We start from the raw sequence: 225,864 nt of genomic DNA on the forward strand, positions 1-225,864 counted from the left end.
GGTAGGAGATGAGTTCGCCGCTCGTCTCCCGCAGTTCGGCGAGCATGGCCTTCGAGAGGTTGGGCCCCGCGCCGGACAGCTTGGCTATGGCCTTTCGTAGCTTGTCGGGAAGGTCGTCGGCCGTCTCGCCGACGGTCGTCTGGAAATCCGCGTCCTCGAGAAGTTGGAGGGTGGCATCGATCGTGGTTTGCCGATGCCGGATGTCCCGCTCGGGAACGGGGGGATCGAAGCCGTAGGTCTGCTCCCCCTTGCGATCCTTGTTGACGCTCATCCACCGGGGGCCCGTCAGGCGGGCTGCCTCCAGATCGTCCTCGTCGAGGAGGAAGTTGCCGACGATCTCTACCGCCTCCTCGTCCATTCCGCGGGCCACGTCTTCGAGCGCAAGCGCGTCCGAGTTTCCGAGCGAGGCGATCGCGTCGAGGATGGACGATTTGCCGGCCTCGTTGGGACCGACCAGCGCGAGCACCTTGCCGTTCGTGCGCAGCATCGTCTTCTGCGAGAATCGCCTGAAGCCAGCCAAGGTCACCGAGAAGAGTTCCATGCGCCGATATTAGCGTGACGGGGCTTCCCGGCAACGCCCCCCGTGTGCTTGGCGTCACGGGTGAGTGCGTCGATCGTGCGAGGCTTCGTTCCGAAAGTGGCAATGGCCTCCTCGTTCGCGGGATTGCGTCGTTCGGCATCACGGCGGTGCACGTTCCGTACCGGAGTTTCGAGGTCGGCGCTTGCCGGAGGGCGCCGTCGATGTCGCCGCGTCGATGCGCGGAGTTTCGCATCAACGTACCACCGGGACGGTGAACCTACCGGGCTTCGTTCCGGCAGGGACAGGCCGGGACGGCATGCATCGGAGCACCCCGTCGGAAGGAGGACAGCGCGGGGGATTCGGTGACTGACCACCGGTTAAACGACGATCGGATGCGGGTTCGACCGATCTCAGCGTGCTTGTTCGAGTCAGCGGTGGGTCGAACGCCGGTCCGTCGCGACATCGCTGGCCTTCGTTACCGCGTCCGGCCGGGCCGCCAGCATGAGGAAGTCGCTCAGGCCTGCGACCGCGGCGGTTTCGGCCTTGTAGATCACGGACCGGCCGACCTTCTGGGACGATAGTAGGCCCGCAGCCGAAAGTATCGCGAAGTGCGAGCTCATGCCGTTCTTCGATACCCCGGCCGCCTTGGCGATGTCGCCCGCGGTCATGCCTGCGGGCAGCCGTTCGACGAGTCTGCTCCAGACCTCCAGTCTAGTCGGCTGCGCGAGTGCGCTCATCACCTGCATGGCCTGCATGTTTTCCACCTCTTACTGATACGCGAAGCGATCACCCCCGTCCAAGGTCTGATCCGCGATATGGTAACGGCATGCTAACCATACAACTGTTCCAGAACTATTGAACTATCTTTCGCCGTCTCCATATTGGGGGTCCGAGGTTGTCGAACCCGACGGCCGGCGCCCCATGGCGCTTAGAGGGAGCAGTGTGATGGACGTTGACGTTGCAGACCGCCCGACCAAGCCGATCGCTCGTGGGATCGTGGTGCTCGATCCGTTGGCCGAGGACGCGCCGACCGATCGCCAGGTGGTGACCACCGACCGCGCGATCTGTCGCGTCGCGCTGGTGGCCGCGGAGGCCGGTGCGCGTTTCCAGCGCGACGGAAACCCCCGGGACGCGATGAGCTGGATGCTGGCCCCGAGGCGGGTCTTCGATGGGGGTAGCGCGATGGAGGCGTGTCTGCGGCGTGACGCCTGCGAGCGCGGTGTGCTCGTGCATGGCCTCGGGCTCGGCCTCGACGTCGAGCGGGAACCGGTCGACGCGTTGCTGGCCGACGACGACGATGAGGAGTTCGACGACGCGGAGTCCGAGTACCTGTACGGGGCCGACGACGGGGCGGCGGGCCGCGCCGACCGGTCGCGTTCCGTGCGTTCCACCAGGTTGCGGTTGTACACGGCCACGCTTGTGGACACGCGCGACAACGTCATGGTCCAGGCGTTCCATGCCTCGATGGCCCGGAACATCTACGAGGTCCGCGCGCGGCTCACCGGGCGCTTCGGCCCGGACCTGGCGGCGGTCGCTGACATCCGACCGGGGATCCACAGGGCCTCGCCGGTGGTGGTGGCGCTCGTCTCGGACGCCGTGGTGGAGCTCATCCGCCGCATGCAGCGCGACCACGCCTCTCCGGCGGCGCCCACCTTCGCGGTCGACATCCAGCAGTGCATCCAGGCGTGACGAGCCGTCCGCGTAGTTCGCCCTGCCGCTGACCGGCAAGGCGGTCTTCGCGGACGGACGGCCGCCGCATTCCATGCGGCGGTGACGAACGCCACCGATAAGGAGTGAACCATGGATATGCAGACCGAGGTCGGCCGCGATGACGCGGCCGACGCGGGGGACGTGCGCGTACTCCACCCGCTGCGGCTGTCGGAAGGTTCGACGGGAGATGGCACCGGACGCGGGCCGTTCGTCGGCGTGGCGGTCGACGTCGAGACCACCGGGCTGGACCATCGGACCGGCAAGGTGATCGAGCTCGCCATCCGGCGCTTTCGTTATGACCGTGACGGTGTCATCACCGATGTCGACGAGGCCTACGAGTGGCGCGAGGATCCAGGTGCCCCCCTGAGCCCGGAGATCATGGCGCTCACCGGGCTCACCGACATCGATCTCGTCGGGGAGGAGATCGACGAGGGCGACGCCACGCGCCTCCTGCGCTCGGCGAGCTTCGTCGTCGCGCACAACTCGTCGTTCGACCGGGCCTGGGTGGAGGCCCGACTTCCCGATGCTCGGGGACTCGCCTGGTGCTGTTCCATGCGTCAGGTCGACTGGAAGGCCCGGGGCTTCGACGGCAGGGTGCTCGGCTACCTTCTTGTGCAGAACGGATTCTACCACTGCGGGCACCGTGCCTCGGCCGATGTCGACGCGCTGATCGAGATGCTCCGACATGTTGACGGCGGCGGTCGTACGGCATTGTCGGAGATGATCGAGCGGGGCGCCAAATCCAGCTGGATCGTGCGGGCGAAGGGAGCGGATTTCGGGGTGAAGGATCTGCTCCGTGCCCGTGGCTACCGGTGGGATACGGAACGCAGGGTATGGTGGCGCGAGGTCGCCGAGGACGATCTCGTGCCCGAGCAGTTCTGGCTCGCCGCCAACGTATACGCGGTCGAGGCCAACCCCAAGGCGATCTGTCCGGACCTTGAGCAGGTCACCGCCCGCACCCGGTTCCTGTGAGCCAGGGAGAAGAAGAGTCCATGACAATCGATGACGGTGCCGACGGCGAGCCGACCCGGCTGGTCGGCCAACGCCCCACCGGCGGCGGCGCGGTCGTTGCGGCACGCATCTTGGACGTGCCTGGACGGCCGCCCGGTGCCGGTCGAACGACATCAGAAGGGATGGAGAAGACCATGGTGAGAAGGTGGGTGTGAACGTTCCGGTCGAGCTGGCGGGTGGGATGCTCGTCCCGATCCTCGGCTCTGCCGAGGCTGCCCTGAAGATCGGCGGAGGCGCCGGCGGCACCGTCCTCCGCGAGGAGGGCACCACGCTGATCGCGGGTCGCCCGTATGTCACGGACGGGGGCACCATCGATGCAGACGAGATCTACTACGTCAACGGGTTGGTTTCCGAGACGGCGGGTCCCTGGCTGGGGGAGGCGGACAAGGTGGTCTGGCGCGATCCCGCGAGCGGCTACGAGTGCATCATGATGCGCGCGACCGAAGGCGGCTATCTGAGCGGCTACGTCGGTGTTTCCCGTGATCACCCGCTCTGGGGTTGGAAGTACGAGGCGATACCGGCCGAATTCGGCATCGAGGTGCATGGCGGTCTCACCTACGCCCGCATCTGCGAGGAAGGTCCGACGCCGGAGCGCCGCATCGTGGTGGAGGCGAGGCGCATCTGTCACGTCCCCAGGAAGATCCGGCTGGGCCCGGCGACCACGCACGCCACCAGCCGACGGGTGGAGGACGCTCACCTCTGGTGGTTCGGGTTCGACTGCGACTACGGATACGATCTCGCACCCGACGAGGGCCGTCACCCTCGCGGACGTTTCCTCGCCACCGAGATCGGCCGCGAGTATCGCGACGACGCGTACGTATGTCGCGAGGTGCGCAACCTCGCCGCCCAGCTTCGGGCGATCGCCGATGGCGGGGAGGTTCCGCCGCGTGAAGGTCCGCCGTTGCCGCCGGTCGGACTCGATCCTGGCGCGGGAGACGTTTGATGGTCCGGGAAATGGGCGGCGCCGATCTGCCTTGGGGGTGGTGGCTCCGGTCGTCGCGTGGCGCCCTCGAGGATGAGCAGGGCCGGCGCTGGCACACCGTTCGCGACGCCTACTGGCATGGGCATCTCCGCTTTCCACCGGACAACGGGACGTCGGAGCAGCAGGAGCTGCTGCTGCGCGTGCTGTGCGCTTTCGCTCGGCGCGGCTCCTACGGAACGGAGACGATGCATGATCTTCTCGGTGGCGACCTGATGTTCTGGCGCTTCTATCAATGCTGGCTGGGATCGGTCGGGTTGCTGGACGTGGACGGCAGACAGCCCGTCTTCGGCGCGCCCCTCTCCACGGAAGGCCGGTCCGTCATGCTCATGCTGCAGGCGACGCGCGAGCCGGCTTGGATCGACTTGCCGTTCACCGAGATCGTCGAGGCGGTCGCCCGAGGGGGTCGCGACGCCGCCGATGACGAACGCGAGTCCACCTTGCGGGCGTTCGAACGCAGCGTGGCGCGACGGCCGCACGTCTTCGCGCGTGAGCGGGTCGGCAGGCACTCCCTGGTGACGCTCACCGGCATCGGGTTGGGCGGCAGGATGCCACTCCGGCGGGTGATGTGGTCCCATCCGTTCGCTAGTTCCAGGACGCGTGACGACTTCTATGCCTGGCTCGCCGAACGGGTCGACCGGTGGGAAGCGTGGGGGGAACTCGCCTACGGCAGCGGCGCTTCCGCTCTGACCCAACGGCTCCTCACGCTCTTCCTCGAGACCGGCGGAAGGCCGTCATGACGGCCGAGCGTCATGGGGAGGGGGAGATGGTCGGCTTAGAGGAAGCCGGGCGCCGTGCCCGCGAGGACATCCTCGCTATCGATCGTCTGGCGTCCGCCATGCGTCTATCGGCCTTCCGGAACTACCTTGCCGATGCGCTTCGTTCGATGTCCGCCCTCGTCCCGGACGTGCTGGCGAGCGGCGGAACCGATGTCCTCGCAGCACTTCAGCGGATGAGGCCAAGCAGGGGTTGGCCGGGTTCCGCTGGGCGGTCCGGGCACGCGGCCGCTTCGTACGGGGCCGCCCCAGGATCAGGGCCTTCGGGCGGGGGACGTGGTCGCCCACGGCTCCACGCTTCGATGTCCATGCTCTTCCACTGCGTGTCGGTGACGCGGTCATGATGGACGGCGCGCTGGCGGACTGGATGGAGATCTCGGCAGCCGGCCGATGTCTCGACGTCACGCTGCGTGGCCAAGCCTGCATTCTCTCGACCACGGGGGGAATGGCGAGGATCAAGGTGCCGGGGAACTGGCCGGATACGATGGCGGCGGCGGCGGTCGGTCTGCCCATCGATGCTCTGATCGATCACCCGCTGCTTAGAGGCCGGAGCTTCGTTGCGAGCGACGTGTCCTGCCTGTTGGGCGAGACGAACATCGAATCGAGGTCGGTCTCCTGCCCTTGGAGACGCCTTGGCGGAAATGAGCGGCGCCGGTGCCGCGGTTCGGACGAGGAGATCCGCGTCCGTAAGCCCTTGGTGCAGTACCAGCGCAACCTCCTGCGCGATCAGGACATCCGTCCGCCACCTCTTCGAGAGATGATGCTCGGCGACGAGGTGACGCGGTCCTGCCGACCGCTGGAGAAGGCCGGCGGCCGCCCCGCCAAGCACTCGCAGTTCGCAGCGGACGCCCGCGTTGAACGGGAGCTATGCATCACGCGAACGGCGAGTCCGCAGGCGGCGGGGCATGCCTCGTCGCGCCAGGAGGCGCGGCGGCATCTGCACGGTCGGCGTCTGTCAGGCGGATCTGGCATATGCCCGCGGCCCCTCGACGGCATGGGCCGTCGGTCACGTCGTGGCCCACGAAGACGGGGCGCGTCGGCACCTGATCTTCGAGGGTGGAAGGTTGTTCGCGTAGCATTGGCGCCGAACGAAGGTGTGCGGGACCAAACGTCAAGGCGATGGAACGGTGGCGGACAGCGGTCGCGAGTGCTTTCATCGGCTTCGGCTTTGGCTTCGGCAGGATGAGCGCGAGTTTGATCTGAAGCGCATCGCTTCCATCCCCCGATCGCGGGAATCCGGTGGATAAGCATTGATGGCGTTGGGATGAGGATGCAGGCCCTTCACAAACCTTCCCCGTGGCGGTGGGATCGACAGACCTCCAGCGCCCGATGGGCATCGTCGATCTTCTCCAGAACGGGCGGCACCGGTGCTAGCGGCCTCTCCGGTTGCCCCCAGTTATCCGATCCCAGGACGCGAAGTGCCGTCGGGTACGCGGGTGGCAACGCTTGGTTGTAGTCCCAATGCGATTTTCGATAGCTGATACGTGTTTGTTCAAGACGGGCCGTGGCGAGATTCTGATTGCCATGCCTTGCCGCCTTCGCGTCAGATCCGGTGATAGGCGTCGCGCTTGACGAGCGCGGATGTAAGCGTCGGCCAGGTGCTTGGTGGTCGCTTCCTGCGGAGCTACCATGCCTGCGATGAGCGATCCCCAGCAGATCATCGCGGTGTACGACACCTTGACCGCCCGTCGGTCGCCAGCGGCCATCATGCGTGAGAGGGTGACGGCGTTGACCGATGGGCCCTCTCCAGCCTTCGTCTCGATCGACGCTCGCACCCCCTATCCCTCCAGCGACCTCGGCCCACCCGACTGGCTCATCGTGATCGTTGATGAGGAGGATCACGAGCCGTCGCTTCCGGATTGGCGCAAGGTGGTCGAGGCTGCGCCCGCACGGACCCGGGCAGTCGTGATGTCGTACGGGCACGTGTCAGCTGTGCCGCGTTCCGTGGTTCTGAACGTCGATATGACAGGCACGGACGGTGAGTGGTCGCACCTCAGCATCGAGGCCGTGGCACGCCGGGTATCGGCCGGAGCGGCAACCTTCAGTCGGCATCTGCTGGAGGAGGATGCGGTGCGACGTGGCGCGTTGATCGACGTCGGCGACGGCAGCACGATGCTGAATCCTCTTCTGATGACGAGGATCGGCGATCTTGCGATCTCGTCGGGTACGTATCGCATTCTCCACAACGAGAACATGATGTTCCTTGGTGATCTCGTGCAGCGAACGGAGGTCGAACTCCTCGACCTTCCCGGTCTGGGATCCAAGCGGCTGGGGGAGATCAAGGCCGCTCTCGGGGCCATGGACCTAATGCTCGGCGCGACGGTTCCGGGTTGGCCACCGGAAGACTTCGAGACCGCCCTGGCCGCCGCGGCTCCCCTGGCGATCCTGAAAGGCGCCCGGCAGGTGCCTTCGGGGGAGATGTTTCGCCCCGAGGCGGAATGTCTCGTCATAGACCCCGCGATAGGCGAGCTCGCGGACACCGAGGTGGGGTCCACCGACATCTCGCTGCAACTCCAGGAGGCAGTACGCCGTAAGCTGGAAACGCTGCGACCGATCGCGTTCCGTCTTGGTAATCAGGCGGAATGGCAGGAACTGGCACCCCTGTGCGAAAGGCTCGCCCTTCTTCTGGACCGGCCGGGCTCGGAGGTGTCGGCGGTTCTGGGTTCCCTCTACGCGTCCGCTCTGGAGCTAGGCTCCTTCGCGGAGATGGACGATGCAGCACGGCATGATCCGAAATCAATGGTTGATGCCCTCGATCCGTCATCGAGGCGGCCGCTTCAGGACGTTCTCACGGTTCTTGCACCGTGGTTGCGCCGCTTTCCGACCGTCAGGGATCTCGACGACGACGCCGGCAGGTTCCTCGCCACCCGTGCCAACTCGGGATCGGCACGCGCGGCGGTCGCGGCGGCGGTCGCGGCGGATCTGATCGCCAGCGGAGACGCGGCGAGACTGGAAGCGCTGCTAGACGCCGGGGAACGGGGCGGCTTCGTCGGCGGCAAGGCGGAGCGGCGGGGAATCATGTCCGTCCGGAACCTCATCCTCGCGGCGACAAGCCTGATAGGCGGCATGCTATGGAACGCCGCCGTGAACGACTACGCCACCCATTCCACCATAGCCAGACGCGCTGGGATCATGCTGGCTAGGGCCGAGGATGCCGTCACCGAGATCGCATCGGAACTTCCGAGCGACCTTCGCACCGCCGTCCGCAGCGTCGTCGCCGACGCGCGTGCCGCCATCGGCCACGTGTCATCCAATCGGAATGCCGCGCCCGCTGATGTCGCCAAGCCGCACGGGCACGGCCAGTAGTGCACCTCATGCGGCATGAAACCTCGTGCAACGGCGCGCCCATCGAGCGGTCCGCATCGTCCTCGTCCGTTCACGCCATCGCCGCCGGTCGGCATCCACGGGTAGGTCGCATGCGGTCTGAAGACCGGACGCGCGACGTGCGACACGCAGGTCGAGATGACGCCGCTCGACGATTTGGCAAGTAATAGTTCAGGAAAGCTTGAACTGTTTGAAGGGCCGACCATATTCCATCCATGGCCCTTAGGGACTGATCCCCGGCTTCGGGATGTACCACCATGTCCACATTTCCATCACTCGAAACTGATATGTGTTCGACCGCGGCCCGCTCGCCGGGGTTGGAGAGGCAGACGGGGCGGAGACCGGCTCCGGTCACCGCCCGTCCGGCCGCGAACCGTCATGGGCATGATGTGTTCGAGAGGGCCTACGAGGCGGCGGCACTTTGCGTCGATCTGGCGATCGCGGCGGGAAGTCCGACGGCGAGAACCTACGCGCTGGGCGCTTCCGGTTCGCTGAGGCATGCGGCGCAGTTGCTCGCCAACGAGGGGCGACTGGGCGGAGAGATGGACAGGTCCGGGTTCAGGACGTTGATCGTCGGATCGAGCGAGCTCATAGGCGATACTTCCGGGTGGGACACGGCGCTGCGGTGCCGTACGATCGACGGTCGCGAGGTTCGCGCCACGGCGCTATGGGCCGTCGCGGATCCCGAGGACGGCGTATGGATGCGCGTGGACGCGGCTCTTGCGAACCTATGGTGCAGGGGACGTGTCGAAGTCGGAAGCGAAAGTCTCGTGTTCCTTGACGAACCCGGGAGGGAAGCGACGCCGACACCCCGTTCGACCGTCGATCTCGGCCGTGACCTGATCGCTTCCTGCGGCGGCGATCTGGATCGGCGGCCGGCACTCGCCATGGCGTTGGAGGTCAGCCTGGTGTCGGGTTCGTGGTGTCATCTGGCGACCGGGCAACGCTGGTTCGCGGACCCGTCGACCGCGAGGGCGATCGTTCGGTTGCTAGGCGGGCATCCGGTGATCGATGCCGCCACGTCGGTACGTCTGGCGGGGGTGGTGGATCGGGAGGCGCTCCTGATCATAGAAGAGCTGGGATGGCGTCACGTCCCGACTCCTTCGATCTGAGCCCCCCGCGATCGGGTGATGTCCGGCGCCGTTCGCCATGGGACCGTCTGGCTCCTGCGCGGGAACGCATGTCGGCGCACCACGCGACGCCTGCGGAGGCCAAATCGGCTTCATCGACGGCGCAAGGACGGGTTGGCGCATCGATCCCGGACCGCGTCCGGTCGTCCTATCTCGCCTTGCGCCGCCCCTGCCCGGGGCCGATGCGCCGACGCTCCGGGGTCGGCAGACCGATGAGCCGGCCGGAGCCGACGATCGGCTCATCCGGACCTTGATCCAGCAGCGTCGCGACCTGCTCCCTGAGCCGCGCGACTTCGAGTTCGAATTGGTGCGCCAAGGTGAGCAGATGGGCGTTGTAGGTCTGTGCGGACTCGAGGCGTTTCTCCGAACGGGCCAGCTTGCGGCGGCACTCGGCGAGCTGGAGGGCTAGCGGCTCGACCTTACCCTTGGCCGCCATGGACGTGCTTATCAGTTCATACTGCGCAGCGTATATGCTGCGCGGCTTGTCGAAGAGATGCCGTTTGACGCCGCTTTCCGCCTGCACCGAGGCGAAGTTCAGCTTGAGGATCCCTTTGGCGGCCTTCGTCACGAGCGCCGGGTCGGTGGGCTCGTTGCGCTGGATGGCCTCGACTGCGGCGTCGATGCGCCGGGCGATCCGCTGATCGTGGTCAACGACGCGGGGCATCGGCCATCTCCGCCTTCAAGGTGGCGATGTCGACGCCGAGCGACTGCAGCACCGCCACCGATTGCTTCCAGCGCTCTTCGGCGACCACGTACGTGTCCTCCATATGACGGCTGACGGCGTCGTCCCAGATCGCGCGGTTTTCGAGATAGCGTTCGATCCAGAACGGCAGGTCATCCTCGTCGATGGCGAAAGCGGCGCAACCCGAGCACATCCGTGGCGTGCGGTGGGCGAAGGCGGGGGCACTGGCGAGCCAATCCGTCGTGCCGGCGGCCTCGTGGCAGCGCGAACGGGTCGGCGTCAGACCCACGAAGCATATGCCGTGCGGAGAGAACCACGGACGGACGTCGCGTCTGACGAGCCATGTCTCGATACCGGCGTTGCGTTCGGCGCCCGAGATGCCGGCAAGTTGGTGGCGGAGATCGCCGAGATCCTCCTGCACGGCCTTTCGCATCGCTCCGCCGACATGCTTATCGCCGTCGATGGCGCGGCGCATGAAGGACACCGCTCTCGACATGGCGGCGCTTTCGACGAGGCCCAGCTGCATGGCGTCCTTTCCGATGTATCCCTCCTCGGTCATGATGATGGACTGATGGTGGAACTGCTGCGAGATCGCCGGGAGCAGACGCTTGTCTACCCTTATCATCCAGTTGGCCCAGGTCTTGCGCCATTGTCTGCTCTGCACGGAACGCCCCCGCGTTCGGACGTATTCGGCCAGTCGCTCGTCGGCGGCGTCCAGCATGGAGAGATCGACGCGGTCCTCGATGAAATCCTTCATCATTTCGGCGAGCTGTTCGGAACTGAGGGGGCGGATCAGTCCGGGAGAACGCGGCAGCCCCTTCGTGCCGATCTGGATCAGCAGTGATCCGCTCGCCACCTCGTCCATCGCCCATTCACGCCAGGGTCGACCCAATTCGGAGAGGATGACGAGGGCGCGGACCGCATCCGGCAGTTCCGGGTCACCCGAGAGGCGGCCGGCGAGCAGCCATCGGGTGTCGGTGGGATGATCCCAGCCCTTTGTGATGACGCCCTCCACGAAGAACATGTCGTATGCGCCGGTGAGCGATCCCTCGATCTTGACGCAGACCGGCAGACCATCGTCCCCGACGCCTGGTTTGAAGCTGAAGATCTCTCCGTGGCGTACGCCTGACTGATACCGCACGACGATGACGCATGCCGCGCACAGGTTGCTGATCAGGCGCCGGACGAGATCCAACCCGTAGTACTCCGTCGTATTGGACCGTGTGTCGTCCGGCCGATCCGTGTATGCCAGTAGGTAGTCACGGAACGGCGGGTGCCACGCGGGTCCTCCCGGTTCGATCGACCCGAACTCGAACTCCTCGAGCCGCTTCCTGATGGTGCGGGTCGTCGCCAGGTCCGAGCGGCCGCGCTCCCGTTCCTCGATGCAGATGGCCTGCATGCGAAGTATGTCCCGGGCTGGCGTTCCCAGCCAGCTATGGGCCTGATGAACGATGGGAAGCACGACCTCGTCCGGAAGGGCCGGGGTGAAGCCCTCGATTTCCGGTACAATGCTGCTGGCGGTCTCCCAGGCCGACGAGCCCTCGAAAGGCGCGATCGGAATGGCCCGAACGCCTCGACGCGTGAGCTGGGGGCCCTGTTCGTAGATGTACTGCAGTAGGAGCAGGTAGCCCGCAACGGTGCCGGTCTCGACGTCGACCTCCCGCGGCTTGCCATCGTCGTCGGTGGCGAGCTGGTCGACCAGATCCTTGCGGTAGACCTGGACGGCGGTGCGGGTGATGGTGCCGAAGTCGGCGTGATTGCGCCATGCCATCCAGCGTCCGAGGTATTTCAGCTTCTGACCGAGGCGGGAGAAGTTGCTGAGCGCCATCGGCTTCCCGGTCGGCCGCTTCACGAGCATCGACCAGGCGAGCACCTTGAGGCATGCGGTTACGCAGGCGGGGATGTCGTCATCCCAGACGATGGTGCAGTCCGAGTCCCTCATCCGGGCGGTAGGGGAGTCCAGCTTCCACATGCTGTCCGTCCACTTGCTGGAGGAGGAGACCCAGCCATCCTGGCTCGCATCCTGCGCATGGACGCCGCTCTTGCGTTCGAGCTTCACGATCTCTTCTGTCTTCATGATGCGTCTCCTCATTCCATTGTTGGCAGGGGAGGTATGTCGAGCTGCGCGACGGCGCGGACCTCTTCTGTAAAGCTGCGGATCGTGACCAAGTTGAGTCGGTCGAGGACGGGCGACCAGCGGCTGAGCCAGGTTTCCACCGGCATGCGCGGTCGCGATCGGATCATCGCGTCGCGCAGCTTGAGCATCAGCGCGTAATTCTCTGGAACGGAGACGTCGATCCCGCCAAGCCGGCAGTTCGGGCACATGCCGTAGGCGGTGCAGAGCCTCCCTGGCTTCTGACCCGCCATGGTGCTGGCGTAGCGATCCCGACACGTGAATCCAGGCGTCGCCGCCGAGACGTCGCCACGACGCTTGTCCTCCCGGCCATCGACCTTGCCCGAGCTGCGCCTCCATGCCTCCCGGAGGTGCATGGGACCGACCAGAGCTTCGGCATTCGCCTTCCTCGCCCCATCGAAGAGGTAGTGGTTCATCATGACGTCCACGCCATGCTGCCCGGCCTCGGATGTCGCCAGGAGATCACCGTCGAACAGGTGATGGACGAGGTTTATGACGCTGGGGCGGATAGCCCGGAACAGGAACCGCCTCTTCAACTTCGCCGAGTTGTCCTCGAGGAACTTGATGAAGGCCAGGTTGAAGCCCTCCTGCGCCGCCATGCTCCTCGCCGATGGGCCCGCCGCCCTCGCGAGAAAGATGTGGTTGCGGTGATCGGACGGCCCCAGCGGACGCAACGATCCTGTCCACCGTTCGAGCGTCTTCATCATCTCCGAAGGATTGTCCGGCTCGTTGTTGACCGGCCACGAGGCGTACTGGGTCTTGCCGGCTCGGTTCTTGAACGGCTTGCCCAGCAGCCTAGTCCCGCCCGCGATCGAGGGTTGCACGCTGAAGTCGGACGGCTTGAGGGTCGTGACGACCGAGCGGTTGTACCGGTAGTAGATGGCGAACAGCAGGATGAACGGCATGAGCAGGCGGCCCGTCGGATAGATGGTCGCTATGGCCGCGTTGTATGACCGCGAATCCAGCCGTCTCAGCCGCGGGAGTGGTTTCGGATCATGGTCGTTCAGCGCCTTCGACAGGTTCTGCTGCTTGGGCGGAAGGCCCCCGAAGATCCGGTGCAGGGCTTGAACCTCCAGGAGGATTTCGCGATCCGCCAAGTCCGTCGATGCAGCTGGGTCGGCATCGTCCATCACCGCCCACGCGAGCTTCAGCCGCGCGGTCGTCGCGATCACCTCCTCCCGGCAGATCCGGACCAGCATCTTCAGCTGCGGTCGCGTGAGGATGTCGACAGGACGGCGGTCGTTGACCACACCGTTCCAATCGTTCGAGCGGATCAGGTCGAGCCGGGGAGATATCTCGAACCACCAGACGGGATCGACCCGCAGATGGCGCAGGACGGTGAGCAGCTCGCTCATGTACCGGCGCTTGGTGTCGACCTTCAGCTTGCCGCACGAATGCGCGGGGTAGACGCTAACGGTCTTCCTCTTGCGAATGGGCGGCGTCTTTTCGAAGTCGTCGAGCCAATCACGGTAGTCGTTCAGCAGGTCGTCATCGATATGCCGCGGCTTGACGGCGTTCAGCCCGCGGCTATCGAGGAATTCGATGAAGGGCCTTATGCACCCCAGGCACGCTTCAAAGGATTTAGCCTTCATCGCCTTCGCCCTCCAGCCGAAGGCGAGGGCGAGGGCGGTTCGAAGGTTGGGCACGAACTCGAGCATCGTCACGGGGACCTGGACCGGCTCGCCCGCGTCATCGTAGCTGGTGACGAGCACGCTGCCGCCCGCCTGCTGCTGCGGTTCGGCCCGCATGCTGGCCAGGAGGGCCGCGGCGTCCATGCCGCGCGCGGCCATGTCGGCGAAGGCCCGCTCGCCCGGGGTCATGTCGTTCATCGATGGTCCTCCTGTTCCCAATAACGGGCAAGCGTCACACCCAATGCCGGCTCGAAGACGCCGACGGAGCGGGTGTAGTACTTCTCGGTCGTCAGCCAGGTCTCGTGACCGAGCATCTTCTGGACCGTCTCCCATGGCTTGGGATCGCCGGCACGTTTCTGGGAGATGTAGAGGTTGACGGCATACGAGTGGCGCGTGTCATGGAAGGAGTGGAGGGTATGATCGTATTCGACCTCGACGCCATCTTTGAGGCGCCGGCCGGGCTCGGAGAACCCAAGCCGGAGCATGAGAGAATGCGTCAGCTTGTGGATACTCTGAGTGGTGAGCTTCGCCCCGGCGAACTTGTGGTCGGCGGCGTTCACGAAGAGCGTGCCTTCGTCCCTGAGGCCCCGTTCGATCCGAACCTTCATGGCTTCCGCGCGCTCGTTCCGGATGTATTCTTGCAACTCCAGGATCAGGCTGTTGGGCAGAGCGATGTATCGATGCTTGCGCCGTTTCGTCACCGTGATCTTCAGCGGCACGGTACCATCGGGATGATCCGCATCGGCTCTGAGGGCTAAAATGACCTTGGCCTTGACGTTGCAGATCTCCTCGCCCCGCATCCCGGTCATCAGACCGGTTTCGAAGAGCAGGCGATTGCGGCAGGGTCGTAGGCTGTTCGCGGGTCTTTGCGAGGGCACGGGGCCCAGTTCGGCCAGCAGCTTGCGCATCTCCTCCGCGGAGAATGGCCTAATCTCGTCGTCACACGCCTCGCGGCGTTCGCGCCCGGCGCGCGCGTACTGGCTGCGGATGGACGCCGTGTCCCATTTGATGCTCGTCAGTCCGGCGGCGTTCGTCCAATGGTAGAAGTTGTAGACGGTGGTCAGCTTGTGGGCGATCGATCCGGCTTGACGCTTCCTGCCGGTCTGGTAGCTCAGGTTGCTGGCGAGGAGATTGGCGTACAGCGCGAACAGGTCGTTGTTGGCGGTCTTCCATCCGTGCTTTACGTGGGCGAGGAAACGCAGCCATTCGACCAGTTCGTAGGCGGCGGCACGGTTGGACGCGAAGGAGGGTACGTCGTCGTCATCCCGGACGGCTCCGTCGCGGGCATGACGCGAATAGAGGTGGAAGAACGTCGCCTGATGTATCTCCTGGCTTTCGGCGTCTATGACGTAGTAGAACCCCGGCAGCGCGGCATGGGGGCCGAGCGCGGCCAGGGTCTTCTCCTCGGCAGGTCCGGGATTGTGCATCTGCACGATGCGAGCGACGGCAGGTCTCATCGGGCCGCCGCGACGTAAAAGGCCGGATCGAACGGCAAAGCAGCCCAATCGACTTTCAGCAAAAAATGCAGTGGTATAAAGCCGCTTATATCCCATGACTTTTCGCTGAAGCACCTGTCGGCGTCGCACCGATGCCGTTCGGATCGTCGGCGAAAAAGGAAAGGCGGCGAGACGGCGCGAGCCGCGACCGTGGTCCCGCTCCGGCTCTCGGAAGACCTCTCCGCGCTTGCCGCGCTTCCGATAGGATCGAACCGATGTTCGCCGCTCGGCGCGAGGCCCATGACGATCGCGCGGCTCACCGGGACGATCCTTCGGCGACCGGCCAGTGCCTACCCGAACCGAGATCGAGGTAGCAGCGGGGGGGCGATAGTCGCGCCTCCACCCACGTCGCGTCGCCGTCGCCTTCGTTCACGACCTCCAGGAGGCGGACGCCGTCCGGGATGGCGGTGCATGCGACGAGATCGCTGGCCGGACGACCGTAGAGGGCCGCGCATGCCGACTCCGGGATGGACGCTTCGGGAAGCCATAGCCGTTCCCCGGACCAGTGAATCGACATGGACGGATCGGCTCCGCTCGAGGTGATATGGCCACCCTCCCACGTCAGCGTCCGTCCCGCCGCGACCTTGAGCCGTACGACGTCGCGCAGCGTCAGCATGATCCCATCGGGTTCGGGCTCGTCCAGGATCAGCCGGAGCGCGATGGCATCGATGGTCGCATCTGCGCCTATACTTGCGAAAGTCTCGAGGGACGCGGCCAGTCGCCGTTGGTGCCCGATCAGGCAAAGGAGGCGTTCGTCCCATTCCGTGACGGTCTCCGCGGTGATCCAACAGGGGCCGGGTCGCAGGTTCTCCTTGAGTCCGGTCAACGTCGCCAGGTACATCGGACGATCCTGCTGCCACCACCGCATCGGCTCGGCGATCGCCACACCAACCAAGTCGATCGCGCACCCGTCCGCTTCGGCGTCGCCGATCAGCTTCCGCGCATGATCGACGAACTCCCGGTATGGTCCCTTCAACGTGTGCGAAACCTCGGCGGCCCGCATGGCTGCGTCGGCGGCGTCGTCCCAGAAGTGGTCTCCTGCGTGTGCGGTTTCCCAGGTGAAGAGCATCTCGACCGCCGGCGCGATTTCGACGACATAGTCGACGTCGCCATGGATCTCAGCGATCGTCGCCTTCACGACCTTCGGCCACTCGCGGGTGGTGCGCGTCGCCAACGCGGAGTCGAAGGCGGCGCAGCCCTGCCGGACGTGTTCCGGCGCATCGTCGAGATCGAAGGGCTTGAAGGTCTTCATTGGAACGGCTCCGTGTTTGAGGAGCGGTCCAGCCCCGCTGCTCTTAGGATCGTCGTTGGAAATTGCATAGCGACCTCGCCGAAAGGGTCGGCGGGCTCCGACACTTCGCCGCGCGGAGGCGGCTGAAGGCTTGGTTTTCGCGATGCATGCGCGCCCGCCGAACGAAGCCCGATGCTCCGGAACGCGCCGTCGGCTGGCGATACCATGACGGCCATGTCCGATGGTCGCCGTCCATCTTTGCCTTTCCACGTCAGGGGCGGGTGACGGTGACACTGTCATGGCGTTGCGCGATGATTGTCGCACTTGGCGACGACGACAGCCGCCAGCGAGGATCGCCTGCTCGAACGCTATCTTGCGGTCGTGGGTCGATCTTCGTCAGACCGCACGACGTCTGCCTGGCGCGGAAATCGATCGATCATCCCCTTCGCCGCCCATGGCCGGCGTCTGGGATGGTAGGCGGCGGTGACGTTCCCGCTGAACGCGGCGGTGATGGCCGCCATCACGTCGAAAGCTCCGTGGTTTTGGACGAGGAACCATGGTCCCGGAGCCGCCGAAGCTCCACCGCGGCGTCAGGCGGCATCCGGCCGCACGAACTCGGGGATCGTTCAGCGTTCAGGCGTTCCGGATCCGGCTATTCGTTGGACGGCGAGCTACGCTGCGACGCGGATGCGCCGCGCCGTGCCGCGATGCCCGCCACGACGTCTTCCGCAATCCCGCGGAGTTCCGTCGCGGTCGCCCCATCGCGGGCCTGCACCGAGATGCCCTGCTGGACCGCGGACAGGTAGGTCGCGAGCCTCCTGGCCTCGTCGGTCGCCAACCACGTGCACAATGCGTCGGCAATGCGATCCCGCAGAGCCCGGCGGCGATCGGCGAGTTCGCGGACCAGCTGCTGCTGTTCGACGGCGCCCTCGACGAGACCCGTCGAGATCATGCACCCGCGTTCCTCGCTCGTCACGGCATCGATGGCGGCTTCCAGCAGACCCCCCACCGCCGCCTCCAGCGACCCGGCGCCCTCCATGCCGTCCAATGCACCAGGCAGCCCGGCGTAGAGGTCGAGCGCCTCGCGGTAGATGCCCGCCTTGCTGCCGAACGCCGCGTACAGGCTCGGCGGCGCGATGCCGATCGCGCCGCACAGGTCCGCAACCGAAACGCCTTTGTAGCCGTGGATACGGAAGAGGCGCATCGCCGTTGCGACGGCCTGGTTCCGGTCGAAGGTGCGCGGTCCGGAGGAACGACGGCTGCTCTTTTCCATAGCGATCGCTAAACTCCTCTTGACGCGGAAAGGCAAGCGCCTAGTGTTTAGCGATCACTACATATGGAGTTTCGCATGTCCCGTCCCGCCTATCCGATCCTCACCGGGTTCGGGTCCGTCCATGGCGTCCCCGCGCTGCCATCGGGCTTCGACGACAGGTTCGAGAGCTACCAGGTGCCCGTGGGGGACATATCCCTGCACGCCGTGGTCGGCGGCGAAGGGCCACCGTTGCTCCTTCTCGGCGGCTGGCCGCAGAACTGGTACATCTGGCGTGACGTGATGCTTCCGCTCTCCGAGCGCTTCACGCTGGTCGTGCCGGATCCACGCGGGCTCGGCATCTCGGACAAGCTCGACGGCGGATACGACAAGGGCACTATCGGCCAAGACCTCTTCGAGCTGATGACGGCGCTCGGGCATGATCGGTTCGCCATGGTCGGCCACGACTGCGGGATGTGGGTCGGATACGCCATGGCGGCGGATCAGCCTCGGCGGATCGCGCGGATCGCCCTCGGAGAGGCGATCATACCGGGCCTCGCCGTGTCACCACCGCTCATCCCCGACGAACGGCCGATGAACGACTTCCTCTGGCACAACAACTTCTGCCGGGTGCGGGAGGTGACCGAGGCGCTGGTGGCCGGGCGTGAGGAGATTTTCTTCGACTACCAGTTCACCAAGATACCCGTTCCCAATCCGATCCCTGCTAAGATCCGTGAGTTCTACATCGAGCTGATAAGGCGTGACCGGCGGACGCTGCGCGCGAGCTTCGACTACTACCGTGCGATCGACGACGACATCCCTGCCAATCGCGAGCGGATGAAGACCAGGCTGACGATGCCGGTGCTCGGCTTCGCCGGCGAGCTGGCTTGTGCGGGAGCCGTCGAGGAGCAGCTGACCCGTGTCGCCGACGACCTTCGCTGCGTGGTCATTCCGGATTGCGGTCACTTCGTGCCGGAGGAGGCGCCGATGGCTTTGCTGGAACTGCTGACCTCCTTCCTGGAGCCGTACCGCGCGGAGGGCGGCTGAGTAGGCAACCGCTGCACGGCGCGACGGTTCGTGATCCGACGGCGTTCAACGCGGTCGGCTTCGAGGTGGGCTGTCGAGCTTGCGGAAGGTGTTCCGTGTCGGCTGGCCGAAGCCGGCGGTCGAAGGGGCGTGATCGTCGCGCCGGCGGCGTTCGGTCTCCTCGATGGCGGAGCGCTGCCGGGCCGACGCGCGGCGAGCGGCCGGGTACGTCCGGTCGTGAAAGTCCGTCCGGCGACGGCGAGACCGCCGTCGCCGGAAGCCGGTATGAACCCGTGCATCTACCGCCCAGCGGGCTGGAAGCGGATCCTTGCGGCCGACCGGGGCTGCTTCCGACATCCTGATGAGCCACGGATCCGCTTGTCGTGGTCCGAAGGCATCGCTACCTTCCGATCCAAGATGGCCCTGACCTTCCGTTCCGAGATGATCCCGGATGACTTCGGGGTGACGCTGGCATCGGCGAGGAGCGCGCGAGGTTGGACGCAAGGCCGGCTCGCACGCGCCTGTGGGGTTCGGCGCGAGACGATCTCGCGCTTGGAAGCCGGACGACGGCGCCCCACCGCGGACGTGGTGTTCCGTCTCCAGGCGGCTCTTGATCTCGAGCCGGGCGAGCTGGTTCCGACCTGGCCCGAGTGGAGCCCCGTTGGCCTGCCGACCCAGTCGGCCCGTACCCGCGACAGACGGCGCGAGCGGCGGATCCCGCTGCGCGACGCGGCGGCGGCGGCGGGCGTCAGCATCGCCACCCTGTCGCGGTTCGAAAGAGGCGTGGGGCCGGTTCCGCGGAAGCTGGACATAGATGATCCGGATCCGCCCGAGGCCGCGAAGCTGGCGTTGGCGCAGCTCCTGGGTTTCGCCGATGTCGCCGAGTACGCCAGGCATTGTCGCATGTAGCATGCTGGCGCCGTGCCGACGCGGCGGATGAGGATTCCGCGTGCCGGGCCGATGCCGAACCTGGCGTGCCGCTTCCGTCCCGAAGACGCGCTGCTGACACGTTCCACTCCTTTCCCTTAGGGTTCCATCCTGCCCGGCGCGTTCCTCGGAACGGGATGCAAGGTGCGGATTATGATGCTACGCAGCCGTCCGATGCGCGTGGACACCGATCACCTGCCACAGGCCAAGCGGCAGGAGCTGGCGAAGATCGTCCGCATTCTATTCGCGGAGTTCGACGACGCGCTCTCCGGTCGCAAGGCCGAGTTCCGGAAGAACGGACGCATCCTCAAGTTGATCCTGTACGGCTCCTACGCCCGGGGCGATTGGGTGGCCGATCCCGTGGGTGGATACTTCTCCGACTACGATCTGCTCGTCGTCGTGAACAACGATCAGCTCGCGGACATGGTGGAGTACTGGAGCCTCGCGGAGGACAGGCTCGTTCGCGAGACAACTATCTCGGGTAGCATCGCGACGCCGGTCAACTTCATCGTGCACGGCCTGAGCGACCTCAACCGCCAGCTGAGGCGCGGGCGTCCGTTCTTCCTCAACATTGTGCGGGATGGGATCGCGCTGTACGAGGCTCCCGGTCATCCACTGGATGGTGCCGAGCCGCTGTCGGAGGAGCAGGCCCGGGCGGAGGCGCTGATCCATTTCCAGGAGTGGTTTCCAAGCGCGGTCAAGTTCATCCGCGCCGGTGACTTCCTGGTGGGGGACAACGCGCCGAAGGAGGCCGCCTTCCAGTTCCATCAGGCCGCTGAACGCCTCTACCACTGCGTTCTTCTCGTCCTTACCCTCTACAGCCCCAAGTCGCACAAGCTGAACATGCTGCGATCCCAGGCGGAGCGACTCGCGCCGACTCTCATCGAGGCGTGGCCGCGCGAGACGCGGCAGGATAAGAGGGCGTTCGAACTCCTGCGCAGGGCCTACGTCGAGGCGCGCTACTCGCCGCACTTCCGTGTGACGGCGGTGGAGTTGGAATGGTTGTCCGCACGCGTATCTGTGCTGCGCGATCTCGTGGAGGAGGTTTGTCTCGCCCGGCTCCGCCTGGACCCCTGAGGCGGTAGATTGTGGAACGCGTGCCCCTGCGGTATCCACGTGGGGTCGGGTGCCGCGATATAGGTGATGGTCCGTCTGTCTGGGGTCCCTGCGGACGATGACGCGGGACCATCGGCAAGTAGCGGACCTCCACAAAGGTTTCCAACACCCGACCCCACTCCCACTTGCGCGAACCGGCAGGTTGTATCAGGTTGGTGCTTCCGACGGCGCCGGCCGGCGGAGGGGTGTGGAAACCTTTGTAACGGAGCTGACGGGCGGCGCATGCCGTACCGATGGTGGTGGTCCGCTCATTGCGCGCCGGTGCCCTCCCGAACCTGTGCTCCACGCGACGACCGATGCATGGAGAACGGCGATGAGGGGACTGCCCTTGGGAGCGCCCGCTGACGAGGATCTCGACCTGCGGTACCGGACGTTCGCTCCGTGGCTCGCACGGACGCTCGCGAGCCGGTTCGGACTGGCCCGACGCGACGTGGAGGACATCGTGCAGGAGAGCTTCATACGGCTCTCGCGGTACAGTGTCGCGGATCGGGGTCGACATCCCAAGGCCCTGTTGATGAGGATCGCCGCCAACCTCAGCGCGGACGGCTTCAGGCGCAATGTCGCCAGGAGGCAGGATCGTCACGTCCCGCTCGACGTGATCGAGCACGACTCCGCGTCCGCCTTCGGCGCGGCGGCGGACCAGGAGGCGATATACGAGATGAAGCGGGCCATCCTCGATCTGCCCGCGAACCTGCGCGAGACCTTCCTCCTGGCGAGGTTCACGCCGATGACCCATGCCGAGATAGCCGCGCACCTTGGCATCTCGACCAAGACCGTCGAATGGCGCATCAAGAAGTGCGTTTCGATCTGCCTTGAACGATTCGAGCTCTGAGACGGGGTCCCGATGGTCGAACCTGACGACACTGCGAAGGAGGAGGCCGCTTCCTGGTTCTCGCGGCTGCAGACGCGATCGGTGACCACCGGCGAGCTCGCCGACTTCGCCCGTTGGCGGCGCGATCCGGCGAACGCGGCGGCCTACGAGGCCGTCGACCGCTTCTGGAGCCGCTCCGCCGCGCTCGAGAACGATCCGGACATCATAGACGCGGTGCGGAAGGCGCGGGGCGGCGCTCGCGCGTCGGGTGGGCGTAGGTTCGGCCTCGGTGCCGTGAAGCTCGGCGTGCTCGCGCTCGGCGTCGCGACGTGCTGCCTGGCGGGGTTCCATTTCCTCAGCGCCGACCCGACGTACAGGACGGCTCGGGGCGAGCGCTCGGCGATAAACCTCGAGGATGGCACTCGCATCAGGCTCGACGCGGATAGCGTCGTGACGACCAGGTTCGAGACCCGGCGGCGGAACGTCGTGCTTGAACGGGGGCAGGTGTTCCTGAGCGTGCATCACGATCCGACGCGTCCCCTCGTCGTCGACGCGGGCGACGGGCTGACGGTGGAGGCGGTGGGCACCCGCTTCGACGTGCGACGGCTCGCCGACAGGGTTCGCGTCGCGCTTCTCGACGGGGCCGTGGTCGTGCGTCGCCGGGGCTCCACGCTGACGACGATGCGGCCGGGTGAGGCGATCGAGGTGCTCGACGGCGGCGGGGTCCACGAGCTGCCGTGGTCCGCCGCCGGCGCGGCCTGGCTCGACGGCAGGCTGTCGTTCAAGGGCACGCCGTTGACGACGGCGGTGGCCGAGATGAACCGATACTCCCGGAAGCCGATCGCCATCGGAGCGGATGCCGACCGTGAACAGCCGCTGAGTGGCGAATTCTCGGTGGACGATCCCGGCGGGTTCGTGACTGCGGTCAACGCGCTGCTCGGCGACGGGACGTTGCGGCCGACGGACGATCGCTGATGGCAATCACCGGACGATCCTCTCAGCGCGATCCCGTGCCGGGGCCATCGACCGACGTCGTCCAAGGAGCGGCCTGATCGAGCGCGAGGCTCCCAGTCCGATCGCGGCCACCTTCCGGGCGATCCGGAAGCGTCGGCGCATGCGGGCCGCGGAGGTCGCCCGGGCGATGGGCATGGCGCCGCGATCCTATGAACATCTCGAGGCCGGAACCGGCCGCATCACCTACGAGCGCATCGTGGACTTCGCCGAGGCGACGGACAGCGACCCGATCGCGATCCTTGCCACCCTCTCGTTCGGAAGTGCCGAATTCGCCCTGCGGTGCATCGACAACAAGCTCATGACCATAATGATGATCGCGCTCATGGAGCTGGACGCGGACCTGGGTGACGACCTGACCTATCTCGACGCCCAGACGCTCGTCGGAGGCTTCACCCGGCTGACGCGCGATCTGGCCCAGCACGTGCGCAAGCGGGAGACGTTCGCGGAGGAATGGCTCAAGCAGGGATCGAGTCGGTTGTCGCCGGCGAGAACGGGGGCGCACCCGCCGAAACTGAAACCCGTGCGGGGTCGATGAGCATCGGGTCGGAATCCCATTAGGGTTTCGGTCCGTTCATCACGTTTCACCCATGAACCGCAGCTGGATCTCGTCGCTGCGAGCCGGGGGGAATGGAATGGGACGTCGTAGCTTGCGGGTCGCCAGCGTGATCACGTTCGCGGCACTGCCGGTGGCACAGGTGCAGGCGCAGCGGAACACGCTGGAATTCCGCATTCCAGCGGGAAACATGGATGATGCGCTGCGGGGCTACGCCCGCATCACGGGCCTGCAGATCCTCTATAAGCCGGAGGATGTTCGTCGGCTGAGGTTCGCGGGGCTCGACGGCAGGCTTGAGCCCGCGGTCGCCCTGGAGAGGATACTCGCCGGTAGCGGACTCGTCGCGCAGCGCCCCGCTCGGAACGTGGTCATCGTCAGGACGGGGCGGCGGCCGGCTGGATCCGACGGCGGTGGCATCACGGGCGAGGGTGACGGCGACACGGAGCCGGCCATCGTCGTGACCGGGTCCAACATCAGGGGCGGGGCGGCTACGGAACCGGTCCGCACGTTGACCAGGCGGGATCTGGAGCGGTCCGGACGGGCGACCGTGTCCGACGTGCTGGCGATCCTGCCCTCCAACTTCGGCGGCTCCGGAAACCCGGTGGCCAGCCTGACCGGAGCGGACGCCTCTTCGCTGAACTACTCGTTGGCTCCAGGGCCCAATCTCCGAGGGTTGGGGGCCGACGCTACGCTGACGCTCTTCGACGGGAGACGCGTCGCGGGCTCCGGTGGCAGGGGGGACCTGACCGACCTTTCCGCCATACCCTCGCTTGCCGTCGACCGGGTGGAGATTCTGGCGAACGGAGCCTCGGCGATCTACGGCTCCGACGCCGTGGGGGGCGTCGTGAACGTGCTTCTGCGTCACCGCTTCGACGGCCTCGAGGTGCGGCTTCGCGGCGGGCTCGCTCCGGGGGGCGTCGGCAGCGGCATCGTCGGGTTGGCGGCGGGCAGGACGTGGACGGACGGCTCGGTCTTCCTCGCCTACGACCTCGAACGTCGGGACGCCCTGTCCGCGAGCGACAGGGCGTACACCGCGACCGGAGACCTGAGGCCTTTCGGGGGCAGCGACAGGCGATCCTATCTCTCCTCGCCCGGAACGATCCTCTCGTTCGATCCGCTGGTGGGTTCCTTCCTCCCGGCGCTCCGCATCCCGACGCTTCCGGCGGGGCGGCGACCCGGCCCTGCCGACCTGACAGCAGGAACGAACCTTTCGAACACCCTGGCGGGTGTGGGGCTCTCGCCCGCCATGGATCGGCAGACGGCCTACGCCCGCGTGGAGCAGGGGATCGGCGGCGGCATCGAGCTCCACCTCGACGGGCGGTATTCCCGCAGGACATCGAGGTACGATTCGCCGGCCGGTCAGACGATCCTGATCGTCACGCCCGCAAACCCGAACTACGTACCGGTTGGCAACGATCCGTTCAGTGCGATCGCCTATTCGTTCGTGGACGATCTCGGACCGGCACGGGCGCGGGGACGTGTCGAAGCATTCAGCGTGAGTGGCGGGGCCACGTGGCAGTCGGGGTCGGGCTGGACATTCGATGGATACGTGAACGTCGCACGCGAACGCAGCCGCGAGCGTGTGACGAACCAGCTCAACTCGACCCTGCTCAACGAGGCGCTCGGCAACGTGCCGAACCTGCCGGACACGACGTACGATCCCGCACGGGACGGCTACTTCGATCCATACGGGTCCGGCACGGCGAACGGCTCCGCGCTGCTCGCGGCGCTCGCCTCGGGGTTCACCCTGTCTAGCCGGCGAAGCGGGGTGACCGAAGGCGTGGCCAAGGTCGAAGGTCCGCTTCTCAGTCTGCCGGGCGGGTCGCTGCGTACGGCGATGGGCGCTTCGTATCGCAACGAGAGCTTCTCGACCGGAGGGGTCAGCTTCATCTCGGGCACGCGGCCTGCACCGCTTTCGAGCGCCGGCGGGGATCGTGATGTCGGTGCCGTCTTCGCGGAAGTGCAGGCGCCCATCGTGGGACCGGCGAACGCGGTGCCGGGCCTCCGTTCCGTCATCCTGTCGGCTGCCGCGCGGCATGAACGGTATGGCGATTTCGGCACAACGACCAATCCCAAGGTCGGGCTGTCGATACAGCCCGCCGAAGGCGTCACGCTGCGGGCGAGCTGGGGAACGTCGTTCCGCGCGCCCGCACTGTCGGAGACGACGGAACGGCGACGCATCGTCAGCACCTCGCTGCCGGACGCGTCGGGGGCGTACGTGCCCGTTCTCGTGCTGGCCGGTGGCAATCCCGACCTTGGTCCCGAGAAGGCGAGCACCTTCAATGCAGGGTTCGTCCTGGCACCGGGCGGGCTTGCGGGCCTGAGCCTCGAGGTCAACGTGTTCTCCACCCGCTTCCGCCAGAGGATCGCACAGCCTGCCCTCCAGGACCTCCTGCGGGCGTTGACCCGCGCCGACCTGTCGGCGTTCGTCCAAGCCGTTTCACCGTCAACGAGGCCGGCCGACCTCGCGCTCGTCAATGCGCTCCTGGCTGAACCAGGTGCCAGTCCCGACGCGTTTCCGGCGGCGTCGTACGGGGCCGTCGTCGATACGCGGTTCGCCAACACCTCCGTATTGGCCGTCAGCGGCCTCGATTACGACCTCAACTGGAGACGTGCCTTCGGACGCGACGAACTCGGTGCCAGCCTCGCTGCGACCTGGCTGTTCCGATACGCGGAGCGGCTGACGGGGACCGCTCGGCTGACGGATCGTCTCGACACCTTGGGCAATCCGGTCAATCTGAAGCTGAGGGGCGGTGTTACCTGGAGCAGAGGACCGCTCTCGGCGTCGGCGAGCGGCAACTACGTGGACCGTTATCGCGACGACGCGTCGAGTCCTGGGCGCGCGATATCGGCGTTCACCACGATCGACGTGACTGCGGGCTATTCGCCCACCAGCGGCCCGCTCCGGGATTTCCGCTTCACGCTGGCGGTGGAGAACCTGGGGAACGCATCCCCGCCCTTCGTCGATCGCGTCAACGGTCTGGGCTTCGACGCCGCCAATGCAAATCCGTTCGGACGGATCGTATCCTTTGAGGTGCGCCGCGCCTGGTGAGCGTCTCGCGGTGACCCCCCGTTCCTGAACCTCTAGACAATGCCGGAGACCACGATGCGCAGGATGTTCCTGGCCGCTCTTCTCGTCCTTGCGTCCTTCGCACAGGGGTCCGCGGTGGCGAGGCCGTACGACATGGACGCGTTTCTCAAGCTTCGCAGCTATGGCGAGGTGGCGATGGCGCCGCGCGTCCGCCTGGTCGTCGTCGAACGGAGGAGGCCGTACGAGCTCTCCCCGGACTTCGGATATGGCGCGTATGCCAACCGTCGCGCCCTCGGCGAGGTGCTCGCGACGTCGATCGATCGGCCCTCGGTGCTGCGTCCGCTGTTCGCCCAGGAGAGCGGCGCCGGCTACTGGATGGCCGGACTTTCGCCCTCCGGACTGAGGATGGCGGTCTATCGGTTGCGGGAACGCCGGCTTTCCCTCGGGGTCGTGGACCTGCGCAGTGGCGGCGTCCGATGGCTGGCGACGCATCCCGACCTGCCCACCGCGGCGCCCAATCCGACGTGGCTCGCGGAGGACAGGCTCGCCTACGTCGCCATGAAGGAGCCTCGCCTGCCCGCCATGCTGCTCGCCGGCACCGGCTTCCTCGACGATCTCGTCGGTCTCTACGCCGCGCAGGCGAGGGGCGGCCTATCCGGTACGTCGATGTCGAGCAGGAGGGGAGCCGCTCCGGACCGGTCGACGCGGCGGGTCGTCCTGGAGGATCTGCGGTCCGGAACGTCGCGGATCCTGTTCGAGGGTGACGTGGACGACCTGGTGGCCTCGGAGGACGGTTCGCGGATCGCCGTGGTGACCGCCGGGGCTCCGGTCTCCCCACCGGTGGACCCGATCTCGGTGAGCTTCGGCGCACGGACCCACGAGGTCCACATCGTGGATGTCGCCAGCGGCGGCTCGGTGCGGGTCGTGGGGCAGGTCATGCGGGGCGTGATGAGCTGGTCGAAGGACAATCGCCTCCTGCTGTTGATGAGGGAGGATTCGCTCGACTGGAGGCACGGCTACTACGCCGTCGCCGACTCCCGCGGTCACGTCGTCCGCGTGGGAGGGAAGGGGGCGTTCGCGCAGGTCGTCGAGGAAGGTGGCGGGCGCACGAGCCACGCCGGATGGGCTGGCTCGACACCCGTCGCGTTGATGGCCGGCACCGCCGGCGGGGGCGCTTCCTGGAGGCGGCTGCTGCCTAACGGATCGGAAAGGGTCGACGTCTCGAACGCCGCGGTGCCGGTTGGGCGGTCACGCGAGGCGCTGCTGCTGCAGGATGGTCACCGGGTCGTGGCTGTTGACGACCATGGACAGGCGGGGTTCGCGGATCACGTCGAGCAGGCGGAACCGCTGTTGCTCGAACCCTACAACATCGGGTTCCGCATCGCGATGAACCCGGAGCGTCTTCGGCTTCTGCGACGTCTTCGAGGCGGTGCGACGGACCTCCTGACGTTCGACGACGACCTCGCGCGGACCAGGCAGGCCCTGGCTGCATCCCGTCCGGTCCTCGCGGCCATTCCGGGAGCCGCCGTCACGATGGAGCGCGACGCCCATGACCGACAGGTGCTGCATCTCGAGCGTCGCGGAAACCGCCCCCTCGAGCTGGACCGGATCAACGATCAGGTCGGCGATGTCGACCTTCCGGTCGCGGTCAAGCTCCGTACGACCGACAGGTCCGGAGCGCCGCTGACGCACTGGCTGCTCCTGCCTGGCGGCCGTGCCGGAAGTCCACCGCTCGTCGTCGTCCCTTATCCTGGTACGACCTTCGGCGACGATCTGCCGTTCGAAGCTCGGCTCACGTCGTACAACACGTCCATCAGCGCGCCGATGCTGGTATCCGCGGGCTATGCGGTGCTGCTGCCGAGCATGCCGACGGGGGGCGGGGACGCCCGGCCTTCCGAGGACATCGTGCCGCAGGTCGAAGTCGCGGTTGCGGCGGCTCGCCTGACCGGTCTCGTCGACGTGGCACGCACCGCGGTCATCGGCCACAGCTTCGGCGGGTACGCCGCTCTGGTTCTGGCGACCCGGAGCCGGCAGTTCCAGGCCATAGTCGCGAGCAACGGTATCTCCGACGTCGCGGCCATGCACGGAGCCATCAGCGGACTGGACCGTCTTAGGCTCGAACAGGGCATTCCCTTTCCATTCTCGGCGGGGTGGGTCGAGGGAGGGCAGGCGAACATGCGTAAGCCGCCGGCTTCGGATCCGGGGGCCTTCGTGGAAGCCAGTCCCGCCTACGGGATGGATCGGGCACGGGCGGCGCTGCTTCTGATCGGGGGGGATCTGGATCCGGTGGAGATGTCGCAGATGGAGCGGGCCTTCATGGAGGCGGCTCGACATGGCGGCGACGTGGAGCTGCTCCGCTACTGGGGGGAGGGGCATGAGCTGTCCAGTCCCGGAAACCTGCGGCACTGCTGGCGGGCGACGCTCGACTTCCTGCGCAGAAGCCTGTCGCCGGCGCAGGGGCGGCTGGCGGCGTGACGCCACATGTCCGTCACCGCCGCCATGCCCGCAGCCAGGCTTCACAGCTCGCCGCCAGCATGAGGGAGTGGCTCGACCGGTCGTAGAACAGATGCTCGCGGGTGAGGGTCTCGTCCATCCGGTCGTTGTCGATGATGCCGGCGTCGGCGAGCGCGCCGCCGAGCAGCACGTCGCGGAGGAAGGGGAGGTTGGATACCGCGGAGCGGTTGTAGAAGGTCGTCGCCTCGCCCTTGGCGAAGCGACTGCTCACAGGGGCGGGAAGACGGGATGAGAAGGCCTGCCGTGCTAGCGCGCGGTCGCCGGGCCCGTGGGAAAGCATCCATGAAGGGATGGAGAGCACCGTCTCGAGCACCGGCTGCGCGAGAAGGGGATGGATGATCGGAGGATACCCCGAGCTGGGTCTGGTGGAGTGGAAGATCTGGGCGTTCGCGAGCATCATGATCTGCTCCCTCTTGCCTATCGGCAGCGCGTCCGATGTCCCGATCCAGGCGTGCGGCGGATTGCGGGTACATCCCCTCGCATCAGCGCTGAGCCAATCGGGCGTTGCGGAGACCCGGGGCAGCCGAGGCCTTCGGACGAGGCTCGACAGGACGGGCAGGAGATGATGCCAGATGGTGGTGCGGGTCCGGACCGCATCGCCTTCGAGGCCCGCCAATCCCCGCATCCGGAGGGCCGCCATCCTGTCGATCGTCACGGAATGGCTCGCGGGCTGGAAGAACACGGCGTCCCCACCCTGGCCGGTGAGCACGCAGTCCGCGCCTTCGCGAGCGGCGGCTTCCCCCACGATCTTCGCGAACAGGTCGTCGAGCCCGTGGAGGAACGGGTGCTGGATCTGCGCTTCGTCGAAGAAGCTCCGGTAGGACGGATAGACGTCGCTCGAATCCTCGGTCAGTTCGATGCCGGCGTGGCGCGCGGCCGAGCGGGCGTACTGCACCTCCGAGACGTCCCCCCCGGCGGAGACGGCCGTGACCGCCTTGACGCGTCGGCGGTGGAGGGCGGTGCTGGTCGCCACGATCGACGAGTCGAGACCACCCGATAGCTGGACCAGCGGCATCGTCCCGCAAAGGCCGTCGATCGCGACGTCGACCGCTGAGACCAGGCGATCGGCTGGCGCTGCACGATCCTCGCCCGTTCGGGCGGGGGTCCAGATGTCCAGCGCCGGTGAACCGCCGTCGATCCTGCGCAAGGTGCCCGGGACCAGGCGGGTGACCCCCTCCAGCAGCCGTGTCGAGAGCGTGGTCGTCGGATCCGCCAGGCAGCCTGCAAGCGCACTCTCGTCGACGCGTATTGGAAGTTCCGCCCCATCCATCATCTCGCCGTCGATGATGTCCGCGACGAGCGTCACCGACCCGTCGCTCGCGATCGTGGCGTGTCCGGCGCCGGATGGGTCGACGAAAACGTGAGGACCATCGGAGGCGTCGATGAACGCTATGTAGCTCCCCCAGGTCTCGGAGCACAGCAGTTCCGCGATCGATCGTGCCGGAACCATGAGGTCGACGCCTGCCAGCCTGGAAAGCCCGATGTTGGCCCCGATGACCAGGACGGCCTCGCCGAGCCTCTCCATCCCTGCGCCCGGCGAGGCGGCGACGATGAGCGAGGACGTCTCGTGGATCTTGGAAAGTCCGCGGCGGCTCAACTGTCGCAGGATGCGTTCGGTGCGGCTGCGACCTGCCGGTCCGCTCCAGGCGATCGCGACGAAGGACGGATTCATGGCATGCCGACCATGACGGGGGCGAACGCCTGCACGCGTTCGAGCGTGTCGTTCAGCACGCATCCTCCATGCTCCACCCAGCAGTGGGCCTCGAACGGATGCGTTCTGACTCCGAACACGATCTCGTTGGGTACGCCCAGTCCGGCAAGGAAGCGGGATGCTCCCAGCGACGCCGGCAGGCAGCGTGATGGGGTCGGAAGAAGGAGCTTCGCCTTGGCGTAGCGTGCGATGGCCTCTTCGACGTCGTTGGGACAGGCTTCGCGCGAGGGGCGTTCGCGCAGGTATGTCGAACATGGCAACCCACCCCGCAGGCGAGCGGCGGCATGCAGGGTCGCCAGCGCGAGCCGTGGCACGTCGGCGGGATGCCGCGCCTTCGAGGGGTGGACGGGCGATGCGAGGCCGCGGGAGGGCGCAGGCAGTGGCGGCAGCGGGGGAACGTCGGTGTCGACCAGCACCCCTGCGAGGAGCAACGCGTCGATCGCGCCGGGGACCAGCTTCATCGCCGCGCCTCCTATCCTTGAGCCATGTTCGTCGGCGGTGGCCACGGCGTCGTGCAGCGCATGGTATCGGTCGGCGGACAGATCGACCATCACGAGGTCGGTGCCGACGGCCACGGCATGGATGTGGGGGGCGAGGCTTGGCATCGGCCGGAACGGCGGCGCTCCGGTGAACGCCGCCGCCGCACTCAGATGATGTAGCGCAGGATGGCGCTGTCGCGCTCCGGCACCGATCCCATGACCTGGGCCGCGGTGACCTTGCTGGCGCGGCCGAGGTCGGCAAGGGTGAACTTCTTCATGGTGGTTCCCTTCGGTTGAGTCGCAGGATCTTGCGACACCCCCAGAAGGCCACACCGGTCCTCTCTACTCGATCTATATCTCAATTATCTTCCGGCATCGGACATGCCCGTTCCACCGCGTCGCAGATGGCCGATGCCGCGGCGACCCGGCGGCGGGTGAACGAGCGCAGCGCCTTCGAGGCACCGGATCGGGAGGTGAACGCCATGCGCAACCCCTCGATCTCCATACGCCATGAGGGAAGGACGTCCGGTTCGAAGCGCCGGTACGGCGCGAGCATGTTGGACGTGCGGACGAAGTTCTGGACAAGGCTACGGTTCGCACATCCCGCGAACGGGATCCCGAGCGTCGCCTCGACGCGTTCGAGCGCGTCCCGACCTTCATCGGCCGGGCACGCCGGGGGCACATCGTCGGGTGGGCCGGCACGATATCGGATCGCGGCCTCCACCAGGATCCCTTCGAGTTCGTAGAGGCCGGCGAGGCTTCCGCCGCCGAGGCGGGGCACCTTGAAGCCCCTGCGCGACGGTTGAGCCGCGACGAGGCCTTCCCCCGCCAGCCGCTCCAGCGCCTCCCTCACGGGCGTGTGGCTCATCCTCATCTCCCGGGCGAGATCGGGAACGCTGATGAGGCTGCCCGGGCGGCGCGCCGCTCCTCTCAGTTCGACGAGAAGATGGCTGCGTACACGGGTCACTGCCGATGGCTTGCTCATGATCGTCCTCCCGGCGGAAGGGCAGAGCATCGGGGGTGGGGGGCGAGATCGTATGGGAAAGGCGGTCGCGACGCCCGCAGCGACGCATCGTGTCGCGGTGGACGACAGAAGTTGGCGTACGTCCGACGACGGCTGCGCGGATGGCGACCGCGGCCGGAGGCGGAAGCGAAGATCACCGGGGAGAGCCGATCCGATCTCCAGGTCTTCACCCCGTGTCCTACAGGTGTGGGCGGTCGTTCCTCTCCATCCGCCCGTAGGATGGTCCCGGCGCGGGACATGCGAGGCCCGGCGACCGTTCGGGCCGGCATGTCGGGAAGCCGAATGCCGGAGATGACGTTCTCGACCGCGTGGTTCGATGGGGCGTCTCCCGCACGACCGGTGTGGCGCGGGGTCGCGATGTTCACCGTAGATCGTGGAACGAATGCCCTCCGGGCGGTCGGAACTTCAGAAACCGGCATGGCGGGACCTTCCCTTCGCCCATGCTTGTATGTCGGGCTGATCTCGGTGCTGCAAAGACGTCACATGAAACTCGCGCCGGCGTCCGTCATCGGCCGGAAGACCACACCCGAGTGGTGTCGCCAGGACCCGGAGGTCCGACCTTCGACCCGGCGCATCACCTCGGTGCTTGACGGCGTTCCTCTGTTCTCGTGAGATCGGCGCCGCGCGCGCCGCGGACGTGCCGGCCGCCTCATCCTCGCCTGCATGCCGTGGTGCCGCGGCGGCGGCTGTCCGGTCACGGCGACCGCCGCGCTTGTCGACCGTAGGTCCGGCCTGCCCGGCACCGCTCCCCCTCGCGGTTCCGGCGGTCTCGCTCGGTCGCCACCGCGCCTCGGCCTGGCCGAGGACGCTCGACGGAGCCGGACCGCCGGCGCGTATTCGTTGGTCCGCTGCGCCTTGCGGCGCCTCGTCCCCGGGCCTGCCGCCCGGCGGCCGGCGTCGATGCCTCCTGCCGGAGGCGGCCGCCGCGTCGCTGACGACGGCGCATGGGCGACGCCGCATGTCGGCGCGCGAAGGGGGCGCTCCCCGGGAGCGCCGCCACGTCCGCCGGCCGATGGCGGACACCGGAAGGAAGGAGAAAATGCGACCCTCCAGGTGAGGGGAAAAGCAGTTGAGGCGCTGGCAGGCGCAAGGAGGAATCCGATGGATCGCGTACCGAGCCGACCCCTTCCGACGTTCGGTGCCGCTCCATGTGCCGAAGGGGAAAACGCGGCTGCGCGATGCCGCGGACCGCCGCGGGCGGGCCCGACCGCCGGACGGTCGGGCCGGGCGGACCGCCCGAAGGCGGCCGACCCTGGAACGCGCTCCGAGCGCGGACTTTGGGACGCGGATCCTCCTCATCCGCGTCCCCGGAGAGGTCCGGCGGCCCGCCAGGGACCGGACCTCTCCGACCGTCTTCACGGAATGTTAAGACCCATCGGTCTACCGGCGTAGCCGCGGGCCGGGCCCGGCCTCCGCCTTTTCCCCTTTCCACTGCCCTGCATCGCAACGGGTTTGACTTCGGGACGCGCACGCATGCGCTCATGCCGCCTTGCGGCGGCGCGTCCGCCCGACCCGGTCGGGCGCGGCGGAACAGGCGCTCCTCGCCAGCTGATCGAGGAGCTTGCCCAGCGTTTCGGAGCCCTCGCCGTAGCCGATCCCTATCAGCGTCGGGATGAGGTGGTTGTTGTCCGCGTGCTGGATCCACCGGTTGAATGCGTGCCGCAGCTTCGGAGATGCGAAGACGTGTCGCATCAGGATGTCGTTGCGCACTCCATGGGGGCCCTGCAGGGTTTCCCCGAGCAGCAGTTCGCCGGGGTGTTCTCCGCTCAGGATCACGGCGCCGACGACGTGCTCCGGGGGCTCGGTCGTCAGCAGTTCGTGCATGTGCCTCTGGAAGGCGTCCCGCCCGATCAGCGCGCGCAGTTCGCCCCAGTTCTCCCAGAGGTGCCGGCGCGCGGCTGCCCAGCGGCACATGCAGTCGAGCGACGGCTCATCGGCGCAGGGGGCGATCCAGAGCGGCGTGACGGGCTGGGTCCCTGTCATCAGCTCCTTGTTGACGAACAGCAGCGCGTGGGTCTCGCCCTTGTCGGCGAGGAAGAAGTGACTTGCGTCGTGATCGATGGTCTTTTGAAACATGGCGTCGATTCCCTGGATTGAGGCTGCGCCGTCTCCTTCAGAGGTTTTTCCCCTTTCCGTGCCACGGCACGAGGAATCTCTCTGAAATGCTCCGCATCGGTCCGGACGCCTTGGTCGCGTACCGGCCGCGATGGCCGATGCGCAAACGACGACCGCCGCGTACGGCGATCGTCGATCCTCCTTCGCGCGCCGCTGGCGTCGGCGCCGTCGGCGATATGGATTTGACGGGATTGGGAGTGGGACGGGCGCAGTTGACGAGGGCCACGGCAGGAAGCCCGTCCGCCGGGACGTCATGTGGCCTCGATCGGCCTGGAGTGGACGTCTGGCCTTGGTGTCTCCGCCGTCCGGCAACGCTGCCGCGGACCACGTACATACATCCGCAGCCGGACGAGTCGGGTTCAAGAGGAGCTGATGGTCGCAGACCGACCCGATCATCACGCTGTCGACGTACACGCCGTACCGCGGTTTGGCTGACGCCATGCCCACGCTGATCGCCTGCCCGTTTGATGTGATCGAACCAACGCTGCTGCGTTATTGGCGCAGCGCAACATATGGACCTCCGACAGCGCGATGCGATCCTTCATCAAGATGCCTGGAGATACCAGTTCCACGTTACTCGAAATTGCGATGTGCACCTTCACGCCATTTGTCGAACGAGCCGATTGCGCCGAAACCGTGTTTTCGATAACGACTCTCATTAACGAACTATCTACTTGTCGATCGAGAAGGAAGCACCATCCATCCGGGCAACGTTGATCTGAATTTGCTCGCGACCCTGGCAGTCTTGTTGCAGACCAGGAGCGTCACGGGAACGGCGCGAAGGCTCGGGTTGAGTCAACCGACGGTCAGCCGCTCGCTCGCGGAGCTGCGCCAGATCCTGGACGATCCCTTGCTGGTTCGGACCAACGCCGGCATGCAGCGGACGCAACGGGCAGAAGACCTGGTCACGCCTGTCGAGCAATGGCTGGCATCGACAAGTGCGCTGTTGCATGCCCCGCGTCTCGACACCGCCTCGCTTGATCGCTGTTTCCGCATCGCGTCGACCGATTACGGCGTGCTCACCGTTATCGCACCGGGACTGGCAGCGATCACCGCCGATGCACCCGGTGTGAGGATCGAGATCGCGGCATTCAGCACGGACATGATGCAGAAGCTGGCGTCGGGGGAGATCGACCTGGTCATCTCAGGGCTCGAAACCGGTCATTCTGGCGTTCAACGCCGCGCGTTGTTCGCCGACACGTACACCTGCGTCATGCGGGCGGGACACGATCTTGCGAGGCGGGACGATCCCCTGACGCTCGATGAGTTCTTCGCCTGGTCGCATGTCGGCGTGGTCGTCAGCGATCTGGCCGTGGATGGGGTTGAGGTGCGGCTCGGCGCACGGGGCGGGGAACGGCGGGTGACGGTGCGCCTGCCGTACTTCCATGCGGCACCTGCGCTGATCGCCGGCAGCGATATGTTGATGACGTTGCCGACGCGTGCGGCTCTGCGCTTCGCCGGCAGCTACGGTCTTGCAGTCCGGCCGGCGCCGGTCACCATCGCCAAGCTCGACTACCGGTTGCTGTGGCACGACCGCAGCGTACGCGACCAGGCGACGATGTGGCTGGTCGACCTGCTCGCACGCCACTGCGCATCCGCTGAGTGAATAACGCATATTCGGCTTTCGCGGCTTTCTCGGATCGCGCTCGCCGGGCATAGCGGTGCGAACGACTTGCAATAGCAGGCGATAACGGGATCCAGGAATTTGACAATCCGACACCGCCCTACTGCGGCGCTGATAGCGCTTGCCTGCTCGACATCCGCACTCGCCTCGGGTCCTGATCCAGACGCGCAGGGCCAGACGACCCGCGCGGATGAGATCGTCGTCACGGCCTCGGGCGGACGCGAACAACAGGTGAAGAATGCGCCGGCATCGATCAGCGTGCTGACCCGCGAGGATCTGGATCGCTTGCCGTATCGCGAAGTGACCGATGCCCTACTGGAGATACCCGGTGTCACCGTGACCCCGGGTGAAGGCAACAGCCGCGACATCTCCATCCGCGGCATGGCGCCGCAATACACGCTGATCCTGGTGGACGGCAAACGTCTGTCGAGCCGTGAGACGCGGACCAATGGCGGCAACATCTCGGAAGGCGGACAGTTACCGCCGTTGGAGGCGATCGAGCGGATCGAGGTGGTGCGCGGGCCGATGTCCTCATTGTACGGGTCCGATGCGATGGGTGGGGTGGTCAACATCATCACGCGTCGCATCGCCAAGACTTGGCGCGGAAGCGCGCGGGTCAATGGCACGATGCAATTGGGCCCCGACTACGGCAACGTCGCCGACGGCAACTTCTATCTGTCCGGCCCGATCGCCGGGTCGGTGGGCATTCAGGTGCAGGGCGCCGCGACCCGGCGCGGGGAGGACCGCGTCATCGGCGGCACGCCAGAGCGCCGCGACGAAAGTCTTGCAGGCAAACTCGGCTGGAATGCGGGTTCCGACCACAGCTTTCTCGCCGAACTGGGGTATTATCGCCAAACCGTGACCGCGACGGCGGGCAAGACCGTTGCAACGAGCGCAACGGTCCCGATGGGGATGGAGAACGTCCAGGCGCAGCGCCGCTACGTCGGCTCGATCAGTCATTCCGGCCACTGGGGCTTCGCGACGTCGGAAAGCTACCTTCAGCTTGAGGACGCGAAGAGTCTGCGGGATGGCAAACGCATCAAGAACACGATCGCGCAATCGATCTGGATGGTCCCCCTACCCGCCAATTCGCTGAGCGTGGGGGCCTATTACCGCAATGAAGATCTCACGGACACCGTCGGCAACCTGCTGGCCGGGTCGACGCGCGACGGTGCAAGTCGACGGCAGGTGGCGGTGTTCGCGGAGGACGAGGTGACGCTGCTGTCCGGACTGCGTGTGACCGGTGGTCTGCGCATGGACGACGACCAGCAATACGGCACGCACTGGACGCCACGTGCCTATGCCGTGTGGAACATCAGCGGGGCCTTCACCTTGAAAGGCGGCTATTCCCAGGGGTTCCGTGCGCCGAACCTGCGCCAGACGCTGCCCGACTGGGGTCAGTCGAGCCGTGGTGGTACGATCTACGGTAATCCCGATCTGGAAGCGGAGACGTCGCGAACGGTCGAAGCGGGATTGCTGCTCGATGTCGGCACCTTCCAGGCCAGCCTGACTGCCTATGACACCCGGTTCGACAACAAGATCACCCGCGTCACCTGCATCGTGGCGGATGCGTGGTGCAGCGGCGAGCCGTTGAGCTCGATCGGGCGGCCACCGACGACCTATGTCAATGTCGACAAGGCGAAGGTACGCGGGATCGAGGCAACGATCGATCTACCGCTGACCACCACCCTGAGGTTCAATGCGACCGGTACGCTGACGGACTCCGAGCAACTCAGCGGGGCCAATATCGGGGCCGCGCTGAACGATACGCCCAAGCAGCAGGCGAGCGCCTCGCTCAACTGGAAGCCGACGGCGCGGTTGAGCGGCTACATCCGGGGGATATTCCGGGGCGAAGAGGCGATCACCGAGGCGCAGATCAGCGGCAATTCGATCGTCGCGCCATCCTACACGACGATCGATATCGGGGCCTCGTTCAAGGTCTCGCCCCGGTTCACGCTGCATGGCGGCGTTCAGAACGCCTTGGACAAGCGTTTGAACTATGATCGGTTTGGGTACGTCATCGATCCGGCACGGATCTGGATGGGCCTTGGCACACGGTTCTAGGCATCAACCATGCCTAGACCCCGACGGCGTTTGATGTCCTTTGACGGCAGTACATCGGGAAAGGGCCTGAGCACGTGGTCAACAGCTACACCGTGTTCACGAGGTTGATCGTCGAAGGCTTTCTAAGCGCGACGCTGTCAACGGGAACAGCGTGCGGGGCGTTCGGACGGCGGTGCCGACTCGCCGCTTCCGTGCAGTTGCGCGGTGCGAGCTTTCACAATGGCCCGTCGTGAATCGGGCTTCGACGGGAGGTACCCATCACGGACCTGCCGCTTCTGAAACCTGTGCGCGAACATGCTGCCGGGAAGCGTTGGAGGCGACACTCGCAGACACATGCCCGCGCTGGCCGATCACCTCCAGCTCGGCGTCGATCTTGGCACGCGCGGGATCGCGCATCAGCCGGACGCTGGCGGTGTCGAGCGAGCGGTCGCGGGTCGGCCGGTCGGGCGTGTCGCGCTCGCCGAGATGGAAGAACGATCCTTCGACCATGACCGGACCGAGCGCCCGGGCGCGGCTGACCAGACCGCCCCAGAGCACGAGGTCGAAACCCTCGTGGTCGATCCCCACGGCATCGCGTCGCAGGTGCGCGAGATCGTCCGGGCGGCGCTGCTGCGGCAGCGTGTAGTGAGGTTAGCCGGGGACATGGTCGGCACTATGCCATCCTGCCGCGCAGGCTCCGCCACCATGTCCCAGTTGCTCATGTAGTAGGCGGCTCGGATGATGCTGTAGGGGATCGACTGCGCCGCGAGCCCCTGTTCCAGTTCATAGAGGGTGTTTAAATCGCCGAGCTGGTCGCCGGGCTGCGCACCGTAGGTGGACTGCGCGACGATCATCTCCAACCCCGACCCGTCAAGGGCGGCCAGCAGCTGGCGGACCGTCTCCTTTTCTGCATGATCGGTGTCGGTCGCCGGCACGGCTGGCGGGTTAAGCAGGAAAAGTCGCTTTCCGGTCCGGAACACGTTGCGCATCGCTTGGACATCATGAACATCCGCGACCGCCACCTTGGCCCTCAATGCTCGGAAAGGCTCGGCCTTCTCCACGTTGCGCGTCACGACAGTGACGTGTCACCTTGAGCGAGCAACGTCTCAGCTGTCGCCGAACCGACATGCCCGGTGGCGCCTAGGATTATGAACACCGCTTCCTCGTTGATCAATCATCCCGACATAGGACGCCGGAATGACAATTCGTGTCAGGAGGCGTCACAGCGCGAGATCGGGCTCGACTTCGCGGTACCTGGACATCAGTCTGCTGCTGCTCAGTAGTATTCGCTGCTCGCTAACCTGTTCTTCCCTGATCCGATCGGTCCGGAAATGCCGGAACGCCCCCTTGGCTTCGCACCAGGCCGCGAGCATCTCGACTTCGTCGAAGAAGCCTAAGGCGATCGGCCAGACCGTTCGGGAGGATGGTCGTCCTTCCGCGTTTGCATACGCGAACGTCAGCTTTCGACCACGGCGGATTGCGCTTCGAATGGCCGCGATCACCTCGTTCCGGCGCGATCCGACGGGACCCACGACCAGCCCGTTCGCGCGTGCCCGGTTGGCGGCGCCCTCAGGCATCACGTCCGCGATCTTCGCCATCGCGCTGCGGGCGCCCTCACTCAATGCGGCGTCGCCACGGCGCATCACGTAGCGCAGCCCGAGCACGATCGCGTCGGCCTCGTCGGGCGCGAACGTCATGGGCGGCAGAAAGCTACCCGCCTTCATGATGTACCCAGAGCCGGCCGCGCCCGCGATCACGGCACCGCGAGCGACCAGCACGGAGACTTGGCGGTAAATCGTGCGTTCGGACACGCCAAACTCGCTTGCCAGAGCGGCAGCGGTGGCGGGGGCATGCCGACCTCTCAGCGACTGTACGATCGCCAACAAGCGTACCGATCTCGTCATCACCTTAGAACGGCTCAACCCGGTCTTCGTTCTCAACGCGGCGGGCCGCGTCGGCGTACGCCCGTCGATCGTCCGAGGACCTTGAACGCCTTTGACCGCTCCTTCCCGAGCGATGCCTCCGGAGCTCTTGATGCGGACGATGCCCGACGGCGGCATGATGGAAGCCGCCGTCTGCACAAGAGCCGACATGCTGCTCTCGGTCGCTGTGAGGACACGCGACATGTCCTAGGTTCGTGAAGGCGATTGGACCGGGGGGGCGACTTGCTGCCCTGCATCGCTGGGCTGCACGCCAGTTCCTCTGTCCGCAAGGTGTTCGCTTTCTGCGTGGATGTCCTGACCGATGCTCAAGCGGCTAGTGTGCGCCTCAGCGTCATTGATGCAGTCGGCAAGGGTGATCGCTAGCTGCCCGATGCCTCCGGCGCCTCCAGCTTTGTGCCATCCGCGAAGACGATCATCTGCGGTTCGAAGGTGACGTGCATCTTGCTCAGCGGCGTCACCGCCAGCTTCGTGTCGCTGTCCTCGAACTGGTTGATGTCCTTCCCATACCCGCTGATCGAACGTGAGGCGTTCGGCGCAATGTCCTCATCCAGGGACAGACCCATCGATTTTATCTCAGCGCCGAACTGATCCTTGAATATCAACGATCCCTTGATGCCCGATACAGGCTTGGCCGTCTTGTTCTCCACAGCGAGCAGCAGATCTAGCCGCTCGCTGAACCGGCCAGCGTCATAGTTCTTCGGAAGCACCGTCAGGGTCGACAGCGCGACGGTTACGGATTGGTTGAGCTTCGCCATGGCGGCTGACCTCTGCGCAGCGACCTTCGCCTTGAGCAATTCGCCCTCGGCCTCCTCCTGCTTCTGCCTCGCCAGAAATTCCCTTTGCGCGTCGATCCCTTCTCCGATCGTCGTGCCTGGCGGAATGCCGCCCTTGCCGCCCGACAGGGCAGACGCCATGGTCATGCGCATCGCATAGCCGGTAAACAGCTGCTTGTCCTCATCGGAAAGCTTCTTCACCGCATCGGCGATGGTGTCCCACTTCTGCGGATCGCTGGGTACGATCGTGCCCTTGGGACCCGAGCACGACGATAAAAGTAGGCCTGCCGCCAAGATGCCGGCCAGCCGCATGCTCCCTCTCATTCTTATTACCCCGATGTGATCTTCGCTAACCCGCAGATGTCACACCGTTTCCTATGACTTTGTTAAATTTCGCAAACGACGCAGGTTGGCGGCCGGCATATCGTTCTCGCAGCAAGAGTCTGCTTGCGCTGCCGAATTGAGCGGATCGACGAGCGCTTCTCCTCAAGCCATAACATGAGCCATGAAGTTTCGCTTCTCTATGCTGCTGGCCTCGCCGGCTGCGGGGACATAAGGAGGGATCCGGACGGCACGCTTGATCGCGTCCGGACCCATGTCATCACGTTCGGTCGGATTGGCGGTGAGAACATCACCGACACGTCGGCTTGGCGTACATTGCTCGCGCGGCTCGGAGCATCCACGGGGGCGAACCGGTCATCAAGACCGGATCGCTCGAGCCAGCCCTGCTGGAGCTCGAGGCGGGTATGCTTGACGTGGTGGTGGATGGACGCTTCGACGAGAGGACGCCGTGGAGAGCTTGGGTGACTCTGAGGCCGCCGGTCGGGGGGGGGCGAAGCGAACAGTACGTAACGGCTGGCCACGCAAACCCGTTCGAAATCGGGAGGACGTTCAACCTGCTCGCATCGTCGCTCACCTAGCCGGGTTATCAGCTACGTTGGAAACTTCACCGGCGTGGGTGTGATTAACACCGTTCCTAAGAACCGGTAACGATGCTCCGCTCATTGCTCTGGAAGGTCTTGGATCATCATGGGACGACAGCCCATGATTTTCGGTGTTTCGAACATGACCGGTGTTTCATTCAGCGGTTGAGCACCTTCGCCAACGGGTTACGGTCGAGAGGCAGGATGACACGCCATGGTGCATCTTCTCGGCAAACATGAACAAGGAGATCGATCCATGGCCGTGTTAGAAAGCAACCCGTCGGGGCAGGCTTCATTGGTGCGGCAGCTAGGCGCCGACATCGTCTCCGGCCAACATCCTCCCGGCAGCATCCTGCCAGGAGAGTTCGCCTTGGCGGGGCGATACAACGTGTCACGCGGTGTCATCCGCGAGGTCCTTCGTACCTTGGGGGCTAAGGGGCTGTGGGAGAGCCGGCGAAAAATTGGAACCCGCGTACGGGAACGCCGGGACTGGAACCTGCTCGATCCCGAACTTCTTGACTGGATGTTCACCGATTCGCCTCCCGCATCGTTCGTGCGGAGTCTCTTCCAGCTGCGCATCATCATCGAGCCGGCAGCTGCCGAGATAGCCGCCGTTAAACGCACGGCGCACCAGCTCGCCATGATGGGGAGCGCATTGGAGGCCATGGCGGAGCGAGGCCTGACGAGCGAAGTGGGTCGAGACGCTGATCATCGGTTCCACGCTTTGATCCTAAAGGCGACGCACAACGAGCTGCTCATAAATCTCTCCCCCGGCATTGCAGCGGCCGTTCGGTCGACGACTTTCTTCACATACCGGGATGAAGACCTGCATCGTGACCCGATGCCCCAACATCGCGACCTGTTCGAGGCGATAGCGGAGGCCGACGCCAACGGCGCCAAAGCCGCTGCGGAGGCGCTGATCAGGCAGGCGCAGCTTGATACCGAAGCCGCTCTTGAGCGAAGCGCACGCGTGGCAAGCCTCCAGCAGGCGTAGGTGGCCGGGATCGACGGCGCCGCTCCCGCGGAGTTGGCGAGACTAGCCGCATGACGCCCGATCTCACTCCAGTTCGGGCGACCAAGCTTCTTTGAGCCCGTCCGATCCCGCGGGCATCACGACCATCCTTGTGCCTGCTGCCGCCATGCCCGGTCCGACCTGATCCTCCATCGCCGACGGAAGATTGGTCCGACGGCATGCATGAAAGGCACGCCCTCTAGGCGGCGTGCCCGCATGCATGACGGAACCTCGAACTTTCAATCTCCACATATTTGCGGTCCTTCCGGTTTCAGGCTGGCGGTCGCCTGAAAGCGGAGGAACGAATGCGAGTGGTCAGAGCGCAGTGGCCGGCGGGTCAGGACTGCTTCGCAACGGGGATGATCGAGACCCAGGGTGACCCGATCCTCGACGTGTACCAGCGCGGTGCGCGGAACGTCCGTAATTTGGAACCAATCGTGCCGGCATGTGCGCAGCACGTGCGACGATTCGACGCTCTGTTCGTCTCCCAACTCGTTGGCCATCATGGCGATCGCCTGGACACGCCGCTCGCCCGGCTCGATGCGAGGTAGAGGACGTTGCCCTCAGTCGAGAAGATGTTCTGGATGATCCTCGTTGTCCATCCGCGCGAGGGCGGAAACTTGCCGCCCCGCGCCAAGATAGTCGGCACCGGACTGAAGCGGCACCACAACGCATCCAGCCGGAGCACGACACCTTGACATAGTATCCTAGTGGAACCTAAGTCGGCATCGGAAGGAACAGGGATGTCCGATATCGTCGCCAACGACCCCGAACGTGTCGCCGCCACCTCAAACCGGCCGTCCGACACTCGCGGCGCCTACCTCGACCGTAGTGCCGGCGGCCTGAACAGGCTGCGTCTGCGGGATGGTGGCCTGAACCACCACAGGCTCCTGCGGCATCGCGGGATCGTGCATCGTCCGCCAGACATCGACGAGTGGCGCCCACGCCGCCGGTTGGGCGTGACGACAGAGTATCCACGGTGCTTGGTATGAGTGGAAGGTCCGGGCTGGAGGCCCTCTCTCTGCCATACGGAGTACTGGAACGGACGATCGCCCGTCTCAACGCCACCGATACCGAAGCCATTCGGACCCGGTTTCGCAAGCTTCGACTGAGACCGTTTCCGCGCGACATCAGAACGGGAACCGGCGTTCGCGTTCGATACGACCTCGCCCGGTCCATCGCACTCGCGACCGTCTTCGAACTGAATTCACTGTGGCTGCCGCAGGGAAGCGCGGTGGCGGTCGTCGAGCGTGCGTGGCCTGAGATCTGTCGAGCAGCCGTCTGCGCAGCATCGGAACTCGGGCTGCTGAGGCGGCCGCGGGCCGCACCGTCCTCGGCGGGCTCGATCGTCACGTTCATGCCGGATGGATTCGCCTCCGGGGCCGTGGCCGAGGTCGTCGCCGCGCGCGTCGGGGGTTCGACGGAGCCAGCCGGCTTCGGGCTTCGATTGGACATGGCCCGGCAGGTCTCGGCGTTGGTGTCGGCAGCCGACTCGAGCGATCCCGAGACCGCCTTCGTCGATCTGGAGGCGAGGTTCGGCTGGACGCACCCTCGCGACCTCGCAGCTCCGGATCAGCCGGGGGGCGATTTCCTTCATGACGGTCCATACTTCGAGCGTGCCGAGGCGCTGCTTGGGATGGCGCACGGTTCCGGCGCCGCGGTGGTCGTCGAGCCCCCCGCCCGAGTGCAGGCGCTCGTCGACTATCTAGCCGATCCCGCCCCGGTCGATGCCTGGAAGGCGATGCTAGGTACGCGCGCCGACCAGCCGAGGCTGGGCCACCTCCTCATGGCCTTCGCCAGGATGCGCGGCTTCGAGGCACCCGCCTACGACTTGGTCGAGGCGGCCGTGGGCCCCGACGAACTCGGTGCCTTGGCCGCCGACATCATCCGAAAGGCGTGCAGCCGACGTTCCTGAGCGAACCGCACTTCCAGCCGCTCATGCTCGCTATCCCACGACCCATCGCATTCTGGAGATCGAAGATGCCTGCTTCCCCCAAAGCCAACAAGTCGACCGCGCTCGTCCCCGTCGCAACGGCGACAGACGAGAGGATCGTTGCCGCTCTTCTCTCCACAGCTGCAGCAGCTCGCCTTGGCGGAACCGGCGGGACGATAGAACAGGACGAGGCGACGGTCCTCGTCTCGAACCGTCCCTACGTCACCGCCGGCGGGCTGACGATCAACGCCGAGGAGATATACTACCGGCGGGACGACGAGGCCTCGGTGGCCCGGCGCCTCGGGGAGGCGGACAAGGTCGCGTGGCTCGATCCCGAGACGCAGCTCGAGTGCATCATGATGCGTGCCCGCAACGGCGGCTTCCTCGGGGGCTATGTGGGCATCCCGCCGACCCATCCCCTCTATGGTTTCGACGAGGGCGCGATCCCGCCGGATCTTGATGTCCATGGCGGCATCAGTCATGCCAAGGCCTGTCAGCATGGGCCTTCAGTGGGACGTCGCCTCGGGGCTGAAGCCCAACGGATTTGCCATCCGCCCGAACGATCCGCGAGGTCGGAAGCGCCGGTGTACGCTACCGACTACCGGGTGCACCACGACGCCTGGTGGCTCGGATTCACCTGCGACAAGGTCTACGACGTGGTTCCCAGAGACATCAACGACCCGAAGCGGTTCCTTGGTGCCGAGATCGGCGCCACGTACCGCGACGACGACTACGTGTGCCGGGAGGTGGAGCATCTGGCGCGTCAGCTGAAGGCGATCGCCGACGGTGCCCCGATGCCGGCCCGACGCGGCACGCCGGTTCCGCCGTTGGGTTTGGATCCGAGGAGGGGCGCGTGATGGTGCCGCATCGTGGTCCCAACAGCCGTCGGGATCAGCCGCTTCCGTGGGGATCGTGGCTGACGCAGGTCGGCTCCCGCCTGGAGGACGGCGAGGGGGGGAGCTGGCGAAGCGTGCGCGAAGCCTTCTGGCTGGGGAGACTCGGCTTTCCGTCCATCTCCTTCGTGCCCGAGCAGCAGGAACTGCTTTTACGCGTGCTGTCCGTCATCGAGCGCGGAACTGATTCGGGTTCGGAGGGGAGGCGAGACCTGTTCTTCGGCGATATGCTGTTCTGGCGCTTCTACATGTGCTGGCTCGTCTCTGTCCGGCTCGTCGAAGCCGACGAGCGCGGCAATCCCCTGAACCCTCGCCTGACTGAAGAGGGATTGCAGGTGCGCCTCATGCTCTCGGCGACCGCTGAACCCGCATGGGCCGAACTGCCGTTGGCCGACGTCGTGGATGCCGTCAGCCGCGCGCATCACGGGGGGCCCGAGGAGGCGCGTGAGGCCATGTTGCAGTCGTTCGAACGTGAGGCTGCTGCGCGAACGACCGGCTTCGCGCGTAAGACGGTCGGTCGCTCGTTCATGGTCGTCCTGACGGGGTTGAGAACGGAAGGGCGCATGCCGTTGAGGCGCACGTTCTGGTCCCTGAGCTTTGCCGACCGCGATGATCGCGACGATTTCTATGGCTGGCTCGCGCGAAGGGCACACCGATGGGATGATTGGGCGGCCATGGCCTACGCCAAGGGGGCCGATGGGCTGACGCAGCATCTCCTGACGTTGATGTCCGCGGGAATCATCGGAAGCGCCTCCGATGCCTAGTTGAACCGAAGATGTCGGCGGATCGGAAGAAGCGCCTGCTGCAAGTCGCGACGCTTGCCGCGGGAATGCAAAGGAGAAGAATCTCGTCGCGCTATCCGGTGGCGGATGCCGTTGTGTACGGCATTTTCGCATTCGGCCCGTGGCGTCGTCAGCCGCTCGTTAGTGGCACACTCATCCCGGCGGGCCATTGCGTGCAGGAAATACAACTCAAATGTTCCGGAAACATTGAACTATCTGTGGTCCTGCCTATATGCTCGCATTGACCAATCTACAGACTGGCGCGCGGCAGCACTGAAGGAAGATCAAGTGGTAATGTTCCCAGCTAAGCGCTCCTCCGTGCAAGCATGCTCGTCGGGGTAATGGTTCGCTTGTGGACGATGAGTCGCGCTTGGCGAGATGAGCGAGACGGGCAACGGGCTCGGTTAGGCCGTTCGCACGATGAGCGCAGATTACGGCGTCACGGTATTCACCCGGTCGGGAGTTCGCCGGATGCCGGCAAACGTGAACGCCGTACGGCCAATACGACGATGATCGACGCCAATCCGGAAGGGACAAGAACCATCTGGTTACTTTGACCTGAATCCCTAGCAGCCGCCAAATTCCTCCGTTCCCGTGAAGCGCATTGGTCAGGGGTATTTCTCAATGATGGAGTTGTTCGATGGCAGACGAAGTCGATCATGATCGTCGGGACATCATCTTCAAGGAAGCGGGACGCCGCGCCCGAGAAGAAAATCTCACCATCACGCGGATGGTCGAAGCGATGCGGCTCGCCTCATTCCGGGACTATCTCGCCAGCGTCGTCGACCTGATGCCGACGATCCTTCCGAGCGTCGCGGAGTCGGTGGGTCTGACGTTGCCGGAGACCTTCCAGCGCCTGCGCCCGTCCGCGGCCTGGCCGGCCTGCACCGGCAGAAGCGTCGCGGCGCCCGTTCGGAAACGTCTGCCCTCCTTCGCGATAATGGGCCGGCGTTGGTCGGCGACCCTCAGCTCCAACGACATCCACGCGGAATCCCCCCGCATCGGTGCCGCACTCCTTCCCGAAGCCGCGCCTACGGATCGGATCGAGATCGTTCCGATGGGCCGGTGGCTTGAGATCGTCTATCGCAAGGATGCGTTCGAGCTCACCACGCGGGAGGGCGCGGCGCAGCTGAGACTGGAGGGACGGCTTCCGGAGGTCATTCAATCAACCTGCGTTGGTCGGCGCCTGGACGAGGTGGTCGACCTCGCGCTTCTTCGGGACCAGGGCCTCGTGATCGAGTCGGTCCGTGTGCTCAGCCCCTACACGCTGCTGCAGATGCGTGTCCAAGGCTCGGCTGTGGCCTTCCCCTGGCGGAACTGAACATACCGGGAAGGACAGGACGGCCCGGCTATTCGCGGTGGGTTGAGGGTGTCAGGGCTCCGGTTTGGACGATGGCGGCGGGAAGGCGCCGGGTACGAGGTCATCGATCTCGGCCACGATCTCATCGATGGCGGCAAGCGCGCGGCGCAAGTAGTCGGGCCTTAGGGGAGCGTAGAGGCCTGACACGTCGTCGAAGCGGTCATGGCCGAGAAAGATCTCGATCTCGCCCCAGGCTTCCTGAGGCAGGCGGCGCCGCAGGAGATCGGCCATGGACCGGCGGATGAGCTTCGTACCGGCTTCCCCGTCGCGTGGCAGACCGATAGCGGCGGCCATCGTCTCCCAAGCGGAGCGGATGCTCTGCGAGGCTACGATGTAGCCGTCGGTGGAATCGAGGACCTGGGCCATCCTCTCTCCAATGGGAACCGTCGCGCGATATTTCCTGGTCTGTGCACGGCGATCAGGGTTGAGATTGAGGATGCGGGCCTTGGAGTTCCACTGCTTGCGAAGCGGATCCGTGGAAACCGACATGGCGGCGTCCGGACGTGCTAGGGAGGTAACGCTGATGCGGAGGAAGCCGAGCAACCCCGCGCGCTCCCGTCGAGCGCGCTCAGGCGGCTGCTTTCCGCTTCCAGGTTGAAGGCAGTGGCGGAACATCGCGGCAAGCTCGGCCACGTCCGAGCGGTGCTGAGGCGTCCTGTTCACGTCCTTGGGCTGACGGGGCCTGAACTTCGCGTCCGTCGCGCCGCATTGGTTGATGGCCGCGGCGAGTTGCAGCACGCTGTTCTCGATGGTCGAAAGCGACCGTGCCCGCATCCGCCCTTTCGGCGAGACGATCGGCTGAGCCTCGAACCACACGCGAAACTTCGCTATCCATCCCTCGTCGACCGCGTCGCACGAGATCGTCGATTGATCGGTGGTCACGATGTACTGCAGCACGTGCTTGAGGCGGGCTCTGATCGCTTGGATTGAGGGTTTGCTCACCGACAAGGTGAGGTGATCCGCGATCGCCGCGGTGACGAAGACGTCGCGGGCTATCTTGCGCTGCCCACAGGTGGGGCAGAACCCCTCGCCTTTGGTTCGCTCAAGGTAGAGCCGGTCGAGCGCGTCACGTCCCTCCTCAACGTCCTCTGTACCCGCGCTAACGCTTCGCTCGCGCTTTCTTGTTGTGTCATACCAGATGATCTCGAGGGCGCGGCCTTCGCGATGGACGAGCTTGTATCCTCCCCGCTCGTAGAGCGGCTTCTTTCGCTTCGATGCTGGCATAGTTCCCTCTGATGAGCGGCCACCGCGTCGCGGAAGACCTGATAGGCGCCGCTTGTGACCAGGAGATCGAGTTCCGCTGGCGTGAGCTGGATGCCGCGTCCCGTCTCGATCTTCCGGGATAGGCGCCTGTCGAGCTCTGAAAGGCTAGACATGCTTTATCTCTCGGTTTGCTGACGCTTGTGTCAGGTGATTGCGCATGGCGTTGGGGATCCGGGCGTTGGACACGATGCTTGTGTAGGATCGCACAGGATGCGCCTTGCAAAGAAGTCACATATCATTTTCCTCTCCCGCCGTTTTCTCGTCTTCGGCCATGCCGTATCTTGATCCTTCATCCAGCTAGGATGGTCGCCGGAGCGGCTGACGCGATCGGCGGGATCGCGACGCGAGATCATCGTGCGGACGGATCTGGGCGCGCGTTGTCGGCGGTTGATCACCTTCAGGCTGCATGGGCACCGGACATCAGACCTGCCGTTTCCGCCGTCATGCCACAGCCGAAGCCGGTTGGTGTTGCGACCTACGTCTGACGGCCTGGGCTGGGGAGATCCTGTGCCGAGAAGCCCTGGCTGCCGAGAAACTAGCTTCAGCTACGTGCAGCAGCGCAGAGCGGGCATACGGTGCCGACCGAGGACCGATCATGGGGCAGGCCTTCGACATGGGCCTACCGGACGTGATGGTCGGGAGATCCGGGCCCGCCGGTTTCTGAAATGCATCAGGGATGCATCCCACCGTGAGGCCGTGGTCATCGATGCGGCCGTGGCGGCCATCGCGCTCACGCGTTCCAGCCCTGCACCACCGACAGCCGTGACCATCCGGTGACCCCACCTGGCCTGCTCGCGCGGAGCCCCACGGTGTTCTCATCAAAGCGGATGTGATCTGCCGCATCACCCCGTCCTCACCATTGAAGATCGGCGGCGTCTTGCCGCCGTTCTTGAGCTTGCTTTGCCCGACTCAGTGGCCGGCCAAACCGTCGATGCGTGCTGCGTCGCCGCGAAGGCGATCGGGCCGCCGCAGCAATCCACACCGCGACTAGAACGACGTTCCAAGGGTGGCCGATTGCACATGCTGAGAGCCGGGTGGATGCATCCAGTTCAGTGGGCAAATGCGTCACTTCGATCCCTGATCCCGCCATCAGCCTGAAAGGTGTCGGGACTACGCGATCCTGCACGTGCAATCGTCGGTCGCGACGAAGTGATCGGCGCCACGTCCTCGTCGCTTGTCCATCTAACGCTGGTGGAAAAGACCTGTGGCTGCACATTGCCGGCCGTCGAGTGCACAAGGGCGCAGCATCACTTTGTCACTTGATCCCAGGTTTGCTGCAGCGCACAAACGTCGAGCCGTTGAGGCATACCTTCCTGTAACTTAGGGGCCATCCTCGTATTGGCCTCCTTTTCTAAAGGTGTGGCATGCCTTATCGTCTTGAGCATTGGGAATTGTCTCGTTCGCCGTTGAATGATCGAAATGAGTGAAGGCTTGGAATCCAAGCCGGCATCGGACACCGACCGGCCAGCGCGTCCATCCCGCCAGAGCGTATTCCTGACCGCCATCGTGGAGCGGTTTGGTACCAGAGAGAGCACGAGGCATCGGGTTCGGGATCTGTCCGCCGGGGGGATGCGGATCGATCAAGCGGAAGGCCTGCATGTCCGCGAGACCGTTCTGGTTACTGTCGGTCTGCTACAAGCCGTCGGAGCCACCGTGGTCTGGATCGACAAGGGTTGGGCCGGAATCAAGTTCGCCGTGGATGTGAATCCGGATGAGGCGAGGGGAAAAGCCGCTCTGTCGCCACAGAACATCAAGGTGCCGGCGGGGACCACGCCGATGGTAGTGCCGAGCGCAGGATGGATCACGGATCTCAGCACCCCGTACCGCAAGAAATAGCGACAGGCGCATCCACTTCAGCGCTGATCCATGCTCCCGCAGACCCGGCACGCAACGTCGATCGTCAGGCGCGATCAAGTAAGTCGAGTATTATCACGCTGGGGCTAACCTCGAGGTTGCGGTCGCGGCCACTGGCGCTGTGTCTCGCGTCCGAGTTCCGGACGCACGCTTGCGCCAAGCTGACCATGCTGATCGAACGAGCAAGGGGTTCAAGGTCCGACGCGCGATCTCGGCTGCTGGGCGGCGGATGTCCGCCGCCCAGCGAGAGTCACGCCATGCTGTGCTTGAGTGCGCTCATCCGGTCGTGACCTTCGCGAACCGAGGTGAAGGCATCATTGATCACCGTAAGCGTCGTAGGCTCGAGGTCGCCACTCTTCATCGCGTCTTCGAACTTCGCCTTGATATGGTCCTCACCCCGCTCGACCTCCTGGATGATCGCCTTGTCGTCCTTGCCCGTTATCGCCTGCTTCAGGTCCATGAAGGTTCGGTGCGCAGCGGCCAGCATGCTGGAGTCCATCTCCGGTTCGCCGCCGAGCGTGCGGACTTGGTTCTGCAGATCGGTCGCGACCTTCGCCCGGTCGCGCGCGAAGTCCGCGAACATCGTCGCGAACTGCGTGCTCTCGGCGTCCTTCGCGGCGTCCTCGTAGCCCTTCATGCTGTCAAGCGTGGTTTCGATAAGGCCGTTCAGCACGGACACGTCGTCGGTATTGGTCATGGAAGACTCCGATAGGGGAGGTTGTCCAACGATCCCCCTATTCGAAAGGGCCCAACCAATCGGTCGGAATGCACCGGTACCGCCGTGGGCCGACGGCGATGACGGGAACGCCGTGACCGATGGCCCATCGAACGCATGCCTGATCGCCAAGTCTGCCACGATAGCGGCCGTCAGGAGTCACGTCGGCAACATCAACACGCGTGCAGGCCCGAATGACGCCCACGCCTTCGACATCGTTCCCCGCGAGTGATAGACGGCAAGCTCGACGCGCTCTGCCCCGTTTGCCACGGCATGGAGAGCAAACACGGAAATCGATCTCGCCGTCTTCCGATGCAAACAGGCGATCGGTGCGCACTGCCATGGTGCAGAGTGGATCGAAAACCGGAGGAGATGCCGTGGGACATGTGGACATCGTCATGACGCCCCGGAGCTCTCCCACGCGGACGATGGATTCCGACCAGCCCATGACCGGTAGACGCGGGCGATCAGACCGTGGTCCGCTCTTCGTCCGCCGGCAACCTTGTGGTCGAAGGTGGCGCACGCGATGCCGGGTCGGGGCCGACGGTTTGTCGCGGCGGCGTCCGGCACATCCGCAGATATGTACGGGGTGCCGGTGCTCGCGCGTCGCGGATACACCGCTTGGCACGGCTTTTGATCGAACGCGAGTTGGTGGATGCGCAGGCGTCGTCGGCCCCGGACAAAGGGCCGCCGGCACGTGCGGTAAAAGTGCGGTAAAAGCTTGCTAAAACGGTTGATGTTTCTCGAATGTTCTCATTGGCGCTCACTATGAACCGACGGAAAAATGCGGGTTTCAGCCTACAGCGCTTCGTTGACATCGCAGGGGTCGCAAGTTCAATCCTTGCCACGCCCACCATCCTGATTTGGCTCTATCCGGCATCGTACCCCCTCCACCCCAGAGGGACCGGATAGAGCCACTTCGGCGCACTTTCGGCGCAAATCGCCTCGGGCCAGATCAACTTCCTTCAGACCATCAGATACGCTTGCGCGATATCGTGTCCATGCGTCCGATCGGCTGAGGATGCCGTCGCGGGAGACGCGCCGTGGTCCTGCACGGCAATCTTTGCCGTGGATCGTGCTTCGTGACGCCGCAACCGGGCATTATCTGACGCAGGCACGCCAATCGAAGCGCCCGATCGGCCTTGGTATGGCCGTCGCTCTGGGCCACAAGCAGGCAGGGTCCGCCTCGTGCGGGCCGCTCCGCCTGTTCGGGATGATTTATGACCGCCACTCCCCGCGTGCGCAGCAGCGCGATCCGTGCCTTCCTCGCCTCACAATCCTCCGCCGGGCTGGTGCTCATGGCTGCGGCGCTGGTCGCCTTGTGCATTGCCAATTCGCCGCTCGGGCCGGGCTATGCGGCGTTGCTGCATGACGAGCTGGGGCCGCTGTCGCTCGGCCATTGGATCAACGACGGGGTGATGACCGTCTTCTTCCTGCTCGTCGGGCTGGAGATCAAGCGCGAGGTGGTCGACGGGCAATTGTCGACCTGGCCGCGGCGCGTGCTGCCCGGCATCGCGGCGGCGGGCGGGATGATCGTGCCGGCGCTGCTCTACCTCGCGGTCAATCTCGGGCCGACCGCGGTGGGCTGGGCGATTCCGGCGGCGACCGACATCGCCTTCGCGCTGGGGGTCATCGCGCTGCTCGGCCAGCGCGTGCCCGCCTCGCTGCGCGTGTTCCTCGCCGCGCTGGCGATCATCGACGATCTCGGCGCGGTGGTGATCATCGCGATCTTCTATACCGCCGGCCTGTCGTGGCCCGATCTTGCCGGCGCGGCGGTGGCGGCCGCGCTGCTGGTCGCCTGCAACCGGCTGGGCGTGCAGCGGCTGTCGATCTATCTGGCGATCGGCGCGGTGCTGTGGCTGTTCGTGCTGCGCTCGGGCGTGCATGCGACGCTGGCCGGCGTGGTGCTGGCGCTCACCATCCCGATGCGGCGGACCCCGGCGCAGTCCGATGCGGACGATCCGAGCCCGCTCCATCGCCTCGAACATGCGCTGCATCAGCCGGTGGCGTTCCTGGTGGTGCCGGTGTTCGCGCTCGCCAATGCGGCGGTGCCGCTGCTCGGCCTGCCCGCGGGCGTGTTGGGCGCGCCGGTGACGCTCGGCGTGCTCGGCGGGCTGCTGATCGGCAAGGTCGCCGGCGTGTTCGGCTGCGCGATGCTGGCGGTGCGGCTGGGCCTTGCCGACATGCCCGCGCATGCCGGGCGGCGTCAGCTGTTCGGCGTCGCGCTGTTGTGCGGGATCGGCTTTACGATGAGCATCTTCATCACCTTGCTCGCCTTTCCGGACGCGCCATTGTTGCAGACCGAGGCGAAGCTCGGCGTGCTGGTCGGGTCGTTGCTGTCGGGGGTCGCCGGCTATGCGGTGCTGCGGCTGGCGCCGCGCGCGGGCGATGCCGGGGCGGCGAGAGACGGCCGCCCCGATTGAGGGTCAGGGTTGCGCGATGCCGCGGCCGGCGACCTTCTCATAGCCGGACAGTTCGTCGCCGATCGCCACCTTGGCGGCGAGATCGTCGGCGCGCGCCTGATCCTTGGCGGAGCGCTTGGGATCGTTGGGATCGCCGTCCGGGTCGGCGGCGCCGACATTGGGGCTGTCGGGCATGTACAGGACGGGCTTGTCGTTGCTGTCATGGGGCATGAACATCTCCTTGGGCTCGGCCTAGGGAAACGTCCGGCGGCGCAGCCGGTGCCATCGGCCGGCTGCGCCCCGTCGCTCAATAGCGTAGGCTGATCGTACCCAGGATCGCCCGTGGCGCGGCATAGCGGCTCTGATCGAAGGTCAGCGCGGTCAGATATTTGGCGTTGGTGGCATTCTGCAGATTGGCGCTGATCGCGACATTGTCGGTCAGCGCGTAGCGCGCGAGCAGATCGATCGTGGCGACGCCGCCCTGCGTGATGCGGATCGGCTGGCCGGTGGTCGAGGAGAGGCCGCCGGGCTCGAAATAGAAGCGGCTCTGATATTGCACCGCAGCGCCGAGCTTGAGCGCCTGCAACCCCTGCGGGGTGTAGGAGACGTTGAGGCGGCCGGTGTTGCGCGGCACGAAGGTGCGCACCGGCGCGTCGTTCTCGCCGCGCACGCGCATGACGGTGAAGCCGCCGGTCACCTGCACGCCCGCCGCGGGCTGGCCGCTCGCCTCGATTTCGATGCCCTGCGATTTGGCGTCGGTGCCGCGGTAGATCGTGCGGCCGAGAACGGTATCGAACCCCGCGGCCTCGGCGGTGTTCTTCTGCCGTGCCTGGAAGACCGCGGCGCTCGCGTTGAAGCGGCCGCCGAACCAGGCGCCCTTCAGCCCCGCCTCGAGATTGTCGCCGGTGATCGGGGCGAGCTGGCGGTTGTTCGCGTCGAAATCGGTCTGCGGATTGAAGATCGTCGCGAAGCTCGCATAGGCGCTGATGCTCGACGTCAGATCATAGGTGGCGCCGACGAAGGGCAGGAAGCGCCGGCTGTCGAAATTGGTCGGCAAGGTATAAGAATAGCCCGTGCTGGTGGCATGCGTGTAATTGCCGCCGAGCATCACCTTGAACGGATCGGCGAGGTTGAGGCGGACGAGGCCATAGACCGTTTCGCGCTGCGTGTGCTGGTCAAGGCTGAGGGCGTAGGGCGTCGGGAACTTGGGCTTGGGAAAGGTGCCGTCGAACAAGGTGTCGAGCGGCAGGAACAGGTTCAGGCTGCTGCTGTCGTAACTCGAATATTGCCGGTAGCGTTCGGCGCCGCGCATCACGCCGACCATCACGTCATGCCGCCGGCCACCGATTGCGACCGGTCCGCCGATATAGGCGTCGAGCGTCAGGTTGCGCGCATCGCCCCTGAACGCGCCGGGGTAGCTCTGGATGCCTTTGACCGTGGCGGGGTCGCTACGGTCGATTCCACCGGGCGCGCCGCGCACCGGGTTGCCGAAGACGTAGAAGAGCGTGTCGTTCTCGCTCGTCGCCTTGCGCAGCACCGACAGCTTGCCGGTCCAGCCGTTGCCGAAATTATGCGTCAGGTCGCCGAAGATCTGACGATCGATAATGTTCCAGCCCGACCAACGCGGCGCGTAATTGCTCGACCGTGCGAAATCGATGCGGCTGCCGTCGGTGTAATAGAGCGGGATCGCGCCCCACATGGCGCCGCGGCTCTGATGGTCCTGATGGCCGTAACCGGCGCTGATCACCGTATTGGCACCGAGATCGGCCTCGACGATGCCATAGCCGGTCCAGCGGCGCAGGCTGTAGCGGTCGATATAGCTGTCGGTGTCGAGCAGCGCGCCGACCGCGCGGGCGCGGATGCTGCCGTCGGCGGTCAGCGGCAGGCTGACGTCGCCATCGACGCGCGCGTGGTCGAACGAGCCATATTGCGCGCTCGCCGAGACCTTGAGCTCATGGTACGGCCGCTTGCGGATGAAGTTGATCACCGCCGAGGGGTTGCCGGTCGGTGACAGCAGGCCCGGTGCCCCGCGCACCACCTCGACCCGATCGTACATCGCGGTGTCGATCGAGCCGGTCTGGATGCCGAACGAGAAGGGCAGGCCGATGCCGTCGATCTGGAAGGTCTGGATGTCGAAGCCGCGCGCCGAATAATAGACGCGGTCGGTCTCGCCGGCGAGGACGTTGACGCCGGGCACCGTCGCCAGCAGCGTGTTGACGTCGTTGAGCTGGAAGTCCTCGATCTGCGCGCGGGTGACGACGCTGATCGATTGCGGCGTCTCGCGCTGGCTCAGCGGCAGGCGGGTCGCAGTGCGCTGGGCCTTGACGCCATAATCGTCGCTGCCTTCGCTGCGCTGGCCGGTGACGATGATATCGTCGCTGCTGCGCTGCGGTGCGGGCGGCGCGTCCGCGGCAGGTGCCGCAGCCACGGTTGCCGCCATCAGCGCGATCAAAGCCGTCATGTCTCTAACTCCCTGAACTTGCCCGGCCGCATAACGTGCGCAGCCCCTATTGCAAGTGACTAGCAATATCGCGCCATCGTCAAGGCGTGCAGTGTTACAGATTTGTCACAGAGGGACCGTCCCGGTGTCGTGTCCCAAAATGGCAATTGCTGCTGATAAGCTGATCCACTAATGAAATTGATAACGCTGTCATAAGGCGTGAATTCAGATTTTAGCGTCGGTTAGGCGCCGGAGAGGGTTTGGGGATGACATACATTGTGAGCACGGACGGTCGCCGTCCGGCATTCAACGCCGCACTGCGAGCCGGCGTGTCCGGGCTCGTGCTGGGGATGATCGCCGTGTCGTCGCCCGCCGCAGCGGCCGGCTTCGGTCAGGCCGACACCAGCGCCATTCCCCAGACCACCGGTCAGGCCGCGACCACTGCCGGCGACCAGACCAGCACCCAGCCCGCCGCCGCGTCCGCCGACCAGCCGGGCGGTGACGAGATCGTCGTCACCGGCCGCCGCGCCGCGTTGCAGGCCGCCGACGAGCGCAAGCGCCGCAGCGAGACGATCATCGATTCGGTCGTTGCCGACGAGGCGGGCAAGCTGCCCGACAACAGCATCACCGAAGTGCTCCAGCGCGTGTCGGGCGTGTCGATCGTGCGGTTCGCCGCACTGGGCGATCCCGATCACTTCTCGGTCCAGGGTTCGGGCGTGCAGGTCCGCGGTCTGACCGGCGTCGCCTCGCGCCTCAACGGCCGTGAGATCTTCAGCGCCAACAACGGCCGCGCGATCCTGTGGAGCGACGTCACGCCCGAGCTGATGGCCGCGGTCGACGTCTACAAGGCGTCCACCGCCGACCTGATCGAGGGCGGCACCGGCGGCCAGATCGACCTGCGCACCAAGATGCCGTTCGATTTCAACGGCAAGTTCCACATGGCCGCGACCGGCGAGCTCGGCATGGGCGACATGGCGCAGAAGGCCGATCCCGTCGCCTCGGTACTGGCCACCAAGACGTTCGATACGCCGATCGGCAAGATCGGCGTGCTCGCCGACGTCGCCTACAGCCAGTTCAGCTCGCTGTCGCAGTTCATCCGCACCGAGCCCTATTTCAAGCAGAACATCGGCGGTAAGGATTACTATATCCCCGGCGGCTTCACTTATGGCGACGAGGCGTTCCAGTATCGCCGCTACGGCATTTATGGCGCGGTGCAGTGGGCGCCGACCGACGACCTGACGTTCAGCGGCACCTTCTTCCAGTCGCGCTACAAGAGCCAGTCGAGCGATTTCGGCGCGCAGGTCCAGTCGCAGGCGCTGGCGGTCGATCCGGCGAGCAGCAGCTTCGACAACAATGGTCTGCTGACCAAGACGGACCGGTTGTTCACCCGCGACACGTCGAGCCTGCTGCCCAACAACAACACGATCAACAGCGGCGGCAACAAGGGATTCGTCGACAGCAACACGCGGACCCGCGATTATTCGCTGGCCTTCAACTATGTGCCGACCGACGGCCATCTGTCGCTGAAGGGCGCGTTGCAGCGCGTTGATTCGCGCCAGATCTACGATCGACTCGACATCTTCCGTGACGTCAGCTTCGGCACCGGCTTCGGCATGGACCTGACCGGGGACCTGCCGCGGATCACCGTGTCGCCCGAGACGCAGGCGGGATTCGCCAATCCGGCCAACTATTTCTGGTCGGCGTCGATGCCGCACAACGAGCGCAACAAGGGGCGACTCGACTCGGCCAACCTCGACGCCGAATATTCGTTCGACGACAGTTTCCTGAAGGCGATCAAGGTCGGCGCGCGTGCGGCGAAGCGGACCGAGCGCGACCTGTCCAACGGCTATAATTGGAGCGCGCTGGGCCGCGGCTGGAACGGTGATCCGCAGTTGACCTATGCGAACGCCGCGCCGGGCGACACGACCTTCCACGCCTTCAAGGACTTCTTCCGCGGCGAGACGACGCTGCCGGGCAATCTGATGTTCGCGAGCAAGGATCTGGCGGAGCGCTTTGCCGCGAACCGGAGCGGTCTGGTGGCGTCGCCGCCGGCGGGCTTCTGTGGACCTGCCACGATTGACGATGACAACAATCCGGCGACGGACAACGTCGCCAACCCGCAGTGGAGCAATTGTTCGTCGTCGGGTCTGCTGCCCGCCGGCAGCGGTTACGGGGGCGGCTCGGCAATCAGCCGTCCTGCCGGCTTCGTGCTGCCGGGTGACCAGGTCAACAACAAGACGATCACCAAGGCGGCCTATGCGCTGGCGCGCTTCGGTCGTCCGGACGGCGGCGTCTCGGGCAATGTCGGCGTGCGCGTCGTCAACATCCAGAACGAGGGCAGCGGCTTTATCCAGCAGAACGCCAATACGTTCATCCGCAACGGCCAGACCCAAACGCTGGGGCAGACGTTCCTCGCCCGCGGCGGCAAGGCGGAATTCACCCGCTGGCTGCCGTCGATCAACGTCGATTATGCGCCCAACGCCAAGATCAAGATCCGCGGCGGCTACAACGTCACAATGGATCTGCCGACCTTCAATGCACTGCGCGCGTCCGGCAGCATCGGTGTGGCGACGACCAGCAACCCCGGCAACGTCGACGGTGGCAGCAGCCTGCCGAATTTCTTCACCAACTTCACGGCTGACACGGGCAATCCGCTGCTCAAGCCGACCATGTCGAACAACTTCGATCTGTCGTTCGAATATTATGCGCGCCCCGGCACCGCCTTCCACGTGGCGCCCTTCTACAAGCGGCTGACCGATCTGCCGATCTATTCGCTGACCCAGCGCCAGGTCACCGTGGTATACATCGACGGCACCAGCGAAAACGTCAGCGCGGCAGCGACCGACTATATCAACGCCACCAAGGCGGCGACGGTGAAGGGCGTTGAGGTCGGCGGCCGTGCCTTCCTCGACATGCTGCCCGGCGTGCTCAGCGGTCTCGGGTTCGAGGCGAACTATACGTTCATCGACAGCAAGAACCCGGGCGATCTGTATCGCGACATCAATGGCGTCACCCGCAGCGATGCGCCGCTGATCGGCCTGTCGAAGCACAACGCCAACGTGACCCTGCTCTACGAAAAGCAGGCCGTGTCGTTCCGCGTCGCTTACTCGTGGCGCTCGCGTTACCTGCAGACGACCAACAGCAACGGGACCAACCCGACCTACACCTATTACGCGGCACCGGCGACGCCGGCCAATGGGCAGGCGATCCAGATCGCGCTGCCGGTCTATGGCGATGCCTATGGTACGGTCGATGGCGGTGCGCGGTTCAAGGTCACCGACAATTTCTCGTTCGGTGTCCAGTTCACCAACATCCTCGGCGCGACGCAGCGGACGCTGATGGGCGGCTACCCCGGCGGCAAGCTGTACGGACGGAGCTGGTTCCAGAGCGATCGCCGTATCTCGACCGGGATCAGCCTCGCTTTCTAGTCGACCAAACGCCCCGCGCGCCGACCGGCGGGCGGGGCGTCTGCCATTTCCAGACCCGAAGGACTGCCATGACGACGCTCCCGTTCCGTTTCGGCGCTGGTGCGCTGCTCTGTCTTGCCGCCGCAGCGTCGGCGGCGCCGGCACCCGCGCCGGTGCGGGCGATCGACGTCGATGTGGCGCGTGCGGGTGCGCCGATCGATCGCGCCTTCGACCTGTCCGTGGGATCGGATTATGCCGGCACGCTGATCCGCCCGGACAGCCTCGGCCAGCTCGACACGGCGGTGCGCGAACTCGGTTTCCGCTACGTGCGCTTCCACGACATCTTTTCTGATGCGCTCGGCACGGTGACGATGCGCGACGGCAAGGTCGTCTACGACTGGACGAAGATCGACCAGCTCTACGATGCGCTGCTCGCGCGCAGGATCAAGCCGTTCGTCGAACTGGGCTTCACGCCGGACGCGCTCAAGACGTCGAACCAGACGATCTTCTACTGGAAGGGCAATACCTCGCACCCGCAGGCCGAGGGCTGGGCGAAGCTGATCGACGCCTATGTCCGCCACCTGCGCCAGCGTTATGGCGCGGCGGAGGTGCGCAGCTGGTATTTCGAAGTGTGGAACGAGCCCAACCTCGCCGGCTTCTGGGAAAAAGCCGACAAAGCGGCCTATCTCAGCCTCTATGAATCGAGCGCGCGGGCGATCAAGGCGATCGACCCGGCGCTGCGTGTCGGCGGCCCGGCGACCGCGGGCGCGGACTGGGTGCCTGACCTGCTCGACTATGCCGCGGCGCGCAAGGTGCCGATCGATTTCGTCTCGACGCACACCTATGGGGTCGACGGCGGCTTCCTCGACGAGCGGGGCGAGGACGACAATCGCCTGTCGACCAATCCCGATGCGATCGTCGGCGACGTCCGCCGCGTGCGCGCGCAGATCGACGCGTCGAAATTCCCCGGCCTGCCGCTGTTCTTCACCGAATGGAGCGCGAGCTACAATCCGCGCGATCCGGTCCACGATTCCTATGTCAGCGCGCCCTATATCCTGACCAAGCTGCGCGCCACGCGCGGTCTTGCGCAGGGCATGAGCTATTGGACCTATAGCGACCTGTTCGAGGAAGCCGGGCCGCCGCCGACGCCGTTCCATGGCGGCTTCGGGCTGATGAACCGCGAGGGCATCCGCAAGCCGGCGTGGTTCGCGTACAAATATCTGCACGCGCTGCACGGGCCGGAGATCGCGCTGGGCGATGCGCAGGCGCTGGCGACCACCGAGGGCGGGCGCACCAACGTGCTGGTGTGGAACTGGCAGCAGCCCAAGCAGACGCTGAGCAACCGGCCGTTCTTTACCAAGCTGCTGCCCGCGACGCCGGCCGCGGCGGCGGAGCTGCGCCTGACGCATCTGGCGCCGGGGCGGTATCGGGTGGCGGTCCGCCGGACCGGCTATCAGAAGAACGACGCGCATTCGCGCTATCTCGCAATGGGGTCGCCCAAGACGCTGACGCCCGCGCAGATCGCGGAATTGCAGGCGCTCACCACCGACACGCCGGAGATCACGCGCGTCGTCCAGGTCCGGCGGGACGGCGGCTATACGCTGCGGCTGTCGATGCGCAGCAACGACGTGGTGCTGGCGACGCTGGAACCGATGGCGCGCTGATCGAGAGGGTTGCAGCGATGATCAATCCCCGTCCGTTCGTGCTGAGCTTGTCGAAGCACCGTGAGACTCAGGCCCTTCGACAGGCTCAGGGCAAACGGAGGCGGTTTTGGCCTACGCTGCCGATCGTGCTGGCCGCGCTCGCCATGCCCGCGGCATCCCCCGCACAGCAGGCGGCGACCCCCTATCGCTGGACCAACGTCACCGTCGGGGCGGGGGGCTATGCGCCCAATATCGTGTTCAGCCCGGTCGAGCGCGATCTCGCCTATCTGCGCACCGACATGGGCGGTGCCTATCGCTGGGATGCCTGGCTGGCGCGCTGGCTGCCGTTGCAGGATGGCAACGACGTGTCCAGCTACATGGGGATCGAGAGCATCGCGCCCGATCCGGTCGACGCGGCGGTCGTCTATATGGCGGCGGGAATGAATGCCGGCGCGCCGGCGGCGATCCTGCGCTCGGGCGACCGGGGGCGGACGTGGCGGGTGGTGCCGATGCCGTTCGCGATGGGCGGCAACGAGCCGGGGCGGGGTCTCGGCGAACGGCTCGCGATCGACCCCAACGATCATCGGCGGCTGTTCTTCGGCTCGCGCCATGACGGCCTGTGGCAGAGCCGCGACGCCGGCCTGCACTGGACGAAGGTCGCGGGCTTCCCGCATCGCGGGCTGGGCCGGCCGGAGCGGCGGAGCAGCCATGGCGGCGTGTCCTTCGTCGCGATCGATCCGACCAGTGGCCGGGTGGGGACGGGCTCGCAGCGACTGTGGGCGGGGATCGCCGATCCGGGCGGACCGTCGCTCTATCGTTCCGACGACGGCGGCGCGCATTGGACTGCGGTGGCGGGGCCGAAGTTGCTGGCGGCGAAGGGCGTGATCGATGCGCGCGGCGTGCTGTGGGTCGGTTTCGCCAGCGATATCGGGCCGAGCGACGTGAAGACCGGCGCGGTCTGGCGCTTCGATCCCCGTGGTGCCGGCCGCGACGTCACGCCGCCGGCGTGGCGCGCGAGCGGGGCGGAGGGTGGCTTCCTCGGCGTCGCCGTGGCGCGGTCTGCACCCGGCACCGTCGCGGTGTCGACGATCGACCGCTATCGCGCCGGCGATTCGCTGTGGCTGAGCCGCGACGATGGCGCACGCTGGGACGACATCGGTGCGCGCAGCCGCCGCGACGTTTCGGCGACGCCCTTCCTCCTCCACGAAGGCAAGGGCGCCGACTTCGGCCATTGGATTTCCGGCCTCGCGATCGATCCGTTCGACGCGGGGCATATCGCCTATACCACCGGCGCCACCGTCTATGCGGCGCAGCGCCTGCCGGCGCGCGGCACGGTCGACTGGGCGCCGTGGGTGCGCGGCATCGAGCAGACCGCGGTCATCACGCTGATCGCGCCGACCGGTGGCGCGCCGGTGGTGTCGGGGTTCGGCGATCTCGCCGGCTTCGTCCACGACGATCTCGATCGCTCGCCGCAGCCGACGTTCGCCAATCCCTATCTCTCCAACACCAACATGCTCGATTATGCCGGCAAGGCGCCGAACGTGATCGTGCGCAGCGGCAGCCTGTATCTCGACCGGCCGCGCGAAGCGAGCCTGGCGCGCTCGGAGGACGGCGGGCGGCACTGGACGCCACTGCGCCTGCCGCCGCAGGGCAATCCGCCGGCACGCGACGATCTCAACGGCGAGACGCCGGTCACCGTCTCGGCGGACGGCGGCACGATGATCGTCGCCGCGCGCGAGCCGCAGCGGAGCCGCGACGGCGGTCGCAGCTGGCAGCCGGTGCACGGCCTGCCGCCGCGGACGCGCGCGGTGTCCGACAAGGCCGATGCGGCGATCTTCTACGCGGTCGATGCCGCCGCCGGCCGGTTGCTGGTGTCGCGTGACGCGGGCATGCGCTTCTTGCCGGTGGCCGGCCGCGGCCTGCCGGCCGACCTGCGTGCCGCGCAGGCGCGCAATCGGGAATCGCAGAGCGCGCTGGTCGCCGCGCCCGAGGCCGCCGGACGGCTGTGGCTGCAGGTCGGCACCGCGCTGTTCCGCAGCGAGGACGGCGGCGTCAGCTTCGTGCCGGCGAGCGGCGGGCTGTCGGTCGAGCTGTTCGGCCTGGGCAAGGGCGCGGTGTTCGCGATCGGCAGCCAGAGCGGCGTGCGCGGCATCTGGCGGTCGACCGACCGCGGTGCGTCGTGGCGGCGGATCGACGATGCGGCGCATCGCTGGGGCGGGCGCTACCGCGTCGTCGCCGGCGATCCGCGCCGCGCCGGCCGCGTCTATGTCGGCACCGACGGACGTGGGCTGTTCTACGGCGATCCGATCGGCTGACACGCATCTCCTGGCCCGCTCGACCGTTCAGCAGCGATCGACAAGCCATTGGAGATCAGCCCTTGTCTGCCCTTGAAGGTCATACCGCCATCGTCACCGGCGCCAGTTCGGGGATCGGCCATGCCGTCGCGGCGGGGCTTGCCGAGGCTGGCGCCGCGGTCGTCGTCAACTATCGCTCCGACGAGGAGAGCGCCGAGGAACTCGCGACGCGCATCACCGACGGCGGCGGCAGGGCGATCGCGGTCCAGGCGGACGTGTCGCAGGAGCAGGACGTCACCCGCCTGTTCGACACCGCGGCAGAGGCGTTCGGGCGGATCGACGTGCTCGTCTCCAATTCGGGCGTGCAGAAAGACGCGCCGGTCGCCGACCTGACGCTGAAGGACTGGAACACGGTCATCGACATCAACCTGACCGGCCAGTTCCTGTGCGCACGCGAGGCGATCCGGCGCTTCCGGTCGCAACCCAGGGACGGCCGTCCCGCCCGCAGCGCCGGTACGATCATCGCGATGAGTTCGGTGCACGAGCTGATCCCCTGGGCGGGCCACGTCAATTATGCGGCGGCCAAGGGCGGGCTGCGGATGCTGACCCGCACGCTGGCGCAGGAGGTGGCGGGCGACGGCATCCGCATCAACGCGATCGCGCCGGGCGCCATCCGCACGCCGATCAACAAGGAGGCGTGGGACAGCGACGAGGCGCTGGCCAAATTGCTGCGGCTGATCCCCTATGGCCGGATCGGCGAACCCGAGGATGTCGCGCGTGCCGCGGTGTGGCTCGCCTCCGACGCGGCGGATTACGTCACCGGCACCACTTTGTTCGTCGATGGCGGCATGTCGCTCTACCCAGAATTCCGCGACAATGGATGACGCCGGCGTCGCGCCGCTACGGCGCATCGGCGATCACGGCATCATCGGCGACATGGAAACCGCGGCGCTGGTCGCGGCGGACGGGACGATCGACTATCTGTGCTGGCCGTCGCTCGACAGCCCGAGCGTGTTCGCCGAGCTGCTCGATGCCGACGGCGGCGGGGCCTTCGCGATCCGGCCGGCGCTCGACGCGCCGCGCGTGCTGCAAATCTACGTCCCCGATACCAATGTGCTGACCACGCGCTGGATGGCGGCGGCCGGCAGCGTTGAGATCGTCGACATGATGCCGCATCCCGATGCGCGCGTGCACCCGGAACGCCGGGCGCGCTGCCTGATCCGCCGGGTCACCGTGACCCGCGGCACCGTCGCCTTCACGGCGCATTGCCGGCCGCGCTTCGATTATGCGCGCGAGGTGCCGCAGGCGGCGGCGGCGGACGAGGGCGTGCGCTTCACCGGACGCGACCTGACGCTGCGGCTCTATGCGTCGGTACCGTTGACCTGTGGCGACGGCGTCGCCGGGGCGAACTTTACGCTGAGCCGTGGCGAGAGCGCGTGGTTCGTGCTCGGCGAGGACGCGCTGCGTCGGCCCGACGAGGCGAGCGTCGACGCCGAGATCGCCGCCACGACGGCGGCATGGCGGCGCTGGCTGTCGCGGGCGAGCTACCGCGGGCGCTGGCGCGAGGAGGTGCTGCGGTCGGCGCTGGCGCTGAAGCTGCTGACCTCCAACCGGCACGGCTCGATCGCGGCGGCGGCGACCTTCTCGCTGCCCGAGGCGGTCGGGGCGGGGCGCAACTGGGATTATCGCGCGACCTGGATCCGCGACGCCTCGTTCACCGTCTACGCCTTCATGCGCCTCGGCTTCATCGACGAGGCCGAGCATTTCCGCGACTGGGCGAGCCAGCGGGTGATGGCCGCCGACCGCGATAATCCGATCCGCATCATGTATGCGATCGACGGATCGGAAGCGGCGGACGAGCAGGAACTGCCGCATCTCGCGGGCTATGCCGACAGCCGGCCGGTGCGGATCGGCAATGGCGCTCATGCGCAGAGCCAGCTCGATATCTTCGGCGAGCTGATGGACAGCGTCTACCTCTCCAACAAATATGGCGCGGCGATCGACCATGCCGGCTGGCAGCACGTGCGCGGCATGATCGACTATGTCATCGCCAACTGGCAGAAGCCCGACGCAGGGATCTGGGAGATGCGCTCGGCGCCGCGCCACTTCCTCCATTCGCGGCTGATGTGCTGGGTGGCGCTCGATCGTGCGATCCGGCTGGCGAAGAAGCGCTCGCTGCCCGCGCCTTTGGTCGCCTGGGCCGAGGCGCGTGACGCGATCGTCGAGGATATTTGGAGCAACTTCCGCCACCCCGAGCACGGCTATTTCGTCCAGGACCGCGGCGGCACCGAACTCGATGCGGCGGTGCTGATGATGCCGTTGGTTCGGTTCGTCTCGTCGACCGATCCGGTCTGGCTCAAGACGCTCGATGCGATCGGCGAGCATCTGCGCGACGACGGCCTCGTCTACCGCTATCGCAACGCCGACGGGCTGGAGGGGACGGAGGGCGCCTTCACCACCTGTACCTTCTGGTACGCCGAATGCCTCGCCCGCGCCGGCCGGCTCGACGAGGCGCAGATGACCCTCGCCAAGGGCATCGCCTATGCCAATCCGCTCGGCCTGTTCTCGGAAGAGCTCGATCTGCGCGGCGATCCGATCGGCAATTTCCCGCAGGCGTTGACCCATCTCGCCTTCATCAGCGCCGCCTATTTCACCGACCGCCGGCTCGATCCCTCCTACCGGCCCAACTGGCAGCCGTAAGCTAGGCGGGATCGGCATTCAGCCACATTCCCCCCCCCCGGCGGGGGAGGAGCTTTCTTCGGCTGGCTATTGCTTATGGTTGCGGTGATGAGGTTCGATCGGCGTCCTGCTCGTATCCATCACCCCGGGCTCATTCCGGGGTCCACCGGGCCGCAAGGGAACGGTGTCAAATCAAGCCGTTCTCCTCGCCGCAGGGTGAACCCCGAAACCAGTCCGGGGTGACGGGGTGGACGGGAAGGCGGCGAACCCAACCGAACATCGACAGGCGATAGACCGCTCTGGCGGGACAGGCGTTTTCTCCGAAGCTTGAATGTCGATCCGGCCTTAGGATCATTGCGGACATACTTTACGGCTCTCTCCATTCATACTAATGCGAACCACTAGCATTAGAACAGGGGGAAGCTATGTCCGTTCACGCAGTTGGCGCGCGGATCGCCGTTGCCGTCACGCTCGCCTGCGCGCTCGTCGCGCCGGCCGTCGCGCAGAGCCGGCAGGACGAGCACGACGATCGTGACGAGATCATCGTCAACGGCATGCGCCAGGGCTATGCGCCGAGCGATACCGGCCTGGCCAAGATCCCGGTGCCGTTGCGCGACATCCCGCAGTCGATCGCCGTGGTCAGCGCGCCGGTGCTGCTCGACCAGCGCGCGCTGTCGTTGCAGGACGCGCTCAAGAACGTGCCGGGGGTGAGCTTCGCGGCGGGGGACGGCCAGCGCGATCAGGTCAACATCCGCGGCTTCACCGCGATCGCCGACCAGTTCGTCAACGGCTTCCGCGACGACGCCCTCTACTTCCGCGACCTGTCGAACACCGAGCGGGTCGAGGTGGTGAAGGGGCCGGCGGCGGTGCTGTACGGGCGCGGCTCGTCGGGCGGGCTGGTCAACCGGGTGCTCAAGCGGCCCGATGTCGATGTCACCGCGGCGACGCTGTCGGTCGGCGCCTTCGCCAGCCGCCGCGGCGAATGGGATGTCGGCCGGTTCGACCCGAAGAGCGGCGTCGGATTTCGCCTGACCGGCGCGGTGGAGGATGACGACAGCTTCCGCGACCAGCAGTTCCTGCGCCGCGTCACGGTCGCGCCGTCGCTGCTGTTCGGCGCGGGCGGCGACACGACGCTGTATGTCGAGGCGGATGCGTTGCGCGACAAGCGGCTGATGGACCTGGGTATTCCGGCGATCGCGGGGCGGCCGGTCGATGTCGCGCGGTCGACCTATTATGGCGCCGCGAATGCGCGCGACGTGGATACCGCGGAAAGCCGGGTCTATTCGCAGACCGCGATCCTGACGCACCGCCTGTCGGACGCGCTGAGCTTCCGCGACGGCTTCCGCCACTACGACTACAGGCTGCTGCGCAACAGCACCTTGCCCTCGGCGGTCGATGCGGTGGCGGGGACGGTGACGCTCCAGCACGGCCGGCTCAACCGCGACGAGGAGGGCTGGTCCAATCAGGCCGAACTGACCCAGCATGTCCGCTTCGCCGGGGTCGATCACGTGCTGCTCTATGGCTTCGAGATCGCGCGGCAGGTGAAGGGCGCGGATACCTTCGCCTCGGCAAAGGTCGCGGTGACGTCGCTGCTGCGGCCCGTGCTGCCGGTGGTCGACCAGACGAAGTTCACCGCGATCAGCAACAGCAGCGTCAGCGTGTTCGACACGCGCGGCCTCTACGCGCAGGATTTCGCCGACCTCGGCCACGGCTTCAAGGCCTTGGTCGGGGTGCGGCATGACTGGTTCATCCAGACGACCGATCAGCGTCTGCCGGTCGCGGCCAGACTGGCGCGGACCGATCGCAGCTGGAGCCCGCGCGCCGGCCTCGTCTACCAGCCCGACGCGGCGCAATCCTATTACCTCTCCTGGAGCCGCAGTTTCCAGCCGTCGGCCGAGACGTTCGCGCTCGCTGCCAACAACGCCGACATCGCGCCCGAACAGACCACCAACAAGGAAGTCGGCGCCAAATACACGCTGCTCGGCGGGCGGCTGAACCTGCAGGCGGCGGCGTTCATCCTGCGCCGGACCGGCATCAAGGGCGCCGACCCGCTCGTGCCGACCAAGCTCGTCTCGGTCGGGACGCAGCGGACGCGGGGCGTCGAACTGTCGGGCCAGCTGTCGCTGCCCTCCGGCTTCCAGGCGATCGCCGGTTATGCCTATCTCGATGCGGAGGTGACCGCCTCGTCGCGGCCGGAGCTCGCCGGCAAGGGCGCGACGATCACGCCGCGTCATGCCGCCAACGGCTTCGTCACCAAGACGTTCGCGGGACGCGTCGGCCTCGGCGGCGGCGTCAACTACGTTGGCGACCGCTGGGCGGACCCCGCCAACACGACGGTGCTGCCGCATTATGTCACCTTCGATGCGGTCGGCTGGGTCGTCGCCGGGCCGGTGCGGCTCCAGCTCAATGCCTATAACCTTGGCAACGCCCGCTATATCGTCGCGGGCCACGGAACGTCCGCGCTGCTCAACCTGCCGGGGGCGCCGCGCTCCATCCTGGGGACGGCGCGGCTCAATTTCTGATCGATCGCCGCTCTACGCGAGAATCCATTCATCGACGGGCCAGTTTGCCGCGGTAGAAGGGTCGCGTGGGGCGGTGTCTTCGGGTCTTGCTATGGGCGTGCGTGGTGGGGGCGAGCGGTCCCGCGGCGGCGCAGTCGCTCGTCGCCCCGCCACCGATAGTTTCCCCGACGATTACCACGTCGCCTACCGTCACCGCGCCGCCCCTTCAGTCGATCGACGCGGCGCGGGCGCAGGATGCTGCCGCTGTCGCCGACCGGCTGGGCGTCCCGGTCGAGGAAGCGATCCGCCACCTTTGGCTGCAAGAGGCAACCGTCCCGATCACCGATGCGATCGCCGAGAGCTTTGCCGACCGGCTGACGGGCATCGCGATCGAGCATCGACCCGATTTCCACATCGTCGTGACGCTGACCGGCGCGCTCGCCGAGCCCGAACGGATCATCGACATCGACGGCACGCCGGTGCACGTGACGTTCCGCGCCGGCGCGCCAGTCAGTCATACCGGGCTGATGCAGGCGATCACCGCCTATCAGGCGGCGATCCGCGCCAGCCTCATCGCGCCGCCGGGTCTCGGCATCGACCAGCGCAGCGGCGAACTGGTCGCCGTCGTCTCCGGTCGCGACGTAGCGCGCGAGGGGGCCGGGCCGCTCGCCGAGCGGCTGGCGGCGCTGACGCACGTGCCGGTGCGGCTGCGCGTCGTCGATCAGCCGGCGCTCGATATGGGCGGCATCCAGGGCGGAGCGCGGGTGGTCGGGCAGGTGCCGGGCGATACGCATCGCTATCTGTGCACCGCCGGCTTCGTCGTCACCGACGGGAGCCGCACCGGGCTCGCCACCGCCGCGCACTGCCCGGACGAGCTGAGCGGCCGGGACGCCGAGGGGCACGAGCAGGCGTTGCCGTTCGTCGGGCAATGGGGCTGGGGGCATCAGGACGTGCAGATCAATGCCAGCGCGACCGCGCTCGCGCCGCTGTTCTTCGCCGACACCGCCAAGACGGTCAGCCGGCCGGTCACCGGCGCCCGCGGCCGTGCCGGCGTGCGGGCGGGTGACGTCGTGTGCCATCGCGGCGAACGGACCGGCTATAGTTGCTCGCAGGTCGAACTGACCGACTTCGCTCCGGCCGGCGACCTGTGCGGCGGCGCCTGCCTGCCGACCTGGACGACCGTGGCGGGGCCGGTGTGCAAGAGCGGCGACAGCGGCAGCCCCGTGTTCCTCGGCGACACCGCTTATGGCATCCTCAAGGGCGGCAGCTATCGGTCGGACGGCAGCTGCGCGTTCTATTTCTATATGTCGACGGATTATCTGCCGAGCGGCTGGCGTCTGCTGACTGCCGGTCCGCCCCTACCAGCGCCTAGTGAGTGACGCGGTTCAGCCGGTTGAGCAGCGCCTGAAGATCCTCGGGCATCGGCGTTTCGCCGAATACGCCGCGCAGCGCATGGCCGAGCGGGTCCGCCGGACGCGGGATACGGACGACATAGTCGCCGTTGCGGCCCTTCCCAGATGTGTGCACGGCGGTATTCATGATGGCTAGAACGTTCGTCCGGCAGAAACGTTGCGCCGATCATGAAGGATAAGCCGATGCCGCCGATCGTCACCGATGCGCTCGATCGTGCCCGGGCGCATGCTCCCTTTCTCGCGCTACTGATCGACCGGGAGCCGGTGCTGGCGGAACGGCTGGCGGCGGGGCAGTTCGACCTGGCCTATACCACCGCGACGCCCGACATGCCGATCGCGCGGCAATTGCGGCTCGACCGGCGCGCATTGGCGCTGAGCGTCGCGATCGGCGACCTCGCCGGCGTGCTCGACCTCACCGGGGTGACGCAGGCGCTGAGCGATTTCGCCGATCGTGCGCTCGACCGGGCGATCCGCGCGGCGATCGAGGAGCGGACCCCCGGTGCCGAGCCGCGCGGCTTTGCGGCGATCGCGCTCGGCAAGCAGGGCAGCCGCGAGCTCAATTATTCCTCCGACATCGATCCGATCCTGATCTTCGATCCGCGTACGCTGCCGCATCGCGCGCGCGAGGAGCCCGAAGAGGCGGCGGTGCGCATCGCCAAGCGCGTGGTCGAGCTGCTCCAGGCGCGCGATGGCGACGGTTATGTGCTGCGCGTCGACCTGCGGCTGCGGCCGTCGCCCGAGGCAACGCCGATCGCGCTGCCGGTCGACGGGGCGATCGGCTATTATGAATCGCAGGCGCTGACCTGGGAGCGGGCGGCGTTCATCCGGGCGCGGGCGGCGGCGGGGGACCTCGCGCTCGGCCGCTATTTCCTCGATGCGATACGGCCCTTCGTCTGGCGGCGCGGGCTCGACTTCGGCGCGATCGGCGAAATCCGCGACCTGTCGCGGCGGATTCGCGATCATTATGCCAGCGGCCAGGCGTTCGGCCCCGGCTACGACCTCAAGCGCGGGCGCGGCGGCATCCGCGAGGCGGAGTTCTTCGCGCAGATCCACCAGCTGATCCATGGCGGCCGCGATCCGGCGCTGCGGGCACCGGCGACCCGCGACGCGCTGGCGCGGCTCGCCGAGGCGGGCTGGATCGGCGTGGACGAGGCGGCGGCGCTGACCGGCTCCTACACGCTGTTGCGCACGATCGAACATCGCGTCCAGATGATCGACGATCGGCAGACGCATAGCCTGCCGACCGGCGCGGCGCTGGATACGGTCGCACGGCTGCACGGGGTCGACGACGGCGATGTATTGATCGCGCTGCTACGCGGGCCGGTCGAGCAAGCCGGGCGGATCTACGATGCACTGGACGACGGGCGGGGATCGGAGTTTCCGCACGATCCGCAGGCGCTGGCCGAGCGGCTGCACGCGGCGGGCTTTGCCGATGGCGAGGCGGCGGCGGCGCGGATCGCCGGCTGGCGCGCGGGCCGCTACCCGGCGCTGCGCAGCCCCGCGGCGCGCGCGGCGCTGGAAGCGGTGCTGCCGGTGCTGATGCCGGCGCTCGCCGGCGCGCCCGATCCCGCCGCGGCGCTGCTGCGGCTCGACGTGCTGCTCGAACGGCTGGCGAGCGCGATCAACATCCTGCGTCTGCTCGAGGCGCGGCCCGGTCTCGCGGCGCTGCTCGCGACGATCCTCAGCCATGCCGCGCCGCTCGCCGACGCGCTGGCGACGCGGCCCGAGCTGATCGACTGGCTGATCGATCCCGGCGCGTTCGAGCCGCTCGGCGATGTCGCGACACTCGCCGCCGAGATGAAGCGCGGCGAGGGGCGCGATTATCAGGCGCTGCTCGACCATGTCCGCCGCATCGTCGGCGAGAAGCGGTTCGCGCTCGGTTCGCAGGTGGTGGCGGGCGCCGCCGATCCGCTCGACGCGGCGGCAGGCTATTCCCGGCTCGCCGAGGCGGCGATCGAGGTGCTCGCCGAGGCGACGATCGCCGAATTCGCGCAGGCGCACGGCCGGGTGCCGGACAGCGAGTTGCTGATCCTCGCCTTCGGGCGGCTCGGGGGCTGCGCGCTGACCCATGCCAGCGACCTCGACCTCGTCTATCTCTTCACCGGCGACTTCAACGCCGAATCCGACGGCGCCAAGCCGCTGGGCGCGACGCTCTATTACAATCGGCTGGCGCAGCGGGTGACCGCGGCGCTGTCGGTGCCGACCGCGGCGGGGCCGCTCTATCCGGTCGACACGCGGCTGCGGCCATCGGGGACGCAGGGGCCGCTGGTCGTGTCGCTCGACTCCTTCGCCCGCTATCAGCGCGAGGAGGCATGGACCTGGGAGCATATGGCGCTGACCCGCGCACGGCCGGTGTTCGGATCGGCCGCCGGGCGCGCGGCGGCGGCGGCGGTGATCGCCGACGTGCTCGGGGGCGCGCGGCCCGAGCGTGACCTTGCCGGCGAGGCGGTGGCGATGCGCGCCGAGATGGCGCGGCACAAGCCGCCGACCGGGCCGCTCGATGCCAAGTTGCTGCCCGGCGGGCTGGTCGATCTGGAATTCACCGTCCATCTCGCGCAGCTCTGTCACCGCACCGGCTTCGATCCGCATCTCGGCACCGCAATCGCGGCGCTGGTCGCGGCGGGACTGTTGCCGGGCGGACTGGCGGCGGCGAACGACCTGCTGACCCGTCTGCTCGTCGTGCTGCGGCTCGTCGCGCCTGATGCGGCCGAGCCGCCGCCGGCGACCCGCGATCTGATCGCGCGCGCGCTGCGCCTCGACGGCTGGGACGCGGTGCTTGCCGCGCTGACCGCGACGCGGCAGGAGGTCGAGGCGGCCTGGGCCCGCACGACAGGAGGCAGACATGGATGACGGCGCGACGATCCCGGCGGTGACGGTGACCGCCCCCGATGGCTCGCCCATGGCGCTGGCGGATGTGCCGCTGCCGGCGGTGATCTATTTCTATCCCAAGGACGATACCACCGGGTGCACGCGGGAGGCGCAGGACTTTTCGGCGCTGTCGGAGGCGTTCGCCGCCGCGGGGGTGAGCGTCCTCGGGATCAGCAAGGACCCGCCCGCCAAACACGCCAAGTTCATCGCCAAATATGGCCTCACCGTTGGGCTGGCGAGCGACGAGGACGGCAGCGCCTGCGACGCCTTCGGCACGTGGGGCGAGAAGCAGATGTACGGCAAGACCTATATGGGGATCGAGCGGGCGACCTTCCTGTTCGGTGCCGACGGGCGGCTCGCTAAGGCGTGGCGCAAGGTCAAGGTGCCCGGTCATGCCGAAGCGGTGCTGGCCGCGGCGCGGGAGAAGGGCGCAACGTAACTCTACCCCCGCCAAGCGGACATGATGGGCTGACGGGGGCGTCAGCCGCCTACGGTGATCGTGCCCTTCGCCCGTTCGCCGTCATTGGCGAGGTCGAGGCGGAAGGGCTGGTCCTCGTCGGTAGTGCCGCTGAGGCCCTGGCCGTTCTGCTTCACCGTGAAGCCCGCCTTGCCGAGCCGTTCCTGGAACCAGCCGCGGACCCGATCGGCGGAGGCGGGGCTGGTGAAGCGCACGCGCAGGTTGCCCGCCTCTTCCTTGCCGGCGACGTCGACCGCCTCGATCGTCGAGCCGGGGTAGAGGTGGACGCCGTTGAGGTCGAAGTTGGTCGCGTCGAGCTGAATCTTGGGCAGCTTGATCTGGCCGGAGAGGCCGGGGAGGTCGATCTTCATCTGCCCCGACTTCGCATCGACCGCGCCGCGCACGTTGCCGCCGTCGGCGTTGATCGACACCGACGTGCCTTCGCCCGAACGATCGCAGGCGGTGAGCGGCAGCGCGAGCAGGGCGGCGCAGAGCAGCAGGCGGGTCATGGCGGGCCTCGTGTATTGATCAGGCAATACACGTAGGCGCTCCGCCACGGCCGATCAAGCGGGGTTCCGATGGCGGGCGCTTGCGCGTAGGAGGCGCCATCGTGACACGTTCATCCCACACCCCCGCGCCGGCGCTCGTCGGCGCTTCCCCGAGCGTTGCGGCCGAGCCGGCCGGCGCGCCGATCGGCTTCGTCGAGTTCGTCGCGCTGGTCGCGGCGCTGATGTCGCTCGCCGCGCTCGGCATCGATTCGATGCTGCCGGCGCTGCCCGCGATCGGGCGGTCGCTGGGCATCGCCACCGAGAACCAGCGCCAGTTCATCGTCACCGCCTTCGTCCTCGGCTTCGGCATCGCGCAGCTCGCGCATGGGCCGCTCGCCGACCGGTTCGGGCGGCGGACGGTGCTGCTGTGGGCGATCGGCGGCTATGTCATCGCCAATATCGCCTGTGCGGTGTCGGCGAGCTTTCCGCTGCTGCTCGCCGCGCGCGTGTTCGGCGGCGCGATGGTCGCCGCGACGCGCGTCGCCACGGTCGCGATGGTGCGCGACTGCTATCACGGCCGGCCGATGGCGCGGGTCATGTCGATCGCGTTCATGGTGTTCATGATCGTTCCCGTGCTCGCCCCCGCCTTCGGCCAGACGGTGCTGTTGTTCGCCAATTGGCGCGGCATCTTCTGGGTCGTCGCCGGGCTGAGCCTGGTGATCTGGACCTGGTTCTTCATCCGCATGCCCGAAACGCTCCACGTCGATGCGCAGCAGCCGCTGTCGGTGCGGCGCGTCGCGGGCGGCTGGAAGCAGACGCTGAGCGATCGCTGGTCGCTCGGCTATACGCTCGCCTCGACCTCGCTGATGGGCGCGCTCTACGGCTATCTCAATTCCGTCCAGCAGATCATGTTCGACACGTTCGAGCACCCGCAGCTGCTCGCGGTGATGTTCGCGGTGACCGCGGGGCTGATGGCGGCGGCAAACCTGACCAACGCGCGGCTGGTAATGCGGCTCGGCACGCGGCTGATCAGCCATAGCGCGGTGACGATGCTGGTCGTGCTGAGCGCGATCCACCTCGCCATCGCGCTCGCCGGCTATGAGACGTTGGTCGGCTTCGTCATCCTCCAGGCGCTGACCATGGGCTGTTTCGGCCTCGCCACCTCCAATTTCTCGTCGATGGCGATGGAGAATATGGGCGGCATCGCCGGCACCGCGTCGAGCGTCCAGGGCTTCACCAGCGTCACCTTCGGCGCGCTGATCGGCCTGGTCATCGGCCAGGCGTTCGACGGCAGCACCGCGCCGCTCGCCGCCGGCTTCCTGATCTGCGGCGTCATCGCGCTGAGCGTCGTCGCGATCACCGAGCGCGGCCGGCTGTTCCGCCCCGCCTGAGCGATGCCGCGGAACCGCCGCTGCCTCCCCGCCGTTCGCACCGGGTAACACGAGGAGGTTGTGATGGGTGGACATCAGGTCACGGGTCATGGGTCGGGCGACGACGGCTATGACGAAGAAGGCTATGACGAGAGCCAGCGCGCCGAGATCCTGGAGGCGACGCGCAACGGCCCCAGCGACGGGCTGGTGCTGACCGACCTCAACCCCGACCTCGGCGACGATGACGAGGAAGAGGAATCGATCGACGAACTCGACATGGATTCGGAGGAGGTCGGCGAGAGCGACCCGACCGTCGACATGGACGAGGACGATATCGACGAGGATGACGCCCAGGACGATTTCGACGCCGGCACGACGTCCGACGAGGATGTCGACGACGCCGACGACGTGGCGCTGCGACCCTGAACCAGCCCGGCATCGTGCCACCCCCGGCCTGACCGGGGTGGAACGATGCCCGCGGGGCGGCGTTGGCCGCCCCCCTGACTGACGGACCTGTTGATGCGTAACCTGCTGTGCCTGCCATGGGCGATGAGCCTGGCCGCCTGTTCGGGGCCGGTGACCGAAGAGCCGGCCAATGCGGTCGACGTCGAAGCGGCGGCCTCGCGAGCGCAATCCGACATCGCCAATTACGCCGCCGGGACTGGCCATCGCACGACGCGCGCCACCAGCAAGCCGGCGCCGCTGCCGAGCGCCGCGCTGCCCAAGGTTGCCCCCGGCGTACGCTAAGCATCCCCTGACACGCTGCCGTTCCGCACCGGCGAACGGCCCCCTGCATACCCCGTCCGCCGCCTTGCCCGGCCGTCCGCCGACGGTACCGAGAGGGCGTTCATCCGGGTGACAGGAACTGTGGCGCGAAAGCCACACGGTCGAACGTTCCCGCCAAAAGTGACTTCGCATTGCAACAAAGGTCCAAAATCGCAGTTTGAACGGACCTGGGCTGAACGACGATACGTCGTCGTCGCCCGAGTTGAGGCAACACAAGGTAAACACACATGCGTAAGCTCGCCCTCGCGGCCGCCGTTGCGGCAGCGTCCTTCGCCGTCCCCGCCTTCGCGCAGGACATGTCGACCACCGGCACGACCGACACCGCCGTCGCCACCGACGCGCAGGTCGACACCGCGCCCCAGGCTCCGGACGGCACGCGCGCTTTCGGCATCGAGCCGTACGTCGCCGTGATGGGCGGCTGGGAGCAGTTCGACCGCCAGGCCGTTGCCGGCATCCCCGCGCAGCCCAAGGGCTACAACCTCGACGGCGCGCTGATCGAAGGCATCGTCGGCTTCAACGTGCCGCTCGGCCCGGTGTTCGTCGGCGCCGAGGGTTCGGTCGCCAAGGGCGTGTCGGGTGACATCGACTGGCAGTATGGCGCATACGGCCGCTTCGGCTTCCGCGCCGGCGACAGCGGCCTGTTCTACGGCAAGGTCGGCTACCGCTGGAACAACTTCGACAAGTTCGCTCCGGGCGTCGCTGGCGACCTGAACCGCGACTATCACGCGACCGTCTATGGCATCGGCGCCGAAGTCGGCCCGAAGGACATCGGCCTCGGCGGCCTGACCGGCAATTCGGGCCTGCGCCTGCGTATGGAGGTTTCGACCTTCGACGACGCGCACAGCTTCCGCCCGATGGCGGGTGTGGTCGCACACTTCTAATCGTTCGCACGAACGGTTCGATGGGGGCGGGTCTGCTACGGCAGGCCCGCCCTTTTTCGTTGTACCGCCGGTGATTGCCGGCCCGTCCCTGCCTATATCGGTACCATGGTCGGACGGGTGAAGCGCAGGGCGGGACTGGCGGAGGCCGCGGCCCGCGCCGCACGCGAGACGGCGCCGCCGCCGTGCCCGATCTGCGGCCGGCCGCTCGGCAGCAAGGTGGAATGGCACCACCTCGTCCCCAAGTCCGAAGGCGGGCGCGTCACCGCCGCGGTCCATCCGATCTGCCACCGCACCGTCCATGCGCTGATCCCCAATGCCGAGCTGGCGCGGACCTATGCCGATCCGGCGGCGCTCGCCGCGCATCCGGGGATTGCGCGCTTCGCCCGCTGGATCGCCGACAAGCCCGCCGACTTCCACGCGCCGACGCGACGCGGGCGCTGAGCCGGTTGCGTGACCGTCCAAGCGGTTGGACGCCGGACATCGACAAGATGGACACCTTGATCGGAACGATTGCCTGCCATCGCTTCGGTGTCTGCACCGCTGGCAAAGAGCGTCGCGCCGTCAAAGGCTCGCAACCGGCGTGGACGGGAGCCTAGCGGGCGACGACGCGTGTAGGACAGCGCGGATCGGCGGGGCGAGCTTGTTGGCGTGTTGTGAGGGGCTTGGCGGCGTGACGGGCGAGGGCCGAGCGATCGCGATTCAACGGCGGCGCGGGAGCCCCGCGCGACTCAGCCGCCGATCAGATTGGCGACGATGGCGAGGTCGGCGGCATTGGCGACCTCGCCCGAGGCGTCGGTGATCGCGGCGTTGCCGTCGGTACCGTCCGACGCCGAGCCGGCATAATCGACCGCCGCCCAGACGATCCCCCCGGCCCAGAGCAGCGCCGCCCAGCGGCTGCGGAAGATGCGCGGTGAGGGAAGCATGGGCGGAGTTTAAGGCGGTGGGATTGCGGTAGGGTTAAGCTGCCGGCCTGATGAGCGCTCCGGCCTCGGCGAGACGCCGGTGCAGGCTCGTCGCCGATAGCTCGAAACCATTGGGCCAAGCCAATGCGCCTGCTTCGATGAAGGCCCGTGCGAAGAAATTGGGGTCGGCGAGCGGCCTGGTCATGATCGTGTCACGCGCGATCAGCTCGGCAGCGGACCAATTGGCGCTGCTCCCGTCGGAAAAGGCGAGCGACAGGGTCGCCGGGCCGATGATGGCGATATCGATGAGTTTAATCATCAAGGTCCGCTCCTGCGATCATCTCAAGCGGCTGAAGGTCTACGCCGCGCTGCCAGTTTGCCATAAGCTCCGCCTGATGGTCTAGCGCCCATTGCCGGACGATACGAGCAGCTTTGCGGGGCAGGCTGCCCTCGGTGATCTCGCCATCGGCGATCCGCACGAACGCTTCAAAGCCCTGATAGCTTGCGTGGAAATGCGGTGGCGGGTGATCGTCGAAATACATGCGGATCACGATGCCGAAGAAGAGCGATATGACGGGCATATAATCGCGAGCCTGGTCTTCAGTGGTAACGCTGCCGATCCAATAAGTTGGTTGGCAGTATTTGCCGTCAGCGTCGTTTTGGAGGGGGCGGAGGCATAGAGGGCGCTGCTGATTTATTCGCCTGTCCCCCGTCGTTGAACCTGCCGGGCGGCGACGGCGGCGGTGGGGGCGGTGGCGGAGGTGGGGGCGGTGGCGGAGGTGTTTTTGACATCACTCTTTCCTTTTGTTTCGAGTAGTCCAAAGATGGCGAGGCATAGTAGCGCCACGAGAAAAGACAGGAACGCCCCGATCTGGGTCAGTTTTACAAATTTATTCGATTTAGCATCTGTGAATGAATCTATGTACTTCCCATAATAATCTTCAAGGATCTTTTGTTGTTCGTTGTATGCCGCGGATGAGAAAAAGTTTTCCAATAGTCCGCAAATAATTGCTATACTAAGTGACGATAATGATATCGAAAATACTATTTTTGATGATGCTGAAAGGCTTAATTTCGACTGTGTGATGAATCCAGCCATCAACGCGATTAAAGCCGAGGACAGCTGGATTATAGTTTTGATTAAGTTGTCTTGAGCATCTCGTTGAGCGGCGATGAGGACGGTCCGCTCCGCCATCATCGTCTTGTAACACTCATTCTCGTCGCAATCGTCCAACGGGTGAGGAGTGATTATTTGCCGCTCAATCATGCTGGTGGGTGTCTCCGTTACTCCGCCGCCACGCCGGCCTGCGAGAACATATCCCCGCTCGCCTCGGCATCCTCGTTCGCCGGGCGGCCGATCTTCGCCTTCTGGCGCTTGTCGAACGAATCCCAGACGTCGTTCCACTGGCCCTTGGTCGCCGCCTTCGAATATTCGGTCGCGCGCTGTTCGAAGAAATTCGCGTGCTCGACGCCGTTCAGCATCGGCGCCAGCCACGGCAGCGGGTGTTCGTCGATCATGTAGATCGGCTTCAGGCCGAGCTGCCCCATCCGCCAGTCGGCGATGTAGCGGATGTACTTCTTGATCTCCTTGGGCGTCATGCCGTTGACCGGGCCCATCTCGAACGCGAGGTCGATGAAATTGTCCTCGAGCCGGATCGTCGTCTGGCAGACGTCGGCGATATCGTCCTTCACCGCCTTGGTCAGGCACTGGCGCTCGTGGCAGAAGGTGTGGAACATCTTGATGATGCCCTCGCAATGCAGGCTCTCGTCGCGGATCGACCAGGTGACGATCTGGCCCATGCCCTTCATCTTGTTGAAGCGCGGGAAGTTCATCAGCATCGCGAAGCTGGCGAACAGCTGCACGCCCTCGGTGAAGCCGCCGAACATGGCGAGCGTGCGGGCGATGTCCTGATCGTTGTCGACGCCGAAGTTCTGCATGTAGTCATGCTTTTCCTTCATCTCGGCATATTCGAGGAAGGCGCCATATTCGCTCTCGGGCATGCCGATCGTGTCGAGCAGATGGCTGTAGGCGGCGATATGCACCGTCTCCATGTTGCTGAACGCGGTCAGCATCATCTTGACCTCGGTCGGCTTGAATACGCGGCCGTATTTCTCGTGGTAGCAATCCTGCACCTCGACGTCCGCCTGGGTGAAGAAGCGGAAGATCTGGGTGAGCAGGTTGCGCTCGTGATCGGTCAGCTTCTGCGCCCAGTCGCGGCAATCCTCGCCCAGCGGCACCTCTTCGGGGAGCCAGTGGAGCTGCTGCTGACGCTTCCAGAATTCGAACGCCCAGGGGTATTCGAACGGCTTGTACTGCTTGCGGGCTTCGAGGAGGGACATGGGGTACTCCGAGGGACAGGGGAAAGGATATAGGCGCGAAAGATCAGGGCTGACCGCTCCATTGCCACATCGCATGCGCCGAAAAGGCGAGGACGATGGCAAGGGAGACGGCCATGATGCCGGCCATGCGGTAGACGTAGACGCGCGCCGGGCCCTGCGGCCGGCGCAGCTCGAACAGCATCCACGCGCCGCCGAGGCCGAAGATCGCGGCGACCGCGAACATGATGAGGCTCTGCAACGGCATCAGTGCACGCCTCCGGCCATGGCGCGCGATGCATCCAATTGCGGGGCGGCTCGTTTCACCGCCGAACCCCTCGCAGGAGACGTATCATGCACGATCACAGCAACATCAAAGAGCATATGAAGGTCATCGGCGCCGACGGCGTCCATGTCGGCACCGTCGATCACGTCGACGGCGAGCGCATCAAGCTCACCAAGAACGATTCGCCGAGCACCCAGGACGGGCAGGGCGGCAAGCACCATTACCTGCCCGCCGGCCTCGTCGCCGAGATCGAGGGCGACACGGTGCGCCTGTCGGCGACCGCGCAGAACGCCGTCGACATGTTCGAAGAGGCGGAGTGATCCGCTATTTCCCTCTCCCAGCGGGAGAGGGAAGGAGCCGCCGTTAGGCGGCGGAAGGGTGAGGGCGGTGCCGGTCATGCGGTGCCGCCCTTTTCTTGTGCGTGGTCACCCTCATCCTTCCCACACGGCTTTGCCGTGCGGGCCCCTTCCTTCTCCCGGAGGGAGAAGGAGATATGGGCCAGAACACCGTCCAGATTCGTCATCACGTCAGGGTTGGCGAAGCGGATCACGGAAAAGCCTTGGCGTTGGATGAAGCGGGTGCGGATGGCGTCGGTTTCCGGCGTGGCGGCATGGGTGTCGCCGTCGACCTCGATAACGAGGCGTTCGGAGAAGCAGAGGATGTCGGCCCGGTAGGGTCCGACGGGGGCTTGATGGCGCCATTTCAACGTCGGGAATGCCTCACGAAGCGCACGGAGCAGGCGGCGTTCGGGTTCCGGTGCTGCGCGACGGAGCTGACGGGCGTGCTGGACGGTGCCGGATGGCTGGTTCTTGTAGAGACGCATCTCACCCTCACCCTTCCGCCGCAGCGCGGCTCCCTCCCTCTCCTGATGAGAGAGGGAATGGTGGCCACCTTCCCCCTCTCCCTCCGTGAGAGGGAGGGGCCCGCCCGGCGGAGCCGGGTGGGAGGGTGAGGACGACCCGCCCCACTACCTCACTGGCACGCCAGACATTCGTCATAATCGGTCGTCTCGCCGATCTCGAACTTGGGTGCGGCGATCGTATTGTCCGCCTCGACCCCGCCGGACCCTGCGAACCCGGCGCGCTGCACCGACTTGGAGCGCAGGTAATAGAGCGACTTGATGCCGAGTTCCCACGCCCGGAAGTGGAGCATCAGCAGGTCCCACTTCTCGACGTCGGCGGGGATGAACAGGTTCAGCGATTGCGCCTGGTCGATATACGGCGTGCGGTCGCCGGCGAGTTCGAGCAGCCAGCGCTGGTCGATCTCGAAGCTGGTCTTGTAGCAGTCCTTCTCCTCGGTCGACAGGAAGTCGAGGTGCTGCACCGAGCCGCCATGTTCGAGGATCGAGTTCCACACCGCCTCGCTGTTCTTCGATTTCTCGTTGAGCAGCTTTTCGAGATAGGGATTCTTGACCGAGAAGCTGCCCGACAGCGTCTTGTGCGTGTAGATGTTGGCAGGGATCGGCTCGATGCACGCCGAGGTGCCGCCGCAGATGATGCTGATCGACGCGGTCGGCGCGATCGCCATCTTGCAGCTGAACCGCTCCATCACGCCGACGTCGGCGGCGTCGGGGCAGGGGCCGCGCTCGATCGCGAGCTGCATCGACGCCTCGTTCACCTGCGCGTTGATGTGCTTGAAGATCTTGAGGTTCCACGACTTGGCCATCGCCCCCTCGAACGGCAGGCCGCGCGCCTGGAGGAAGGAGTGGAAGCCCATCACGCCGAGGCCGACCGAGCGTTCGCGCGCGGCGCTATAGGCGGCGCGCTCCATGCCCGGCTCGTGGCGGTCGATATAGTCCTGCAGCACATTGTCGAGGAAGCGCATCACGTCCTCGATGAACTGCTTGTCGCCGTTCCACTGGTCCCAGGTCTCGAGGTTGAGGCTCGACAGGCAGCAGACCGCGGTACGGTCGTTGCCGAGATGGTCCTTGCCGGTCGGCAGCGTGATCTCGCTGCACAGGTTCGAGGTCGACACCTTGAGGCCGAGCTCGCGATGATGCTTGGGCATCGTGCGGTTCACGTGGTCGGCGAAGACGATGTAGGGCTCGCCGGTCTGCAACCGGGTCTCGACCAGCTTCTGGAACAGCGAGCGTGCGTCGACGGTGGCGCGGACGGTCTGGTCCTTGGGGCTGAGCAGGTTCCACTCGGCGCCGTCGCGCACCGCCTCCATGAAGGCGTCGGTGAGCAGCACGCCGTGGTGCAGGTTGAGCGCCTTGCGGTTGAAATCGCCCGACGGCTTGCGGATCTCGAGGAACTCCTCGATCTCCGGGTGGCTGATGTCGAGATAGCAGGCGGCCGACCCGCGGCGCAGCGAGCCCTGGCTGATCGCCAGCGTCAGGCTGTCCATCACGCGGACGAAGGGGATGATGCCGCTGGTCTTGCCGTTGAGGCCGACCGGCTCGCCGATGCCGCGGACGTTGCCCCAATAGGTGCCGATGCCGCCGCCGCGGCTGGCCAGCCAGACGTTCTCGTTCCAGGTGTCGACGATGCCGTTCAGGCTGTCGGGCACCGAGTTGAGATAGCAGCTGATCGGCAGGCCGCGCCCGGTGCCGCCGTTCGACAGCACCGGCGTCGCCGGCATGAACCAGAGCTTCGAGATATAATCGTAGAGGCGCTGCGCGTGGCCGGCATCGTCGGCATAGGCCGAGGCGACGCGGACGAAGAGGTCCTGATAGCTCTCGCCGGGCAGCAGGTAGCGATCGTTGAGCGTTTCCTTGCCGAAGTCGGTGAGCAGCGCGTCGCGGCTATGGTCGACCTCGACCGGATAGGGGCGCGCGCGGACGGCCTTGCTGCCGGTGCCGACATCCTGCGTCGCGGGCGAGGCGGTGGTGGTGGTGGCGGTCGCTTCGTGCGTGGTCGCTTCGATCGTGTCGCTGGTCATTGCTTCACCCTGCGTGTCCCTGAAATCCATCGAAACCGATCCTTCGTTCTCTAAGTGTTCGAATCGGCGGTACATTCGCATGCTACCACCAAGGCGGCCCGCGGAAGAGAACAAAATGAGCACAACGCGATGCCGCGCCGTGTCCTGCAACGAACCCCGATATGGGTATCGATGGCGCTCTCTACCAGCAATTGGGTCCGCCCCCGAACTCAACCCCCACAAGTTGTGGCAAACCGACGCGGCAGGCAAGGGGGTAATGCGGTGACAGGGCGGCGGTTCCGCCCGACGAGGACGCTGCGACGGCAGCCGGTGCGGCGCGACGCGCGGACTTCCGCGGTTTCCGCAAAGCGCAAGAGAACGATGCGCGAACGAAAATTTTTAGTCGCGAAAAGCCCCGCCGCCTATCCGTCTGAAACGGACATGAATCGCAGTGTTGGCGCGTGTGACACAATCATGTCCCGCGGCGCAGGATCCGGCTGGGTTGGGACTGCTGGAGACGGTCGAGATTGAAATTTTCGGCGAACCGCAGGCCGGCACGGCCATCCTGCGCCCAGGCGACGCGGGCCGCGAACATCTGGTCCTCGACCAGCTCGATCAGCACGTCGAGCCCGATCGCGTCGGCGTCGATGGCGACGCCGTCGATCATCGCGCCGCTACTCGAGATGTTGCGGATGCGCACGTCGTCCTGATGCGGCCCGATCGCCAATCGTGCCGAGCGCAGCATCTTGGTGCGCGGCGCACGGCTGGTCTTGTGGCCGATCGGCGCGGCCTGCACCGCGCCGCCGAGCTGCGCCACCACCTCCGCATCGGCGATGCCGCGGCCATAGACGAAGCCCTGGATGTGGCTGCAGCCGAGCGAGCGGACGAGGTCGATCTCGTCCTGGATCTCCACCCCCTCCGCCGTCGTCTCCATGCCGAGCGTGTCGGCGAGCGTGACGATCGCGCGGATGATCGCCGCGTTGCGGTTGCCCGGCTGGGCGGCGCCGCGGACGAAACTCTGGTCGATCTTGATCTTGTCGAAGGGGGCCGTGCGCAGATAGCCGAGGCTGGAATAGCCGGTGCCGAAATCGTCGAGCGCCAGCCGGACGCCGAGCGCCTTCAGCGCCTTGAACATCGCGTCTGTCGCGCCGGATTCGTCGAGGAACACCCCCTCGGTAATCTCCAGTTCGAGGCGCGAGGCGGGCAGGCCGCTGCGCGACAACGCCGAGGTGACGATCGCGGGGAAGGCGGGGTTGGCGAACTGGATCGGCGAGACGTTAACCGCGACGCGCACCGCGCGCGGCCAGCGCGCTGCGGCATCGCAGGCGGTGCGCAGCACCCATTCGCCGAGCGCCTCGATCAGCCCGCATTCCTCCGCCACAGGGATGAAGTCGGCGGGCGAGATGCGGCCGCGCACCGGATGCTCCCAGCGCAGCAGCGCCTCATAGCCGGTGATCGCCTCGGTCGCGGTCGAGACGACCGGCTGATAATGGAGGTGGAAGCCGCCCTCGGTCAGGGCGGTGCGCATGTCGTCCTCGAGCGCCTTGCGGCTCTTCGCGCCGGATAGCATCTCCTCGGAGAAGAAGCGGTGGACGCCGCGGCCGTCGGCCTTGGCGGCATAGAGCGCCAGGTCGGCGTTGCGGACCAGCTCCTCGGCATTGTCGCCATGCTGGGGAGCGATGGCGATGCCGATCGAACAGCCGATCGTCACCGTCGCGCCGGCGATAAAATAGGGCTGCGACAGCGCCGCGATCAGCTCCTTGGCGAGCGTGGTCAGCATATCGCGATGATCGATGCCGGGCAGCAGCACCTTGAACTCGTCGCCGCCGAGCCGGCCGACCAGCCCGACCTCGCCGACGCCGCGCTGGAGCCGCTGCGCGACCTGTTTGAGCAGCGCGTCGCCCGCCTGGTGGCCGAGCGTGTCGTTGACCGCCTTGAACCGGTCGAGGTCCATCAGGAACAGCGAGGCGGGGCGCAGCACGCCGCCCTGCGGTTGCAGCGTCTTGTCGAGGCTCTGGCGCATGCGCTGGCGGTTGGCGAGGCCGGTGAGGCCGTCGAACAGCGCGAGCCGGGTGATCTCCGCATCCGACTTGCGCTTCTCGGTGAGGTCGCTGCCCGAGCCGATGAACCCCTGGAATCGGCCGAGGTCGTCAATCACCGGTCGGCCCGAGATCGACCACCAGCGATCCGGCTCGGCACCGTCCTCGCCGCCGGCGGCGCAGATGGTGTAATCGGCGAAGGACGTGCGCGACGACAGGTGGAAGGCGAGCGTCCGCTCGGTGCCCGGTGCGGCGCTGTCCATGCGGAAGACGTCGGTGAGCAGGCAGCCGAGCGGATCGCGATAGCGCGGGGCGAGCGCGGCGGCGACCTTGGCGGACAGATAGGTGATGCGGCCCTGGCGATCCGCCTCCCAGAACCAGCTGGTGCCATGCCCTTCGAACTCGGCGATCATCTTGACCGCGAGACCGCCCTCGCGGGCGGCGGAGACGTGGCGCTGGATGGCGAGATCGTCGAGCCGCGCGAGCCGCAGCGTGGCGAAGGCGACGCAGGCGAGGACGGCGAGCGCGACCAGCGCCGACAACAGGCTGCCCGCGACGATCCCGAGCATGAGCACCAGCCCGGCGGCGAAGCCGAGCAGCGCGGCACGCACCGGATAGAGCGCGACGCCGGTCATGCCGATCGCGCCGGCGATGCCGGCGATACAGGCGGGCTGGACCGGACCGGCCCGCAGCCCCGTCGCCTCCCAGAGCAGCCAGACCAGCGCGCCGGCGACGATCGTCGCCGCCAGCGTCAGGCCACGGGTGCGGACGTGCGGCGGCCAGCTGCGCAGGCGCGGCACGGCGAGCATGGCATGGATGGCGAGCGACGGCAGCAGCAGCGCGGCGATGGCGACGAGGAGGCCGGCCGGCAGGCCATGACGCGCGATGTCGCCGAGCGCCGCGCCGATCAGCACCGCGCTGGCGAGGAGTTGCGCGGCGAGCGCGAACGGCCAGGCGGTGAGGACGTGCGCGAGATGGCCGGCGCGCATCCGCGCGTCATGGTCGGCCTGCCCGCCGCCGAGGCCGAGCAGGCGCAGCACCGGCACGGCGGCGGGGGGCGGTTCGGGGGGAAGCGGGGAGACCGAGGGCATGATCCCCCAATAAAGTGGGATGGTTGAGAAAACTTTGCGATCGCGCAGGCTTGGCGGGCCGGCGCGGGCTGACCGCCTGCCGGTGAGCCGCTGGTGGGCGCGGGCGCAGGTCCGAACGCGCCTTGGCGGCCTTCGCCGCTGGCTCTAAAGCGGGCGCAAAGGAGCCCGCCCCGTGACCACGACCATCCGCGCCACCGACCTGATCGACAGCGTCGCCGATGCGCTGCAATTCATCAGTTACTATCATCCGATGGATTACATCCGCGCGCTCGGCGAGGCCTATCAGGCCGAGCAGAGCCCGGCGGCGAAGGACGCGATCGCGCAGATCCTGACCAACAGCCGGATGTGCGCCGAGGGCCATCGCCCGATCTGTCAGGACACCGGCATCGTCACCGTCTTCGTCAAATGGGGTCAGGATTGCCGGCTCGACGGCGACCTGTCGTTGCAGGAGGTGATCGACGAGGGCGTGCGGCGCGCCTACCTCCACCCCGAGAACAAGCTGCGCGCCTCGATCCTCGCCGATCCGGCGTTCACGCGGCGCAACACGCGCGACAACACGCCCTCGGTGCTCCACGTCGAGATGGTGCCGGGCGCCCGCGTGTCGGTCGACGTCGCCGCTAAGGGCGGCGGGTCGGAGAACAAGTCCAAGTTCAAGATGATGAACCCCAGCGACAGCATCGTCGACTGGGTGGTCGAGACGGTGCCGCAGATGGGCGCGGGCTGGTGCCCGCCGGGGATGCTCGGCATCGGCATCGGCGGCACCGCGGAAAAGGCGATGCTGCTCGCCAAGGAATCGCTGATGGGGGCGATCGACATGGGGCAGCTCAAGGCGCGCGGGCCGAGGAACGACCTTGAGGCGTTGCGCATCGAACTGTTCGACAAGGTCAATGCGCTCGGCATCGGTGCGCAGGGACTCGGCGGGCTGTCGACGATCCTCGACGTGAAGATCCTCGACTGGCCGACGCATGCCGCGTCCAAGCCGGTGGCGATGATCCCCAATTGCGCCGCGACGCGCCACGCGCATTTCACGCTCGACGGCACCGGCCCGTCCTATCTCGAGGCGCCCAAGCTCAGCGACTGGCCGCAGGTCGACTGGCAGCCGGACAGCGCCGCGATCCGCGTCGATCTCGACACGCTGACGCCGGAGGTGGTGGCGCAGTGGAAGCATGGCGACCGGCTGCTGCTCAACGGCAAGATGCTGACCGGGCGCGACGCCGCGCACAAGCGGATCGCCGACATGCTGGCCAAGGGCGAGCCGCTGCCGGTCGATTTCCGCGGGCGCGTGATCTATTATGTCGGGCCGGTCGATCCGGTCGGCGAGGAGGTCGTCGGGCCGGCGGGGCCGACGACGGCGACGCGGATGGACAAGTTCACCCGCATGATGCTCGACCATGGGCTGCTGGCGATGGTCGGCAAGGCGGAGCGCGGCCCGGCGGCGACCGAGGCGATCCGCGACGCGAAGAGCGCCTATCTGATGGCGGTCGGTGGCGCCGCCTATCTGGTCGCGCGCGCGATCAAGGGCAGCAAGGTGGTCGGCTTCGAGGACCTCGGCATGGAGGCGATCTACGAATTCGAGGTCAGCGACTTCCCGGTCACCGTCGCGGTCGACAGCGAAGGCCAGAACGTCCACCAGCTCGCGCCTTTGATATGGCGCGAGAAGATCGCGCGCGAGAGGCTGCTGACGCCGGCGTAATGATCGCCGGCGGCGGTCGGTCGACGCTATCGTGTCCCGCATTCCCCCGTCACCCCGGACGTGTTCCGGGGTCCACTCGGCGGCGAGGAGAGCGGCTTGAAGCGCAGCGATCGTCCTGCGGGCGGGGGGACCCCGGAACGAGTCCGGGGTGACGGGGGATGCGGGGAGAACCAATCGCACCCCGCCACGGTTGCTGGGGCATGACCAAGCCCGCGCCGCGATGGTGACGATCCGTGCCGCCGATGACCGCGTCCGGGGGCAGTGCTGGGCGGGATCGACATTCCGCCCAATTCCTCCCCCTGACGGGGGAATTGTCTCGAAAGCTTTAATGTCGATCCGGCCTAGCGACGCTGCGCCTGGTCGGCGTGGCGGGCGAGGCCTATACGCTCGATCACGACATGGGCGCCGCTGCGCTGGCCGATTACGGGTTCGGCGACGACAAGGCGGTGTTCGTCGCCGAGACGGAAGGGCGTGATGCTCGGCAGCTTTTATTTTCGCACCAATCAGGCGGGTGGCGGCGCGTGTCGCCTGTGCCGCCTATGTCGCCGCGTGGCATCGCGCGGGCGACGGCGCGCCATTCGTTCGACGCGGCCGGTGCGGCGGGCTTTCCCGCGATGCAGTTCAACTTCAACATGGCCAGCAACCATGTCGCGGTGACGCTGTGGCAGGCGCTCGGCTTCGCGATCGTCGCGCGGCCGCCGCGGGCGCTTTACCATCCGCTGCCAGGGCCGATCGATGCGCTGGTTATGCCCCGCTGGCTGGTCGATCCGGCCGCGGCGCGGAACGCCTGACGCGGCGGGCGGTTGGTGGAACGATGTCGCCGACCGGGAGAGAATGATGAAGACGATCCTTGCCGCCGCGCTGCTTCTCGCACCGACGATGGCGGCTGCGCAGACCGCCGATCCCGCCCCGGCCACGACGCCGCGTGCCGGCGGGCTGCTCGGGCAGATGGGCGGCTTGCTGGGCGGTGGCGGCGCGTTGCCGCAGATCGGCTCGATCGGCGCGGGCAATGCCGCTGGGTTGCTCGGCTATTGCGTCAAGAACCGGCTGCTCGGCACCGGCACCGGCGGCACGACGGGCGCGGCCAGCGTGCTCGGGCGACTGACCGGGCAGAGGGATGTGCAGAACCAGCCCGGCTATGCCGGTGGGCAGGCGGGGCAGGTGCAGGCCCCCAACGGCCAGGCCTTGTCGCTCGGCGCGCTGCGCGGGCAGTTGAAGAACCAGGTGTGCAACCTGGTGCTCAACCGGGCGAAGGCGTTCCTTTAAGCCGCGTCGCGCCCCGACCGGGGGTGGCCGGCGGCGGGGTGACGGTCAGATGGAAGAACTTGCGATCCACGTCCATCAACGGGAAATTGAGCGGCAGCGCCATCCGCGAGATTTCGCGGAAGCCGCTCTTCTTGTAGAAACGGTGTGCGCCGACGAACTGCCGCGCGGTGGCGAGGTAGACGTTTTGCATCCGCGCCTGCCGCGCGTGCTGGACCAGCGTCTCAAGCAGGCCCACCGCGACGCGAAGCTGGCGCCCGCGGGCGTGCGCGGCGACGAACATCTTGCATAAGGCGCCGTTCCGGTTGGCGATGTCCCTGAGGCCGATCGTGCCGACGATGGCGCCGTCAAGCTCCGCTACCCAGAAGCCGCCCGCGCTGCTCTGATAATAAGCGTCGATCTCTGTCAGGTCGGGCTGGTCGTCGACGGTGATGGCGATGCCGAACTCGATCTGCTGGATCGGCAGGATGAGCGCCGGTATCGCATCGCGATCCTGCGCAGCATAGGGGCGGATGATCGGTGCAGCCATATCCCGATTATAGGATAGCGTGGCGGCCGGCGATGATCGCCGTCGCGACGGCCGGACAGTGAATCCGTCGAGCCGGAAATGAGAAGAGGGTGCCGTGCGCCTCCCGGCAGCCCGACACCCTCCAAACATGGTCAGCGGCCGGAGAGCTCCAGCCCGGGAAACCATGGGACCCCTGTCATCCTCGTCATGCCGTTGATTGGGGGAGGATACCCCCCGACACGATTCAAACGGACGTTAGAAGCCAGTCCCCCGAACGAACCGAACCGAACTCACTGCTGAACCATGAGACATCGGATCACCTCCTTTCGCTTGTTGATAGCCATGTGACCGGACCCGGCCACACCCGCAATGTGCGCATGTCGGGCGGTGTAAACAAGTCTTGTAATGCAGCGGATTTTACGCGACGATTCGTCCCCTCCCCGCGCGTCAGCCGCGGCAGTCCTCGGTCACCCGCTCGATCTCCGCCCAGGCCGGCACGACCAGCGTCGGCGCGCCCGGTCGTTCGATCACGAAGCGGCCGCGGCTGAACCCCATCGCATCGAGCAGACCGTCGCTCGCCGCCAGCGTCGCCGCGACCGACGGCGGATTGCCGCCCGCCGGCTGGACGGGCAGCGCGCGCGCGATGCTGGTGGTGCGGATGGTCAGCGTCGTCGGCGCATTGCCCTCGACCGACAGGATGACCTGCCGCTGGCCGGCGTCGCAGCGTAGCGCGAGGCGCGCGCCGCCGGCCGGGCCGAAGCGGGCGATACTGCCACGGGTGTCGCGCTGCCACGTCCAGTCCCCCGGCGTCAGCGGCCAGTCGCGCCAGTCGCTGCCGCGCGGTGCGGCCGTGACCGGCGGCGCGGGCAGTGCGGCGACTGGCGGCGGGGGGGCGGGGGTGGGCGGTGCCATCGGCTGGGGCACGCAGGCGCTGGCGGCGAGCAGCAGGACGGCGGCGGGAAGGATGCGCATCCCGCGGCTTATGCGGGAAGGGCGACGATGCCTCAAGCGGCGTGCGCGTGGAACCGGCGCGGGCGACGGGCGGTTCACCCGCGAACAACCAGGAGCATCCGATGTCGACCGACGCCCAGTCCACCACCGCCACCCAATTGCTCGTCCAGGCGAACGTCGCCCATTCGCTGAAGGTGGAAAGCCGCGACGGCGATCAGGTGGGCTCGGTCTATGCGCTGATGGTGCACAAGGGCACGGGTCGCTCGACGCATGCGGTGCTCAGCCTCGGCGGCTTCCTCGGCATGGGCAAGAGCTTCTATCCGCTGCCGTTCGAGCTGCTGCAATTTGATCCGGTGCGCGATCTGTATGTGGTGACGATCGACCGCCGCATGCTGGAAGGCGGGCCGAGCTGGGCGAACAACGCGCCGGTGTTCGATCAGGCCTATGCCGATCGCGTGGCGAGCTATTACGGCGTGAGCAGCGCGAACCTGACGACGGGCTAAGCCGCGCGCGGTACGATATGATCGAGATCGGCCCGGTAAATCGACCGGGCCTCTTCGAGATCATAGTCGTTCTGCAAGCCGAGAAAGAACGTCTCGTCCATGCCGAAGTAACGTGCCAAGCGAAGCGCCGACTCCGCATCAACCGGCACCCGTTCATTCAACAGCGCTTCGAGCTTGTCACGGGCGATCCCAGCGCCGGCAGCCACCTCGGCAGTCGATATCTCGCTGCCGATCAGGAAATCCTCACGGAGGATTTCGCCCGGATGGATATTCGGCAGTCGCTCGCTGTCATCGATGATAATCCTTGATGCGGACATCGATCGCGCTCCCGTCCTCCCAACGGAAGGTGATCCTCCACTGGGCGTTGATGCGGATACTATATGTTCCCTTGCGGTCGCCCTTCAACTCCTCGAATCGATTGCCCGGCGGGATGAGCAGGTCGTGCGGGCTGACGATCCGGTTGAGCTGACGCAGCTTGCGAAGCGCAGGGCGCTGGATATCCGGCGGCAGTCTGCGGCTGCGTTCGCGGTTCCAGATGCGCTCGGTCTCGGCGTCGGCGAAGCTGCGGATCATGGGGCCGTCCTTTCTCCCGATCCGTAGCGTTCTGCCTCACCGATGTTACCGCCGTCAGGACGCGGTCACCGCCCGCGGCGGCCGCCCATGCGCATCTTCTGCTCCTTGCCGTAGCGCGTCTTGCGCGTGCCGGGCTTGCCTTCATTCGAGCGGCCCATGATCGGCGCCTTCTGCTCGTCGACGGGCAGGCCGAGTTCCTCGTTCTCCAACTGGCGGATCTCGTCGCGCAGCCGCCCGGCTTCCTCGAATTCGAGGTCGCTCGCCGCCTTGCGCATCCTTTTCTCGAGATCCTCGATATACGCACGCAGATTGTGGCCGACCATGTGCGGCCGGTCCTCGTCGATCGGCACGGTGACCTGATCGCCCTGGCTCACATGCGCGATGATATCGCCGATGTTGCGCTTGATCGTCGTCGGCGTGATGCCGTGTTCCGCGTTATACGCCTCCTGCTTCTCGCGGCGGCGCGCGGTCTCGTTCATCGCCCGCTCCATCGAGCCGGTGATGCGATCGGCGTAGAGGATGACCCGGCCGTCGACGTTACGCGCGGCGCGGCCGATCGTCTGGATCAGCGACGTTTCCGAGCGCAGGAAGCCCTCCTTGTCCGCGTCGAGGATCGCAACCAGCCCACATTCGGGGATGTCCAACCCCTCACGCAACAGGTTGATGCCGATAAGCACGTCATAGACGCCGAGGCGCAGATCGCGGATCAGCTCGATACGCTCCAGCGTCTCGACGTCCGAATGCATGTAGCGGACCTTGATGCCCGCCTCGTGCATATATTCGGTCAGATCCTCGCTCATGCGCTTGGTCAGCGTCGTCACCAGCGTGCGATAGCCGGCGGCGGTGGTCTTGTGGCATTCCTGGATCAGGTCCTGCACCTGTTCCTCGACCGGCTTGATCTCAACGGGCGGATCGATGAGGCCGGTGGGGCGGATGACCTGTTCGGCAAAGACGCCGCCGGTCTGCTCCATCTCCCAATTGCCCGGCGTCGCCGAGACGCTGACCGTCTGCGGACGCATCGCGTCCCATTCGTTGAAGCGCAGCGGCCGGTTGTCGATGCACGACGGCAGGCGGAAGCCATATTCGGCGAGCGTGATCTTGCGGCGGTGATCGCCGCGCGCCATCGCGCCGATCTGCGGCACCGTCTGGTGGCTCTCGTCGACGAACAGCACGGCATTTTCGGGTAGATATTCGAACAATGTGGGCGGCGGCTCGCCGGGCAGGCGGCCGGTGAGGAAGCGGCTGTAATTCTCGATGCCCGCACAACTTCCGGTGGCGGCGATCATCTCGAGGTCGAAATTGGTGCGCTGTTCCAGCCGCTGCGCCTCGAGCAACTTGCCCTCGGCAACCAGCTCCTTAAGCCGTTCGGCAAGCTCGTGCTTGATCGCGTCGGCCGCCTGTTTGAGCGTCGGACCCGGCGTCACGTAATGGCTGTTGGCGTAGACGCGCACGCTGTTGAGGCTCGCCACCTTCTTGCCGGTGAGCGGATCGAATTCGGTGATATCCTCGATGTCGTCGCCGAAGAAGGAGATGCGCCAGGCGCTGTCCTCGTAATGCGACGGGAAGATTTCGAGCGTGTCGCCCTTCACGCGGAAATTGCCGCGCGCGAAGGCGGCGTCGTTGCGCTTGTATTGCAGCGCGACGAGCTTGCGGACGATCTCGCGCTGATCGACGGTCGCGCCCTTCTTGAGGTCGAAGATCATCGCCGAATAGGTCTCGACCGAGCCGATGCCGTAGAGGCACGAGACCGAGGCGACGATGATGACGTCGTCGCGTTCGAGCAGCGAGCGCGTCGCCGAATGGCGCATCCGGTCAATCGACTCGTTGGTCGACGATTCCTTCTCGATATAGGTGTCCGAGCGCGGCACGTACGCCTCGGGCTGGTAGTAATCGTAGTAACTGACGAAATATTCGACGGCATTCTCGGGGAAGAAGCTCTTGAACTCGCCGTAGAGCTGCGCGGCGAGGATCTTGTTGGGCGCGAGGATCAGCGCCGGACGCTGCAATTCCTCGATCACCTTGGCCATGGTGAAGGTCTTGCCCGAGCCGGTGACGCCGAGCAGCACCTGGTCCTTTTCGCCGGCGCGCGCGGTCGCGGTCAGCTCGGCGATCGCGGTCGGCTGGTCGCCCGACGGCTGATATTCGCTGACCAGCTTGAACGGGCGCCCGCCCTCCACCTTCTCGGGGCGGGCCGGGCGATGCGGGACGAAGCTCTGGCCGGTTTCCGGCTCGTCGAGGGTGGTGCGGATCTGGATGACCATAGACCGGGGAATATGGGTGCGCATGGGGGCGGAGGCAACAGACCGTGAACACACCCGTCACCCCATCACCGGACTCGTTCCGGGGTCCACCCTGCGGCGAGGAGAAGGGCTGGAGCCTCCTGCCGTTCCCCCGTGGACCGGTGGACCCCGGAACACGTCCGGAGTGACGTAATGGGTGGGCGGGGCCGGCGATCGCGACCGTCCGTCCAGCGCAGGTGCAATGCGGGCGCGGACAAGCTTTGCTTTGGTTGACCCGGCGAGCGCGGGTTCATAATGCGATCCCTTCGCAAACAACCCGAAGCCCCATCGCATGACCGACGCGCGTTCCCCCAAGACCCTGCCCGAGACCAAGGCGTTCGCGAACGTCAAGGTGCTGTGGGTGCGCCATTGGAACGACCGGCTGTTCAGCTTCGCGGTCGAACGGCCGGCGAGCTTCCGCTTCCGCTCGGGCGAGTTCGTGATGATCGGCCTGCCCGGCGACGGCGAAGGGGCGAAGCCGATCATGCGCGCCTATTCGATCGCCAGCCCGCATTATGCCGAGGAACTCGAATTCCTGTCGATCAAGGTCGAGGACGGGCCGCTGACCTCGAAGCTCCAGCTCATCGAGCCCGGCGACGAGGTCTATATGGGCAAGAAGCCGACCGGTACTTTGGTCACCGATGCGCTGATCGGCGGCAAGCGGCTGTTCTTCTTCTCGACCGGCACCGGCCTTGCGCCGTTCCTCAGCCTCGCGCGCGATCCCGACGTCTACAGCATGTTCGATCAGGTGATCCTGGTCCATTCGGTGCGGCAGGTCAGCGACCTTGCCTATCACGACGAGTTGCAGGCGCGGCTGGCCGACGATCCCCTGGTGGCGGACGAGGCGGCGACGCAGTTCCACTATATCCCGACGGTGACGCGCGAGCCGTTCCGCACCACCGGGCGGATCGGTGACCTGATCGAGAGCGCCGCGCTGTTCGGCGATCCCGTGCAGGGCGCGAAACGCCTCGATCCGGAGACCGACCGGATCATGCTGTGCGGGTCGATGGCGATGATCCGCGAGACTGCGGCGATGCTCGACGGTCTGGGGTTCGAGGAAGGTTCGAACGCCAAGGCCGGGACCTATGTGATCGAACGCGCCTTCGTGGATTGAGTCAAAAATCCTCCCTCGCTTCAGCGGGGGGGGACCAGCGAAGCTGGTGGAGGGGGCGCTTCCGCAAACGGCGAGCTCCACCGTATCCTCCCCCCTCCGTCAGCGCTTCGCACTGCCACCTCCCCCTGGCGGGGGAGGAATGTTTTACGGCAGCGCTTTCACCGCGGGCGTGTCGAGACAGCGCATCATCTCGGGCGGGGTCATCGGTTTGCCCGTCGCCGGCTTCGCATAGGGCGCCACCTCGAACGGCACCCCCAGCCGCTGCGCGGTGAAGCCGCTGCCGCCGGTGCAGCGCATCGCCGCGGCGAGCATCTTCGGCGGCGTGTCATAGCCTTCGTACGATAGCCGGAACGTGCCCCAGTGGATCGGCAGCGACCGCGCCGCGCCGAGGCGCTGATGGATCAGCGCCGCCTCGGCGGGGCCGACATGGGCGTCCGAACGCATCTGCCCCGGCCGGAAGCGGAAGGCGCCGATCGGGATCATCGCGAAGCGGATCGGGCCATAGGCCGCCGCCTCGGCGGGCCACAGGCCGTCGCCGAAGCCGGTGTCGCCGGCGAAGAAGATGTTGCCGCCGCTCGGCAGGCGGATGACGAAGCTCGACCAGAGCGCGCGGTTGCGGTCGGTGAACCAGCGGCTGCCCCAATGATGGTTGCGCGTGACGAACACCTGCGCGCGGTCGCCGGGGCACCAGCTATCGGGATCGCAGCGGATGTCGCGGCTGGTGTCCTTGAGCCCCGCGGCGGTCAGCGTCGCGCTGCCGCCCCAGTCGAGCGCGAGCGCCTTCGCGCCGGTTTGGCCGATGACGCTGTCGTTGCCGAGGCTGGTGACGATCGCCGGCCGGTCGCGCTGCCATAAGCGGCGCAGCGCATCCTGGTCGAGATGATCGTAATGGTCGTGGCTGACGAGGACGAGGTCGATCCGGGGCAGATCCTCGAACCGCACGCCCGGCGCCGCCACGCGTTGCGGGCCGAAGCCGAGGGGCCCCGCGTGCGGCGCATAGATCGGGTCGGTGAGGATGTTGAGGCCGGCGGTCTGGATCAGCACGGTGGCATGGCCGATCCATGTCACCACCATCCGCTCGCCCGCGACCCGTGCGGCGGGGCGCGACGGCGTCACCGCGACCTGCGTCTGCCATGGCGGCCTACCGTCGCGTCCGGTGAGCTGGCGCCACAGGAAACCGGCGCGACCGCCGCCGCCGGGGGAGGCATCAGCGTCCTGCCTGCCGTCCGGGTTGAAGAAGCGGGCGCCGTCATAATGGGCGCTCGCGGGGCCCTCGTAATACAGGCGGTCGAGGAAGCGCGGCACGATCGTCACCGCGAGACCGGCGAGGACGATCAACAGCACCAGCAGGCCGGCGGAGATCCTTACGATGCGCGTCACGGAGCCTCTTTCATCGTCCTGATCTCGATCAACGCGGCGGAGTGCCGGGGAGGGAACCGGGGGTCAACGTGCGGTACGATGCTTGCGCGCCGGCGTCATGGCCCTAGCATCGCGCGAAAAGCACAGGGGGTTCCATGCGTCGGATGTTTCTCGCCGTTCTGCTCGCCGCGACGGCCTCGCCCGCCGTGGCGAAAACGCCGCGGGTCGAGGAGGTGTCGCTCGAACAGGTGCAGGCGCTGATGACCGCGGGCAAGGCGTCGAGCGTCGAAGTGACGCGCGCCTATCTCGACCGGATCGCGGCGATGGATCGCAAGGGGCCGACGCTGCGCAGCGTGATCGCGGTCAACCCCGACGCGCTGGCGCAAGCGAAGGCGCTCGACGCCGAACGCAGGGCAGGGCGCATCCGCGGCCCGCTGCACGGCGTGCCGGTGCTGATCAAGGACAATATCGAGACCGCTGATCCGATGGCGACCACCGCGGGCAGCCTCGCGCTCAGGGACAATGTCACGCGGCGTGACGCGCCGGTGGTGGCGGCGTTGCGCGCGGCGGGTGCGGTGATCCTCGGCAAGACCAACCTCAGCGAATGGGCCAATATCCGCTCCAGCCATGCGATGAGCGGGTGGAGCGCGATCGGCGGGCTGGTGCGCAACCCCTATGCGCTCGACCGGACCGCGTGCGGATCGTCGTCGGGATCGGGCGCCGCGGTGGCGGCGAGCTTCGCGGCGGCGGCGGTGGGGACCGAGACCGACGGGTCGGTGGTCTGTCCCTCGTCGATCAACGGGCTGGTCGGGCTGAAGCCGTCGATCGGGCTGGTCAGCCGCACGCATGTCGTGCCGATCAGCCATTCGCAGGATACGCCGGGGCCGATGGCGCGCAGCGTGCGCGACGCGGCGATCCTGTTCTCGGCGATGGTCGCGGCCGATCCCGCCGATCCGGCGACGGCCGGTGCGGTGACGCGCGACTATGCCGCCGGCCTGACGGTGAGCGCGCTGTCGGGGGTGCGCGTCGGCGTGGTGCGGCCCGAGGGGCTGTCGGTCGAGGTCGCCGCGCGGTTCGACGCGGCGCTGGCGGTGCTCAAGGCGGCGGGCGCGGTGCTGGTGCCGGTCGAGCCGCCCAAGCTCGACGGGGTCGGCGAGGCGGAATTCACCGTGCTCAAGACCGAGTTGAAGGCCGATCTCGACGCCTATCTAGCGACCACGCCGCCGGCGGTCACCGCGCGGACGCTCGACCAGCTCATCGCCTTCAACCGCGCGCATGCCGCGGAGGAGATGCCGTTCTTCCAGCAGGAGACGTTCGAGGCGGCGGCGCAGACCAAGGGGCTCGGCGATCCGGCGTACAAGGTGGCGCGGGCGACCTCGCTCAAGCTGGCGAGCGAGGCGATCGACGGCATGCTGCGCCGCGCCGGCGCGCGGCTGCTGGTCGAGCCGACCTATGCCGAGGCATGGCTGAGCGATCCGGTGCATGGCGACCAATATGGCGGGCCGTCGTCCTCGGAGCTGCCGGCGATCGCGGGCTATCCCAACCTCACCGTGCCGATGGGGCTGGCCAAGGGGCTGCCGGTCGGCCTGTCGTTCATCGCCACCAAGGGCGGCGAGGCGACGGTGCTGGGCGCCGGCTATGCCTATGAGCAGCGGGCCAAGGCGCGGGTGGCGCCGCGCTATCTGCCGCAGGCGGACGTCGGCGAGGGGCTGGACGGGCGGCGGTAGCGGCGCGGCGACGGTTCATGGGGTTCGGGCGGCGGTTTCCATCCACCCTTCGGTCCACCCGTCACCCCGGACTTGTTCCGGGGTCCACTCCGCGGCGAGGAGGCGGGCTTGAGCCGCGAGCGCGCGCTTTTGGCCCGGTGGACCCCGGAACACGTCCGGGGTGACGGAGTGCGTGGGGAGAGGGGGGACTCACGATCTGTCGTTTACCCGCCCCAAGATCGCCCACTTCGAAGGACTTGGCGCGAAGGCTTTGAACCCGCGCGATCCGCGGTTAAAGGCGCGCGCATGACCGACTCCATCGCCACTGCCGCGCTGCTCGCCAAGGCCGAAACGCTGACCGAGGCGCTGCCCTATCTGCAGCGCTATGCCGGCAAGACCTTCGTGGTCAAATATGGCGGCCATGCGATGGGCGATCCCGAACTCGCGCGCGACTTCGCCGAGGATGTCGTGCTGCTCAAGGCGGTCGGCATCAACCCGGTCGTCGTCCATGGCGGCGGGCCGCAGATCGGTGCGATGCTCAAGCGGCTCGGCGTCGAATCGCGCTTCATCGACGGGCTGCGCGTCACCGATGCGGAGACCGCGCGGATCGCCGAGATGGTGTTGGCCGGATCGATCAACAAGGAAATCGTCGCCTGGATCGGCCAGGCCGGCGGTCGCGCCGTCGGCATCTCGGGCAAGGACGCCAATCTGGTCACCGCGCGCAAGGTCGGGCGCGACACGCCCGATACGCTGCAGGGGATCGAGCGGCACGTCGACCTCGGCTTCGTCGGTGAGCCGGTGGCGATCGACCGTACGATCATCGACACGCTGTCGGCGAGCGGCATCATCCCGGTGATCGCGCCGATCGCGATGGGCGCCGACGGGCAGACCTACAATATCAACGCCGATACGATGGCCGGCGCCATCGCCGGGGCGCTGGGGGCGTCGCGCTTCTTCCTGCTGACCGACGTGGCGGGCGTGCTCGACAAGGAGAAGCGCCTGCTCACCGACCTCGATCCGGCGCGGATCGCGGCATTGCAGGCGGACGGCACGATCTCCGGCGGGATGATCCCCAAGGTCGAGACCTGCGTCGCCGCGGTCGAGGCCGGCGTGGATGCCGCGGTGATCCTCGACGGCCGCGTGCCGCATGCAATGCTGCTCGAAATCTTCACGCCGGAGGGGGCGGGCACGCTGGTGCACGCCTGAGCCGCAGCGCGCGCTCAGGCCGAACGGGGTGGGTGGCCTGCCGCCTGCCAGCGCCGCGCGAACGCCGCCTGCCAGAGCATCAGGAGCGGCACCGCGCCGAGTTCCATCGCGAAGCCGAACAGATGGCCGGGCGACGGCGCGCCGACCTGGGCCAGCGAGACGAGCCGCGCAAACCCGCCGGCGACGACCAGCGCGCCGAGCAGGCGGAAGCGCGGGCCGGTCGCGTCGATCCGTGGCACGCAGCTCGCGAAGGCGATGCCGACGGCGAAGAAAATGCCCGAGATATAACGGAAATGGCTGTCGAGATCGGTCGGGATCACCGGCGGATGGCCGAGGAAGCCGGGGCCGTGCAGCACGCTCTGCCCGCCGACCGACAGCGGCACCAGACAGGCGAGTGCGACCACCGCCTGTAACGCGCGCCGTTCGACGGCGGGTGTCACGACAGGATTTCCTTGCGGACGTGGATCGCGCGCAGCGACACGCGCACCTCCCACATGAAGGCGGTGAGGCAGCAGATCAGCAACGCCACCGCGACGATGAAGACGAGCGCGATCCACGTGCCGATGTGGAATTTCGCGATATTGGCGATGAACAGCAGGGCGATGACGACGCAGGCCATCACCGCGCTCGACACCGCGAGGAACAGCGCCGCGTTGATGATCGACATGCGCTCGTCGAGCAGCTTGAGTTCCCAGATGTTGCGAGTCCGGTCGGCGCCCTCGGTGGCCGTCAGCACGCGCTCCTCGAGGATGCGGGCGCGGTCGATGACGCGGGCGAGCCGCCCGGCGAGGACGTTGAGGATCTGGCCGATCGCGGCAAGCATGAACACCGGCGCCAGCGACAGCTGGATCGTCTGGGCGATCGTCGAGACCTGGAAGAACACGGGCATAGCCCTATCATAGGGAGCGTCGCGCGGCGGGGAAGGGTGTACGGCGGCTCGCCGCATGTCTGCCGGGCGGCGGGCGCTATGGCGCGCGGGCGGGCGACTGGACGCAGCCCTTCGGCCTGCTTAGGCGTTGGCCGATCATGCTCGTATTCCTCGATTTCGAAGCCTCGTCGCTCGCCAAGCTCAGCTATCCCATCGAGGTCGCCTGGGTGTTCGAGGATGGGCGCGAGGAAAGCCATCTGATCCGCCCGGCGGCGCAATGGACCGACTGGGACGCCGCCGCCGAGGCGATCCACCATATCCCGCGCGCGCAGCTGGAGGCGGAGGGCACCGCCCATGACGTCGTCGCGCAGCGGATGGTCGCGGCGCTGACCGGGCACGACCTGTTCGCGAGCGCGCCGTCGTGGGACGGCAAGTGGCTGAGTGCGCTGTTGCGCGCGGCGAAGCTGCCGCGGCATGCGCTGCGGCTGCGCGATACGGAAGAGGCGCAGCGCGCGACCGCGACCGCGATCCTGCGCGATGTCGTGCCGGCGGCGCTGCTCGGCCGCGCGGTGGCGGAGGTGGTGACGCTCGCCGAGGTGCGCGACCGCGAGGTGCCGGCGCATCGCGCGCTGGCGGATGCACGCGACGAATGGGAGCGATGGTGCGTGGTCAAGCGCGCAGCCGAGGCGCGCGCGGCGGCCTAAATCCTCCCCCGCAAGGGGGAGGGGGACCGTTCGGCGCCAGCCGAATGGTGGAGGGGGAGGTGGGGGTGGGAGCTTCGTAACTCGGCTCCCGCCCTTACCTCCCCCTCCGTCACGGCTTCGCCGTGCCACCTCCCCCTGGCGGGAGAGGAATGATATCAGGGGCCCCATGGCCGAGATCATCAACCTGCGTCTGGCGCGCAAGGCGCGCGATCGTGCCGCCGCGGCGCGCACTGCCGAAGCCAATCGCGCCAAGTTCGGGCGGACCAAGGCCGAGCGGGCCGCCGATGCCGCCGAGCGCGCGCGGGCGGAGCGGATCGTCGACGGCGCGAAGCTGGACGACTGACGCCGGTCAGCGCTGGCGGCGCACCCGCCACGCCATGATCGCAACGAGCAGCGCGAGCCCGAACCAGGTCAGCGCATAGACCAGATGGCTGTTGTGGAAGCGCACGACGGTGAGGCCGCCGCGCGGCCAGCCGGACGTCGGCGCGCTGGCATCGACGAAATAGGGCGCGACCGGGCCGAGGTGCCTCGCCGCGGCGATCGCGGCGACATCGCGCGAATACCAGCGGTCGCCGGCGGGATCGTTGCTGCGCAGGAAGGCGCCGCCGGGCTCGCTGAGGCGGAGCAGGCCGCGCACCGTCTGCGGGGCGGGCGAGGGGGCGACGCGACCGCGTTGCTCCGCGGGCACGAAGCCGCGGTTGATCAGCAGCGTGAACCCGCGGTCGGTGTCGAAGGGGGTGAGCACCCAGAAGCCGCCGCCCAGTTCGGTCACCGCCTGGACATAGGTGTCGGCATCGCGGCGATAGCGGCCCGTGGCGAGGACTGGCCGGTAGGCATCGGCACTGCCGATATGCGACCAGCCCGCCGGTCCCGGAGCGGAGACGGGCGGGCTGGCGAGTTGGCGTTCGGTATGCGCGATCAGCGCCAGCTTCCACGTCCGCCGTTCGAGCTGCCAGATGCCGAGGCCGATCAGCAGCGCGATGACGACCAGCATGACGCCGGTCGCCCATCCACGGCGGGACGCGGCGCTGCTCACATCGCGCTCGCGTCCATGCTCGGCATCATGTTGAGGTTCATATGGTACATGACCCACAGCGAACCGGCGAGACAGATGGTCAGCACGATGATCGTGAAGATCAGCGCCATCAGCGTCCAGCCATTCTCCGACTTGGAGTTCATGTGCAGGAAGTAGATCATGTGGACGACGATCTGCACCAGCGCGAACACCATGACGATGCCCGCGGTGATCCGCGCGTCGGCGATGACGCCGCTCATCACCAGCCCGAACGGGATCGCGGTGAGGATGACCGACAGGATGAAGCCGATCAGATAGTCCTTGCGGCTGCCATGCGCCCCTTCCGAGGAATGGCCATGGCCATGGCCGTGCGCGTTATCGTGCGCGTCGTGTGCGCCATGCGCATCGTGATGCGTGTCCGCGCTCATCGCAGCACTCCCAGCAGGTAGACGAAGGTGAAGACGCCGATCCAGATCACGTCGAGGAAGTGCCAGAACAGCGACAGGCATTGCAGGCGACGCTGGTTGGCGGCGATCAGGCCCTTGCGGCCGACCTGGACCATCAGCGTCACCAGCCAGATGATGCCGAAGGTGACGTGCAGACCGTGCGTGCCGACGAGCGTGAAGAAGGACGACAGGAAGGCGCTGCGCTGCGGCCCGGCGCCCTCGTGGATCAGCTCCGAAAATTCGTACAGCTCGATGCAGAGGAAGGCGAGGCCGAACAGGCCGGTGATCGCCAGCCAGCCCTGCACGGCGCGCACCTTGCCGTCGTTCATCGCCAGCATGGCGAAGCCGTAGGTGATCGACGACAGCAGCAGCATCGAGGTGTTCAGCGCCACCAGCGGCAGCTTGAAGATCTCGTGCGGCTGCGGCCCGCCGGCATAGCTGCCGCCATAGACGCCATAGGCCGCGAACAGCATGGCGAAGATCAGGCAATCGCTCATCAGGTACAGCCAGAAGCCCAGCATGGTGCTGCCGCCGGCGTCGTGATGATGTTCGTCGGTCTCGTAGAAGACCGGGGCCTGTGTGCCCGGGGGAATGGTTGCTTCGCTCATGGTCCTCAGGCCCCCGCGACCGCTGCGTGCGTGGTCAGCTGCCGGGTACGTTCGTCCTCGGCGGCCGTCACTTCGTCGGCGCGGATGTAGAAATCGCGGTCATAGTTGAAGGAATGGCCGATCGCGACCGCCAGCAATCCGACGAACGCCAGCGCGGCGAGCCACCAGATGTACCAGATCATCGCCAGACCGATCACCGTCGACAGGCCGGCCAGGATGATCCCGGCGCCGGTGTTGCGCGGCATGTGGATGTCGCGGAAGCCGGTGGTCGGCCGGTCGGCATTGTTTGCCTTCATGTCGTACCAGGCGTCCAGATCGCGGACGACCGGGGTGAAGGCGAAATTGTACGCCGGCGGCGGCGACGAGGTCGCCCACTCCAGGCTGCGGCCGTTCCAGGGATCGCCGGTCAGGTCGCGCAGCGCCTCGCGGTTGCGGAAGCTGACGTAGAACTGGATCAGGAAGGCGGCGATGCCGACCGCGATCATCGCGGCGCCGATCGCGGCGATGATGAACCAGATCTGCAGCGACGGGTCCTCGAAGTGGCGCAGGCGACGCGTCACGCCCATCAGGCCGAGCACGTAGAGCGGCATGAAGGCGACGTAGAAGCCGATCACCCAGAACCAGAAGCTGATCGTGCCCCACGTCTTGTCGAGCTTGAAGCCGAACGCCTTGGGGAACCAGTAGTTGATCGCGGCGAACGACCCGAACAGCACGCCGCCGATAATCACGTTGTGGAAGTGCGCGATGAGGAACAGCGAGTTGTGCAGCACGAAGTCGGCAGGCGGCACGGCGAGGAGGACGCCGGTCATGCCACCGATGACGAAGGTGATCATGAACGCGATCGTCCACATCATCGGCAGTTCGAAGCGGATCCGCCCCTTGTACATGGTGAACAGCCAGTTGAAGATCTTCGCGCCCGTCGGGATCGAGATGATCATCGTGGTGATGCCGAAGAACGAGTTGACGCTCGCGCCCGACCCCATGGTGAAGAAGTGGTGCAGCCAGACGAGGTACGCCAGGATGGTGATCACCAGGATCGCGTAGACCATCGACGTATAGCCGAAGATCCGCTTGCTGCAGAAGGTCGAGGTGACCTCGCTGAACACGCCGAACACGGGCAGGATCAGGATGTAGACCTCGGGATGGCCCCAGATCCAGATCATGTTGACGTACATCATGGGGTTGCCGCCCATGGTGTTGGTGAAGAAGTGGGTGCCGACGTAGCGGTCGAGGCTGAGCATCGCGAGCACGGCGGTGAGCACCGGGAAGGCGGCGACGATCAGCACGTTGGTGGCGAGCGCGGTCCAGGTGAAGACCGGCATCTTCATCAGCGTCATGCCCGGCGCGCGCATCTTGATGATCGTCGCGAGCAGGTTGACGCCCGACAGCAAGGTGCCGACGCCGGCGATCTGCAGCGACCATATGTAATAGTCGACGCCGACGTCCGGCGAATAGTCGAGCCCCGACAGCGGCGCCATCGCCAGCCAGCCTGTGCGGGCGAATTCGCCGACGAACAGGCTGGCCATGACGATCACGGCGCCCGCCGCGGTCATCCAGAAGCTGAAATTGTTGAGGAACGGGAAGGACACGTCGCGCGCGCCGATCTGCAACGGCACGATGAAGTTCATCAGGCCGGTGACGAACGGCATCGCCACGAAGAAGATCATGATCACGCCATGGGCGGTGAACACCTGGTCGTAATGGTGCGCGGGCAGGAAGCCCTCGTTCGGGCCGAACGCCATCGCCTGCTGCGCGCGCATCATGATCGCGTCGGAAAAGCCACGCAGCAGCATGACGATGCCGAGGATCATGTACATGATCCCGATCTTCTTATGGTCCACCGAGGTGAACCATTCCTTCCAGAGATAGCCCCATACCTTGAAATAGGTCAGCGCGGCGAGCAGCGCGGCGCCGCCCATCGCGACGACCGCGAAGGTGCCGATCAGGATCGGCTCGTGGATGGGGAAGCTTTCGAGCGTCAGGCGCCCGAAAATCGTCTTGAGCAATGCATCGGACATCAGGTCGGTCCTACGAACGGGCGGCGGCGGTGAGGCCGGTGATACGGGCGGGCAGCGGGTCGATGGCGGTCATCGAGCGATTGTCCTCATTGCCCGGCTTGTTGCTGCCGGGAGCGGCGGGGCGCGGGGCGTTGCGGTGCTTGCCGCTGCCTTTCTCCTCGGGGTCCTTCTGCAAGGCGCCCTCGGACTCGCTGCCGCGCATATGGCCGGTGTCGTTGACCGGGGCGGAGTGGCCGCTGTCGCGATGCGGGTCCTTGGCGCCGTCCTTCATCATCGTCGCCTGCATGCAGGTCTCGCCCGGCTTGGTGCACATGCCGACGATGCGGTCGAACAATTGCGGCTGGACCGCCGCGTAGCGGATCGCCGGCACCTTCTCGCTCGGCTTTTCGAGCTGGATATAGGTCGGCATGTCGAGCTTGGCCTGCGCGGAGCGTGCTTCCGACGCCCATTTGGCGAAGCCGGCGTCGTCCATGCTGTCGACGGTGAAGTGCATGTCGGAGAAGCCGGCGCCGCTATAGTTGGCGGACAGGCCCTCGAACCGGCCCGGCTTGTTGAGCACGGCGTGCAGCCGCGTCTCCATGCCCGGCATCGAATAGATCATGCCGGCCATCGCGGGGACGTAGAAGGTGTTCATCACCGACGACGAGGTGATCCGGAAGCGCACCTGGCGGTTCATCGGCAGGACCAGCTCGTTGACCGTCGCGACGCCCTGTTCGGGGTAGATGAACAGCCACTTCCAGTCGAGCGACACCACTTGGATCTCGAGCGGCTTGTCGTTCTTGGCGAGGCGCTTGCCCGCTTCCAGGCGCGCCAGCGGCCGGTAGGGATCGAGCGCGTGGGTGCTGATCCAGGTCATCGCGCCGAGCGCGATCACGATCATCAGCGGCGCCGACCAGATGATCAGCTCCAGCCCGGTCGAATGGTCCCAATGCGGCTCGTACTCCGCCTCCTCGTTGGTGTGGCGGTACTTCCACGCGAACAGCAGGGTGAGCACGATCACCGGCACGATGATCAGCAGCATCAGGCCGGTCGACCACAGGATCAGATTGGCCTGCTGCCGGGCGACGTCGCCGGAGGGGTTCATCACCACCCAATCGCACCCGCCCAGCAGGGCGGGCGCCAGGAGCGCGGCGGCAGTGCGTGTGGCACGCACGGGGGAGAACGGGAGGGTTCGCATCGTCAGGCCCGGTACGCCCGTGCGCTGCACTGCAAAATAGGACATTTTGTCCTATCCCCGGCCGCGATAGGCTGCGGTAAGGGGTCATGTTGGCGCTGCGTCCGAAACCGGGTGCGGCGCGTTGATGACTGACGGCCCTCGGGCTGCGAGACGACAGGACTGCGATACATGTCAGTGGCTTCCGCCCATTCCGGATCGCTCGAACGCGATGCACGTGCCGTCAACACGCGGGGCGACCATGAGGTCCGCCCCGGCGAGATCGCGATCGGCGTGATCATCGGGCGCACGTCCGAATTCTTCGACTTCTTCTGCTATGCGATCGCGTCGGTCATCGTCTTCCCGGCGCTGGTCTTCCCCTATGTCGACCGGCTGACGGGGACGCTCTATTCCTTCGCGCTGTTCCCGCTGGCGTTCATCGCCCGCCCGATCGGTACGCAGATCTTCATGTGGGTCGACCGCGAACATGGCCGCGGCACCAAGCTGACCATCGCGCTGTTCCTGCTCGGCACCTCGACCGTGTCGCTCGCCTTCCTGCCCGGCTATGCCGAAGTCGGCGTGTGGTCGGCGATCCTGCTCGCCGCCTTCCGCATCGGCCAGGGCCTCGCGCTCGGCGGCGCCTGGGACGGCCTCGCCTCGCTGCTCGCGCTCAACGCGCCGCCGGAAAAGCGCGGCTGGTATGCGATGGTGCCGCAGCTCGGCGCGCCGCTCGGCCTGATCGTGGCGAGCGCGCTGTTCGCCTTCCTGCTCGCCAACATGGAGGGCGTCGACTTCCTGTCGTGGGGCTGGCGCTATCCGTTCTTCGTCGCCTTCGCGCTCAACGTGGTGGCGCTGTTCGCGCGGCTGCGCATCGTCGTGACGCCGGAATACAGCCGCCTGTTCGAGACCCGCGAGCTGACCCCGTCGCGCGTCACCGCGACGGTGAAGGCGCAGTGGCGCAACATCGTCATCGGTGCGTTCGCGCCGCTCGCCAGCTTCGCGCTGTTCCACATGGTGACGGTGTTCCCGCTGTCGTGGATCGCGCTCTACACCAACGAGGATATCGCGCGCTTCCTGGGGATCGAGATCATCGGCGCCTTCTTCGGGCTCGGCTCGGTGGTGATCTCGGGCCTGCTCGCTGACCGCATCGGCCGGCGTTCGGTGCTCGGCTATACCGCAGCGGCGATCGCGGTGTTCAGCGGCTTCGCGCCGCAGCTGCTCGCCGGCGGCGATGCTGGCGAACTCGCCTTCATGATCGGCGGCTTCGTGCTGCTCGGCCTGTCGTTCGGCCAGTCGTCGGGCGCGGTGACCAACAATTTCCCCAAGCGTGCGCGCTACACCGGCGCGGCGTTGACCTCCGATCTGGCGTGGCTGTTCGGCGCCGGCTTCGCGCCGCTCGCCGCGCTGGTGCTGGCGAGCCAGTTCGGGCTGCTCGCGGCGGGTGGCTACCTGCTGTCGGGTGCCTTCGCCACGCTGGTCGCCCTGGGGCTCAACAAGGAACTGGCGCGCCGGCTGGACTAAGGCCGGACCGACACTCGAAGTTTAGGGAAGACTTCTTCCCGTTAGGGCGGGCCGGCTTGGATTGCCCCAGGCAATCCAAGCACCTGCCGAGGGCATGTGCGACTCCGCGCGCCTTGCCGGGACACCTCTATCGCCTATGGCTGCGGTGAGGTTCGATCGGCTTTCTCCTCTCATCCGTCACCCCGGACTTGTTCCGGGGTCCACCGGGCCGCGAGAGAACGGTGGCCAATCAAGCCTTTCTCCTCGCCGCAGAGTGGACCCCGGAACAAGTCCGGGGTGACGGGGTGGGATTGGAGGGCGGCGGGCTCAAACGAGCCTCCATATGCGGCAGACTTCTCTGGCGGGAGGCCCGACGCTGGAATGTCGAGCCGGCCTAGATCCTAGCAAAACAAAGCCTTACGGCGCTCGGGACTCCTGGGCTCCTGCTTTCGCAGGAGCACCGGGGTCGTCTGGCAGAGGTCTCGTGAACCCGGAACGGCCCGAGGGGAGCGATCCATCGAAGCGCCCCGGCGAGCCCCTCCCGCTCCTGCGGGAAAATCCGGCTCCTATTTCCGGCCGAGGCCGGTCATGTCGCCGCCGGGGCCCATGCCACCGGCGGCGCCGCCGAAGCCGCCGCTGCGGCCACCCCCACCGCCGCGATGTCCGCCGCCACCGCCGTGACCGCGGCCACCGCTGCCGCCGCGGCCCATGGTCGCCGCCCGGCCGCTGACGTGCGGCAGTTCGTCCCAGCCGAGCTTGCCGTCGTGGTTCGTGTCGAGCGAGGTGAAGCGCTTGTCGGCGGCTTCGGCGAATTCGCGCGCGTCGACGCCGCGGTTGAAGTTGCGGTCGGCGGCAGTGACCGGCTCGGGAAGCTGGAAATAGCTGAACCGTGCCGCGCCGAGCTTGCCCGCGTCATAGCTGGGCGCCTTGCCGCCGTCCGGATCGGAACTGCTCGCCACGATCCCCGGCCCGCCGCTGCCCGACCGCACCTCCGGCGCCACCGTGCTTTCGTAATAGTCGATGTCGTCGGGATCGATCTCGCCGTCGTGCTTGCGGTCGAGCGTCGTGAAGAAGCGGCTGGCGTCGGCCTGGAATTCGGCGCGTGTGACCGTGCCGTCGTGGTTGCCGTCCGCCGCGTCGAACCAGGCGCGCTCGGGATCGGGCGCGGCCTCGTCGCCATGGAAGGGCTGGCCCATCGGACTGATGAAGGTGCGGTGGTTGCCATGGGCGGGCGGCTGCTGCGCGACGGCCGGCAGCGCGACGGCCGGCAGCGCGGTGCAGGTGAGCAGGGCAGCGACGATGGTCCGATTCATACTGGTTCCCCGTGTGAAGCATCCAGTGAACCAGCCCAATGTTGCGGTTGGATGTCCGTCCGTCGCGCGAGCCGGTATGATGCGGTTATCCGGCAGAAACAATTCGGCGGCAAGGAAGGGCGATGATGAGCCAACAGCATAATGCGGGGGCACCGGGGGACGAGCCGGCCGCCATCCTGGTCGTCGACGACGATCGCGAGATCCGCACCCTGCTGACCGAGAGCCTCGGTGCGCGCGGCTATCGCGTGCAGGCCGCCGCCAACACCCGCGAGATGGACGCGGTGCTGGAGCGCGAGCGGATCGATGCGGTGCTGCTCGACGTGATGATGCCGGGCGAGGACGGCATCTCCGCCTGCCGCCGCATCAGCCGCGACGGCGGCCCCACGGTCATCATGCTGAGCGCGCTCGGCGAGGAGCGCGACCGGATCGTCGGGCTGGAGATCGGCGCGAGCCACTATCTGACCAAGCCGTGCAGCGCGCGCGAGGTGATCGCGACCGTCCGCGCCGCGCTGCGCAGCCGCCAGCAGGCGGAGCCGGCCGACCGGTCGCGGCTGATGTTCGACGGCTGGACGATGGACCTGATGGCGCATGAGTTGTTCGATACGCAGGGCGTGCTGGTCGGGCTGACCGATGGCGAGTTCGCGCTGCTGCGCGTCTTTGCCGAGCGGCCGCGGCGGGTGCTGTCGCGCGAACTGCTGCTCGAGGCGGCACGCGGCCCCAATTCGGATGCCTTCGACCGCGCGATCGACGTGCAGATCAGCCGGCTGCGGCGCAAGCTGCGCAGCGGCGGCGACGACATCATCCGCACCATCCGCAACGAAGGCTATCTGTTCGTGCCCGCGGTGGTGCGCGCATGACCTGGCGATGGCCGGCCCGGATCGGGATCGGTTGGGTCAGCCGCTCGCTGTTCTGGCGTGTGTTCCTGGTGATGCTGCTGAGCGTCGCGGCGGTGCAGGCGCTCAACGTGGCGCTCGTCGTGTTCATCACGCCGCCGACGCCACGCATCTTCTCAGTGCCGCAGGTCGCGACCGCGCTGCGCACCGGGCGCGACGCAAGCGGCGAGGTGCTGGTGACGCGCGAGGCGAGCAATCCCGCGCCGTTCGATGCGCGCAGCATCCGTATCCGGCGGCTGATGGCGACGCAGCTCGAACTGCCGATGGACCTGGTCCACGTCCATTTCGGCGGGCCGCCGCCGATCGTCTTCGGCCAGATGCCACGGCGTGAGGGCTATCCCGAGCGCGCGCGGTCGCCCGATGCGCGCAACCAGATCCTGTTCGGCCGCTTCACGGTCGCGGTACGCCAGCCCGACGGCAGCTGGCGGATCGCGCGGGCGGCGCGCACCGGCTTCGAGAGCTGGCGGTGGCGCGCCTTCCTGTGGCTGCTCGCCGCGCTGGTCGCGATCGCGCCGTTCGCCTGGCTGCTGGCGCGGCGGCTGACCAAGCCGATCGCCGCCTTCGGGGAAGCGGCGGAGCGGTTGGGGCGCGACCCGCGCGCGGCGCCGCTGCCGCTCGGCGGGCCGGCGGAGATCGCCGACGCGGCGGCGGCGTTCAACCGGATGCAGGCGCGGCTCAACCGCTATGTCGAGGATCGCACGATGATGATTGCGGCGATCGCGCACGACCTGCGGACGCCGCTGATGCGCCTCGGCCTGCGCCTCGAACGTGCGCCCGAGCCGCTGCGCAGCGCCAGCGAGGCGGACATCCGCGACATGCAGGCGATGATCCAGGCGGCGCTCGGCTTCTTCCGCGACGGCAACCAGATCGGTGAGCGCCGCCGGCTCGACCTGCGGTCGCTGATCGAGAGTGTCACCGACGAGCTGGAGGATCGCGGCGAGCCGGTGACGCTGCACGACGGCGAGCCGCTGGTCATCGAGGGCGATGCCGCGGGGCTGAAGTCGCTGATCGCCAATCTGGTCGGCAATGCGCTGAAATATGGTGGCGATGCCGAGGTGCGGCTGAGCCGGATCGACGGCCATGCGCTGATCGAGGTGCGCGATCACGGGCCCGGCATCGCGGACGAGGATCTGCACCGCCTGTTCGAGCCGTTCTTTCGTAGCGAGCGGTCGCGCAACCGCGATACCGGCGGGATCGGGCTGGGGCTGAGCAGCGTGCGCGGGGTTGCGCGCGCGCATGGCGGCGACGCGACGATCGCCAATCATCCCGGCGGCGGCGCGGTGGCGCGGGTGACGTTGCCGGTGTGACGCAGCGGCCGGGGCACGTCCCCGGCCCGCATCATCCCAGTTGGTCGGCGATGATCCAGCGGCGGCTGATCGCGGTGCGCATCAGCTGCATGCCGCAGCAGACGCAGCGGGCGCGGCGGACGCCGCCGACATCGCTCTGCTTGCGGCCGGGGCGGTGGCGGGTGGCCAGGCAGGTGGCGATCGACGGCGATGCCGGCATGGCGGAGGCTCCTTCGCCATCCGTCATCACGCCCCCATATTGCAGGCGAATGTCCGAAAGGGGCCGGAGCGGAAATATCGCGGCAATATGGCGACGGTATCGCGACGCCATCGGCGGTGTTCTCTCCCACTTTCGACCCGCCGATGCTAAGTGCTCCCCGGTGCCCGACGGTCGAGCTACGGGACCTCCCCCGGTCTCGTAGCTCGGCTATAGCGTGGGTGGATCGATCGGTTCGACCGCCAGCACCTCGATCGCGCCGTCGCGGCCGTTGAAGGCGAGCACGTCGTCCGGCTCGGCACCGAACAGCGCATGCGCCAGCGGCGCGCCATAAGCGAGGCGATCCGCATGCGGATCGGCCTCGTCGTCGCCGACGATCGCGATCGTCCGCGTCCGGCCCGCGAGGCGGATCGTCACCCGCGTGCCGAAGCCGGCGCTGCCGTCGGCCGGCGCGGCAGTGGGGATCGCGGTGGTGCGGCGCGTCTGCCAATAGCGCAGGTCACGGCGCAGCGCGTCGAGCGCCTCTGCATCGGCCGCGGCGATCGCCGTCTCCAATGCGGCGATCCGCTCCTCGATCAGCCGCTTGCCCGCCGCGGTGACGAGGTTGGGGGCGCTGGGAATGGGCAACTCGAACTTCGGCTCGAGATGCTCCTCGTCGCTCTCGCGGCGGAACGCGACACTCATCCTGTGATCCTTTTCGTTACCGTCCCATCCTCGGACAGGGCAGATCCAGTCGCCGTTTGGCCATGGCCGATATCGTAAACGAGGCGTTAACGTCCTCGCCATGACCAGACGACTCGTCCTCACCAATGAATCGGCCCGCCACCCGTTCCGGCGGTCGCTACCGCCGCCGGCGCCGGCCGTCGCGCGCAACCGCGACGATCACGACTGGAAGCTGTTCGTGCTCAGCTTCGGGGCCTTCTTCACCTGCTTCTATACGCTGCTGTTCTAGGCGCGCCGCCTCAGTCGCAGGCGAGATGCAGCCGCTGGGCGATCCAGGCGGAGATCAGGCACATGCCGGCGACGAGGAACAGCATGTCGACCGGCTGCACGCCCGCCATGTTGATGCCGATCGCCGCGATCGAGCCCAGCGTCATCGCCCCCGAATTGACGACGTTGTTCGCCGCGACGGTGCGGGCGGTCTGGTCCTTTTCCACCGTGGTGGTCAGGAAGGCGTAGAGCGGCACGACGAACATGCCGCCGGTGGTGGCGATCGCCAGCAGGCAGAGCATGATCGGGATGCTGCGCGGCTGCGCGACGAATTGCGTCCAGTCGTAATATTGACCCGCCGCCGCAGGGACCCAGTTGCGGCAGAGCAGCGAGAACACGACGACGAAGCCGCCCATCGCGATCACCGACAGCGGCGAATAGCGGGCGCTGATCCGCCCCTTCAGCATCGTGTTGATCACCACCGATCCGATCGCGACGCCGACCGAGAAGACCGCGATCGCGCCGCTCGCCACCATCTTGTCGGCGGTGAGCACGTTCTTCACCAGCGGCGGGAAGATGATGATCAGCACCGCGCCGATCGTCCAGAAGAAGCTGATCGCGCAGATCGCCAGGAACAGCCGCGGGATGTGCATCGTCGTGCGGATGAGCCGCCACGACGAGGTGAACGGATTGTAGTTGAGCTTGAGCCGCGGCCCCTCGCGCGGGGCGGGCGGAACCTGGCGCGCGGCGAACCAGCCGATCGCGGCCACCACCAGCACGAGGATCGCCGCGCCCTCGATCGGCACATAGCCGGCGACGATCGTGCCGAGCAGGATGGCGAGATAGGTGCCCGCCTCGACAAGCCCGGTGCCGCCGAGCACGTCCTGCGCCTTGAGATGCTGCGGCAGGATGGCGTATTTGATCGGCCCGAAGAAGGTCGAATGGACGCCGAGGAACAGCACCGCGCCGAGCATCAGCCCGACGCCGAGCGTCGGCAGGCCGGCACGCGCGACCATCAGGCCGGCCGCGCCGAGCAGCATGATGCCGATTTCCGCGGTCTTGACGATGCGGATGATCCGCGCCTTGTCGTGACTGTCCGCCAATTGCCCGGCAAGCGCCGAGAACAGGAAGAAGGGCAGGATCGCGATACCCGTCGCCAGCGCGTTGAAGTTCGTCTCCATGTGCGGATCGTTGAAGATCGCATAGGTCGCGAACAGCACCATCGACGTCTTGAACAGATTGTCGTTGAAGGCGCCGAGGAACTGGGTGGTGAAAAGGGGCAGGAAGCGGCGCTGCTTCAGCAACCCCAGGGCATTCAGCATGCGATTAACGGCCTTCGATCGTGGCGGTATTGTGACGGGCATAGCCGTTTGCGGGGGGCGCGCCAACGGGGAAGGTGGAGGGCACCTGCTCCCCCCCTGCAAGGGCGGGAAGCGCATGGGGGTGGTCATATTGGCCCCGAGGTCTCCAAGCTCGCTCTGTCACCCCGGACTTGTTCCGGGGGTCCACTCCGCGGCTGGGAGAGAGGCTCGAAGACGACGCAATTCTCTCGCGGCTAGGTGGACCCCGGAATGCGTCCGGGGTGACGGATCGTTCGGGGAGATCGATCAAGCCTCATCACCGCCGCCAGATTCGACGACCCTGCCCCTCCGAAACGGAGAGAAGCATGGGGTTCCGCCCGCTCCCCCGGCGGGGTAGGAGAGCGGTGATGCTGACCTTGCCCAACCTCCTGACGCTGTCGCGGATCGTCGCGGTGCCGCTGCTCGTCGCCTTCCTGTGGTGGCCGCGGTGGGAAGCGGGATTCGGGATCGCCTTCGCGCTCTACTGCCTGATGGGCATCACCGATTATTTCGACGGTTATCTCGCCCGCGCGCAGGGCGCGGTGTCGAAGCTCGGCATGTTCCTCGATCCGATTGCCGACAAGATCATGGTCGCCGCGGTGATCCTGATGCTGGTCGGTACACGGCACGACGACAGGGCGCTGATCACCGGCGTCCATCTGATCGCCGCGCTGATCATCCTGCTGCGCGAGATCGCGGTGTCGGGCCTGCGCGAATTCCTCGCCGGTCTGCAGGTGTCGCTGCCGGTGTCGAAGCTCGCCAAGTGGAAGACGACGCTGCAGCTCGTCGCGTTCGGCGCGCTGATCCTCGCCGGCGCGCTGCCGGCGCAGGTGTGGATCAAGGTGACCGGGCTCGGCTGCCTGTGGGCGGCGGCGGTGCTCACGCTGGTGACGGGCTGGGATTACCTGCGCGTCGGCCTGAAGCATATGGACTGAGCGATGCGACTCGAGATGCTGTATTTCGCCTGGGTGCGTGAGCGCATGGGCCGGTCGCAGGAGGTGGTCGAGGCGCCCGCGCGCGTGACGACGGTGGCGGCGCTGGTCGACTGGCTGGCGACGCGCGACGCGGTCAGCGCCGAGGCGCTCGCCGATCGCGAGCGGCTGCGCGCGGCGGTCGATCAGGCGTTCGTGACGATGGACGCGACGATCCTCGGCGCGCGCGAGGTGGCGCTGTTCCCGCCGGTGACCGGCGGATGATCCGCGTCGTCGTCACGCCCGAGGCGATCGACGTCGCCGCCGAAATGGCGCTTGCCGAGGCGGCGGCGGGCGCGGGCGCGGTGGCGACCTTCACCGGGCTGGTCCGCGCCGACGCGGACGAAGCGGGGGGCGTGGGAACGCTGGAGCTCGAACATTATCCCGGCGCCACCGAGGCGGCGCTGTTCCGCGTCGCCGCCGGGGCGGTGGAGCGCTGGTCGCTGGGCGGCGCGACGATCGTGCATCGCGTCGGGCCGATGACGCCGGGTACGCGGATCGTGTTCGTCGCGGCGTCATCGGCGCATCGCGCCGCGGCGCTGGAGGCGTGTGCCTATCTGATCGACCGGCTGAAGACCGATGCGCCCTTCTGGAAGCGCGAGACGCGCAATGGCGAGGCACGCTGGGTCGAGGCGCGCGAGACAGATGCGGATGCGGCCAAGCGCTGGGAAGGGTAACGTCCCGCCAAATCCCTCCCGTCATGCCGGACGTTTTCCGGCACCCACGGGTCCGCACGCGCAAAAGGCGTTGCTCTGCGGATCGGTGGCCGAGGAACACGTCGAGACCTCTGATAAGTCCCCGTTGGCGGCGAAGCAGCACAGCTCCTACGAAAGCAGGAGCCCAAGGTGGGATCGACATTCAAGCTGTGGAATTCCTCCCCCGCCAGGGGGAGGTGGCATGCGGAAGGCATGACGGAGGGGGCGGACACGCTACCTACGACGTCGCTTACCTCCCCCTCCGTCACGCCCTTCGGGCGCGCCACCTCCCCCTGGCGGGGGAGGAAGCTCTTCAAGGCTTGAATGTCGATCCGGCCTAGGCTCCTGCCTTCGCAGGAGCACTGAAGCAGTTTCGCAGACATCTCGAACACGCCCGGGCGACGGGTTTTGCAGGCATAGGTTCCGCGTCCCGCCGACCCGGTGATAACAGCGCGTCCTACTGCGGCAGATTCGGCACCAGCACGCCGTTCACCACATGGATCACGCCGTTCGCCTGCGCGACGTCCGCCGCTTCGACGTAGCTGCGGTTGCCCGTCACGCTGGTCAGCGTGATCACGTCGCCGGTCAGCGTCGCGGTGATCGGCTGGCCGCCGAGCGTGGTCAGCACCGCACGGCCGCCGCCGGCGCGGATGCGCTGGGTGAGCTGTTCGGTGCTCAGCACGCCCGGGACGATTTGGTAGCGCAGCAGCGTGACCAGCGCGGCGCGGTTCTCGGGCGCGAGCAGGTCGCCGGCGATGCCGGGGGCGAGCCGGGTGAACGCCGTGTCGGTGGGGGCGAACAGCGTGTAGGGGCCGTTGCCGGCGAGCAGCGAGTCGAGTTCGGCGGTGCGCAATTCCGACGCGAGCGTGGTCAGCCCCGGCGTCGCCGCGATCGAGGCGGCGATCGTCGCCTCCGATTCGATGCGCGAGGGGTCGACGGGCACCGGCGCGGCGCTGGGCGGTGGCGGCGGCGCACTGACCGGCGCTGTGGCCGGCGGGACGCAGGCGGCAAGTCCGGCGGCGAGCAGCAGGACGGCGGCATGCCGCGTGGCGGCAGGAAAGGATCGGATCACTTCGGCTCCTGTGGGTTACCGCGCTTCGGCGAGCGCCTCGGCGAGCAACTGGAAGTCCTTTTCGCGCGGCGAGGCACGGCGCCAGACCAGCGCGATCCGCCGCACCGCATTCTCCGCGTCGAGCGGCCGCGCGACGATGTTGGTATGGTCGAGGATGCCGGCCTTCAGAGCCATTTCAGGCAGCATCGTCATGCCGAGGCCATTGTCGACCATCTGCACGATCGTATGCAGCGAGGTGCCGAGCATCGTCGCCTCGGCGCGCAATTCGGGGCGGTTGCATGCGGAGAGCGCATGATCCTTGAGACAATGGCCGTCCTCGAGCAGCAGCAGCCGCGTCTCGTCGATCAGCGACGCCGGGATCATCGGCGGGTCGCTCGGCATGTCCTGGGGCTGATAGGCGACGAACAGCCGGTCGTCGAAGAGCGGATGCGAGGCGACGTCGCCGCAGGCGAACGGGAGCGCGAGCAGCACGCAATCGGTGCGGCCGTTGTGCAATCCCTCGCAGGCGGCGCCCGACGGCTCCTCGCGCAGGAACAGCTTGAGGTCGGGATAATCGCGGCGCAGGCGCGGCAGGATATGGGGCAGCATGAACGGCGCGATCGTCGGGATGACGCTCATCCGCATCTCGCCCGACAGCGGCCGGCCGGCGGCGCGGGCGATATCGCCCAGTTCCTCCGCCTCACGCAGCACGCGGCGCGCCTTGTCGGCGATCCGGTCGCCCAGCGGCGTGAAGCGGACGACGCGGCGGGTACGCTCGACCAGCGTCACGCCGATGAGCGTCTCCAGTTCGCGCAAGCCTGCGGACAGAGTCGACTGGGTGACGAAACAGGCATCGGCGGCGCGGCCGAAATGACCGGCGTCCTTCAGCGCAACAAGATATTGCAGCTGCTTCAGCGTGGGGAGGTAAGTCGCTGCCATGCCCGCGAGATACGCGGCGCGAGGGGAGGGCGCTACCCCTTATCCTCCCCGGCACGGGGAGGGGGACCGTTCGCGAGCCGAATGGCGGAGGGGGCTTCCACAGACGCGGCGTGTGTGGAAGGCCCCCTCCGTCACGGCTTCGCCGTGCCACCTCCCCGTACCGGGGAGGACTTTGGTACTTACTCCGCCGCTTCTTCCCAATCGTGGGTCTCTTCCGCGGGCAGGCGGATGAGATGGTCGAAGGCGGCAAGCGCCGACTTGGACCCTTCGCCCATCGCGATCACGATCTGCTTGAACGGCACCGTGGTCGCGTCGCCCGCGGCGAAGATGCCCGGCTGCGAGGTATGGCCGCGATCGTCGACCTCGATCTCGCCGCGCGGCGACAGAGCGATCGCGCCCGACAGCCATTCGGTGTTCGGCACCAGCCCGATCTGCACGAAAATCCCCTCCAGCTCGACGCGGTGCATCGTGCCATGATTGCGATCACGATAGGAGAGCGCGGTCACCTTGTCGCCGTCGCCATGCACCTCGGTGGTCAGCGCCGAGGTGATGATCGTGACATTGTTCAGGCTGGCGAGCTTGCGCTGGAGCACCGCATCGGCACGCAAATCGGTGTCGTACTCGATCAGCGTGACGTGCGCGACCAGCCCGGCAAGATCGATCGCCGCCTCGACGCCCGAATTGCCGCCGCCGATCACCGCGACGCGCTTGCCCTTGAACAGCGGACCGTCGCAATGCGGGCAATAGGCCACGCCCTTGTTCTTGTACGCGTCCTCGCCCGGTACGTTCATCTGCCGCCAGCGCGCGCCGGTCGAGAGGATGACGGTGCGCGCCTTGAGCGACGCGCCATTCTCCAGCACAAGTTCGTGCAGGCCGCCCTCGGGCGCCGGGATCAGCTTCTCGGCGCGCTGCAGGTTCATGATGTCGACGTCATATTCGCGCACGTGACGCTCGAGGTCGGCGACCAGCTTCGGCCCCTCGGTATGCGGCACCGAAACGAGATTCTCGATCGCCATCGTGTCGGCGACCTGACCGCCGAACCGCTCGGCGAGGATGCCGGTGCGGATGCCCTTGCGCGCGGTGTAGATTGCCGCCGCGGCGCCGGCCGGGCCACCACCGACGACGAGCACGTCGAACGCGTCCTTGGCAGCGATCGACGCGGCGGCACGGGCGGACGCGCCGGTGTCGAGCTTGGCGACGATCTGCTCCAGCTCCATCCGGCCCTGGCCGAACACCTCGCCGTTGAGGAAGACGGTGGGCACCGCCATGACCTTGCGCTGCGTCACCTCGTCCTGGAACAGCGCGCCGTCGATCGCGGTGTGGGTGATGCGCGGGTTGAGCACCGCCATCAGGTTGAGCGCCTGCACCACGTCGGGGCAGTTCGCGCAGGACAGCGAGAAATAGGTCTCGAAATGATAGTCGCCGTCGAGGCTGCGGACCTGATCGAGCAGCTCCTGTGCCGCCTTCGACGGATGGCCGCCGACCTGGAGCAGTGCGAGCACCAGCGAGGTGAACTCATGGCCCATCGGCAGGCCGGCGAAGCGGACGCCGATGTCGGTGCCGGTGCGGCGGATCAGGAAGCTGGGGCGGCGCGCATCGTCGCCGGTGGCGGTGGTGATCTGGTCGGAGAGCGCGGCGATCTCGTCGATCAGCTCGCGCATCTGCTGCGACTTGGCGTCGTCGCCCAGGCTGGCGACCAGTTCGATGGGCTGGCGGATGTTGACCAGATAGGCCTTCAGCTGCTGCGTCAGATTGGCGTCAAGCATGGGGGCACTCCGAAATTGTGCGTCTTCAAAAAACAAGCGGCCCGGGGCGGAGGGAACCACCCCGGGCCGCGATCAACCTGCCCCGGGGAGAGGCAGGGATAGGATCAGATCTTGCCGACGAGGTCGAGGCTGGGGGCGAGCGTCTCCTCACCCTCTTCCCACTTCGCCGGGCAGACTTCGCCCGGATGCGCGGCGATATACTGCGCGGCCTTGATCTTGCGGAGCAGCTCGGCGGCATTGCGGCCGACGCCTTCCGAGGTCACTTCGATCAGCTGGATCACACCGTCGGGATCGACCACGAAGGTGCCGCGATCGGCGAGGCCCTGGCCTTCGCGCAGGATCTCGAAATTGTTGCTGATCACATGGTTCTGGTCGCCCAGCATGTAATAGTTGATCTTGCCGATCGCCGGCGAGCTGTCGTGCCAGGCCTTGTGGCTGAAGTGGGTGTCGGTCGACACGCTGTACACTTCAACGCCCATCTTCTGGAGCGTCGGATACACGTCGGCGAGGTCTTCCAGCTCGGTCGGGCAGACGAACGTGAAGTCCGCCGGGTAGAAGAAGAACACCGCCCACTTGCCCAGCACGTCCGTGTCGCTGACGCTGACGAACTTGCCTTCCTTATAGGCCTGGGTGGTGAACGGCTTCAGCTTGCTGCCGATGAGGGCCATGCGTTGTCTCCGGTTGAATGGTGTGGACCGGATATAGGTGCTCATACCGCAGTGCAAAATCAATCTGTTCGCACGCAGTGATCGGGTCAGCCGATCAATGGAAAAAGTCCCGCGTTTGTGCGGCTTTGCGCATCCTGCGGTGCCGCCGGCGTTATTTCGCGAGTGCGGCGTAGATCGACCAGGCGCTGGTCAGGGTGAGCAGGACGCCGACCATCGCCATCAGCCCGCGAGTCGGCACGCGCTTGGCAAGAACGCCGCCGAGCGGCGCCGCGACGAGGCCGCCGATCAGGATGCCGAGCGTGTGCAAGGTGAACGCCGACCAGCCGAGCGCGACGAAGAAGGTGACCGAGGCGGTGGCGGTCAGGAAGAATTCGGCGGTGTTGACGGTGCCGATCGTATGGCGCGGCGTCGCGCCCTGGATCAGCAGGTTCGACGTCACCACCGGACCCCAGCCGCCGCCGCCCGCGGCGTCGAGAAAGCCGCCGACGAGGCCGAGCGGCGCGATCACCTTCGGCGTGCGCGGCTCGATCCGGCCCTTTACCGCGCGGAACAGCAGATAGAGGCCGATACAGGCGAGATAGGTCATCACGAACGGCTTGGCGACCGAGGCGTCGATATTGCTGAGCAGCGTCGCACCGAGGATCGCGCCGATAACGCCGGGGATGACGAGCTTGCGGAACAGCTTCCAGTCGACGTTGCGATGCGCGATGTGGCTGATCCCGGAGGCGGCGGTGGTGAAGGTCTCGACCGCATGCACGCTCGCCGAGGCGACCGCGGGGGGCACGCCCATCACCGTGACCAGCAGGGTCGAATTGATCACGCCGAACGCCATGCCGAGCGCCCCGTCGACGACCTGGGCGGCAAAGCCGATCGCAATGAACGGCAGCACCTGGGTCCAGTCGATGGCGAGGAGGAAATCTGGCATCGGCAATCATCTCTCCGGCAGGATTGCGGGTTCGACAAACCCGGCACATCCGGGTCATCGTGCACGGCGGCACCAAATCCTACAACAAAGCTGGGCTTTGTCGTACCCAAGCTGTGCCGCCCGGCCATGGCAATTTGCGGATCGACCGATTACATTCGCGCATCTGCTCGGGAGACGTTGGCGCATGTTCGGACGCTTGGCCGCCTATCTGGATTCGATCAAGGCGCGCGACCCGGCTCCGCATTCGCGTGCCGAGATCCTGCTCTATCCCGGCGTCTGGGCGATCGGCTTCCACCGTATCGCGCATGCGCTGTACCGGCGGCGGCTCTACTTCCTGGCGCGGCTGGTCAACCACATCGCCCGCGCCTGGACCGCGATCGACATCCATCCCGGCGCGACCATCGGCCGTAACTTCTTCATCGATCACGGTTTCGTCGTGATCGGCGAAACCGCGGAGATCGGCGACGACGTCACCATCTACCAATGCGTCACGCTCGGCGGGACCAGCCCCGACAATGGCGTCGCCGGCAAGCGCCACCCGACGCTGGCGGATGGCGTCATCATCGGATCGGGCGCGCAGGTGCTCGGCCCGATCCTGGTCGGCACGCGTGCGCGGGTCGGCGCCAATGCGGTGGTGACCCGCGACGTGCCCGAGGGCGCGGTGATGGTCGGCATCCCCGCCCGCGCGACGATGGTCGAGGGCGGCGCCGCCGCGACGCCGTCGCGCTTCGTCCCCTATGGCACGCCGTGCAGCGACCTGTTCGATCCCGCGACGCAGAAGATGGAGATCATGCGCTGCGAACTCGAATCGATGCGCAAGCGGCTCGATGCGCTGCTCGGGGAACAAAGCGGCGAAGCGGAGCGTGATCGCGCCTGATGGGTATCGTCACACCGTTTCCGCATGCCGGCAAGCCGACGCAGGTCGGCTTCGAGCGGCTCGAATTGAACCGCATTCTCGACCTGTATGGCCGGATGGTCGCGGCCGGGCATTGGAAGGATTATGCGCTGGAGCTCGGCAGGGATGCTGCGGTCTTCGCCGCCTTCCGCCGCGCAGCCGAACGTCCCGAATTCCGGATCGAGAAACGCCCGGCGCTGCGCGGGCGACAGGGGATGTGGGCGCTGATCGGCGAGCAGGGCGTGGTGCTCAAGCGTGGCCACGAACTGGGGCCGGTGCTGGCGCCGGTCGAGCGGCGGCTGATGAAGCTGGTCGACTGACGCGCCCGGGGCGAAGCGCCGCGGGCGCGTACGCCTCATCCGCCCTGTAGCAGCGCCGCGATCGTCATCGCCTGTTCGGCGCCGGTCCGGGGCACGGTCTCGCCGGCGCGGTCGGTGATCGCCTGCCAGTGCGCCGCGACGCCTTCGGGCGATAGATCGTCGCCGGTCAGCAGCGCACCCGGCGTCAGCGTCACGTACGAGGCCTGGAAGGCGCCCGCGCCGGCGCCGAGGATGACGTTTGTCGGTGCATCCTCGCTGACGAGATAGAGCGCGCCGGGCGCGACCTTCTCGGGCGCGAACGCCTGGAAGGCGGCGGCGGGGAACAGGTCCTCGGTCATCCGTGTGCCGGCGGTCGGTGCGATCGTGTTGACGCGAATGTCGTTCTTGGCACCTTCCAGCGCCAGCGTCTTGGTCAGGCCGGCGATGCCGAGCTTCGCCGCGCCGTAATTCGCCTGGCCGAAATTGCCGAACAGGCCGCTCGACGACGAGGTCATCAGCACGCGGCCGTAATTCTGCTCGCGGAACGTCTCCCAGCAGGCCTTGGTGGCGAATGCGGAGCCGAGCAGGTGGATGCGGACGACGAACTCGAAATCGGCCGGGTCCATCTTGGCGAAGGTCTTGTCGCGCAGCACGCCGGCGTTGTTGATTAGGATGTGGACGCCGCCCCAGGCCGCTTTCGCCTGCGCGACCATGTCGGCCATCTGCTCATATTCGGCGACGTTGCCGCCGTTGGACATCGCCTCGCCGCCCGCGGCGCGGATCTCCTCCACCACCGCCAGCGCGGCATCGCTGTGGCCGGTGCCGTCGCGCGCGCCGCCGAGGTCGTTGACCACCACGCGCGCCCCGCGCCTGGCGAGTTCCAGCGCATAATGGCGACCGAGGCCGCCGCCGGCGCCGGTGACGATGGCCACGCGGCCGTCGAAGCGGATGGGGGACATGGAAAAGGCGCTCCTCGTGGTGATGGAGCGCCTTTCCCTAAACGGTCGGTAGCATCTGGCAACCGGTCAGCCCGGCTGCCGGCAACGGCTTACTTCTTGCCGCCGCGCTGGATGCACTGGTCGTACTGGCCCTTCTTGCAGACCGGGTATTTGGCGAGCGGCGCGGGCGCCGGGAAGGCCTGGTCCGGGCTGGGCGCGGGGCGGAACACCGGCGGCAGGCTGGCACCGGGGGTGCCGCCGCTCACCGCGGGCGCGCTCGGCGCGTAGCCGCCGGCGGGCGTCGCACCGGTGGTCGCGGGCGCAGGCGTGCTCGCCTGGGGCGTCGGCGCCGGAGCCGTGGTCGCATCGGCGGGTGCGGGCGAGGCCGCGGGATCGGCCGGGGTCGTGGTCGCGGGATCAGCCGGCGTGGTCGTCTGGGCGTCGCTCGGCGCCGGAGTGGTCTGCGCCATGACGGGGGCGGCGATCAGGGCCGTGGCGGCCAGCAGAATGAGCTTCATCGCGGGATCTCCTATCGAATCTCATGCGTCAGTTCGTATCAACGCTCGCGCCCAACGTCCCACTGCGGACTTTTCTCCATCGTTTCGCGTCCGATTCTATTTCGCCGGGCGCGAGGCGCGTGTTCGCAGGGACGCGCGGAAGGCTCCGCCCCGCCGCGCCCCGCCCGTCACGCGACGACGCGATGCCTCAGGCGCCCGAGTCCAGCGAATAGCCCGCCGAGCGCACCGTGCGGATCAGGTCCGGGCGGTTGCCGACGTTGATCGCCTTGCGCAGGCGGCGGATGTGGACGTCGACGGTGCGGCTTTCGATGTCGCTGTCGTGGCCCCACACCGCGTCGAGCAGCCGTTCGCGGCTGAACACCCAACCGGGATGTTCGAGGAAATGCTTGAGCAGCCGGAATTCGGTCGGCCCGAGCGGCACCACCTCGCCCGAGCGGCGGACCTTGTGGCCGACGGTGTCCATCTCGATGTCGTCATAGGTCAGCGCCTCGCCGGCCAGCGCCGGGCGGACGCGGCGCAGCACCGCGCTGACCCGTGCGACCAGTTCGCGCGGCGAAAAGGGCTTCGTGACGTAATCGTCGGCGCCGGTCTCGAGCCCGCGGATGCGGTCCTCTTCCTCGCCGCGGGCGGTCAGCATGATGATCGGCACGTTCTGCGTCTCGGTCATCCGGCGCAGGCGGCGGCACACCTCGATGCCCGACAGCCCCTCGACCATCCAGTCGAGCAGCACGATATCGGGCGCCTTCTCCTTGGCGAGCAGCAGCGCTTCCTCCCCGTCGGGGGTGTGCGCGACCTCGAAATCCTCGCGCTTGAAGTGATAGATGAGCAGTTCGGCGAGGGCGGCATCGTCCTCGACCAGCAGCATGGAGGCGCGGGCCATCAGGGTAAGTCCTTGTCCGGGCCGCCGCGGTCGCGGTCGGCCATCTGGGTTCCGGTTGCGGCGAAATAGACCATCTCGGCGACGTTGGTCGCGTGGTCGCCGATCCTCTCCAGGTTCTTGGCGACGAACAGCAGGTGCGCGACCTGGCTGATCGTGCGCGGGTTCTCCACCATGTAGGTGACGAGAGTACGAAAGATGCTGTCGTAGAAATCGTCGAGCGCGGCATCGCTGTTGACGACGCGCACCGCCGCCTGGGCATCGCGCGCGGCGAAGGCGTCGAGCGCCTGGCGGACCATGTCGCTCGCCATCCGCGCCATCGACGGCAGCAGCGAGATCGGCTCGATCCGGTGATCGCCGCCATCGGTGGCATTGGCGATCATCGGCACGCGCTTGGCGATGTTCTTGGCATAGTCGCCGATCCGCTCGACCACCGCGGCGATCTTGAGCGCGGCGACGACCTCGCGCAGGTCGACCGCCATCGGCGCGCGCAAGGCGATGATCCGCACCGCGAGCCGCTCGACCTCCGCCTCGATCGCGTCGATCGCCTTGTCGTCGGCACGCACGCGGGCGGCGAGCGCCGGATCGGGGCGGGCGAGCGCCTGCATCGCCTGCGCGATGGCATCCTCGGCGAGGCCGCCCATCTGCGAGATCATCCCCCGCAACTGGCCGATATCGGCATCGAATGCCTTGACGGTATGGTCCAATGGCATGCCCGTCCCCTCAGCCGTAGCGGCCGGTGATGTAATCGCGGGTGCGCTCCTCCCGCGGGTTGGTGAAGATGTCGCTGGTCGCACCGAACTCGACGAGCTGGCCGAGGTGGAAGAAGGCGGTCTGCTGCGAGACGCGCGCCGCCTGCTGCATGTTGTGGGTGACGATGACGATCGCGTAGCGGCCCTTCAGCTCGTGGATCAGCTCCTCGATCTTGGCGGTGGCGATCGGGTCGAGCGCGCTGCACGGCTCGTCCATCAGGATCACCTCGGGATCGACCGCGATCGCGCGCGCGATGCACAGCCGCTGCTGCTGGCCGCCCGACAGCGCGGTGCCGCTGTCCGACAGGCGGTCCTTGACCTCGTCCCACAGGCCGGCGCGGCGCAGCGATTGCTCGACCAGCGCGTCGAGATCGGCGCGCGCGGTGGCGAGGCCGTGGATGCGCGGGCCGTAGGCGACGTTCTCGTAGATCGACTTGGGGAAGGGATTGGGCTTCTGGAACACCATGCCGACGCGCGCGCGCAGCTGCACCACGTCCATGCCGCTGGCATAGATGTCCTCGCCGTCGAGCAGGATCTCGCCGGTGACCCGCGCCGAGGCGACGGTGTCGTTCATCCGGTTGAGCGTGCGCAGGAAGGTCGACTTGCCGCAGCCCGAGGGTCCGATGAAGGCCAGGACATTGTCCTGGTCGACGTCGATCGAGACGTGGTCGATCGCCTGTTTGGCGCCGTAGAAGACGCTGACCCCCTTTGCCGCGATCTTGGGGTGGGCGGGCATCTTCGGGGTCACCAGCGGGTCTCGAATTTGTTGCGGAGGTAGATGGCGAGCCCGTTCATCGCGAGCAGCACGACGAGCAGGATGATGATCGCCGCCGACGTCTTCTCGACGAAGCCGCGGTCGACATCGTCGGACCACAGGAAGATCTGCACCGGCAGCACGGTGGCGGGATCGGTAAGGCGCGACGGCGGCGCGGCGATGAACGCGCGCATGCCGATCATCAGCAGCGGCGCGGTCTCGCCGAGCGCGCGCGCCATGCCGATGATCGTGCCGGTGAGGATGCCGGGCAGCGCGAGGGGGAGGACATGGTCGAACACCACCTGCACCGGCGACGCGCCGACCGCGAGCGCGGCGTCGCGGATCGACGGCGGCACCGCCTTGATCGCGTTGCGGCCGGTGATGACGATCACCGGCATCGTCATCAGCGCCAGCGTCAGCCCGCCGACCAGCGGCGCCGAACGCGGCAGGTGGAAGGTGCCGAGGAACACCGCGAGGCCGAGCAGGCCGAAGATGATCGACGGCACCGCGGCGAGATTGTTGATCGACACCTCGATCAGGTCGGTCCAGCGGTTCCGCGGCGCATATTCCTCGAGGTAGAGCGCGGCGAGCACGCCGATCGGGAAGGCGAGCGCGATCGTCACCGCCATCGTCAGCAGCGAGCCCTTGAGCGCGCCCCAGATGCCGACCCGCGTCGGGTCGGTGGAATCGGCGGCGGTGAGGAAGCCGATGCTCCACCCCGTCGTCAGCTGCCCGCGGGCCTGCAAGCGTGCGACCGCGGCCTCGGCGGCGGGCGTGCCGTCGTGCTTGGCGGCGACATCGAGCGCGCTTGCCACCGGCACCGCGATCGTCGCGCGACCGCGCAGTATCGCGGGGTCGCGCTTCACCGCGTCGCGCACGACCAGCCACGCGCCATCCGAGATCAGCTCGGCGCCGTCCGGGCCGAACGCCTGCGTCGCGGCGCGATCCACGATACCTTCCAGCCCGGCACCGGCGAGCGCCAGGTCGGCACCGCGCCCCTGCACTTGCGCCGGCGTCACCGCCAGTCGCGCCGCGGCGAAGTCGATCGGCAGCGCGACGCGCGTCTGGCGGAAGCCGCTCATCCCCTGCCACACCATGCTGGCGAGCAGGAAGGCGAGGAACGCCGCCGACAGCCATACCGCGGCAAGGCCGGTCAGGCGGAAGCGCCGCTCGGCGGCATAGCGCCGCCGCGTGCGCCGCTGGACCGACGCCGCCGTCCAGTCGGTGGGCAGGCGCGACTTATTCATAGGCTTCCCGATAGCGTTTCACGACGGTCAGCGCGACGATGTTGAGCGCCAGCGTGATGACGAACAGGGTGAGGCCGAGCGCGAAGGCGGCGAGCGTCTTGGCGCTGTCGAACTCCGCTTCGCCGGTGAGCAGGTCGACGATCTGCTTGGTGACGGTCGTCGTGCTGGCGAAGGGATTGGCAGTGAGCGTCGCGACGCCGCTCGCCGCCATGACGACGATCATCGTCTCGCCGATCGCTCTGGAGACCGCGAGCAGGATGCCGCCGACGACGCCGGGCAGCGCGGCGGGCAGGATGACGCGGCGGATCGTCTCCGACTGCGTCGCCCCCATCGCCAGGCTGCCGTCGCGCATCGCGGACGGGACCGCGGCGATCGAATCGTCCGCCATCGACGAGACGAAGGGGATGATCATGATCCCCATCACCGCGCCCGCCGCCAGCGCGCTCTCCGACGAGGCGTTGGCGATACCGAGCGTCACGCCGAGCTCGCGTACCGCCGGTGCGACGGTGAGCGCGGCGAAATAGCCGTAGACGACGGTCGGCACACCGGCGAGCATCTCGAGCACCGGCTTCAGCCACGCGCGCGTCGTCGCATGCGCATATTGGGTGAGGTAGATCGCGCTCATCAGCCCGAACGGGATGGCGACCGCCATCGCGATTACCGCGCCGATGAAGAAGGTGCCCCAGAACAGCGGCACCGCGCCGAGGCTGGCGCCGGGATCGCGCGCATCGATCACCTGCGGGCTCCAGTGCGTGCCGAACAGGAAGTCGCCGATCGGCACGATCTGGAAGAAGCGGCCGGATTCGTAGAGCAACGACGCGACGATGCCGACGGTGGTCAGGATCGCGATCAGCGAGGCGGCCAGCAGCAGCAGCATCACGACGCGTTCGACCTGCGTCCGCGCGCCGAAATCCGGGCGGACGCGGGTGAAGGCGAAGCCGCCGCCGGCGAAGGCGAGCAGCAGCGCGACCGCGGTGGCGATCCAGTCGTAGCGCTTCTGCGCCGCGGCATAAGCGGGGGCGAGCGTCGCCGACAGATCGTGGAAGGCGCCATAGCCGCGCCCCGCGCCGAGCTCGCGCGCTTCCGACAGGATCGATGCGCGCTCGAACCCGGGCGGCGGCAGCGCCGCGGCGGCGGGCGTGGCGAGCACCGCGTCGGTGACCAGCGCCGGCGCGGTCAGGCTCCATATCGCGAGGAAGACCAGCGGCGGCACCAGCGCGCAGATGCCGACGTAATAGCCGTAGTGGACAGGCAGAGCGGTGAAGCGCGCGCGCCCCGGCGTCCGGAACGTCGCCGCCCGCATCCGCGCGGCGAGCCAGCCGATCAACGCGAGACCGAAGACGACGAGCGTGATGGCAAGGCCGCTCATGACGCGAACCCCGCCACATACATCCCGGCACCCCGGACGTGGTCCGGGGTCCACCGCGCCGCAGGGGCACGGCTGGAGGCACGCACGGCGCTCCTCGCCGCAGAGTGGACCCCGGACCGAGCCCGGGGTGACGGCATGGGTTTGGGCGGCGTAGCGCGCGTCATGACGGCAGGTCCGCCGGATCGAGCGGCGTCTCGTGCGCCACCACCGCCGCCGCCTTCGTACGCACCGCTTCGGGTGCGGCGATCAGGCCGCGGCGGACGAGCGGACCGTCCGGCCCCCAGGCGGCGGCATAAGCGGTGAGGAAATCCTTGAGCCCCGGAATCGCTTTCAGATGCGCGACCTTGACGTACAGGTAGAGCGGCCGCGAACCCGGATAGGCGCCCGCGGCGATCGTCGCATAGCTCGGCTTGACCCCGTCGATCGCGACGCCGTTCACCGTGCCGGCATTCTGTTCGAGATAGCTGTAGCCGAAGACGCCGATCGCATCGGGATTGGCGGACAGTTTCTGGACGATCAGATTGTCGTTCTCGCCGGCATCGACATAGGTCCCGTCCTCGCGCACCCGCGTGCACAGGATCTTGTGCGCCTCGGGATCTGTGTCGCCGAGCATCTTGGCGCGCGGATCGATCGCCTCGCAGCCGCGGGTCAGGATCAGCTCGGCGAGCGCGTCGCGGGTGCCGCTGGTCGCGGGCGGGCCGTAGACCTGGATCGGCGTCGCCGGCAGCGCCGGATTGACGTCGCGCCACACCTGCGCGCGATTGGGCCGCCCGCCCGGCGCAGCGGCCAGCGCACGGTAGAGATCGGCGGGGGTGAGCATCATGCCCGGCCCGTTCTTCGCCTCGGCGAAGGCGATGCCGTCGATGCCGATCTGGATTTCCATGATCGGCCCGACGTTGTTCGCGGCGCAGATCGCATATTCGCTGCGCTTCATCCGCCGCGAGGCATCCTCGATATCGGGATGCGCCGCACCCAGTCCCGCGCAGAACAGTCGCATCCCCGCACCCGTGCCGGTCGACTCGATCACCGGTGCCTTGGCATCGGGATGATTGGCGACGAACGTCTCGGCGACCAGCGTGGTGAAGGGGTAGACGGTCGACGATCCCACCGCGGTGATCTGGTCGCGCGCGCCGCCGCCGCCGCCGTTCGCCTGGTCCTGACAGCCCGCGAGGCAGAGCGCCCACACCACCAGCGGGCCAAGAAAGAGAAGGCGCATCGTTTCCCCGCGAGCGACTCAGCGCCGCCACGATCCGCCTGTGTGACGGTTGCGTTACCCTTTGATGACACCGGCTTCGGCGATCGTGTCGGCGGGCGGCAGCGCGACGGTGACGCTGGTGCCGACGCCGACCTTGCTCGCGATGTCGAGCCGGCCGCGATGGCGCTCGACGATATGCTTGACGATCGCGAGGCCGAGTCCGGTGCCGCCGACGCTGCGGCTGCGGCCGGGATCGACGCGATAGAAGCGTTCGGTCAGCCGCGGGATATGCTGGGGTGCGATTCCCTCGCCCTCGTCGGCGACGGTGAGGCGCAGCAGCCCCGAGGAATCGAGCCCCAGCGTCACCGTCACTGGCGTGCCCGGCCGGCCGTATTTCATCGCATTGCCGATGAGATTGTGCAGCAGCTGCGACAATTGCGCCTCGTCGCCGACCACTTCGGGGAGGTCGGGATCGATGGTCACGCCGACGTCCTGCGCGCGCGGGCTGTGCGCGGCGGCGATCTCGGCGGCGACGTCCTCCAGCAATTCGCTCAGCGACAGCCGCTCGCCGGGCAGCCGGTATTTCTCCGCCTCGATCCGGCTCAGCGAGATCAGATCCTCGACCAGCCGCTGCATCCGCCGCGCCTCGGCGAACATCACGTCGAGGAAGCGCTTGCGCAACCCAGGGTCCTCGCCCGCCTCCTCGTTCAGCGTCTCGATGAAGCCGAGGATCGAGGCGAGCGGGGTGCGCAATTCGTGGCTGGCGTTGGCGACGAAGTCGACGCGCATCTTCTCGGCGGCATAATTGCCGGACTGGTCGATCAGGTGGACGATGCGCGCGCCGTCCGCCGTCTCGCCGGTGCGCATTTCCCAACGCTGGTCGGGGGTGCCGAGGCCGACCAGTTCGACCGGGCGGCCGGGCAACGGGGCATGCGAGGTCAGCCGGTCGGCGGCGGCGGGGTGGCGGATCGCGACGCGCACGTCCTCGCCGATGATATGGCGGCCGAGCAGCGCCCGCGCCGCGGTATTGGCGCAGGTGACGACGCCGCCGCGCACCAGCAGCACCGGCTCGGCGATGACGTCGATCACCTCGCCGAGCAGGACGGTGGCGTCGGGCCCGGCGTGGCGTGCGGCGGCGATGCCCTGGTCGCCGCGCCCCATGCCGGCGAGCGCCGCTGCCACCGCGCCGACGAAGGCGACCGCTGCGCCATCGGGCCGCCCGTCGACGAGGAACACGCCGGCGCCGGTGCCGAAGGCGATTCCCAGCGCGCCGCTGAGCCGTGGGACGAATCGGGAAGCCATGCCGACTGGCTAGCCGAGCTTGGCGGCGGCGGGGAGGGGGGATGTCGCCACAAGCCTCGGGAGCGGGTCGCGACGCTCCCGGCCCGTCCACCACCACCACCACTCGGCTTACGCCAAGCGGTCCCGCGCCAAGCAGGGCAATCGCATTGGGCTGCGGGTCATGAGGATCGACCGGTTTCCTCATCAGCTTCGTCACCCCGGACGTGTTCCGGGGTGACGGGGTGGGTTTGGAACACGAAGGAATCCCATTTGCGCCCATCTGCCATGGCCTCCCCCGCCGAGGGGGAGGTGACGCGGCGAAGCGGTGACGGAGGGGGCCCGGCGACTTCAGCGACCCCGACCGTCGCATCGGAATTTCCGCCCCGTCCCGCGACCGCACATTTCCTGCGCTTGCCAGTGGTTAGCGAATGTGAAAGGCAGTGGCGCTAGCAGGGGTGCCATGAGTGACGAGACGCCGGTCGACGGCCACAATCCAGCGCAGGCGGGACCGGCGAAGCCGGGCGATGCCGGCGTCGCCAGCCGGCGGCGCGTGCTGATGCTCGGCGCGGTGACTGCCGGCGCGGTGGTATCGATCCGGCCGGCGCTCGCGCAGACCGCGGGTTCGGTGATGACCTGCGAGATCCCCGTGCCCGATCTCGGCCGCGCCGGTCGCTTCATCGACCCGGCTGGCAACGTCGTCGCGCCGGGCACCAGGGGTGCGTTTCCACCCGCGCCGCGCCCGTTCAAGGGCCAGGAGGTCAAGCGCGCGCTCGCCGGCGCGCAGCTGCCCGGCACGACCTACGAGAGCAACCGCGCCTATGTGAGCTATATCCGCAGGCTGCAGCGCGGGCAGGGCGGGTTCACCTGCTTCGCGTCGTTGCAGATGCCGCGCGGCTGACGCCGTGCGCTACCGCGCCCCGACCGACGCGGCGCTGCTGACCGCCGAACTCGACGCGTTCACCGCCGTCTTCCATCGCCCGTCCGGCATCACCCATCTGCTTGTCAGCCCCGCGCCGGAGATCGTCGCGCTGCTCGCCGACGCGCCGCTCGATCTGGACACCCTGCTCGTCCGGCTCGGCGAGCGGTTCGACCTCGCCGACGCCGACCGTGACGCGCTCGTCGCGCGGCTCGACGAGCTGGTCGCGGCGGGGCTGGTCGAGGCGCTATGAGGCACGTCTTCACCGTGCGCATCGGCCCGATCGGCTTTCGCGTCGGCAGCGACTGGCCGGGCCCGATCGAGGCGCTGCGCGACCTCTATCGCTATTACCCCTCGCCCAACCTGCCCGACTTCACCGTGCGGCTGGAGGCGACGCACTGGTGGCGGCGCTGGGTCCGGCCGTCGATCCGCATCGGCGGCGACTATATGCTGCCCGAGGCGGCGCCGCTGCCGCTCGCGCAGGGGTTGCTCGCCGCCGAGATGGCGATGAACCTGCAGCTGGCATTGGGCGGGCGCCGCTATCTGCTGCTCCACGCCGCCTGCGTCGAGCGGGACGGGCGCGCGCTGCTGCTCACCGGCGAATCCGGTGCGGGCAAGTCGACGCTGGCGACGCTGCTCGCCGCGCGCGGCTGGCGGTTCATGAGCGACGAATTCGCGCTGGTCGATCCGGAGACCGGGCTCGTCCACCCGTTTCCGCGCCTGATCAGCCTCAAGAATGCCGCGATCGCCGCCGCCGTCGCCGCGCGCCCCGATGCCAAGCTCGGGCCGTTGCTCACCGGCACGCCCAAGGGTGACATCCGCCATATGGTGCCGGATGCGCTTGCGGTCGGCGCGATGGACGAGCCCGCGGCGCCGGCGCTGCTGCTCTACCCGCGCCACGGCTTCGCGGCGGAGACGCGCGGCGTGCTGCCCTCCGAATCTTTCGTGCGGCTGACCCAGGCCTCGACCAATTACGTCGCGCTCGGCGAGGCGGGGTTCGCCGCCCTGACGCGGCTGGTGCGCGAGACGCCGGCCCACGCGATCGATTACCCCGACGGCGCCGCGGCGATCGAGCAGGTGGAGGCGGTGTGGCGGACGCTCTGACCCTCGCCCGCGCGCTCGCCGACCCGCAGTCGCTGGCGCTCGACACCGACTGGATCGGGCTGGTCACCACGGCGCGCGCGGAGCAGTTGCTCGGCACGCTCGCCTACCGCCTCCACGGCCTGCCGCTGCCCGAGGATGTCGCGCTGCTGCTCGCCGACGCGCGCGCCGCCGCGGAGACCGGCCGCCGCGCTGCTCTGTGGGAGGCGGAGATGGCACGGCGGGCGCTCGCGCCGCTCGGCTGCCCGGTCGTGCTGCTCAAGGGCACGGCGTTCGTCGCCGCCGGGCTGCTCGCCGGACGTGGACGGTCGATCGGCGACCTCGACATCCTCGTGCCGCGCGGATCGCTCGATGCCGTCGAGGCGGCGCTGCTCGCGGCGGGCTGGGAATGGGTGAAGCCCGATCCCTATGACGACGCCTATTACCGGCGCTGGATGCACGAGCTGCCGCCGCTGATCCACCGCGACCGCGACCGGATGATCGATGTCCACCACACGATCCTGCCGCTCACCGCGCGCGTCACGCCCGATGCGGCGGCGCTGCTCGCAGGGGCGCAGCCGCTCGGCAACGGGCTGTCGGTGCTTTCGGCGAACGACATGCTGGTCCATGCGGCGGCGCATCTGTTCGCCGACGGCGATCTTGCCGGCGGCCTGCGCAACCTGTGGGACATCCACTGCCTGATCGACGATCACGGGGTGGCGGGGCTGACCGCGCGGGCGGCGCATCACGGCCTGTCGCGCGAGGTGGCGCGCGCGCTGAGACTGACGCACCGGCTGTTCGCGACGCCGGTCGATCCGGTCTATCATCAGCCGCGGCCGGCCGATGCCCTCTACCTGCGCCGCCTGCTGGCGCGCGACGACTGGGGGCGGCCGATCCGCCCGGCGACGAGGCTTGCCTTCTACGTCCGCTCGCACTGGCTGCGCATGCCCCCGGCGATGCTGGCGCGGCACCTCTGGGCGAAGTGGCGGCGTTAGGCCGAAACGCCCCGCCGCGTTATCGTGCCGCCAGCCGTTCCAGCGTCGGGATCAGGTCGTCATAGCCGTCGATCACCGCATCGGCGCCGAGTTCCGCCACCGGCTGCATCAGGAAGCCGAACGCGCAGGCGACCGTCGGCAGTCCCGCCGCTTTCCCCGCCTCGATGTCGAAGATCGAATCGCCGACGAAGGCCGCGGTGCCGCCGCCGCAGCGCGCGAGCATCTCGTAGATCGGCTTGGGGCTGGGCTTGGCGTTGCCCGGGCCCATTGTGTCGCCGCCGATGATGCAGGCGAAGCGACCGGTCAGGTCGAGTGCGCCGAGCAGCTTGCGCGCCAGCCCCTCGAGCTTGTTGGTCACCACCGCCAGCCGTGCGCCGCGGGCGGCGAGCGCATCGAGCGCGTCGAGCACGCCGGGGTAGGGCCGCGTCAGGTCGGCGATATGCGCCTCGTAATGATCGAGCAGCCGCCGGTGCAGCACGTCGAGCGTCGCCTCGTCGCAGCCGCCGGTCGCCGCCATGCCCTGCGCCAGCATGCGCCGGGCGCCGCCGCCGATCATCGGCTTGACCGCGGCGACGCTGAGCGGCGGCCGGCCGACCGAGGCGAGCGCATGGTTGACCGCGGCGGTCAGGTCGCCGCTGCTGTCGAGCAGTGTACCGTCGAGATCGAACCCGACGATGTCGAACGGCGCGTCGGGCGACGGACGGAGCGGTGAAATCGACGTCATATCCGGCGCGGGTGCCGCCTCGGTATGGAAATGGCAAGTCTTCCGTGGCAGTCGGTCGGCATGACCACAGCCATCGCCGTCATCATCCTCGCCGCGGGCAAGGGCACGCGGATGAAGTCCGACCTGCACAAGGTCCTCCATCCGATCGCCGGGCGGCCGATGCTGCTCCACCTGATCGACAGCCTCAACCGCGCCGGCGCGACGCGTCGCGTCGTCGTCGTCGGCGCATCGGGCGAACAGGTCGAATCGGCGGTGGCATCGACCGGGGTCGAGATCGCGTGGCAGCGCGAGCAGCTCGGCACCGCGCATGCCGCCTTGCAGGCCAAGGCCGCGCTCGCCGATTTCGACGGCATCGCGATCGTCTGCTTCGGCGACACGCCGCTGCTCGGCAGCGACACCGTCGCGCGGCTCGCCGCGCGGCTGGAGGCGCCGGACGCCCCGACCGTCGCGGTGCTCGGCTTCCGCCCGGCGGATGCGCGCGCTTATGGCCGGATCATCGCGGCGGGCGACGGCACGATCCGCAAGATGGTGGAATATAAGGACGCCAGCCCCGCCGAACGCGCGGTCGAGCTCTGCAATTCGGGCGTCACCGCGGTGCGCACCCGCGACCTGTGGCGGCTGCTCGAATCGGTCGGCAACGACAATGCCGCGGGCGAATATTATCTGCCCGACGTGGTCACGCTGGCGATCGCCGGCGGCGGCCGCGCGGTCTGTATCGAGACCGGCGAGGACGAGGTCGCCGGCATCAACAGCCGTGGCGAGCTCGCCGCGGTCGAGGCGGGCTGGCAGGCGGCGCGGCGCGAGCGCGCGATGGCCGATGGCGCGACGCTGATCGCGCCTGAGACGGTCTGGTTCAGCCATGACACGGTCGTCGGCCGCGACGTGGTGATCGCGCCCAATGTCGTCTTCGGCCCCGGCGTCACCGTCGCCGACGGCGTCGTCATCCACGCCTTCAGCCATATCGAGGGCGCGACGATTGGGGAAAAGGCGGAGGTGGGCCCCTATGCCCGGCTGCGCCCCGGCGCGACGCTCGGCAGCAAGGCGAAGGTCGGCAATTTCGTTGAGATCAAGAAGGCGACGCTCGGTGAGGGCGCCAAGGTCAACCACCTCTCCTATATCGGCGATGCCGAGGTCGGCGCGGCGGCGAACATCGGTGCGGGCACGATTACCTGCAATTACGACGGCTTCTTCAAGTACAAGACGCAGATCGGCGCGGGCGCGTTCATCGGCTCCAACTCGGCGCTGGTCGCCCCGGTATCGGTCGGCGACGGCGCGATCGTCGCGGCGGGATCGGTGCTGACGCAGGACGTCGAGGCCGGCGCGCTGGCGCTGGTCCGCCCGCCGCAGGTGGCGAAGCCTGGCTGGGCGACCCGCTTCCGCGAAATGATGGCGGCGCGCAAGGCTGGCAAGTGATATCGGCGTGTGATATCATCCGGGCATGACGCGCGTTCTGGCCGACCTTCCGCCCGATGACCTGCGCTGGCTCGACGAGCGTGCGGCGAAGCTCGGCCGGTCGCGCGCGTCGATGCTGCGCGAGGCCGTTGCGACGTTCCGGTCGCAGGCGCAGTCGGAGGATGATCGCGACTGGCTCGATCGTGGCTTCGGCCTGTGGAAGGATCGCACCGATATCGGCGACGCGGTCGAATGGCAGCGGCGCGAGCGGGCGAGCTGGACCCGTCCGTGGGACGATGACTATGAAGAGGTCAAAGCCGAATTTCCCGATCTGTTCGACGCGGAGGACGACCGCCAGCGCCAGATCTATGTCGACATGGTGGCCGGCAAATATCCCGACCCCATCTACCCCGACCCCGCATGACCAGTCATGCGTTCGATTCGAACATCGTCATCGATGCGCTGGCCGGCTTCGGTCCGGCGCGCGACGAGATCCGGCGTGCGCTCGACCAGGGCGGCGCATGGGTGAGCCGGATGGTCTGGGTCGAGGTCCTGTCGAAGGGCGCTTCGCGTGACGTGCAGGACACGCAGGCGTTTCTGGACGGATTCAACGTCGACGAGATCGATGCGGACATCGCCCTGCGGGCGGCTGCGCTGCGTCGCGAACGGCGCCGGCTGAAATCGCCCGATGCCATCATCCTGGCGAGCGCGACGCGGCACGGCCGCATCCTCGTCACCCGCAACATCAGGGATTTTCCGGCGGCCATGCCGGGAATCCGTGTCCCCTACCTCCTCTGAAGGCAGACCCCGATCATGTGTGGAATCGTTGGAATCGTCGGCGTGGAAGACGTCGCGGATCGCCTGCTCGACGGGCTCAAGCGCCTCGAATACCGCGGCTACGACTCGGCCGGCATCGCCACCGATCATGACGGCGGGATCGAGCGTCGCCGCGCCTCGGGCAAGCTGGTCAACCTCGCCCGCGAACTTTCCGCGCATCCGCTGCCCGGCACCACCGGCATCGCGCACACCCGCTGGGCAACCCACGGCGGCCCAACTACCAACAACGCCCACCCGCATGCGACCGAGGAGGTCGCGGTCGTCCACAACGGCATCATCGAGAATTTCAAGCCGCTGCGCGACGAGCTGATCGCGCGCGGCCGCGTCTTCACCAGCGAGACGGATACCGAGGTCGTCGCGCATCTGATCAGCGAGAAGGTCGAGGCGGGGATCGACCCCGTCGGCGCGGTGCGCGAGGTATTGCCTCGCCTGAACGGCGCCTTCGCGCTCGCCATCCTGTTCCGCAAGCATCCCGAATTGCTGATCGGCGCACGGCTCGGCTCGCCGCTGGTCGTCGGTCATGGCGACGGCGAGACCTATCTCGGCTCCGACGCGCTCGCGCTCGCGCCGCTGACCCAGCGCATCGCCTATCTCGACGAGGGCGACTGGGTCGTCTGCACCAAGGACGGCGCGCAGGTCTACGACCGCGACAACCATCCGGTCGAGCGTGCGGTCACCATCTCCGGCGTGACCGGCGAGCTGATCAGCAAGGGCAATCACCGCCATTACATGCTCAAGGAGATCTACGAGCAGCCGATCGTCGTCGCCCAGACGCTGCGCTCGTATCTCCAGCGGATGGAAGAGCGCGTCACGCTGCCGATCCCCGAGTTCGATCTGTCGAGCATCAAGCGCGTCACCATCGTCGCCTGCGGCACCAGTTTCTATGCCGGCATGGTCGCCAAATATTGGTTCGAGCAATTCGCCCGCGTCCCCGTCGACCTCGATGTCGCATCCGAATTCCGCTATCGCGCGCCGGTGATGGAGCCGGGCGGGCTCGCGCTGTTCATCAGCCAGTCGGGCGAGACCGCCGACACGCTCGCCGCGCTGCGACATGCCCGCTCCGAGGCGCAGACGATCGCGGTGGTCGTCAACGTGCCGACCAGCAGCATGGCGCGCGAGGCCGACCTGTTGCTGCCGACCCATGCCGGGCCGGAGATCGGCGTCGCCAGCACCAAGGCGTTCACCTGCCAGCTCGCGGTGCTCGCCGCGCTCGCCGCCAACCTTGCCCGCGCCAAGGGCAAGCTCAAGCCCGGCGAGGAGCGCGACATCGTCCGCCACCTCGCCGAGGCGCCGGCCGCGCTCAACGGCGCGCTTGCCTATGACGAGGCGATCCAGGCGATGGCCGGCGTCATCGCGGGCGCGCGCGACGTCCTCTATCTCGGCCGCGGCACCGATTATCCGCTGGCTTTGGAAGGGGCGCTCAAGCTCAAGGAGATCAGCTATATCCACGCCGAAGGCTATGCCGCCGGCGAGATGAAGCACGGCCCGATCGCGCTGATCGACGAGAACGTGCCGGTGATCGTCATCGCCCCCTCGGGCCCGCTGTTCGACAAGACGGTGAGCAACATGCAGGAGGTGCAGGCGCGCGGCGGCAAGGTGGTGCTGATCAGCGACTATGACGGCATCCAGGCGGCGGGCGAGAATTGCATCGCGACGATCACGATGCCGAAGGTCCATCCGCTCATCGCGCCGCTCGTCTATGCGGTGCCGGTGCAGCTGCTCGCCTATCACGTCGCTGTCGCCAAGGGCACCGACGTCGACCAGCCGCGCAACCTCGCCAAGTCGGTGACGGTGGAATAAGCGCGCCCCGCGACATCGCAGTCGCCGGCTGCGGGCCGGCGGGGCTCGCCGCGGCGCTGCTGCTGGCGCGCGACGGCCATCGCGTCACCGTCTTCGAGCGCTTCGAGGCGCCGGCGCCGATCGGATCGGGTCTGATGATCCAGCCAACCGGCCTCGCTGTCTTGCGAGGCCTCGGGCTTGCCGAAGCGCTGATCGCCCGAAGTGCACGGATCGCGCGGCTGTTCGGCACAGCGAACGGCCGCATCGTGCTCGACGTCGGCTATGATACGCTCGCGCAGCCGGGTCTGTGTGGCTTCGGCGTGCATCGTGCGACGCTGTTCGCTATCCTGCACGAGGCAGTGGTTGCCGCTGGCATCCCGCTCGAAACCGGACGCGTGATCGTTGGCAGCGAACTCGTGAGCGGCGATCGCCGCCGTCTGACCTTTGCCGATGGCCGCAGCTCGGAAAGGTTCGACCTGATCGTCGATGCGCTCGGCACGCGGACGCCGCTCGCCCCGCCGTGTGGCCGCACGCTCCATTATGGCGCGCTCTGGGCGAGCCTGCGCCGGGTTGAGGGGTTCGCACCCGATGCGCTCGAACAGCGGTATCGCCGCGCCAGCACGATGGCGGGCGTCCTGCCGATCGGTCGCCCGCCCGGTGCCGAGCTGGAGCAAGCCGCGTTTTTCTGGTCGATCCGCGCCGACCGGATCGCGCATTGGCGCGCGGCCGGGCTGGATGCGTGGAAGGACGGCGTGCGGGAGTTATGGCCTGCGACGGCCCCGCTTCTCGACCAGATCGATGATCCCGGGCAGCTCACCTTTGCCCGATATGCGCACCGCACGCTCCCGCGTCCGGCGGAAACGGCGTTGATTCACATCGGTGACGCCTGGCATTCGGCGAGTCCGCAATTGGGTCAGGGCGCCAATATGGCGCTGCTCGATGCGCATGCACTTGCTATCGGGCTACGTGCGGCGGATGTCGGCGCGGCACTGGCGGCGGCGGTGGCGCTGCGGCGGCGCCATGTCCGCCTCTACCAATCGCTGACCGCTCTGTTCACCCCGGTCTACCAGTCTGACAGCCGCGTCCTGCCGTTCGTGCGCGATCGGCTGGTCGGGCCTTTATCAGGTCACTGGCCGGCGAATCGCATCCAGGCGGCGATGGTCAGCGGTCTGATCGGACGGCCCCTTGCGCCACTTGCGCTGACTCTCGCCTAACCCGCCGTTCTCGGCTAACGCCCGCGCCCTAAGGAGAAACGATCGTGGTCAGCGTCCCCCCTCTGGTTGCCGGAATCGAATTGGGTGGGACCAAGATCGTCTGCCTGCTGGCGCGCGGGCCCGATGCGATCGAGGACCGCGTGCAGCTCCCCACCACGCGCCCCGAAGAGACGCTCGCCGCGATCGAGCACGTCCTCGATGGCTGGGGCAAGTTCGATGCGCTCGGCATCGCCAGCTTCGGGCCGATCTCGATCGACCGGCATGCCGCCGATTACGGCCATGTCACCTCGACCCCCAAGCCGCATTGGGCGGGCACCGACGTCGCCAAGCGGCTCGCTGCGCGCTATGAGGTGCCGACCGGATTCCATACCGACGTCGTCGGCGCGGCGCTCGCCGAAGCGCGCTGGGGCGCGGCCGAGGGGCTGCGCGACATCGCCTATGTCACCGTCGGCACCGGCATCGGTGTCGGCCTGGTCGCCGGCGGCGTGCCCGTCGACGGCCTCACCCATAGCGAGTTCGGCCATATCCGCCCCGACCGGCTGCCGGGCGACGACTGGATCGGCATCTGTCCGTTCCACGGCGGCTGCCTCGAGGGCCTCGCCGCCGGCCCGGCGATCGGCGCCCGCGCGGGCAGGAAGGGCGAGGATATCGCCGCCGACGATCCGGTCTGGGAGCCGGTCGCCTATGTCCTGGCCCAGCTCTGCCATACGCTGGTGCTCACCGGCGTGCCGCGGCGGATCGTCATGGGCGGCGGCGTGATGGTCGGCAACGATCATCTCTTCCCGCGGATCCGTGCCGCGATGGTCAAGAGCCTCGCCGGCTATATCGCGCTGCCGGAGATCGGCGAGCCGGCGTTCGTCGTCCCGCCCGCGCTCGGCGGCAATGCCGGCCCGCTCGGCGCGATCGTGCTCGGTGGCCAGGCGCTCGAAAGCCAGCTAAAGTCGTTTACAAGCTTTTAACCGCATTTGGTTACCTCTCCACCGACTGCGAGAGAGGATGTCCGTGCCGATGACTGCCGCACCCGAGCACCTGCCGCGCAAGCGCCTGCTCATCGTCGACGACGAGCCCGCGATGCACGACAGCTATGTGCGCAGCTTCGCCCGCCAGCGCGGTGCGGAGGAGGCGGCGCTCGGCGCGATGGCGGTCGACCTGTTCGGTGCCGATGCCGCGCGCACCGCGGAGGGGGGCGAACCGTTTGACCTCACCCTCTGCCACCAGGGGCAGGACGCCGTCGCCGCGGTGGAGGCGGCGCGGGTGGACGGCACGCCCTATGCGGTCGCGTTCATCGACGTGCGCATGCCGCCGGGGATCGACGGTCGCGAGACCGCGCGGCGCATCCGCGCGATCGATCCCGAGATCAACCTGTGCATCGTCACCGGTTTCTCCGATTTCTCGCCGGTCGAGATCAGCAAGGTCGCCGGCCCCGCCGACAAGATCTTCTATATCGCCAAGCCGTTCGAGGTGGCCGAGATCATCCAGACCGCGACCGCGCTGGCGCATCGGTGGGAGGTCGACCGTGAACTCGCCGCCGCCCGTGCGCAGCTTGCGCAGCAGGTCGTCCAGCTCGAGGAACAGGCCGCCGAACTCGCCGCCAACGAAAGCCGCGCGCTGCATATGGCGACGCACGATTCGCTGACCGATGCGCCCAACCGGCTCGCCTTCCTCCGGGCGCTCGGCGATCGCGCCCGCCGCCCGGGGCTGTTCGCGACCGCGATGTTCGATCTCGACCGGTTCAAGATCGTCAACGACACGCTCGGGCATCTCGCCGGCGATGCGCTGATCCGCGAGGTCTATGCCATCCTCCACGCCCACGCGCCCGATGGCGCGGTCGTCGCGCGGCTCGGCGGCGACGAATTCGGCGTGCTGTTCGATGCGCCCGGCGAGGCGGCGGCGGTCATGGCCTGCGACCGCATCGTCGCCGCCTGCGCCGGCACGCATCAGGTGTTCGGCAATTCGGTGCAGAGCGGCGCCTCCGCCGGCGTCGTCGTGGTCGAGGGCAGCGGCTGCGACCCGATCGACGCGCTGCGCCGCGCCGACCTCGCGCTCAACGATGCCAAGCGCGCCGGCCGCGGCGTCACCCGTCTGTTCGACGAGAGCATGGACGAGGGCATCCGCTTCCGCCGCCGCGTCGAACAGGGGCTGGCCGCCGCGATCGGGCGCGGCGAGCTGAGTCTCGCCTATCAGCCGATCGTCGGCCGCAGTGACCTGGAGGTGATCGGCTTCGAGGCGCTGGTACGCTGGAACACCGAGGAATATGGCCCGATCAGCCCGGCGGTCTTCATCCCGATCGCCGAGGAATCAAACGTCATCCACGACCTTGGCGACTGGATCCTCGACGAGGCGCTGAAGACGGTGCAGCGCTTTCCCGGCCAATATGTCTCGGTCAATTTCTCGCCGCGCCAGTTCCGCCGGCACAATTTCGTCGGCCATGTCATGGAAAGCGTGCAGCGCGCCGGCGTATCGCCTGGCCGGGTCCAGATCGAGATCACCGAGACCGCGATCTTCGACGATGCCGAACGCGCCGCCGACACCCTCTATCGCCTGCGCCAGATGGGCTTCCGCATCGCGCTCGACGATTTCGGCACCGGCTATTCCTCGCTCTACAACATCCGCAAGTTCGCGCTCGACAGCCTCAAGATCGATCGCAGCTTCATCGACGGCATGGGCCGCGAGCGCGAGAGCGCCGCGATCGTCCATTCGATCATCCATCTCGGCCGCGCGCTCGGGCTGGAGGTGATCGCAGAGGGGGTCGAGACCGCGGCACAGGTGCAGGCGTTGCGCCTCGCCGGCACCAGTCATCTGCAGGGTTTCTTCTTCTCGCCGCCGGTCGCCGCGGATGACGCCGTCGATCTGGCCGCGCGGCGGTTCGTCAGCGGCGTAGCGGGCGACCAGACGGGCACCGGGACGCACGGCTGATGCGCGCCCGCGGGCCCGCGCGGCGGCGGTGGCGCGCGCGACCGCGCCGGCCGATGTCGCTCGGCGCCAAGCTGGTGCTGATCCTCACCCTCGTCGGCGTCGTCGGCGCGCTCGGCATCACCGTGCTGCTCGCCGGCATCATCACCCCCAGTTTCGATGCGCTGGAGGCGAAGGCGGTGCGCGGCCATGTCGAGCGGACCCGCGCCGCGCTCGCCGATTATGCCGCCAAGGTCGAGACCGCGGTCCGCGACTATGGCGACTGGACGCAGAGCTACGCCTATATGGCGACGCCGGCTCCCGCGAGGCGCGCGATGGCCGCGTTCGAGCGGGACGGCGTGTCGCCACTGGCGTTGCGCGACCTCGGCGTGGACGGGATCGCTTATGTCGACCTCGCCGGTCAGGTCCGCGTCGCGCGCTGGCGTGATCGCGAGACGGGCCGGCCGCGCGGCGTCATGCAGCGCGCGCTGGCGCAGTTCGCCAACCGCACCGATCTGGCGCGGATCGTCGGCCGCCGCAGTTCCGGCCATGTCTATGCGCGGCTCGGCGCCAGCGTCGCCGCGGTCGGCGTCGCGCAGGTGCGCCGCTCCGACGGCACCGGCATCCCGCGCGGCTATGTGCTGATGGCGCGCACTCTGACCTCGCGTCAGTTGTCCGATCTGGTGCGGCTCGATGCCCGGATCGATCCGGCGCCGATCGGCACCCGCGAGCGCGTCGAGCCGGGCCGCAGCCGGATCGCGATCGCCGTGCCGATCCGCGGCGCCGACGGGGAGGGGATTGCAGCGGCTCGCTTCGCCATCACCCGCGATGCGACGCTGCTCGGCCGGCGCATGCTGCTGTTCGCTGTCGCCGGATCGACGATGCTGTTGCTGATCCTCCTCGTCGTCCTGCGCCGCGTCATCGCGCGGCTGGTGCTGGCGCCGTTGCAGCGGATCGAGCGCCATATGCAGCGGATCCGCGCCTCCGGCACGATCGCCTTGTTCGACGGCGACGGCCGCCGCGACGAATTCGGCTCGCTCGGCCGCAGCCTCAACGCGATGCTGTCACAGCTCAAGGATTTGCGCGAGCAGATCGAGGTGCAGAGCTTCGCGCTCGGCCGCAGCGAGAGCGCGGTCGCGGTGATGCACAACGTCCGCAATGCGCTGACCCCGATCAGCACGATCCTGACCCAGGGCATCGCCCAGCCGCCGCCGATCGACCGCGCCACCATCGACCGCGCCCTCGCCGAGCTGGCGCTCGATTCGCTGCCGCCCGGCCGCCGCGCCAGGCTCGCCGCCTTCGTGTCCGCGGCGCTCGCCGCCGAGATCGCCGGCCGCGAGATGATACGCGGCGAGCTGCGCGTCGGGCGCGAGGCGATGGCGCATGTGCTGGAGATCATCGGCCAGCAGCAGCAGCAGGCGCACGAGCGCCTCCACCTCGAACGCTGCGACCTCAGCGATATCGTCGCGCGCAACGCCGCGATCGCGCGCTATGCCGACGCCGTATCGATCGCCTTCAGCTTCCCCGCCGAGCCGCATTATGCCTTGGCCAATCGCGTGATCCTCAGCCAGGTGATCGGCAACCTCATCGGCAACGCCGCCGAGGCGGTCGCGGCGACCGGCAGCGACAGCGGCAGCATCGGCGTCTCGATCCATCAGGCCGGGGATATCGTCACGGTCCACATCCGTGACGATGGCGAGGGGTTCGATGCCGCCACCGGCGCGACGCTGTTCCAGCGCGGCTTTTCGACCCGTGCACACAAATCGGGCGGGCTCGGCCTGCACTGGTGCGCCAATTCGATGACCGCGATGGGCGGCGCGCTCCGCCTCGAGAGCGAAGGCCGCGGTCGCGGCGCAGTCGCCATCCTGACGCTCCCCGCCGCCACCCGCGACGACATCGCCCACGCGGCATAGACCGCAGGAGACATTTTCTGTTGCACGGCGGCAACGTAACAGAACGGTTACCTCGCTGCCGCGGCTCTGTCATTCGGCCTGCCTAGCCCGCCCGCTCGGGCGCTCCCCGGGAGCGCGAGGGGGATGGGTGATGGAGATTGTTGCACTGATGGCGAGCGCGTCGGCGCTTGCCCTGTTCGCCGTGCCGGCGGCGGCGCAGAACGCCGATGCGGCGGGGGCCACCGCCCCGGCCGAGGTGCAGAGCGACGCGGACATCGTCGTCGTCGGCACCGCGCAGGGCGAGAAGAAGGCAATCGAGACCAAGCGTCGCGCCGACAATTTCGTCGAGGCGCTCTATGCCAATGACGTCGGCAAATTGCCCGACCAGAATGTCGCCGAGGCGGTGCGCCGCCTGCCCGGCCTGTCGGTGGCCAACGACCAGGGCGAGGGCCGCTATGTCATCATCCGCGGCATCAACCCCAATCTCGTCAATGTCGTGCTCAACGGCCTGACGCTGCCAGCGCCCGAACCCGATGGCCGCCAGGTCAAGCTCGACGATATCCCCTCGGCGCTGATCAACTCGATCGTCGTCACCAAGTCGCTGACCGCCGATCACGACGCCAATGCGATCGGCGGCGAGGTCGACATCCGCACGCTGACCGCGTTCGACCGCAACAAGCCGCTCTTCGCCGACGCGCGCCTCCAATATGGTGCCTATCACCTCAATGGCGGCCATCCGTGGGAGGGAGACGCGCAGGTCGGCGGCCTCTTCGGCCCCGATGGCCAGTTCGGCGCGGTGCTCTCGGTCAATTATTCCAAACGACCGATCGAATCGGAGAATTTCCAGGGCTCGACCAAATGGGTCGCCGGCCTGCCCGACCAGCAGGGCCTGCGCGACTATAACCTGACCCGCATCCGCAAGGGCGTGGTGCTCAATCTCGACTGGCGGCCGAGCGATGCGGTGAAGCTGTTCCTGCGCGGCACGCTGTCGCGGTTCGACGACAATGAGACGCGCGACCAGTTCATCATCGACAACCAATCCGCCTTCACCAATCAGACCGCGACCACCGGCACCTTCCGCGGCCGCGGCAGCGTCCGCGTCCGCCGCCGGCAGGAGGTCGACAATACAAAGTCGGTGCAGGGCGGCGGCAGCTTCCTGCTGGGCGGCGCGACGCTCGACCTCGCCGGCGGCTGGACCCGCGCGCAGAAGCGCGATCCGCTGCGCTCGGAGTATAATTTCCGCACCGGCGGCAGCGCGCTGACCGTCAATTACGACGTGTCCGATACGCCCTATATCTTCACGCCCACCGTCCAGCCCAACGCCAACCAGAGCGCCTACGGCCTCAACAGCGTCAATTACGACTATCGCAACGCAGTCGAGACCTTGTGGCAGGGGCGTGCCGACGTCACCGTGCCGCTCGCCTTCGGTAGCGACAGCAGCGTCAAGCTCGGCGCCAAATATCTCGACCGGCACAAGACCAACGCGCGCGACTATCTGACCTACGACCTGACGAAGGGCCGCAGCTTCACACTGGCGAACGTCTCCTATCTCGGCGACACCAGTTTCTACGACGGCGCCTATCCCTATCCGGTGCGCGTCGGCTACGACAGGGCGCAGGCGTTCCTCGCCGCCAATCCCGGCACGCTCACCGCCGATACCGGGAAGAGCCTCGCGAACAGCCTCTCCAACGACTATGACGTGCGCGAGAGCATCGCCGCGGGCTATGCGATGGCGACGCTGCATTTCGGCACGCTGACGCTGGTGCCCGGCGTCCGCGTCGAGAACACCCGCGACCACACCAAGGGCAAGCTGGTCACCGCGGCCTCGGCGCTCAATCAGGATTACAACGCCTTCGGCCGCAAGAGCTATACGGATGTCTTCCCCGGCCTCAACGCCAAATGGGAGGCGGCGGACGGCCTGATCGTCCGCGGCGCGGCGACCACTGCAATCGGCCGCCCCAATTATCCCGACCTGTCGCCCTATGTCGCGGTCGATGAGACGGCCTCGCCGAAGACGGTGACGCTCGGCAACCCCGACCTGAAACCGTATAAGGCGGTCAATCTCGACGGTGCGGTCGAATATTACCTGCCGGGGCAGGGGCTGCTTTCGCTCGGCTATTTCTACAAACATATCGACGCCCCGATCTATACCGGTACGCGCGTCAGCCAGTCGGGCACCTATGCCGGGCAGGCGCTGACCGGGGTCAACGTCGTCCAGCCGCTCAACCTTGATTCGGCGGAGGTGCAGGGTATCGAGGCGAATGCGCAGGTCCGCTTCACCTTCCTCCCCGGCGCGCTCGACGGCTTCGGCTTTGCGGTCAATTACGCGCACATCACCGGTCACGGCCGCGGCACCCTCCCCGGCAAGCCGGCGCGCAGCGGCGACCTGCCGCTGTTCCTGCAATCGAAGGACGTCGGCACCGCGCAGCTCTTCTACGAGAAATACGGCGTCGCGGTCCGTGCCGCCTATTCCTATCGCTCGCCCTATCTCGATACGATCGGCTCCAGCGCGGAGGCCGACCAATATACCGACAAGAACGGCCAGCTCGATCTCAACCTCAGCTACGAGGTGACGCCGCAACTCACCTTCTTCGGTCAGGCGTTAAACCTCACCGACGCGCCGTGGCGCCGCTATATCGGCAGCAAGCCGCAATTGGTCGAGCGCGAACGCTATGGCTACAGCTTCCGCTGGGGGGCGCAGCTGCACTTCTAGGTCAAGCCTCATTCCTCCCCTTGGCGGGGGAGGGGTTTCTCCGAAGCTGGAATGTCGATCCGGCCTGGGATTGGGGAGGTGGTGCGGTTCGGCCCGTTTGGCCCGGCATCAACGGCGGGGGCATAAGCGCCCATACGAGAGGATATCGATGAAACGCCTGCTCATCGCCGCGCTGGTCGCCGGCACCGCCGCACCTGCTGCCGCGCGCGAACCGGCGATCCCCGCCGGGCTGAGGCTCGACCGTATCGTGCTGCTGATGCGCCACGGCGTCCGGCCGCCGACCAAGTCGCCGCCGATGCCCGTCGGCACCGCCACCCAGCCGTGGCCGCAATGGCCGGTCGCGCCCGGTTATCTCACGCCGCACGGTCGCGCCGCGCTCGCGCGTGTCGCCGCTTATGATCGCGCGACCTGGACCGCGGCGGCGCTGCTGCCGCGCACGGGCTGCGCGCGGCTACGCATCGTCGCCGACAGCGACCAGCGCACGATCGAAACCGGGCGTAGCTATGCCGCCGCGCTCGCCCCCGGCTGCCCGGTGACGCTCGAACACAAGCCGCAGGATGTCGCCGATCCGCTGTTCTCGCCGATCGACGAGGGCGCGGTGCCGTTCGATGCCGAACAGGCGCGTGCCGCGGTACGCGCTGCCGCCGGTCCCGACGGTATCGCCGCCGAGGAGCGGCGCCTTGCGCCGTTGCTGGCACGGCTCGACACCATCCTGTGCGGCCGGCCCGTCCCCGGCTGCGGCGTCGCCGGCACGCCGACCGATCTGGCGCCCGCCCGTCCCGGCAAGCGGCCCAAGCTCGTCGGCGCGCTCGACCGCGCGTCGACCGCGGCGCAGATCCTGCTGCTCGAATATGCCGACGGCAAGCCGATGGCCGAAGTCGGCTGGGGGCGCGCCACCGCGGCGGACATCGCGCGCCTGTCCGAACTGCACAGCGTCGAATTCCGCCTGCTCGCGCGCCCGCGCTATGTCGCCAAGGCCAATCTCACCCTGCTCGCGCCGGTGATCGCCGATTCGCTCGACGCGGCGGATGCTGCGGCGGTGACGATGATCTCGGGCCACGACACCAATATCGCGAGTCTCGGCGGACTGCTCGACCTGCACTGGCGCGTCCCCGGACTCGCTGCGGACGATCCCTCGCCGGGCGGCGCGATCGTCTTCGAACGGCTGCGCGATGCGGCCGGTCGCCACTATGTCCGCGCGCTCTATCGCTCGCAGAGCCTCGACCAGATCCGCAGCGCTGCGCCGCTCACCCGGCCCTATGTGGCGGTGCTGCCGATCCCCGGTTGCACGGCACGCGGCGTCGTGGGTCTGTGCACCGCGGCCGATTTCCGTGCGCGGCTGCTGCGTTGACGTTGCAGGCTCGAATGTTCGGAACGTGATCCCGGCCGCGCGCAGGGACATGTCCCGCGCGATACACCCCCGCGTCCTCCCATACCTCTTCGCATCTGAGGCGCGTGAAACGCCGCTGGTTCAGTGCGGCAGCGTGGCGAGAAAGCGCCTCAGCAGCCCGGTTGCGCGCAGCGCCGGCAGATAGGCCGCCGACTCGCACGACGCCCGGCTCCGCTCGATGCGATCGCAGCGCGCGATGCCGCCGCCGGCCGAGCGCGGCAGCGCCCGGTCTAGCCGGCGCCGCTCGGCGGCGGGCAAAGCGTCGCGGAAGGCGTCGAGCCGCTGCAATCGATCGTCGGGCGGCAACGCGGCGAAGCGGGTGGGAAGCGCCGGCACCGCCGACGTCGCAAGCAACAGGGACCACAGAACAGCCATGCCAGCCTCCATGTTCGCTCCCGGACGGTCATCCTAGCACGATCCGGGGCGGCGAACAGGTCAGCCGCCGGCGCCGCCCGCCGGGGCGGTCGCGATCAGCCCCGGCGCAGCGGCGATGAACCGGTCGAGCACGCCGTCGGCGATCTTGATCGGCCCGTCGAAGCGCGTCGCGCCGGGAATCGACGGGATCGCCGCCGCCTCTGCCGCCAGCCGCCGGGCGTCGGCGAAATAGCGCGTCGCCGCACCGCTGCCGCGATTCGCGGCGTCGAGCCCCGCGGCGGTCAGTTGCAGCGCGCGGCCCCAGCGGTGCAGCGCGTCGAGCCACGGCCGCGCCTGTGCGGCGAAGGCGGGATCGACCGTGCCCGAGCGGATGATGTCGGCGGCACCGGCCAGCGCGTCGGCACGCTGCGCCAGATCGGCGATTGCCGTCTGCCGCGCCGCGGTGTCGCCATCGGCGAGCGCCTCGCGGACTCCGTCGAGCAGCGCCTTGAGCTGCGGCGCCTGCGGTTGCCAGGGCTGGCTGCCGAAAGTCGGCGCCATATGCTGCGTGTCGAAGAACAGCAGCAGCGCGGCGGTCGCCTGCGCGTCGCCGCCGGCCAGTTCGCGCGCGGCGGCATGCCAGGTCAGCGTGGCGTCATAGTCCTTGTCGTTCCACGCGAAGGCGGCGACGCCGGTCACCGCGACGCGGCTCGGCGCCTCCTGGTTCATCGGGTTGGACAGGATGCCGGTCAGTTCGGACGACAGCCCCGCCTCCCGCCGGTCATAGGGGGCGAGCAGCAGCCGGCCGGTCGTCTGGGCATAATCGTTGACCGGATAATTGTCCCACAGCAGCGTCTTGCGGCCGAACGCCTTGGTCGCCGCCTTGGCGTCGGGGATCGAGATCGCGGGCGGCACCACGTCGGTGCCGGTCCATTGCACGACGATGCGCGGGTCGAGGTGCTGGCGCAGCGCCGCCTTGTACGGCGTCTCCTTGGCGTCGTAATATTCGGTCGGCACCATGATCAGCGGCCGCGCCTTGGGGTCCTTGGCGGTCAGGTCCTTCTGCACGATGTTGAGCAGTTGCGACTGGGCGACCCCCGCCGCCTGCGCACCCGATGGACCGAAGGCGGCGGTGTCGCGCGCGCAATTCCACTTGGTATATTCGATGTCGTCGAGCGCGACGTAGAAGCTGTCGATGCCGATCGCGCGCAACGCGTCGAACTTGCGCTCCAGCGCCGCGGCGTCGGCGGGATCGGAGAAGCAGACCGTCGGCCCCGGCGAGATCGCATAGACGAAGTCGACGTGGTTGCGCCGCGCCGTCGCCGCCAGCGTACCGAGCGCGGTCAGCGTCTCCGCCGGATAAGGCTCGCGCCAGCGCGCCCGTGCGAACGGATCGTCCTTGGGGCTGTAGACATAGGTGTTCGCCTTGACGCTGGCGAGGAAGGCGAGATGCTTGGTGCGCTCGGCCATCGACCAGGGGGCGCCGTAGAAGCCCTCGATCGTGCCGCGGATCGGCATCGCCGGGTGATCCTGGATGACCAGCGCCGGCAGGATCGGCCGCTGCGCGAGCTGGCGGAAGGTCTGCGCGGCGTGGAACAGGCCGTCGGCGTCATGGCCGGCCAGCGTGATCAGGCTGCCCTTGCCGCGGGCGAGGCTGGCGATGGTATAGCCCTCGGCATGGTCGTCGAGCGTCGTGCCGCTGCGCGCCAGTGCATCGCGGATGACGCCGGCCTCGCCGGTGCCGATCACGACATGGGGGCGGTCCGGCGTCGCCGGCACGGAGCGGGCGCTGGTGATCGTCGTGACGCCGGCGGCACTCAGGCTGCTGCGCACCAGCGCGACCGTCTCGTCCTGCGTCCCGGGGGCGACGACCAGCACCACCGAATCGCCCAGCGGCACCGCGCCGCTGCCGAGCGCGACGGAGGCCGGCGTGGGGAAGATCGCGGGCAGCGTCACCGGCTCGGCCATCGCCGCGGTGCCGAGCCCGGCCAGTGTCGCCGCGGCGAACATGCCGATCGTGCCCCTGCGTCGCGTCATCCTGTGTCTCCGGTATCCAATTGGTATTACGCAGGCTTAGGCAGATGTCCGGACGACGGCAAGCCGCGCGCCGGGGTGTCGTGCCGCGCGCAAGGGTTCGTCACCCTCTTGATCGTATACGCAAGCGCCGCTAAGCGCGGCGCAGCATCAAGAGTCGGGACGACGCCCGACACCAACCTGCTCCCGAGCAAGGTGGTGCCTCCATGACAGTGGAGGGATGTGGCCGGACCGGCAACCAACGGGATCACGCCACATGTCGTTCTGTCTCTGGTGCAGGGAACCGGAACAAGGACAGTGACGTGACTGACGCCCAGCAATTCGCCAGCGACAATTATGCCGGGATCTGCCCCGAAGCGTGGCAGGCGATGGACCTTGCGAATCGCGGATCGGCCAGCGCCTATGGCGACGACGACTGGACGCAGCGCGCGTCCGACGCCTTCCGCGATCTGTTCGAGACCGAATGCGAGGTCTATTTCGCCTTCAACGGCACCGCCGCCAATTCGCTGGCGCTCGCCTCGCTCTGCCAATCCTATCACAGCGTGATCTGCTCGGCGCAGGCGCATGTCGAAACCGACGAATGCGGCGCGCCCGAATTCTTCTCCAACGGCTCGAAGCTGCTCGTCGCGCCGACCGAAAGCGGCAAGCTCGACCCGCAGGCGATCCGCAAGCTGGCGACCGGGCGCGCCGATATCCATTTCCCCAAGCCGCGCGTCGTGACGATCACCCAGCCGACCGAGACGGGGCAGGTCTATACGATCGCCGAGGTCGAGGCGCTGTCCGCGGTCTGCCGCGAACTGGGGCTGCGGTTGCACATGGACGGGGCGCGCTTCGCCCATGCCTGCGCCACGCTCGGCTGCAGCCCGGCGGACATCACCTGGCGCGCCGGCGTCGATGTCTTGTGCTTCGGCGGCACCAAGAACGGCATGGCGGTGGGCGAGGCGGTGCTGTTCTTCTACCCCGCGCTCGCCGAGGATTTCGACTATCGCTGCAAGCAGGCGGGGCAGCTCGCCTCGAAGATGCGCTTCCTGTCGGCGCCCTGGGTGGGCCTGCTGGAGAGCGGCGCCTGGCTCAGCAACGCCCGGCACGGCAACGCCTGCGCCACCCGGCTGGCGGCGGCGGTGGAGGCGCTGCCCGGCGTCGAGCTGATGTTCCCCGTCGAGGCCAATGCCGTCTTCCTGACCGCGCCCGAGACGGTGCTCGACGGCCTGCGCGCGCGCGGCTGGCGCTTCTATACGTTCATCGGCGGCGGCGCGCGGTTCATGTTCGCGTGGGACGCCGATCCGGCGCGCGTCGACCAGCTGATCAGCGATCTGCGCGCCGTGGCGGGAGCATCCGCGGGCACCTATGCCTGCGCGGCGGCTTAGGGGGGATCGATATGCAGGCAAATCCCTCCCCCTGGCGGGCAGGGCTATCGCATATGGCTGCGGTGATGAGGTTCGCTCGGTTTCCTCATGAGATTCGTCACCCCGGACTCAGTCCGGGGTCCACGGGGCCGCAGGAGAACGGTGTCGACTCAAGCCTTTCTCCGCGCCGCAGGGTGGACCCCGGAACACGTCCGGGGTGACGGGGTAAGCTTGGAACACGGCAGGCTGAAATGAACGTCCATATGCGATAGCCCTACCCTGGCGGGGGAGGAATTTGGTTTGTCGCTCCGTCCTCTGACGCACATACGACAAGGGCCGGAGCGTCGCCGCTCCGGCCCTTGCTGTCCCGACGCGGGTCGGCGTTACTTCGAGCGTTCGACCTGCTCGAAGTCGAGCTCGACCGGGGTGGCGCGACCGAAGATCGACACCGACACCTTGACCTTCGACTTGTCGAAATCGAGTTCCTCGACGATGCCGTTGAAGCTCGCGAACGGACCTTCGAGCACCTTGACCGCGTCGCCGATCTCGTAATCGACCTTGACCTTGGTCTTCGGCGCCGCGGCGGCCTCTTCCTTGCTGTTGAGCATGCGCGCGGCCTCGGCCTCGCTGATCGCCTGCGGCTTGCCCATGCTGCCCAGGAAGCCGGTCACCTTGGGCGTGTTCTTGACGAGGTGGTAGACGTCGTCGTTCATGTTGAGCTTGGCTAGGACGTAGCCGGGCATGAACTTGCGCTCGACCGCGATCTTCTTGCCGCGGCGAGCCTCGGTCACCGTCTCGGTCGGCACCTCGATCTGCTCGACGAGCTGCTCTAGGCCGAGCCGCGTCGCCTCCGCCATGATCGCATCGCGGACCTTGCCCTCGAAGCCCGAATAGGCGTGAATGATGTACCAGCGCGCCATTGGAAAACCTTTACTTCGCGAGCTTGAGCAGCGCCTGGACGACCGCGTTGAAGAACGTGTCGACGCCCAGGAAGAACAGCGCGAGGATCGTGGTCATGATGACCACCATCACGCCCGTCATGATCGTCTCGCGCCGGGTCGGCCAGACGACCTTCTTGGTCTCGGCCTGCACCTGACGGATGAATTCGATGGGGGTCGTCTTCGCCACTGTTTTTTCTCAAAACCCGCTGGAATCACGAAAGTCCGTGTCGCTGAAGGCATAAGGCCGCTGCCGCTTCCCTCATGTGGGGAACCGGCGTGGCCCGTCCTCAGCTGTCGGATGGCCTGCGCAGATAGCCGCGCGACCGGATAAAGGCAAGTCCGCGGGGGAGGGCGCCGAAAGGAGGCCCGAAACGCCGATCAATGACCGTAGGTCTTGATCCCGCGCCGGCGCAATTTCTCGCGCTTGCGACGCCGCAAATACACGACCAGTGTCGGTATGCCGATCAATAGCAGAACGCCAATGATGGCATAAACAATCGTCAGTCGTGTAGCCTCATCCATACCTAACTTTATAGCAGGTTAGGCGTCGGCGTCACCGGTATTATGACAAAAAATTCATTGCGCTGGGTCAAGGTCCGGCCGGCGATTCGCGGACAGGACTGGCAGGAGTGCACGGACTCGAACCGTGGGCCCTCGGTTTTGGAGACCGATGCTCTACCAACTGAGCTACACTCCTGCAGTGCGGCGCCCTCTACCGCCTTGCGAAAAAAAGGGCAAGACGATCCTGCACGGCGTCGACCGGCCGAGTGACGGATGGCGACGATCCCCTTATGGGACAGGCGAAAGCAGCGTGGGGAGAGTGAGCGTGGTGAAGATGATGGCAGCGGTGGCGGTACTGGCGCTCGCCGCTGCGCCGGGTGGCGCGATCGCAGCCGATGCGGTGGCCGTGCCCGAGTTGGGGGCGAATCTGGAACGCTTCACCTATCCGTGGCCGGTGCAGACGATGACCTTCGACGTGGTCGGCCAGCCCGCAACGATGGCGTTCATGGATATCGCGCCGCCCCGTCCGAACGGGCGCAGCGTCGTGCTGCTGCACGGCAAGAACTTCTGTGGTGCGACCTGGGAAAGCAGTGCGCGCGCGCTGAGCAATGCGGGCTACCGCGTCCTCATCCCCGACCAGATCGGCTTCTGCAAATCGGCCAAGCCGCGCAGCGCGCAATATAGTTTCGAGATGCTGGCGTCGTTCACGCGCCGGTTGATGGAGTCGCGCGGCATCACGCGCGCCGCGATCGTCGGCCATTCGTTCGGCGGCATGCTCGCGATGCGCCTGGCGATCCTCTACCCCGATTCGGTCGAGCGGCTGGTGCTGGTTAACCCGCTCGGCCTCAAGGACCGGTCGGAAGAGGGGCTGCCCTATGTCGATGTCGACACGCTCTGGGCCGGCGAGCGCAAGGCGAGCTACGCGTCGATCAAGGCCTATCAGCAGCAGAATTACTACCACGGCACGTGGAAGCCGGCCTACGACCGCTGGGTATGGATGCTCGCCGGCATGTATCAGGGGGCGGGACGCGACGCGGTGGCGCTCGCCCAGGCGAAGACCAGCGAGATGATCAAGACGCAGCCGGTCGCGCACGAACTGTACCGCGTGAAGCCGCCGACGACGCTGCTGATCGGCACGCTCGACCGCACCGCCTTCGGCCGCGCGCAGACGCCGCCCAATCTGCGCCAGTTCCTCGAGGCGATCCCCGTCGTCGCCCGGAAGGCGGTGACGCAGATGCCGAACGCCACGTTGGTCCCGCTCGACGGTCTTGGCCATTCGCCGCAGGTCGAGGACCCGGCCCGATTCGAGAAGGCGTTGCTGGGGGCGCTCACCGCAAGGCGCTAGGCGGGTGGCGCGGCGTCGGCGGCGAGGGGCGGGGGCGAGGGCGCCCCGTTGACCCGCGCCCCGACTCTGCGTATAGGCCCGCCCCGTCTGTCGGAGCGATCCGGCGGACATGCTTGAACATTGCTGGATGCAAAGTTGTGGGGCCGGGGTGGTGCATGCGCCGCCATCCGTCCCTTTTTGTATTCCGAAGTGCTGTGATGGCTCCAGCAAAGTAACCCACATACGAGGTGAAGGCTTCATGCCGACGATCAACCAGCTGGTCCGCAAGGGCCGCGACCCGCAGAAGGCCAAGTCGAAGGTCCCTGCGATGGAGCAGAACCCGCAGAAGCGCGGCGTCTGCACCCGCGTCTACACGACGACCCCGAAGAAGCCGAACTCGGCGCTGCGCAAGGTGGCCAAGGTCCGCCTGACCAACAGCCGCGAAGTCATCAGCTACATTCCGGGCGAAGGCCACAACCTTCAGGAGCACTCGGTGGTCCTGATCCGCGGCGGCCGTGTGCGCGATCTTCCCGGCGTTCGCTACCACGTCCTGCGCGGCGTGCTCGATACGCAGGGCGTCAAGGATCGCCGTCAGTCCCGCTCCAAGTACGGCGCCAAGCGTCCGAAGTAAGCCGGTTGGCCCCGTTGCTCGGGGCTCGACCACCAGGCTGAAGTTAGAAAGGTTTTTGAAATGGCACGTCGTCGTCGTCCCGAAAAGCGGGTCATCCTGCCTGATCCCAAGTTCGGGGATGAGGTTCTCTCGAAGTTCATGAATTCGGTCATGCTCGACGGCAAGAAGTCCGTCGCCGAACTGATCGTCTACGGTGCGCTCGAAACCGTCGAAAGCCGCGCCAAGCGCGAGCCGATCGGCGTGTTCCACGACGCGCTCAACAACATCAAGCCGGGCATCGAAGTGCGCTCGCGCCGCGTCGGTGGTGCGACCTACCAGGTTCCCGTCGAGGTCCGTCCGGAGCGCGCCCAGGCGCTGGCCATCCGCTGGCTGATCGCCGCCGCCCGCGCGCGCAGCGAGAACACCATGTCGGCACGCCTGTCGGGCGAGCTGATGGATGCCGCCAACAACCGCGGCAACGCGGTCAAGAAGCGCGAAGACACGCACCGTATGGCCGAAGCCAACCGCGCCTTCAGCCACTACCGCTGGTAAGGCTTGGAAGCCTCGACCTTCTAACCTATATCGTGGGGAGCCGGCGGAAGCTGCGCTCCCCACATCGCTAAGGAAACCACGATCATGGCCCGCAGCCATCCGCTCGATCGCTATCGCAACATCGGCATCATGGCGCACATCGACGCCGGCAAGACGACCACGACCGAGCGCATCCTCTATTACACCGGCAAGTCCTACAAGATCGGCGAAGTGCACGAAGGCACCGCGACGATGGACTGGATGGAGCAGGAGCAGGAGCGCGGGATCACGATCACGTCCGCCGCGACCACGTGCTTCTGGTCGGCCGACGAGGGCAAGGGCGCCGAGCACCGCATCAACATCATCGACACCCCCGGCCACGTCGACTTCACGATCGAAGTCGAGCGTTCGCTGCGCGTGCTCGACGGTGCGGTCGCATGCTTCGACGGCGTCGCCGGCGTCGAGCCGCAGTCGGAAACCGTGTGGCGTCAGGCCGACAAGTACGGCGTGCCGCGCATGTGCTTCGTCAACAAGCTCGACCGCACCGGCGCCGACTTCTATTTCTGCGTGAACTCGATCATCGAGCGTCTCGGCGCGCGTCCGGCCGTCCTGTACCTGCCGATCGGCATGGAAGGCGGCTTCAAGGGCCTCGTCGACCTGGTCAACAACCGCGCGATCATCTGGCTCGAAGAGAGCCTGGGCGCGAAGTTCGAATATCAGGACATCCCTGAGGACATGGCGGAAAAGGCCGCCAAGTACCGCAGCGAGCTGATCGAGATGGCCGTCGAGCAGGACGACGAGCTGATGGAGGCGTATCTCGAGGGCAACGAGCCGTCGGTCGCCGACCTCAAGAAGCTGATCCGCAAGGGTACGCTCAGCATGGCGTTCGTGCCGGTCGTCTGCGGCTCGGCGTTCAAGAACAAGGGCGTGCAGCCGCTGCTCGACGCGGTCGTCGACTATCTGCCGTCGCCGCTCGACGTTCCGGCGATCAAGGGCGTGAAGCTCGACGGCGAGACGCCGGACGAGCGTCCGTCGGACGACACCGCGCCGTTCTCGGCGCTGGCGTTCAAGATCATGAACGATCCGTTCGTCGGCACGCTGACCTTCGCGCGCATCTATTCGGGCAAGCTCGAAGCCGCGTCGCAGGTGACCAACTCGGTCAAGGACAAGAAGGAAAAGGTTGGCCGCATGCTGCTGATGCATGCGAACGACCGCGAGGACATCCAGGTGGCCTATGCCGGCGACATCGTCGCGCTGGCGGGTCTCAAGGATACCACGACCGGTGACACGCTCTGCGCGATCAACGCTCCGATCATCCTTGAGCGGATGGAATTCCCCGAGCCCGTGATCGAGCTGTCGGTGGAGCCGAAGACCAAGGCCGACCAGGAGAAGATGGGCGTCGCGCTCAATCGTCTCGCCCGCGAGGACCCCTCGTTCCGCGTCTCGTCGGACGCCGAATCGGGTCAGACCATCATCAAGGGGATGGGCGAGCTCCACCTCGAGATCCTGGTCGACCGCATGAAGCGCGAGTTCAAGGTCGAGGCGAACGTCGGTGCCCCGCAGGTCGCCTATCGCGAATATCTCGCGAAGAAGGTCGACATCGACTACACCCACAAGAAGCAGTCGGGTGGTTCGGGTCAGTTCGGTCGCGTCAAGCTGACGGTCGTCCCCGGCGAGCGTGGCTCGGGCTTCCAGTTCTTCGACGAGGTCAAGGGCGGCAACATCCCGAAGGAGTATATCCCCTCCGTCGAGAAGGGCATGCGCGAGACCGCCGAGACGGGTTCGCTGATCGGCTTCCCGATCATCGACTTCGAAGTGCATCTGTACGACGGCGCCTACCATGACGTCGACTCGTCGGCGCTGGCGTTCGAAATCTGCGCGCGTGGCGCGATGCGTGAAGCGGCCCAGAAAGCCGGCATCAAGCTGCTCGAGCCGATCATGAAGGTCGAGGTCGTCACCCCCGAGGAATATCTCGGCGACGTCATCGGCGACATGAACAGCCGTCGTGGCCAGATCCAGGGTACCGACAGCCGCGGCAATGCGCAGACGGTCGAGGCGATGGTGCCGCTGGCGAACATGTTCGGCTACGTGAACCAGCTCCGCTCGTTCACCCAGGGCCGCGCGCAGTACAGCATGCAGTTCTCGCACTACGACGAGGTTCCGACCAACGTCGCCGACGAGATCAAGGCGAAGATGGCCTAAGGCGCGCGGGGCCGGGGCAACCTGGTCCCAAGCTGCCGAAAGGCCTGGCACCCGCGCGTAACTCCGGCGAGAGCCGGACTTAGGCTGCGGGCAGGGGCTGGCGTTACCAATCATCTACCGCTAAAGGGCCGCGTTCGCGTGGCCCCGGCGGCACCGAATTCGAATCAGAAGGTAGGAAAATGGCTAAGGCAAAATTCGAGCGGAACAAGCCGCACCTCAACATCGGCACCATCGGCCACGTCGACCATGGCAAGACGTCGCTGACCGCTGCGATCACCAAGGTGCTGGCAGAGACGACCGGCGGCACCGCAGTCGACTTCGCGAACATCGACAAGGCTCCGGAAGAGCGCGAGCGCGGCATCACCATCTCGACCGCGCACGTCGAGTATGAGACGACCAACCGCCACTATGCGCACGTCGATTGCCCGGGCCACGCCGACTATGTGAAGAACATGATCACCGGCGCCGCGCAGATGGACGGCGCGATCCTGGTCGTGTCGGCCACCGACGGCCCGATGCCGCAGACCCGCGAGCACATCCTGCTCGCCCGTCAGGTCGGCGTGCCGGCGATGGTCGTGTTCATGAACAAGGTCGATCTGGTCGACGACGAGGAGATCCTCGAGCTGGTCGAGCTGGAAATCCGCGAGCTGCTCAGCTCGTACGAATTCCCGGGCGACGATATCCCCATCATCAAGGGTTCGGCGACCTGCGCGCTCTCGGGTTCGAACGACAAGTTCGGCAAGGAAGCCGTGCTCGAGCTGATGAAGGCGGTCGACGACTACATCCCGCAGCCGGAGCGTCCGCTCGACAAGCCGTTCATGATGCCGATCGAGGACGTGTTCTCGATCTCGGGTCGTGGTACGGTCGTCACGGGCCGCGTCGAGACCGGCATCGTCAAGGTCGGTGAGGAAGTCGAGATCGTCGGTATCCACCCGACCGTCCGCAAGACCACCGTCACCGGCGTCGAGATGTTCCGCAAGCTGCTCGACCAGGGCCAGGCCGGCGACAACGTCGGTGCGCTGATCCGCGGTGTTGCGCGCGACGAAGTCGAGCGTGGCCAGGTGCTCTGCAAGCCCGGCTCGATCAAGCCGCACACCGACTTCCAGTCGGAAGTGTACGTGCTGTCGAAGGAAGAGGGTGGCCGTCACACGCCGTTCTTCGCCAACTATCGTCCGCAGTTCTACTTCCGCACGACCGACGTGACCGGCACCGTCGAGCTGCCCGAGGGCACCGAGATGGTGATGCCGGGCGACAACATCGCCCTCGGCATCAAGCTGATCGCGCCGATCGCCATGGACGTCGGCCAGCGCTTCACCATCCGTGAGGGCGGTCGTACCGTCGGCGCGGGCGTCGTGAGCGGCATCGACAAGTAAGAGACGGATCGGCGCTGCGGCGCCGGCCCGATCGAGACACAGCGGCCCGGCTCTCCAAAAAAGGAGAGTCGGGCCGTTGCTATTTTATGAGGGCTCCTTTAAGGGCGCTCCTCCAAGTTTTACTGAGTTACGGCTCTTTCTCGTCGTCGCGCTGCACCCGTCAATCGGGCAGGGCGATCTCATCCCGCCGGTCCAGCACCAGCGGCACGAGTCCTCCGCCATCGGGCGGTGGAGACGGCCGGGGTCGTGCTCCTTCGCATCGGTAGGGATCATGGACAGCAATATCCGCATTCGCCTCAAGGCGTTCGATCATCGTGTGCTCGACCAGGCGACCGGCGACATCGCCGACACCGCGCGCCGCACCGGCGCGCTTATCCGCGGCCCGATTCCGCTGCCGACCCGCATCGAGAAGTTCACCGTCAACCGCGGTCCGCACATCGACAAGAAGTCGCGCGAGCAGTTCGAGGTCCGCACCTACAAGCGCATGCTCGACATCGTGCAGCCGACCCCGCAGACGGTGGACGCGCTCATGAAGCTCGACCTCGCTGCAGGCGTTGACGTCGAGATCAAGTTGGCGTAATGGGCCGCATCCCGCGGTCGACGTGAGTCCCGCGGGTTTGCTGTTTTCCGCTCAGGCGGAACGGCCAGTTTGGGACCTCCGCTGTGCGGAGTACCTGACAGACACGAGATACCGCCGGCCGCTTCGGTTGCCGGGCCAGCGTCTCCCGTCATGTTCCCGGCAACGGGGGCGACCAGCCCGGGACGGGGCGACGTACATCTTTCGGGCTGAACCGGACTCTCGACACGGCGAATCGGCCGGGGCGAGGGGCCACACGCACGTACGGGAATGGTCCCGGGCGTGCCTCTGTAAGGAGTGACGGATCATGCGCACTGGCGTGATCGCGAAGAAAATGGGTATGACCCGCCTGTTCCAGGATGACGGCCGCCACGTGCCGGTCACCGTCCTGCAACTCGAAGGCCTCCAGGTCATTGCCCGTCGCGAACAAGATCGTGATGGCTATACCGCCGTCCAGCTCGGTGCTGGCGTCGCCAAAGCCAAGAATGTCGCCAAGCCGCAGCGCGGCCACTTCGGCAAGGCCGAAGTCGAGCCCAAGGCGGTCGTCGCGGAATTCCGCGTCAGCGAGGACAACCTCCTCGACGTCGGTGCGGAAATCTCGGCCGAGCATTTCGTCGCTGGCCAGCTGGTCGATATCCAGGGTCGTACCCAGGGTAAGGGCTTCGCCGGCGGCATGAAGCGCTGGAACTTCGCCGGTCTGCGTGCGACCCACGGCGTGTCGGTCTCGCACCGCTCGCTCGGTTCGACCGGTCAGCGCCAGGATCCGGGCAAGGTCTTCAAGAACAAGAAGATGGCCGGCCACATGGGCGACCGCAACCGCACCCAGCAGAACCTCGAGATCGTCGGCACCGACGCCGAGCGCGGCCTCATCTTCGTCAAGGGCTCGGTCCCTGGCTCGAAGGGCGGCTGGCTGTTCGTCAAGGACGCGGTCAAGGTCAAGGCGCATGCCGACGCTCCCTATCCCGCCAGCCTGAAGCAGGCTGCCAACAGCAACACCGCAGCCGACACGCCCGCAGAGACGAGCGCGCCGGAAGCTACCGACGGCCAGGAGGGCTGAACGTGAAGGTCAAGGTTCAATCCTTCGCCGGCACCGCTGCGGCGGACGTCGAGCTCAACGACGAGGTCTTCGGCCTCGATCCGCGCGCCGACATCCTGCACCGCGTGGTCACCTGGCAGCTCGAGAAGCGTCGCGAGACGGCTCGTGGCACCCGCGAGCGTGCGGACGTCGCCCGTTCGGGCAAGAAGTTCGGTCGCCAGAAGGGCGGCGGTACCGCCCGTCACGGCGATCGCCGCGCGCCCGTCTTCATCGGCGGTGGTAAGGCTCACGGCGCCCGCGTCCGTGACTTCAACCCGTCGCTGAACAAGAAGATTCGCGCCCTCGGTCTGAAGATGGCCCTCTCGAGCCACGCCAAGGCCGGCTCGCTGATCGTCATGGACAGCATCGCGGTCGAGAACAACAAGACCAAGACGCTGGTCGGCGATCTCGCCAAGCTCGGCTTTGGCAAGTCGGCGCTGGTCATCGACGGCGACGCCGTCGAGACGAGCTTCGCGCTGGCCGCAGGCAACCTGCACGGCATCAACGTGCTGCCGTCGGCCGGTGCCAACGTCTATGACATCCTGAAGGCTGACACGCTGGTGCTGACCCGCGCGGCGGTCGAGAAGCTGGAGGCTCGCTTCAATGGCTAAGCAGCAGAAGGCCGTCGACAACCGTCACTATGACGTGATCGTCGCGCCGCACATCACCGAAAAGGCAACCCTGCTCTCCGAGCAGAACGCCGTTGTGTTCAAGGTCGCGAACGACGCGACCAAGCCCGAGATCAAGGCTGCCGTCGAGGCTCTCTTCGACGTCACCGTGACCGGCGTGAACACGATCGTCCAGAAGGGCAAGACCAAGAAGTGGAAGGGTGCTCCGTACCAGCGCTCGGACATGAAGAAGGCCATTGTCACCCTGAAGGACGGCCAGTCCATCGACGTGACGACGGGGATCTAAGGGGTCATGGCACTCAAGCATTACAACCCGACGAGCCCGGCCCGCCGCGGCCTGATCCTCGTCGACAAATCCGCGCTCTACAAGGGCAAGCCGGTCAAGGCGCTTACCGAAGGCAAGCGCAAGACCGGTGGTCGCAACAACAAGGGTCATGTGACCTCGCGCGGCATCGCCGGCGGTCACAAGCAGAAGTATCGCTACGTCGACTTCAAGCGTCGCAAGTGGGACGTCGAAGGCACCGTCGAGCGTCTGGAATATGACCCCAACCGCACCGCGTTCATCGCGCTGGTGAAGTATGCCGACGAAGAGCTGGCCTACATCATCGCGCCGCAGCGGCTGGCGCCGGGCGACAAGGTCCTCGCGGCCAAGAAGACCGACACCAAGCCGGGCAACGCCATGGAGCTGGGCCAGGTGCCCGTCGGCACCATCGTCCACAACGTGGAGATGAAGCCGGGCAAGGGTGGTCAGATCGCCCGTTCGGCCGGCACCTATGTGCAGGTCGTCGGTCGTGACCGCGGCATGGTCATCGTCCGCCTCAACTCGGGCGAGCAGCGCTACATCCGTGGCGAGTGCATGGCGACGGTCGGTGCGGTGTCGAACCCGGACAACCAGAACCAGAACCTCGGCAAGGCCGGGCGTTCGCGCTGGATGGGCAAGCGTCCGCTGACCCGCGGCGTCGCCAAGAACCCGGTCGACCATCCGCACGGCGGTGGTGAAGGCCGGACCTCGGGCGGCCGTCATCCGGTTACGCCTTGGGGCAAGCCGACCAAGGGTGCTCGCACCCGTCACAATAAGTCGACCGACAAGATGATCATCCGGTCGCGTCATTCGACTAAGAGGAAGGGCTAACCATGGCTCGTTCAGTCTGGAAGGGCCCGTTCGTCGAACTGAGCCTTCTGAAGAAGGCGGAAACCGCGCAGGATGCCGGTGGCCGCGCGCCGATCAAGACCTGGTCGCGTCGTTCCACCATCCTGCCGTCGTTCGTCGGCCTCACGTTCAACGTCTACAACGGCCGCAAGTTCGTGCCGGTGTCGGTCAATGAAGAGATGGTCGGCATGAAGCTGGGTGAGTTTGCGCCGACGCGCTACTTCCCGGGTCACGCCGCTGACAAGAAGGGCAAGCGCTGATGAGCAAGCCTGTATCCCCCCGTAAGGTCGGCGAGAAGGAAGCGCTTGCCGTCGCCACGCAGATCCGTGGTTCGGCACAGAAGCTGAACCTGGTCGCGGCGCTGATCCGCAACAAGCCGGTCGGCGATGCGATGAGCATCCTTCAGTTCTCGACCAAGGCGATGGCGGTCGACGCGCGCAAGGTGCTGGCCTCGGCCATCGCCAATGCCGAGAACAACCACAACCTCGACGTCGACGCGCTCGTCGTCGCCGAGGCGTCGGTCGGCAAGTCGATCACCATGAAGCGCTTCGCGACCCGCGGCCGTGGCAAGTCCACCCGCATCCTGAAGCCGTTCAGCCGTCTGCGCATCGTCGTGCGCGAGCAGGAAGAAGCATAATGGGTCACAAGAGCAACCCCATCGGCATGCGGCTCCAGATCAACCGGACCTGGGACAGCCGCTGGTTCGCCGAAGGCCATGATTATGGCCAGCTGCTGCTGGAGGATCTGAAGATTCGCGCCTTCATCATGAAGACGCTGCCGCAGGCCGCCATCTCCAAGGTCGTCATCGAGCGTCCGGCCAAGCTGTGCCGCATCTCGATCTTCGCTGCCCGCCCCGGTGTGATCATCGGCAAGAAGGGCTCGGACATCGAGAAGCTGCGCAAGACGATCGGCGCGATGACCAAGTCCGACGTGTCGCTGAACATCGTCGAGATCCGCAAGCCGGAGATCGATGCCAAGCTCGTCGCGCAGGGCATTGCCGACCAGCTCGAGCGTCGTATCGCCTTCCGCCGCGCCATGAAGCGTGCGGTGCAGTCGGCGATGCGCCTGGGTGCCGACGGCATCCGCGTCGCCTGCGGTGGCCGTCTCGGCGGCGCCGAGATCGCCCGTTCGGAGAGCTATCGCGAAGGTCGGGTTCCGCTGCACACGCTGCGCGCGAACATCGATTATGCCGAGGCCCAGGCCCACACGTCCTATGGCGTGTGCGGCGTGAAGGTCTGGGTCTTCAAGGGCGAGATCCTCGGCCATGACCCGATGGCGCAGGACCGGTTGATGATGGAGGCTCAGACCTCCGGCGTCCGCCCGGCCCGCGACGACCGTCGTTAAGGACTGACACGACATGTTGCAGCCAAAGCGCACCAAATTCCGCAAGGCCTTCAAGGGCCGCATCCACGGCGACGCCAAGGGCGGCACCAGCCTCAACTTCGGGTCGTACGGCCTGAAGGCGATGGAGCCGGACCGGATCACCGCACGCCAGATCGAGGCGGCCCGCCGCGCGATCACGCGTCACATCAAGCGCCAGGGGCGTTTGTGGATCCGTATCTTCCCGGACGTGCCGGTCTCGTCGAAGCCGGCCGAAGTCCGCATGGGCTCGGGCAAGGGTTCGCCTGAGTTCTGGGCCGCCCGCGTCAAGCCGGGCCGGATCCTGTTCGAGCTCGACGGTGTCGAGGGCAAGATCGCCGCTGAGGCGTTCGAGCGCGCCGCCATGAAGCTCCCGATCAAAGTCAAGGTCGTCGCCCGTCTGGGTGACACCAGCCACCTCGGAGGCGAGTGATAGATGGCCAAGTCTGATTTTCAGAGCCAGAGCGACGATCAGCTGTCCGAGAGCCTCGGCCAGCTGAAGCGCGAGCAGTTCAACCTCCGCTTCCAGGCGGCGACGAACCAGCTCGAAAAGCCGAGCCGCGTCAAGGAAGTCCGTCGCGACATCGCGCGGATCAAGACCCTCCAGGCGCAGCGCACCAGCGCCGCGGCTGCCAAGTAAGGAACATCAGATGCCGAAGCGCGTGCTGACCGGACTGATCGTGTCCGACAAGGGCGACAAGACGGTGGTCGTGAACGTGGAGCGCAAGGTCAAGCACCCGCTCTACGGCAAGATCATCCGTCGCTCGAAGAAGTACCACGCCCATGACGAGGCGAACGAGTACAAGGCCGGCGAGACCGTGCGGATCGAAGAGACCGCACCGATCTCCAAGCTGAAGACCTGGAAGGTCGTCGATCGGGTGAACACCCATGCGACGCCCGAGCGGGTCGACGTCGACGCATAATCATCCGCCGGCTCCGGCCGGTGGATGAATCAGGGCAGGGGGCTTGCGTCCTGCCAGCGGAGTGGCTAATGGGCCGCTCCCCCTGGTGCGGCTCGCCCGCGCCGGGGGTCATTATTTTAGGCGGGGCTGGGTCGGTATCCACCCCATAGAGAGAAGGAAGTTGGATCAATGATCCAGATGCAATCCAATCTCGACGTCGCTGACAACAGCGGCGCGAAGCGGGTGCAGTGCATCAAGGTGCTGGGCGGCTCGAAGCGTCGTACCGCCACCGTCGGCGACATCATCGTCGTCAGCATCAAGGAAGCACAGCCCCGGGGCAAGGTGAAGAAGGGTGACGTGCATCGCGCCGTCATCGTCCGCACCGCCAAGGACATCCACCGTGCCGATGGCTCGACCATCCGCTTCGACGGCAACGCCGCCGTCCTGGTCAACAAGAACGAGGAGCCGATCGGCACCCGTATCTTCGGCCCGGTCGTGCGCGAGCTGCGTGGCAAGAAGCACATGAAGATCATCTCTCTCGCTCCCGAGGTGCTGTAATGGCCGCCGCGAAGATCAAGAAGGGTGACCAGGTCGTCGTCCTGTCCGGCAAGGACAAGGGCAAGACGGGCACCGTCACCCAGGCGATGCCGAAGGACGGCAAGGTGATCGTGGGCGGCGTCAACGTCGCGACCCGTCACCGCAAGCCGACCCAGGCGAACCCGCAGGGCGGTCTCGAGAAGATCGAGGCGCCGCTGCACATCTCGAAGGTCGCGCACGTGACCGCCGACGGCAAGCCGACCCGCGTCCGTTTCGAGACGCAGGACGGCAAGAAGGTCCGCGTGGCCGTGAAGACGGGGGACAAGATCGATGGCTGATGCCGCCTATAAGCCCCGCATGAAGGGCATGTACGAGGACACGATCATCAAGGCGATGGTCGAGAAGTTCGGGTACAAGAACGTCAACGAGATCCCGCGCATCGAGAAGATCGTCCTGAACATGGGCGTCGGCGAGGCGACCCAGGACAAGAAGCGCGTCGACCAGGCCGCTTCCGAAATGGAACTGATCGCAGGCCAGAAGCCGGTGATCACCAAGGCGAAGAAGTCGATCGCGCAGTTCAAGCTGCGTGAGGGCATGCCGATCGGCGTGAAGGTCACCCTTCGCCGCGAGCGCATGTACGAATTCCTCGACCGTTTCATCACGATCGCTCTTCCCCGCGTCCGCGACTTCCGCGGCCTCAACCCGAAGAGCTTCGACGGCCGTGGCAATTATGCCTGCGGCATCAAGGAGCAGATCGTGTTCCCCGAGATCAACTATGACCGCATCGACAAGGTGCGCGGCATGGACGTGATCGTCACCACCACGGCGAAGACCGACGACGAGGCGCGCGAGCTGCTCCGTCTCTTCGGTTTCCCGTTCCCTCAGCCCGAGGCTGAGCAGCAGAAGCAGGCTGCGTGAGCAGCCTCGCTTTCCTGAAGTAAGGAAGAGAGCTTAAGTCCATGGCGAAACTGAGTTCGATCAACAAGAATGAGCGTCGCAAGAAGCTTGTGAAGCAATATGCTCCCAAGCTGGCGAAGCTGAAGGCGATGGCGAATGACCAGAGCCTCGACGAGAGCGAGCGTCTGATCGCTCGCCTCAAGATGGCGGAACTGCCGCGCAACGCGAACCCGACCCGCATCCGTAACCGGTGCGAGATCACGGGCCGCCCGCGCGCTTATTACCGCAAGTTCCGTCTCGCACGCGTGATGCTCCGTGATCTGGCCAATAAGGGCATGATCCCCGGTCTCACCAAGTCGAGCTGGTAAGGATTCATCATGGCAGTGACCGATCCCCTGGGTGATTTGCTCACCCGTATCCGCAACGGCCAGCGCGCGAAGAAGGACTCCGTCCTCTCGCCGGCGTCGAAGCTGCGCATCCGCGTGCTCGACGTGCTGCAGCGCGAAGGCTACATCCGTGGCTACAGCGACGAGCAGATGGGCCCCGCCGCCGGTGTCCGCATCGAGCTGAAGTATTTCGAGGGTCAGCCGGCGATCAAGCATGTCGCCCGCGTCTCGAAGCCCGGCCGCCGCGTCTATTCCGGTTCGCAGGATCTTCCCCGCGTCCGCAACGGCCTCGGCATCACCATCGTCTCGACGCCTCGTGGCGTTCTGTCCGACGCGGAAGCGCGCGAGCAGAATGTCGGCGGCGAAGTGCTTGCGGAGGTCTTCTGATGAGCCGCATCGGTAAGAAGCCGGTTCCCGTACCGGCCGGCGTGACGCCGACGATCAACGACGGCATCATCAGCGTGAAGGGCCCCAAGGGCACCCTCACCATGCCGCTCCGCGAAGAGATCAGCTACACGCTCGAGGACGGCGGCATTTCGGTGCAGCCGGCCAATGAGACCAAGCGCGCTCGCGCGTTCTGGGGCATGCAGCGCACGATGGTGCAGAACCTGATCACCGGCGTGACCGACGGCTTCACCAAGAAGCTGCTGATCACCGGCGTCGGCTATCGTGCCGCCGCGCAGGGCCGCAACCTCAAGCTGCAGCTCGGCTACAGCCATGACGTCAACATCGACGTGCCGGAAGGCATCGAGGTGAAGACGCCGGACGCCACCACCGTCGAGATCAGCGGTTCGGACAAGCAGAAGGTCGGCCAGCTGGCCGCCGAGATCCGCCGCTGGCGCAAGCCCGAGCCGTACAAGGGCAAGGGCATCAAGTACGACGGCGAGTTCATCTTCCGCAAGGAAGGGAAGAAGAAGTAATGACCAAGGGTCTCTCTCTTTTCGCGAAGCGCCGTCGGCGCAATCGTACCGCGCTGAAGGCGCGTGCCGGCACTCGTCCGCGGCTGTCGGTGCATCGTTCGGGCAAGCACATCTACGCCCAGGTGATCGACGACGTCGCCGGCAAGACCGTCGCGTCGGCCTCCACCCTGGAGAAGGACGTGCGCGACCAGTCGGGCGCGAACATCGCGGCGGCGACTGCGGTCGGCACCCGCGTGGCGGAGGCGGCGAAGGCCGCCGGCGTGACGCAGGTCGTGTTCGATCGTGGCGGCTTCCTGTTCCACGGCCGCGTCAAGGCGCTGGCTGAAGCGGCGCGTGCCGCCGGATTGGAGTTCTAATATGGCTGACGAGAACAACGTGCAGCCCGCAGCGGCTGAAGGCGCTCCCCAGGACGCCGGTGCGCCCCAGGGCGGCCAGCAGGGCGGCTTCGCCGGCCGTGGCGGTCCGCGTGGCGGTCGTGGTGGTGGCGGCGGTGGCCGTGGCCCCGGTGGCCCGGGCGGCAATCGCGGTGGCCGTGACGGCGGCCGTGGCGGTCGTCGCGACGATCGCCGTGGCGGTCAGGACGATGGCGGCGAAGAGCTGATCGAGAAGCTGGTCCACATCAACCGCGTCTCGAAGACGGTGAAGGGCGGCAAGCGCTTCGGCTTCGCGGCGCTGGTCGTCGTCGGCGACGGCAAGGGCCGGGTCGGCTTCGGTCACGGGAAGGCGCGCGAAGTGCCGGAAGCCATCTCCAAGGCCACTGCGGCTGCGAAGAAGGCCATGGTCCGCGTGCCGCTGAAGGACGGTCGTACGCTGCATCACGACGGCAACGGCCACTTCGGTGCCGGTCGCGTGACGCTCCGTTCGGCGCCGCAGGGCACCGGCATCATCGCGGGTGGCCCGATGCGCGCCATCTTCGAGAGCCTCGGCGTTGCCGACGTGGTGACCAAGTCGGTCGGCACGTCCAACCCCTACAACATGATCCGCGCCACGTTCGAGGCACTGGGTGAGCAGACTTCGCCGAAGTCGGTCGCGCAGCGCCGTGGCAAGAAGATCGCCGACCTGCTCGGCCGCGGTGGTTCGCAGACCGCCGAGGCGGATGCAGCGGCCGTCGTGGAGTAACTGACATGGCGACGATCAAGATCAAGCAGACCGGTTCGCCGATCCGCCGCACCAAGGATCAGCGCGCGACGCTGATCGGCCTCGGCCTCAACAAGATGCACAAGGTCTCGGAGCTGGAGGACAGCCCCGAGGTCCGCGGGATGATCCGCAAGGTGCAGCACATGGTCGAGGTCCAGGGCTAACCCACGACCCGTTCGCCCCGAGCCAGTCGAAGGGCATCCCTCCACGAGGGGGACGGGCATGGGCTTGGACAAGCTCGGCCCGGACGGGATTGGGGATCGGTTCCCGACCTAGTGACAAATACGGGGAAGGGGGCTAAGCGGCCCCCTTCCTTTTTCCATCAGCGCGACAAAAGCGAAAGCGAGTGCATATCATGAAGCTCAACGAACTCCGCGACAACCAGGGTGCCCGCAAGTCCAAGATCCGCGTCGGACGCGGCATCGGTTCGGGCAAGGGTAAGACCGCCGGCCGCGGCCAGAAGGGTCAGAAGAGCCGCGAGGGCGTCAGCATCGCCGGCTTCGAAGGCGGCCAGATGCCGCTCCACATGCGTCTGCCGAAGCGCGGCTTCAACAACATTTTCGCCAAGGATTATGCCGAGGTGAACACCGGCGCGATCCAGAAGGCGATCGATTCGGGCAAGCTGTCCGCCGAAGGCACGATCGACCAGGCGGCGCTGAAGGCGGCCGGCCTCGTCCGTGGCGGCAAGGACGGCGTCCGTCTGCTCGCCAAGGGTGAGCTGACCACCAAGCTCGCCTTCCACGTCGCCGGTGCATCGGCGGGTGCGCGCGCGCAGGTCGAGAAGACCGGCGGTTCGCTCGACATCCCGACGATCGTCCCGGCCGCCGAGAAGGCCGCCGCCAAGAAGGGCGTGCAGTACAAGGCGCGCCAGGAGAAGAAGGCGTCGTTCAAGGCGTAACATCATGTGTCCCCGCGGCCTCGCGGGGACACAAAGCGCCGGACCGATTAGACAAGGCGCACCCAGCGCCTATATGAGCGGCGGGGCGGGTCAAAACGCATCCCGCCGCTTTTGTTTCCAGGACACCGACACGCATGGCATCCGCAGCCGACCAGATGGCGCAAAGCATCAGCCTCGCCAAATTCGCGCAGGCGACCGACCTCAAGAAAAGGTTGTGGTTCACGATCGGCGCGCTGATCGTCTTCCGGCTGCTGAGCTATGTGCCGCTGCCGGGCATCGACCCGACGGCCCTCGGCCTGCTGAGCCAGCGCACCACGGGCGGCGTGCTCGATTTCTTCAACACCTTCTCGGGCGGTTCGCTCAGCCGCATGTCGCTGATCGCGCTCGGCGTGATGCCCTATATCACCGCCTCGATCGTCGTGCAGCTGTCGACCTCGCTGTCGCCGCAGCTCGCCGCGATCAAGAAGGAAGGCGAGTCGGGACGCAAGAAGCTCAACCAATACACCCGCTACGGCACCGTCGCGCTGACCGCGATCCAGGGCTATTTCATCGCCGTCGGGCTCGAGGCGCTCAGTGCGAGCAACGGCCTCGCCGCGGTGATCGAACCGGGCATGACCTTCCGCATCGCCGCGGTCATCTCGCTGATCGGCGGTACGATGTTCCTGATGTGGCTGGGTGAGCAGATCACCAGCCGCGGTATCGGCAACGGCGTCAGCCTCATCATCATGGCCGGCATCGTCGCGCATCTGCCGACGACGCTCGTCAACCTGCTCGAAGGCGGCCGGTCGGGCTCGATCGACGCGGTGCGGCTGATCGGCATCATCATCGCGGTCGTCGCGCTGATCCTGTTCATCTGCTTCATGGAGCGCGCGCAGCGCCGCATCCTGATCCAATATCCCAAGCGCCAGACGCAGCGCGGCATGCAGGCCGACCGCAGCCACCTGCCGCTCAAGATCAACACCGCGGGCGTGATCCCGCCGATCTTCGCCTCGTCGCTGCTGCTGATGCCGCTGACGATCAGCCAGTTCGCGGGCCAGCGTGTCGCCGGCCAGTCGAAATGGGGTGATTTCATCATCACGCTCAACCAGTATCTGGCGCACGGCCAGCCGGTGTACATGGCGCTCTACGCCGCCGGCATCATCTTCTTCTCGTTCTTCTACACCGCCGTCGTCTTCAACCCGGAGGAGACCGCGGACAACCTCAAGCGCTATGGCGGGTTCATCCCCGGCATCCGCCCCGGCAAGAACACCGAGACCTATTTCGATTACGTGCTAACCCGCATCACCGTGATCGGCGCGGCCTATCTGACGATCATCTGTCTGTTGCCCGAATATCTGGTGTCGGCGCTGTCGATCCCCTTCTATCTCGGCGGCACCAGCCTGCTGATCGTCGTCAACGTGACGATGGACACGGTGACGCAGATCCAGAGCCATCTGCTCGCCCATCAATATGGCGACCTCATCAAGAAGGCGAAGCTGAAGGGCGGGCGTCTCCGCTAAGCCCTTCGGCCGACGACAACGAGCCAAACAGGGAGAGCTCGCGTGAACATCATCCTTCTCGGGCCGCCAGGGGCGGGCAAGGGCACCCAGGCGCAGCGGCTGATGGCCACGCGCGGGATGCAGCAGCTGTCGACCGGCGACATGCTGCGCGCCGCGGTCAAGGCGGGCACGCCCGTCGGCCTGCAGGCGAAGGCGGTGATGGAGGCGGGTGAACTCGTCTCGGACGCCATCGTCTCGGCGCTGATCGGCGAGCGGCTCGACCAGGGCGTCGGTGGCGGCGCGATCTTCGACGGCTATCCCCGCACCGCGGCGCAGGCCGTGGCGCTCGACGGATTGCTCGAGGCGCGCGGGCTGACGCTCGACCATGTCATCGAGCTCGAAGTGGACGAGGCGGCGCTGATCGAGCGCGTCGAGGGCCGCTATACCTGCGCCAAATGCGGCGCGGGCTATCACGACCGGTTCAAGCTGCCCAAGGTCGCCGGCGTCTGCGACGTCTGCGGGTCGACCGAGTTCAAGCGCCGCCCCGACGACAATGCCGAGACCGTGCAGACGCGCATGGCCGAATATCGCGCCAAGACCGCACCGATCCTGCCGATCTACGAGGCGCGCGGCTTGGTCGAGCGCGTCAACGGCATGGCCGACATCGACCATGTCTCGCAGGCGATCGCGGCGATCCTCGACGGGTGAGGGGGCGTTCGGGCGAAGCGCGCTTCTCCCGCAAACACCACCCTGTCGTCATCCCGGCGAAAGCCGGGACCCATGGTCACGTGCGGCTGACGGCAACGCGCACCCCGATGGTCATCGCAACCATGGGTCCCGGCCTTCGCCGGGATGACGAAGGTTGGGGCCAGCCTGTCCTGGCATAACCCGTTACAACCATGACGCTTTTGTCATCTGACGGTCACCGCTCCGCTACCCTGTTGCGCCTAGACGATAGCCCACGGTCGCAACGACGGTCGGCAGGTTAGACGAGATCGGTGCCCGTCACTCCCGGGGGTGCCGTAGGGGCCGGCGGAAGGGATGCTTTCCGCCGGCCTTTCCTGTAGTGAGGAAGCGTGAGCAAGACACCGTGAGCCGCAAGATCCTGATCGTCGAGGATGACAGCTCGACCGCCGCCTATCTCGCCAAGGGCCTGTCCGAGGCCGGCTATTCCGTCGAATCGGCCCGCGACGGCCGCGACGGCCTGTTCCTCGCCAGCGAGGGCATCTTCGACCTCATCATCGCCGACCGCATGCTGCCGGGGCTGGACGGCCTCTCGATGGTCAGCGCGATCCGTGCCGCGGGCATCGCCACGCCGGTGCTCGTCCTTTCCGCGCTGGCGGCGGTCGACGATCGCGTCGACGGGCTCAAGGCCGGCGCCGACGATTATCTGTGCAAGCCCTTCTCGTTCGCCGAACTGTCGGCGCGGATCGAGGCGCTCGTGCGCCGCTCCGACCGGGTCGCGACCGAGCCCACCAAGACCAAGCTTGCGGTCGGCGATCTCGAGATCGACCTGCTCGCCCGCCACGTCACCCGTGCAGGCCGCAACATCCCGCTCGGCGCGCGCGAGTTCAACCTGCTCGAATTCCTCGCCCGCCATGCCGGACAGGTCGTCACGCGGACGATGATGCTCGAAAAGATCTGGAACTATCATTTCGATCCGGGCTCCAACGTCGTCGACGTCCATATCGGCCGCCTGCGCCGCAAGCTCGAGGACGGCTTCGCCTCGCCGATCCTCCACACCGTCCGGGGCGCGGGTTACCGACTTGCGGCCGATCCCGTCTGATCCAGGTTCGCGTTTCGGGAGTCGTTGGGTAGGACGGGCCATGCGCCTGTCCGTCACCGCCCGTATTGCCCTGCTGTCGATCGCGCTGGCGCTGATCTCCAACCTCGTGCTGGTCGGCTTCGTCTGGAAGCAGACCGACGCCGCGGTGGTCGGCACCGTCCGGCGCGAGACGATCGAGCAATCCGACGCGATGCGCGCCATCTATCGCGCCGACGGCCTGCCCGCGGTGATCGAGGCGATCGAACATGCCCGCGTCGCCGGCGACACCGCGCTGCTGCTCGCGGTGCTCGACCGGAACGGCAACCGCGTCGCCGGCTATGCCCCCGCGCAGGTCAGGATCCCGCTCGTCTCCAGCCAGTTCCGCATCGCCGATTTCGACACCAGCGAGGCGACCAACGACATCGGCTATACGCTGCGGCCGATCGGCGACCACTGGCTGCTGACCGGCCGCCGGCTCGATCTGGTCGAGGCGGAGCGCAACGCGATCGAGGGCGCGCTCGCGGTCGCGGTGCTGCTGTCGCTGGTGCTCGGCATCGGCGCGGGGCTGGTGCTGGCGCGCTACGTCGGCTTGCGCCTCAACCGCATCGCCGCGGTCATCGAGGCGGCGGGGGAGGGCGACCTGTCGCGGCGCGTGCCCGTCGCCCCGGCGCGGCGCGACGCCTTCGACCGACTCGGCCAGCAGCTCAACCTGATGCTCGGCAAGCTCGAACGGCTGATGGTCGAATTGCGCGTCGTCACCGACAGCATGGCGCACGACCTGCGCTCGCCGCTCACCCGGCTGCGCACCAAGACCGAACAGGCGGTGCTGATCGCCGATCCCGCCGCGCGCGAGGCGGCGCTCGGCGGGCTGCTCGTCGAGACCGATCTCGTCATGCGCATGCTGACGATGGTCATCGAGATCAGCCGCTCCGAATCGGTCTCGCGCGAACGCTTCATCCTCGTCGAGCCGGCCGAACTGGTCGAGGAGATCGCCGAACTCTACGAGCCCGTCGCCGAGGAGGCCGGGCTCGACTTCACCGTGGCGATCGACGCGTCGGCGCCGGCGATGCTGCTCCATCGCGAATTGCTGAGCCAGGCGATCACCAATCTGATCGACAATGCGCTGAAGCATGCGGCAAGCGGCGGGGTGCTGACGCTGCGCCTTGTCGCGCAGCCGCGCGAGATCGCCATCCAGGTCGAGGATCGCGGCAGCGGCATTGCCGAAGCCGACCGCGCGCAGGCGCTCAAGCGCTTCGGCCGGCTCGATGCCGCGCGCACCACGCCCGGCGCGGGCCTCGGCATGGCGCTGATCGAGGCGGTCGCCCGCCTGCACAATGGCCGGTTCGAACTCGCCGACAACGTGCCCGGCCTTGTCGCGCGGATCGTGCTGCCGGTCCATTGAGCCGGCATTGCGCCCGGCGTCGCCGCTGGCCATCCGCGGGACGCCGGACGCTCGTCGTATTTCCTGCCCGGCCGGCGGTTAACCCCTTGTCAGGCCGCGGCCGATAAGGTGACGGAACAGGCGCAGCCGGGGGGCTGCGTTCAACGGGCGGCGTGTCGCCGCGGGGGCTTTGCGCCGGAAACGGCAAGAAGGAGCATTATGCTGGGGGCGATCGTCTTTACCTATGGGATGCTGATGAGCTTCGTGTTGCAGGGCGCGACCCGCAACGCCAAGCTGGCGCGGCCCAATCCGCCGATGCTGCAATATATCGGCTATCTTCTCTGCGGCCTGTCCGCCGGCCTGTCGATCATGCTGCTGATCATGGCGTTCACCGCGAAAGCGCCCTTCCCGCTGATGTGACGCGCTCCTCTGGAAGGGGGTGCGGCCGAGGGCAGGGAGTCTCGTTACCGACCCCCGGTCCCCGTCCGGGGCGCTCGCATAGAGCGGCAACAATGAGGTTCGAATCGCCTCCTCATCAGATTCGTCACCCCGGACTTGTTCCGGGGTCCACCGGGCAGCAGGAGGACGGCATCCTCTCCAGCCGTTCTCCTCGCCGCGGAGTGGACCCCGGAACAAGTCCGGGGTGACGGCGCGGGTTTGGAAAGAGCAGGTCCAACAGAACGGCCTATGCCACAGCCCCGTCGCTCCCCGCGCAAGCGCCTCACCCCACCGCCCACCAACCCCCGGCTTACCGCCGGGGAACCAGTCGCTTGACACGGCGTTTGCGCGCGCCTACCTGCACTCCTCTCCGAAATACCGGCTTCCGGCGACGCTCGTTTGCGCTCGTCGCGCTTTGCGTAGATGCAAGGTCGTGGAAAATGGTGTTGGGTCGGAGGATGCGACGAGATGGGGGGCGTGCGGCCATGCCGTTCCCCGTGGAGCTAGGAGAAACATTTCATGGCACGTATCGCGGGTGTCAATATCCCGACCAACAAGCGCGTGGTGATCGCGCTGACCTACATCCATGGCATTGGCCTGACCAAGTCCAAGGAAATCATCGCCAAGCTGAACATCGCTCCCGAGCGTCGCGTTCAGGACCTGACCGATCAGGAAGTGCTGCAGATCCGTGAGACGATCGACGCCGACCACACGGTCGAGGGCGATCTGCGTCGCGAAACCGCGATGAACATCAAGCGTCTGATGGATCTCGCCTGCTATCGTGGCCTGCGCCACCGTAAGGGCCTCCCGGTCCGCGGCCAGCGCACGCACACCAACGCCCGCACCCGCAAGGGCAAGGCGAAGCCGATCGCAGGCAAGAAGAAGTAATTCGTCCGGGGGACGAATTACTCCGTCGGAGACAGGTTCGAGGCCGATCGCCTCCCCGTCTCCGCACCACGACTAGGGTCAGGATTTTCAGTCAATGGCACGTGAACCGCAGCGTATTCGCCGTCGCGAACGCAAGAACATCACCGCCGGCGTCGCGCATGTGAACGCCAGCTTCAACAACACCATGATCACCATCACCGACGCGCAGGGCAACGCCATCTCGTGGTCGTCGGCCGGTGCGATGGGCTTCAAGGGCAGCCGCAAGTCGACCCCGTACGCCGCTCAGGTGGCCGCGGAAGACGCCGGCAAGAAGGCCGCCGAGCACGGCGTGCGTACCCTCGAAGTCGAGGTCAAGGGTCCGGGTTCGGGCCGCGAATCGGCGCTGCGCGCGCTGCAGGCGGTCGGGTTCCAGATCACTTCGATCCGCGACGTCACCTCGATCCCGCACAACGGTGTGCGTCCGTCGAAGCGTCGCCGCGTCTGATCTTCCACGCGCCGGCTGACGAGTCGGCGCGTTTTTCTCCCGGCTGGAGCTGCCCCCGTTCCGGCCCAAATTAGGGGACACCTGTGTCTGTCAATGCAAAGAACTGGCAGGAACTGAAGAAGCCCAACGGCCTTGAGAAAAAGGGCGGCGACGGCAAGCGGAAGGCGACCTTCGTGGCCGAGCCGCTGGAGCGTGGCTTTGGCCTGACGCTTGGCAACGCGCTGCGCCGCGTGTTGCTCTCCTCGCTGCAGGGCGCGGCCGTGACCTCGATCAAGATCGAGAACGTGCTGCACGAATTCTCCAGCCTGGCGGGCGTCCGCGAGGACGTCACCGACATCGTTCTGAACGTCAAGCAGATCGCCATCCGCATGCAGGGCGAGGGGCCCAAGCGCCTCCAGCTCTCCGCGACCGGTCCCGGTGAAGTCAAGGCCGGCGACATCGCCGTGTCCGGCGACATCGAGGTGATGAACCCCGAGCTGGTGCTGTGCCATCTCGACGAAGGTGCGACGCTCAACATGGAGCTGACCGCCGACATCGGTAAGGGCTATGTCCCCGCGACCGCCAACCGTCCGGCCGATGCGCCGATCGGCCTGATCCCGGTCGACGCGCTCTATTCGCCGGTACGTCAGGTTTCGTACAAGGTCGACCCGACCCGCGTCGGTCAGGACCTCGATTACGACAAGCTGACGCTGACGATCGAGACCGACGGCACCGTGACGCCCGAGGATGCGGTGGCCTATGCCGGCCGTATCCTGCAGGACCAGCTGGCGCTGTTCGTCCACTTCGACGATTCGGCGATCACCCGTTCGTCCGCGCCGATCGGCCAGGCGGCCGCTCCTGCGGCTGGCGGCGACGCGGCCGGCGATACGCAGCAGATCAATCGTTACCTCCTCAAGAAGGTCGACGAGCTCGAACTGTCGGTGCGTTCGGCCAACTGCCTCAAGAACGACAACATCATCTATATCGGTGACCTCGTCGGCAAGACCGAGGCCGAGATGCTCCGGACCCCGAACTTCGGCCGCAAGTCGTTGAACGAGATCAAGGAAGTCCTCTCGTCCATGGGCCTGCGCCTCGGCATGGAAATCCCGGGCTGGCCGCCCGAGAACATCGAAGAGATGGCGAAGAAGCTCGAGCAGGAAATCATGGGCTAAGCCGCACCGGGATAGCCTGCTATCCCGGAGACGGCGACAGCCCGGCCGACGGGCGGGGAAGCGACGCAGTCGCGACACCGTCCCGTTCGACGTGACCGGTGCGGCTCCGCCGCACCGCCACCCGGCCGCCCAAGGACACGTATCTCTGCGTGACCTTTGCGACTTTACAGGGCCCGAATGGCGGTGGCCCGTTACGAACCGCCTGGTCTGGGGATCTCCGTAAGACGGCCCCTTAACGAACGAAGGAAGTTACCATGCGTCATCGCGTCGGCGGCCGTAAGCTGCAGCGTACCTCGGCCCATCGTATTGCGCTGTTCCGCAACATGTCGGCCGCGCTCATCAAGCATGAGCAGATCACCACCACCGTCGCCAAGGCGAAGGAACTGCGTCCCTACGTCGAGAAGCTGATCACGCTGGCCAAGAAGGGCGGCCTGTCGAACCGTCGTCTCGCCCATGCGCGCCTGCTCGACGATGCGCAGCTCGTGAAGCTGTTCGACGTCCTCGCCGAGCGCTACGCGAACCGCAACGGCGGCTACACCCGCATCATCAAGGCCGGCATCCGCGCGTCGGACGCCTCGCCGATGGCGATCATCGAGTTCGTCGACCGCGACGTCTCGGCCAAGGGCCAGGATTCGGGTCCGGTCCAGTCGGACGAGGATTTCGACGAAGCCGCCTGATCGGCCTCGCCACCAACGGATCAAGGGGCGTACCGGCAACGGTGCGCCCCTTTTTCGTAGGTTCAGAATACTGTCAGCATCGGACGTGTATACCGGGCTCTGCAATATGGCTCCGAAGAGGAGGCGATCATGCGCGGCGTCTGGATCATCGCGATATTGGCTCTGGCCGCACCGGCAACGGCGCGGGAGCGGCATCCGCAGCATACCGCCATCTCGACCCCGACCTCGGAAGCACTGGAGTCGGAGCGTCGTCGCGCGCGGCTCAATCCTGTGGGCGGAGCCTTGCTGGCTGGCGCAGCCGGAGCGATGGCATTGGGCTGGCGACCCGCTCCGTCGCGTCCGAAACGTGAGGAGACGCTGTTTATCCGCCCCGGCGCATATGAAGATGTACGCCGGACGGACGACAGCGCGGTCCCGCTGACCCCGCATAGGCCTTCCCCTCCGGCGACGGCCTATCAACCGGCCCCGCCGGTTCCGCTCGAAGTCAAGCTGCCCGCCCGCTGATAGGCACGGCGGTCGCGCGGAAATCGACTGGCATGGCGCGCCGGCTTTGCTATGCGGGCGGCCATGCAGCATACCGACACCATCCTGATCGTCGACTTCGGCAGCCAGGTGACCCAGCTCATCGCCCGCCGGGTCCGCGAAGCCGGCGTCTATAGCGAGGTCGCCCCCTTCCAGTCCGCCGAGGCGGCGTTCGACCGGCTCAAGCCCGCCGGCATCATCCTGTCGGGCGGCCCTGCCTCGGTGACGCTCGCCACCAGCCCGCGGGCGCCGCAGCGCTTCTTCGAGGCGGGCGTGCCGATCCTCGGCATCTGCTACGGCCAGCAGCTGATGAGCGCGCAGCTCGGCGGCAACGTCATCGTCTCGGGCGACGGCGGCGAGTTCGGCAAGGCCTATGTCGAGGTGAAGGCCAATTGCGCGTTGTTCGACGGCCTGTGGGCCGAGGGCGAGCGGCATCAGGTGTGGATGAGCCACGGCGACAAGGTCGATGCGATCCCGCCCGGCTTCACGCCCGTCGCGACCTCGGAAGGCGCGCCTTATGCGATCGTCGCGGACGAGTCGCGCCGCTTCTACGGCGTCCAGTTCCACCCCGAGGTCGTTCACACCCCCGACGGCGGCAAGCTGATCGCCAATTTCGCGCGCCACGTCTGCGGCCTCGCCGGCGACTGGACGATGGCCGAGTTCCGCGAAGCCAAGATCGCCGAGATCCGGGCGCAGGTCGGCAAGGGGCGGGTGATCTGCGGCCTGTCGGGCGGCGTCGATTCGTCGGTCGCCGCACTGCTGATCCACGAGGCGATCGGCGATCAGCTCACCTGCGTGTTCGTTGACGGCGGCATCCTGCGCGCTGGCGAGGCCGAGCAGGTCGTCGGCCTGTTCCGCGGCCATTACAACATCCCGCTCGTCCATGTGGAGGCGCAGGACCTGTTCATGGACGGCCTCGCCGGGGTCACCGATCCCGAGGCGAAGCGCAAGTTCATCGGCAAGACCTTCATCGACGTGTTCGGGGCGGAAGCCAAGAAGATCGGCGGGGCCGAATTCCTGGCGCAGGGCACGCTCTATCCCGACGTGATCGAGAGCGTCAGCTTCACCGGCGGCCCCTCGGTGACGATCAAGAGCCACCACAATGTCGGCGGCCTGCCCGAGCGGATGAACATGAAGCTCGTCGAGCCGCTGCGCGAATTGTTCAAGGACGAGGTGCGCGCGCTCGGCCGTGAGCTCGGCCTGCCCGACGTGTTCGTCGGCCGTCATCCCTTCCCGGGGCCGGGTCTTGCGATCCGCATCCCCGGCGAGGTGACGCGCGAGCGCTGTGACATCCTGCGCAAGGCGGATGCGGTCTATCTCGAGGAGATCCGCAACGCCGGACTCTACGATGCGATCTGGCAGGCGTTCGCGGTGCTGCTGCCGGTGCGCACCGTCGGTGTCATGGGCGATGGTCGCACCTATGACCATGTACTCGCGCTGCGGGCGGTGACCTCGACCGACGGCATGACCGCCGAGGTGTTCGACTTCCCCAGCGACTTCCTGCCGCGGGTGGCCACCCGGATCGTCAACGAGGTCAAGGGCGTCAACCGCGTGGTCTACGACTATACGTCGAAGCCGCCCGGCACGATCGAGTGGGAGTGATCGGGCGCTAGCAGACGGCGCGGGCAGCGATGCCCGCGCCGTTTGCATTCAGAGGGCGACCCGCAGCGACAGCGAGGTGGTGCGGCCGTTGATCGAGCGCGCGCGGACGATGCCGTTGGCCGGGATCGATCCGTCCTCCGACTCGGTGAAGCCGCGTACGTCGAACAGGTTGTTGGCGTTCAGCGAGAGTAGCAACCGGTCGGTCCAGCGCCATTGCGCGAAACCGTTGACCTGGGTGAAGCCGGGCAGCTTCAGGTCGCCGACGTCCTGGGCATAGCTGCTCGTCGTGCCGACGACATTGGCGCCGATGCTGAACCGGTCGACGGTCACCTCGGGCGTCGCCTGGAACATCAGGGCTGCCTGCCGCCGCGGGGTGCGGCCGACGCTCTGGGGGCTCAGCGCGTCCTGCGTGATCTTGGCGTCGGTATAGGTCGCGCCGACGGTGAGGTCGAACGGTCCGGTGCCATAGCTGCCGTCGAATTCCAGGCCGAAGGCGCGGTATTTGCGGTCGATGAAGGTCTGACGGGTCGCCTCGAAATTCTGCTCCTCGGTGCCGGCCCAGAAGCCGGTGAGGTTGGCCTTCATACCGTTGCGGCGATACTTCAGCCCCGCTTCGGCCTGGCGCACGTAATCCACGCCGGCATCGTGGTTGACGAGCGAGCCGTCCGTCACGCTCACGGCCGGCCCGAACAGCAGGCGGTCGGCATTGGCGCGGGCGCCGCGGCTGTAGCGCACGAACACCGCGAACGGCTCGGACACGCGGAAGTTGATCCCGGTCGAATAGGACAGATAGTGCCAGGAATAGTCGACCGGCGCGGGGCTGGTCAGTGGTATCACCGCCACCCGCCGCTCGGCGTCCGCGAAGCGGTTGTCGCGATTCATGTCGACGATCGCCGTACCGTTGCGGTTGCCGCCGAGGTCGGCACCGAAGATCGCGCCGCGCGCACGGCCGAAATCGTAGCGGATGCTGGCGCCGAGCGCGACGCGGCCGATCTTGTAGTTGAGCGATCCGAACGGCGCGTTGACGCCATAATCGACGCGATAGCTGCGACGGCAGCAGCCCGCCGCGTCGGGCTTGCCATAGCCATGGTCGGCGAACCAGGTCGCGCCATAGCCGTAATAGCCGTCCTGCGTCATCGCCTGGCCGGCGCCGTCGAACACGTCCACCAGCGCGGCGCGTCCGTCGCCGCGGACGTCCATCAGCGGCGACGTCCACAGCCAGTCGGTGTCCACCGTCTGACGTGAGGCATAGAAGCCGGCAGTGGTGGTCAGGTCGCCCTGGCCGACGCGGAACACGCGGCTGACCCTCAGGTCGTTGGTGGCATTGTTCAGGCTGTTGAGCTTGACGTCGAACACCACCATGCGCGCGAGCAGGCCGTTGCCGTTGAGCCCGGCGAGATCGGTGATCGCCTGGCCGCCATTCGGCCCGGTGGCGTAGCGCAGCGTCGCGCCCGCCCCGCCGAGATCGGTCGCGGTGGTCGCGGCGCTGGCGATGGCAGCCGGGAAGTTGGAGATGAACCGGCCCGAGATGTAGGCATACCGGAAGCGCTCGGTCACCGTCCAACCCGAAAGGTCGGTCTGGCTTTCGAAGCCGATCGCCTTGACGACCGGGTGCTGGCCGTCGCGCAGATCGTCGACGACGCGATTGTTGTTGCCATCGAGCGTGACGTTGCTGGTGAAGTAACGCGACAGCAGCGCGTCATGCGCGATGGAGAAGCCGGGAACGTCTTCGTACTGCGGGTTGGCGGCGGTACCGGTCACGCGCACCGGGTTGGGCAGATAGGCCGCCGACCGGTCGTTGAGCAGCTTGCCGTAGAGGCGCACGTAGCCGTTGGCGAACTCCTTGGTGACGTTGAGCTTGATCTGGCCGCCCTTGGTGCCGTCATAGCCGAGGTGGCGGGGGCCTTCGCCCTGATGGTAGAAGCCGCCGATCTGGAAGCGCAGGCCGTCGGCGACCTTGCCGCCATAGGTGATGTCGAGCCGGTGCTCGTTATAGTCGAGGCCGGTGCTGGCCTGGATCGTGCCGCCAGGAACCTCCCCGGTCTTGGAGATCAGGTTGATGACGCCGCCGGGCGAATTCGACGAGAAAGTCGAGGCCGAACCGCCGCGGATCGCATCGACCGAGGCGAGAGTGAGGTCGGCGCGCAGGAAGATGTCGGCGTTGCCGAAGGTGATGTCGCCGAATTCGAGGATGGGCAGGCCGTCTTCCTGCAATTGCAGGAATTTGGCACCGCCGGTCGCGATCGGCAGCCCCCGGATCGAGATATTGGCATTGCCGTCGCCGCCCGAGCTTTCCGAGCGGATGCCGGGGATGTTGCGGAAGATCTCGGCGGTCGAGCGCGGCGCGATCTTCAGGATCTCCGTCTCGGGCAGCGAGCTGGTCGAGATCGCACTGTCGAGCCGGTCGCGGCTGCGGGCAACGGCGGTGACGATGATGTCCGTGTTCCGATTGCGCGGTTCGGTCGCGCCGGTGGCCTCTGTCTTGGCGTCGGCCGGACGATCCTGCGCGCCTGCTGCCTGCGGCAGAAAATTCGCTAGCGAAATCATAGTCAAGCTTAGTCGGGCAAGAAACACAATGGCCTCCGGTGGGGTGGGGGTAACGGAGCCATTTTAGAAGGTAATTAGCGCTACCATTGCGAGGTTAGGAAAAAACACAAACGATTGCATATGGGTGATTTACGGGAAGAGGCTTCCGATGAAGTAAGGTCTGTACTTACAGGAAGAATAGAGGCAACGATTAGAATTGAAAGCATAAAGATAAAAACTAGGTAAATAGTTATTATGTTTGATGGGGGATGTGACTATCGCATAACGCCGGGCGCTCATGCGCTGAAATGCTGATTCGAAACGGATGCGAAACGAAATCTGTGATGCGCTTCTGGTGGGCGTAGCGAGGGGCATAAGCCCCCGATGCCGGTACACAGCTTTTAATAAAATTGAGACGTAACCATAGAAGATACGTGATCTCCGGGGAAGTGGTGGCGATTACACGTTGTGCAGCGGATGCGCAGATTTGATCGACAGGCTGATCAAGTATTAAAGCGCGGGATAAGGCGAAGACTAACTGATAACTTATGCGTTGGTGCAGGATAGCCGGTTGAACAAGAGGTTGATAATGTAGCCCGGCCGTTTGCCGCCTTATGAACTTCTCAGGGATTAGGTGTCTACCGGTGGTCGCCTGGTTGCGCGGGCCTAGCCTCATGCGCAGCGGCGCGCCGGCTCGTGTCGCTACACCGCAAAGTGCATCGCCGAACGGGAACAGGTCGATATTTCAGTCAAGGTGAACCCATGATCTTCACCGGGCGACGTGAAGAGTGCAAAAAGGCAGGCGTTGGCGATGTTGCCGCGCTACCGTCTAAGCGGTTGACCGCTGCCCTAAAGTGCCGTTGGCCCGCCCGAGGGGAAAGCGGTGGGCGCTCGGATCATCTGGAAACCGTAGTGCGAAGAAAACCGTGACGTCAGTTCGTGACGGATCGCGCTGCCTCAACCATCCGAACGAACCAGCTTGATATCGCGATCAGCGGCCCAGCCATGGACGTCCTCGCGCCGGAGGGCGGTCGCCATCAGGTCGGGAAACTGGTCGGGCGTGCAGGCGAACACCGGAATGCCCAGCGATGCCACTCGCGCCGAGAGATGCGGATCATAGGATGGCCGCCCCGTGTCGGAGAGCGCGAGTAGCACGATGACGTTGACGCCCGACACCGCCAATCGCGCCAGCCGGTCGACCAGCGCTTCGGCATCGCCGCCTTCGTAAAGATCGGTGATGAGTATCAGATGTGCTTTGCCAGGTCGCTCGATCCGGTCTTCGCAATAGGCGACTGCCCGGTTGATGTCGGTGCCACCGCCCAGTTGCACCCCGAACAGCACCTCGACCGGATCGGCCAGTTCCTCGGTCAGGTCGACGATCGCGGTGTCGAAGCAGACGAGCTTGGTCGCCACCACGGGCAGCGACGCCATGACGGCTGCAAAGATCGAAGCGTAGACCACCGAACTGGCCATTGATCCCGACTGGTCGACGCACAGGATCACCTCGTCCAGATCGACGATGCGCCGCTGCTGGCGCATGAAGCCGATGAGGCGTTCGGGGACCACCGTGCGATACTCAGGCTGATAATTGCCGAGATTGGCGCGGATGGTGCGCGGCCAGTCGATATCGGCGAACCGTGGCCGGCTGGTCCGCCGCGAACGATCGAGCGCGCCGCGGATCGCGTCCGCCGTGCGCGCCTCCAGCCGGGCGAGCAGCGCCGCGACCACCTTCGCGATCACGACGCGCGCCGTCTCCTTCGTCTTTTCCGGCATCACCCCGCGCAAGGCGATTAGATCGGCGACCAGGTTCACATCGGCCTCGACCGCCGCCAGGAACTCCGGCTCCAGCAGCATCTGGCGCAGGCCCTTGCGATGGAAGGCATCCTGCTGGATCACCTGGACGACCGGCGCGGGGAAGAAGTCGCGAATATCGCCCAGCCATTTGGCGACGCGCGGTGCCGATCCACCAAGGCCGCCGCGCCCCTTCTTCTCTTCCTCACCATCGCCGTAGAGCGCGGACAGCGCGCTCGACATGCGGCGATCGCTTTCCGATAGCGCCACGCCGCCTTCGTCAGCCCCATCGACGCCGAGTGCGAGCGTCCAGCGGCGTCCGCGTTGGTCCTCCGTCATGGTCGCACCCCCGTCATCAGCGCGATCACGCGCGCTTCGTGTGCGGGCCAGATCGCGACGGCGTCCGGCAGCAGCCGATAGCCGCGCGCGCCGCTGCCCGATCGGCCGAGAGCCGCGTCCATCAACCGGCGCCGCTCATTACGGTCGAGGGCGGAGAACACCCGCCGGAACAGCGGCAGATTGGCGACGAACGCCTCCTCCTCCAAGGTCGAGAGCCAGCTATCGACCACCTCGCGCAACGCCGTGTCGTGGATCAGCCGTTGTCCCGCGCCCTCCAGAAAACCTTCGAAATAGCCTGCGGCCGCGGCTGCCGGGGTGCCCGGCGACAGCATCCGGGCGAGCAGTATGGCGGCTTGGTCCGCGGACAGCGCCTCCGCCTCGTAAAGCAGGCGTGCTGCGGAGCCGGCAATCAGGCGTGTCGTCTGCGCGTCGTCGAACAGCTTGCGCAACGCCTCGTGCCAGGTCGCGACCACGTCCGGTGCCAGCTCGGCCAGCTGGATCGCCCCGTCCGCCGCCAGGATTGCACCGCGCAACGCCCCCGCGGCGTCGGCATCCAGGTTGCGCGCGGCATAGGGGAAGGCCAGCGCCGCCTGCACCACGATGCGCGGCATCAGCCCGGCGAGATGCCCGACCGTTCCGCTCCGTGCTTCGCCATAGCGCAGGATGTCGGCCATGGGCGGCAGCGCGGCGAGCAGCGCCTGACAGTCGCTGGTCAGCGCGGCCCGGTCTTCGAGCAGGGCGATACCTTCCTGCGTCGCGCGCGGCAGGTCGGCAATCATGGCCCGGCGCACCAGCTCCGCCAGCGCGCCGAGGTCGGTTTCCGCCCGCATCGCCTCGGTCAGCCGTCCGCCGGCGGCTTCGGCGATGGTCGAGCCATGGATCAGGTTCTCTATCAATCGAACGGCATATTCGGGCTGCCAGGCCAAGACCCAATTCTCGCGGAACGTGCCGCGGCTGCGCCCGGCATCGGCCAAACGGCCCCACGGCACGTCGAGCGCGTTCAGCCGATGCAGCAGCGTCGAGCGTGCCAGCCCGCTGTCGCTGCGCAGGTCGAGCGTCAGCGCCCGTTCCAGCGCTTCGGGTTTCAGCCGCATGGCCTTTTGCTGGCGTTGCAGATCCTCCAGCAGCGGGGCCAGCGGCGTGTCGGCGGGGATCACCCCGACCGCAGACCCGATCAGCAATTCGGCGGCGATGTCGTCCCATATCGCGCGTTCGCCCTGGCAAAGGCAGGCGATCGCCGCCTCGCGCAGTTCCGCGAAGCCGGGATGGGGGCGGGCGCGCAAGGCGGCCAGCGCATGGCCCAGCCGCTGCGCTTCGATCACCGATGCGGTGGACACGAAGTGGCCGTGTTCGCGCAGCACCCGCGCGATACGGGCGAGCCAGATTGCGTCGCGATCCTGGGCGTGGCGCGTGTCCCAGAGATGCGCACACCATCCCGGCGCAACGACCCCGGCACCATAGCCGCTCGCACGGGCGAGACGGGGGGCGGTCCAGGGTGCCCAGGTCGCCTTCGTCTTTGTCTTGGATCGCCCCTTGAGCACGGCGCGATCGGCGGACAGGCTGATCTTGGCGGCCAACGCGGGAACGTGCCATGCGCCGCACACCACGGCGACCGGACCCTCGCTCGCCTTGGCGCCGCGCGCAATTTCGATACGCATATGCGCTTCCCGCGCCGCCTCGCGCCCGGATGGCGGGGCGGCTTCGCTGCGCAGCGCCGTCATAGCATCGGCCACCGCCGCGAATACCGATGTCGAGGCGGGATTCTCCTCGATGACGTCGGCCCACCAGGATTCGCCATCGTCATACCCCGCCGCCATGGCCAGCGTGCCGATCGGATCGCTGGCGACCGGATCGTCGTCGGCGCTGACCTCTGGTTCCTGGTCGATGCCGATGCTCTGCTCGCCCTGCCGCTCGTCCGGCCAATCCCCAAGTCTGTCCGAGGCGGGAAGGTCGATGAAGCGCACCTCTGCACCATGCGCCACCGCCCAGCGCGCCGCCTGATATTCGGGAGAATAGTCCGCGAAGGGGAAGAAACTGGCGCGGGCCGGATCGTCCTCGACATAGGTGAGCAGCGCGACCGGCGTCGCCATCCCCGGATCGGCGAGCATCGGCAGCAGGTGCGAGGCATCCGCCGGCCCCTCGATCAGCACCGCCGCTGGCCGGAGCGCGTCAAGCGCCTCCACCAGACGACGTGCCGAACCGGGGCCGTGATGACGGACACCGAACAGCGATACCTCGGCCGCCATCGCGTCAGATCAGCTCGGTCAGCGAGGCGTAATAACCCTCGAACCCGCGACGCTTCTTGAGCACGGTCTTGAGATATTCGCCCAGCACCGCCTTGTCCTGCACCGGGTCCTTCACCACCGCGCCGATCATGTTGGCGGCCAGCATGTCGGGCGTAAGTCGCCCGTCGTTGAAGAAGGTCGCCTGGCTGATCCCGCCGACCATCACGCCGATCGCCTCGGCGGTGGACAGCCCGCCACTGGGGGATTTGAGCGCGACCTTGCCGTCCTCGGTCGATCCGGAGCGCAGTTCGCGGAAGATCGCGACGACCCGCGCCACTTCCTCGGCGACGTTCTTCGGGGCGGGCAGGTCGAGACTGCGCGCCATCTCAGCCACCCGCTTGACGATGATCGCCACTTCCTCGTCGGCATTGTCCGGCAGTGGCAGGACGACGACGTTGAAGCGCCGCTTGAGTGCCGAGCTCAACTCGTTGACGCCCTTGTCGCGGTTGTTGGCGGTGGCAATGATATTGAACCCGCGTCGCGCATAAACCGCGCCGTTCAGCTCGGGGATCGGCATCATCTTTTCGGACAGCACGGTAATCAGCGTGTCCTGCACGTCCGATCCCATACGGGTCAGCTCTTCCATGCGACAGAGCTTGCCCGTCTCCATCGCCCGCATCAGCGGGGTCGGGACCAGTGCGTCCCGGCTGGGGCCATGGGCCAGCAGCTGTGCACAATTCCATCCATAGCGGACCTGGTTTTCATCGGTCCCCGCCGTGCATTGGATCACCATCGTCGAATCGCCGGTGATGGCGGCCGACAGATGCTCCGACACCCATGACTTGGCGGTTCCCGGCACCCCGAGCAGCAGCAGCGCGCGGTCGGTTGCGAGCGTCGCTACCGCCGTTTCGATCAGCCGCCGGTCGCCGACATATTTGGGCGTGATCGCAGCGCCGCCGGGTGCAACGCCGCCCATCAGATAGGTAACGACGCGCCTGGGCGACAGCGCCCAGCCGGCTGGGCGACGGTCGGCATCGTCCGCCGCGAGCGCCGCAAGCTCACCGGCATGGATGTCCTCGGCGGGCAGGCGCAGCTTCTCGCTCATTCGGTCGGTCTCCTGTTATCGAGCGCGGCGTTGAGCCGCAGCATGTCGAGCCGCGGATCGGAGGCGATCAGCCCCGCCGCCGCCAATTGGTCAAGCGCCTGCCGCGCCGCGCTGCCCGAGGCGATCAGGCCGAGCGCCAGTAACGCGTCGGCCTGATCGACGGACCTCGCATTCTCCGACGACAGCGCGTCGAGCAGCGCCTTGCCTGCGGGCGTGCGGATCGCATCATCGATCCCGCCATCGCCACCAGCGATCGTCAGTACCATCGCGAAGCTGGCGTCCGGCACGCCCAACAGTCGCGTTGCGATCTGACGACGTCGGGACGGAGACAATCGGGGTAGCAGTTCGGCCAGCGCATGCGGGTCCATCGCATTGCCAGCGTCCGACAGGTTGGCGATCGCTTCGACGATCGCATCGCTGGCCGAGCGTGCCGCCATGGCCGCCAGTTGCTGATCGCCGGGCAAATCCCGACCCCAGGGCCAAGCGGCGACCAATTCCGTCGAAGACAGGCCCAGTGCTTGCGCGAAGCCATCAAAGGAAAGCGTCTGGATCAAGGTGTCGCGACGGTGCCGCTGGGCGGCGGTCTTCATCGTTTTCGCCACGATCGCGCGGGTGCGGCGTAGCAGCCCCCTGGTCTCGACGGTAAAGAAGGCGGCGAGTTCCGTGCTCTCCGCGTCGCTGCCCCCGGGGTGACCCAGACGCGCCAGCAGCGCGGCGGCCAGTGCCTTGACGCGGGGCGCCCGATCGCCGGTCAGCCGTTCCAATAGTGGCCGATCGGCGTCGCACAGTCCCATGGCCAACATGTCGAGCAGACGCACACGCCGGTCCGCAGGTTCATCGGCGATCCGTTCCGCCAGCAACAGGCTTGCCTGTGCGGGATCCTGCTGCCGTAACGCGGCAAACGCGACGTGGCGCGCAGCGGGTGCGAAGTCGGTCCAGTTTTCGGCGCTCAGCGCCTCGGGAGCGGCCGATGATGCGCCCGACGCGGCGGCCCAGTCCTGCCAAGCCGCATAAACCGCGGGCACTTCCTCATCGGGACGGGGCATCCAGTCGCCCGGATGCAGCGTCCAGCCGCGCGCATCGATAAAATCGAGCAGGTGACGGCGCGTCTGGGCATCGCGCATCTGCTGGAGCAGGCGTCGTACGCGAGGGCGAAGTCGGTCGGGAAGCGGCGGCTGGGCCAGCGCCGGAATGTCGTCACGTGGACGCACCTCCCCCACAGGCTGCGTGATCGCGAGCGTGCCGAGCAAATGGCCGGACAGCGCCAGCAGCCGCAGTTCCGCCTCACGCGCATCGGTGCCCAGCGTATCGCGCCAGGCGGCGGGGGCGTGAGCGGTCGCGCTGCCGCCCATGGTCCAGCGCGTCAACACCGGGCCTAGCGCATCGAATATCGCCTCAGCCATGGCCGATCCGCCCCCACCGCGTCTGCATCGCCAGCATCTCCAGCCGGTTGCCCGACCATAAGGCGGCTGTGCGTCTCAACTCGGTTCCAGCGGCCAGCCCCTCGACATCACCCGCCAGCGGCAGGGGTGAGGCGCCCTCTTGCGGTTGCCACCACGATGCGCCCGCCCGATCGAAGCCGATGCGCCCCGACGGAAGCAGGACCGGTCGTTCGGCAGCCCATGGCTCGGCGAGCAGCGGCGCGGTCAGCGCCTCCGCCAGTGGTCCGTCCGGCGGTGGCCAGTCGAGTGGAGGCCCGTCGACCAGCGCCGCTTCGCGCTGGATCAGCAGCGCGCGCAGGGGCATGCGCGCCGGATAGAACAGCAGTTCGCCAACGAATTGCTCGCCCGGCGTGAACGCTGAATGCCGTCGCCCGGCGCTGGCCGGAAAGAAATCGAGCAGCATCGCGAAGCGCGGCCCGGCGGCCAGATTGAGCAGCCAGGTCGTTTGCGATACCAGCCCATCGCGGCGGGTGCGAATCCGCTCCGCGAGCACTTCCCAGGCGGACGTCACACGTGTGGGCGCCGGATCGGCCAGCAGCGTTTCGCGAGTCTCGGCCGCGGCCACGGTGCGGCGCAGTTCCGCATTGCGCGGATCGGCGCGAAACGCACGGGCGAGCAGTACCAGTCGCGCCAGTTCCACCGTCGCGCCGCGCACCCGGTCGCCATTGGGCAGAGCGAGCAGTCGCGCGGGCATATCATCGACATGGCCCGCCAGGGCGGCGGCCTTGCCGTCGACCAGCCGCGCCGCGATCCGGCGACAGCGCGCGGTCACATCATCGACGAGGCCGCCAAGCCCCAGGCGAAGCTGATCGCTGATCCACTGTTCCAGCGCGTCCAGCCCATCCAGGATCATACGCTCGGTGTCTTCGGTTCGTTTGGCGCTGGTCGCCTCGCGTCGCGCCGCGGCCTTGGCATCATCGACGGGCTCGCGTTCGGCGGACCGGGCGGCGTCCAGATCCTTATCCGCTGCCGGTCTTGCCGACTTGGGTGCGCCGCTGGTCGAACGCCGACGCGCCAGCCACTCGCTCACCCATTCCGGTGTTTCCGCCACGGCGAACGCGACGATTGCCTCCGCCCTCAGCCAGAACAGGGCAAGAGCATGTTTGCACGGGAACTTGCGCGAAGGGCAGGTACACTTGCTTCCCCTGTCGCGAAGGTCTGCCATAACCCGATAGGGATTGGCCCCCGATCCGGCACATTCGCCCCAGATCAGCGCCTCGTCTTCGCTGATGCCGACTCCCGACCATTTTCCCGGCTTCGCAAGTCCGGCGGCGGCGTTGAGCGATGCTTGGTCGGTGGCAAGCTGTTGCACCGCCATCAAATCGATCGCCACACTGCCCCCGATCCCCAATCCCTACCTCGAATGATAAGGCAGAATGGCAAAATCCCAAAATCGGTTTGCCTGCTTCGAGGCAGCTAAAGGCTGGCGTTTCCGATAATCGCTAGAGGTTTAAAGAACCCAGCTTCGTTTCCTCCCTCAATCCGGTAAAATTATCTGCAAGCGCCTAAGAAGACGCGAGTATGTGGCGCGGTAGGCATTGCGGGCATGAGGGTAGTGCCCGTGGCTGTTCGAATCAAGACTTATGGAACATTCAAAAACCAGGTGCTTACAGGAAATGGCGCGCCCGGCTGGATTCGAACCAGCGGCCACAAGCTTAGAAGGCTCGTGCTCTATCCATCTGAGCTACGGGCGCGCGCGGCAGTCCGATTAGCGCGGTTTGCGCGGAACGGGAACCGCCATATAACGCGTCGCCATGGGCGAGCGGACGGAACGGGCGGTCGACGCCGCGGCGATGCGCGGGCAGGCGTTCCGCTATTACGACTTCGTCATGGCGGCGTTCGTCGCCATCCTGTTGCTTTCAAACGTGATCGGTGCGGGCAAAGTCGCCCAGATCGTGCTGCCCGGCATCGGCCCGTGGCCGTTCGGCGCGGGTATCCTGTTCTTCCCGGTCAGCTATGTCATCGGCGACGTGCTGACCGAGGTCTATGGCTATGCGCGGGCGCGGCGGGTGATCTGGGCGGGCACCGCCGCGGTGGTGTTCATGGCGTTCATGAGCTGGGTGGTCGTCGCGCTGCCGCCGGCGCCGAGCTGGGGCAACCAGGCCGCCTATGCCACCATCTTCGGCCAGGTGCCGCGGATCGTGCTGGCGAGCGTCTGCGCCTTCTGGGCGGGCGAGTTCGTCAATTCCTACGTCATGGCGCGGATGAAGCTGTGGAGCGAGGGCCGCCATCTATGGATGCGGACGATCGGCTCGACGGTGCTGGGGGAGGGGGTGGACAGCCTGATCTTCTATCCGCTCGCCTTCCTGGGCGCGGCGGGGTTCACGCCGGCGCTCGTCGTCACGGTGATGCTGACGCAATGGGCGCTCAAGGTGGCGTGGGAGGTGATCCTGACGCCGGTCACCTATGGCGTGGTGGGCGCGCTGAAGCGCGCCGAAGGCGTCGACGTGTTCGATCGTGCGACCGATTTCACGCCGTTCCGGACCAGGGTGTGAGCGCTGCCGTGTCGGACGACATGGACACGGTGATGGAAACGATCGGGGCCTGATCGTTTCCGCTTTTGGGGGGTGGATCGACCACGTGAGAGAGCGGATGCTCGGCGGTAGCAGGGCGGCGGGGGTGTAGGACAGCGTGACGCGGCGGTAGCAGCGGTGCGCAGTACCGGCCCGATCTCCCCTCTGGTCCTCGCCCACCCCGTCACCCCGGACTTGTTCCGGGGTCCACTCTGCGAGGAGGGGAAGGGCTTGATCCGACACCCTTCTCTTGCGGCTGGGTGGACCCCGGAACGAGTCCGGGGTGACGGATATGATGAGGAAGCCGATCGAACCTCATCCTCGCCGCGATGTGCGACTGCCCTGTCCGCCAGGGTGAACCGGAACTCCCAAATGGCGCACGCCTCCGCGAGGGGCGGTTCGCCGGCCGATCTTACGCGCCGATGGTTTCCAGCACGCCTTCGAACAGACGGCGGCCGTCGGTGCCGCCGTGGGCGGTTTCGATCTTGCGTTCGGGGTGCGGCATCATGCCGAGCACGTTGCCGGCGGCGTTGAGCACGCCGGCGATGTCACGTGCCGAGCCGTTGACCGGTTCGCCATAGCGGAAGGCGATGCGGCCTTCGCCTTCGAGTCGGTCGAGCGTGTCGGCATCGGCGAAGTAATTGCCGTCATGATGGGCGACGGGGACGCGGATCGTCTCGTCGGCGTCATAGCGGCTGGTGAAGGCGGTCTGGGCGTTGGCGACGGTCAGCGCGACGTCGCGGCAGACGAAGTCGAGGCCCGCGTTGCGCATCAGCGCGCCCGGCAGCAGACCCGCCTCGGTCAGCACCTGGAAGCCGTTGCACACGCCGAGCACGGGCAGGCCGCGACCGGCCTGCTCGACGATCGCGCGCATGATCGGCGATCGCGCCGCGATCGCGCCCGAGCGCAGATAGTCGCCGTAGGAGAAGCCGCCCGGCACCGCGACGAGGCCGACGCCCTTGGGCAGTTCGCTGTCGCCGTGCCAGACCATCGCCGGCTTGCTGCCGGTCACCCGTTCCAGCGCCACCGCGAGATCGCGATCGCAATTGGAGCCCGGAAAGACGACGACCGCGGTTTTCATGTCAGACGCGCTCCACGCGGAAGTTCTCGATCACCGTGTTGGCGAGCAACTGGCGGCACATGCCGTCGATCGATTCGTCGCTGGTCGAATCGGCGACCTCGAGCTCGAACATCTTGCCGGCGCGGACGTCCTCGACGCCCTCGAAGCCGAGGCTGCCGAGGGCGTGATGGATGGCGCGGCCCTGCGGGTCGAGCACGCCGGGCTTGAGCGTCACGAAGATACGCAGCTTCATCTTACTTACCCCCAGCCTTCACTTGCCACGCCGCTTGCGGTGGCTGTCGAGATCGAGCACGGCGCCGTCCTCGCCCTCGGGCATCAGGCCGAGGCGACGCGCCACCTCCTGATAGGCCTCCGCCTCGCCGCCGAGATCGCGGCGGAAGCGGTCCTTGTCCATCTTCTCGTTGGTGTCCATGTCCCACAGGCGGCAGCCGTCGGGGCTGATCTCGTCGGCGAGGATGATCCGGCCGAAGTCATTGTCCCAGATGCGGCCGAACTCGAGCTTGAAGTCGACCAGCCGGATGCCGACGCCGGCGAACAGGCCGCTGAGGAAGTCGTTCACGCGGATCGCAAGGTCGGCGATGTCGTGCATCTCCTCCTGGCTCGCCCAGCCGAAGGCGGCGATATGCTCGTCGGTGATCATCGGATCGCCGAGCGCATCGTCCTTGTAATAATATTCGATGATCGTGCGCGGGAGCTTGACGCCCTCCTCGATCCCGAGCCGCTTCGACAGCGAGCCGGCGGCGACGTTGCGCACGACGACCTCGATCGGCACGATCTCGACCTGGCGGATCAGCTGCTCGCGCATGTTGAGGCGGCGGATGAAGTGCGTCGGCACGCCGATCGCGTCGAGCATCGTGAAGATATGCTCGCTGATCCGGTTGTTGAGCACGCCCTTGCCGTTGATCGTGCCCTTCTTCTGGGCGTTGAACGCGGTGGCGTCGTCCTTGAAATACTGGATCAGCGTGCCGGGCTCGGGCCCCTCGTACAGGATCTTGGCCTTGCCTTCGTAGATCTGGCGGCGCCGAGCCATGCGCGTGTCCCCTGAAATAGAGCAGCCCCGGCGGCGCGATGGATCGCGGGCCGGGGCCGGAATGGTCGCGCCTATAGGGGAAGGGGGGCGGGGGTGCAATCGGAAGGCGCGGATCGCGACAGGGCCGGTTTGCTTTCCACCGGACCGCGTCTACATTGCGTCCATGGCTACCGGACGCATCAATTCCCCGGCTTCGATCCGCACCGCCTCCGATGTCGTCCGCGCCTTCGGGGGGAGCTGGGAAGCGGTGGAGCGGGCGTCCGCGGTGAATGCCGATGGCGTTCACGTCATCCGCCGCAGCGATATTGAGCGTGCGCGGCGCGGCGAGACGGTCGTCCGCCGTTGATCGGGTAAGGCCGCGATGGGCCTGACGCTGATTGCGGTGCTGGTGACGGCGTTGCTGCTGCCAGGGATCGTCGCGACAAAGGCTTTTTATCAGGTTGCGCAGACTAAGGAGGTGGAACCCGCCATCCCGTCGCTGACCAGCGCTGACGGCATCGCGCAGATCGGGCTGCTCAGCGTTTTCGTCCACCTGACGTACGTCATAGGTCTCGGGATCGTGGCGACGGCTCACGGACCGCAATGGTTGGCTGGTATCCCGCTGGCCAATCCCTACGTCGCGATGCTCGTCCCGCCTGCCACCATCGAGTCGGTCTATGCCTTGATCTCGGGCCTCTTTTTCCTCTGCCTGCTTGCGACCGTGTTGGGGACGCTTGCCGGTCGGCTGGTCATGTGGGGCGGTGACTCGTCGATCTTCTATGGTCCGATGGCGGAGGTGTTCGCCAAGACCGGCAGCGACCAGGACTTTATCATCGCCTAAGTCCTCACGACGATTGAGCAGGAAGGGGCGTTGATCGGCTATCAGGGAACGGTCGTCAGTCTGTTGCGCGACGCTGATCGCTTTCCGGCGAAAGTCGTGCTCAAGGACGCATCGGTGTTCCGGCTGGTCATGGCGGAGGGCCGCCCAATGCGGCGCGAGGCGGGCGAGACGATCGACTGGATCGCACTTTCCGCCGAGCAATGGCACAATATCGCATTCAAGGTCTTCAAGGTCGTCGATGAAGAGGGGAATATGGGGGATGGCGAAGCCAACGAAGCGGGGCAGGCGGACTGAGCCGTACGCGGCGCTGAGTCTGCTGCCACTGCTCTTCGCCACGCCCGCGGCCGCGCAGCAGCAGGATGCGCAGCTATGGACGCAGATCAACACCAACGTGCCGCTGACCGACGAGGTGCGCGTCACGCTGGAGCAGATCGCGCGGTTCAGCGATCGGCAGGACGGATTGTACCAGACCGAATTCGGTGCGCTGGTCGGGGTGAAGGCGACCAAGGGCGTCGAACTCGGCTTCGGTTATCGCAAGGTCGGCGCGCATAACGCCAACACCGGCGCCGACGAGGATCGCATCCGCCAGCAGGTGGTGGGGACGTTCGGCGGCTTCACGACGCGCTTTCGCGTCGACGAACGGTTCAATCCGCGCGGGTCCGAGATCGGTTTCCGGGTGCGGCCGCTGCTGCGCTACAACCAGCGGCTGGGAGCGAGCAAATGGGCGTTGTTCGTCAGCCACGAGAGCTTCTTCCTGCCCAACAGCACGCGCTGGGGACAGCGCAGCGGCTATGAGCGGATGCGCAACATCGTCGGCTTCGTCGTGCCGATCGGCAAGCTGATGACGGCGGACGTCGGCTATCTCAACCAGTTCCGCCCCGGGCGCAGCGAGGCGCGGGCGCAGATGGATCATGCGCTCAACCTGCAGCTGACGATCAACCTGCAGGGGCAGGTGTTCCCGCATCTCAACGACTGACGGCGTAAGTGGGGCGGCCGGTCAGGTCACCGCATTGCGGTCGGCATAGGCAGGGTTGCGCCATGCCTCGGTCGCGATCACGGCGCGGAGGTGTTCGCCGGCCTGCCAGACGTCTTCATGGCTGAGATAGAGCGGCGTCAGGCCGAGGCGCAGCACGTCGGGCGCGCGGAAATCGCCGATGACGCCGCGTGCGATCAGCGCCTGCGTGACCTCATAGGCATGGGGATGGCGGAAGCTGATATGGCTGCCGCGCTGCGCCGGATCGGCGGGGCTGACGCAGGGCAGGCCGGCGGCGGCGCCCGCCGTGGCGAGGATCGCGAACAGCGCGGCGCTCTTGGCGGCGACCTGGGTCAGGTCGACTTCCGCCCAGATCGCGAGCGCGGCCTCGAGGCTCGCCATCGCGAGGATCGAGGGGGTGCCGACCAGCCAGCGTTTCATCCCCGCGGCGGGACGATAGGCGTCGGTGAAGGCGAAGGGCTCGGCATGGCCCATCCAGCCGCTCACCGGATTGGCGAGCGCGTCGTGCAGCCGGCGCGCGACATAGAGGAAGGCGGGCGCGCCGGGGCCGCCGTTGAGATATTTGTAGGTGCAGCCGACCGCGAGATCGACGCCTGCGGCGGTGACGTCGATCGGCACCGCGCCGACGCTGTGGCTGAAGTCCCAGAGGATCAGCGCGCCGGCCTCATGCGCGCGGGCGGTCCAGCCGGCGAGGTCGAAGCGTTCGGCGGTCTTGTAATGCACTTGGGTGAGCAGCAGCACCGCGGTATCGTCGTCGAGCGCGGCGGCGAGGTCGGCGCGCGCGACGACCTTCAGCGCCGCGCCCTCCACGCAGGCGACCGCGCCCTCGGCGATATGCAGATCGGTGGGGAAATTGCCCGCCTCGCTGACGATGGTGCGGCGGGCGGGATCGTGGCGCAGCGCGGCGACCAGCGCCTTGAACAGATGCGTCGACGTGGTGTCGCCGACGATCACCTCGTCGGCGGCGGCGCCGATCAGCGGCGCGATCTTCGCACCGAGGCGCTGCGGGGCGTCGATCCAGCCTTCGTTCCAGCTGCGGATGAGGCGCTCGCCCCATTGCCGCTGCACCGTGTCGGCGAGCGCCGGGGCGACGGCGCGCGGCAGGACGCCGAGCGAATTGCCGTCGAGGTAGAGCAGGCCGTCGGGCAGCGCGAACCGGTCGCGCAAGCGCGCGAGCGGGTCGGTGCGGTCGAGGGCGCGGGCGTCGTCGCGGGTCATGCGGCGTCTTTCGTCAGGGCGGCGTGCAGGAGGGCGCGGGTGTGCGCCCAGGCGGGGGTGCCGGGGGCGATCAGCTCGACATGACCGGTGTCGGCGACCGTGTGGAGGCGCGCCGTATCGCCGGCGGCCTGCGCGCGCGCGACATAATCCTCGGCGAGGCGATAGGGGACGATGCGATCCTCGCGGCCGTTGACGAGATCCTGCGTCGCGCCGAGCGGGAGGAGCGGCGGGATCGACGTGTCCGCATAGGGCGCGGCGCGGCTTTGGTCGGTGAGCTGCGCGATCACCCCGGTACCGCAGCCGTTGTCGGGGCTGGCGGCGACCGCGGCGAGATCGGGCAGGCCGCCGAGGCTGACGACGTGATCGAGGCGCAGCGGATCGGGATGGTGGAGCGGGCTGTCGGCCGCGATCCGGTGGCGCGCGGCGAGCCACAGCGCGAGATGGCCACCGGCGGAATGACCGAGCGCGACGCGGCGGGCGAGGTCGAGCCCATACGCGGCGGCGTCGCTGCGCAGCCGGTCGGCGGCGGCGGCGACATCGCGGAAGGTGCCGGGATAGCCGCCGCCGGCGCGGTCGACGCCGCGATAGTCGATGTTCCACACCGCGATGCGGGCGGCGCGCAGGTCCGCGGCGGCCCAATCCATCAACCGGCGGTCGGCGACGCTCGTCTGCCAGCAGCCGCCGTGGACCATCAGCACCACCGGATGCGGCCCGGCACCGGCGGGGCGCCAGAGGTCGATCACCTGCAGCGGGTCGGGGCCGTAGGCGATGGTCGCGTCGGGCGTGCCGCGCGGGCGGCTGGTGAGGTCGGGCCAGGTGAGCATGCGGGGGTAACGCTAGCGGACGGCGGACGGGCGCGCGATCCCTTCAAAGCCGCGCCCGTTGCCGTTTGCGCCCCTGCGGCCTAGGGTGTTCCCGATATGGCCACCGACTTTCAGGAACCCCCGATCGGCATCCTCGATGCGCCGTTCGATACCGCGCTGTCCGACCGCTATCTGGTCTATGCGCTGTCGACGATCACCGCGCGGTCGCTGCCCGACGTGCGCGACGGGCTCAAGCCCGTCCACCGGCGGCTGCTGTGGGCGATGCGGCTGCTGAAACTCGATCCGAGCCAGGGCTATAAGAAATGCGCGCGCGTCGTCGGCGACGTCATCGGCAAATACCATCCGCACGGCGACCAGTCGGTCTATGACGCGATGGTCCGCCTCGCGCAGACCTTTTCGCTGCGTTACCCGCTCGTCGACGGGCAGGGCAATTTCGGCAATATCGACGGCGATAACGCCGCCGCCTATCGCTACACCGAGGCGCGGCTGACGCAGGTCGCGATCGACCTGATGGACGGGCTCGACGAGGATGCCGTCGCCTATCGCCCGACCTATAATGGCGAGGAGCAGGAGCCCGAGCTGTTCCCCGGCCTGTTCCCCAATCTGCTCGCCAATGGCGCGAGCGGCATCGCGGTCGGCATGGCGACGAGCATCCCGCCGCACAATGCCGCCGAGCTGCTCGACGCGGCGATGATGCTGGTCGACAAGCCGGATGCGCCCGACACCGCAGTGCTCGATTATGTGAAGGGCCCCGACCTGCCGACCGGTGGGCTGATCGTCGATCCGGCGGCGGTGATCGCGGAAAGCTATGCGACGGGGCGCGGCAGCTTCCGCGTCCGCGCGCGCTGGGACATCGAGCGCGAGAAGGGCGGCGGCTGGCAGGTCGTGGTCAGCGAGATCCCCTATGGCGTGCAGAAGGGCAAGCTGATCGAGCAGATCGCCGGCCTCATCAACGACAAGAAATTCCCGATCCTCGCCGACGTGCGCGACGAATCGGATGCCGAGGTGCGGATCGTGCTCGAACCGCGCAGCCGCACCGTCGATCCGCAGGTGCTGATGGACGGCCTGTTCCGCTTCTCCGATCTCGAGACGCGGATCAGCCTCAACCTCAACGTGCTCGACAAGGATCGCACGCCGCGGGTGATGTCGCTTGGCGGTGCGCTCAAGGCATGGGTCGAGCATCAGTTCGTCGTGCTCGAACGGCGCACGCGCCACCGGCTCGGCAAGATCGCCGACCGGATCGAGCTGCTCGACGGCTATCTCATCGCCTATCTCAACCTCGACCGGGTGATCGAGATCATCCGCACCGAGGACGAGCCCAAGGCGGTGATGATGGAGGAATTCCGCCTGACCGACCGGCAGGCGGAGGCGATCCTCAACATGCGGCTGCGCAGTCTGCGCCGGCTGGAGGAGTTCGAGATCCGCGGCGAGCGCGACAAGCTCGACAAGGAACAGGCCGAACTCGAAGGGCTGCTCGCCGATCCCGCCAAGCAGAAGCGGCGGATGAAGCGCGACATGAAGAAGGTGCGCGACCGCTACGGCCCCGAGACCGCGCTCGGCGCGCGGCGCACGACGATCGAGGAAGCGGCGCCGACCCGCGACATTCCGCTCGAGGCGATGATCGAGCGCGAGCCGATCACGGTGATCCTGTCGCAGCGCGGCTGGATCCGCGCGATGAAGGGCCATAACGACCTCGCCTCGGCGGAGACGCTGAAGTTCAAGGAAGGCGACGGCCCCGCCTTCGCCTTCCACGCGCAGACCACCGACAAATTGCTGCTCGCGGCGGAGAACGGGCGGTTCTTCACGCTGGCGGCGGACAAATTGCCCGGCGGGCGCGGTTTCGGCGAGCCGGTGCGCGCGATGATCGACCTCGACGGATCGATCGGCGTCGTCGCCTTCCTCAACGCGCGCGCGCAGGAGCAATTGCTGATCGCCGCCACCGACGGCCGCGGTTTCCGCGTGCCCGTCGCCGAGGTGATCGCCGAAACGCGCAAGGGCAAGACGGTGATGACGCCGCGGCCCGGCGCCAAGCTGCTCGTCGTCCGTCCGGTCGCGCCCAATGCCGATTACGTCGCGGCGATCGGCGACAACCGCAAGTTCCTGGTCTTCCCGATCGCCGAGCTGCCGGTGATGACTCGCGGCCAGGGCGTGCAATTGCAGCGCTTCCGTGAGGGGCGACTGTCCGACGCCACCACCTTCGTCTTCGCCGAGGGCATGAGCTGGACGATGGGCGGCGAATCGGGACGGACGCGCACCGAAAGCGACCTGTCGCTGTGGCGCGCGGCGCGCGGCGCGGCGGGACGGACGCCGCCGACCGGCTTTCCGCGCGACAATCGGTTCGGAGGGTAAGGAGCAGAGCGCCCGGGTCGCGGCGATCCAAGATGGGCGGTTGCTCGCACGCCCGACAGGTGGATACATTCGACCGTTCGTGATCCCGGAGTCGACGCAAGCACAAAAGGTCAGCGGCGTGACATTTCAGTCACGCTGCCGCCCGCGGGATGAATCACAACTATAACAACTATTTGTTTGCTCGATGCGAGAAGGTGCGTGGCTGCTGTCCGCATGACAGAGTAACATGAACGAAATTTAATTTGAGACTTATTGCAGCTGCATGACACTCCGAGGCAATCCAAAACAATCATGGGGTCATCGCGTGTCCAACAAGATGTTGCTTGCCACTACGAGCCTTGCAGCAACGCTGATCGCCGCGGCGCTGGCGGTTACGCCGGCGACGGCGCAGGCTGTTTCGGATGCTGCCGCTGACCAAGCAAACGGACAGGTCACGCAAAGCGCAACCGCCGCGGACAAGGGCGCACGGTCCGGCAATGAGATCGTGGTCACGGGATCGCGTATCCGCCGCCCGGCAATCGACAACGCTCAACCGACCAATACCATCGACGCCAAGTTGCTCGACGAGCGGGGCTATGCCAACGTCGCCGACGCGTTGAACCAGCTGCCCGGATTTGGCCTTGCCGACAGTTCGTCGATCGGCAACCAGGGTAATGGTTTTGGCGTGGGCCAGAGCTTCGTCAATCTTTATGGCCTCGGCTCGCAGCGCACGTTGACGCTGGTGAATGGCCGCCGCTTCGTCGGTGCCAATGCCTCGACCGTCTTCTCCTCGGCCGGCGGCGGTGGTCAGGTCGACCTCAATACGATCCCGACCAAGCTGATTGAACGCGTCGACACTGTGTCGATCGGCGGCGCACCGATCTACGGTTCCGATGCGATCGCCGGCACCGTGAACATCATCCTCAAGCATGACTATGAAGGCCTCGACCTGGACGGGCAGTCAGGCATCAGTCAGCGCGGCGACCTCGGCAATCGCCGAATCCGCGCGCTCGGCGGGAAGAATTTCGCCGGTGGCCGCGGCAATATCACGCTCAATGCCGAGTATAATCAGGATGACGGCCTGATCGGCAACCAGCGTGATGTCATCCGTCGGCAATATGGTTTCATCGCGCCGCTCGATCCCAATTCGCCGTACAAGAAAGTACTGGTGCAGAACGTCAGGACCTTCCTCGGCCAGCCGGGCGGAAATCCCTATATCGTCGACGGGGGGGCGCTGCGACCGAACCGCAGCGTCACCGATGCTAACGGCAATTTGCTGCGCTTCGCACCCGATGGCACGCTGATCCCGTTCAACACGGGCACGGCGACATCCGATCCCACCACCTTCCTCGGCGGTGACGCGCTGAACATGGCCGACACGACCAACCTGCGCGTCGATGACAATCGGTTCAACGCCACCGTACTGCTCAACTACCAGTTGAGCGACGGCATCCACTTCTTCGGCGAAGGCTGGTATTCGCGCAGCAACGCCACCAACGTGGCAGGCCAGCCCGTCTACAATACCGGATTTTTCCGCCAAGCGGAGCCGGGTGCGTTCGACGTCAACGGCAATTACATCGTCAAGCTGGGCAATCCCTTCCTCAATCCCCAGGCCAAGGCGACGATCGTGCGCAACTTGGTCGCGAACGGCTTGCCGGCAACCGATAACGACGTCTTCTATCTTGGCCGGGCGAACACCGATCTGATCAGTGGCGTCGCGCGGCTGAAACAGAACCTCTATCGGTTCGTCGGGGGCTTCACCGGTGACTTTCAGGCGCTTGGCCACACGTTCACCTGGGAAATCTCAGGCAATTACGGGCGGTCGAGCGGAACGTCGCTGACCCCCTCGCTGGTCGAACCCAACCTGCGCCGTGCGCTCAACGCCGGTACCGATGCCAACGGCAACATCGTCTGCGCACCGTTCAACCCGGATCCAAACGATCCGGCGGCGCCGCCCAACGTCGCGGCATATGCGGGCACGATCTCGCAGACCTGTGCCCCGCTCAACCTGTTCGGCAATGGAGCGCCGAGCCAGGCGGCGCGTAACTATGTGACGACGATCGCACGCACCCGGTCGATTACGACGCAGCGCGACGTGCTCGCAACGCTGACCGGCGCGCTAGCCAAGCTGCCTGGCGGCGATCTCGGCATATCGATCGGCTACGAGAACCGGCGCGAATATTCGCGCTTCACGCCCGATGCCTATTATACCCAAGCGCTTGGCCGTTCGATCCCGATCCTGGGGGTGGAGGGCAGCTACGTCACCAACGAGGTCTTCGGCGAGATGCGCGCGCCGCTGATCAGGCCGGAGCAGCACATCCCGTTGGTGCGCGAATTCGAGGTCAACGCAGCGGGACGCTACGTCCACAATTCTGCCAATGGCGGCGCCTTCACGTGGACGGCGGGTGGCCGCTGGTCGCTATTCCCGGGGTTCGCGATCCGCGGCAACTACACCCGTGCCATTCGTGCGCCGTCGATTACCGAGCTCTACGCGGCCAATCAGCCCGCCTATGATGGCGGCTACGATCCCTGCGATCAACAGAACCTGACCAGCGGCCCTAACCCCGCAGTGCGTCAGGCAAATTGCCGTGCGGCCGGCCTTCCAGCCAACTTCAGCTCGCTAATCAACTCGGCAACGGTGCCGGTGACGATCATCGGCAACCGCAATCTGGCAAATGAGAAGGCAAGCTCGTGGACGATCGGATCGGTGTTTGAGCCCCGGTTCCTGCGTGGACTGTCGCTGTCGGCTGATTACGTCAGCATTGACCTCACCGATACGATCGTTGCCTCCTCGTCCAGCGCGGTGCTGAAAGGCTGCTACGATTCGACGACCTATCCGGACAACTTCTACTGCAATCTGGTAAGTCGGGACACTTCGGTGGACAATTTCGGGCAGATCACCGCTTTGGAGGAGCCCTATGTCAATCAGGGTGGCCAGGTCTTCCGGGCGGTCGAGGCGACGCTCGCCTATCAATTCGCGCTGCCGCACGACATCGGGCGGCTGACGCTCGGAGCGAGCTATCAGCACGTCATCAAGCAATATGCGATAATCAGCGCAGACACGGGTATCCAAAGCAGTCGTGGCCAGGTCGGCGCGGGCTACGGTAATTTCATCGACCGCGGTAATTTGAACGCGACGCTCGACAGCGGCCCGGTGTCCTGGTTCAACCAGATCCTGTACACCGGTCCGGCGGTCTTCGACGCAACCGAGCCGGCCGGAACGCGCGACGTGCCGGGTGTCAGCAGCTATGTGATGTGGAACACCGGGATCACGCTGCACGCCACCAAGCGGTTCGATCTGCGGATCAACGTCAACAATGTCACCGACCGTGGCATCCCGTATCCGGCAAGCGGATCGCCGGCGCAGAACGCCTATTACGATGCGCTGGCCGGGCGTGCGTTCCTGATCGGTGCCGCGATGCACCTCTAACGGCAAAGCGCTGTGACCGCCGCCAGAACGGCGGTCGCGGCATCCTAACTTTCGTCGTTTATGAACGTATACTTTCAGGGCGCTTTAACGAACGGCGGCTAGACGGGGGGCATGGCCACCGCTTCGCCTGACCTGTCCTCCGTGCCGCTTGCCGCGCTGGAGCTGTTCGAGCGCGATCTCGAGATGATCCCGATTCCGACGGTGCAGGTGGTGCGCGAGGGCGGCGGGTTCGCCTTTCTGGCGGTCAATCGCGCCTATCGGCTCGCCGGTCTCGGCGTGATCGCCGACCGGTCGCCGATGCTGGCGCTGCTCGGCAGCCGGATCGATGCCTTCCTGCGCTCGGCCGACCTGCGCATCGATTTCGACTGGTCGATCGGCCAGGTGATCGATTCGCGTTATTATCGCGTCACCATCGCCCGGCCGACGCCGACGCTGCGCGACCGTTGCCAGATCGCGTTCATCGACCTCACCGCGCAGGTCCATACCGAACGCTCGCTGCGCCGCGAGATGACAACCGACAGCCTGACCGGTCTGCCCAACCGCGAAGGCTTCAGCGACATGATCGAGGCGGTGCAGGCGGAGCGGAGCTGTCATGCGGTGCTGGTCATCGACATCGACCGGTTCGGCCGGCTCAACGCCTGCCTGGGCGGGCTGGCCGGCGACGAACTGCTGATCACCGTCGCGCGGCGGATCAAGGGCGTGTTGCGCGCGCGCGATTCACTGGCGCGGATCGGCGGCGACGAATTCGGTATCCTGATGGCGGTCGACGACGATCCCGCCGAGGCCAACCGCCTCGCCGAGCGGATCCGGCTGGCGCTGTCGGCGCCGTTCCGGCTGAGCGATTATGAGATCGGCGTCGAATGTTCGATCGGCATCGCCTATGGCGACGACGCGATCGACGACGTCGAGGAGTTGATCCGCAACGCGCAATTCGCGGTCAAGCGCGCGAAGACGGGGCGGCAGGTGGAGAGTTACCAGACACAGGCGTTCACGCTGGCACGCGAGCAGTTCGCGATGGAGACGGCGCTGCGCCGGGCGATCGACGACCGGCAATTGCGGCTCGCCTTCCAGCCGATCTGCGACCTCGCGACCGGCGCGATCGTGTCGTTCGAGGCGCTGGCGCGCTGGCGCGATCCGCGCGGCGTCGAGCACCAGCCGAGCGACTTCATCCCGGTTGCCGAGGAATCGGGCTTGATCGTGCCGCTCGGCCGCTGGGCGATGGACGAGGCGGCGCGCACCTTGCGCGCGTGGGACGACGAATGTGGCGGCGATTGCGGGATGCGCGTCGCGGTCAACCTGTCGGCGATCCAGATGCAGCGCGACGACATCACCGCGGTGGTCGAGGCGGCGCTGATCCAGCACGGCCTCGCGGGCGAGCGGCTGGTGCTCGAACTGACCGAAAGCGCGATCGTCACCGATCCCGACCGGATCGCCGGGATCATGCACGGGCTGAAGGCGCTCGGCACGACGCTGGCGATGGACGATTTCGGCACCGGTTATTCCAACCTCGCCTATCTCCAGAAGCTGCCGATCGACATCCTGAAGATCGACCGCAGCTTCGTGTCGGGCATGCTCGCCGACCGCGACAAGATCGCGATCGTGCGCGCGGTGCTCAGCCTCGCCCAGGCGCTGGGGATGCGGACGACGGCGGAGGGGATCGAGAGCAACGACCTGGCGCAGACGCTGGCGGCGCTCGGCTGCACCTATGGCCAGGGCTATCTCTATGCGCGGCCGCTGGAAGCCGACGATGCGCTGGCGATGGTCGTCGCGGCGCGCACCGCCGCATCGGCGAGCTGAGCGACGCGGGCACCGTCGGGGAAGTCCTCGGCGATCCATTGCGTCTCGATCCGGCGCAGCACCGCCGCCACCTCCGGCCCCTTGCGCAGGCCGCGCGCGACCAGCGCGCCGCCGCCGATCGGCAGCGCCGGCGGCGTCCAGTCGCGGATGGCGGCGACATCCTCGCCGGCGAGCAGCAGCCGGTCGATCGCGCTGGTCGTGCCGACGCGATAGGCGAGCGCGCGCGGGCCTTCGTCGCCGGGCCCCTGGCGGGCGGCGACCAGCCGCTTGCGATCGGCGTTCGATAGCTTGAGGCGCGCGCCGACGCCCTCCGCCGCGTCCGGCGGGAGCAGGGCGGCGAGGCGGCGGATCGCATCGGGGGCGACGCCGGCGGCGGCCTCGCGCTCGGCGAGCGCGGCGAACAGCGTCGCATCGGTGATCTCGGGCAGCACCGCGCGGAAGATGCCGCGGTCGATCATCAGCGCGATCACCGGCACCGCATGGCGGGCGACGAGCAGCTTGAGCAATTCGGCGGCGATCCGCTCGCGCGACAGCGCCATCAGGTCGTTGGCACGCGCGGTGCAGGCATCCAGCCCCTCGGCGTCGATCGCCGCCTGATCCTCGGCGCCGAAGCGCGCATGGAAGCGGAAGAAGCGCAGGATGCGCAGATGATCCTCGGCGATGCGGCGATAGGCGTCGCCGATGAAGCGGACGCGGCCGGCGTCGAGATCGGCAAGCCCGCCGAAATAGTCGATCACCTCGCCGCTCGCCGGATCGGCGTAGAGCGCGTTCATCGTGAAGTCGCGACGCGCGGCATCGTCCTGCCAGACGTCGGTGAAGGCGACGACGGCATGGCGGCCGTCGGTCGAGACGTCGCGGCGCAGCGTCGTCACCTCGATCGGGCCATCGGGCAGCACCGCGGTAATGGTGCCGTGTGCGAGGCCGGTCGGGACGGCGCGGATATCCGCCGCCTTGAGCCGTGCGAGCACCTCCTCGGGCAGCAGCCGGGTGGCGAGGTCGATATCGGCGGGATCGAGGCCGAGCAGCGTATCGCGCACGACGCCGCCGACCAGCCGCGTCTGCTCCGGCCCGCCGAGCACGTCGATCAGCGCAGGGAAGCCGGCGCGCGCGGCGATCCGGTCGAGCGGCAGCGTCACCATGCCAGCCGCCGCGACAGATTGACGATCATCGCCGCCGTCGCGCCCCAGATACGGCGGTCCTGCCAGTGGATCTCGTAATAATGGCGGGTGCGGCCGCGCCACTCGGCGCTCGCCGCGGCCTGGTTGGCGGGATCGAGCAGGAAGTCGAGCGGCACTTCGAACACGCTGGCGACCTCCGCCTCGCTGGCGACGAACGGCAAATCGGCAGGGACGGCGGCGAGCACCGGGGTGACGGTATAGCCGGTGACGGTGCGGTAGCGGTCGACCGGGCCGATCACCTGCACCTGCGAGGGGGGCAGGGCGATCTCCTCCTGTGCCTCGCGCAGCGCGGCGGCAACCGCATCCTCGCCCGCATCGAGCCGGCCGCCGGGAAAGGCGATCTGGCCGGCGTGGTGGCGCAACGTATCGGTCCGCTGGGTGAGCAGGACGCCGGGGCGGGCGCGGTCGGTCACCGCGACCAGCACCGCGGCGGGCGTCAGGTCGGCCTCGTCGCGGCCCTCCAACTCGCCGTCGTCGCCGGTCAGCAGGACGGGGGTGGTGCGGTTGCCGTCCTGCCATGCGCGCACCAGCCGTTCGGCCAGGCTCATGCGGCGGGTTCCAGCGGGAAGAAGGCGCCGCCGCTCCACACGCCGGGCCGCTCGGCGTCGTCGGCAAGCGCGCGCTCGGCCAGCTCGTAATAGACCGGACGCGCGACCAGCGCCTCCAGCCCGCCGCGGACGTGGAGATAGGGGCGGGGCCCGTCCGCCCCTTCGGTGAAGCGCAGCGGATGGTCGGGCCCGGCGGTGACGAGGTCGCCGGTGTTGAGCCGGAAGGCGAGGCGGGCGTCGGCGCCGTCCCCCTCCGCCTTCATCTCGACCGCGACGAAGGGCGCATCCTCGACCGCGATGTCGAGCTTTTCCACCGGCGTGACGAGGACATAGCGGCCATCGGGCTCGCGGCGCAGGATCGTCGAGAACAGCTGCACCATCGCCGGGCGGCCGATCGGCGCGCCCTGATGATACCAGGTGCCGTCGCGGGCGATACGCATCTCGCTGTCGCCGTAATGCGACGGGTTCCATTGCTCGACCGGCGGCAGCCGCCGCTGTTCGACCAGCGTGGCGATCTCGGCAAGGCTGAGACTGGCGAGATCGGGGAGCTCCTCCATCGGCATCGCCGCGAGGTAGGCGCTCCGCGTGGCTGCGTAAAGGCGGTCAGGCCGTCGCCGGCACCGCCGGGCCGAGCAGGCCGGCGATCGCCGGCACCCGCGCGCCGCGCGACAGCAGGCGGTGGCGCTCGACCGGGCCGGGCAGGCGCCAGTCCGCGGTGCGGCCCGCGTCGAAGCCGAAGAAGCGCGCGTAATATTCGGGATCGCCGATCAGCATCAGCACGTCATCGAGCCCTTCGGCGCCGGCGGCGTCGAGCGCGCGGGTCATCAGCTGGCGGCCGATGCCGTCGCGCTGGCGGCCGGGCTCGACCGCGACCGGGCCGATCATCACCAGCGGATAGGCGACGCCATCGTCACCATGGAGCAGGACCGGCCAGCATTGGATCGTGCCGATCAGCGCGCCATCCTCGACCGCGGCGATGCTGAGCGCGGCGATCGGGGCGACGCCGCCGCGTACCTTATAGGCGGTGCGGGTGTGGCGGTCGGGCCCGAACGCGCGGTCGAGCAACGCCTCGACGGCGGCACCTGCGACAGTGGCGAGCGGCACGAAAGCGATCACGGGCGGGGTCCTTCGCGTCCGGAACGGACGGGCGCGGCGCATGCGGCGGCGCGCGGCGGAACGCAAGCGGCAATGCGGTTGGCGCTCGGCGGTCCGGCTTGCTAGAGGCCGGTGCCATGCAAGACAGTCTTCAGCTGGAGGTCCACGACCTCGAGGTTCAGGTGCTCACCGGTATCTATTCGGAGGAGACGCACCTGCCGCAGCCGCTCCGCATCGACCTGACGGTGGACCTCGCCTGTCCCGACCATTTCGCCCCCGACACGCCGCTGTCGGCGTCGAAGAACTATCTCGACCTGAAGCATGCCGCGACCGGTGCGTTGCCCGAGGGGCTGCACTTCACGCTGATCGAGGCGGTGGCCGATCATATCTGCGAGACGCTGTTCCTCACCGACCCGCGGGTGCTGCGCGTCAAGGTGAAGATCGTGAAGCTGGCGATCGCCGAAGCGGGGGAGTCGATCGGCATCACCCTGGTGCGCAACCGGCGCTGAGGCGCGGCGCAGAGGAGAGGCATGGCCTCATCGGGGCATATCGGTACCGCCGCGTAAATCCGCCCTTCCTCTCAGGACCATCGCGACGGCAGACGCGTTAGCGGACCGTCCGCGTCCGTCGGCACGGGCCGAGCTGTTGCAGCACATAGGCATAATCCTCGCGCGCCAGCGCCGCGTCGGCTTCGGCAAGCGATGCGGTGCTGCGCTCCGGCAGGTCGGCGGGCAGCGCGCAGGCGAGGCGGTACCATAGCAGCGTGTCGCGCGCCGGCGGGGCGGCGGCCTCGTCGACGATCTCCGACAGCGCCACCGCCCAGCGCGGCTGTTCGCCCGGACGGCGCAGGACGGTGAGCGATACCGGCGCGCCATTGGCGGTGGTCAGGAAGACCTGCGTCTCGCCCTCGCCGGGCAGAGCGCCGGGGACGTGGAACGCGTTACCGATACCAGTGATCACCGGCGGCGCGTCGGCGGCGAGCAAGGCGCGCGCGATGTCCCGCACCCGCGCGTCCTGCGCCGGCGTCCAGACAATCTGCGCGTCCGGCGCGGCCAGTTGTATCTGATCGGGACGACCGGCGACCGGACGGCCGAACAGCAACACCCTCATTTTCTTCAATTTCGGCAGTCGGCCTGAAGAATCCGGAGCAATATCCAGCAGATAGCCGATTCGCGGCGGCAGCCCGCCGCTGCCGCGCACCAGCGCGCCGAGGTTGGCCTCGACATAATAACGGGTGAATCCGGGGGCGACGCCCGCGGCCTCGGCGCCCTTCAGGCGGATTGCGGACCGGATCGTCGCGTCGGCGATCACCGGCGAGGCGATCACCAGATCGGCGAGATCGGCGTAGCTGATACCGCTCTCATCGTGGCCGGAAACCGCCATATCCGAGGCACTTTGGCCCGGAAATGCGGCGAAGGCGGGGCATGCGGCGAGTGCGGCGGCGGCGAGCAGGGCAGGGCGGAATCGCGGGATCATGCCGATTTCGGTAGCCGACTGCACCTGAACGATACAGAAATAAAAGTGTCGCTAAACGATTGTACGTTTGTTGCGTCCGACAAAGCGTTTGCGCGGCGGGAAACGGGGCGATAGGGTTTGCGGACTGCCACACACGGCACCAGCCGGGGCAGGGGCCTACGCGCGCTCTTCCCCCGGGCGCTGCGAGGACCGAGAGATTAGGGAGTGTCGTTGCTGAATGGCCTATGCTGACCAGAAGATGTCCGGTGGCAGGGTGGTCGCGATCGTCATCGTCGTGCTCATCCATGCGGCGCTGGGCTACGCCTTCGTCACCGGGCTCGCGTACCAATACGTGAAAAAGGCCCAAGAAAAACTTAACACGTTCGACGTGGAGGAGCCGCCTCCCCCGCCGCCGGACGAGCCGCCGCCCCCGCCTCCGCCCGACACGCCGATGACGCCGCCCCCCGTGGTGTCGCCGCCGCCGATCGTGCAGAATCCGAATCCGCCGCCCGTGGTGATCCAGACGGTCACGACGCCGCCGCCGGCCGTCAACATGACGCCGATCGCTGCGCCGCCCGCACCGCCGGCCCCGCCCGCACCGCCCGCCGTCTCGACGGTCAGCAAGGCGGCCGGTGCCAAGGGTAATCCCGCGGACTGGATCACGAACGACGATTACCCGCCGAGCTCGCTGCGCAACAACGAGGAAGGCACCAGCGTAATCGCCTGGACGATCAACGCGCAGGGGCGCGTCGAAAACTGCCATACCACCCAGTCGAGCGGTTCGACCGCGCTGGACCGGGCGGCATGTGCCGCGATCACGCGGCGGGGTCGCTACACCCCGGCGACGGATGCGGCCGGCAACCCGCTCGCGACCACCCAGTCGCGGCGCGTGGTCTGGAAGATCCCGAAGGAATGATGCGGTCTCCGCCCGCCGCGACGGCGGGCGGATCCTCCCCGAACTTCTACACCGTTTGATAAGGACGAATTTCCAATGCTCACCACCATTCTCGCGGCCGGCGGCACCGCGGCAGCCGAAAACCAGTTCGGCCTCCAGGCCGCTCTGAAGGAAGGCGGCCTGATCTCGCAGTCGGTGTTCACGATCCTCGTGATCATGTCGATCGTCTCGTTCTACATCCTCTTCTCGAAGCTGTTCGAGCAGCAGAAGATCATCAACCAGGCGAAGCGCGTTCGCCAGGGCTTCTGGACCTCGCCGAACCTGCGCGAAGGCGCTGCCAAGCTCGAGAAGAACTCGGCCTACAAGCAGCTCGTCGACGACGGCCTGCAGGCGCAGGACCAGCACGCCAAGCTGACCGATCCGGTCGAGGCGCACGACTGGCTGCACGGTTCGCTCGCCCGCTCGGAAGCGGCGATCAACTCGAAGCTGGGCGGCGGTCTCGCCTTCCTCGCGACGGTCGGCGCGACCGCACCGTTCATCGGTCTGTTCGGTACCGTGGTCGGCATCTACCGCGCGCTGATCAAGATCGGTGCGTCGGGCGATCCCTCGATCGACAAGGTCGCCGGCCCGGTCGGTGAGGCGCTCATCATGACCGCGCTCGGCCTCGTCGTCGCCGTTCCGGCCGTGCTTGCCTACAACTGGCTGCAGCGTCGCAACAAGTCGATCGCGGAAGACCTGTCGGCCTTCTCGAACGACGTGCTGGGCTTCCTCGCCTCGAACGGCGCGGTCCGTCCGACGATCGCCGGTGCGCCTGCGTCGAAGGCTCCGGTGAAGCCGGCTGCGGCGACCACGACTGCCGGCCAGGCCGGTGGCGTGCAGACCCGCCCGTAACACGATAAGGCTGCGGGGCCGCCGAGGCGGCGGTCCCGCGACCGGCCGGCGACGATCGGTCGCCGGCAAGATTGCATGGATAGGATAGCTCGCACATGGCGATGAGCGTTGGCGGAGGAGGTTCCTCCGAGAAACCATTGTCGGACATCAACACCACGCCCCTCGTGGACGTGATGCTGGTGCTTCTGATCATCTTCCTGATCGCCGTTCCGGTGGCGATCCAGACGGTCAAGGGCATCGTCCTGCCCAAGGTCCGTTTCGATCCGACGACGACCAAGCCCGAGAACGTCCTGCTGTCGGTGACGACCAAGCCGGACGGCAGCTGCCTGGTCTATTGGGGCACGTCGCCGATCACCAGCAAGGACCTGCTGACCCGCGCGGTCGACAAGCTCAAGCTGGAGATCGATCGTCAGGGTGGCGCAGGCAACCCGGATCTCGAACTGCCGGAAGTGCATATCCGCGGTGACGTGAACACCCCCTACAAGTGCATCGGCGGCACGGTCTACACGATGCAGCAGGCCGGCTTTGCCAAGGTCGGCTTCATCTCGCAGCCGCCGCCCGCGGGTGGCTAATCCGCCCCGCCCGACCCAGGAGTATCTGACATGGCAATGAGTGGTGGCTCGGAAGATGGCGAGCCGATGATGGAAATGAACACGACGCCGTTGATCGACGTCATGCTCGTGCTCCTCATCATGTTCATCATCACGCTTCCCATCCCGACGCACGCGGTCAAGGTCGATCTGCCGGTCAATGACCCGCGGAACGTCAAGCCGCCGGTGGATCCGCAGAAGAACAAGATCATCATCGATGCCGCCGGCACGGTGTCGTGGAACGGCGTTCCCGTCGACGAGGTGACGCTGCGCACCTATCTCGACGCCGCCGCGGCGATCAACCCGGAGCCGGAGCTGCACTTCCAGCCCGATCCGGCGGCGAAGTACGACAAGGTCGATCAGACCTTGGCGGTGATCAAGCGGTCCGCGGTGACCAAGCTCGGCTTCATCGGCAACGAGCAGTATCGCAACGACTTCTGATCGCGATCGGATGACGGACAGAGGGGCGGTTCCGCAAGGAGCCGCCCTTTTTGCGTGTTGGAGCAGGACGATACGGGCCGGGCTCGCGCCACTCGCGAACGGTCGGCTCATCGCGGCGACCACAATCGGCCGGAACGGAATTGGGAAGCACCGCGATGACCGCATCGCGAGTCTGACGGATCGGGCGGTCACGGGGGGTATCGGCCGGGGGAATGAGGTTGCCGCCACCCTGATCCGCCGGGCTTATGACGAGGCCCGACATGGAGACTTCTCCTCCAGCCCGATGCGGCTCCGGTCCGCACAGGCCCGCCATTCTCGCATGACCGCCGCGATGCGCGGTGGGTCAATCAGGCGCGAACGCCAGTATCCGCTCGAGCAATCCCGGAAATCGCGCCTCGACATCGTCCCAGCGCAACGTGTTGATGTTCTCGACGCCGCGCTTCGTCGTGCAGATCAGGCCACTTTCGCGCAGCACGCGGAAATGGCCGCTCAGCGTCGATTTCGGCACCTGCTGGAACGGCGCGGTTGCCGCGGTGCAATTGAGGCCGGTCTGCGCCGCGCGCAACGCCTTGACGATCCGTAGCCGGGTCGGATCGGCCAGCGCGGACAGGATGTGGTGCAATGCCATTGCATCGGCAGGGGGATGGACGAACCCGATCATCATCGCCCCATAGCAGACGCTCGCTTCCAAGCCCATTGTTCGATATAACCGAAATACCGAATCATCGAACAAGGAGGATCATCATGGTACAGAATGCCTTGGTCACTGGTGGAACCGCTGGCATCGGCCTTGCTACGGCGAAGGCGCTACGCGGTGCTGGCGGACGGGTCTATGTCACGGGACGATCGCGTGAACGGCTCGATGCCGCGATCGCTGGACACGAGCTGATCGGGCTGGCTGCCGATATGGCGAAGCCGGAGGATATCCGGGCCGTCGCCGATCGCCTCGCTGCGGATGACGTGAAGCTCGACATATTGGTCGCCAACGCCGGCACCGCCGAAATCACCAAATTCGGATCGGTCAGCGAGGCGGATTTCGACCGGACGTTCGACCTCAACGTTCGCGGCGTTTTCTGCACGGTGCAGACGCTGTTGCCCTACCTCGCCGAGGGCGCGTCGGTGGTCCTGATCGGTTCGATCTGCTCGATCAAGGGCATGGCCGATCTCAGCGTCTACAATGCGTCGAAGGCGGCGCTGCATGCCTTTACCCGCTCCTGGGCGAACGACCTGCGGGGACGCCGGATCCGCGTCAACACGGTGAGTCCGGGGCCGATCCGCACGCCGCTGGCGTACCGACTGCAGGGTGATGCGGATGGCGCGATCACGGCGTTCGAGGATTGGGCGGCGCAGGCATCGCCCGCGGGGCGGATCGGCGAGCCCGAGGACGTCGCTGCGGTCGTGCGCTTCCTGGCGAGCGCGGAGTCCCGGCACATCAACGGCGTCGAACTGTTCGTGGATGGCGGGCTGGCGCAAATCTGACGGCGGCTCAGGGCTCCGTATGACGTAAGCCGGTTTGCCCACGACAGGTACGGACCGGGTCGTATCCCGGTCCGTCGATCGCGCCACACCGCACAGGTGGTCCCACGTGCCGGCCGGGTGCGCTGATCGCTGGGAAACTATCCGGTCTTTCCATCCCCTTGCCTCAACCGGATTGCCAATGTCGTTGCTGCGGCGCAACATTGGCGTACCTCCGGGAGAATATCTGCCGTGCTCCATCTCCGCAGCCCGTTCCGGTTCCTGCTGCACTATATCCGTATCCGCCCGTGGACCTTCCTCCTGCTCGGCCTGCTCGTCGCCGGGTCGTCGGTCAGCTCGATCGGCGTGCAATATGCGCTGAAGCTGCTCATCGACGCGATGACCGGCTCCGACCGCGTCCGTGCCGCGGTCTATACCTTCCTCGGCGTCTTCCTGGCGCTGGTGGTGCTGGAAAGCGCGATGCAGCGTGCCGCGGCGCTCACCCTCGGCCATGCCACCGTCGTCTCGGGTGTCGATATCCGGCTCGACATGGTCGATTACCTCACCGGCCATCAGATGCCCTTCTTCCAGAACCAGCGCGCCGGCTCGCTCGGCCATCGCGTGTCGGGACTGGCGGGGATTTTCGGCGCGATCGTCCACCGGCTGTTGCAGGAGGTGACGCCGCCGCTGATCGCCTTCGTCGGCGCGATGATCATCTTCGTCAGCATCGATCCCGGCATGGCGCTGGTGCTCGGCGTGATCTTCGTCATCGTCACCGTCGTGCTGGTGGTGCTCGGCTTGCAGGGCCATGTCCACCACAAGGCGTTCGCCGAGCGCGCGGGCACCGTCGGTGGCGAATTGGTCGACCTGATCGGCAATATCTGGGTGGTGAAGGCCTTCGCCGCGCACCAGCGCGAATTGTCGCGGCTGCAAGGCTTTCTTGACGACGAGGCGAGCGCGCAGCGGCGCGGCTGGTTCTTCGTCGAGCGGATGCGCGGCCTGCACGATCTCGCGCTGGCTGTACTGGTCGGCGGCACGCTGATCTGGGCGATCGGACGCTGGTCGGCGCATGCGATCTCGACCGGCGACGTCGTCGTGATCAGCACGATGACCTTCCGCATTCTGCACGGCTCGCGCGATCTCGCGATGGCGCTGATCGATACCAGCCAGCAGTTCAGCTATCTGCGCGAGACGCTCGACATCATCGGCGTGCCACAGACGCTGAGCGATTCGCCGCGCGCCACCAAGCTGCGGGTCGGCGAGGGCCGGGTGGAATTGTCGCACGTCACCTTCGGCTATGATCCGTCGCATCCGGTGCTGCACGATCTGTCGCTGGTGATCCCGGCGGGGCAAAAGGTCGGCATCGTCGGCCCTTCGGGCGCGGGCAAATCGTCGCTGCTCCAGCTCATCCAGCGCTTCCACGATCCGCAGGGCGGCCATGTCGCGATCGACGGCCAGGATATCCGCGAGGTGACGCAGGAGAGCCTGCGCGACGCGCTCGCGGTGGTGCCGCAGGAGGTGATGCTGTTCCACCGCTCGGTGATGGAGAATATCCGCTTCGCCAAGCCCGACGCCTCGGACGAGGAGGTCTATCGCGCCGCGCAGACCGCGGGCTGCGACGATTTCATCCGCCGCCTGCCGCACGGCTATGACAGCATCGTCGGCGAGCGCGGCACCAATCTCTCGGGCGGCCAGCGCCAGCGGATCGGCATCGCCCGCGCCTTCCTCAAGAATGCGCGCGTCGTGCTGCTCGATGAGGCGACCTCGGCGCTCGATTCCGAGTCGGAGCTCGAGGTCCAGAACGGGCTGGAGGCCCTGATCGAGAACCGGACGGTGATCGCGGTGGCGCACCGGCTGTCGACGATCGCCGGCTTCGACCGGGTCGTCGTGCTCGTCGACGGCCGCATCGTCGAGGACGGTCCGCCGCAGCAGCTGCTACGCCAGAAGGGCGGCGCGTTCCGTCAATTGTGGGTGATGCAGGTCGAGGGGCTCGACCGCAGCACGGGCATCTCCGCGGCGGGCGAACGGCTGCGGCACATCTCCTACAAGAGCCGCGAACACCTCCAGCGGATGGTCCGCAACGCGTGGCAGGGGGTGAAGGACCGGAACTGACCCGACGCTTGCATCATTGTCTCTGAAGTGACACAACAGTGTCACAAAAATGAAACCTGCCGATCAGGCGGGAGAAGGAGACGATGCAATGCGTATGATTGTCGCGACGATGCTGGCGGGTGCGTGCCTGACGACGCCAGCACTGGCCACGGACCGGACGGGCTATCAGGCGATCGCTGCGGGCGATTTCACCGCGGCGGCGAAGCGACTCGAAGCGGAGCGGCGGATCTTTCCGGATCGCCCCGAACTGATGCTGAACCTGGCCGTCGCTTATGCGCGGATCGGCCGCGCTGCCGAGGCGCGCACGCTCTATGATGATGTGCTCCAGCGCCCGGCGGTGGCGATGGACATGCCCGACGGCGCGGTGGTGTCGTCGCACGATGTCGCGACGCGCGGGCTGACGCGGCTGCAGACGCGGATCGCGATCCGCTGACCGCGCGCGGCGCGTTCCGTCAGGGGCGCGCCGATCGTTCCAAACGCTGGGTCACCCCGCACGGGTTGCGGGGTCCACCGGGCCACAAGGGCGCGGGCGGGGGTACGTCATTCTCCCCGCAGCAGAATGGACTCCGGAACACGTCCGGGGGTGACGGCGTCGGTGGCGGCGGTCGTCACGCCCCCCCTCAAAGCCGCGGCAGGGTGACGCCGCGCTGCCCCATATATTTGCCGGCACGGTCGGCGTAGCTCACCTCGCAGGGCTCGTTGCCGCGCAGGAACAGGAACTGGCAGGCGCCCTCGTTGGCGTAGATCTTCGCCGGGAGCGGCGTGGTGTTCGAGAATTCCAGCGTGACATGCCCCTCCCAGCCGGGTTCGAGCGGCGTCACGTTGACGATGATCCCGCAGCGCGCATAGGTCGACTTGCCGAGGCAGATGACCAGCACGTCGCGCGGCACCCGGAAATATTCGACCGTGCGGGCGAGCGCGAAGCTGTTCGGCGGGATGATGCAGACATCGGTCTTGCGATCGACGAAGCTGTTCGACGCGAAATCCTTGGGATCGACCAGGGCATTGTCGACATTGGTGAAGATCTTGAATTCGTCGGCGACGCGCGCGTCATAGCCGTAGGAGGACAGGCCGTAGCTGATGCAGCCCTCGCGCCGCTGGCTCTCGACGAACGGTTCGATCATCTGCTGGTTCAGCGCGGCTTCGCGAATCCAGCGGTCGGACAGGACGGACATGCATGGCTCCCCTTTGCCGCGCCTCTTCGCCGGTTCGGGCCGGGGTGGCAAGCTGGTCAGCGCGACCGCGGCGGCTTAGGGCGAAGCGATGCGCCCGCTGATCGATCTTGCCTATCACCTGCGCCGCCGGGCGATGGCGCTGGTCGGCTGGCGGACGCGGGGCGTGAAGGTCATGGCGTTCGATCCCGAAGGGCGGCTGTTGCTGGTGCGGCATCGGTACGGGCGTTCCGATCTGTGGATGCTGCCGGGCGGCGGGATCGGCCGGCGCGAGCCGCCCGCCGCCGCCGCGATCCGCGAACTGGCGGAGGAGACCGGCTGTGCGCTCGCCGACGTGACCGACATCGGGTGTTACGCCGCGCGCACCGAGGGGCGGCGCGATACCGTCTTCCTGTTCCGCGGCACGACCGGCGATACGCCGGTGGCGGATGCGGTGGAACTGGCCGAGGCACGGTTCTTCGCGCTCGATGACCTGCCCGACACGGCGTCGCCGGCGACGCTGCGGCGGATCGCGGAATATCGTGGCGCTGCGGCACCGGATGGCCGCTGGTAGGCTTGTCGCGGCGGGGGATCGCCCCCACGGTAAAGGCTTGCAGCACAGGATAATCGATATGGCAGTCAAGGTGATCGCATTCGTCACGGTCAAGCCGGGGCAGGACGAGGCGTTCGTCGCCGCGGCGAGGGTGTGCGTCGCCGCCTCGCGCGCCGAACCGGGGACGCTGCACTATGAGCTGTGGCGCGAGACCGAGGGCGCGCGGCGGTTCGTGTTCAACGAGCTCTATGCCGACCAGGCGGCGGTGGACGCCCATATGCAGTCCGACCATTTCAAGGCGTTCGGCCTCGCCGCGCGCGATCTCGCCGCGGCGCGGCCGGAAATCATCGTCACCGAGGCGGTGGACGTGGCGGGGTAGGGCGATCCAGTCACCCCACGCCCGCCGTCCCCCCGGACGTGGTCCGGGGTCCATTCCGCGGCGAGGAGACGGGCGGGAGTGGCGAACGCACCCTTGCGACCCGGTGGACCCCGGAACGAGTCCGGGGTGGCGGTTCGCATAATGAAGCCGGGCGAGCCTCATCATGGCGGCCGTATGTCAGTGCCTTGCCAGTGCAAGGCGAACACCCGCCCCCGACCGCGCTGGCCGCATCCGCCGAAATCCGCTATCACGCGCCATGCTCCGCATCACCGAATTGAAGCTGCCCCTCAACCATCCCGAGGAGGCGCTGGCTGCCGCGATCCGCAACCGGCTGCGCATCACGCCGCGCGATCTCGTCCGCTATACCGTGGCGCGGCGCGCGCATGACGCGCGCGACAAGATGGACATCCATTTCGTCTATTCGATCGACGTCACCGTCAAGAACGAGGCGCCGCTGCTCGCCCGGTTCAAGCGCGACCGCCACGTCAATCCGACGCCGGACACCGGCTATCGGTTCGTCGCCAAGGCGCCCGCCGGCTATGCCGGGCCGCGGCCGATCGTGGTCGGGGCGGGGCCGTGCGGCCTATTCGCCGGGCTGATCCTCGCGCAGATGGGTTTCCGGCCGATCATCCTCGATCGCGGCAAGGTGGTGCGCGAGCGGACCAAGGACACCTGGGGCCTGTGGCGGCGCAGCGAGCTCAACCCCGAATCGAACGTCCAGTTCGGCGAGGGCGGTGCCGGCACCTTCTCCGATGGCAAATTATGGAGCCAGATCAAGGATCCGCGCCATCTCGGCCGCAAGGTGCTGACGGAGTTCGTCAAGGCCGGCGCGCCGCCCGAGATCCTCACCGAGGCGCATCCGCATATCGGCACCTTCCGCCTCGTCACCATGGTCGAGAGCATGCGCGCCACCGTCGAGGCGCTGGGCGGCGAATATCGCTTCCAGCATCGCGTCGACGATCTCGAGATCGACACCGATGCCGCGGGCAACCGCCGCGTCACCGGACTGCGCTTGCAGACCGGCGAGCGGCTGGCGGCCGAAGGGCCGGTGGTGCTCGCGCTCGGCCATAGCGCGCGCGACACCTTCCATATGCTGCACCAACGCGGCGTGTTCCTGGAGGCCAAGCCGTTCTCGATCGGCGTGCGCATCGAGCATCCGCAAAGCTGGATCGACGAGGCGCGGTTCGGGCCGTGCGCGGGCCATCCCGATCTCGGCGCGGCGGCGTACAGCCTGTCGCACCACTGCAAGAACGGGCGGACGGTCTACAGCTTCTGCATGTGTCCAGGCGGCACGGTGGTCGCCGCGACCTCCGAACCGGGGCGCGTCGCAACCAACGGCATGAGCCAATATTCGCGCAACGAGCGCAACGCCAATTCGGGGATCGTCGTCGGCATCGATCCGGCGCGCGACTATCCCGGCGATCCGCTCGCCGGCATCGCATTGCAGCGGCATTGGGAGACGCGCGCGTTCGAGGTCGGCGGCGGGGCGTACATGGCGCCGGCGCAGCGGCTCGGCGATTTCCTCGCCGGGCGGCCGTCGACGAAATTGGGCAGCGTCATCCCGTCGTACCGGCCGGGCGTGCACCTCACCGATCTCGCCGCCTGCCTGCCCGATTTCGCGGTGACCGCGATGCGCGAGGCGCTGGTCGCGTTCGGCCAGCAGATCCCGGGCTACGACCATCCCGATGCGGTGATGACCGGGGTCGAGACGCGCACCTCGTCGCCGGTACGGATCACGCGCGGCGACGATTTCCAGAGCGTCAACACCGCCGGCCTGTATCCGGCGGGCGAGGGGGCGGGCTATGCCGGCGGCATTCTGTCGGCGGCGGTCGACGGCATCAAGATCGCCGAGGCGGTGGCGCGCGATCTGATGGGAATGCGCCCAGCACTGGCCGACGCGGCCTAGGTTCGCGCGAAGACGCGAAGACGCGAAGACGCGAGGACGAGCGCGCAGAGGCGCGAGAGGTGCGGAGGAGGCAGGTCCGCCGCTTGCCCCACCTTACCCGTCACCCCGGACTTGTTCCGGGGTCCACCTCGCGGCGAGGAGAGAGGCTGGAAGGAATTCGCACGCCCGCGGCCCAGTGGACCCCGGAACGAGTCCGGGGTGACAGGGTGGATGCGGAACACGGGGGTGCGCACGGCACCGCCCCCCTGCGGTCCGCCGGGCTCGAGATGCGATCGCACGCCTTGCGGCCCCCCGCAACGATCCCGCATGGCGGGCTGCGTCAGCCGTTCACGATTGCCCAACCGATCCAAACGGCACGGCACCGACCCGCCCCCTGGCGCGTACTGTCGGCATGGCACGATTGGGCGACTGGCTGGAACCGCATCCGCACGGCATCTATGTGGAGCCGGCGGACGCCTGGATCGACCCTTCCGAACCCGAGCCCAGGGCGCTGGTGACGCATGGCCATGCCGACCATGCGCGCGGCGGCCACGGCGCGGTATGGGCGACGCCCGAGACGCTGGCGATCATGGACGCGCGCTACGGCGAACAGGCGGGCCATCCGGTCGCGTATGGCGAGAGCATCCGCATGGGCGAGGTCGACATCGGCTTCGTGCCCGCCGGCCACGTCCTCGGCTCGGCGCAGATCGTGCTCGACTATCGCGGTGAGCGGGTCGTCGTGTCGGGCGACTACAAGCGCCGGCCCGATCCGACCTGCACGCCCTTCCAGCCGGTGCCCTGCGACGTCTTCGTCACCGAGGCGACTTTTGCGCTGCCGGTGTTCCGTCATCCCGACACCGGCGACGAGATCGACAAGTTGATCGCGCGGCTGCACGCCAATCCCGACCGCTGCGTGCTGGTCGGCGCCTATGCGCTCGGCAAGACGCAGCGGGTGATCGCCGAACTGCGCGCGCGGGGCCATGAGGCACCGATCTACATCCACGGCGCGTTGCAGCGGCTGTGCGACCTGTATCAGGAGCATGGCGTGCGGCTCGGCGCCTTGCTGCCGGTCGCCGACGCGAAGAAGGCCGATATGGCGGGCCATGTCGTGATGTGCCCGCCCGGCGCGCTCAACGACCGCTGGTCGCGGCGGCTGCCCGACCCGATCACCGCGATGGCGAGCGGCTGGATGCGCGTGCGCCAGCGCGCCCGGCAGAAGAACGTCGAACTGCCGCTGATCCTCTCCGATCATGCCGATTGGGACGAACTAACCGACACTTTATCCGAAATCGCCCCGAAGGAGGTGTGGGTGACGCACGGCCGCGAGGAAGCGTTGGTCCATTGGTGCATGACCCGCCAGATCAAGGCCCGCGCGCTGGCGTTGGTCGGGTTCGAGGATGAGGACGATTGAGGGCCATGCGTCATGTCGGAGGTGATCCGGGTTTCGCATGACAACGGTCTGACCTTGTCGACGCTCTGGCTTGTCTAGGGAGAGAACGGCGAGACCATCGTAGACTGTATTGCGGATGAGGCGCGGCTGAAACGCTGGCGTCTGCGACGGGCAATCATGTGGCGACGCGCGTCTCCGGCTCAGAGACCGCGGTCGGGAAGGGACGTCACCCCGCCCCCTCCAGCGTCCGCGCGCGGCGGCGTTGTACGCTGCTGCCGATGCCCATCGCCTCGCGATATTTCGCCACGGTACGGCGGGCGATGTCGAAGCCCTTGGCCTGCAACGATTCCACCAGCGTGTCGTCGGACAGGATCTTGGCGCCTTCGCTGGCGATCAGGCCGCGGATCGCGCTCTTCACCGCTTCCGCCGACACCGCGTCGCCGCCGTCGGCGGCCTGGATCGCCGAGGTGAAGAAGTATTTCAGCTCGAACACGCCGCGCGCGCAGCTGAGATATTTGTTGCTGGTGACGCGGCTGACCGTCGATTCATGCATCTCGATCGCCTCGGCGACCTTGGCGAGCGTCATCGGTCTGAGGTGGGCGACGCCTTTGAGGAAGAACGCCTCCTGTTGCTTGACGATCTCGGCGGCGACCTTGATGATCGTGCGCTGGCGCTGGTCGAGCGCCTTGATCAGCCAGTTGGCGCTGGCGAGCGCGTCAGACAGCCACGCCTTGGCCGCCTTGTCCTGCGGGCCATGGCTGAGTTCGTGGTAATAGCGGCGGTTGACGAGCACGCGCGGCAGCGTCGCACTGTTGAGCTCGATGCCCCAGCCCGACTTGGTCCGGACGACGAACAGGTCGGGCGTCACCGCCAGCGCGGGTTCACCGCCATAGCGGCAGCCGGGCTTGGGATCGTAGCCGCGCAATTCGCGGATCATGTCCGCCATGTCCTCGTCGTCGACGCCGCACATCCGCTTGAGCCGGACCAGGTCGCCACGCGCGAGCAGGTCGAGATTGTCGATCAGCCGCGCCATGCACGGGTCGTAGCGGTCGGCTTCGCGCGCCTGGAGCGCGATACATTCGGCAAGGTCGCGGGCGCCGACGCCGGTCGGCTCGAGCGTCTGGATCTGATGCAGCACGTGCTCGACGCGCGCGAGCGAGGTGCCGAGCCGGCTGGCGATATCGAGCAGCGGGACGGTGAGATAGCCGGCCTCGTCGATCTGATCGATGAGATGCTGTGCGATGAACCAGTCGGCGCCGTCGATCACCGCGCCGGCCTGCGCAAGGAGATGGTCGGCGAGCGTATGGTCGCGTTGCGCCAGCGAATCGAAGTCGAGCCCGTCCTCACCACCCGCGGCCCCGCCGCTGCCGCCGCCGGTCATCGACAGTGCGCCGTCGAAGCCGCCGCCACCATCGGCGACGCTGTCCTGCTGATGGCTTTCGGTGGCATAATCGAGATCGAGCGGGTCGGCGGCTGCGGCGCCGCTGACCAGTTCGTCGGTGCCGGCGGGCTCCTCGCGCTCGGGGCGTTCGGGGCGGACGACTTCGTCGGTCTGTGCCGCTTCGAGCAGCGGGTTCTTCTCGACCTCCTCGGCGATGAAGCCTTCGATCTCAAGGTTGGACAGCGCGAGCAGCTTGATCGCCTGCTGCAATTGCGGCGTCATCACCAGCGACTGCGACTGACGCAGGTCGAGGCGCGGTGCGAGGCTCACGACGCCGTTCCGTCCCGCGCCGGGGAGGATCGAGGCATGACCCCCGCCATGGCCTAGAGCGAGAAGCCCTCGCCGAGGTACAGGCGGCGGACGTTGGCGTCGGCGACCAGTTCCTCGGGACTGCCGGCGAACAGCACGCGGCCATCGTAGATGATATAGGCGCGATCGACGATATCGAGCGTCTCGCGGACGTTATGGTCGGTGATCAGCACGCCGATGTCGCGGCGCTTGAGGTCCTTCACCAGATCGCGGATGTCGGCGATCGAGATCGGGTCGATGCCGGCGAACGGTTCGTCGAGCAGCATGATCGACGGGTCGGCGGCGAGCGCGCGGGCGATCTCGGCGCGGCGACGCTCACCGCCCGACAGCGCCATGGCGGGGCTGGCGCGCAGCCGGGTGAGACCGAATTCGTCGAGCAGTTTGTCGAGCTTGGCGGGACGCGCGGCGGGATCGGGCTCGGACAGTTCGAGCACCGCACCGATGTTCTTCTCGATCGACAGGCCGCGGAAGATGCTCGTTTCCTGTGGCAGATAGCCAAGGCCGAGGATCGCGCGCCGATACATCGGCAGCTTGGTGATGTCCTCGCCGTCGAGCATGATCCGGCCCGAATCGGGCTTCACCAGGCCCATCACCGAATAGAAGCAGGTCGTCTTGCCCGCGCCGTTCGGGCCGAGCAGGCCGACCACCTCGCCGCGATCGACCGAGACCGAGACGTCGGTAAGCACGACGCGCTTGTCGTAGGATTTGGCGATCGAGATCGCCTGCAACCCACGGTTGGCGGGCGGCTCGTGGATCGGCTCGGCGGTCTGGAGGTCGGAAACGGCGGCGTCCATGGACTCGATGCCTCGCATCAAAGGGTTACCGAAGCCTTGGCAGGCTTCGTGCATGCCGTCGTGTCATGGCGCGCGCCGACGCGCGAGGGAAGACCCTTTAGGAGCGAAGGGCGCTGACGGGAGGGGGTTCCAAGACGGCAGGACAGGCCCCGCCGTCCTGTCGCCGGCGAAAGCGGGGCTGGGACCAGCTCGCACGCAAGCCGCCCGTTCCCGCCTGTACCGGACGCGTCAGTTCCGCTTGGGCACCGAGAAGGTGCCGGTCACCCGGCCGCTCGGCGCGGTGGACGTGGTGCTGCCGGGGGCGGCGCCGCTCGATCCGCGTACCGAATTGCCGTCGACGACGGCGCGGCCGGTATCCAGGTTGATCGTCAGTCGGCCGCCATTGACCGTGTTGCCGCCCTGCGTCAGCGTCACCGCGCCGAGCATGGTGATCACGCGCCGGTTGAGGTCGTAGATCGCATATTGGCTCTTCGCGGTCTGATCCGGGCGACGGACCGTGACGCCGCCGCTCGCGTCGATCCGCGACACCTGCGGGCTGCCACCGACGACCTGACCGGTATAGCTGACCGTCATCCGCGCCGCGTTGAGCGTCATCTCGGCCTGGCGCACCGAGACGTTGCCCGACAGCACGCCGCGATTCGCCTTGTCCTGCAACTCGATATGGTCGGCCCCGAAGTCGATCGGGGCATTCGAGTTGTGCGCCGTCTGCGCCGCCAGCGGGGCGGCGACGAACAGGGCGACGGCGAGAAGGGGGGTGCGCATGGCGGGCTATTTCGCCCGTCGCGGCGCGATCCGCAAGCGGGCATTGCCGCTTAACCGCACCGTGCGCTGCTCCAGATCGGCGGTGAGCGCATTGGCGCTGAAATTCCCCTGCGGCAGCGTGCCGGTCACCTTGCCGCCGCTGCGCATCGTCTTGGTTTTCAAGTC

At 67.1% G+C, this 225,864-nt stretch carries 218 protein-coding genes, 2 tRNA genes and 1 riboswitch (2 of these 221 only partly in view); of the genes, 129 read left to right on the forward strand and 91 right to left on the reverse strand.

Annotation, left to right across the window (positions count from 1 at the left end):
- Both HD841_RS04610 and HD841_RS04615 read right to left on the reverse strand, forming a co-directional pair.
- On the reverse strand, nt 1-541 hold the 5' end (the start) of the coding sequence (locus tag HD841_RS04610; protein WP_179507669.1) for an AAA family ATPase. The gene continues 1,373 nt to the left of window position 1, outside the view; the window shows 541 of its 1,914 coding nt (coding positions 1-541); its start codon is at nt 539-541; the stop codon falls past the left edge of the window.
- Between the two features lie 407 nt (nt 542-948).
- Entirely contained in the window at nt 949-1,275 is a 327-nt protein-coding gene (locus HD841_RS04615) for an ArsR/SmtB family transcription factor (protein ID WP_179507670.1), read from the reverse strand.
- A 190-nt stretch (nt 1,276-1,465) separates the two neighbouring features.
- On the opposite strand from HD841_RS04615, the gene HD841_RS04620 reads away from it, so the two are divergent.
- From HD841_RS04620 to HD841_RS04650, 7 genes are all read left to right on the forward strand, one after another.
- Nucleotides 1,466-2,209 (forward strand): hypothetical protein, encoded by a 744-nt coding sequence (locus HD841_RS04620; RefSeq protein ID WP_257015224.1) that lies wholly within the window; start codon nt 1,466-1,468, stop codon nt 2,207-2,209.
- A 111-nt stretch (nt 2,210-2,320) separates the two neighbouring features.
- Entirely contained in the window at nt 2,321-3,202 is an 882-nt protein-coding gene (locus HD841_RS04625) for a 3'-5' exonuclease (protein ID WP_179507671.1), read from the forward strand.
- 20 nt (nt 3,203-3,222) lie between these two features.
- The gene (locus HD841_RS04630; RefSeq protein WP_179507672.1) at nt 3,223-3,396 is read left to right on the forward strand and encodes a hypothetical protein; all 174 of its coding nucleotides are present in this window, start codon (nt 3,223-3,225) and stop codon (nt 3,394-3,396) included.
- The gene (locus HD841_RS04635) at nt 3,393-4,184 is read left to right on the forward strand and encodes a hypothetical protein (protein WP_373562928.1); all 792 of its coding nucleotides are present in this window, start codon (nt 3,393-3,395) and stop codon (nt 4,182-4,184) included. The genes HD841_RS04630 and HD841_RS04635 overlap by 4 nt, the downstream gene beginning before the upstream one ends.
- Entirely contained in the window at nt 4,184-4,960 is a 777-nt protein-coding gene (locus HD841_RS04640) for a hypothetical protein (RefSeq protein WP_179507673.1), read from the forward strand. The genes HD841_RS04635 and HD841_RS04640 overlap by 1 nt, the downstream gene beginning before the upstream one ends.
- Before the next feature lie 1,674 nt (nt 4,961-6,634).
- The gene (locus tag HD841_RS04645; RefSeq protein ID WP_179507674.1) at nt 6,635-8,302 is read left to right on the forward strand and encodes a DNA-directed RNA polymerase subunit alpha C-terminal domain-containing protein; all 1,668 of its coding nucleotides are present in this window, start codon (nt 6,635-6,637) and stop codon (nt 8,300-8,302) included.
- Between the two features lie 407 nt (nt 8,303-8,709).
- On the forward strand, nt 8,710-9,432 hold the full coding sequence (locus HD841_RS04650) for a hypothetical protein (RefSeq protein WP_179507675.1): 723 nt from the start codon (nt 8,710-8,712) through the stop codon (nt 9,430-9,432).
- Nucleotides 9,433-9,598: 166 nt separating this feature from the next.
- Here the strand turns inward: HD841_RS04650 and HD841_RS04655 are convergent, their stop codons facing one another.
- From HD841_RS04655 to HD841_RS04680, 6 genes are all read right to left on the reverse strand, one after another.
- Entirely contained in the window at nt 9,599-10,114 is a 516-nt protein-coding gene (locus tag HD841_RS04655) for a hypothetical protein (protein ID WP_179507676.1), read from the reverse strand.
- Complete coding sequence (locus HD841_RS04660; RefSeq protein ID WP_179507677.1) at nt 10,098-12,209, reverse strand: hypothetical protein; 2,112 nt, start codon at nt 12,207-12,209, stop codon at nt 10,098-10,100. The genes HD841_RS04655 and HD841_RS04660 overlap by 17 nt, the downstream gene beginning before the upstream one ends.
- Before the next feature lie 11 nt (nt 12,210-12,220).
- The gene (locus HD841_RS04665; protein ID WP_179507678.1) at nt 12,221-14,095 is read right to left on the reverse strand and encodes a hypothetical protein; all 1,875 of its coding nucleotides are present in this window, start codon (nt 14,093-14,095) and stop codon (nt 12,221-12,223) included.
- Entirely contained in the window at nt 14,092-15,450 is a 1,359-nt protein-coding gene (locus tag HD841_RS04670) for a tyrosine-type recombinase/integrase (protein WP_179507679.1), read from the reverse strand. The genes HD841_RS04665 and HD841_RS04670 overlap by 4 nt, the downstream gene beginning before the upstream one ends.
- A 199-nt stretch (nt 15,451-15,649) precedes the next feature.
- Complete coding sequence (locus HD841_RS04675) at nt 15,650-16,645, reverse strand: hypothetical protein (RefSeq protein WP_179507680.1); 996 nt, start codon at nt 16,643-16,645, stop codon at nt 15,650-15,652.
- A 631-nt stretch (nt 16,646-17,276) separates the two neighbouring features.
- A complete protein-coding gene (locus HD841_RS04680) occupies nt 17,277-17,897 on the reverse strand; it encodes a TetR/AcrR family transcriptional regulator (protein WP_179507681.1) in 621 nt (206 codons plus the stop codon).
- Nucleotides 17,898-17,972: 75 nt separating this feature from the next.
- Here HD841_RS04680 and HD841_RS04685 point away from each other — a divergent pair, with 75 nt between their 5' ends.
- The 8 genes from HD841_RS04685 to HD841_RS04720 all read left to right on the forward strand — a co-directional run bounded on the left by HD841_RS04685 (nt 17,973) and on the right by HD841_RS04720 (nt 28,826).
- Nucleotides 17,973-18,920 (forward strand): alpha/beta fold hydrolase, encoded by a 948-nt coding sequence (locus HD841_RS04685; protein ID WP_179507682.1) that lies wholly within the window; start codon nt 17,973-17,975, stop codon nt 18,918-18,920.
- Between the two features lie 129 nt (nt 18,921-19,049).
- On the forward strand, nt 19,050-19,808 hold the full coding sequence (locus HD841_RS20970; protein WP_179507683.1) for a helix-turn-helix domain-containing protein: 759 nt from the start codon (nt 19,050-19,052) through the stop codon (nt 19,806-19,808).
- Nucleotides 19,809-19,979: 171 nt separating this feature from the next.
- Nucleotides 19,980-20,903, forward strand: a complete 924-nt coding sequence (locus HD841_RS04695) for a HEPN domain-containing protein (protein ID WP_257015226.1) — start codon at nt 19,980-19,982, stop codon at nt 20,901-20,903.
- 352 nt (nt 20,904-21,255) lie between these two features.
- Nucleotides 21,256-21,774: an RNA polymerase sigma factor gene (locus HD841_RS04700; protein WP_179507684.1), complete on the forward strand. Its 519-nt coding sequence runs from the start codon at nt 21,256-21,258 to the stop codon at nt 21,772-21,774.
- 12 nt (nt 21,775-21,786) lie between these two features.
- Entirely contained in the window at nt 21,787-22,728 is a 942-nt protein-coding gene (locus HD841_RS04705; protein ID WP_179507685.1) for a FecR family protein, read from the forward strand.
- Nucleotides 22,729-22,828: 100 nt separating this feature from the next.
- The gene (locus HD841_RS04710) at nt 22,829-23,302 is read left to right on the forward strand and encodes a helix-turn-helix domain-containing protein (protein WP_373562954.1); all 474 of its coding nucleotides are present in this window, start codon (nt 22,829-22,831) and stop codon (nt 23,300-23,302) included.
- Between the two features lie 127 nt (nt 23,303-23,429).
- Nucleotides 23,430-26,372 carry a TonB-dependent receptor domain-containing protein gene (locus tag HD841_RS04715; protein WP_179507687.1) on the forward strand — a complete coding sequence of 981 codons (2,943 nt, stop codon included), beginning with the start codon at nt 23,430-23,432 and terminating at the stop codon, nt 26,370-26,372.
- 54 nt (nt 26,373-26,426) lie between these two features.
- Nucleotides 26,427-28,826 (forward strand): alpha/beta hydrolase family protein, encoded by a 2,400-nt coding sequence (locus HD841_RS04720; protein WP_179507688.1) that lies wholly within the window; start codon nt 26,427-26,429, stop codon nt 28,824-28,826.
- A 13-nt stretch (nt 28,827-28,839) separates the two neighbouring features.
- Here the strand turns inward: HD841_RS04720 and HD841_RS04725 are convergent, their stop codons facing one another.
- From HD841_RS04725 to HD841_RS04740, 4 genes are all read right to left on the reverse strand, one after another.
- Entirely contained in the window at nt 28,840-30,537 is a 1,698-nt protein-coding gene (locus tag HD841_RS04725; RefSeq protein ID WP_179507689.1) for an asparagine synthase, read from the reverse strand.
- Entirely contained in the window at nt 30,534-31,151 is a 618-nt protein-coding gene (locus tag HD841_RS04730) for a lasso peptide biosynthesis B2 protein (RefSeq protein ID WP_179507690.1), read from the reverse strand. Before HD841_RS04730 ends, HD841_RS04725 begins: the two co-directional genes overlap by 4 nt.
- A 262-nt stretch (nt 31,152-31,413) precedes the next feature.
- Complete coding sequence (locus HD841_RS04735) at nt 31,414-32,040, reverse strand: GntR family transcriptional regulator (RefSeq protein ID WP_179507691.1); 627 nt, start codon at nt 32,038-32,040, stop codon at nt 31,414-31,416.
- Between the two features lie 1,518 nt (nt 32,041-33,558).
- Nucleotides 33,559-34,155, reverse strand: a complete 597-nt coding sequence (locus HD841_RS04740) for a hypothetical protein (RefSeq protein WP_179507692.1) — start codon at nt 34,153-34,155, stop codon at nt 33,559-33,561.
- 763 nt (nt 34,156-34,918) lie between these two features.
- On the opposite strand from HD841_RS04740, the gene HD841_RS04745 reads away from it, so the two are divergent.
- Both HD841_RS04745 and HD841_RS04750 read left to right on the forward strand, forming a co-directional pair.
- A complete protein-coding gene (locus HD841_RS04745; protein ID WP_257015229.1) occupies nt 34,919-35,800 on the forward strand; it encodes a LysR family transcriptional regulator in 882 nt (293 codons plus the stop codon).
- Between the two features lie 99 nt (nt 35,801-35,899).
- Nucleotides 35,900-37,882 carry a TonB-dependent receptor domain-containing protein gene (locus HD841_RS04750; protein WP_179507693.1) on the forward strand — a complete coding sequence of 661 codons (1,983 nt, stop codon included), beginning with the start codon at nt 35,900-35,902 and terminating at the stop codon, nt 37,880-37,882.
- Nucleotides 37,883-38,277: 395 nt separating this feature from the next.
- Here HD841_RS04750 and HD841_RS04755 read toward each other — a convergent pair whose 3' ends face one another.
- The 3 genes from HD841_RS04755 to HD841_RS04765 all read right to left on the reverse strand — a co-directional run bounded on the left by HD841_RS04755 (nt 38,278) and on the right by HD841_RS04765 (nt 40,889).
- Entirely contained in the window at nt 38,278-38,934 is a 657-nt protein-coding gene (locus HD841_RS04755; RefSeq protein WP_179507694.1) for an SDR family oxidoreductase, read from the reverse strand.
- Nucleotides 38,935-39,081: 147 nt separating this feature from the next.
- Nucleotides 39,082-39,987 (reverse strand): helix-turn-helix transcriptional regulator, encoded by a 906-nt coding sequence (locus HD841_RS04760; RefSeq protein ID WP_179507695.1) that lies wholly within the window; start codon nt 39,985-39,987, stop codon nt 39,082-39,084.
- 176 nt (nt 39,988-40,163) lie between these two features.
- On the reverse strand, nt 40,164-40,889 hold the full coding sequence (locus HD841_RS04765; protein ID WP_179507696.1) for a hypothetical protein: 726 nt from the start codon (nt 40,887-40,889) through the stop codon (nt 40,164-40,166).
- 825 nt (nt 40,890-41,714) lie between these two features.
- On the opposite strand from HD841_RS04765, the gene HD841_RS04770 reads away from it, so the two are divergent.
- Nucleotides 41,715-42,494: a FadR/GntR family transcriptional regulator gene (locus HD841_RS04770; protein WP_257015232.1), complete on the forward strand. Its 780-nt coding sequence runs from the start codon at nt 41,715-41,717 to the stop codon at nt 42,492-42,494.
- Nucleotides 42,495-42,751: 257 nt separating this feature from the next.
- On the opposite strand, the gene HD841_RS04775 is transcribed toward HD841_RS04770, so the two are convergent.
- Nucleotides 42,752-43,018 carry a hypothetical protein gene (locus tag HD841_RS04775; RefSeq protein WP_179507697.1) on the reverse strand — a complete coding sequence of 89 codons (267 nt, stop codon included), beginning with the start codon at nt 43,016-43,018 and terminating at the stop codon, nt 42,752-42,754.
- 482 nt (nt 43,019-43,500) lie between these two features.
- On the opposite strand from HD841_RS04775, the gene HD841_RS04780 reads away from it, so the two are divergent.
- The 4 genes from HD841_RS04780 (at nt 43,501) to HD841_RS04795 (ending at nt 47,441) form a co-directional block, all read left to right on the forward strand.
- Nucleotides 43,501-44,427, forward strand: coding sequence for a hypothetical protein (locus tag HD841_RS04780; protein WP_179507698.1), 927 nt, complete (start codon nt 43,501-43,503; stop codon nt 44,425-44,427).
- Between the two features lie 65 nt (nt 44,428-44,492).
- A complete protein-coding gene (locus HD841_RS04785) occupies nt 44,493-45,302 on the forward strand; it encodes a hypothetical protein (protein ID WP_257015233.1) in 810 nt (269 codons plus the stop codon).
- Nucleotides 45,299-46,102 carry a DUF5076 domain-containing protein gene (locus tag HD841_RS04790; protein WP_218845362.1) on the forward strand — a complete coding sequence of 268 codons (804 nt, stop codon included), beginning with the start codon at nt 45,299-45,301 and terminating at the stop codon, nt 46,100-46,102. Before HD841_RS04785 ends, HD841_RS04790 begins: the two co-directional genes overlap by 4 nt.
- A gap of 658 nt (nt 46,103-46,760) precedes the next feature.
- Nucleotides 46,761-47,441: a hypothetical protein gene (locus HD841_RS04795; RefSeq protein ID WP_179507699.1), complete on the forward strand. Its 681-nt coding sequence runs from the start codon at nt 46,761-46,763 to the stop codon at nt 47,439-47,441.
- A gap of 51 nt (nt 47,442-47,492) precedes the next feature.
- Here HD841_RS04795 and HD841_RS20690 read toward each other — a convergent pair whose 3' ends face one another.
- The gene (locus tag HD841_RS20690) at nt 47,493-48,704 is read right to left on the reverse strand and encodes a hypothetical protein (protein WP_257015235.1); all 1,212 of its coding nucleotides are present in this window, start codon (nt 48,702-48,704) and stop codon (nt 47,493-47,495) included.
- A 1,470-nt stretch (nt 48,705-50,174) separates the two neighbouring features.
- Here HD841_RS20690 and HD841_RS04805 point away from each other — a divergent pair.
- Entirely contained in the window at nt 50,175-50,579 is a 405-nt protein-coding gene (locus tag HD841_RS04805) for a PilZ domain-containing protein (RefSeq protein WP_179507700.1), read from the forward strand.
- A 268-nt stretch (nt 50,580-50,847) separates the two neighbouring features.
- Here the strand turns inward: HD841_RS04805 and HD841_RS04810 are convergent, their stop codons facing one another.
- Nucleotides 50,848-51,294, reverse strand: a complete 447-nt coding sequence (locus HD841_RS04810; protein ID WP_179507701.1) for a ferritin-like domain-containing protein — start codon at nt 51,292-51,294, stop codon at nt 50,848-50,850.
- A gap of 1,238 nt (nt 51,295-52,532) precedes the next feature.
- Here HD841_RS04810 and nhaA point away from each other — a divergent pair.
- Nucleotides 52,533-53,735, forward strand: a complete 1,203-nt coding sequence (nhaA, locus tag HD841_RS04815; protein ID WP_179507702.1) for a Na+/H+ antiporter NhaA — start codon at nt 52,533-52,535, stop codon at nt 53,733-53,735.
- Between the two features lie 3 nt (nt 53,736-53,738).
- Here nhaA and HD841_RS04820 read toward each other — a convergent pair whose 3' ends face one another.
- Both HD841_RS04820 and HD841_RS04825 read right to left on the reverse strand, forming a co-directional pair.
- Entirely contained in the window at nt 53,739-53,945 is a 207-nt protein-coding gene (locus HD841_RS04820) for a hypothetical protein (RefSeq protein WP_179507703.1), read from the reverse strand.
- 76 nt (nt 53,946-54,021) lie between these two features.
- Nucleotides 54,022-56,175 (reverse strand): TonB-dependent siderophore receptor, encoded by a 2,154-nt coding sequence (locus HD841_RS04825; protein WP_179507704.1) that lies wholly within the window; start codon nt 56,173-56,175, stop codon nt 54,022-54,024.
- A gap of 257 nt (nt 56,176-56,432) precedes the next feature.
- On the opposite strand from HD841_RS04825, the gene HD841_RS04830 reads away from it, so the two are divergent.
- The 7 genes from HD841_RS04830 (at nt 56,433) to HD841_RS04860 (ending at nt 70,057) form a co-directional block, all read left to right on the forward strand.
- Entirely contained in the window at nt 56,433-59,582 is a 3,150-nt protein-coding gene (locus tag HD841_RS04830) for a TonB-dependent receptor (protein ID WP_179507705.1), read from the forward strand.
- Between the two features lie 68 nt (nt 59,583-59,650).
- Nucleotides 59,651-61,225, forward strand: coding sequence for a GH39 family glycosyl hydrolase (locus HD841_RS04835; RefSeq protein ID WP_179507706.1), 1,575 nt, complete (start codon nt 59,651-59,653; stop codon nt 61,223-61,225).
- A gap of 17 nt (nt 61,226-61,242) precedes the next feature.
- Nucleotides 61,243-63,519 (forward strand): WD40/YVTN/BNR-like repeat-containing protein, encoded by a 2,277-nt coding sequence (locus HD841_RS04840; protein WP_257015238.1) that lies wholly within the window; start codon nt 61,243-61,245, stop codon nt 63,517-63,519.
- A 62-nt stretch (nt 63,520-63,581) separates the two neighbouring features.
- Nucleotides 63,582-64,382 carry an SDR family oxidoreductase gene (locus HD841_RS04845; RefSeq protein ID WP_179507707.1) on the forward strand — a complete coding sequence of 267 codons (801 nt, stop codon included), beginning with the start codon at nt 63,582-63,584 and terminating at the stop codon, nt 64,380-64,382.
- Nucleotides 64,375-66,198 (forward strand): glycoside hydrolase family 15 protein, encoded by a 1,824-nt coding sequence (locus tag HD841_RS04850; protein ID WP_179507708.1) that lies wholly within the window; start codon nt 64,375-64,377, stop codon nt 66,196-66,198. Before HD841_RS04845 ends, HD841_RS04850 begins: the two co-directional genes overlap by 8 nt.
- A 404-nt stretch (nt 66,199-66,602) precedes the next feature.
- On the forward strand, nt 66,603-68,699 hold the full coding sequence (locus HD841_RS04855) for a TonB-dependent receptor (protein WP_179507709.1): 2,097 nt from the start codon (nt 66,603-66,605) through the stop codon (nt 68,697-68,699).
- A gap of 104 nt (nt 68,700-68,803) precedes the next feature.
- Nucleotides 68,804-70,057 (forward strand): S1 family peptidase, encoded by a 1,254-nt coding sequence (locus tag HD841_RS04860; RefSeq protein WP_218845363.1) that lies wholly within the window; start codon nt 68,804-68,806, stop codon nt 70,055-70,057.
- Here the strand turns inward: HD841_RS04860 and HD841_RS04865 are convergent.
- On the reverse strand, nt 70,047-70,205 hold the full coding sequence (locus tag HD841_RS04865) for a hypothetical protein (RefSeq protein ID WP_179506859.1): 159 nt from the start codon (nt 70,203-70,205) through the stop codon (nt 70,047-70,049). The genes HD841_RS04860 and HD841_RS04865 overlap by 11 nt on opposite strands.
- A 68-nt stretch (nt 70,206-70,273) precedes the next feature.
- Between HD841_RS04865 and HD841_RS04870 the strand changes: the two genes are divergently transcribed.
- Entirely contained in the window at nt 70,274-72,940 is a 2,667-nt protein-coding gene (locus HD841_RS04870) for a bifunctional [glutamine synthetase] adenylyltransferase/[glutamine synthetase]-adenylyl-L-tyrosine phosphorylase (protein WP_257015239.1), read from the forward strand.
- Nucleotides 72,933-73,397: a peroxiredoxin gene (locus tag HD841_RS04875; protein WP_179507711.1), complete on the forward strand. Its 465-nt coding sequence runs from the start codon at nt 72,933-72,935 to the stop codon at nt 73,395-73,397. The genes HD841_RS04870 and HD841_RS04875 overlap by 8 nt, the downstream gene beginning before the upstream one ends.
- 41 nt (nt 73,398-73,438) lie before the next feature.
- On the opposite strand, the gene HD841_RS04880 is transcribed toward HD841_RS04875, so the two are convergent.
- Nucleotides 73,439-73,924, reverse strand: coding sequence for a hypothetical protein (locus HD841_RS04880; RefSeq protein ID WP_179507712.1), 486 nt, complete (start codon nt 73,922-73,924; stop codon nt 73,439-73,441).
- A 101-nt stretch (nt 73,925-74,025) separates the two neighbouring features.
- Here HD841_RS04880 and HD841_RS04885 point away from each other — a divergent pair, with 101 nt between their 5' ends.
- The 5 genes from HD841_RS04885 to HD841_RS04905 all read left to right on the forward strand — a co-directional run bounded on the left by HD841_RS04885 (nt 74,026) and on the right by HD841_RS04905 (nt 77,381).
- Nucleotides 74,026-75,294, forward strand: coding sequence for a multidrug effflux MFS transporter (locus HD841_RS04885; RefSeq protein ID WP_179507713.1), 1,269 nt, complete (start codon nt 74,026-74,028; stop codon nt 75,292-75,294).
- Nucleotides 75,295-75,357: 63 nt separating this feature from the next.
- Nucleotides 75,358-75,699 (forward strand): DNA primase, encoded by a 342-nt coding sequence (locus HD841_RS04890; RefSeq protein ID WP_179507714.1) that lies wholly within the window; start codon nt 75,358-75,360, stop codon nt 75,697-75,699.
- A 93-nt stretch (nt 75,700-75,792) separates the two neighbouring features.
- On the forward strand, nt 75,793-76,020 hold the full coding sequence (locus HD841_RS04895) for a hypothetical protein (RefSeq protein WP_179507715.1): 228 nt from the start codon (nt 75,793-75,795) through the stop codon (nt 76,018-76,020).
- Nucleotides 76,021-76,286: 266 nt separating this feature from the next.
- A complete protein-coding gene (locus tag HD841_RS04900; protein ID WP_179507716.1) occupies nt 76,287-76,940 on the forward strand; it encodes an outer membrane protein in 654 nt (217 codons plus the stop codon).
- A 105-nt stretch (nt 76,941-77,045) separates the two neighbouring features.
- Entirely contained in the window at nt 77,046-77,381 is a 336-nt protein-coding gene (locus HD841_RS04905) for an HNH endonuclease (protein ID WP_257015241.1), read from the forward strand.
- A 287-nt stretch (nt 77,382-77,668) separates the two neighbouring features.
- On the opposite strand, the gene HD841_RS04910 is transcribed toward HD841_RS04905, so the two are convergent.
- The 6 genes from HD841_RS04910 to HD841_RS04935 form a co-directional block, all read right to left on the reverse strand.
- Nucleotides 77,669-77,863 (reverse strand): hypothetical protein, encoded by a 195-nt coding sequence (locus HD841_RS04910; protein ID WP_179507717.1) that lies wholly within the window; start codon nt 77,861-77,863, stop codon nt 77,669-77,671.
- Between the two features lie 34 nt (nt 77,864-77,897).
- Complete coding sequence (locus HD841_RS04915) at nt 77,898-78,161, reverse strand: DUF2442 domain-containing protein (protein WP_179507718.1); 264 nt, start codon at nt 78,159-78,161, stop codon at nt 77,898-77,900.
- Nucleotides 78,154-78,423 (reverse strand): DUF4160 domain-containing protein, encoded by a 270-nt coding sequence (locus tag HD841_RS04920; protein WP_179507719.1) that lies wholly within the window; start codon nt 78,421-78,423, stop codon nt 78,154-78,156. Before HD841_RS04920 ends, HD841_RS04915 begins: the two co-directional genes overlap by 8 nt.
- Nucleotides 78,424-78,536: 113 nt before the next feature.
- A complete protein-coding gene (locus tag HD841_RS20580; RefSeq protein WP_218845453.1) occupies nt 78,537-79,109 on the reverse strand; it encodes a hypothetical protein in 573 nt (190 codons plus the stop codon).
- A gap of 17 nt (nt 79,110-79,126) precedes the next feature.
- Complete coding sequence (locus tag HD841_RS04930) at nt 79,127-80,182, reverse strand: ribonucleotide-diphosphate reductase subunit beta (RefSeq protein WP_179507720.1); 1,056 nt, start codon at nt 80,180-80,182, stop codon at nt 79,127-79,129.
- A 43-nt stretch (nt 80,183-80,225) separates the two neighbouring features.
- Nucleotides 80,226-80,426, reverse strand: coding sequence for a hypothetical protein (locus HD841_RS04935; RefSeq protein WP_179507721.1), 201 nt, complete (start codon nt 80,424-80,426; stop codon nt 80,226-80,228).
- Nucleotides 80,427-80,512: 86 nt separating this feature from the next.
- Here HD841_RS04935 and HD841_RS04940 point away from each other — a divergent pair, with 86 nt between their 5' ends.
- On the forward strand, nt 80,513-80,764 hold the full coding sequence (locus tag HD841_RS04940) for a DUF2171 domain-containing protein (protein WP_179507722.1): 252 nt from the start codon (nt 80,513-80,515) through the stop codon (nt 80,762-80,764).
- Between the two features lie 74 nt (nt 80,765-80,838).
- On the opposite strand, the gene HD841_RS04945 is transcribed toward HD841_RS04940, so the two are convergent.
- The 3 genes from HD841_RS04945 to HD841_RS04955 form a co-directional block, all read right to left on the reverse strand.
- The gene (locus HD841_RS04945) at nt 80,839-81,267 is read right to left on the reverse strand and encodes an endonuclease domain-containing protein (protein WP_179507723.1); all 429 of its coding nucleotides are present in this window, start codon (nt 81,265-81,267) and stop codon (nt 80,839-80,841) included.
- Between the two features lie 149 nt (nt 81,268-81,416).
- Nucleotides 81,417-83,354: a ribonucleoside-diphosphate reductase subunit alpha gene (locus HD841_RS04950; protein WP_179507724.1), complete on the reverse strand. Its 1,938-nt coding sequence runs from the start codon at nt 83,352-83,354 to the stop codon at nt 81,417-81,419.
- Between the two features lie 421 nt (nt 83,355-83,775).
- Complete coding sequence (locus HD841_RS04955; protein ID WP_257015242.1) at nt 83,776-86,433, reverse strand: EAL domain-containing protein; 2,658 nt, start codon at nt 86,431-86,433, stop codon at nt 83,776-83,778.
- Nucleotides 86,434-86,605: 172 nt separating this feature from the next.
- Here HD841_RS04955 and HD841_RS04960 point away from each other — a divergent pair, with 172 nt between their 5' ends.
- From HD841_RS04960 to HD841_RS04970, 3 genes are all read left to right on the forward strand, one after another.
- A complete protein-coding gene (locus HD841_RS04960; protein WP_179507725.1) occupies nt 86,606-88,126 on the forward strand; it encodes a fumarate hydratase in 1,521 nt (506 codons plus the stop codon).
- A 365-nt stretch (nt 88,127-88,491) separates the two neighbouring features.
- A complete protein-coding gene (locus HD841_RS04965) occupies nt 88,492-88,917 on the forward strand; it encodes a GNAT family N-acetyltransferase (protein WP_218845365.1) in 426 nt (141 codons plus the stop codon).
- A gap of 46 nt (nt 88,918-88,963) precedes the next feature.
- A complete protein-coding gene (locus tag HD841_RS04970) occupies nt 88,964-89,392 on the forward strand; it encodes a DUF2501 domain-containing protein (RefSeq protein WP_179507726.1) in 429 nt (142 codons plus the stop codon).
- On the opposite strand, the gene HD841_RS04975 is transcribed toward HD841_RS04970, so the two are convergent.
- Together HD841_RS04975 and HD841_RS04980 are read right to left on the reverse strand one after the other, a co-directional pair.
- On the reverse strand, nt 89,367-89,918 hold the full coding sequence (locus HD841_RS04975; protein WP_179507727.1) for a GNAT family N-acetyltransferase: 552 nt from the start codon (nt 89,916-89,918) through the stop codon (nt 89,367-89,369). The two genes, HD841_RS04970 and HD841_RS04975, sit on opposite strands and share 26 nt — an antisense overlap.
- A gap of 426 nt (nt 89,919-90,344) precedes the next feature.
- A complete protein-coding gene (locus HD841_RS04980; protein ID WP_179507728.1) occupies nt 90,345-90,869 on the reverse strand; it encodes a hypothetical protein in 525 nt (174 codons plus the stop codon).
- Nucleotides 90,870-90,970: 101 nt separating this feature from the next.
- On the opposite strand from HD841_RS04980, the gene HD841_RS04985 reads away from it, so the two are divergent.
- Complete coding sequence (locus HD841_RS04985) at nt 90,971-91,351, forward strand: PRC-barrel domain-containing protein (protein WP_179507729.1); 381 nt, start codon at nt 90,971-90,973, stop codon at nt 91,349-91,351.
- On the opposite strand, the gene HD841_RS04990 is transcribed toward HD841_RS04985, so the two are convergent.
- The 3 genes from HD841_RS04990 to uvrB all read right to left on the reverse strand — a co-directional run bounded on the left by HD841_RS04990 (nt 91,348) and on the right by uvrB (nt 94,185).
- Nucleotides 91,348-91,668, reverse strand: coding sequence for a HigA family addiction module antitoxin (locus tag HD841_RS04990; RefSeq protein WP_179507730.1), 321 nt, complete (start codon nt 91,666-91,668; stop codon nt 91,348-91,350). The genes HD841_RS04985 and HD841_RS04990 overlap by 4 nt on opposite strands.
- A complete protein-coding gene (locus HD841_RS04995) occupies nt 91,640-91,924 on the reverse strand; it encodes a type II toxin-antitoxin system RelE/ParE family toxin (RefSeq protein WP_179507731.1) in 285 nt (94 codons plus the stop codon). The genes HD841_RS04990 and HD841_RS04995 overlap by 29 nt, the downstream gene beginning before the upstream one ends.
- 65 nt (nt 91,925-91,989) lie before the next feature.
- On the reverse strand, nt 91,990-94,185 hold the full coding sequence (uvrB, locus tag HD841_RS05000) for an excinuclease ABC subunit UvrB (protein WP_179507732.1): 2,196 nt from the start codon (nt 94,183-94,185) through the stop codon (nt 91,990-91,992).
- A gap of 310 nt (nt 94,186-94,495) precedes the next feature.
- Between uvrB and HD841_RS05005 the strand changes: the two genes are divergently transcribed.
- Entirely contained in the window at nt 94,496-95,317 is an 822-nt protein-coding gene (locus HD841_RS05005) for a ferredoxin--NADP reductase (RefSeq protein ID WP_179507733.1), read from the forward strand.
- Between the two features lie 144 nt (nt 95,318-95,461).
- Here HD841_RS05005 and HD841_RS05010 read toward each other — a convergent pair whose 3' ends face one another.
- On the reverse strand, nt 95,462-96,688 hold the full coding sequence (locus HD841_RS05010; protein WP_373562955.1) for an MBL fold metallo-hydrolase: 1,227 nt from the start codon (nt 96,686-96,688) through the stop codon (nt 95,462-95,464).
- A 152-nt stretch (nt 96,689-96,840) separates the two neighbouring features.
- Here HD841_RS05010 and HD841_RS05015 point away from each other — a divergent pair, with 152 nt between their 5' ends.
- Entirely contained in the window at nt 96,841-98,403 is a 1,563-nt protein-coding gene (locus HD841_RS05015) for an amidase (RefSeq protein ID WP_218845428.1), read from the forward strand.
- Between the two features lie 285 nt (nt 98,404-98,688).
- Complete coding sequence (argB, locus tag HD841_RS05020) at nt 98,689-99,588, forward strand: acetylglutamate kinase (RefSeq protein ID WP_179507736.1); 900 nt, start codon at nt 98,689-98,691, stop codon at nt 99,586-99,588.
- A gap of 14 nt (nt 99,589-99,602) precedes the next feature.
- On the opposite strand, the gene HD841_RS05025 is transcribed toward argB, so the two are convergent.
- Together HD841_RS05025 and HD841_RS05030 are read right to left on the reverse strand one after the other, a co-directional pair.
- Complete coding sequence (locus HD841_RS05025; protein WP_179507737.1) at nt 99,603-100,028, reverse strand: DUF4345 domain-containing protein; 426 nt, start codon at nt 100,026-100,028, stop codon at nt 99,603-99,605.
- Entirely contained in the window at nt 100,025-100,477 is a 453-nt protein-coding gene (locus HD841_RS05030) for a DUF2721 domain-containing protein (RefSeq protein WP_179507738.1), read from the reverse strand. Before HD841_RS05030 ends, HD841_RS05025 begins: the two co-directional genes overlap by 4 nt.
- A gap of 137 nt (nt 100,478-100,614) precedes the next feature.
- Here HD841_RS05030 and HD841_RS05035 point away from each other — a divergent pair, with 137 nt between their 5' ends.
- Both HD841_RS05035 and HD841_RS05040 read left to right on the forward strand, forming a co-directional pair.
- Entirely contained in the window at nt 100,615-101,160 is a 546-nt protein-coding gene (locus tag HD841_RS05035) for a 3'-5' exonuclease (protein ID WP_179507739.1), read from the forward strand.
- A 166-nt stretch (nt 101,161-101,326) separates the two neighbouring features.
- Nucleotides 101,327-101,503: a DUF4169 family protein gene (locus HD841_RS05040; RefSeq protein WP_179507740.1), complete on the forward strand. Its 177-nt coding sequence runs from the start codon at nt 101,327-101,329 to the stop codon at nt 101,501-101,503.
- A 6-nt stretch (nt 101,504-101,509) separates the two neighbouring features.
- On the opposite strand, the gene HD841_RS05045 is transcribed toward HD841_RS05040, so the two are convergent.
- From HD841_RS05045 to cyoA, 5 genes are read right to left on the reverse strand one after another with little or no spacing between them, the layout of a single operon-like run.
- The gene (locus HD841_RS05045; RefSeq protein WP_179508114.1) at nt 101,510-102,154 is read right to left on the reverse strand and encodes an SURF1 family protein; all 645 of its coding nucleotides are present in this window, start codon (nt 102,152-102,154) and stop codon (nt 101,510-101,512) included.
- Nucleotides 102,155-102,192: 38 nt separating this feature from the next.
- Nucleotides 102,193-102,603, reverse strand: a complete 411-nt coding sequence (gene cyoD, locus HD841_RS05050) for a cytochrome o ubiquinol oxidase subunit IV (RefSeq protein ID WP_179507741.1) — start codon at nt 102,601-102,603, stop codon at nt 102,193-102,195.
- Nucleotides 102,600-103,229 carry a cytochrome o ubiquinol oxidase subunit III gene (gene cyoC, locus HD841_RS05055; RefSeq protein WP_179507742.1) on the reverse strand — a complete coding sequence of 210 codons (630 nt, stop codon included), beginning with the start codon at nt 103,227-103,229 and terminating at the stop codon, nt 102,600-102,602. The genes cyoD and cyoC overlap by 4 nt, the downstream gene beginning before the upstream one ends.
- A gap of 5 nt (nt 103,230-103,234) precedes the next feature.
- Entirely contained in the window at nt 103,235-105,247 is a 2,013-nt protein-coding gene (cyoB, locus tag HD841_RS05060; RefSeq protein ID WP_179507743.1) for a cytochrome o ubiquinol oxidase subunit I, read from the reverse strand.
- Nucleotides 105,248-105,257: 10 nt separating this feature from the next.
- Complete coding sequence (gene cyoA / locus HD841_RS05065; RefSeq protein WP_179508115.1) at nt 105,258-106,424, reverse strand: ubiquinol oxidase subunit II; 1,167 nt, start codon at nt 106,422-106,424, stop codon at nt 105,258-105,260.
- 168 nt (nt 106,425-106,592) lie between these two features.
- Between cyoA and HD841_RS05070 the strand changes: the two genes are divergently transcribed.
- The gene (locus HD841_RS05070) at nt 106,593-107,921 is read left to right on the forward strand and encodes an MFS transporter (protein WP_179507744.1); all 1,329 of its coding nucleotides are present in this window, start codon (nt 106,593-106,595) and stop codon (nt 107,919-107,921) included.
- 545 nt (nt 107,922-108,466) lie between these two features.
- On the opposite strand, the gene HD841_RS20585 is transcribed toward HD841_RS05070, so the two are convergent.
- Nucleotides 108,467-109,213, reverse strand: a complete 747-nt coding sequence (locus tag HD841_RS20585; protein ID WP_218845366.1) for a hypothetical protein — start codon at nt 109,211-109,213, stop codon at nt 108,467-108,469.
- Between the two features lie 125 nt (nt 109,214-109,338).
- On the opposite strand from HD841_RS20585, the gene HD841_RS05080 reads away from it, so the two are divergent.
- Both HD841_RS05080 and HD841_RS05085 read left to right on the forward strand, forming a co-directional pair.
- Nucleotides 109,339-110,070, forward strand: coding sequence for a response regulator (locus HD841_RS05080; protein WP_373562929.1), 732 nt, complete (start codon nt 109,339-109,341; stop codon nt 110,068-110,070).
- Nucleotides 110,067-111,413, forward strand: a complete 1,347-nt coding sequence (locus HD841_RS05085; protein ID WP_179507746.1) for a sensor histidine kinase — start codon at nt 110,067-110,069, stop codon at nt 111,411-111,413. The genes HD841_RS05080 and HD841_RS05085 overlap by 4 nt, the downstream gene beginning before the upstream one ends.
- Nucleotides 111,414-111,444: 31 nt before the next feature.
- Here the strand turns inward: HD841_RS05085 and HD841_RS05090 are convergent, their stop codons facing one another.
- Together HD841_RS05090 and HD841_RS05095 are read right to left on the reverse strand one after the other, a co-directional pair.
- Nucleotides 111,445-111,612, reverse strand: a complete 168-nt coding sequence (locus HD841_RS05090) for a hypothetical protein (RefSeq protein WP_179507747.1) — start codon at nt 111,610-111,612, stop codon at nt 111,445-111,447.
- A 207-nt stretch (nt 111,613-111,819) separates the two neighbouring features.
- Nucleotides 111,820-112,293 carry a GreA/GreB family elongation factor gene (locus tag HD841_RS05095; protein WP_179507748.1) on the reverse strand — a complete coding sequence of 158 codons (474 nt, stop codon included), beginning with the start codon at nt 112,291-112,293 and terminating at the stop codon, nt 111,820-111,822.
- A 100-nt stretch (nt 112,294-112,393) separates the two neighbouring features.
- Between HD841_RS05095 and HD841_RS05100 the strand changes: the two genes are divergently transcribed.
- Complete coding sequence (locus tag HD841_RS05100; protein ID WP_179507749.1) at nt 112,394-112,561, forward strand: hypothetical protein; 168 nt, start codon at nt 112,394-112,396, stop codon at nt 112,559-112,561.
- Between the two features lie 10 nt (nt 112,562-112,571).
- Here the strand turns inward: HD841_RS05100 and HD841_RS05105 are convergent, their stop codons facing one another.
- A complete protein-coding gene (locus HD841_RS05105; RefSeq protein ID WP_179507750.1) occupies nt 112,572-113,861 on the reverse strand; it encodes an MFS transporter in 1,290 nt (429 codons plus the stop codon).
- A gap of 386 nt (nt 113,862-114,247) precedes the next feature.
- Here HD841_RS05105 and pgsA point away from each other — a divergent pair, with 386 nt between their 5' ends.
- Genes pgsA through HD841_RS05120 form a run of 3 tightly spaced genes read left to right on the forward strand, consistent with a single transcriptional unit; the run spans nt 114,248 to nt 115,527 of the window.
- Nucleotides 114,248-114,814 carry a CDP-diacylglycerol--glycerol-3-phosphate 3-phosphatidyltransferase gene (pgsA, locus tag HD841_RS05110; RefSeq protein WP_179507751.1) on the forward strand — a complete coding sequence of 189 codons (567 nt, stop codon included), beginning with the start codon at nt 114,248-114,250 and terminating at the stop codon, nt 114,812-114,814.
- Nucleotides 114,815-114,817: 3 nt separating this feature from the next.
- Nucleotides 114,818-115,075: a molybdopterin converting factor subunit 1 gene (moaD, locus tag HD841_RS05115; protein WP_179507752.1), complete on the forward strand. Its 258-nt coding sequence runs from the start codon at nt 114,818-114,820 to the stop codon at nt 115,073-115,075.
- A complete protein-coding gene (locus HD841_RS05120; protein ID WP_179507753.1) occupies nt 115,072-115,527 on the forward strand; it encodes a molybdenum cofactor biosynthesis protein MoaE in 456 nt (151 codons plus the stop codon). Before moaD ends, HD841_RS05120 begins: the two co-directional genes overlap by 4 nt.
- 475 nt (nt 115,528-116,002) lie before the next feature.
- Here the strand turns inward: HD841_RS05120 and HD841_RS05125 are convergent, their stop codons facing one another.
- The 5 genes from HD841_RS05125 to HD841_RS05145 form a co-directional block, all read right to left on the reverse strand.
- Nucleotides 116,003-116,617, reverse strand: coding sequence for a fasciclin domain-containing protein (locus HD841_RS05125; protein WP_179507754.1), 615 nt, complete (start codon nt 116,615-116,617; stop codon nt 116,003-116,005).
- A 15-nt stretch (nt 116,618-116,632) separates the two neighbouring features.
- Nucleotides 116,633-117,535 (reverse strand): hydrogen peroxide-inducible genes activator, encoded by a 903-nt coding sequence (locus HD841_RS05130; RefSeq protein ID WP_179507755.1) that lies wholly within the window; start codon nt 117,533-117,535, stop codon nt 116,633-116,635.
- 179 nt (nt 117,536-117,714) lie between these two features.
- Nucleotides 117,715-119,301 (reverse strand): alkyl hydroperoxide reductase subunit F, encoded by a 1,587-nt coding sequence (gene ahpF, locus HD841_RS05135; protein WP_179507756.1) that lies wholly within the window; start codon nt 119,299-119,301, stop codon nt 117,715-117,717.
- 104 nt (nt 119,302-119,405) lie between these two features.
- Nucleotides 119,406-119,969 carry an alkyl hydroperoxide reductase subunit C gene (ahpC, locus tag HD841_RS05140; RefSeq protein ID WP_179507757.1) on the reverse strand — a complete coding sequence of 188 codons (564 nt, stop codon included), beginning with the start codon at nt 119,967-119,969 and terminating at the stop codon, nt 119,406-119,408.
- Between the two features lie 151 nt (nt 119,970-120,120).
- Nucleotides 120,121-120,894, reverse strand: coding sequence for a sulfite exporter TauE/SafE family protein (locus HD841_RS05145; RefSeq protein WP_179507758.1), 774 nt, complete (start codon nt 120,892-120,894; stop codon nt 120,121-120,123).
- Nucleotides 120,895-121,078: 184 nt separating this feature from the next.
- Here HD841_RS05145 and epsC point away from each other — a divergent pair, with 184 nt between their 5' ends.
- Together epsC and HD841_RS05155 are read left to right on the forward strand one after the other, a co-directional pair.
- Nucleotides 121,079-121,771, forward strand: coding sequence for a serine O-acetyltransferase EpsC (gene epsC, locus HD841_RS05150; protein ID WP_179507759.1), 693 nt, complete (start codon nt 121,079-121,081; stop codon nt 121,769-121,771).
- On the forward strand, nt 121,771-122,109 hold the full coding sequence (locus tag HD841_RS05155; RefSeq protein ID WP_179507760.1) for a DUF2794 domain-containing protein: 339 nt from the start codon (nt 121,771-121,773) through the stop codon (nt 122,107-122,109). Before epsC ends, HD841_RS05155 begins: the two co-directional genes overlap by 1 nt.
- A 35-nt stretch (nt 122,110-122,144) precedes the next feature.
- Here the strand turns inward: HD841_RS05155 and HD841_RS05160 are convergent, their stop codons facing one another.
- The 9 genes from HD841_RS05160 to HD841_RS05200 all read right to left on the reverse strand — a co-directional run bounded on the left by HD841_RS05160 (nt 122,145) and on the right by HD841_RS05200 (nt 131,040).
- Entirely contained in the window at nt 122,145-123,047 is a 903-nt protein-coding gene (locus HD841_RS05160; protein WP_179507761.1) for an SDR family NAD(P)-dependent oxidoreductase, read from the reverse strand.
- An 89-nt stretch (nt 123,048-123,136) separates the two neighbouring features.
- Nucleotides 123,137-123,544, reverse strand: a complete 408-nt coding sequence (locus HD841_RS05165) for a hypothetical protein (protein WP_179507762.1) — start codon at nt 123,542-123,544, stop codon at nt 123,137-123,139.
- Nucleotides 123,545-123,731: 187 nt separating this feature from the next.
- Nucleotides 123,732-124,424 carry a phosphate regulon transcriptional regulator PhoB gene (gene phoB, locus HD841_RS05170; RefSeq protein WP_179507763.1) on the reverse strand — a complete coding sequence of 231 codons (693 nt, stop codon included), beginning with the start codon at nt 124,422-124,424 and terminating at the stop codon, nt 123,732-123,734.
- On the reverse strand, nt 124,424-125,134 hold the full coding sequence (gene phoU / locus HD841_RS05175) for a phosphate signaling complex protein PhoU (RefSeq protein ID WP_179507764.1): 711 nt from the start codon (nt 125,132-125,134) through the stop codon (nt 124,424-124,426). The genes phoB and phoU overlap by 1 nt, the downstream gene beginning before the upstream one ends.
- Nucleotides 125,135-125,144: 10 nt before the next feature.
- Complete coding sequence (gene pstB, locus HD841_RS05180) at nt 125,145-125,909, reverse strand: phosphate ABC transporter ATP-binding protein PstB (RefSeq protein WP_179508116.1); 765 nt, start codon at nt 125,907-125,909, stop codon at nt 125,145-125,147.
- Between the two features lie 8 nt (nt 125,910-125,917).
- The gene (gene pstA / locus HD841_RS05185; protein ID WP_179507765.1) at nt 125,918-127,174 is read right to left on the reverse strand and encodes a phosphate ABC transporter permease PstA; all 1,257 of its coding nucleotides are present in this window, start codon (nt 127,172-127,174) and stop codon (nt 125,918-125,920) included.
- The gene (gene pstC, locus HD841_RS05190; protein WP_179507766.1) at nt 127,167-128,543 is read right to left on the reverse strand and encodes a phosphate ABC transporter permease subunit PstC; all 1,377 of its coding nucleotides are present in this window, start codon (nt 128,541-128,543) and stop codon (nt 127,167-127,169) included. The genes pstA and pstC overlap by 8 nt, the downstream gene beginning before the upstream one ends.
- 160 nt (nt 128,544-128,703) lie before the next feature.
- Nucleotides 128,704-129,759: a substrate-binding domain-containing protein gene (locus HD841_RS05195; RefSeq protein WP_179507767.1), complete on the reverse strand. Its 1,056-nt coding sequence runs from the start codon at nt 129,757-129,759 to the stop codon at nt 128,704-128,706.
- A gap of 54 nt (nt 129,760-129,813) precedes the next feature.
- The gene (locus HD841_RS05200) at nt 129,814-131,040 is read right to left on the reverse strand and encodes an ATP-binding protein (RefSeq protein ID WP_179507768.1); all 1,227 of its coding nucleotides are present in this window, start codon (nt 131,038-131,040) and stop codon (nt 129,814-129,816) included.
- 439 nt (nt 131,041-131,479) lie between these two features.
- On the opposite strand from HD841_RS05200, the gene HD841_RS05205 reads away from it, so the two are divergent.
- From HD841_RS05205 to HD841_RS05220, 4 genes are read left to right on the forward strand one after another with little or no spacing between them, the layout of a single operon-like run.
- On the forward strand, nt 131,480-131,917 hold the full coding sequence (locus tag HD841_RS05205) for a hypothetical protein (protein WP_179507769.1): 438 nt from the start codon (nt 131,480-131,482) through the stop codon (nt 131,915-131,917).
- A gap of 4 nt (nt 131,918-131,921) precedes the next feature.
- Nucleotides 131,922-132,188, forward strand: a complete 267-nt coding sequence (locus HD841_RS05210) for an HPr-rel-A system PqqD family peptide chaperone (RefSeq protein ID WP_179507770.1) — start codon at nt 131,922-131,924, stop codon at nt 132,186-132,188.
- Nucleotides 132,185-133,039 (forward strand): HprK-related kinase A, encoded by an 855-nt coding sequence (locus tag HD841_RS05215; protein ID WP_179507771.1) that lies wholly within the window; start codon nt 132,185-132,187, stop codon nt 133,037-133,039. Before HD841_RS05210 ends, HD841_RS05215 begins: the two co-directional genes overlap by 4 nt.
- Nucleotides 133,024-134,010, forward strand: a complete 987-nt coding sequence (locus HD841_RS05220; RefSeq protein WP_179507772.1) for a nucleotidyltransferase domain-containing protein — start codon at nt 133,024-133,026, stop codon at nt 134,008-134,010. The genes HD841_RS05215 and HD841_RS05220 overlap by 16 nt, the downstream gene beginning before the upstream one ends.
- A gap of 19 nt (nt 134,011-134,029) precedes the next feature.
- On the opposite strand, the gene HD841_RS05225 is transcribed toward HD841_RS05220, so the two are convergent.
- Nucleotides 134,030-134,734, reverse strand: a complete 705-nt coding sequence (locus HD841_RS05225; RefSeq protein WP_179507773.1) for an HAD-IA family hydrolase — start codon at nt 134,732-134,734, stop codon at nt 134,030-134,032.
- A 60-nt stretch (nt 134,735-134,794) separates the two neighbouring features.
- On the opposite strand from HD841_RS05225, the gene glmU reads away from it, so the two are divergent.
- The 10 genes from glmU to HD841_RS05275 all read left to right on the forward strand — a co-directional run bounded on the left by glmU (nt 134,795) and on the right by HD841_RS05275 (nt 148,804).
- Nucleotides 134,795-136,147, forward strand: a complete 1,353-nt coding sequence (glmU, locus tag HD841_RS05230; RefSeq protein WP_179507774.1) for a bifunctional UDP-N-acetylglucosamine diphosphorylase/glucosamine-1-phosphate N-acetyltransferase GlmU — start codon at nt 134,795-134,797, stop codon at nt 136,145-136,147.
- A 25-nt stretch (nt 136,148-136,172) separates the two neighbouring features.
- Nucleotides 136,173-136,550, forward strand: coding sequence for a ribbon-helix-helix protein, CopG family (locus HD841_RS05235; RefSeq protein ID WP_179507775.1), 378 nt, complete (start codon nt 136,173-136,175; stop codon nt 136,548-136,550).
- Entirely contained in the window at nt 136,547-136,924 is a 378-nt protein-coding gene (locus HD841_RS05240) for a PIN domain-containing protein (RefSeq protein WP_179507776.1), read from the forward strand. The genes HD841_RS05235 and HD841_RS05240 overlap by 4 nt, the downstream gene beginning before the upstream one ends.
- Before the next feature lie 15 nt (nt 136,925-136,939).
- Nucleotides 136,940-138,763, forward strand: a complete 1,824-nt coding sequence (gene glmS / locus HD841_RS05245; protein WP_179507777.1) for a glutamine--fructose-6-phosphate transaminase (isomerizing) — start codon at nt 136,940-136,942, stop codon at nt 138,761-138,763.
- A gap of 14 nt (nt 138,764-138,777) precedes the next feature.
- A complete protein-coding gene (locus HD841_RS20975; RefSeq protein ID WP_373562956.1) occupies nt 138,778-139,956 on the forward strand; it encodes an FAD-dependent oxidoreductase in 1,179 nt (392 codons plus the stop codon).
- Nucleotides 139,957-140,000: 44 nt separating this feature from the next.
- A complete protein-coding gene (locus tag HD841_RS05255; RefSeq protein ID WP_179507778.1) occupies nt 140,001-140,915 on the forward strand; it encodes an ROK family protein in 915 nt (304 codons plus the stop codon).
- 49 nt (nt 140,916-140,964) lie between these two features.
- Entirely contained in the window at nt 140,965-142,872 is a 1,908-nt protein-coding gene (locus HD841_RS05260) for a putative bifunctional diguanylate cyclase/phosphodiesterase (protein WP_179507779.1), read from the forward strand.
- Nucleotides 142,872-144,761 (forward strand): sensor histidine kinase, encoded by a 1,890-nt coding sequence (locus HD841_RS05265; protein ID WP_179507780.1) that lies wholly within the window; start codon nt 142,872-142,874, stop codon nt 144,759-144,761. Before HD841_RS05260 ends, HD841_RS05265 begins: the two co-directional genes overlap by 1 nt.
- 130 nt (nt 144,762-144,891) lie before the next feature.
- Nucleotides 144,892-147,453: a TonB-dependent receptor gene (locus HD841_RS05270; protein WP_179507781.1), complete on the forward strand. Its 2,562-nt coding sequence runs from the start codon at nt 144,892-144,894 to the stop codon at nt 147,451-147,453.
- Between the two features lie 148 nt (nt 147,454-147,601).
- Nucleotides 147,602-148,804 (forward strand): histidine-type phosphatase, encoded by a 1,203-nt coding sequence (locus tag HD841_RS05275; RefSeq protein WP_179507782.1) that lies wholly within the window; start codon nt 147,602-147,604, stop codon nt 148,802-148,804.
- Nucleotides 148,805-148,924: 120 nt separating this feature from the next.
- Here the strand turns inward: HD841_RS05275 and HD841_RS05280 are convergent, their stop codons facing one another.
- Entirely contained in the window at nt 148,925-149,218 is a 294-nt protein-coding gene (locus tag HD841_RS05280) for a hypothetical protein (protein WP_179507783.1), read from the reverse strand.
- A 60-nt stretch (nt 149,219-149,278) separates the two neighbouring features.
- Nucleotides 149,279-151,234 carry a beta-N-acetylhexosaminidase family protein gene (locus HD841_RS05285; protein ID WP_179507784.1) on the reverse strand — a complete coding sequence of 652 codons (1,956 nt, stop codon included), beginning with the start codon at nt 151,232-151,234 and terminating at the stop codon, nt 149,279-149,281.
- Between the two features lie 139 nt (nt 151,235-151,373).
- A riboswitch (SAM-I-IV-variant riboswitch) is annotated at nt 151,374-151,483 on the forward strand.
- A gap of 50 nt (nt 151,484-151,533) precedes the next feature.
- On the opposite strand from HD841_RS05285, the gene HD841_RS05290 reads away from it, so the two are divergent.
- On the forward strand, nt 151,534-152,598 hold the full coding sequence (locus HD841_RS05290; RefSeq protein WP_179507785.1) for a threonine aldolase family protein: 1,065 nt from the start codon (nt 151,534-151,536) through the stop codon (nt 152,596-152,598).
- 362 nt (nt 152,599-152,960) lie between these two features.
- Here the strand turns inward: HD841_RS05290 and nusG are convergent, their stop codons facing one another.
- From nusG to HD841_RS05305, 3 genes are all read right to left on the reverse strand, one after another.
- On the reverse strand, nt 152,961-153,497 hold the full coding sequence (nusG, locus tag HD841_RS05295) for a transcription termination/antitermination protein NusG (RefSeq protein WP_037534189.1): 537 nt from the start codon (nt 153,495-153,497) through the stop codon (nt 152,961-152,963).
- Between the two features lie 10 nt (nt 153,498-153,507).
- Nucleotides 153,508-153,705 (reverse strand): preprotein translocase subunit SecE, encoded by a 198-nt coding sequence (secE, locus tag HD841_RS05300; RefSeq protein WP_017979500.1) that lies wholly within the window; start codon nt 153,703-153,705, stop codon nt 153,508-153,510.
- Nucleotides 153,706-154,139: 434 nt separating this feature from the next.
- A tRNA-Trp gene (locus HD841_RS05305) sits at nt 154,140-154,215 on the reverse strand.
- 138 nt (nt 154,216-154,353) lie between these two features.
- Between HD841_RS05305 and HD841_RS05310 the strand changes: the two genes are divergently transcribed.
- The 37 genes from HD841_RS05310 (at nt 154,354) to guaA (ending at nt 180,912) form a co-directional block, all read left to right on the forward strand.
- Nucleotides 154,354-155,364 carry an alpha/beta fold hydrolase gene (locus HD841_RS05310; RefSeq protein ID WP_257015315.1) on the forward strand — a complete coding sequence of 337 codons (1,011 nt, stop codon included), beginning with the start codon at nt 154,354-154,356 and terminating at the stop codon, nt 155,362-155,364.
- 238 nt (nt 155,365-155,602) lie between these two features.
- A complete protein-coding gene (gene rpsL, locus HD841_RS05315) occupies nt 155,603-155,974 on the forward strand; it encodes a 30S ribosomal protein S12 (protein WP_010185487.1) in 372 nt (123 codons plus the stop codon).
- A 60-nt stretch (nt 155,975-156,034) separates the two neighbouring features.
- Nucleotides 156,035-156,505, forward strand: coding sequence for a 30S ribosomal protein S7 (gene rpsG, locus HD841_RS05320; RefSeq protein ID WP_037534182.1), 471 nt, complete (start codon nt 156,035-156,037; stop codon nt 156,503-156,505).
- Between the two features lie 84 nt (nt 156,506-156,589).
- Nucleotides 156,590-158,686 carry an elongation factor G gene (gene fusA, locus HD841_RS05325; protein WP_179507787.1) on the forward strand — a complete coding sequence of 699 codons (2,097 nt, stop codon included), beginning with the start codon at nt 156,590-156,592 and terminating at the stop codon, nt 158,684-158,686.
- A gap of 179 nt (nt 158,687-158,865) precedes the next feature.
- Nucleotides 158,866-160,059: an elongation factor Tu gene (gene tuf / locus HD841_RS05330; RefSeq protein ID WP_179507788.1), complete on the forward strand. Its 1,194-nt coding sequence runs from the start codon at nt 158,866-158,868 to the stop codon at nt 160,057-160,059.
- Nucleotides 160,060-160,330: 271 nt separating this feature from the next.
- Nucleotides 160,331-160,639, forward strand: coding sequence for a 30S ribosomal protein S10 (rpsJ, locus tag HD841_RS05335; RefSeq protein WP_007406109.1), 309 nt, complete (start codon nt 160,331-160,333; stop codon nt 160,637-160,639).
- A gap of 304 nt (nt 160,640-160,943) precedes the next feature.
- Complete coding sequence (gene rplC, locus HD841_RS05340) at nt 160,944-161,693, forward strand: 50S ribosomal protein L3 (RefSeq protein ID WP_179507789.1); 750 nt, start codon at nt 160,944-160,946, stop codon at nt 161,691-161,693.
- A gap of 2 nt (nt 161,694-161,695) precedes the next feature.
- Nucleotides 161,696-162,322: a 50S ribosomal protein L4 gene (gene rplD / locus HD841_RS05345; protein ID WP_179507790.1), complete on the forward strand. Its 627-nt coding sequence runs from the start codon at nt 161,696-161,698 to the stop codon at nt 162,320-162,322.
- Entirely contained in the window at nt 162,315-162,626 is a 312-nt protein-coding gene (locus HD841_RS05350; RefSeq protein WP_179507791.1) for a 50S ribosomal protein L23, read from the forward strand. The genes rplD and HD841_RS05350 overlap by 8 nt, the downstream gene beginning before the upstream one ends.
- Before the next feature lie 6 nt (nt 162,627-162,632).
- Nucleotides 162,633-163,472, forward strand: a complete 840-nt coding sequence (gene rplB / locus HD841_RS05355; protein WP_037534170.1) for a 50S ribosomal protein L2 — start codon at nt 162,633-162,635, stop codon at nt 163,470-163,472.
- Between the two features lie 2 nt (nt 163,473-163,474).
- Entirely contained in the window at nt 163,475-163,750 is a 276-nt protein-coding gene (gene rpsS, locus HD841_RS05360; RefSeq protein ID WP_037534168.1) for a 30S ribosomal protein S19, read from the forward strand.
- The gene (gene rplV, locus HD841_RS05365; RefSeq protein WP_037534166.1) at nt 163,750-164,127 is read left to right on the forward strand and encodes a 50S ribosomal protein L22; all 378 of its coding nucleotides are present in this window, start codon (nt 163,750-163,752) and stop codon (nt 164,125-164,127) included. Before rpsS ends, rplV begins: the two co-directional genes overlap by 1 nt.
- Nucleotides 164,127-164,834, forward strand: a complete 708-nt coding sequence (gene rpsC / locus HD841_RS05370) for a 30S ribosomal protein S3 (RefSeq protein ID WP_037534164.1) — start codon at nt 164,127-164,129, stop codon at nt 164,832-164,834. The genes rplV and rpsC overlap by 1 nt, the downstream gene beginning before the upstream one ends.
- Before the next feature lie 13 nt (nt 164,835-164,847).
- Entirely contained in the window at nt 164,848-165,282 is a 435-nt protein-coding gene (gene rplP, locus HD841_RS05375; protein WP_037534163.1) for a 50S ribosomal protein L16, read from the forward strand.
- A 3-nt stretch (nt 165,283-165,285) separates the two neighbouring features.
- Complete coding sequence (gene rpmC / locus HD841_RS05380; protein WP_179507792.1) at nt 165,286-165,489, forward strand: 50S ribosomal protein L29; 204 nt, start codon at nt 165,286-165,288, stop codon at nt 165,487-165,489.
- Nucleotides 165,490-165,499: 10 nt separating this feature from the next.
- Entirely contained in the window at nt 165,500-165,772 is a 273-nt protein-coding gene (gene rpsQ / locus HD841_RS05385; RefSeq protein WP_115377314.1) for a 30S ribosomal protein S17, read from the forward strand.
- A gap of 168 nt (nt 165,773-165,940) precedes the next feature.
- On the forward strand, nt 165,941-166,309 hold the full coding sequence (rplN, locus tag HD841_RS05390) for a 50S ribosomal protein L14 (RefSeq protein ID WP_037534160.1): 369 nt from the start codon (nt 165,941-165,943) through the stop codon (nt 166,307-166,309).
- Nucleotides 166,309-166,626, forward strand: coding sequence for a 50S ribosomal protein L24 (gene rplX, locus HD841_RS05395; RefSeq protein ID WP_179507793.1), 318 nt, complete (start codon nt 166,309-166,311; stop codon nt 166,624-166,626). The genes rplN and rplX overlap by 1 nt, the downstream gene beginning before the upstream one ends.
- Entirely contained in the window at nt 166,619-167,206 is a 588-nt protein-coding gene (gene rplE / locus HD841_RS05400) for a 50S ribosomal protein L5 (RefSeq protein WP_179507794.1), read from the forward strand. Before rplX ends, rplE begins: the two co-directional genes overlap by 8 nt.
- 41 nt (nt 167,207-167,247) lie before the next feature.
- Nucleotides 167,248-167,553 (forward strand): 30S ribosomal protein S14, encoded by a 306-nt coding sequence (gene rpsN / locus HD841_RS05405; protein ID WP_038663377.1) that lies wholly within the window; start codon nt 167,248-167,250, stop codon nt 167,551-167,553.
- A gap of 9 nt (nt 167,554-167,562) precedes the next feature.
- On the forward strand, nt 167,563-167,958 hold the full coding sequence (rpsH, locus tag HD841_RS05410; protein WP_179507795.1) for a 30S ribosomal protein S8: 396 nt from the start codon (nt 167,563-167,565) through the stop codon (nt 167,956-167,958).
- Nucleotides 167,958-168,491: a 50S ribosomal protein L6 gene (rplF, locus tag HD841_RS05415; protein WP_179507796.1), complete on the forward strand. Its 534-nt coding sequence runs from the start codon at nt 167,958-167,960 to the stop codon at nt 168,489-168,491. Before rpsH ends, rplF begins: the two co-directional genes overlap by 1 nt.
- A complete protein-coding gene (rplR, locus tag HD841_RS05420) occupies nt 168,491-168,847 on the forward strand; it encodes a 50S ribosomal protein L18 (protein WP_179507797.1) in 357 nt (118 codons plus the stop codon). The genes rplF and rplR overlap by 1 nt, the downstream gene beginning before the upstream one ends.
- 1 nt (nt 168,848) lies before the next feature.
- The gene (rpsE, locus tag HD841_RS05425) at nt 168,849-169,610 is read left to right on the forward strand and encodes a 30S ribosomal protein S5 (protein ID WP_257015254.1); all 762 of its coding nucleotides are present in this window, start codon (nt 168,849-168,851) and stop codon (nt 169,608-169,610) included.
- Between the two features lie 5 nt (nt 169,611-169,615).
- Nucleotides 169,616-169,792: a 50S ribosomal protein L30 gene (gene rpmD / locus HD841_RS05430; RefSeq protein ID WP_017979476.1), complete on the forward strand. Its 177-nt coding sequence runs from the start codon at nt 169,616-169,618 to the stop codon at nt 169,790-169,792.
- Nucleotides 169,793-169,983: 191 nt separating this feature from the next.
- Nucleotides 169,984-170,526, forward strand: a complete 543-nt coding sequence (gene rplO, locus HD841_RS05435; protein ID WP_179507798.1) for a 50S ribosomal protein L15 — start codon at nt 169,984-169,986, stop codon at nt 170,524-170,526.
- A gap of 134 nt (nt 170,527-170,660) precedes the next feature.
- Nucleotides 170,661-172,025 carry a preprotein translocase subunit SecY gene (gene secY, locus HD841_RS05440; RefSeq protein ID WP_179507799.1) on the forward strand — a complete coding sequence of 455 codons (1,365 nt, stop codon included), beginning with the start codon at nt 170,661-170,663 and terminating at the stop codon, nt 172,023-172,025.
- A gap of 42 nt (nt 172,026-172,067) precedes the next feature.
- A complete protein-coding gene (locus HD841_RS05445; RefSeq protein ID WP_179507800.1) occupies nt 172,068-172,712 on the forward strand; it encodes an adenylate kinase in 645 nt (214 codons plus the stop codon).
- Between the two features lie 382 nt (nt 172,713-173,094).
- Complete coding sequence (locus HD841_RS05450) at nt 173,095-173,790, forward strand: winged helix-turn-helix domain-containing protein (protein WP_179507801.1); 696 nt, start codon at nt 173,095-173,097, stop codon at nt 173,788-173,790.
- A 40-nt stretch (nt 173,791-173,830) separates the two neighbouring features.
- Nucleotides 173,831-175,171: a sensor histidine kinase gene (locus HD841_RS05455; RefSeq protein WP_179507802.1), complete on the forward strand. Its 1,341-nt coding sequence runs from the start codon at nt 173,831-173,833 to the stop codon at nt 175,169-175,171.
- A gap of 198 nt (nt 175,172-175,369) precedes the next feature.
- Nucleotides 175,370-175,570 (forward strand): hypothetical protein, encoded by a 201-nt coding sequence (locus tag HD841_RS05460; protein WP_179507803.1) that lies wholly within the window; start codon nt 175,370-175,372, stop codon nt 175,568-175,570.
- Nucleotides 175,571-176,107: 537 nt separating this feature from the next.
- Nucleotides 176,108-176,476 (forward strand): 30S ribosomal protein S13, encoded by a 369-nt coding sequence (rpsM, locus tag HD841_RS05465; protein WP_038663341.1) that lies wholly within the window; start codon nt 176,108-176,110, stop codon nt 176,474-176,476.
- A gap of 94 nt (nt 176,477-176,570) precedes the next feature.
- Nucleotides 176,571-176,960 (forward strand): 30S ribosomal protein S11, encoded by a 390-nt coding sequence (gene rpsK, locus HD841_RS05470; RefSeq protein WP_037534130.1) that lies wholly within the window; start codon nt 176,571-176,573, stop codon nt 176,958-176,960.
- A gap of 83 nt (nt 176,961-177,043) precedes the next feature.
- Nucleotides 177,044-178,111, forward strand: a complete 1,068-nt coding sequence (locus HD841_RS05475) for a DNA-directed RNA polymerase subunit alpha (protein WP_038663345.1) — start codon at nt 177,044-177,046, stop codon at nt 178,109-178,111.
- Between the two features lie 254 nt (nt 178,112-178,365).
- Nucleotides 178,366-178,788 (forward strand): 50S ribosomal protein L17, encoded by a 423-nt coding sequence (gene rplQ / locus HD841_RS05480; protein ID WP_179507804.1) that lies wholly within the window; start codon nt 178,366-178,368, stop codon nt 178,786-178,788.
- 129 nt (nt 178,789-178,917) lie between these two features.
- A complete protein-coding gene (locus HD841_RS05485) occupies nt 178,918-179,292 on the forward strand; it encodes a hypothetical protein (RefSeq protein ID WP_179507805.1) in 375 nt (124 codons plus the stop codon).
- A 63-nt stretch (nt 179,293-179,355) separates the two neighbouring features.
- Nucleotides 179,356-180,912: a glutamine-hydrolyzing GMP synthase gene (gene guaA / locus HD841_RS05490; RefSeq protein ID WP_179507806.1), complete on the forward strand. Its 1,557-nt coding sequence runs from the start codon at nt 179,356-179,358 to the stop codon at nt 180,910-180,912.
- A 48-nt stretch (nt 180,913-180,960) separates the two neighbouring features.
- Here guaA and HD841_RS05495 read toward each other — a convergent pair whose 3' ends face one another.
- The 7 genes from HD841_RS05495 to HD841_RS05525 form a co-directional block, all read right to left on the reverse strand.
- Entirely contained in the window at nt 180,961-183,459 is a 2,499-nt protein-coding gene (locus HD841_RS05495; protein ID WP_179507807.1) for a TonB-dependent receptor domain-containing protein, read from the reverse strand.
- Nucleotides 183,460-184,395: 936 nt separating this feature from the next.
- Nucleotides 184,396-185,568 (reverse strand): VWA domain-containing protein, encoded by a 1,173-nt coding sequence (locus HD841_RS05500; protein WP_179507808.1) that lies wholly within the window; start codon nt 185,566-185,568, stop codon nt 184,396-184,398.
- Nucleotides 185,565-187,814, reverse strand: coding sequence for a DUF5682 family protein (locus tag HD841_RS05505; RefSeq protein WP_179507809.1), 2,250 nt, complete (start codon nt 187,812-187,814; stop codon nt 185,565-185,567). Before HD841_RS05505 ends, HD841_RS05500 begins: the two co-directional genes overlap by 4 nt.
- Before the next feature lie 4 nt (nt 187,815-187,818).
- Nucleotides 187,819-188,898, reverse strand: a complete 1,080-nt coding sequence (locus HD841_RS05510; RefSeq protein ID WP_179507810.1) for an ATP-binding protein — start codon at nt 188,896-188,898, stop codon at nt 187,819-187,821.
- A complete protein-coding gene (locus HD841_RS05515) occupies nt 188,895-190,301 on the reverse strand; it encodes a DUF5691 domain-containing protein (protein WP_179507811.1) in 1,407 nt (468 codons plus the stop codon). The genes HD841_RS05510 and HD841_RS05515 overlap by 4 nt, the downstream gene beginning before the upstream one ends.
- Entirely contained in the window at nt 190,294-191,673 is a 1,380-nt protein-coding gene (locus HD841_RS05520; protein WP_179507812.1) for an SWIM zinc finger family protein, read from the reverse strand. Before HD841_RS05520 ends, HD841_RS05515 begins: the two co-directional genes overlap by 8 nt.
- A gap of 284 nt (nt 191,674-191,957) precedes the next feature.
- Nucleotides 191,958-192,034: transfer RNA gene (locus HD841_RS05525), tRNA-Arg, on the reverse strand.
- Nucleotides 192,035-192,094: 60 nt separating this feature from the next.
- Between HD841_RS05525 and HD841_RS05530 the strand changes: the two genes are divergently transcribed.
- Nucleotides 192,095-192,835 carry a queuosine precursor transporter gene (locus tag HD841_RS05530; protein WP_179507813.1) on the forward strand — a complete coding sequence of 247 codons (741 nt, stop codon included), beginning with the start codon at nt 192,095-192,097 and terminating at the stop codon, nt 192,833-192,835.
- Nucleotides 192,836-193,265: 430 nt separating this feature from the next.
- Here the strand turns inward: HD841_RS05530 and purQ are convergent, their stop codons facing one another.
- From purQ to purC, 3 genes are read right to left on the reverse strand one after another with little or no spacing between them, the layout of a single operon-like run.
- Nucleotides 193,266-193,934, reverse strand: coding sequence for a phosphoribosylformylglycinamidine synthase subunit PurQ (gene purQ, locus HD841_RS05535; protein WP_179507814.1), 669 nt, complete (start codon nt 193,932-193,934; stop codon nt 193,266-193,268).
- A 1-nt stretch (nt 193,935) separates the two neighbouring features.
- A complete protein-coding gene (gene purS / locus HD841_RS05540; protein ID WP_179507815.1) occupies nt 193,936-194,166 on the reverse strand; it encodes a phosphoribosylformylglycinamidine synthase subunit PurS in 231 nt (76 codons plus the stop codon).
- A gap of 18 nt (nt 194,167-194,184) precedes the next feature.
- On the reverse strand, nt 194,185-194,964 hold the full coding sequence (gene purC, locus HD841_RS05545; protein ID WP_038663332.1) for a phosphoribosylaminoimidazolesuccinocarboxamide synthase: 780 nt from the start codon (nt 194,962-194,964) through the stop codon (nt 194,185-194,187).
- Nucleotides 194,965-195,127: 163 nt separating this feature from the next.
- Here purC and HD841_RS05550 point away from each other — a divergent pair, with 163 nt between their 5' ends.
- The 4 genes from HD841_RS05550 to HD841_RS05565 are packed head-to-tail and all read left to right on the forward strand — an operon-like array spanning nt 195,128 to nt 196,760.
- The gene (locus tag HD841_RS05550; RefSeq protein WP_179507816.1) at nt 195,128-195,310 is read left to right on the forward strand and encodes a hypothetical protein; all 183 of its coding nucleotides are present in this window, start codon (nt 195,128-195,130) and stop codon (nt 195,308-195,310) included.
- 15 nt (nt 195,311-195,325) lie between these two features.
- On the forward strand, nt 195,326-195,784 hold the full coding sequence (locus tag HD841_RS05555) for a hypothetical protein (protein WP_179507817.1): 459 nt from the start codon (nt 195,326-195,328) through the stop codon (nt 195,782-195,784).
- Between the two features lie 30 nt (nt 195,785-195,814).
- On the forward strand, nt 195,815-196,078 hold the full coding sequence (locus tag HD841_RS05560; RefSeq protein WP_179507818.1) for a hypothetical protein: 264 nt from the start codon (nt 195,815-195,817) through the stop codon (nt 196,076-196,078).
- Nucleotides 196,044-196,760, forward strand: a complete 717-nt coding sequence (locus HD841_RS05565; protein ID WP_179507819.1) for a DUF2490 domain-containing protein — start codon at nt 196,044-196,046, stop codon at nt 196,758-196,760. The genes HD841_RS05560 and HD841_RS05565 overlap by 35 nt, the downstream gene beginning before the upstream one ends.
- 21 nt (nt 196,761-196,781) lie before the next feature.
- Here HD841_RS05565 and kynU read toward each other — a convergent pair whose 3' ends face one another.
- Nucleotides 196,782-197,996 carry a kynureninase gene (gene kynU, locus HD841_RS05570; RefSeq protein WP_179507820.1) on the reverse strand — a complete coding sequence of 405 codons (1,215 nt, stop codon included), beginning with the start codon at nt 197,994-197,996 and terminating at the stop codon, nt 196,782-196,784.
- Nucleotides 197,993-198,820, reverse strand: coding sequence for an alpha/beta hydrolase (locus HD841_RS05575; protein WP_179507821.1), 828 nt, complete (start codon nt 198,818-198,820; stop codon nt 197,993-197,995). Before HD841_RS05575 ends, kynU begins: the two co-directional genes overlap by 4 nt.
- Nucleotides 198,821-198,916: 96 nt before the next feature.
- Between HD841_RS05575 and parC the strand changes: the two genes are divergently transcribed.
- The 3 genes from parC (at nt 198,917) to HD841_RS05590 (ending at nt 206,375) form a co-directional block, all read left to right on the forward strand.
- Nucleotides 198,917-201,169: a DNA topoisomerase IV subunit A gene (parC, locus tag HD841_RS05580; RefSeq protein WP_179507822.1), complete on the forward strand. Its 2,253-nt coding sequence runs from the start codon at nt 198,917-198,919 to the stop codon at nt 201,167-201,169.
- Between the two features lie 304 nt (nt 201,170-201,473).
- Nucleotides 201,474-204,578, forward strand: a complete 3,105-nt coding sequence (locus HD841_RS05585; protein WP_179507823.1) for a TonB-dependent receptor domain-containing protein — start codon at nt 201,474-201,476, stop codon at nt 204,576-204,578.
- A gap of 111 nt (nt 204,579-204,689) precedes the next feature.
- The gene (locus HD841_RS05590) at nt 204,690-206,375 is read left to right on the forward strand and encodes a putative bifunctional diguanylate cyclase/phosphodiesterase (RefSeq protein WP_179507824.1); all 1,686 of its coding nucleotides are present in this window, start codon (nt 204,690-204,692) and stop codon (nt 206,373-206,375) included.
- Here HD841_RS05590 and HD841_RS05595 read toward each other — a convergent pair.
- Genes HD841_RS05595 through HD841_RS05610 form a run of 4 tightly spaced genes read right to left on the reverse strand, consistent with a single transcriptional unit; the run spans nt 206,300 to nt 209,217 of the window.
- The gene (locus HD841_RS05595) at nt 206,300-207,514 is read right to left on the reverse strand and encodes a CCA tRNA nucleotidyltransferase (protein WP_179507825.1); all 1,215 of its coding nucleotides are present in this window, start codon (nt 207,512-207,514) and stop codon (nt 206,300-206,302) included. The genes HD841_RS05590 and HD841_RS05595 overlap by 76 nt on opposite strands.
- Nucleotides 207,508-208,101 carry a CoA pyrophosphatase gene (locus HD841_RS05600; RefSeq protein ID WP_179507826.1) on the reverse strand — a complete coding sequence of 198 codons (594 nt, stop codon included), beginning with the start codon at nt 208,099-208,101 and terminating at the stop codon, nt 207,508-207,510. Before HD841_RS05600 ends, HD841_RS05595 begins: the two co-directional genes overlap by 7 nt.
- On the reverse strand, nt 208,098-208,658 hold the full coding sequence (locus HD841_RS05605) for a DUF1285 domain-containing protein (RefSeq protein WP_179507827.1): 561 nt from the start codon (nt 208,656-208,658) through the stop codon (nt 208,098-208,100). The genes HD841_RS05600 and HD841_RS05605 overlap by 4 nt, the downstream gene beginning before the upstream one ends.
- Before the next feature lie 46 nt (nt 208,659-208,704).
- Entirely contained in the window at nt 208,705-209,217 is a 513-nt protein-coding gene (locus tag HD841_RS05610) for a GNAT family N-acetyltransferase (RefSeq protein ID WP_179507828.1), read from the reverse strand.
- A gap of 116 nt (nt 209,218-209,333) precedes the next feature.
- Here HD841_RS05610 and HD841_RS05615 point away from each other — a divergent pair, with 116 nt between their 5' ends.
- Complete coding sequence (locus HD841_RS05615) at nt 209,334-209,705, forward strand: dihydroneopterin aldolase (protein ID WP_038663284.1); 372 nt, start codon at nt 209,334-209,336, stop codon at nt 209,703-209,705.
- Between the two features lie 97 nt (nt 209,706-209,802).
- Here the strand turns inward: HD841_RS05615 and HD841_RS05620 are convergent, their stop codons facing one another.
- Nucleotides 209,803-210,672: a hypothetical protein gene (locus HD841_RS05620; protein ID WP_179507829.1), complete on the reverse strand. Its 870-nt coding sequence runs from the start codon at nt 210,670-210,672 to the stop codon at nt 209,803-209,805.
- 217 nt (nt 210,673-210,889) lie between these two features.
- Here HD841_RS05620 and HD841_RS05625 point away from each other — a divergent pair, with 217 nt between their 5' ends.
- The 4 genes from HD841_RS05625 to HD841_RS05640 all read left to right on the forward strand — a co-directional run bounded on the left by HD841_RS05625 (nt 210,890) and on the right by HD841_RS05640 (nt 213,468).
- Nucleotides 210,890-211,567 (forward strand): energy transducer TonB, encoded by a 678-nt coding sequence (locus tag HD841_RS05625; protein ID WP_179507830.1) that lies wholly within the window; start codon nt 210,890-210,892, stop codon nt 211,565-211,567.
- Nucleotides 211,568-211,642: 75 nt separating this feature from the next.
- On the forward strand, nt 211,643-212,437 hold the full coding sequence (locus HD841_RS05630; RefSeq protein ID WP_179507831.1) for a MotA/TolQ/ExbB proton channel family protein: 795 nt from the start codon (nt 211,643-211,645) through the stop codon (nt 212,435-212,437).
- A gap of 95 nt (nt 212,438-212,532) precedes the next feature.
- The gene (locus HD841_RS05635) at nt 212,533-213,009 is read left to right on the forward strand and encodes an ExbD/TolR family protein (RefSeq protein ID WP_179507832.1); all 477 of its coding nucleotides are present in this window, start codon (nt 212,533-212,535) and stop codon (nt 213,007-213,009) included.
- A gap of 30 nt (nt 213,010-213,039) precedes the next feature.
- Complete coding sequence (locus HD841_RS05640; RefSeq protein WP_038663270.1) at nt 213,040-213,468, forward strand: ExbD/TolR family protein; 429 nt, start codon at nt 213,040-213,042, stop codon at nt 213,466-213,468.
- A gap of 343 nt (nt 213,469-213,811) precedes the next feature.
- Here HD841_RS05640 and HD841_RS05645 read toward each other — a convergent pair whose 3' ends face one another.
- Nucleotides 213,812-214,129 carry an ArsR/SmtB family transcription factor gene (locus HD841_RS05645; RefSeq protein WP_179507833.1) on the reverse strand — a complete coding sequence of 106 codons (318 nt, stop codon included), beginning with the start codon at nt 214,127-214,129 and terminating at the stop codon, nt 213,812-213,814.
- Nucleotides 214,130-214,212: 83 nt separating this feature from the next.
- Here HD841_RS05645 and HD841_RS05650 point away from each other — a divergent pair, with 83 nt between their 5' ends.
- The 3 genes from HD841_RS05650 to HD841_RS05660 all read left to right on the forward strand — a co-directional run bounded on the left by HD841_RS05650 (nt 214,213) and on the right by HD841_RS05660 (nt 217,468).
- The gene (locus HD841_RS05650) at nt 214,213-214,947 is read left to right on the forward strand and encodes an SDR family NAD(P)-dependent oxidoreductase (RefSeq protein WP_179507834.1); all 735 of its coding nucleotides are present in this window, start codon (nt 214,213-214,215) and stop codon (nt 214,945-214,947) included.
- Nucleotides 214,948-215,175: 228 nt separating this feature from the next.
- Entirely contained in the window at nt 215,176-217,035 is a 1,860-nt protein-coding gene (locus HD841_RS05655; protein WP_179507835.1) for an ABC transporter ATP-binding protein, read from the forward strand.
- 88 nt (nt 217,036-217,123) lie between these two features.
- Complete coding sequence (locus HD841_RS05660; RefSeq protein WP_179507836.1) at nt 217,124-217,468, forward strand: tetratricopeptide repeat protein; 345 nt, start codon at nt 217,124-217,126, stop codon at nt 217,466-217,468.
- 187 nt (nt 217,469-217,655) lie between these two features.
- On the opposite strand, the gene dcd is transcribed toward HD841_RS05660, so the two are convergent.
- Complete coding sequence (gene dcd, locus HD841_RS05665; RefSeq protein WP_179507837.1) at nt 217,656-218,210, reverse strand: dCTP deaminase; 555 nt, start codon at nt 218,208-218,210, stop codon at nt 217,656-217,658.
- Between the two features lie 88 nt (nt 218,211-218,298).
- Here dcd and HD841_RS05670 point away from each other — a divergent pair, with 88 nt between their 5' ends.
- The 4 genes from HD841_RS05670 (at nt 218,299) to HD841_RS05685 (ending at nt 222,414) form a co-directional block, all read left to right on the forward strand.
- Nucleotides 218,299-218,760, forward strand: coding sequence for an NUDIX domain-containing protein (locus HD841_RS05670; protein WP_179507838.1), 462 nt, complete (start codon nt 218,299-218,301; stop codon nt 218,758-218,760).
- Between the two features lie 58 nt (nt 218,761-218,818).
- Complete coding sequence (locus tag HD841_RS05675) at nt 218,819-219,118, forward strand: putative quinol monooxygenase (protein ID WP_179507839.1); 300 nt, start codon at nt 218,819-218,821, stop codon at nt 219,116-219,118.
- A gap of 256 nt (nt 219,119-219,374) precedes the next feature.
- Nucleotides 219,375-221,024, forward strand: a complete 1,650-nt coding sequence (locus HD841_RS05680; protein WP_179507840.1) for an NAD(P)/FAD-dependent oxidoreductase — start codon at nt 219,375-219,377, stop codon at nt 221,022-221,024.
- 391 nt (nt 221,025-221,415) lie between these two features.
- On the forward strand, nt 221,416-222,414 hold the full coding sequence (locus HD841_RS05685) for a ligase-associated DNA damage response exonuclease (RefSeq protein ID WP_179507841.1): 999 nt from the start codon (nt 221,416-221,418) through the stop codon (nt 222,412-222,414).
- Between the two features lie 205 nt (nt 222,415-222,619).
- On the opposite strand, the gene rpoN is transcribed toward HD841_RS05685, so the two are convergent.
- From rpoN to lptC, 4 genes are all read right to left on the reverse strand, one after another.
- A complete protein-coding gene (rpoN, locus tag HD841_RS05690) occupies nt 222,620-224,104 on the reverse strand; it encodes an RNA polymerase factor sigma-54 (protein WP_179507842.1) in 1,485 nt (494 codons plus the stop codon).
- 53 nt (nt 224,105-224,157) lie between these two features.
- Nucleotides 224,158-224,937 (reverse strand): LPS export ABC transporter ATP-binding protein, encoded by a 780-nt coding sequence (lptB, locus tag HD841_RS05695; protein WP_038661638.1) that lies wholly within the window; start codon nt 224,935-224,937, stop codon nt 224,158-224,160.
- Between the two features lie 228 nt (nt 224,938-225,165).
- Entirely contained in the window at nt 225,166-225,699 is a 534-nt protein-coding gene (locus tag HD841_RS05700) for an LptA/OstA family protein (RefSeq protein WP_179507843.1), read from the reverse strand.
- Nucleotides 225,700-225,705: 6 nt separating this feature from the next.
- Nucleotides 225,706-225,864, reverse strand: partial view of an LPS export ABC transporter periplasmic protein LptC gene (gene lptC, locus HD841_RS05705; protein WP_179507844.1) — the 3' portion only. The gene runs 474 nt beyond the window's last position; the window shows 159 of its 633 coding nt (coding positions 475-633); its start codon lies beyond the right edge, outside the window; the stop codon is at nt 225,706-225,708.

The organism is Sphingomonas melonis, from assembly GCF_013409985.1.
Taxonomy (GTDB): Bacteria; Pseudomonadota; Alphaproteobacteria; order Sphingomonadales; family Sphingomonadaceae; genus Sphingomonas; species Sphingomonas melonis_A.

Coding starts and splice junctions, on each gene's coding strand:
- HD841_RS05635 (WP_179507832.1), top strand. CDS start 212,533: ATGGCGATGAGCGTTGGCGGAGGAGGTTCCTCCGAGAAACCATTGTCG.
- rplF (WP_179507796.1), top strand. CDS start 167,958: ATGAGCCGCATCGGTAAGAAGCCGGTTCCCGTACCGGCCGGCGTGACG.
- HD841_RS05280 (WP_179507783.1), bottom strand. CDS start 149,218: ATGGCTGTTCTGTGGTCCCTGTTGCTTGCGACGTCGGCGGTGCCGGCG.
- rpsL (WP_010185487.1), top strand. CDS start 155,603: ATGCCGACGATCAACCAGCTGGTCCGCAAGGGCCGCGACCCGCAGAAG.
- HD841_RS04785 (WP_257015233.1), top strand. CDS start 44,493: ATGCCTGCTTCCCCCAAAGCCAACAAGTCGACCGCGCTCGTCCCCGTC.
- rplO (WP_179507798.1), top strand. CDS start 169,984: ATGAAGCTCAACGAACTCCGCGACAACCAGGGTGCCCGCAAGTCCAAG.
- HD841_RS04990 (WP_179507730.1), bottom strand. CDS start 91,668: ATGTCCGCATCAAGGATTATCATCGATGACAGCGAGCGACTGCCGAAT.
- glmS (WP_179507777.1), top strand. CDS start 136,940: ATGTGTGGAATCGTTGGAATCGTCGGCGTGGAAGACGTCGCGGATCGC.
- pstC (WP_179507766.1), bottom strand. CDS start 128,543: ATGAGCGGCCTTGCCATCACGCTCGTCGTCTTCGGTCTCGCGTTGATC.
- rpmD (WP_017979476.1), top strand. CDS start 169,616: ATGGCGACGATCAAGATCAAGCAGACCGGTTCGCCGATCCGCCGCACC.
- HD841_RS05120 (WP_179507753.1), top strand. CDS start 115,072: ATGATCCGCGTCGTCGTCACGCCCGAGGCGATCGACGTCGCCGCCGAA.
- HD841_RS05070 (WP_179507744.1), top strand. CDS start 106,593: ATGTCAGTGGCTTCCGCCCATTCCGGATCGCTCGAACGCGATGCACGT.
- rplR (WP_179507797.1), top strand. CDS start 168,491: ATGACCAAGGGTCTCTCTCTTTTCGCGAAGCGCCGTCGGCGCAATCGT.
- HD841_RS04765 (WP_179507696.1), bottom strand. CDS start 40,889: ATGCGGCTGGCCGGCATCTTGGCGGCAGGCCTACTTTTATCGTCGTGC.
- HD841_RS04910 (WP_179507717.1), bottom strand. CDS start 77,863: ATGCTTCCCTCACCGCGCATCTTCCGCAGCCGCTGGGCGGCGCTGCTC.
- guaA (WP_179507806.1), top strand. CDS start 179,356: ATGCAGCATACCGACACCATCCTGATCGTCGACTTCGGCAGCCAGGTG.
- nhaA (WP_179507702.1), top strand. CDS start 52,533: ATGACCGCCACTCCCCGCGTGCGCAGCAGCGCGATCCGTGCCTTCCTC.
- HD841_RS05195 (WP_179507767.1), bottom strand. CDS start 129,759: ATGCGCCTTCTCTTTCTTGGCCCGCTGGTGGTGTGGGCGCTCTGCCTC.
- HD841_RS04975 (WP_179507727.1), bottom strand. CDS start 89,918: ATGGCTGCACCGATCATCCGCCCCTATGCTGCGCAGGATCGCGATGCG.
- HD841_RS04930 (WP_179507720.1), bottom strand. CDS start 80,182: ATGTCCCTCCTCGAAGCCCGCAAGCAGTACAAGCCGTTCGAATACCCC.
- HD841_RS05455 (WP_179507802.1), top strand. CDS start 173,831: ATGCGCCTGTCCGTCACCGCCCGTATTGCCCTGCTGTCGATCGCGCTG.
- HD841_RS05555 (WP_179507817.1), top strand. CDS start 195,326: ATGGGCCTGACGCTGATTGCGGTGCTGGTGACGGCGTTGCTGCTGCCA.
- HD841_RS04660 (WP_179507677.1), bottom strand. CDS start 12,209: ATGAAGACAGAAGAGATCGTGAAGCTCGAACGCAAGAGCGGCGTCCAT.
- HD841_RS05575 (WP_179507821.1), bottom strand. CDS start 198,820: ATGCTCACCTGGCCCGACCTCACCAGCCGCCCGCGCGGCACGCCCGAC.
- ahpF (WP_179507756.1), bottom strand. CDS start 119,301: ATGCTTGACGCCAATCTGACGCAGCAGCTGAAGGCCTATCTGGTCAAC.
- HD841_RS05100 (WP_179507749.1), top strand. CDS start 112,394: ATGACCAGACGACTCGTCCTCACCAATGAATCGGCCCGCCACCCGTTC.
- HD841_RS05700 (WP_179507843.1), bottom strand. CDS start 225,699: ATGCGCACCCCCCTTCTCGCCGTCGCCCTGTTCGTCGCCGCCCCGCTG.
- HD841_RS04940 (WP_179507722.1), top strand. CDS start 80,513: ATGCACGATCACAGCAACATCAAAGAGCATATGAAGGTCATCGGCGCC.
- HD841_RS04680 (WP_179507681.1), bottom strand. CDS start 17,897: ATGGAAAAGAGCAGCCGTCGTTCCTCCGGACCGCGCACCTTCGACCGG.
- HD841_RS05685 (WP_179507841.1), top strand. CDS start 221,416: ATGGCACGATTGGGCGACTGGCTGGAACCGCATCCGCACGGCATCTAT.
- HD841_RS05675 (WP_179507839.1), top strand. CDS start 218,819: ATGGCAGTCAAGGTGATCGCATTCGTCACGGTCAAGCCGGGGCAGGAC.
- HD841_RS04705 (WP_179507685.1), top strand. CDS start 21,787: ATGGTCGAACCTGACGACACTGCGAAGGAGGAGGCCGCTTCCTGGTTC.
- HD841_RS05565 (WP_179507819.1), top strand. CDS start 196,044: ATGGCGAAGCCAACGAAGCGGGGCAGGCGGACTGAGCCGTACGCGGCG.
- HD841_RS05145 (WP_179507758.1), bottom strand. CDS start 120,894: ATGCCAGATTTCCTCCTCGCCATCGACTGGACCCAGGTGCTGCCGTTC.
- HD841_RS05160 (WP_179507761.1), bottom strand. CDS start 123,047: ATGTCCCCCATCCGCTTCGACGGCCGCGTGGCCATCGTCACCGGCGCC.
- cyoB (WP_179507743.1), bottom strand. CDS start 105,247: ATGTCCGATGCATTGCTCAAGACGATTTTCGGGCGCCTGACGCTCGAA.
- HD841_RS05240 (WP_179507776.1), top strand. CDS start 136,547: ATGACCAGTCATGCGTTCGATTCGAACATCGTCATCGATGCGCTGGCC.
- HD841_RS05285 (WP_179507784.1), bottom strand. CDS start 151,234: ATGACGCGACGCAGGGGCACGATCGGCATGTTCGCCGCGGCGACACTG.
- pstA (WP_179507765.1), bottom strand. CDS start 127,174: ATGAATAAGTCGCGCCTGCCCACCGACTGGACGGCGGCGTCGGTCCAG.
- phoU (WP_179507764.1), bottom strand. CDS start 125,134: ATGCCATTGGACCATACCGTCAAGGCATTCGATGCCGATATCGGCCAG.
- HD841_RS04645 (WP_179507674.1), top strand. CDS start 6,635: ATGAGCGATCCCCAGCAGATCATCGCGGTGTACGACACCTTGACCGCC.
- HD841_RS04655 (WP_179507676.1), bottom strand. CDS start 10,114: ATGCCCCGCGTCGTTGACCACGATCAGCGGATCGCCCGGCGCATCGAC.
- HD841_RS05105 (WP_179507750.1), bottom strand. CDS start 113,861: ATGCTGAATGCCCTGGGGTTGCTGAAGCAGCGCCGCTTCCTGCCCCTT.
- HD841_RS04640 (WP_179507673.1), top strand. CDS start 4,184: ATGGTCCGGGAAATGGGCGGCGCCGATCTGCCTTGGGGGTGGTGGCTC.
- HD841_RS04935 (WP_179507721.1), bottom strand. CDS start 80,426: ATGCCGTTGCAGAGCCTCATCATGTTCGCGGTCGCCGCGATCTTCGGC.
- HD841_RS05495 (WP_179507807.1), bottom strand. CDS start 183,459: ATGATTTCGCTAGCGAATTTTCTGCCGCAGGCAGCAGGCGCGCAGGAT.
- rplC (WP_179507789.1), top strand. CDS start 160,944: ATGCGCACTGGCGTGATCGCGAAGAAAATGGGTATGACCCGCCTGTTC.
- kynU (WP_179507820.1), bottom strand. CDS start 197,996: ATGACCCGCGACGACGCCCGCGCCCTCGACCGCACCGACCCGCTCGCG.
- moaD (WP_179507752.1), top strand. CDS start 114,818: ATGCGACTCGAGATGCTGTATTTCGCCTGGGTGCGTGAGCGCATGGGC.
- epsC (WP_179507759.1), top strand. CDS start 121,079: ATGTTCGGACGCTTGGCCGCCTATCTGGATTCGATCAAGGCGCGCGAC.
- HD841_RS04630 (WP_179507672.1), top strand. CDS start 3,223: ATGACAATCGATGACGGTGCCGACGGCGAGCCGACCCGGCTGGTCGGC.
- HD841_RS04905 (WP_257015241.1), top strand. CDS start 77,046: ATGGTCGGACGGGTGAAGCGCAGGGCGGGACTGGCGGAGGCCGCGGCC.
- HD841_RS05200 (WP_179507768.1), bottom strand. CDS start 131,040: ATGGCTTCCCGATTCGTCCCACGGCTCAGCGGCGCGCTGGGAATCGCC.
- HD841_RS04795 (WP_179507699.1), top strand. CDS start 46,761: ATGGCAGACGAAGTCGATCATGATCGTCGGGACATCATCTTCAAGGAA.
- HD841_RS05620 (WP_179507829.1), bottom strand. CDS start 210,672: ATGATCCCGCGATTCCGCCCTGCCCTGCTCGCCGCCGCCGCACTCGCC.
- HD841_RS05350 (WP_179507791.1), top strand. CDS start 162,315: ATGGCTAAGCAGCAGAAGGCCGTCGACAACCGTCACTATGACGTGATC.
- HD841_RS04735 (WP_179507691.1), bottom strand. CDS start 32,040: ATGAGCAAGCCATCGGCAGTGACCCGTGTACGCAGCCATCTTCTCGTC.
- rplE (WP_179507794.1), top strand. CDS start 166,619: ATGGCTGATGCCGCCTATAAGCCCCGCATGAAGGGCATGTACGAGGAC.
- HD841_RS05640 (WP_038663270.1), top strand. CDS start 213,040: ATGGCAATGAGTGGTGGCTCGGAAGATGGCGAGCCGATGATGGAAATG.
- HD841_RS20585 (WP_218845366.1), bottom strand. CDS start 109,213: ATGAATCGGACCATCGTCGCTGCCCTGCTCACCTGCACCGCGCTGCCG.
- HD841_RS04760 (WP_179507695.1), bottom strand. CDS start 39,987: ATGTCGCGTGTCCTCACAGCGACCGAGAGCAGCATGTCGGCTCTTGTG.
- HD841_RS05215 (WP_179507771.1), top strand. CDS start 132,185: ATGAGGCACGTCTTCACCGTGCGCATCGGCCCGATCGGCTTTCGCGTC.
- HD841_RS05225 (WP_179507773.1), bottom strand. CDS start 134,734: ATGACGTCGATTTCACCGCTCCGTCCGTCGCCCGACGCGCCGTTCGAC.
- phoB (WP_179507763.1), bottom strand. CDS start 124,424: ATGGCCCGCGCCTCCATGCTGCTGGTCGAGGACGATGCCGCCCTCGCC.
- HD841_RS05645 (WP_179507833.1), bottom strand. CDS start 214,129: ATGATCGGGTTCGTCCATCCCCCTGCCGATGCAATGGCATTGCACCAC.
- HD841_RS04840 (WP_257015238.1), top strand. CDS start 61,243: ATGATCAATCCCCGTCCGTTCGTGCTGAGCTTGTCGAAGCACCGTGAG.
- HD841_RS05600 (WP_179507826.1), bottom strand. CDS start 208,101: ATGAGCCTGGCCGAACGGCTGGTGCGCGCATGGCAGGACGGCAACCGC.
- HD841_RS04685 (WP_179507682.1), top strand. CDS start 17,973: ATGTCCCGTCCCGCCTATCCGATCCTCACCGGGTTCGGGTCCGTCCAT.
- HD841_RS05485 (WP_179507805.1), top strand. CDS start 178,918: ATGCGCGGCGTCTGGATCATCGCGATATTGGCTCTGGCCGCACCGGCA.
- rplQ (WP_179507804.1), top strand. CDS start 178,366: ATGCGTCATCGCGTCGGCGGCCGTAAGCTGCAGCGTACCTCGGCCCAT.
- purS (WP_179507815.1), bottom strand. CDS start 194,166: ATGAAGCTGCGTATCTTCGTGACGCTCAAGCCCGGCGTGCTCGACCCG.
- HD841_RS04985 (WP_179507729.1), top strand. CDS start 90,971: ATGTCGACCGACGCCCAGTCCACCACCGCCACCCAATTGCTCGTCCAG.
- HD841_RS05080 (WP_373562929.1), top strand. CDS start 109,339: ATGAGCCAACAGCATAATGCGGGGGCACCGGGGGACGAGCCGGCCGCC.
- pgsA (WP_179507751.1), top strand. CDS start 114,248: ATGCTGACCTTGCCCAACCTCCTGACGCTGTCGCGGATCGTCGCGGTG.
- HD841_RS05310 (WP_257015315.1), top strand. CDS start 154,354: ATGATGGCAGCGGTGGCGGTACTGGCGCTCGCCGCTGCGCCGGGTGGC.
- HD841_RS05605 (WP_179507827.1), bottom strand. CDS start 208,658: ATGGAGGAGCTCCCCGATCTCGCCAGTCTCAGCCTTGCCGAGATCGCC.
- HD841_RS04920 (WP_179507719.1), bottom strand. CDS start 78,423: ATGCCCGTCATATCGCTCTTCTTCGGCATCGTGATCCGCATGTATTTC.
- rpsH (WP_179507795.1), top strand. CDS start 167,563: ATGGCAGTGACCGATCCCCTGGGTGATTTGCTCACCCGTATCCGCAAC.
- HD841_RS05625 (WP_179507830.1), top strand. CDS start 210,890: ATGGCCTATGCTGACCAGAAGATGTCCGGTGGCAGGGTGGTCGCGATC.
- HD841_RS05590 (WP_179507824.1), top strand. CDS start 204,690: ATGGCCACCGCTTCGCCTGACCTGTCCTCCGTGCCGCTTGCCGCGCTG.
- HD841_RS05515 (WP_179507811.1), bottom strand. CDS start 190,301: ATGGCTGAGGCGATATTCGATGCGCTAGGCCCGGTGTTGACGCGCTGG.
- HD841_RS05505 (WP_179507809.1), bottom strand. CDS start 187,814: ATGGCGGCCGAGGTATCGCTGTTCGGTGTCCGTCATCACGGCCCCGGT.
- HD841_RS04950 (WP_179507724.1), bottom strand. CDS start 83,354: ATGGATTTCAGGGACACGCAGGGTGAAGCAATGACCAGCGACACGATC.
- HD841_RS05660 (WP_179507836.1), top strand. CDS start 217,124: ATGCGTATGATTGTCGCGACGATGCTGGCGGGTGCGTGCCTGACGACG.
- HD841_RS05155 (WP_179507760.1), top strand. CDS start 121,771: ATGGGTATCGTCACACCGTTTCCGCATGCCGGCAAGCCGACGCAGGTC.
- HD841_RS04875 (WP_179507711.1), top strand. CDS start 72,933: ATGGATGACGGCGCGACGATCCCGGCGGTGACGGTGACCGCCCCCGAT.
- rpmC (WP_179507792.1), top strand. CDS start 165,286: ATGGCCAAGTCTGATTTTCAGAGCCAGAGCGACGATCAGCTGTCCGAG.
- HD841_RS04695 (WP_257015226.1), top strand. CDS start 19,980: ATGATGCTACGCAGCCGTCCGATGCGCGTGGACACCGATCACCTGCCA.
- parC (WP_179507822.1), top strand. CDS start 198,917: ATGGCCACCGACTTTCAGGAACCCCCGATCGGCATCCTCGATGCGCCG.
- HD841_RS04625 (WP_179507671.1), top strand. CDS start 2,321: ATGGATATGCAGACCGAGGTCGGCCGCGATGACGCGGCCGACGCGGGG.
- purQ (WP_179507814.1), bottom strand. CDS start 193,934: ATGAAAACCGCGGTCGTCGTCTTTCCGGGCTCCAATTGCGATCGCGAT.
- cyoD (WP_179507741.1), bottom strand. CDS start 102,603: ATGAGCGCGGACACGCATCACGATGCGCATGGCGCACACGACGCGCAC.
- HD841_RS04615 (WP_179507670.1), bottom strand. CDS start 1,275: ATGCAGGCCATGCAGGTGATGAGCGCACTCGCGCAGCCGACTAGACTG.
- HD841_RS05550 (WP_179507816.1), top strand. CDS start 195,128: ATGGCTACCGGACGCATCAATTCCCCGGCTTCGATCCGCACCGCCTCC.
- HD841_RS05165 (WP_179507762.1), bottom strand. CDS start 123,544: ATGAAGCTCATTCTGCTGGCCGCCACGGCCCTGATCGCCGCCCCCGTC.
- HD841_RS05630 (WP_179507831.1), top strand. CDS start 211,643: ATGCTCACCACCATTCTCGCGGCCGGCGGCACCGCGGCAGCCGAAAAC.
- HD841_RS04780 (WP_179507698.1), top strand. CDS start 43,501: ATGAGTGGAAGGTCCGGGCTGGAGGCCCTCTCTCTGCCATACGGAGTA.
- HD841_RS04620 (WP_257015224.1), top strand. CDS start 1,466: ATGGACGTTGACGTTGCAGACCGCCCGACCAAGCCGATCGCTCGTGGG.
- HD841_RS20580 (WP_218845453.1), bottom strand. CDS start 79,109: ATGATTGAGCGGCAAATAATCACTCCTCACCCGTTGGACGATTGCGAC.
- HD841_RS05085 (WP_179507746.1), top strand. CDS start 110,067: ATGACCTGGCGATGGCCGGCCCGGATCGGGATCGGTTGGGTCAGCCGC.
- HD841_RS04850 (WP_179507708.1), top strand. CDS start 64,375: ATGGATGACGCCGGCGTCGCGCCGCTACGGCGCATCGGCGATCACGGC.
- HD841_RS05260 (WP_179507779.1), top strand. CDS start 140,965: ATGACTGCCGCACCCGAGCACCTGCCGCGCAAGCGCCTGCTCATCGTC.
- HD841_RS04945 (WP_179507723.1), bottom strand. CDS start 81,267: ATGCGTCTCTACAAGAACCAGCCATCCGGCACCGTCCAGCACGCCCGT.
- ahpC (WP_179507757.1), bottom strand. CDS start 119,969: ATGGCCCTCATCGGCAGCAAGCTGAAGCCGTTCACCACCCAGGCCTAT.
- nusG (WP_037534189.1), bottom strand. CDS start 153,497: ATGGCGCGCTGGTACATCATTCACGCCTATTCGGGCTTCGAGGGCAAG.
- rpsS (WP_037534168.1), top strand. CDS start 163,475: ATGGCTCGTTCAGTCTGGAAGGGCCCGTTCGTCGAACTGAGCCTTCTG.
- uvrB (WP_179507732.1), bottom strand. CDS start 94,185: ATGGTCATCCAGATCCGCACCACCCTCGACGAGCCGGAAACCGGCCAG.
- pstB (WP_179508116.1), bottom strand. CDS start 125,909: ATGCCCGCCCACCCCAAGATCGCGGCAAAGGGGGTCAGCGTCTTCTAC.
- HD841_RS04820 (WP_179507703.1), bottom strand. CDS start 53,945: ATGCCCCATGACAGCAACGACAAGCCCGTCCTGTACATGCCCGACAGC.
- rplV (WP_037534166.1), top strand. CDS start 163,750: ATGAGCAAGCCTGTATCCCCCCGTAAGGTCGGCGAGAAGGAAGCGCTT.
- HD841_RS04895 (WP_179507715.1), top strand. CDS start 75,793: ATGCGTAACCTGCTGTGCCTGCCATGGGCGATGAGCCTGGCCGCCTGT.
- rplB (WP_037534170.1), top strand. CDS start 162,633: ATGGCACTCAAGCATTACAACCCGACGAGCCCGGCCCGCCGCGGCCTG.
- rpsN (WP_038663377.1), top strand. CDS start 167,248: ATGGCGAAACTGAGTTCGATCAACAAGAATGAGCGTCGCAAGAAGCTT.
- HD841_RS04810 (WP_179507701.1), bottom strand. CDS start 51,294: ATGACCAATACCGACGACGTGTCCGTGCTGAACGGCCTTATCGAAACC.
- HD841_RS05615 (WP_038663284.1), top strand. CDS start 209,334: ATGCAAGACAGTCTTCAGCTGGAGGTCCACGACCTCGAGGTTCAGGTG.
- rplX (WP_179507793.1), top strand. CDS start 166,309: ATGGCCGCCGCGAAGATCAAGAAGGGTGACCAGGTCGTCGTCCTGTCC.
- HD841_RS05650 (WP_179507834.1), top strand. CDS start 214,213: ATGGTACAGAATGCCTTGGTCACTGGTGGAACCGCTGGCATCGGCCTT.
- HD841_RS05090 (WP_179507747.1), bottom strand. CDS start 111,612: ATGCCGGCATCGCCGTCGATCGCCACCTGCCTGGCCACCCGCCACCGC.
- tuf (WP_179507788.1), top strand. CDS start 158,866: ATGGCTAAGGCAAAATTCGAGCGGAACAAGCCGCACCTCAACATCGGC.
- rpsQ (WP_115377314.1), top strand. CDS start 165,500: ATGCCGAAGCGCGTGCTGACCGGACTGATCGTGTCCGACAAGGGCGAC.
- HD841_RS04675 (WP_179507680.1), bottom strand. CDS start 16,645: ATGAAGACCTTCAAGCCCTTCGATCTCGACGATGCGCCGGAACACGTC.
- HD841_RS05510 (WP_179507810.1), bottom strand. CDS start 188,898: ATGAGCGAGAAGCTGCGCCTGCCCGCCGAGGACATCCATGCCGGTGAG.
- HD841_RS05130 (WP_179507755.1), bottom strand. CDS start 117,535: ATGGCAGCGACTTACCTCCCCACGCTGAAGCAGCTGCAATATCTTGTT.
- cyoA (WP_179508115.1), bottom strand. CDS start 106,424: ATGCGAACCCTCCCGTTCTCCCCCGTGCGTGCCACACGCACTGCCGCC.
- glmU (WP_179507774.1), top strand. CDS start 134,795: ATGACCACAGCCATCGCCGTCATCATCCTCGCCGCGGGCAAGGGCACG.
- rplN (WP_037534160.1), top strand. CDS start 165,941: ATGATCCAGATGCAATCCAATCTCGACGTCGCTGACAACAGCGGCGCG.
- HD841_RS05205 (WP_179507769.1), top strand. CDS start 131,480: ATGAGTGACGAGACGCCGGTCGACGGCCACAATCCAGCGCAGGCGGGA.
- HD841_RS04825 (WP_179507704.1), bottom strand. CDS start 56,175: ATGACGGCTTTGATCGCGCTGATGGCGGCAACCGTGGCTGCGGCACCT.
- secY (WP_179507799.1), top strand. CDS start 170,661: ATGGCATCCGCAGCCGACCAGATGGCGCAAAGCATCAGCCTCGCCAAA.
- HD841_RS04980 (WP_179507728.1), bottom strand. CDS start 90,869: ATGCGCATCCTTCCCGCCGCCGTCCTGCTGCTCGCCGCCAGCGCCTGC.
- HD841_RS04770 (WP_257015232.1), top strand. CDS start 41,715: ATGGTGCATCTTCTCGGCAAACATGAACAAGGAGATCGATCCATGGCC.
- HD841_RS04700 (WP_179507684.1), top strand. CDS start 21,256: ATGAGGGGACTGCCCTTGGGAGCGCCCGCTGACGAGGATCTCGACCTG.
- HD841_RS04880 (WP_179507712.1), bottom strand. CDS start 73,924: ATGACCCGCCTGCTGCTCTGCGCCGCCCTGCTCGCGCTGCCGCTCACC.
- HD841_RS05270 (WP_179507781.1), top strand. CDS start 144,892: ATGGAGATTGTTGCACTGATGGCGAGCGCGTCGGCGCTTGCCCTGTTC.
- HD841_RS04915 (WP_179507718.1), bottom strand. CDS start 78,161: ATGATTAAACTCATCGATATCGCCATCATCGGCCCGGCGACCCTGTCG.
- HD841_RS05500 (WP_179507808.1), bottom strand. CDS start 185,568: ATGACGGAGGACCAACGCGGACGCCGCTGGACGCTCGCACTCGGCGTC.
- HD841_RS04890 (WP_179507714.1), top strand. CDS start 75,358: ATGGGTGGACATCAGGTCACGGGTCATGGGTCGGGCGACGACGGCTAT.
- dcd (WP_179507837.1), bottom strand. CDS start 218,210: ATGTCCGTCCTGTCCGACCGCTGGATTCGCGAAGCCGCGCTGAACCAG.
- rpsM (WP_038663341.1), top strand. CDS start 176,108: ATGGCACGTATCGCGGGTGTCAATATCCCGACCAACAAGCGCGTGGTG.
- HD841_RS05035 (WP_179507739.1), top strand. CDS start 100,615: ATGCTCGTATTCCTCGATTTCGAAGCCTCGTCGCTCGCCAAGCTCAGC.
- HD841_RS04670 (WP_179507679.1), bottom strand. CDS start 15,450: ATGGGATATAAGCGGCTTTATACCACTGCATTTTTTGCTGAAAGTCGA.
- HD841_RS05095 (WP_179507748.1), bottom strand. CDS start 112,293: ATGAGTGTCGCGTTCCGCCGCGAGAGCGACGAGGAGCATCTCGAGCCG.
- HD841_RS04900 (WP_179507716.1), top strand. CDS start 76,287: ATGCGTAAGCTCGCCCTCGCGGCCGCCGTTGCGGCAGCGTCCTTCGCC.
- HD841_RS04955 (WP_257015242.1), bottom strand. CDS start 86,433: ATGCCCTCGGTCTCCCCGCTTCCCCCCGAACCGCCCCCCGCCGCCGTG.
- HD841_RS05005 (WP_179507733.1), top strand. CDS start 94,496: ATGACCGACGCGCGTTCCCCCAAGACCCTGCCCGAGACCAAGGCGTTC.
- HD841_RS05460 (WP_179507803.1), top strand. CDS start 175,370: ATGCTGGGGGCGATCGTCTTTACCTATGGGATGCTGATGAGCTTCGTG.
- HD841_RS05275 (WP_179507782.1), top strand. CDS start 147,602: ATGAAACGCCTGCTCATCGCCGCGCTGGTCGCCGGCACCGCCGCACCT.
- HD841_RS04665 (WP_179507678.1), bottom strand. CDS start 14,095: ATGAACGACATGACCCCGGGCGAGCGGGCCTTCGCCGACATGGCCGCG.
- HD841_RS05595 (WP_179507825.1), bottom strand. CDS start 207,514: ATGGTGACGCTGCCGCTCGACCGGATCGCCGCGCGCGCCGGCTTCCCT.
- HD841_RS04740 (WP_179507692.1), bottom strand. CDS start 34,155: ATGTTTCAAAAGACCATCGATCACGACGCAAGTCACTTCTTCCTCGCC.
- HD841_RS05015 (WP_218845428.1), top strand. CDS start 96,841: ATGTTTCTCGCCGTTCTGCTCGCCGCGACGGCCTCGCCCGCCGTGGCG.
- HD841_RS05045 (WP_179508114.1), bottom strand. CDS start 102,154: ATGCTGGTCGTCATCGCGCTGCTGATCGGCCTCGGCATCTGGCAGCTC.
- fusA (WP_179507787.1), top strand. CDS start 156,590: ATGGCCCGCAGCCATCCGCTCGATCGCTATCGCAACATCGGCATCATG.
- rplP (WP_037534163.1), top strand. CDS start 164,848: ATGTTGCAGCCAAAGCGCACCAAATTCCGCAAGGCCTTCAAGGGCCGC.
- HD841_RS04855 (WP_179507709.1), top strand. CDS start 66,603: ATGTCCGTTCACGCAGTTGGCGCGCGGATCGCCGTTGCCGTCACGCTC.
- HD841_RS20690 (WP_257015235.1), bottom strand. CDS start 48,704: ATGCCAGCATCGAAGCGAAAGAAGCCGCTCTACGAGCGGGGAGGATAC.
- rpsC (WP_037534164.1), top strand. CDS start 164,127: ATGGGTCACAAGAGCAACCCCATCGGCATGCGGCTCCAGATCAACCGG.
- cyoC (WP_179507742.1), bottom strand. CDS start 103,229: ATGAGCGAAGCAACCATTCCCCCGGGCACACAGGCCCCGGTCTTCTAC.
- HD841_RS04995 (WP_179507731.1), bottom strand. CDS start 91,924: ATGATCCGCAGCTTCGCCGACGCCGAGACCGAGCGCATCTGGAACCGC.
- rpsK (WP_037534130.1), top strand. CDS start 176,571: ATGGCACGTGAACCGCAGCGTATTCGCCGTCGCGAACGCAAGAACATC.
- HD841_RS04870 (WP_257015239.1), top strand. CDS start 70,274: ATGCCGCCGATCGTCACCGATGCGCTCGATCGTGCCCGGGCGCATGCT.
- HD841_RS05530 (WP_179507813.1), top strand. CDS start 192,095: ATGGGCGAGCGGACGGAACGGGCGGTCGACGCCGCGGCGATGCGCGGG.
- HD841_RS05265 (WP_179507780.1), top strand. CDS start 142,872: ATGCGCGCCCGCGGGCCCGCGCGGCGGCGGTGGCGCGCGCGACCGCGC.
- HD841_RS05680 (WP_179507840.1), top strand. CDS start 219,375: ATGCTCCGCATCACCGAATTGAAGCTGCCCCTCAACCATCCCGAGGAG.
- HD841_RS04835 (WP_179507706.1), top strand. CDS start 59,651: ATGACGACGCTCCCGTTCCGTTTCGGCGCTGGTGCGCTGCTCTGTCTT.
- HD841_RS04725 (WP_179507689.1), bottom strand. CDS start 30,537: ATGAATCCGTCCTTCGTCGCGATCGCCTGGAGCGGACCGGCAGGTCGC.
- rpsE (WP_257015254.1), top strand. CDS start 168,849: ATGGCTGACGAGAACAACGTGCAGCCCGCAGCGGCTGAAGGCGCTCCC.
- HD841_RS04970 (WP_179507726.1), top strand. CDS start 88,964: ATGAAGACGATCCTTGCCGCCGCGCTGCTTCTCGCACCGACGATGGCG.
- lptB (WP_038661638.1), bottom strand. CDS start 224,937: ATGGACGCCGCCGTTTCCGACCTCCAGACCGCCGAGCCGATCCACGAG.
- HD841_RS05235 (WP_179507775.1), top strand. CDS start 136,173: ATGACGCGCGTTCTGGCCGACCTTCCGCCCGATGACCTGCGCTGGCTC.
- rpsG (WP_037534182.1), top strand. CDS start 156,035: ATGGCACGTCGTCGTCGTCCCGAAAAGCGGGTCATCCTGCCTGATCCC.
- rpsJ (WP_007406109.1), top strand. CDS start 160,331: ATGGACAGCAATATCCGCATTCGCCTCAAGGCGTTCGATCATCGTGTG.
- HD841_RS05040 (WP_179507740.1), top strand. CDS start 101,327: ATGGCCGAGATCATCAACCTGCGTCTGGCGCGCAAGGCGCGCGATCGT.
- HD841_RS05030 (WP_179507738.1), bottom strand. CDS start 100,477: ATGCCCGTGTTCTTCCAGGTCTCGACGATCGCCCAGACGATCCAGCTG.
- argB (WP_179507736.1), top strand. CDS start 98,689: ATGACCGACTCCATCGCCACTGCCGCGCTGCTCGCCAAGGCCGAAACG.
- HD841_RS04720 (WP_179507688.1), top strand. CDS start 26,427: ATGCGCAGGATGTTCCTGGCCGCTCTTCTCGTCCTTGCGTCCTTCGCA.
- purC (WP_038663332.1), bottom strand. CDS start 194,964: ATGGCTCGGCGCCGCCAGATCTACGAAGGCAAGGCCAAGATCCTGTAC.
- HD841_RS04775 (WP_179507697.1), bottom strand. CDS start 43,018: ATGATGGCCAACGAGTTGGGAGACGAACAGAGCGTCGAATCGTCGCAC.
- HD841_RS05670 (WP_179507838.1), top strand. CDS start 218,299: ATGCGCCCGCTGATCGATCTTGCCTATCACCTGCGCCGCCGGGCGATG.